At 62.9% G+C, this 230,686-nt stretch carries 184 protein-coding genes and 27 pseudogenes (2 of these 211 cut by a window edge); 109 read left to right on the top strand and 102 right to left on the bottom strand.

Features of this window, described 5'->3' with window-relative positions; genetic code table 11:
- The 8 genes and pseudogenes from DRB87_RS11270 to DRB87_RS11235 form a co-directional block, all read right to left on the bottom strand.
- Positions 1 to 338 (bottom strand): annotated as a pseudogene (locus DRB87_RS11270) (ABC transporter ATP-binding protein); its annotated part reaches 220 nt to the left of the window's first position; the annotation flags it as partial.
- Between the two features lie 105 nt (positions 339 to 443).
- The gene (locus DRB87_RS11265) at positions 444 to 1,040 is read right to left on the bottom strand and encodes a hypothetical protein (protein WP_130025946.1); all 597 of its coding nucleotides are present in this window, start codon (positions 1,038 to 1,040) and stop codon (positions 444 to 446) included.
- A 34-nt stretch (positions 1,041 to 1,074) separates the two neighbouring features.
- Complete coding sequence (locus DRB87_RS11260; protein WP_240756258.1) at positions 1,075 to 1,650, bottom strand: DedA family protein; 576 nt, start codon at positions 1,648 to 1,650, stop codon at positions 1,075 to 1,077.
- A gap of 122 nt (positions 1,651 to 1,772) precedes the next feature.
- A complete protein-coding gene (locus DRB87_RS11255) occupies positions 1,773 to 2,204 on the bottom strand; it encodes a carboxypeptidase-like regulatory domain-containing protein (protein ID WP_240756257.1) in 432 nt (143 codons plus the stop codon).
- A gap of 110 nt (positions 2,205 to 2,314) precedes the next feature.
- Entirely contained in the window at positions 2,315 to 2,560 is a 246-nt protein-coding gene (locus tag DRB87_RS11250) for a hypothetical protein (protein WP_130025945.1), read from the bottom strand.
- A gap of 119 nt (positions 2,561 to 2,679) precedes the next feature.
- Entirely contained in the window at positions 2,680 to 3,084 is a 405-nt protein-coding gene (locus tag DRB87_RS11245) for a PepSY domain-containing protein (RefSeq protein WP_130025944.1), read from the bottom strand.
- Positions 2,990 to 4,681 (bottom strand): cell wall metabolism sensor histidine kinase WalK, encoded by a 1,692-nt coding sequence (locus tag DRB87_RS11240; protein ID WP_130025943.1) that lies wholly within the window; start codon positions 4,679 to 4,681, stop codon positions 2,990 to 2,992. The genes DRB87_RS11245 and DRB87_RS11240 overlap by 95 nt, the downstream gene beginning before the upstream one ends.
- On the bottom strand, positions 4,662 to 5,336 hold the full coding sequence (locus DRB87_RS11235; protein ID WP_130025942.1) for a response regulator transcription factor: 675 nt from the start codon (positions 5,334 to 5,336) through the stop codon (positions 4,662 to 4,664). Before DRB87_RS11235 ends, DRB87_RS11240 begins: the two co-directional genes overlap by 20 nt.
- 685 nt (positions 5,337 to 6,021) lie before the next feature.
- Between DRB87_RS11235 and DRB87_RS11230 the strand changes: the two genes are divergently transcribed.
- From DRB87_RS11230 to DRB87_RS11205, 6 genes are all read left to right on the top strand, one after another.
- The gene (locus tag DRB87_RS11230) at positions 6,022 to 6,327 is read left to right on the top strand and encodes a PepSY domain-containing protein (protein ID WP_130025941.1); all 306 of its coding nucleotides are present in this window, start codon (positions 6,022 to 6,024) and stop codon (positions 6,325 to 6,327) included.
- 594 nt (positions 6,328 to 6,921) lie between these two features.
- Positions 6,922 to 7,611 (top strand): response regulator transcription factor, encoded by a 690-nt coding sequence (locus tag DRB87_RS11225; RefSeq protein ID WP_130025940.1) that lies wholly within the window; start codon positions 6,922 to 6,924, stop codon positions 7,609 to 7,611.
- The gene (locus DRB87_RS11220; protein ID WP_130025939.1) at positions 7,601 to 8,914 is read left to right on the top strand and encodes a HAMP domain-containing sensor histidine kinase; all 1,314 of its coding nucleotides are present in this window, start codon (positions 7,601 to 7,603) and stop codon (positions 8,912 to 8,914) included. Before DRB87_RS11225 ends, DRB87_RS11220 begins: the two co-directional genes overlap by 11 nt.
- Before the next feature lie 81 nt (positions 8,915 to 8,995).
- Positions 8,996 to 10,384, top strand: a complete 1,389-nt coding sequence (locus DRB87_RS11215) for a TolC family protein (RefSeq protein WP_130027828.1) — start codon at positions 8,996 to 8,998, stop codon at positions 10,382 to 10,384.
- Positions 10,381 to 11,445, top strand: a complete 1,065-nt coding sequence (locus tag DRB87_RS11210) for an efflux RND transporter periplasmic adaptor subunit (RefSeq protein ID WP_130025938.1) — start codon at positions 10,381 to 10,383, stop codon at positions 11,443 to 11,445. The genes DRB87_RS11215 and DRB87_RS11210 overlap by 4 nt, the downstream gene beginning before the upstream one ends.
- 41 nt (positions 11,446 to 11,486) lie before the next feature.
- The gene (locus DRB87_RS11205; protein WP_130025937.1) at positions 11,487 to 14,600 is read left to right on the top strand and encodes an efflux RND transporter permease subunit; all 3,114 of its coding nucleotides are present in this window, start codon (positions 11,487 to 11,489) and stop codon (positions 14,598 to 14,600) included.
- Here the strand turns inward: DRB87_RS11205 and DRB87_RS23535 are convergent.
- Positions 14,546 to 14,992, bottom strand: coding sequence for a hypothetical protein (locus DRB87_RS23535; RefSeq protein ID WP_240756256.1), 447 nt, complete (start codon positions 14,990 to 14,992; stop codon positions 14,546 to 14,548). The two genes, DRB87_RS11205 and DRB87_RS23535, sit on opposite strands and share 55 nt — an antisense overlap.
- 1 nt (position 14,993) lies before the next feature.
- On the opposite strand from DRB87_RS23535, the gene DRB87_RS23530 reads away from it, so the two are divergent.
- Positions 14,994 to 15,113, top strand: a complete 120-nt coding sequence (locus DRB87_RS23530) for a hypothetical protein (protein ID WP_240756255.1) — start codon at positions 14,994 to 14,996, stop codon at positions 15,111 to 15,113.
- A gap of 326 nt (positions 15,114 to 15,439) precedes the next feature.
- Here the strand turns inward: DRB87_RS23530 and DRB87_RS11195 are convergent.
- A protein-coding gene (locus DRB87_RS11195) for an IS3 family transposase (RefSeq protein ID WP_130025936.1) occupies positions 15,440 to 16,548 on the bottom strand; the annotation gives its coding sequence in 2 pieces (ribosomal slippage) (positions 15,440 to 16,299 and positions 16,299 to 16,548; 1,110 coding nt in all).
- Between the two features lie 28 nt (positions 16,549 to 16,576).
- On the opposite strand from DRB87_RS11195, the gene DRB87_RS11190 reads away from it, so the two are divergent.
- The 3 genes and pseudogenes from DRB87_RS11190 to DRB87_RS11180 all read left to right on the top strand — a co-directional run bounded on the left by DRB87_RS11190 (position 16,577) and on the right by DRB87_RS11180 (position 22,037).
- Positions 16,577 to 17,818, top strand: a complete 1,242-nt coding sequence (locus tag DRB87_RS11190; protein ID WP_240756302.1) for a TolC family protein — start codon at positions 16,577 to 16,579, stop codon at positions 17,816 to 17,818.
- On the top strand, positions 17,815 to 18,879 hold the full coding sequence (locus tag DRB87_RS11185) for a metal transporter (RefSeq protein ID WP_130025934.1): 1,065 nt from the start codon (positions 17,815 to 17,817) through the stop codon (positions 18,877 to 18,879). Before DRB87_RS11190 ends, DRB87_RS11185 begins: the two co-directional genes overlap by 4 nt.
- Positions 18,880 to 18,918: 39 nt before the next feature.
- Positions 18,919 to 22,037 (top strand): annotated as a pseudogene (locus tag DRB87_RS11180) (efflux RND transporter permease subunit).
- Positions 22,038 to 22,113: 76 nt separating this feature from the next.
- Here DRB87_RS11180 and DRB87_RS11175 read toward each other — a convergent pair.
- Positions 22,114 to 23,357, bottom strand: a pseudogene (locus tag DRB87_RS11175) (MFS transporter).
- Positions 23,358 to 24,211: 854 nt separating this feature from the next.
- Here DRB87_RS11175 and DRB87_RS11165 point away from each other — a divergent pair.
- The 5 genes from DRB87_RS11165 to DRB87_RS11145 all read left to right on the top strand — a co-directional run bounded on the left by DRB87_RS11165 (position 24,212) and on the right by DRB87_RS11145 (position 30,983).
- The gene (locus DRB87_RS11165) at positions 24,212 to 24,580 is read left to right on the top strand and encodes a hypothetical protein (RefSeq protein ID WP_017234506.1); all 369 of its coding nucleotides are present in this window, start codon (positions 24,212 to 24,214) and stop codon (positions 24,578 to 24,580) included.
- 87 nt (positions 24,581 to 24,667) lie between these two features.
- The gene (locus tag DRB87_RS11160; RefSeq protein WP_094068955.1) at positions 24,668 to 25,912 is read left to right on the top strand and encodes a TolC family protein; all 1,245 of its coding nucleotides are present in this window, start codon (positions 24,668 to 24,670) and stop codon (positions 25,910 to 25,912) included.
- Positions 25,909 to 27,432, top strand: coding sequence for an efflux RND transporter periplasmic adaptor subunit (locus tag DRB87_RS11155; protein WP_094068954.1), 1,524 nt, complete (start codon positions 25,909 to 25,911; stop codon positions 27,430 to 27,432). Before DRB87_RS11160 ends, DRB87_RS11155 begins: the two co-directional genes overlap by 4 nt.
- Positions 27,429 to 30,563: an efflux RND transporter permease subunit gene (locus DRB87_RS11150; protein WP_130025933.1), complete on the top strand. Its 3,135-nt coding sequence runs from the start codon at positions 27,429 to 27,431 to the stop codon at positions 30,561 to 30,563. Before DRB87_RS11155 ends, DRB87_RS11150 begins: the two co-directional genes overlap by 4 nt.
- A gap of 51 nt (positions 30,564 to 30,614) precedes the next feature.
- A complete protein-coding gene (locus DRB87_RS11145; RefSeq protein WP_017234510.1) occupies positions 30,615 to 30,983 on the top strand; it encodes a copper-binding protein in 369 nt (122 codons plus the stop codon).
- A gap of 748 nt (positions 30,984 to 31,731) precedes the next feature.
- Here DRB87_RS11145 and DRB87_RS11135 read toward each other — a convergent pair.
- The 7 genes from DRB87_RS11135 to DRB87_RS11110 form a co-directional block, all read right to left on the bottom strand.
- Positions 31,732 to 32,034 carry a P-II family nitrogen regulator gene (locus DRB87_RS11135; protein WP_017234511.1) on the bottom strand — a complete coding sequence of 101 codons (303 nt, stop codon included), beginning with the start codon at positions 32,032 to 32,034 and terminating at the stop codon, positions 31,732 to 31,734.
- 39 nt (positions 32,035 to 32,073) lie between these two features.
- A complete protein-coding gene (locus DRB87_RS11130) occupies positions 32,074 to 33,690 on the bottom strand; it encodes a multicopper oxidase family protein (RefSeq protein WP_130025932.1) in 1,617 nt (538 codons plus the stop codon).
- 52 nt (positions 33,691 to 33,742) lie between these two features.
- Positions 33,743 to 33,907: a hypothetical protein gene (locus DRB87_RS23030; protein ID WP_017234513.1), complete on the bottom strand. Its 165-nt coding sequence runs from the start codon at positions 33,905 to 33,907 to the stop codon at positions 33,743 to 33,745.
- Positions 33,908 to 33,941: 34 nt separating this feature from the next.
- Positions 33,942 to 34,907, bottom strand: coding sequence for a F510_1955 family glycosylhydrolase (locus tag DRB87_RS11125; RefSeq protein ID WP_130025931.1), 966 nt, complete (start codon positions 34,905 to 34,907; stop codon positions 33,942 to 33,944).
- A gap of 65 nt (positions 34,908 to 34,972) precedes the next feature.
- Positions 34,973 to 35,224: a DUF2933 domain-containing protein gene (locus DRB87_RS11120; protein WP_017234515.1), complete on the bottom strand. Its 252-nt coding sequence runs from the start codon at positions 35,222 to 35,224 to the stop codon at positions 34,973 to 34,975.
- Between the two features lie 159 nt (positions 35,225 to 35,383).
- Entirely contained in the window at positions 35,384 to 35,686 is a 303-nt protein-coding gene (locus tag DRB87_RS11115; protein ID WP_017234516.1) for a hypothetical protein, read from the bottom strand.
- Between the two features lie 236 nt (positions 35,687 to 35,922).
- A complete protein-coding gene (locus DRB87_RS11110; RefSeq protein WP_130025930.1) occupies positions 35,923 to 36,324 on the bottom strand; it encodes a hypothetical protein in 402 nt (133 codons plus the stop codon).
- Between the two features lie 277 nt (positions 36,325 to 36,601).
- Here DRB87_RS11110 and DRB87_RS24210 point away from each other — a divergent pair.
- The 6 genes and pseudogenes from DRB87_RS24210 to DRB87_RS11085 all read left to right on the top strand — a co-directional run.
- Positions 36,602 to 36,688: pseudogene (locus tag DRB87_RS24210) on the top strand (hypothetical protein); the annotation flags it as partial.
- A gap of 120 nt (positions 36,689 to 36,808) precedes the next feature.
- A complete protein-coding gene (locus DRB87_RS23525) occupies positions 36,809 to 36,970 on the top strand; it encodes a hypothetical protein (protein WP_232424654.1) in 162 nt (53 codons plus the stop codon).
- Positions 36,971 to 37,266: 296 nt separating this feature from the next.
- Entirely contained in the window at positions 37,267 to 37,539 is a 273-nt protein-coding gene (locus DRB87_RS11100; protein ID WP_017234519.1) for a metal/formaldehyde-sensitive transcriptional repressor, read from the top strand.
- A gap of 6 nt (positions 37,540 to 37,545) precedes the next feature.
- A pseudogene (gene dmeF / locus DRB87_RS11095) lies at positions 37,546 to 38,799 on the top strand (CDF family Co(II)/Ni(II) efflux transporter DmeF).
- A 218-nt stretch (positions 38,800 to 39,017) separates the two neighbouring features.
- Positions 39,018 to 39,833, top strand: a complete 816-nt coding sequence (locus DRB87_RS11090) for a creatininase family protein (protein ID WP_017234520.1) — start codon at positions 39,018 to 39,020, stop codon at positions 39,831 to 39,833.
- Positions 39,834 to 39,889: 56 nt separating this feature from the next.
- Positions 39,890 to 41,061 (top strand): annotated as a pseudogene (locus DRB87_RS11085) (YncE family protein).
- A gap of 86 nt (positions 41,062 to 41,147) precedes the next feature.
- Here DRB87_RS11085 and DRB87_RS11080 read toward each other — a convergent pair.
- Complete coding sequence (locus DRB87_RS11080; protein ID WP_240756253.1) at positions 41,148 to 41,360, bottom strand: hypothetical protein; 213 nt, start codon at positions 41,358 to 41,360, stop codon at positions 41,148 to 41,150.
- Between DRB87_RS11080 and DRB87_RS23255 the strand changes: the two are divergent.
- The 9 genes and pseudogenes from DRB87_RS23255 to DRB87_RS11040 all read left to right on the top strand — a co-directional run.
- Positions 41,322 to 41,538 (top strand): annotated as a pseudogene (locus tag DRB87_RS23255) (IS3 family transposase); the annotation flags it as partial. The gene DRB87_RS11080 and the pseudogene DRB87_RS23255 sit on opposite strands and share 39 nt — an antisense overlap.
- Before the next feature lie 871 nt (positions 41,539 to 42,409).
- Positions 42,410 to 42,919 (top strand): hypothetical protein, encoded by a 510-nt coding sequence (locus tag DRB87_RS11075; RefSeq protein WP_130025929.1) that lies wholly within the window; start codon positions 42,410 to 42,412, stop codon positions 42,917 to 42,919.
- Between the two features lie 131 nt (positions 42,920 to 43,050).
- Positions 43,051 to 45,183 carry a heavy metal translocating P-type ATPase gene (locus DRB87_RS11070; protein ID WP_094069185.1) on the top strand — a complete coding sequence of 711 codons (2,133 nt, stop codon included), beginning with the start codon at positions 43,051 to 43,053 and terminating at the stop codon, positions 45,181 to 45,183.
- Positions 45,180 to 45,398, top strand: coding sequence for a hypothetical protein (locus DRB87_RS11065; protein ID WP_094068918.1), 219 nt, complete (start codon positions 45,180 to 45,182; stop codon positions 45,396 to 45,398). Before DRB87_RS11070 ends, DRB87_RS11065 begins: the two co-directional genes overlap by 4 nt.
- 191 nt (positions 45,399 to 45,589) lie before the next feature.
- Positions 45,590 to 45,853: a DUF2933 domain-containing protein gene (locus tag DRB87_RS11060; protein ID WP_017234527.1), complete on the top strand. Its 264-nt coding sequence runs from the start codon at positions 45,590 to 45,592 to the stop codon at positions 45,851 to 45,853.
- Positions 45,854 to 45,855: 2 nt separating this feature from the next.
- The gene (locus DRB87_RS11055) at positions 45,856 to 46,518 is read left to right on the top strand and encodes an isoprenylcysteine carboxylmethyltransferase family protein (protein ID WP_130025927.1); all 663 of its coding nucleotides are present in this window, start codon (positions 45,856 to 45,858) and stop codon (positions 46,516 to 46,518) included.
- Positions 46,519 to 46,570: 52 nt separating this feature from the next.
- A complete protein-coding gene (locus DRB87_RS11050) occupies positions 46,571 to 46,792 on the top strand; it encodes a hypothetical protein (RefSeq protein ID WP_240756301.1) in 222 nt (73 codons plus the stop codon).
- A gap of 137 nt (positions 46,793 to 46,929) precedes the next feature.
- Positions 46,930 to 47,774: pseudogene (locus tag DRB87_RS11045) on the top strand (YgcG family protein).
- Positions 47,768 to 48,274 carry a TPM domain-containing protein gene (locus DRB87_RS11040; RefSeq protein WP_206100089.1) on the top strand — a complete coding sequence of 169 codons (507 nt, stop codon included), beginning with the start codon at positions 47,768 to 47,770 and terminating at the stop codon, positions 48,272 to 48,274. Before DRB87_RS11045 ends, DRB87_RS11040 begins: the two are co-directional and overlap by 7 nt.
- Before the next feature lie 18 nt (positions 48,275 to 48,292).
- Here DRB87_RS11040 and DRB87_RS11035 read toward each other — a convergent pair whose 3' ends face one another.
- From DRB87_RS11035 to DRB87_RS11000, 9 genes and pseudogenes are all read right to left on the bottom strand, one after another.
- Positions 48,293 to 49,693, bottom strand: a complete 1,401-nt coding sequence (locus DRB87_RS11035; protein WP_094067654.1) for a heavy metal sensor histidine kinase — start codon at positions 49,691 to 49,693, stop codon at positions 48,293 to 48,295.
- Positions 49,690 to 50,361 (bottom strand): heavy metal response regulator transcription factor, encoded by a 672-nt coding sequence (locus DRB87_RS11030; RefSeq protein ID WP_094067655.1) that lies wholly within the window; start codon positions 50,359 to 50,361, stop codon positions 49,690 to 49,692. The genes DRB87_RS11035 and DRB87_RS11030 overlap by 4 nt, the downstream gene beginning before the upstream one ends.
- Positions 50,362 to 50,485: 124 nt before the next feature.
- A complete protein-coding gene (copD, locus tag DRB87_RS11025) occupies positions 50,486 to 51,409 on the bottom strand; it encodes a copper homeostasis membrane protein CopD (RefSeq protein ID WP_094067772.1) in 924 nt (307 codons plus the stop codon).
- A gap of 5 nt (positions 51,410 to 51,414) precedes the next feature.
- Positions 51,415 to 51,801 carry a copper homeostasis periplasmic binding protein CopC gene (copC, locus tag DRB87_RS11020; protein WP_094067656.1) on the bottom strand — a complete coding sequence of 129 codons (387 nt, stop codon included), beginning with the start codon at positions 51,799 to 51,801 and terminating at the stop codon, positions 51,415 to 51,417.
- 76 nt (positions 51,802 to 51,877) lie between these two features.
- On the bottom strand, positions 51,878 to 52,309 hold the full coding sequence (locus DRB87_RS11015) for a copper resistance protein B (protein ID WP_255501473.1): 432 nt from the start codon (positions 52,307 to 52,309) through the stop codon (positions 51,878 to 51,880).
- Positions 52,240 to 52,767 carry a copper resistance protein B gene (locus DRB87_RS23950; RefSeq protein WP_255501472.1) on the bottom strand — a complete coding sequence of 176 codons (528 nt, stop codon included), beginning with the start codon at positions 52,765 to 52,767 and terminating at the stop codon, positions 52,240 to 52,242. The genes DRB87_RS11015 and DRB87_RS23950 overlap by 70 nt, the downstream gene beginning before the upstream one ends.
- 17 nt (positions 52,768 to 52,784) lie before the next feature.
- Positions 52,785 to 54,710 (bottom strand): copper resistance system multicopper oxidase, encoded by a 1,926-nt coding sequence (locus tag DRB87_RS11010; protein WP_130025924.1) that lies wholly within the window; start codon positions 54,708 to 54,710, stop codon positions 52,785 to 52,787.
- A 246-nt stretch (positions 54,711 to 54,956) separates the two neighbouring features.
- Positions 54,957 to 55,232, bottom strand: a pseudogene (locus DRB87_RS11005) (APC family permease); the annotation flags it as partial.
- Positions 55,201 to 55,434: pseudogene (locus DRB87_RS11000) on the bottom strand (IS110 family transposase); the annotation flags it as partial. The pseudogenes DRB87_RS11000 and DRB87_RS11005, both read right to left, overlap by 32 nt.
- A 108-nt stretch (positions 55,435 to 55,542) precedes the next feature.
- Here DRB87_RS11000 and DRB87_RS10995 point away from each other — a divergent pair.
- Positions 55,543 to 55,903 (top strand): annotated as a pseudogene (locus DRB87_RS10995) (transposase); the annotation flags it as partial.
- 263 nt (positions 55,904 to 56,166) lie between these two features.
- Here the strand turns inward: DRB87_RS10995 and DRB87_RS10990 are convergent.
- The 5 genes and pseudogenes from DRB87_RS10990 to merR form a co-directional block, all read right to left on the bottom strand.
- A pseudogene (locus DRB87_RS10990) lies at positions 56,167 to 56,366 on the bottom strand (DUF1289 domain-containing protein).
- 3 nt (positions 56,367 to 56,369) lie between these two features.
- Positions 56,370 to 57,629 carry a CDF family Co(II)/Ni(II) efflux transporter DmeF gene (gene dmeF / locus DRB87_RS10985; RefSeq protein ID WP_130025923.1) on the bottom strand — a complete coding sequence of 420 codons (1,260 nt, stop codon included), beginning with the start codon at positions 57,627 to 57,629 and terminating at the stop codon, positions 56,370 to 56,372.
- A gap of 7 nt (positions 57,630 to 57,636) precedes the next feature.
- Entirely contained in the window at positions 57,637 to 57,912 is a 276-nt protein-coding gene (locus DRB87_RS10980) for a metal/formaldehyde-sensitive transcriptional repressor (protein ID WP_017234408.1), read from the bottom strand.
- 615 nt (positions 57,913 to 58,527) lie between these two features.
- Positions 58,528 to 58,662, bottom strand: coding sequence for a hypothetical protein (locus tag DRB87_RS23945; protein WP_017234407.1), 135 nt, complete (start codon positions 58,660 to 58,662; stop codon positions 58,528 to 58,530).
- 269 nt (positions 58,663 to 58,931) lie between these two features.
- Complete coding sequence (merR, locus tag DRB87_RS10975) at positions 58,932 to 59,327, bottom strand: Hg(II)-responsive transcriptional regulator (RefSeq protein WP_017234406.1); 396 nt, start codon at positions 59,325 to 59,327, stop codon at positions 58,932 to 58,934.
- A 76-nt stretch (positions 59,328 to 59,403) separates the two neighbouring features.
- Here merR and DRB87_RS10970 point away from each other — a divergent pair, with 76 nt between their 5' ends.
- From DRB87_RS10970 to DRB87_RS10920, 12 genes are all read left to right on the top strand, one after another.
- The gene (locus DRB87_RS10970) at positions 59,404 to 59,751 is read left to right on the top strand and encodes a mercuric transporter MerT family protein (RefSeq protein ID WP_094067660.1); all 348 of its coding nucleotides are present in this window, start codon (positions 59,404 to 59,406) and stop codon (positions 59,749 to 59,751) included.
- A gap of 17 nt (positions 59,752 to 59,768) precedes the next feature.
- A complete protein-coding gene (gene merP, locus DRB87_RS10965) occupies positions 59,769 to 60,044 on the top strand; it encodes a mercury resistance system periplasmic binding protein MerP (RefSeq protein WP_094067661.1) in 276 nt (91 codons plus the stop codon).
- Positions 60,045 to 60,051: 7 nt separating this feature from the next.
- Complete coding sequence (locus tag DRB87_RS23520) at positions 60,052 to 60,264, top strand: GDCCVxC domain-containing (seleno)protein (RefSeq protein WP_083902328.1); 213 nt, start codon at positions 60,052 to 60,054, stop codon at positions 60,262 to 60,264.
- Positions 60,225 to 60,485 carry a hypothetical protein gene (locus DRB87_RS23025; protein WP_165385207.1) on the top strand — a complete coding sequence of 87 codons (261 nt, stop codon included), beginning with the start codon at positions 60,225 to 60,227 and terminating at the stop codon, positions 60,483 to 60,485. Before DRB87_RS23520 ends, DRB87_RS23025 begins: the two co-directional genes overlap by 40 nt.
- Before the next feature lie 159 nt (positions 60,486 to 60,644).
- Complete coding sequence (locus DRB87_RS10955; RefSeq protein WP_039830432.1) at positions 60,645 to 60,845, top strand: hypothetical protein; 201 nt, start codon at positions 60,645 to 60,647, stop codon at positions 60,843 to 60,845.
- 1,165 nt (positions 60,846 to 62,010) lie between these two features.
- Positions 62,011 to 62,337 (top strand): antitoxin Xre/MbcA/ParS toxin-binding domain-containing protein, encoded by a 327-nt coding sequence (locus DRB87_RS10950; RefSeq protein ID WP_094067662.1) that lies wholly within the window; start codon positions 62,011 to 62,013, stop codon positions 62,335 to 62,337.
- 370 nt (positions 62,338 to 62,707) lie between these two features.
- Entirely contained in the window at positions 62,708 to 64,687 is a 1,980-nt protein-coding gene (locus tag DRB87_RS10945; RefSeq protein WP_130025922.1) for a tyrosine-type recombinase/integrase, read from the top strand.
- 402 nt (positions 64,688 to 65,089) lie between these two features.
- Positions 65,090 to 65,737 (top strand): hypothetical protein, encoded by a 648-nt coding sequence (locus DRB87_RS10940; RefSeq protein ID WP_130025921.1) that lies wholly within the window; start codon positions 65,090 to 65,092, stop codon positions 65,735 to 65,737.
- Between the two features lie 62 nt (positions 65,738 to 65,799).
- On the top strand, positions 65,800 to 67,665 hold the full coding sequence (locus DRB87_RS10935) for a hypothetical protein (protein WP_130025920.1): 1,866 nt from the start codon (positions 65,800 to 65,802) through the stop codon (positions 67,663 to 67,665).
- Positions 67,666 to 67,675: 10 nt separating this feature from the next.
- Positions 67,676 to 68,692, top strand: coding sequence for an ATP-binding protein (locus DRB87_RS10930; RefSeq protein WP_130025919.1), 1,017 nt, complete (start codon positions 67,676 to 67,678; stop codon positions 68,690 to 68,692).
- Positions 68,689 to 71,379 carry a hypothetical protein gene (locus tag DRB87_RS10925; protein WP_130025918.1) on the top strand — a complete coding sequence of 897 codons (2,691 nt, stop codon included), beginning with the start codon at positions 68,689 to 68,691 and terminating at the stop codon, positions 71,377 to 71,379. The genes DRB87_RS10930 and DRB87_RS10925 overlap by 4 nt, the downstream gene beginning before the upstream one ends.
- A 148-nt stretch (positions 71,380 to 71,527) precedes the next feature.
- Positions 71,528 to 72,169, top strand: coding sequence for an HAD family hydrolase (locus DRB87_RS10920; RefSeq protein ID WP_165385282.1), 642 nt, complete (start codon positions 71,528 to 71,530; stop codon positions 72,167 to 72,169).
- Positions 72,170 to 72,457: 288 nt separating this feature from the next.
- Here DRB87_RS10920 and DRB87_RS10915 read toward each other — a convergent pair whose 3' ends face one another.
- Complete coding sequence (locus tag DRB87_RS10915) at positions 72,458 to 72,856, bottom strand: STAS/SEC14 domain-containing protein (RefSeq protein WP_130025916.1); 399 nt, start codon at positions 72,854 to 72,856, stop codon at positions 72,458 to 72,460.
- Positions 72,857 to 73,180: 324 nt separating this feature from the next.
- Between DRB87_RS10915 and DRB87_RS10910 the strand changes: the two genes are divergently transcribed.
- The 5 genes from DRB87_RS10910 (at position 73,181) to DRB87_RS10895 (ending at position 78,309) form a co-directional block, all read left to right on the top strand.
- Positions 73,181 to 74,578, top strand: coding sequence for a bifunctional enoyl-CoA hydratase/phosphate acetyltransferase (locus DRB87_RS10910; RefSeq protein WP_130025915.1), 1,398 nt, complete (start codon positions 73,181 to 73,183; stop codon positions 74,576 to 74,578).
- Complete coding sequence (locus DRB87_RS10905) at positions 74,575 to 75,756, top strand: acetate/propionate family kinase (RefSeq protein ID WP_130025914.1); 1,182 nt, start codon at positions 74,575 to 74,577, stop codon at positions 75,754 to 75,756. The genes DRB87_RS10910 and DRB87_RS10905 overlap by 4 nt, the downstream gene beginning before the upstream one ends.
- A 113-nt stretch (positions 75,757 to 75,869) precedes the next feature.
- Positions 75,870 to 76,004: a hypothetical protein gene (locus tag DRB87_RS23940; RefSeq protein WP_255501471.1), complete on the top strand. Its 135-nt coding sequence runs from the start codon at positions 75,870 to 75,872 to the stop codon at positions 76,002 to 76,004.
- A gap of 63 nt (positions 76,005 to 76,067) precedes the next feature.
- The gene (locus DRB87_RS10900) at positions 76,068 to 77,183 is read left to right on the top strand and encodes an alpha/beta fold hydrolase (protein WP_130025913.1); all 1,116 of its coding nucleotides are present in this window, start codon (positions 76,068 to 76,070) and stop codon (positions 77,181 to 77,183) included.
- A 277-nt stretch (positions 77,184 to 77,460) separates the two neighbouring features.
- The gene (locus tag DRB87_RS10895) at positions 77,461 to 78,309 is read left to right on the top strand and encodes an SAM-dependent methyltransferase (RefSeq protein ID WP_130025912.1); all 849 of its coding nucleotides are present in this window, start codon (positions 77,461 to 77,463) and stop codon (positions 78,307 to 78,309) included.
- Between the two features lie 68 nt (positions 78,310 to 78,377).
- On the opposite strand, the gene DRB87_RS10890 is transcribed toward DRB87_RS10895, so the two are convergent.
- Complete coding sequence (locus tag DRB87_RS10890; RefSeq protein ID WP_130025911.1) at positions 78,378 to 78,572, bottom strand: hypothetical protein; 195 nt, start codon at positions 78,570 to 78,572, stop codon at positions 78,378 to 78,380.
- The gene (locus DRB87_RS10885; protein WP_206100088.1) at positions 78,569 to 78,874 is read right to left on the bottom strand and encodes a hypothetical protein; all 306 of its coding nucleotides are present in this window, start codon (positions 78,872 to 78,874) and stop codon (positions 78,569 to 78,571) included. Before DRB87_RS10885 ends, DRB87_RS10890 begins: the two co-directional genes overlap by 4 nt.
- Positions 78,875 to 79,075: 201 nt before the next feature.
- Between DRB87_RS10885 and DRB87_RS10880 the strand changes: the two genes are divergently transcribed.
- From DRB87_RS10880 to DRB87_RS10840, 10 genes and pseudogenes are all read left to right on the top strand, one after another.
- Positions 79,076 to 79,672, top strand: a complete 597-nt coding sequence (locus DRB87_RS10880) for a carboxypeptidase-like regulatory domain-containing protein (RefSeq protein ID WP_370363873.1) — start codon at positions 79,076 to 79,078, stop codon at positions 79,670 to 79,672.
- A gap of 41 nt (positions 79,673 to 79,713) precedes the next feature.
- Entirely contained in the window at positions 79,714 to 82,260 is a 2,547-nt protein-coding gene (locus DRB87_RS10875) for a cation-translocating P-type ATPase (protein ID WP_370363966.1), read from the top strand.
- A gap of 206 nt (positions 82,261 to 82,466) precedes the next feature.
- Positions 82,467 to 83,084: a sigma-70 family RNA polymerase sigma factor gene (locus DRB87_RS10870; RefSeq protein ID WP_130025910.1), complete on the top strand. Its 618-nt coding sequence runs from the start codon at positions 82,467 to 82,469 to the stop codon at positions 83,082 to 83,084.
- Positions 83,081 to 83,818: an anti-sigma factor domain-containing protein gene (locus tag DRB87_RS10865; protein WP_130025909.1), complete on the top strand. Its 738-nt coding sequence runs from the start codon at positions 83,081 to 83,083 to the stop codon at positions 83,816 to 83,818. Before DRB87_RS10870 ends, DRB87_RS10865 begins: the two co-directional genes overlap by 4 nt.
- A 187-nt stretch (positions 83,819 to 84,005) precedes the next feature.
- A complete protein-coding gene (locus tag DRB87_RS10860) occupies positions 84,006 to 84,797 on the top strand; it encodes a DUF1295 domain-containing protein (protein ID WP_130025908.1) in 792 nt (263 codons plus the stop codon).
- Positions 84,798 to 84,828: 31 nt separating this feature from the next.
- Positions 84,829 to 85,932: a cyclopropane-fatty-acyl-phospholipid synthase family protein gene (locus DRB87_RS10855; RefSeq protein WP_130025907.1), complete on the top strand. Its 1,104-nt coding sequence runs from the start codon at positions 84,829 to 84,831 to the stop codon at positions 85,930 to 85,932.
- Positions 85,874 to 86,287 (top strand): annotated as a pseudogene (locus DRB87_RS24205) (FAD-dependent oxidoreductase); the annotation flags it as partial. The gene DRB87_RS10855 and the pseudogene DRB87_RS24205, both read left to right, overlap by 59 nt.
- Before the next feature lie 110 nt (positions 86,288 to 86,397).
- Positions 86,398 to 87,384, top strand: a complete 987-nt coding sequence (locus tag DRB87_RS10850) for an FAD-dependent oxidoreductase (protein WP_240756252.1) — start codon at positions 86,398 to 86,400, stop codon at positions 87,382 to 87,384.
- Positions 87,381 to 88,208 (top strand): DUF1365 domain-containing protein, encoded by an 828-nt coding sequence (locus DRB87_RS10845; protein WP_130025906.1) that lies wholly within the window; start codon positions 87,381 to 87,383, stop codon positions 88,206 to 88,208. Before DRB87_RS10850 ends, DRB87_RS10845 begins: the two co-directional genes overlap by 4 nt.
- Positions 88,205 to 89,416 carry a cyclopropane-fatty-acyl-phospholipid synthase family protein gene (locus DRB87_RS10840; protein WP_130025905.1) on the top strand — a complete coding sequence of 404 codons (1,212 nt, stop codon included), beginning with the start codon at positions 88,205 to 88,207 and terminating at the stop codon, positions 89,414 to 89,416. Before DRB87_RS10845 ends, DRB87_RS10840 begins: the two co-directional genes overlap by 4 nt.
- 61 nt (positions 89,417 to 89,477) lie before the next feature.
- Here DRB87_RS10840 and DRB87_RS10835 read toward each other — a convergent pair whose 3' ends face one another.
- The gene (locus DRB87_RS10835) at positions 89,478 to 91,253 is read right to left on the bottom strand and encodes a diguanylate cyclase (protein ID WP_130025904.1); all 1,776 of its coding nucleotides are present in this window, start codon (positions 91,251 to 91,253) and stop codon (positions 89,478 to 89,480) included.
- Between the two features lie 226 nt (positions 91,254 to 91,479).
- Positions 91,480 to 93,501, bottom strand: a complete 2,022-nt coding sequence (locus tag DRB87_RS10830; protein WP_130025903.1) for an NADPH-dependent 2,4-dienoyl-CoA reductase — start codon at positions 93,499 to 93,501, stop codon at positions 91,480 to 91,482.
- 188 nt (positions 93,502 to 93,689) lie between these two features.
- On the opposite strand from DRB87_RS10830, the pseudogene DRB87_RS10825 reads away from it, so the two are divergent.
- From DRB87_RS10825 to DRB87_RS10815, 3 genes and pseudogenes are all read left to right on the top strand, one after another.
- Positions 93,690 to 94,258 (top strand): annotated as a pseudogene (locus DRB87_RS10825) (PadR family transcriptional regulator).
- A 272-nt stretch (positions 94,259 to 94,530) separates the two neighbouring features.
- Complete coding sequence (locus DRB87_RS10820) at positions 94,531 to 95,553, top strand: cytochrome D1 domain-containing protein (protein WP_130025902.1); 1,023 nt, start codon at positions 94,531 to 94,533, stop codon at positions 95,551 to 95,553.
- A gap of 11 nt (positions 95,554 to 95,564) precedes the next feature.
- Positions 95,565 to 96,571 (top strand): annotated as a pseudogene (locus DRB87_RS10815) (sterol desaturase family protein).
- Between the two features lie 31 nt (positions 96,572 to 96,602).
- Here the strand turns inward: DRB87_RS10815 and DRB87_RS10810 are convergent.
- A complete protein-coding gene (locus tag DRB87_RS10810) occupies positions 96,603 to 97,196 on the bottom strand; it encodes a molybdopterin-dependent oxidoreductase (protein WP_130025901.1) in 594 nt (197 codons plus the stop codon).
- Positions 97,197 to 97,396: 200 nt separating this feature from the next.
- The gene (locus DRB87_RS10805) at positions 97,397 to 97,876 is read right to left on the bottom strand and encodes a VOC family protein (protein ID WP_130025900.1); all 480 of its coding nucleotides are present in this window, start codon (positions 97,874 to 97,876) and stop codon (positions 97,397 to 97,399) included.
- 351 nt (positions 97,877 to 98,227) lie between these two features.
- Here DRB87_RS10805 and metE point away from each other — a divergent pair.
- From metE to DRB87_RS10745, 12 genes and pseudogenes are all read left to right on the top strand, one after another.
- Positions 98,228 to 100,515 (top strand): annotated as a pseudogene (metE, locus tag DRB87_RS10800) (5-methyltetrahydropteroyltriglutamate--homocysteine S-methyltransferase).
- A 393-nt stretch (positions 100,516 to 100,908) separates the two neighbouring features.
- A pseudogene (locus DRB87_RS23510) lies at positions 100,909 to 101,567 on the top strand (response regulator transcription factor).
- A gap of 2 nt (positions 101,568 to 101,569) precedes the next feature.
- Positions 101,570 to 102,931: a HAMP domain-containing sensor histidine kinase gene (locus tag DRB87_RS10790; protein WP_165385281.1), complete on the top strand. Its 1,362-nt coding sequence runs from the start codon at positions 101,570 to 101,572 to the stop codon at positions 102,929 to 102,931.
- Positions 102,932 to 102,991: 60 nt separating this feature from the next.
- A pseudogene (locus DRB87_RS10785) lies at positions 102,992 to 104,705 on the top strand (glycosyltransferase family 39 protein).
- Positions 104,706 to 105,019: 314 nt separating this feature from the next.
- Positions 105,020 to 108,192, top strand: a pseudogene (locus DRB87_RS10780) (efflux RND transporter permease subunit).
- Positions 108,193 to 108,203: 11 nt separating this feature from the next.
- Entirely contained in the window at positions 108,204 to 109,553 is a 1,350-nt protein-coding gene (locus DRB87_RS10775; protein ID WP_240756251.1) for an efflux RND transporter periplasmic adaptor subunit, read from the top strand.
- A complete protein-coding gene (locus DRB87_RS10770; protein ID WP_130027824.1) occupies positions 109,465 to 110,919 on the top strand; it encodes an efflux transporter outer membrane subunit in 1,455 nt (484 codons plus the stop codon). The genes DRB87_RS10775 and DRB87_RS10770 overlap by 89 nt, the downstream gene beginning before the upstream one ends.
- 9 nt (positions 110,920 to 110,928) lie before the next feature.
- Entirely contained in the window at positions 110,929 to 111,603 is a 675-nt protein-coding gene (locus tag DRB87_RS10765; RefSeq protein ID WP_130025897.1) for a heavy metal response regulator transcription factor, read from the top strand.
- Between the two features lie 32 nt (positions 111,604 to 111,635).
- Positions 111,636 to 113,099, top strand: a complete 1,464-nt coding sequence (locus DRB87_RS10760; RefSeq protein WP_130025896.1) for a heavy metal sensor histidine kinase — start codon at positions 111,636 to 111,638, stop codon at positions 113,097 to 113,099.
- A gap of 100 nt (positions 113,100 to 113,199) precedes the next feature.
- On the top strand, positions 113,200 to 113,616 hold the full coding sequence (arfB, locus tag DRB87_RS10755) for an alternative ribosome rescue aminoacyl-tRNA hydrolase ArfB (RefSeq protein ID WP_017234357.1): 417 nt from the start codon (positions 113,200 to 113,202) through the stop codon (positions 113,614 to 113,616).
- Between the two features lie 95 nt (positions 113,617 to 113,711).
- Positions 113,712 to 114,026, top strand: coding sequence for a helix-turn-helix transcriptional regulator (locus DRB87_RS10750; protein ID WP_130025895.1), 315 nt, complete (start codon positions 113,712 to 113,714; stop codon positions 114,024 to 114,026).
- Between the two features lie 26 nt (positions 114,027 to 114,052).
- The gene (locus tag DRB87_RS10745; protein ID WP_370363866.1) at positions 114,053 to 115,348 is read left to right on the top strand and encodes a type II toxin-antitoxin system HipA family toxin; all 1,296 of its coding nucleotides are present in this window, start codon (positions 114,053 to 114,055) and stop codon (positions 115,346 to 115,348) included.
- Between the two features lie 27 nt (positions 115,349 to 115,375).
- Here DRB87_RS10745 and DRB87_RS10740 read toward each other — a convergent pair whose 3' ends face one another.
- From DRB87_RS10740 to DRB87_RS10725, 4 genes are all read right to left on the bottom strand, one after another.
- Positions 115,376 to 116,599 (bottom strand): MFS transporter, encoded by a 1,224-nt coding sequence (locus DRB87_RS10740; RefSeq protein WP_130025893.1) that lies wholly within the window; start codon positions 116,597 to 116,599, stop codon positions 115,376 to 115,378.
- A 195-nt stretch (positions 116,600 to 116,794) separates the two neighbouring features.
- Positions 116,795 to 117,037: a ChaB family protein gene (locus tag DRB87_RS10735; RefSeq protein ID WP_130025892.1), complete on the bottom strand. Its 243-nt coding sequence runs from the start codon at positions 117,035 to 117,037 to the stop codon at positions 116,795 to 116,797.
- A 315-nt stretch (positions 117,038 to 117,352) separates the two neighbouring features.
- Entirely contained in the window at positions 117,353 to 117,784 is a 432-nt protein-coding gene (locus DRB87_RS10730) for a PRC-barrel domain-containing protein (RefSeq protein ID WP_130025891.1), read from the bottom strand.
- A 92-nt stretch (positions 117,785 to 117,876) separates the two neighbouring features.
- A complete protein-coding gene (locus DRB87_RS10725) occupies positions 117,877 to 118,239 on the bottom strand; it encodes a BON domain-containing protein (protein ID WP_165385280.1) in 363 nt (120 codons plus the stop codon).
- A gap of 806 nt (positions 118,240 to 119,045) precedes the next feature.
- Between DRB87_RS10725 and DRB87_RS10720 the strand changes: the two genes are divergently transcribed.
- Positions 119,046 to 119,258: a DUF2061 domain-containing protein gene (locus DRB87_RS10720; protein WP_130025889.1), complete on the top strand. Its 213-nt coding sequence runs from the start codon at positions 119,046 to 119,048 to the stop codon at positions 119,256 to 119,258.
- Between the two features lie 15 nt (positions 119,259 to 119,273).
- Here DRB87_RS10720 and DRB87_RS10715 read toward each other — a convergent pair whose 3' ends face one another.
- A complete protein-coding gene (locus tag DRB87_RS10715; protein ID WP_130025888.1) occupies positions 119,274 to 122,357 on the bottom strand; it encodes a transglycosylase domain-containing protein in 3,084 nt (1,027 codons plus the stop codon).
- Positions 122,358 to 122,509: 152 nt separating this feature from the next.
- Positions 122,510 to 124,009: a DUF2252 domain-containing protein gene (locus tag DRB87_RS10710; RefSeq protein WP_206100087.1), complete on the bottom strand. Its 1,500-nt coding sequence runs from the start codon at positions 124,007 to 124,009 to the stop codon at positions 122,510 to 122,512.
- A 519-nt stretch (positions 124,010 to 124,528) separates the two neighbouring features.
- Here DRB87_RS10710 and DRB87_RS10705 point away from each other — a divergent pair.
- On the top strand, positions 124,529 to 126,649 hold the full coding sequence (locus tag DRB87_RS10705; RefSeq protein ID WP_130025887.1) for a bifunctional diguanylate cyclase/phosphodiesterase: 2,121 nt from the start codon (positions 124,529 to 124,531) through the stop codon (positions 126,647 to 126,649).
- A gap of 67 nt (positions 126,650 to 126,716) precedes the next feature.
- Here DRB87_RS10705 and DRB87_RS10700 read toward each other — a convergent pair whose 3' ends face one another.
- Positions 126,717 to 127,121, bottom strand: a complete 405-nt coding sequence (locus tag DRB87_RS10700) for a cupin domain-containing protein (RefSeq protein ID WP_130025886.1) — start codon at positions 127,119 to 127,121, stop codon at positions 126,717 to 126,719.
- A gap of 38 nt (positions 127,122 to 127,159) precedes the next feature.
- A complete protein-coding gene (locus tag DRB87_RS10695) occupies positions 127,160 to 127,912 on the bottom strand; it encodes an SDR family oxidoreductase (RefSeq protein ID WP_130025885.1) in 753 nt (250 codons plus the stop codon).
- Between the two features lie 187 nt (positions 127,913 to 128,099).
- On the opposite strand from DRB87_RS10695, the gene DRB87_RS10690 reads away from it, so the two are divergent.
- On the top strand, positions 128,100 to 129,641 hold the full coding sequence (locus tag DRB87_RS10690; protein WP_130025884.1) for a PLP-dependent aminotransferase family protein: 1,542 nt from the start codon (positions 128,100 to 128,102) through the stop codon (positions 129,639 to 129,641).
- Positions 129,642 to 129,702: 61 nt separating this feature from the next.
- On the opposite strand, the gene DRB87_RS10685 is transcribed toward DRB87_RS10690, so the two are convergent.
- A complete protein-coding gene (locus tag DRB87_RS10685) occupies positions 129,703 to 130,728 on the bottom strand; it encodes a DNA-binding protein (protein WP_130025883.1) in 1,026 nt (341 codons plus the stop codon).
- A gap of 177 nt (positions 130,729 to 130,905) precedes the next feature.
- Between DRB87_RS10685 and DRB87_RS10680 the strand changes: the two genes are divergently transcribed.
- Positions 130,906 to 132,027: a site-specific integrase gene (locus tag DRB87_RS10680; RefSeq protein WP_130027822.1), complete on the top strand. Its 1,122-nt coding sequence runs from the start codon at positions 130,906 to 130,908 to the stop codon at positions 132,025 to 132,027.
- Positions 132,028 to 132,192: 165 nt separating this feature from the next.
- The gene (locus DRB87_RS10675) at positions 132,193 to 133,326 is read left to right on the top strand and encodes a nitronate monooxygenase family protein (protein WP_165385279.1); all 1,134 of its coding nucleotides are present in this window, start codon (positions 132,193 to 132,195) and stop codon (positions 133,324 to 133,326) included.
- 20 nt (positions 133,327 to 133,346) lie between these two features.
- Here DRB87_RS10675 and DRB87_RS10670 read toward each other — a convergent pair whose 3' ends face one another.
- From DRB87_RS10670 to DRB87_RS10635, 8 genes and pseudogenes are all read right to left on the bottom strand, one after another.
- Entirely contained in the window at positions 133,347 to 134,069 is a 723-nt protein-coding gene (locus DRB87_RS10670) for an ABC transporter ATP-binding protein (protein WP_130025881.1), read from the bottom strand.
- A 73-nt stretch (positions 134,070 to 134,142) separates the two neighbouring features.
- Positions 134,143 to 136,022, bottom strand: a pseudogene (locus DRB87_RS10665) (ATP-binding cassette domain-containing protein).
- Between the two features lie 110 nt (positions 136,023 to 136,132).
- Entirely contained in the window at positions 136,133 to 137,011 is an 879-nt protein-coding gene (locus DRB87_RS10660; RefSeq protein WP_017234336.1) for a branched-chain amino acid ABC transporter permease, read from the bottom strand.
- Between the two features lie 227 nt (positions 137,012 to 137,238).
- Positions 137,239 to 138,453, bottom strand: a complete 1,215-nt coding sequence (locus DRB87_RS10655; protein WP_130025880.1) for an ABC transporter substrate-binding protein — start codon at positions 138,451 to 138,453, stop codon at positions 137,239 to 137,241.
- 392 nt (positions 138,454 to 138,845) lie between these two features.
- Positions 138,846 to 142,430, bottom strand: a complete 3,585-nt coding sequence (locus DRB87_RS10650) for a DNA translocase FtsK (protein ID WP_130025879.1) — start codon at positions 142,428 to 142,430, stop codon at positions 138,846 to 138,848.
- Between the two features lie 119 nt (positions 142,431 to 142,549).
- The gene (locus tag DRB87_RS10645; protein WP_130025878.1) at positions 142,550 to 143,557 is read right to left on the bottom strand and encodes a hypothetical protein; all 1,008 of its coding nucleotides are present in this window, start codon (positions 143,555 to 143,557) and stop codon (positions 142,550 to 142,552) included.
- 491 nt (positions 143,558 to 144,048) lie between these two features.
- Positions 144,049 to 145,439 (bottom strand): annotated as a pseudogene (locus DRB87_RS23505) (putative bifunctional diguanylate cyclase/phosphodiesterase).
- A 1,844-nt stretch (positions 145,440 to 147,283) separates the two neighbouring features.
- Positions 147,284 to 148,156, bottom strand: coding sequence for a hypothetical protein (locus DRB87_RS10635; protein ID WP_130025877.1), 873 nt, complete (start codon positions 148,154 to 148,156; stop codon positions 147,284 to 147,286).
- 363 nt (positions 148,157 to 148,519) lie between these two features.
- On the opposite strand from DRB87_RS10635, the gene DRB87_RS10630 reads away from it, so the two are divergent.
- Both DRB87_RS10630 and DRB87_RS10625 read left to right on the top strand, forming a co-directional pair.
- The gene (locus DRB87_RS10630; protein WP_130025876.1) at positions 148,520 to 149,008 is read left to right on the top strand and encodes a MarR family winged helix-turn-helix transcriptional regulator; all 489 of its coding nucleotides are present in this window, start codon (positions 148,520 to 148,522) and stop codon (positions 149,006 to 149,008) included.
- An 82-nt stretch (positions 149,009 to 149,090) separates the two neighbouring features.
- The gene (locus tag DRB87_RS10625) at positions 149,091 to 150,644 is read left to right on the top strand and encodes an MDR family MFS transporter (protein WP_130025875.1); all 1,554 of its coding nucleotides are present in this window, start codon (positions 149,091 to 149,093) and stop codon (positions 150,642 to 150,644) included.
- A 7-nt stretch (positions 150,645 to 150,651) separates the two neighbouring features.
- Here the strand turns inward: DRB87_RS10625 and DRB87_RS10620 are convergent, their stop codons facing one another.
- From DRB87_RS10620 to DRB87_RS10585, 8 genes and pseudogenes are all read right to left on the bottom strand, one after another.
- Positions 150,652 to 151,458: an IclR family transcriptional regulator gene (locus DRB87_RS10620; protein ID WP_240756298.1), complete on the bottom strand. Its 807-nt coding sequence runs from the start codon at positions 151,456 to 151,458 to the stop codon at positions 150,652 to 150,654.
- 168 nt (positions 151,459 to 151,626) lie between these two features.
- Positions 151,627 to 153,261, bottom strand: coding sequence for an AMP-binding protein (locus DRB87_RS10615; RefSeq protein WP_130025874.1), 1,635 nt, complete (start codon positions 153,259 to 153,261; stop codon positions 151,627 to 151,629).
- Between the two features lie 17 nt (positions 153,262 to 153,278).
- A complete protein-coding gene (locus DRB87_RS10610) occupies positions 153,279 to 155,030 on the bottom strand; it encodes an ABC transporter permease subunit (protein ID WP_130025873.1) in 1,752 nt (583 codons plus the stop codon).
- Between the two features lie 46 nt (positions 155,031 to 155,076).
- A pseudogene (locus DRB87_RS10605) lies at positions 155,077 to 156,149 on the bottom strand (ABC transporter ATP-binding protein).
- Positions 156,150 to 156,183: 34 nt separating this feature from the next.
- Entirely contained in the window at positions 156,184 to 157,266 is a 1,083-nt protein-coding gene (locus DRB87_RS10600; RefSeq protein ID WP_130025872.1) for an ABC transporter substrate-binding protein, read from the bottom strand.
- 118 nt (positions 157,267 to 157,384) lie between these two features.
- The gene (locus DRB87_RS10595) at positions 157,385 to 158,185 is read right to left on the bottom strand and encodes an enoyl-CoA hydratase/isomerase family protein (RefSeq protein WP_130025871.1); all 801 of its coding nucleotides are present in this window, start codon (positions 158,183 to 158,185) and stop codon (positions 157,385 to 157,387) included.
- 275 nt (positions 158,186 to 158,460) lie between these two features.
- Positions 158,461 to 158,886 (bottom strand): F0F1 ATP synthase subunit epsilon, encoded by a 426-nt coding sequence (locus DRB87_RS10590; protein ID WP_130025870.1) that lies wholly within the window; start codon positions 158,884 to 158,886, stop codon positions 158,461 to 158,463.
- 495 nt (positions 158,887 to 159,381) lie between these two features.
- On the bottom strand, positions 159,382 to 159,909 hold the full coding sequence (locus DRB87_RS10585) for a hypothetical protein (RefSeq protein WP_165385278.1): 528 nt from the start codon (positions 159,907 to 159,909) through the stop codon (positions 159,382 to 159,384).
- Positions 159,910 to 160,281: 372 nt separating this feature from the next.
- On the opposite strand from DRB87_RS10585, the gene gor reads away from it, so the two are divergent.
- Positions 160,282 to 161,643, top strand: a complete 1,362-nt coding sequence (gor, locus tag DRB87_RS10580) for a glutathione-disulfide reductase (RefSeq protein WP_130025868.1) — start codon at positions 160,282 to 160,284, stop codon at positions 161,641 to 161,643.
- 62 nt (positions 161,644 to 161,705) lie between these two features.
- Here the strand turns inward: gor and DRB87_RS10575 are convergent, their stop codons facing one another.
- From DRB87_RS10575 to DRB87_RS10530, 11 genes and pseudogenes are all read right to left on the bottom strand, one after another.
- Complete coding sequence (locus DRB87_RS10575; protein ID WP_240756250.1) at positions 161,706 to 163,100, bottom strand: sodium-dependent transporter; 1,395 nt, start codon at positions 163,098 to 163,100, stop codon at positions 161,706 to 161,708.
- 261 nt (positions 163,101 to 163,361) lie between these two features.
- Positions 163,362 to 164,123 carry a phytanoyl-CoA dioxygenase family protein gene (locus DRB87_RS10570; RefSeq protein WP_130025867.1) on the bottom strand — a complete coding sequence of 254 codons (762 nt, stop codon included), beginning with the start codon at positions 164,121 to 164,123 and terminating at the stop codon, positions 163,362 to 163,364.
- 104 nt (positions 164,124 to 164,227) lie between these two features.
- A complete protein-coding gene (locus DRB87_RS10565) occupies positions 164,228 to 164,596 on the bottom strand; it encodes a hypothetical protein (RefSeq protein ID WP_130025866.1) in 369 nt (122 codons plus the stop codon).
- Positions 164,597 to 164,689: 93 nt separating this feature from the next.
- The gene (locus DRB87_RS10560) at positions 164,690 to 164,893 is read right to left on the bottom strand and encodes a hypothetical protein (protein ID WP_130025865.1); all 204 of its coding nucleotides are present in this window, start codon (positions 164,891 to 164,893) and stop codon (positions 164,690 to 164,692) included.
- Between the two features lie 86 nt (positions 164,894 to 164,979).
- A complete protein-coding gene (locus tag DRB87_RS10555) occupies positions 164,980 to 165,213 on the bottom strand; it encodes a formate dehydrogenase subunit delta (protein WP_017234317.1) in 234 nt (77 codons plus the stop codon).
- Positions 165,214 to 165,240: 27 nt separating this feature from the next.
- A complete protein-coding gene (fdhD, locus tag DRB87_RS10550) occupies positions 165,241 to 166,200 on the bottom strand; it encodes a formate dehydrogenase accessory sulfurtransferase FdhD (RefSeq protein WP_130025864.1) in 960 nt (319 codons plus the stop codon).
- Between the two features lie 33 nt (positions 166,201 to 166,233).
- Positions 166,234 to 169,119 carry a formate dehydrogenase subunit alpha gene (fdhF, locus tag DRB87_RS10545; RefSeq protein WP_130025863.1) on the bottom strand — a complete coding sequence of 962 codons (2,886 nt, stop codon included), beginning with the start codon at positions 169,117 to 169,119 and terminating at the stop codon, positions 166,234 to 166,236.
- Positions 169,120 to 169,149: 30 nt separating this feature from the next.
- Positions 169,150 to 170,460: pseudogene (locus DRB87_RS10540) on the bottom strand (NADH-quinone oxidoreductase subunit F); the annotation flags it as partial.
- A gap of 68 nt (positions 170,461 to 170,528) precedes the next feature.
- Positions 170,529 to 170,790 (bottom strand): annotated as a pseudogene (locus DRB87_RS24200) (formate dehydrogenase); the annotation flags it as partial.
- Positions 170,783 to 171,256, bottom strand: coding sequence for an NAD(P)H-dependent oxidoreductase subunit E (locus tag DRB87_RS10535; protein WP_130025861.1), 474 nt, complete (start codon positions 171,254 to 171,256; stop codon positions 170,783 to 170,785). The gene DRB87_RS10535 and the pseudogene DRB87_RS24200, both read right to left, overlap by 8 nt.
- Positions 171,257 to 171,521: 265 nt before the next feature.
- Positions 171,522 to 172,595, bottom strand: a complete 1,074-nt coding sequence (locus DRB87_RS10530) for a substrate-binding domain-containing protein (RefSeq protein ID WP_130025860.1) — start codon at positions 172,593 to 172,595, stop codon at positions 171,522 to 171,524.
- A 235-nt stretch (positions 172,596 to 172,830) separates the two neighbouring features.
- Between DRB87_RS10530 and DRB87_RS10525 the strand changes: the two genes are divergently transcribed.
- The 5 genes from DRB87_RS10525 (at position 172,831) to DRB87_RS10500 (ending at position 179,715) form a co-directional block, all read left to right on the top strand.
- Entirely contained in the window at positions 172,831 to 175,143 is a 2,313-nt protein-coding gene (locus DRB87_RS10525) for an FdhF/YdeP family oxidoreductase (protein ID WP_165385277.1), read from the top strand.
- Positions 175,144 to 175,500: 357 nt separating this feature from the next.
- Positions 175,501 to 175,779 carry a hypothetical protein gene (locus DRB87_RS10515; RefSeq protein ID WP_130025859.1) on the top strand — a complete coding sequence of 93 codons (279 nt, stop codon included), beginning with the start codon at positions 175,501 to 175,503 and terminating at the stop codon, positions 175,777 to 175,779.
- Positions 175,769 to 176,023 carry a hypothetical protein gene (locus DRB87_RS10510; protein ID WP_130025858.1) on the top strand — a complete coding sequence of 85 codons (255 nt, stop codon included), beginning with the start codon at positions 175,769 to 175,771 and terminating at the stop codon, positions 176,021 to 176,023. The genes DRB87_RS10515 and DRB87_RS10510 overlap by 11 nt, the downstream gene beginning before the upstream one ends.
- A 10-nt stretch (positions 176,024 to 176,033) precedes the next feature.
- A complete protein-coding gene (locus tag DRB87_RS10505) occupies positions 176,034 to 177,620 on the top strand; it encodes a PepSY domain-containing protein (protein ID WP_130025857.1) in 1,587 nt (528 codons plus the stop codon).
- Between the two features lie 514 nt (positions 177,621 to 178,134).
- Positions 178,135 to 179,715, top strand: coding sequence for an isocitrate lyase (locus DRB87_RS10500; RefSeq protein ID WP_130025856.1), 1,581 nt, complete (start codon positions 178,135 to 178,137; stop codon positions 179,713 to 179,715).
- 89 nt (positions 179,716 to 179,804) lie between these two features.
- Here the strand turns inward: DRB87_RS10500 and DRB87_RS10495 are convergent, their stop codons facing one another.
- Complete coding sequence (locus tag DRB87_RS10495; protein WP_026132014.1) at positions 179,805 to 180,575, bottom strand: ferredoxin--NADP reductase; 771 nt, start codon at positions 180,573 to 180,575, stop codon at positions 179,805 to 179,807.
- Between the two features lie 737 nt (positions 180,576 to 181,312).
- Here DRB87_RS10495 and DRB87_RS10490 point away from each other — a divergent pair.
- Both DRB87_RS10490 and DRB87_RS10485 read left to right on the top strand, forming a co-directional pair.
- The gene (locus DRB87_RS10490; protein ID WP_017234305.1) at positions 181,313 to 181,591 is read left to right on the top strand and encodes an HU family DNA-binding protein; all 279 of its coding nucleotides are present in this window, start codon (positions 181,313 to 181,315) and stop codon (positions 181,589 to 181,591) included.
- Between the two features lie 370 nt (positions 181,592 to 181,961).
- Positions 181,962 to 182,996, top strand: a complete 1,035-nt coding sequence (locus DRB87_RS10485; protein ID WP_130025855.1) for a CHAD domain-containing protein — start codon at positions 181,962 to 181,964, stop codon at positions 182,994 to 182,996.
- Between the two features lie 4 nt (positions 182,997 to 183,000).
- Here the strand turns inward: DRB87_RS10485 and DRB87_RS10480 are convergent, their stop codons facing one another.
- Both DRB87_RS10480 and DRB87_RS23500 read right to left on the bottom strand, forming a co-directional pair.
- A complete protein-coding gene (locus tag DRB87_RS10480; protein ID WP_240756248.1) occupies positions 183,001 to 184,839 on the bottom strand; it encodes a heavy metal translocating P-type ATPase in 1,839 nt (612 codons plus the stop codon).
- Positions 184,840 to 184,991: 152 nt separating this feature from the next.
- A pseudogene (locus tag DRB87_RS23500) lies at positions 184,992 to 185,111 on the bottom strand (hypothetical protein); the annotation flags it as partial.
- 389 nt (positions 185,112 to 185,500) lie between these two features.
- Between DRB87_RS23500 and DRB87_RS10475 the strand changes: the two are divergent.
- From DRB87_RS10475 to DRB87_RS10460, 4 genes are all read left to right on the top strand, one after another.
- The gene (locus DRB87_RS10475; protein ID WP_130025854.1) at positions 185,501 to 185,971 is read left to right on the top strand and encodes a Cd(II)/Pb(II)-responsive transcriptional regulator; all 471 of its coding nucleotides are present in this window, start codon (positions 185,501 to 185,503) and stop codon (positions 185,969 to 185,971) included.
- A gap of 342 nt (positions 185,972 to 186,313) precedes the next feature.
- Entirely contained in the window at positions 186,314 to 187,579 is a 1,266-nt protein-coding gene (locus DRB87_RS10470; protein ID WP_130025853.1) for an FAD/NAD(P)-binding oxidoreductase, read from the top strand.
- Positions 187,580 to 187,895: 316 nt separating this feature from the next.
- Positions 187,896 to 189,230, top strand: coding sequence for a bifunctional diguanylate cyclase/phosphodiesterase (locus DRB87_RS10465; protein ID WP_130025852.1), 1,335 nt, complete (start codon positions 187,896 to 187,898; stop codon positions 189,228 to 189,230).
- Positions 189,231 to 189,379: 149 nt separating this feature from the next.
- Positions 189,380 to 190,687, top strand: a complete 1,308-nt coding sequence (locus DRB87_RS10460; RefSeq protein WP_130025851.1) for a phospholipase A — start codon at positions 189,380 to 189,382, stop codon at positions 190,685 to 190,687.
- A gap of 81 nt (positions 190,688 to 190,768) precedes the next feature.
- Here DRB87_RS10460 and DRB87_RS10455 read toward each other — a convergent pair whose 3' ends face one another.
- The gene (locus tag DRB87_RS10455) at positions 190,769 to 191,191 is read right to left on the bottom strand and encodes an EamA family transporter (protein ID WP_130025850.1); all 423 of its coding nucleotides are present in this window, start codon (positions 191,189 to 191,191) and stop codon (positions 190,769 to 190,771) included.
- A 162-nt stretch (positions 191,192 to 191,353) separates the two neighbouring features.
- Here DRB87_RS10455 and DRB87_RS10450 point away from each other — a divergent pair, with 162 nt between their 5' ends.
- Positions 191,354 to 191,569: a DUF1289 domain-containing protein gene (locus DRB87_RS10450; RefSeq protein ID WP_130025849.1), complete on the top strand. Its 216-nt coding sequence runs from the start codon at positions 191,354 to 191,356 to the stop codon at positions 191,567 to 191,569.
- On the opposite strand, the gene DRB87_RS10445 is transcribed toward DRB87_RS10450, so the two are convergent.
- Positions 191,550 to 192,983, bottom strand: coding sequence for an aldehyde dehydrogenase family protein (locus DRB87_RS10445; RefSeq protein ID WP_130025848.1), 1,434 nt, complete (start codon positions 192,981 to 192,983; stop codon positions 191,550 to 191,552). The two genes, DRB87_RS10450 and DRB87_RS10445, sit on opposite strands and share 20 nt — an antisense overlap.
- A gap of 337 nt (positions 192,984 to 193,320) precedes the next feature.
- Between DRB87_RS10445 and DRB87_RS10440 the strand changes: the two genes are divergently transcribed.
- Positions 193,321 to 194,520, top strand: coding sequence for an NnrS family protein (locus tag DRB87_RS10440; protein WP_130025847.1), 1,200 nt, complete (start codon positions 193,321 to 193,323; stop codon positions 194,518 to 194,520).
- Between the two features lie 97 nt (positions 194,521 to 194,617).
- Here DRB87_RS10440 and DRB87_RS10435 read toward each other — a convergent pair.
- Positions 194,618 to 196,212, bottom strand: a pseudogene (locus DRB87_RS10435) (ABC-F family ATPase).
- Between the two features lie 408 nt (positions 196,213 to 196,620).
- Here DRB87_RS10435 and DRB87_RS10430 point away from each other — a divergent pair.
- Both DRB87_RS10430 and DRB87_RS10425 read left to right on the top strand, forming a co-directional pair.
- Entirely contained in the window at positions 196,621 to 197,148 is a 528-nt protein-coding gene (locus DRB87_RS10430) for a cupin domain-containing protein (protein ID WP_206100086.1), read from the top strand.
- A gap of 148 nt (positions 197,149 to 197,296) precedes the next feature.
- On the top strand, positions 197,297 to 198,235 hold the full coding sequence (locus DRB87_RS10425) for a LysR substrate-binding domain-containing protein (protein ID WP_130025846.1): 939 nt from the start codon (positions 197,297 to 197,299) through the stop codon (positions 198,233 to 198,235).
- Positions 198,236 to 198,454: 219 nt separating this feature from the next.
- On the opposite strand, the gene DRB87_RS10420 is transcribed toward DRB87_RS10425, so the two are convergent.
- On the bottom strand, positions 198,455 to 199,813 hold the full coding sequence (locus DRB87_RS10420) for an 8-oxoguanine deaminase (RefSeq protein ID WP_130025845.1): 1,359 nt from the start codon (positions 199,811 to 199,813) through the stop codon (positions 198,455 to 198,457).
- Positions 199,813 to 201,174, bottom strand: coding sequence for a nucleobase:cation symporter-2 family protein (locus tag DRB87_RS10415; RefSeq protein ID WP_305037082.1), 1,362 nt, complete (start codon positions 201,172 to 201,174; stop codon positions 199,813 to 199,815). Before DRB87_RS10415 ends, DRB87_RS10420 begins: the two co-directional genes overlap by 1 nt.
- 442 nt (positions 201,175 to 201,616) lie before the next feature.
- Here DRB87_RS10415 and uraH point away from each other — a divergent pair, with 442 nt between their 5' ends.
- The 3 genes from uraH (at position 201,617) to DRB87_RS10400 (ending at position 205,155) form a co-directional block, all read left to right on the top strand.
- Positions 201,617 to 201,967: a hydroxyisourate hydrolase gene (gene uraH / locus DRB87_RS10410; protein WP_017234290.1), complete on the top strand. Its 351-nt coding sequence runs from the start codon at positions 201,617 to 201,619 to the stop codon at positions 201,965 to 201,967.
- Between the two features lie 42 nt (positions 201,968 to 202,009).
- Entirely contained in the window at positions 202,010 to 203,215 is a 1,206-nt protein-coding gene (locus DRB87_RS10405; RefSeq protein ID WP_130025843.1) for a urate hydroxylase PuuD, read from the top strand.
- A 560-nt stretch (positions 203,216 to 203,775) separates the two neighbouring features.
- Positions 203,776 to 205,155, top strand: coding sequence for an MATE family efflux transporter (locus DRB87_RS10400; RefSeq protein ID WP_130025842.1), 1,380 nt, complete (start codon positions 203,776 to 203,778; stop codon positions 205,153 to 205,155).
- 83 nt (positions 205,156 to 205,238) lie between these two features.
- On the opposite strand, the gene DRB87_RS10395 is transcribed toward DRB87_RS10400, so the two are convergent.
- The 14 genes from DRB87_RS10395 to DRB87_RS10330 all read right to left on the bottom strand — a co-directional run bounded on the left by DRB87_RS10395 (position 205,239) and on the right by DRB87_RS10330 (position 218,688).
- Positions 205,239 to 206,084: a proteasome-type protease gene (locus DRB87_RS10395; protein WP_130025841.1), complete on the bottom strand. Its 846-nt coding sequence runs from the start codon at positions 206,082 to 206,084 to the stop codon at positions 205,239 to 205,241.
- Between the two features lie 49 nt (positions 206,085 to 206,133).
- Entirely contained in the window at positions 206,134 to 206,940 is an 807-nt protein-coding gene (locus DRB87_RS10390; protein WP_130025840.1) for a transglutaminase family protein, read from the bottom strand.
- Between the two features lie 4 nt (positions 206,941 to 206,944).
- On the bottom strand, positions 206,945 to 207,943 hold the full coding sequence (locus DRB87_RS10385; RefSeq protein ID WP_130025839.1) for an alpha-E domain-containing protein: 999 nt from the start codon (positions 207,941 to 207,943) through the stop codon (positions 206,945 to 206,947).
- Between the two features lie 45 nt (positions 207,944 to 207,988).
- Positions 207,989 to 209,413, bottom strand: coding sequence for a circularly permuted type 2 ATP-grasp protein (locus DRB87_RS10380; protein WP_174966625.1), 1,425 nt, complete (start codon positions 209,411 to 209,413; stop codon positions 207,989 to 207,991).
- Between the two features lie 609 nt (positions 209,414 to 210,022).
- Positions 210,023 to 210,556 (bottom strand): ureidoglycolate lyase, encoded by a 534-nt coding sequence (locus tag DRB87_RS10375; protein ID WP_130025838.1) that lies wholly within the window; start codon positions 210,554 to 210,556, stop codon positions 210,023 to 210,025.
- A 79-nt stretch (positions 210,557 to 210,635) separates the two neighbouring features.
- Complete coding sequence (gene alc / locus DRB87_RS10370) at positions 210,636 to 211,658, bottom strand: allantoicase (RefSeq protein ID WP_130025837.1); 1,023 nt, start codon at positions 211,656 to 211,658, stop codon at positions 210,636 to 210,638.
- Between the two features lie 101 nt (positions 211,659 to 211,759).
- Positions 211,760 to 212,281, bottom strand: a complete 522-nt coding sequence (uraD, locus tag DRB87_RS10365) for a 2-oxo-4-hydroxy-4-carboxy-5-ureidoimidazoline decarboxylase (RefSeq protein WP_370363962.1) — start codon at positions 212,279 to 212,281, stop codon at positions 211,760 to 211,762.
- A 146-nt stretch (positions 212,282 to 212,427) separates the two neighbouring features.
- On the bottom strand, positions 212,428 to 213,372 hold the full coding sequence (gene puuE / locus DRB87_RS10360) for an allantoinase PuuE (protein WP_130025836.1): 945 nt from the start codon (positions 213,370 to 213,372) through the stop codon (positions 212,428 to 212,430).
- Between the two features lie 367 nt (positions 213,373 to 213,739).
- Positions 213,740 to 214,672, bottom strand: coding sequence for a muramoyltetrapeptide carboxypeptidase (gene ldcA, locus DRB87_RS10355; RefSeq protein ID WP_130025835.1), 933 nt, complete (start codon positions 214,670 to 214,672; stop codon positions 213,740 to 213,742).
- On the bottom strand, positions 214,669 to 215,214 hold the full coding sequence (tadA, locus tag DRB87_RS10350) for a tRNA adenosine(34) deaminase TadA (RefSeq protein WP_130025834.1): 546 nt from the start codon (positions 215,212 to 215,214) through the stop codon (positions 214,669 to 214,671). Before tadA ends, ldcA begins: the two co-directional genes overlap by 4 nt.
- A gap of 177 nt (positions 215,215 to 215,391) precedes the next feature.
- On the bottom strand, positions 215,392 to 216,195 hold the full coding sequence (dkgB, locus tag DRB87_RS10345; RefSeq protein WP_130025833.1) for a 2,5-didehydrogluconate reductase DkgB: 804 nt from the start codon (positions 216,193 to 216,195) through the stop codon (positions 215,392 to 215,394).
- 186 nt (positions 216,196 to 216,381) lie between these two features.
- Positions 216,382 to 217,053 (bottom strand): GntR family transcriptional regulator, encoded by a 672-nt coding sequence (locus tag DRB87_RS10340; protein ID WP_240756246.1) that lies wholly within the window; start codon positions 217,051 to 217,053, stop codon positions 216,382 to 216,384.
- A 2-nt stretch (positions 217,054 to 217,055) separates the two neighbouring features.
- Positions 217,056 to 217,925 carry a hypothetical protein gene (locus DRB87_RS10335; protein ID WP_130025832.1) on the bottom strand — a complete coding sequence of 290 codons (870 nt, stop codon included), beginning with the start codon at positions 217,923 to 217,925 and terminating at the stop codon, positions 217,056 to 217,058.
- 148 nt (positions 217,926 to 218,073) lie between these two features.
- Positions 218,074 to 218,688, bottom strand: coding sequence for an LON peptidase substrate-binding domain-containing protein (locus DRB87_RS10330; RefSeq protein ID WP_165385276.1), 615 nt, complete (start codon positions 218,686 to 218,688; stop codon positions 218,074 to 218,076).
- Between the two features lie 375 nt (positions 218,689 to 219,063).
- Here DRB87_RS10330 and DRB87_RS10325 point away from each other — a divergent pair, with 375 nt between their 5' ends.
- Positions 219,064 to 219,768: an SDR family oxidoreductase gene (locus DRB87_RS10325; RefSeq protein ID WP_130025830.1), complete on the top strand. Its 705-nt coding sequence runs from the start codon at positions 219,064 to 219,066 to the stop codon at positions 219,766 to 219,768.
- Between the two features lie 193 nt (positions 219,769 to 219,961).
- Here the strand turns inward: DRB87_RS10325 and DRB87_RS10320 are convergent, their stop codons facing one another.
- Positions 219,962 to 220,834 carry a LysR family transcriptional regulator gene (locus DRB87_RS10320; RefSeq protein ID WP_130025829.1) on the bottom strand — a complete coding sequence of 291 codons (873 nt, stop codon included), beginning with the start codon at positions 220,832 to 220,834 and terminating at the stop codon, positions 219,962 to 219,964.
- 169 nt (positions 220,835 to 221,003) lie between these two features.
- On the opposite strand from DRB87_RS10320, the gene DRB87_RS10315 reads away from it, so the two are divergent.
- The 3 genes from DRB87_RS10315 to DRB87_RS10305 all read left to right on the top strand — a co-directional run bounded on the left by DRB87_RS10315 (position 221,004) and on the right by DRB87_RS10305 (position 224,777).
- Complete coding sequence (locus DRB87_RS10315; protein ID WP_130025828.1) at positions 221,004 to 222,329, top strand: MFS transporter; 1,326 nt, start codon at positions 221,004 to 221,006, stop codon at positions 222,327 to 222,329.
- A gap of 156 nt (positions 222,330 to 222,485) precedes the next feature.
- Positions 222,486 to 223,676 (top strand): M20 aminoacylase family protein, encoded by a 1,191-nt coding sequence (locus tag DRB87_RS10310; RefSeq protein ID WP_130025827.1) that lies wholly within the window; start codon positions 222,486 to 222,488, stop codon positions 223,674 to 223,676.
- Positions 223,677 to 223,682: 6 nt separating this feature from the next.
- The gene (locus DRB87_RS10305) at positions 223,683 to 224,777 is read left to right on the top strand and encodes a M14 family metallopeptidase (RefSeq protein WP_130025826.1); all 1,095 of its coding nucleotides are present in this window, start codon (positions 223,683 to 223,685) and stop codon (positions 224,775 to 224,777) included.
- A gap of 139 nt (positions 224,778 to 224,916) precedes the next feature.
- Here DRB87_RS10305 and DRB87_RS10300 read toward each other — a convergent pair whose 3' ends face one another.
- A complete protein-coding gene (locus DRB87_RS10300) occupies positions 224,917 to 225,357 on the bottom strand; it encodes an OmpA family protein (protein ID WP_165385275.1) in 441 nt (146 codons plus the stop codon).
- Between the two features lie 85 nt (positions 225,358 to 225,442).
- Here DRB87_RS10300 and DRB87_RS10295 point away from each other — a divergent pair, with 85 nt between their 5' ends.
- Genes DRB87_RS10295 through DRB87_RS10280 form a run of 4 tightly spaced genes read left to right on the top strand, consistent with a single transcriptional unit; the run spans position 225,443 to position 228,073 of the window.
- Positions 225,443 to 225,895, top strand: coding sequence for a MarR family winged helix-turn-helix transcriptional regulator (locus DRB87_RS10295; protein WP_130025824.1), 453 nt, complete (start codon positions 225,443 to 225,445; stop codon positions 225,893 to 225,895).
- A gap of 29 nt (positions 225,896 to 225,924) precedes the next feature.
- Positions 225,925 to 226,488, top strand: a complete 564-nt coding sequence (locus tag DRB87_RS10290) for an isochorismatase family protein (RefSeq protein ID WP_130025823.1) — start codon at positions 225,925 to 225,927, stop codon at positions 226,486 to 226,488.
- A 2-nt stretch (positions 226,489 to 226,490) separates the two neighbouring features.
- Positions 226,491 to 226,820: a hypothetical protein gene (locus DRB87_RS10285; protein WP_130025822.1), complete on the top strand. Its 330-nt coding sequence runs from the start codon at positions 226,491 to 226,493 to the stop codon at positions 226,818 to 226,820.
- On the top strand, positions 226,817 to 228,073 hold the full coding sequence (locus DRB87_RS10280) for an MFS transporter (RefSeq protein ID WP_130025821.1): 1,257 nt from the start codon (positions 226,817 to 226,819) through the stop codon (positions 228,071 to 228,073). Before DRB87_RS10285 ends, DRB87_RS10280 begins: the two co-directional genes overlap by 4 nt.
- Positions 228,074 to 228,123: 50 nt before the next feature.
- On the opposite strand, the gene DRB87_RS23495 is transcribed toward DRB87_RS10280, so the two are convergent.
- On the bottom strand, positions 228,124 to 228,279 hold the full coding sequence (locus DRB87_RS23495) for a transposase (protein ID WP_240756297.1): 156 nt from the start codon (positions 228,277 to 228,279) through the stop codon (positions 228,124 to 228,126).
- Positions 228,280 to 228,633: 354 nt separating this feature from the next.
- On the opposite strand from DRB87_RS23495, the gene DRB87_RS10270 reads away from it, so the two are divergent.
- Both DRB87_RS10270 and DRB87_RS10265 read left to right on the top strand, forming a co-directional pair.
- Complete coding sequence (locus DRB87_RS10270) at positions 228,634 to 228,975, top strand: DHCW motif cupin fold protein (protein ID WP_130025820.1); 342 nt, start codon at positions 228,634 to 228,636, stop codon at positions 228,973 to 228,975.
- 215 nt (positions 228,976 to 229,190) lie between these two features.
- Positions 229,191 to 230,132, top strand: a pseudogene (locus tag DRB87_RS10265) (PhzF family phenazine biosynthesis protein).
- Between the two features lie 122 nt (positions 230,133 to 230,254).
- On the opposite strand, the gene guaA reads toward DRB87_RS10265, so the two are convergent.
- On the bottom strand, positions 230,255 to 230,686 hold the 3' portion of the coding sequence (gene guaA / locus DRB87_RS10260; RefSeq protein ID WP_130025819.1) for a glutamine-hydrolyzing GMP synthase. The gene runs 1,152 nt beyond the window's last position; the window shows 432 of its 1,584 coding nt (coding positions 1,153-1,584); its start codon lies off the right edge, out of view — the gene reads right to left on this strand; the stop codon is at positions 230,255 to 230,257.

The raw sequence follows: 230,686 nt of genomic DNA, 5'->3' as shown, positions 1-230,686 counted from the left end.
CGCGCGGCCTCGCCACCCGACAGTTGCGAGGGATGTGCACGGCGCTGCCCGGTCAGGCCCATCACCTCAAGCAGGTGGTCAAGTGTGCTCCGGCCGGATTGTTTAGACAGCGCCATCTGCAATTCCATATTGGCCTCCACCGTGAGGTGCTCGAACAGGTTGCCCGCTTGCATCAGGATGCCAATGTGCCGGGCTCGCAAGGCGGCACGCGTGGCTTCGGGCCGCCGCGACATGCGCAGCCCCATCACCTCGACATGCCCGCCATCGGGCTCATCCAGTCCGGCCAGGCATGCCAGCAGCGTAGACTTGCCGCTCCCGGATGGCCCCATCATAGCGACAAATTCCCCCGCCCAAGCCGCAGCGACACGCCACGTAGCGCAACTGTCTCGTCCTCGCCGCTGTGGTAGAAGCGGTAGAGTTCAAATGCTTCCAATGGCCAAGGTTTAGCGCCATTGGAATGAATTTGACATGAGTTCCCATTGGTCGACATTGTCGGCTCCGAGCGGCGCTGATAGCTCGAGGGTGGCAAGCTTGTCGCCGCGGTAAATCAGATAACGATGGCTCTCCAGGCGCAATGGCTTGTTTGTGACTGGATTTGGTTCGGAATTCGATGTGTACACAATCAGGAGCGCAGGGCCTGATCGCAGCATGGCCTGCTTGATCGCCTCGATCTTGACCGCACGCCCTGCCTTGACCAGATCGGCGGCCTCGTGATCGGCGGCAGATGTGGCCGTGGGAGCGCTGGCAGCGGACGCGACAGTGACGTTGACCGCGTTGTACTTGTCGGAGAAATTTGCTCCGTCACGACGATCCGTTCGCGCCCAACCCTCCGGCACCTTCAGCGAGAAACCCAAGGGCGACGTATAGGTAATAAAGACTTGGGTATCCGGGATGTCACCCGGTGGATTCTTCTCCGGTGCGACCGGGCGTTCCGTTGCCACAGCTGGCGTGCTCACGGTCAGTGAGCCACTGAGCAGCGCTGCGACAGCCGCCACGGTCAGTGCAGTCGATCGCGCGTGTTTCCTGATGCAGCTCAGCATAATGGCTCCTTTCTTGAAAAATATCGTCCAATAGCTACGCTCTGCGGCTGCCCGGATGTCTCCGATGCACGTATAGCCACCCCAGCGCGCCGCAGAGCAGGATCGCCGCCAGCACCAGGGTCTCGTAATAACCGGCATTTGCGAGCAGATCCGTCAACGCCTGCCCGAAGACAAAGCCCGCACCAGCGATGACGCTGGCCCAGGCCGCGGCTCCCATCAAATTGAGGACAAAGAACCGCAGCCATGGCACCTCGCTCATGCCAATCGCCATAGGTCCGGCGATGCGCAGGCCATACAGAAACCGGATGGACAGGATCAAGGGCAGGTGATGCCGCCACAGCAGCGCCTGGGCGCGTGCCGCGCGTGGTCGCACCGACGGAAATCGTGCCAGCAGCGCTGGCCCGTATCTTCGCCCCATCTGAAAATACAACTGATCTCCAATGAAGCTCGCCAGCGTGCCGATCAATATCACGGTTGGCAACGCGAGATGACCCCGATAGGCGGCAAAGCCGGCCATGACCAGAATGGTTTCCCCTTCCAGGAACGTTCCCGTAGCGACGGCGAGGTAACCGTAGTTCTGGACTAGATTTGCAATATCCATGGCAAGCATGTCTGGTCTGGACGACGTTGGGAGGAGGATGCACGCGATAGTCGCGCTCGGCACGAGATGCAGGTCCGGATCACCTGGGGCAAGGCACCGCTCGGCGGCATGGATCGCGCTCACACCTGTTGCTACTTCTGCCACACAAAAATCAGATGCGCATGCTGGTGCGCCCGGATCTGCACGACGCGTTGCTGCATGTCGCCGTGCCGCTCAGCACTGACGGTATATTTGCCTTCGGGCAATTTCGCGAGGAAGTACGGGCCGTCCGAAGTGGCTTTGAGCATGGACTTACCCGCCTGGTTTTTGATGACAACGCCGACATCCGATACGTATTCATTCTGCGGCGTTGCCTTGCGGGCAAATTCCAATTCGAGCGGATACCGCGCGGCGGCTAGCTTGAGGGCGTTTGCTTCGTCCAGTCCAATGCCACCACTCACATATGCGATGGCGCCTTGCATTTTTTCGGGAGGGAAAGCGGTCTGTGCACCGGCCACGAAGACCGTTCCTCCCAGGCTCGTCATAACCATGGCCGCCGCCCAGATGCGCGTGATGGATTTCATCGTGAATCTCCTGACAATCGGATGGAATAATGCCGTGCCCGGGCGCTCGTCAATGTCATCAGGACATGCGCGGCACGGCCGCCATCGCGGCTACTGGCAGTGGCCAGCGCTCATTTCTCCTTTCTTTCCTGCGCTTTGGTTTCTTTCATTTCATGCATTTTGTTTTCGTGCTTCTCTTCCTTCATTTCACTCTTCCCGCTCTCTTGGTACTTCTTGGCATACGTCTTGGCAGGGGCGGCGACTTGCGGCTGGGACGCCGCAGCACCGACGCCTGAAGCCGTCGCGTCAGCAGCAACCACAGAGAATGAGAGCGCGGAAAATACCGCCGTAATGAGGATTGATAGCAGCTTGTTCATTTCAACTCCTTGCATCGTGCCAAGCCATTTGACGTTTTCGTAACCGCCTTCAAATCGCGGCTTGGCGGTCGGGTGCCGATCGCTCGGCGGTAGTGGAAAATGGATCTAGCCCTGGACGGCTATTCCTCTGTGTCCTCCTGGTCGCCGGCGATATCCACATGCACGACGGCTCCGTTGCCCGGATCGACCTTGACGTCCTTGATTTCATTGCCGGCAGTCTTGATCTCCACGCTATACACTAGGTTGCCGTTCTCGTTGTCGAGGGCGACCTTCAGCACGGTCCCGGGGACTTGGGCCAGCGCGGCTGCGGTCGCCCTCGTCGCATCGATCTTGGCCAGTGCGGCGAGTCTGGCCGCTTCACCACGTTCCCCGATTTGCTGGTTCGGCACCTTGATGCTGGATTGGTAGGCCGGAGACTGGGTCGTCCCGTCACCGGCCGCATGGGCGCTGCCAAGCAGCCCGACGCCCGGCGTGAGTGCGCCCAACACCGCGCATATCGCCCGCTTCCTTTGCTTGCCGTTCATGGCCGATACTCCCTGAGTGAATCATTTGCGTTGCAAGGTCGAGGCCGTGTCGAGGTTCAGTCGCAGTGTCGCTTGCGGGGGAGGGGCGGCATGCCAGCCTTACAGGAGCTATAGTGGCCGCTGAATCTTGCCGGAAGCTTGCCCGAACATTACAGCTTGGCAAGGATTGACGGGTCGTCCGGGGAAGGCGGATCTCGCCGGCCAAGGCGGGAAGCGTGATGGTGAAGACCGAGCCGGCGCCGGCCATGCTCGACGCTTCGATGTGGCCCTGGTGTGCTTCGACGACGGCCTTCACCAGGCTCAGGCCCAGTCCCAGGCCACGCTGTGAGCGGCTGCGGTCGCCACGGTACAGGCGGTCCCAGATTTTCGATAGCTCGTCGGGTGTCATGCCGATGCCGGTGTCCGCCACGCGAATCTCGACCGCGATTGGCCGCAGCCGGGCCTGTACGTCGATGCGCCCGCCCACAGGGCTATACTTGATGGCATTGTCCAGCAGATTTGCCATCACTTGGCGCAGGCGATTGCGGTCCACCGTGACCCAGATCGGCTGGGGTGCGGCAAGCGAGACGGTGATGGATTTTTCCTCGGCCACCTGCTGGTAGAGATCGATGGCATCGGCCAAGAGCTCAGAAAGGTTAACGGATTCCAGTTGCAATTTGAGCGTACCGGTTTCAGCCTCGGAAATGTCCATCAAGGTACTCAACATCCGGATCAGTTGATCCGACTCCTCCACGCAGTCCGCCAGCGCTTCCCGGCAAGCCTCTGGCCCCGCCTCCGAGCGCAGGGCGATTTCCGCGATGCCTCGGAGGCGCGCCATCGGCGTGCGCAGGTCGTGAGCGACGTTGTCGAGCGCGCCGCGCATACCCTGGATCAGGGTTGCAATCCGGTCCAGCATGCCGTTGAACAACGCCCCCAGCTCGTCGAGTTCGTCGCCGGTCTCGCGGATCGGCACCCGGGCCGCCATGGCACCGGATTCGATCGTGCGGACGGTCTGGATCAGTTGGCGAATCGGCCGCAGGGAGCGTCGGGCGAGGTACGCCCCGCCGAGCAGGGCGACCACGATCGTCGGGCCCATGACGCCGGCCACGATCCAGCCAAAGCGTTCCAGGACGCTGTCGCGCTCCTCAGTACTCTTGCCGACTTGCAGCAGGCCACCGTCTGGCAGGCGCGTGCCGGCGATCTCCAGGACAGCTTCGTCGTCTTTGGCGGGCAGCCGGATCAAGGCGCTCGAATCCGCCGGCGGCATATGCTCGAGGCCGCTCAGGTCGAACTTTGCCCATTGATCGGGAATCTCGACAAAGACCGTGGTATCGCGTGGCCCGGCAATGCGGATGAAAAACGGCTTGGCTCGCCCCAGCCGTGCCTCAAGGGCCAGTTCCTTTTTCAGCCCCGTGAGATCGGCGGCCTGATACTGGGCCGCCAACTGATGAAGCTTTTGCTCGACGCTGTTGCGATCATGCTGACGCAGCGAGGCGGCCAGCAGAAAATACGCGAACGAGAAAAGCACCAGGGCGCCGAGGATGAAGAACGCCGAGTACCAGAGCGCGAGCCGGAAGCTGATCGTTTTTCGCTGGGCATCAAGGGGCTTTAAGGACATAGCCGACCCCGCGGATCGTATGGATCAGTTTCACGGGAAAGTCCCGGTCGATCTTGTTGCGCAAGCGGCAGACCAGCACGTCGACAACGTTGGTCTGGGGATCGAAGGTGTAGTCCCAGACGTGCTCCAGGATCATGCTCTTGGAAACCGGGCGGCCCACATTGCGCATCAGGTATTCGAGCAGAGAAAGCTCGCGCGGTTGCAGATCGAGCCTCTGCCCGCACCGCTTCGCTTCGCGGGTCAGCAGGTCAAGGACCAACTCACCCACGACCAGCCGGGCTGGCTCAGTGGTCCCCGTGGCACGGCGGATTAGCGCTTGAAGGCGCGCAAGCAGCTCAGCCAGCGCGAACGGTTTGGTCAGATAGTCATCGCCTCCCATCTGAAGACCCTTGACGCGGTCATCCACGGTCCGCTTGGCGCTCAGGATAATGACCGGCGTAGCGACCCCCTGGCGGCGCAGCGCCTCAATGATCGACAATCCATCTAAGCGGGGCAACATGATGTCGATGACCGCTGCGTCATACGAGGCAGAGAGCGCCAGATCGAGTCCATTCACGCCGTCTTCCGCATGGTCAACAGCGAACCCAGATTGTTCCAGCGCGGTGATGACAAACGCGCCGATCTTTCTGTCATCTTCAACAACTAGAATTCGCATGGCATTGCCCTCTAGAGTCGTATCCGGGACTTTTCTTCGTCGATGAGACGCGTCGTTCCGACGGCCGATCCATGCTCCCCCACCGTTGGCTCTTGGGTGGTTTTGGTCAATGCCGCGGCACTCAGCCCCACGGAAGATCAATTTGGGTGTTCGTGAGCGTTGGCTGCTTGGCGCCGTAGCCGCGGCGGTTCCATATCGCGTCATTATGGCATGCGGTGCAGTGCGCGCAGAGAGTATGAGAGCCTGCGCGCTCACGTCGGCGCCACAATTCTCCATAGCTTTCTCACCCAAAAGGGAGGGCCGCAGCCCTTTCAGTGCGCGTCTGTGTGAGGCGCCGAATATCGGCAGACTCGCGACGTGCCTAGCCGAGAGCTAGAGGAAAATGCAGTAAGCCGCAACGATCGTTCTGTCGATGAGCGTGATCTTTCCTGGGCTCCCGCCTTCCAGTGGTTCAAAATTATGGCGATGGCCCTCGCATAGTCCTGACTTCCCCACCAATCAGACTTGCAAACATACCTTTAATGGTGTCGGCTTGCGCTGCCTTCCCGGCAATTTTTTATTAAATACATGCATTACGAAATATATTATCGCAGCGCTTTCCCGTCTGAAACCGCTAATGCACTGCTAAGTGTTTGGACATACGCTTGTCATTGCGCGAATTCCCGCGTGTTTTTGGGGAAATTATATGTACCGATACACCAAGCTTTCTCTTGCTGCCGTCACACTGGCTACACTCGGCACCCTCGCATATGCAGGACAGCATAGGGAAAACGATGCAATGGCTGCCACTAACGCCAATATCTCGCTGACGCAAGCCGTGGCCATTGCAGAGAAGCACGTCAGCGGCAAAGCCTCACAAGCCGAATTCGACAGCGAAAAGCAGGGTAACCTTTATAAGGTAGAAGTCGTGGCCGACACCAAAGTGTTCGACGTCAAAGTCAACGCCGAGACGGGGGCGGTCATCTCACTGACGCACGACACGGAGGATTGATGCTTCCGTGAAGTGGAAAAGCGAGTCAAGATTTCGGATGAGCGACACGGAACCGATAAGCGGCATGCGTTTCCTCACGCTTAACGCTCGTGATTGGCCCTGCCGGTGGTGCTTGCCGGACGTGTGGCTCGGCATTTGCCACTGCACGTCCCGGTTGCAGTGGCGACTGCGTGGCAGCGAGCCGCCGAACCGCAGCGGCGCGGCAATCCGGCGAAGCCATCTGGCTGGCGATCATCTAGGCCATAGGTTGGGTGTGAGAACATGTCGCCCATTTTTTCATGGGAATCAGCAAAACTTATCTGCGCTACACCGCCGACAGTCTGTTTCCCGAGACCACATCGCGCGGGACTAGTCTGTTGCTTTCGCGCCGCAATTGACTGCCACACAAGATTGGTTGGCGTTGTGACAACGCTTCTCGGCGCTCACATTCCGCTGGATATGCCAGTGCAGCGGTTGTTCCAGGCATTGCCACCTAGCGGGTCACACCGCAAATATCTGGGGTGTTTATTCTGGCATACCGTCAGGCCATCGCCAGACACCACAGTGAGCCTCGCTGAAGAGATTTCTCGAGGAAATCAAAGGAACGATAATTCCATGAAAGTGCTGATTGTCGAAGACGATCCGGCGATCGCCGCGAACCTGTATGACTATCTGGAGGGAACCGGCTACGAGGTCGATGTTGCGTCCAATGGCAACATGGGCCTACGGATGGCGCTCGCCGGCTCGTGGGATGCGATCCTCCTCGATCTATCGTTGCCCGGCATGGACGGTCTGTCGCTCTGCCGCAATCTGCGCAGAGAAGCTTGTCGAGACACGCCGGTGCTGATGCTGACCGCTCGAGATGCGCTCGACGACAAACTGCTCGGTTTCGAGCATGGGGCCGATGACTATCTAATCAAGCCGTTCTCACTCAAGGAAGTTGGCGCGCGGCTGAGCGCCATGATCAAGCGCTATCGTGGTCAGGTCGCAGCCGTGGATCTCCGGTTCGCTGATGTGCACCTGGACGTATCGAAGATGACGGTCGATCGTGCCGGCCGCCCAGTCAAGCTCTCGCCAAAATGTCTGCAGTTGCTGCGCATTCTGCTGCAGTCGCCAAACCGCATGTTCACTCGTGCCGAGCTCGAAACCGAAGTCTGGGGCGAACAGCTTCCCGACAGTGACACACTGCGCACTCACGTCTACATCTTACGTCGGGCGCTCTCCAAGTCAGGGGAGGCGGACCTTATCGAAACGGTCCACGGCGTTGGCTACCGGCTTCTGGAGTGCGATCGAGATGCGAAATAGCCTGCGCTTCAAGGTGGCACTTTTCTTTTCGGCGCTGACTATCGCATTGTTGCTTGCTCAGGCACTAGGTGTGAGAGTGCTGGCCGAAGCGCAGGAGGAGAAACTGATTGTGGCGTTGATCCACGACGACATGACGAATGTCCTCAAGAACTATCGAGTCGATCCCACGCTCCTGCCTCCATTCGACCAACAGTTGAATGGGTACGTGTCAACATCGGACCATCCGTCGATCGTTCTACCGGCATCCGTCAGAAACCTTCCTGACGGGACGCATCAAATCATCATCGACGGCCGTGAGATTCACGTCGCGATCACCCCGTTCGGTACCACACGTCTATATCGAATTTACAATTTCAACGCCTACGAACACCATTTCAAGGAAGTCATCAATGCGCTGATGGCCGGGACGGGTGTTTTCGCGCTGCTCACGATTTGGCTATCCTTCGGTCTGTCGGGCCTGCTGGTGCGGCAGGTGGCCAGTCTCGCCAGTCAGGTGAAGACACTTCGGTTCGGAGAAACGCCGTCGATCCAGCCCGGCAAGTACGATGAAACGGAACTCGCCGGACTGGTCGACGCCTTCAACGATTACCATCGGCGCATGGCCGAGATGATCGAGCGCGAAAAGGAGTTCACCGGCAACGTGAGCCACGAACTGCGCACGCCCCTCACTACGATCACGACGAGTTGCGAACTACTCACGCAGGACTCCGCAATCAGTGGAAAATCGCGCAAGCGGCTCCAGCAGATCGAGCACGCCGCCGACAATATGCGCGAACTCACTAACGCATTGCTGATGCTCGCCAGAGAAGAGTCGGCACACGACATCGAACCGGTGGCTATGGCAAACCTGGTCGAATCCGCTCTGATGCCCTTTGCCAATCGCCTTGCGGAAAAGAAGCTCGAGACCGTCGTTGACCTGGATCACGCTCATCACGTAATGGCGAACCGCTCGGCGCTCGCGATCGTGCTGTCCAACCTCATCGAGAACGCGGTGCGGCACACCGACCGAGGGCGGGTGCGTATTTCCTATTTGGGCGGGTGGTTGCACATTGAGGACACCGGGCCGGGTATTCCAACGGGCGCGTTGCCCTATGTCTTTGATCGGTATTACCAAGCGGAAGACCAGCAGTCAGGAAAGCGGGGCTTTGGGATCGGCCTATCGATTGTCCGCAAGATATGCGACCGATATGGTTGGTCGATCGAACTGGCCAGCGAGCCCGGCAGCGGCACCCGTGTCTCGCTGCGCCTGCCGTCCGCCAGCTTGGAGCATCTTGGGACCAGCGACGGCCGAACATTTTCTTGACGAAAACTTCACAAGCGGTGGCGTAGCATCCGTGTCGGACGCTGCCCCTCGTGGGCAGCAGAACGACCGATGGATTTCAGAATGCGCCGAGCGATATTGATTGCTTTCGTCGGGCTGGCCGGCTGTACGACCTATCATGCCCAGCCGATCGCCCCAGCTCAGCTTGCCCGACATTTCGAGCAGCGCTCGCTTGCGAGCGAGGCGTTACACTCCTTCGTCGTGCGCGAGGCCGGGCACAATGTCGCACCGTGGCCGCCCGCGCGCTGGAATCGCGAAATGCTCACGCTGGCGGCCTTCTACTACAGCCCCGCCCTCGACGTTGCGCGCGCCCGATGGGGCACTGCCAAGGCCGGCATCGACGTCGCCGACACGACTCCCAACCCGGTCTTGCAGTTACCGTTTCAGTATTCGACACCCAACCCGGGGCCGGGATCCCCGATCACCTTCGGCCCGGCACTCGACATCCCGATCGAGACGGCGCACAAGCGCGGCTATCGCGTCGATCAGGCGACTCACCTGTCGGAAGCCGCGCGGCTGAGCCTCGTCAATGAGGCGTGGAAGGTCCGCAGGCAAGTCCGAGTTGCGATGCTCGCCCTCTATGCTGCCCGCAAGCGCATTGCGTTTCAGTCCACCAGGGCCGAATCCGAGCGGCAGATTGCCGAGATGAGCCGCAAGCGTCTAGCCGCAGGGCAGTTCTCGCGGCCAGACGTCGACTCTGCCATTTTTGCCGACACGCAGGCGCAAAGCGATCTGGCTGCGGCGCGCAGCGCCGATCAGGATGCGCGAGCCCAGCTCGCTGCCGCTATCGGTATACCCGTCGCTGCGCTCGACGGCATCGAAATTGACCTCTCCGCCTTCGGCGCAGTTCCGCCCGCACCGCCGACCGCGGATGCACAGCGCGCGGCGATCTTCCATCGCCCAGATCTGCGCGCCTCGCTTGCCGATTACGCTGCGGCCGAATCGGCTCTTCAGCTCGAAGTCGCGAAGCAGTATCCGAACCTCCACCTCGGACCGGGCTATACATACGACACGGGCACGCACAAGATCGCATTTGGGCTCGCAGGCATCACGTTGCCGATCTTCAACCAGAATCAAGGCGGCATCCATGAAGCCGAAGCAAGACGCCAGGAAGCTGCGGCCCGTGCCGGCGCGCTGCAGGACAAGATTCTCGCCGATCTTGCGCATGCGCTCACGCGCTACCGGTCAAGCGTCGAAGCATTGCGCTTGTCGGACGCCCATCTCGCTAGTGCCCGCAGACAGCTCAACGGCCAGGCCGCCGCTTTCGCCAACGGGAACGCGGACCGACTGACCTACACGCAGGCGAAAGCGGGCTATCAGACCAGTGAAACCGTCCATCTCGATGCCGTGATCGCGGTCCAGCAAGGCGCTGGCGCACTCGAAGATGCGATGCAGCAACCCCTCGGTCACGAGGCGGTGAGCGATACCCTCAGTGAAGAGACACCACGATGAAACTCCGACTGATCCCTCTCTCCGTCGTATCGCTGGCTCTGGCTGTCGGTGCAGGCTGGTACATCTATCAGACGTTCCTGGACACCAGCACGTCGACGACCGTGGCAACGCAATCCGCCCCGCCCCGCGCCGTACAGACGGTATACGGCGAAACGGTGGTCGTCGTCGGTCCCGAGGAGCAGCGGGCCAGCCACATCGAGGTCGCGCCGCTCACAGCCGTCACGCGCCAGGCCAATATCAGCGCCTACGCCACCGTCATCGATCTGCAGCCGCTCTTCGATCTGCGCAACCGCTTGGCGGGCGCCCGCGCGGACGTCGAAACGTTCACTGCGCAGGTCGCAAGCTCGCGCGCCCAGTACCAGCGCAGCCGCACGCTGTTCGCGGACGATCGCAACATTTCGCAGAAGAGCTTTCAAGATGCGCAGTCGGCGATGCAAGCCGACGAGGCGAGGCTCCAATCGGCCCATGCCACGCTGAACGGGCTGAACGCTACGATGCGGCAGCAGTTTGGCGACGCGCTTGCGAATGCCGCGACGGCATCGACCTCGAAACTGTTTCAGCGTCTCCAGTCTGGGCAAGCCGTGGTGCTGCGCGTCACGTTGCCGGCCAGCTTCGGCATGGCACCGCCCGCGCGTATCACGATCGATACGCCCGACGGCCGCTCGGTGCCCGCTCAAAAGCTTTCCGCCTCACCGCTCGCCGACCCGGCCGTGCAGGGCAGCCCTTGGCTTTACGTCGCCGACGATGCGCTGCCGGCAAATTTGCGCACGAGCGCGAGCGTGCCGACGTCAAGCCAGGTTGCATCCGAGCTGCGGATCCCAGAACGGGCCGTGATATGGTACGGCGGGCAAACATGGACCTACGTGCGGACGGCTCCCGATCGCTTTACGCGGCGCTTCGTGCCCGCTGGCGACGAGGGCGACCACGGTTTCATGGTGACGTCAGGGTTCCAAGCCGGCGACCAGGTCGTGACGCAGGGTGCCCAACTGCTGCTCTCCGAAGAGCTCAAGCCACAAGGTATCGCCACGGCCTGCAAGGATCCACCCGAGTGTGACGACTGACCCACGCCTCACCCGCCCTGATCAACGCGACCTCACGTTCCATGCTCAACGCGATCATCCGCTTTTCGCTGCGCTTTCGCGGCGTCATCTATGCGCTGGCCGTCGTCGCGGCCGGCTACGGGCTCTTTACGCTCACGCGCGCCAAGCTCGACGTCTTTCCCGAATTCGCTCCGCCGATGAGCATCGTGCAGACGGCAGCGCCAGGCATGACGAGCGAGCAGGTGGAAACGCTCGTCACGCAACCGCTCGAGAATGCCCTCGGCGGCATGGTTGGGCTGCAGTCGATGCGTTCGAGATCGATGCAGGGTCTCTCCGCGATCACGCTCGTCTTCGATGACAGTGCAAATGTGATGCAGGTCCGGCAACTCGTCACCGAGCGCATCAACGGGCTCGCGGCCACGTTGCCTGCAGGCGTCAAGCCGCCCAGGCTTTTGCCGCTTACCACGACGACGAGCGTCGTGCGCATCATCGGTCTCACGTCGAAGACGCGCTCGCTCGCGGATCTCTATGGCATCGCACAGTGGACCATCAAGCCACAACTGCTGAGCGTCCCCGGCGTGGCCGATGCAATCGTGTTCGGCGGCGAGACGCGCCAGATGCAGATCCAGGTCGATCCCGCGAAGCTGATGCACTACGGATTGTCCATCCAGGACGTGATCGCCGCGGCCCGCCAAGCCACCGGGGTACGGGGCGCCGGGTTCATCGAGAACAATAACCAGCGCATCGCCATCAATGCCGATGGCCAGATCGCCACGCCGGAGAAACTGGCCGGCGTCGTGCTGCGTTCGAGCAACGGTGCGTCGGTTCGGCTTGGCGACGTCGCGAATGTGGCCTGGGGCAGTGCGCCGCCTGTCGGCGCGGCTTCGATCATGGGCAAGCCCGGCGTGATGATCGTGATGGAAAGCCAGTACGGCACCAACACACTGGCCGTGACGCACGACATCGAAAATGCGCTCGCCGGACTCAAGCCGGCGCTTGTAAAGCAAGGCGTCGACGTGAACGCGGACGTTTTCCGGCCCGCCAATTTCATCGATGCCGCGGTGGGTCACTTGAGGACGGCACTCATCGTCGGCGCCGTGCTCGTGATCGCCATCCTGTTCCTGTTTCTGCTCAACGTGCGCACCGCCGTGATCTCGGCCGTCGCGATTCCGCTGTCGCTGCTGGTTGCGATCATCGTGCTGACCAAGTTCGGCGTGAGCCTGAACACGATGGCCTTGGGTGGCCTCGCAATCGCGCTCGGTGAAGTGGTGGACGATGCGATCATTGACGTCGAGAACATTTATCGGCGTCTACGCGAGAATCGCAAGCGACCCCAGCCACTCCCCGCGTTTCGCGTCGTGCTGCGTGCTTCGCTCGAAGTCCGTAGCGCCGTCGTGTTTGCGACTTTCATCGTGATGCTGATCTTCCTGCCGGTACTCACGCTCTCGGGTGTCGGCGGACGGCTCTTCGCGCCACTCGGCATTGCCTACATACTGGCCGTTCTCGCGTCGCTCGGCGTCGCGTTGACGCTCACGCCGGCCATGGCGCTTGCCCTGCTGGCGAAGGGGCCTTTGCCCGAGCATGAACCCCGTCTCGTCGCGCGCCTGAAGGCGCGTTACATCGCGCTGCTGACAAAGGTCGAGCAGCACGTGAAAGCGGTCATGGTAACGGTGGCGCTGATGTGTGTCGCTGCGCTCGCGTCGCTGCCGTTCATGAGCGGGAGCTTCATTCCGCAACTGCGCGAAGGCCATTACATCGTCCATATGGGACTGGAGCCGGGCACGTCGCTCGCGGAATCGATGCGCATCGGCACGCAGGTATCGAAGGCGTTGATGCAGGTGCCCGGCGTGCGTCTCGTGGCACAGCGCGCAGGCCGCGCGAACGGGGTGGTCGACCCGACCGGCGTGCAGCTCTCCGAGTTCGAGGTCGACCTGAAGCCGATGGGCGCATCGGGCCAAAACTGGGCGCTCTATCGGATTCGCCAGGCGCTGGCGCGCTTTCCGGGCCTGAGCACCTCAGTCAATACGTTTCTCGAGGAACGTATCGACGAGACCATTTCGGGAACAACGGCCCCGGTGGTCGTCAAAGTGTTCGGCAACAATCTCGATGTCATCGATCGCACGGCGCAACAAATCGCTCAGCTGATCGGCACGATCCACGGCGTCGCCAGCGTGCGGGTAGATTCGCCTCCCGGCATACCCGAGCTCGACGTGAAGCTCAAGCCGGACGCGTTGAGCCGCTGGGGCTTCAGGCCCGTCGAAGTGCTCGATACGATCCAGTCCGCCTATGCTGGCACAACGGTCACGCAGATCTACAAGGGCAGCCGCACCTATGACGTCGCGGTCGTGCTCGATCCGACGCAGCGCACGACCGTCGGTGACATCGGCAAGCTCATGGTGCGCAATGCCGAAGGCTTTGCCGCGCCGCTGGGCTCGCTCGCGACGATCCGTCAGGTCGCCGGCCGCTATCAGATCACGCACGACGGTGGCCAGCGCGTGCAAACAGTGTCGGTCAACCTTGGTAGCCGGCCGGCCAGTGATTTCGTGAAGGAGGCTCAGGCGCGAGTGAACCGTGAGATCAAAATGCCACCGGGCACCTACGCCGTTTTCAGCGGGGAGAGCGAAGCACGCGCGCAATCGCAGCGCGACCTGCTGGCGTACGGGGGGATATCGCTCATCGGCATCGCATTGCTCCTGTTCCTCGCGATGAAGAGCCGTCGTGGCGTACTGCTCGTCATGGTCAACCTACCCTTCGCGCTCGTCGGCGGGGTACTGAGCGTGGTGCTGACGGGGGCGAATCTTTCCATTGGCGGTATGGTGGGTTTCGTCACATTGCTTGGCATCTCATTGCGAAACTCGATCATGCTGATCAGCCACTACGAGCACTTGATACACGTCGATCGATTGACGTGGAACATGGATACAGCGGTGCGCGGGGCATCGGAACGGTTGGTGCCGATCCTGATGACCGCACTCGTCACCGCGCTCGCGCTGGCGCCGCTCGCGCTGACAACCGGCGCGCCAGGTAACGAAATCGAAGGGCCAATGGCGATCGTCATTCTCGGCGGCCTGATCACGTCGACTGCCCTCAACCTGATCGTGCTGCCGACGCTGGCGCTACGCTACGGACGCTTCGAGCGCGACGAACTGGCCGAGCCCGACACTGCGGCGGTATAGTCAGAAACGGGGAACGGCCAGTGACTGGGCAGCCGGCGATGGCGGATCTTCCCGACGGCCTGAGCCTCGCCGAGGTGGCCGAGCGCCCGGGGGCGCCGCGCTGTCGACCGCGTCCTGCGGCGGACGAGCCGCAGCTTCGGCGAGATCGTGCGCGCCAACGTGTTCAGGCGCATCAATGCACTGCTTGGCACGCTCTGCGCGGTGGTGCTCGGGGTACTGTCCGTTTCGGCGGTCCATATGCGCTCTTCGGCGGCGTGCTGATCACAAACTCGCTCGTCGGGATAGTCAAGGAATGGCGCGCGAAGCGTCAGCTCGACCGGCTCGCGCTTCTGCACCAGCCGCGCGCGCGTGCGGCGCGCGGGGCAGACGATTGAGGTCCACCCGGGCGTCATCGTGAAGGATGACCTGATCGCGGTCGAACTGGGCTACCAGATCGTCGTCTACGACATCGTGTGCGCGGCGAACGGGCTCGAGATCGACGAATCGTTGCTGACGGGGGAGTCCGAGCTATAGACCAAGGCGCCCGACCCCGAAGTGCTGTCAGGCAGTTTCGCCGTTGCTCGTAGGCATGGCTACGCGTTCATAAAAATTCAACCCGAACATAGAAGATCGGCCGGGATTCGCAAAATTTTCGCAAAAATGGTCTTACATCACTGATTTTAAAGAAAAATCGAAGTCGATCTTGAAGTCTGGCCGGGGTTCCCAATTATGGTCTGCAGGGCATAATCCAGCGATTTCGCAACGAAGGGTACGGCCGATGGCACGCAAGCCGGTGCTCAGCTTTCCGCGCGATGGCGGTCACCATACTGACCTGACGGACATTTTCGTACCACTGGTTTCTAGAGATTCACAGCCCCAGTGGTTGAACTACATTCGCTAGCCCGGCGAAATTCTGCCGGGGTCAGGCACTGCAAACTCGAATGCGGGCGCACTTCGTTGTAGTGTGTTCGCCAGTCTTCGATCACGATCTTCGCTTCGATCCGGTTGCGAAACCACTCCATCGCCAAACATTCGTCACGGAATTTTCCGTTGAAGCTTTCATTGGTGCCGTTCTGCCAAGGTTTGCCCGGATCAATCAACGCTGTCTCGATGTTCTCCTGCACAGCCCATTTCAGCAGCGCCGTGCTGACAAATTCCGGCCCGTTGTCCGACCGAAGATAACGGGGCGCTCCGTGCACGCTGATCAACCGACTTAGCACCTCAATGACTCGGCGCGAGCGGATCGATCCCGCCACATCGATCGCCAGACATTCGCGCGTATATTCGTCGACCACAGTCAAGCATTTCACCTGCTGACCGTTCGCACAGGCATCAAATACGAAGTCGTAGCACCACACCGAGTTGCGCGCCGCCGGCGCATGCGGCCTTGGCCGAGCGCCGCTGATGCGGCGTCTGCGGCGCTTCTTCGGCACTTGCAGGCCCGCCTTGGCCCAGAGCGACGCACACCTATCCTTGCCAATGACGATGCCTTCGCGTCCTAGCAGCACTCGAATGCGACGAGAGCCGAAGCGCGGGTAATGTCCCGACAACGTTCGCATAGCTTCGATCACCGGCGCATTCTTGCTTGGCATCTTTAATGTATAGCTCAAGCTCAAACGGCTGACCTGCATCAGCGCACACGCTCGCCTTTGACTCAAACCCCGTGCCATCGCGAACCGGGCTTGTTCACAGCGAACCTGTGCGCTCACCACTTTTTTCCGCTGATCTCCCTCATGACCTCAATCTCAAGATCGCGCTCAGCTACCATCTTCTTTAACCGCGCGTTCTCGGCCTCAAGCGTCTTGAGTCGCTTGACGTCGTCGCTGACCATCTCGCCGAACCGTTTGCGCCAGGCGTAAATCGACGCCTCGCTCACGCCATTGCGCTTGGCCACCTCGGGGATCGCATCTCGATCCGCTTCGCGCAGAATTCGCACGATCTGCTCGTCACTGTACCGGCTCTTCTTCATACCAACTCATCGTCTGAGCTGAGGAGCCATTATCTCTAGATTCCGTTGGTGCGAAATTTCACGGACAGGTCAGACGCTGGCGGCGTGGTATTTCAGTCCGGAACTCCGCGTCGCACGCGCCCAGTGGGCGACAGCAAAAAGTGGAATCGACGTTGCCGACGCGCTGCCAAACCCCGTGTTGCAGTTGCCGTTCCAGCGCTCGTCGCCGAATCCTGGGCCTGGTACCGCCTACACGTGGGGCCTTGCGCTCGACATCCCCATAGAAACTGCCGGAAAGCGAGGCTATCGGGTCGAGCAGGCCGCACACCTTGCAGAATCCGCTCGGTTGAGCGTCATGAACACCGCTTGGAAAGTGCAGGCACGGGTGCGCGATACGCTGCTCGCGATATACGCCGCTCGTGAGAAGGCGACTTTGCTCTCGCGCAAGGCCGATGTCCTCCGGGAGATCGTCGCGATGGTGGAGAAGCGCCGTGCCGTCGGCGAAAACGCCGGACCGGACGTCGACGCTGCCATCGTTGCAGCCACGCAAGCACAAGCAGAGCTCGCGACAGTTCGCGGCGCGGAGCAGGGCGCTCGCGCGCAACTCGCCTCCGCCATCGGTGTTCCGACGCGATCGCTGGACGCTGTTCAGCTCGATCTCCAAATGTTCGGCATGGTTCCGGCGGCACCGCCCGACGCCGATGTGCGTCAGGCGGCGATCCTCAATCGTCCGGATCTGCGCATGTCGCTTGCCGACTACGCCGCCGCCGAATCCGCGCTACAGCTTGAAGTGGCAAAGCAATATCCCGACATTCATTTGGGGCCTGGCTACACCTACGACACCGGCACACACAAAATCGCGTTCGGTCTCGCCGGTATCAACCTGCCGATCTTCAATCAAAACCAAGGCAGCATCGCTCAAGCCGAAGCGAATCGCAAGGAGGCGGCTGCGCGAACGGCAGCACTGCAAGACACGATACTCGGCGAGATCGACAGGGCGCTCGACCTCTATCAGGCGAACGTGGAAACGCTGCGCATCGAGGACGCGCGCCTCGCAGCAGCCCGCCGACGGCTTGACAGTACGGCCGCGGCGTTTGCGGCCGGGGATGCCGGCCGACTGACCTATGCACAGGCCCGTGCCGATTTCCAGACGAATCAGCTCGTCCGGCTCGATGCCGCCATCAGTGCCCAACAGGCGGCGGGTCGGCTCGAAGACGCCATGCAGCGTCCTCTTACTGGCGACGCCCCCGCATTGAAGCCGTCTGTGACTGAAAAGGAGTTGCGCAAATGAAGCTACGTTGGATCATTCTCTGCGCCACGACGATCGCATTGGCAACTGGTGCCATCTGGTACGTCTATCGGACACTTTCCCTTCAGCCGTCGGCTGCCGGCACTGCCGTGAAGGACACTTCACAACCTTCCGTACGTACGGTCAACGGGGAAACCGTCGTCGTGGTTGCGCCGGATGCTCAACGCGCGAGCCATATCGAGGTGACATCGCTTATCGACGCGCCACGCGAACAGACGCGCCCGGCCTACGCGACAGTGCTTGATTTGCAGCCCCTTTTCGATTTGCGCAGCCGCTTCGCCGCCGCGCAAGCGGATCTCGACACGCTCACCGCGCAAGCGGACAATTCGCGCGACCAATATGCACGGAGTCGGACACTATTTGAAGATGATCAAAATGTGTCCCGCAAGTCCGTCTCAGATGCCAATGCCATGATGCGGGCGAACGACGCAAAACTGCGTTCCGCCAAGATCGCAGTGGCCGGACTCGGCGCGACGTTACGCCAGCAATTCGGCGAGGCGCTTGCCGCGGCTGCGCAGACACCGACATCCCGCGTCATGGAGCATCTCCGGGCCGGGCAAGCGACTGTGCTGCGTGTCACGCTTCCGGCGGGCAACGGCACCGATGCCCCGCCACAGATTACCGTCGATTCGCCGGATGGCAAGACGTTGCCAGCCCAGCGACTCTCGGCGGCGCCGAGCACCGATCCTGCCCTTCAGGGCCAGCCTTGGCTTTACCTCGTCTCCCAGATGCTCCCGGCCGGCACGCGAACACTCGCCAATCTTCCTGCAACTGGCGCGGCGAAGGCGTCACTTGTCGTTCCGGGGGACGCCGTTCTCTGGTATGGCGGACAGCGGTGGGCGTATGTCGAGACCGCGCCTGACAGCTTCACGCGCCGCTTCGTTCCCGGATCGGGCGACGGTGATCCCAGCGTGAGCCATACGCCGGGCTTCCACGCCGGTGATCAGGTCGTCATTCAAGGCGCGCAGTTGCTGCTTTCCGAAGAACTCAAGCCGCGAGGTATCGCCACCGTCTGCAAAGACCCTCCGGAGTGCGACGACTAATTCGCCCACCGCAACGCGCACCGACCGATACGTTCCCTCATGCTTAACGCGATCATTCGCTTTTCACTGCGCTTTCGAGGCGTCATTTACGCGCTGGCCGTCGTCGCGGCCGGTTATGGCGTTTATTCGCTCACGCGCGCGAAGCTCGACGTCTTTCCCGAGTTCGCTCCGCCGATGAGCATCGTGCAAACAGAAGCACCGGGCCTGACCAGCGAGCAAGTCGAGACGCTCGTGACACAGCGGCTGGAGAACGGTCTGGGCGGCCTTGTCGGACTCCAGTCGATGCGATCTAGGTCGATGCAGGGCCTGTCGGCCATCACGCTCGTATTCAACGAGCATACGAATGTGATGCAGGTCCGTCAGCTCGTGTCCGAGCGGGTCAATGAATTGGCCGCGACGCTACCGTCGGGCGTCCATCCGCCACGACTGTTGCCGCTGACGACGACGACAAGCGTTGTGCGAACGATTGGCCTGACATCCAACACGCGCTCACTTCAGGCGCTATACGATATCGCGCAGTGGACGTTGCGACCGCAACTCATGAGCGTTCCCGGTGTTGCCGATGCCATTGTTTTCGGTGGCCAGACCCGGCAGATGCAGATCCAGGTCGATCCGACCAAATTAATACGTTATGGGCTATCGATCCAGGACGTGGTCGCCGCCGCGAAAGCATCAACGGGAGTGAAGGGCGCCGGGTTCATCGAGGGGGACAACCAGCGTATCGCGGTGAACGCGGACGGTCAGATCGCCGAGCCGCAGACGCTGGCCAACGTGGTGCTGCATTGGAGCCATGGTGCTGCCGTCCGCATTGGGGACGTCGCCACCGTGGCGTGGGGCGCTGCGCCGGCGGTCGGCGCCGCATCGATCATGGCGCATCCCGGCGTAATGGTTGTTCTGGAAAGCCAATATGGCACCAATACGCTCGAGGTGACAAAAGGCATCGAGACATCGCTGGCGTCGATCAAGCCGATTCTCGCGAAGCAAGGCGTCGAGGTCAACGCCGAGGTATTCCGGCCCGCCAGCTTCATCGATGCGGCGCTGAGCCACCTCCGCACTGCGTTGCTCGTTGGCGCGGCGCTTGTGATCGCTGTCCTTTTCCTGTTCCTGCTCAACGTGCGCACGGCCGTCATTTCAGCGGTAGCGATTCCGCTGTCAATGCTCGTTGCGATTATCGTTCTGACCGCATTCGGCGTCAGTCTGAACACCATGACGCTCGGCGGGCTCGCGATCGCGCTGGGCGAAGTGGTCGACGACGCCATCATCGACGTTGAGAACATCTATCGGCGGCTGCGGCAGAATCAGACCCTCCCGACGCCGCAGCCGGCCTATCGCGTCGTGCTGCGCGCCTCGCTTGAAGTGCGCAGCGCCGTGGTGTTCGCGACGTTCATCGTGATGCTGATCTTCCTGCCGGTGCTGACGTTATCGGGTGTCGCTGGAAAATTGTTCGCGCCGCTTGGTATTGCGTACATCCTGGCCGTGCTCGCGTCGCTTGGCGTGGCACTCACCGTCACACCCGCGTTGGCCTTGGCGCTACTGGTAGGCGGGCCATTGCCACAGCATGAGCCGCGTCTGATTGCCCGCCTGAAGGCTCGTTATGCAGCGCTGCTCCTGACGGTCGACCAGCACGTGAAGTCCGTGATGATCGCCGTTGGGCTGATGTGCGTCGTCGCGCTCGGATCGTTACCGCTTCTGAGCGGCAACTTCATCCCCGAACTTCGCGAAGGTCACTATATCGTGCACATGGGGCTTGCGCCCGGCACGTCGCTTGCAGAATCGATGCGCGTCGGCGCCCGAGTGTCGCAAGTGTTGATGAAGGTGCCCGGTGTTCGGTTGGTCGCACAACGGGCGGGGCGTGCCCATGGCGTCGTCGACCCGACCGGCGTTCAGCTTTCAGAATTCGAGGTCGATCTTGAGCCAATGAGCGCGACTGGCCAAAGCTGGGCCCTCTACCGCATCCAACAGGCGCTCGCTCGCTTTCCGGGATTGACGACTTCGGTCAATACGTTTCTCGTTGAACGGATCGACGAGACGATATCGGGTGCGACGGCGCCTGTGGCCGTGAACGTGTTCGGCGACAATCTCGACGTCATCGACCGCAAGGCGCAGGAGATCGCTCAACTACTGGGTTCGATTCGTGGTGCGGCAAGCGTCCGGGTCGAATCTCCCCCGGACATTCCTGAGCTGGAAGTGAGGCTCAAACCCGAGTCATTGAGCCGCTGGGGCTTCCGGCCGCTCGAACTGCTCGACACCATCCAGGCGGCGAATGAGGGCACCACCGTCTCCCAGATCTACCGAGGCATCCGAACATACGATGTCGTCGTCGTCCTGGCGCCATCGGCCAGGGCGACACCTGACGATATCGGTGCGCTGAAGTTGCGCAATCCGGATGGACTTGCCGTGTCGCTTCGAGACCTGGCGTCGATACGTCAGGTGTCGGGCCGGTATCAAATCACGCACGACAACGGTCGACGCATGCAAACCGTCTCAGTCAACCTCGGCAACCGGGCGGTCAATGATTTCGTCAAGGAGGCGCAGGCGCGTGTGAGCCGGGAAATCACGTTGCCGTCGGGAACGTATGCCGTGTTCACGGGCGAGAACGAAGCGCGTACACAATCTCAGCATGACCTGGTCGTGTACGGAGCGATTTCGCTCCTCGGCATTGCGATGCTGTTGTTTCTCGCGATGAAGAGTCGTCGAGGGGTGGTCCTGGTAATGATCAACCTGCCGTTTGCCTTGGTGGGTGGCGTCCTGAGCGTAGCGCTCACGGGCGGTACTCTGTCGTTAGGCGGCATGGTAGGTTTCGTGACGCTCTTCGGGATTTCGTTGCGCAACTCCATCATGCTGATCAGTCACTACGAACACCTGGTGCACGTGGATGGCCATACCTGGGGACCGGAGACCGCAGTGCAGGGCGCATCCGAACGGTTAATTCCGATCCTGATGACAGCGCTCGTGACAGCACTCGCGCTCGTGCCGCTCGCGCTGACCAGCGGTGCCGCTGGCAACGAGATTGAAGGGCCGATGGCCATCGTGATTCTCGGGGGCTAGTTACGTCAACGGCACTGAACCTTCTCGTTTTACCCACACTTGCATTGCGATATGGCCGATTCGAACGCGATCTGCTTGCAAAACCTTCGGAGAACTCGCCGGGCATATAACCTGCGCGTACCCGCAATACGCCTCGTCTCGCATGCCGCTTTTTCGGCCGTTCATAGCCGTTCGCCCGTGTGTTGCTCACGAGGCACTCTTGACCAGGGTTTCTTTCATCCGCGCGACGACGATCACGCCGGACAAGAAGGTGAGTCCGGCGATCAGCCACACTGCAGCCGCCAAACCGAAGAAGTCGGCTGTGACACCAGCCAGGAGTGCACCGACTGCATAGCCCAGGTCGCGCCACAGCCGATACACACCCACGGCCGAGGCCCGCCAAGCAGGATGCGCCACGTCACCAATGGCGGCCAGCAACGTCGGATAGACCATCGCAGTGCCGACGCCCAAGAGTACGCCGCCCACACCGAAGCCCAGGAAGCCGTTGCTTGATGCCGTGATTGCAATGCCTGCCGCCTGCGTCCACATCCCCAAGCGATCAACTGCTTGCGGCCAATGTGGTCGGACAGGGCTCCCGTGAAAATCTGCGTCATACCCCACACGGCAGGGTATATCGCTGCAAGCGTGCCGACCTGAGCAAGCGACATACCTGCGGTAGCGAAGACCAGCGGAAATAGACCCCACGCCATGCCATCGTTGAGGTTATTCACCAACCCCGCCTGGCTGATGCTCGACAGATTGCGGTCGGTGAGCGAGGCGCGACGGAAGATTTCGCCTTGGGTGGGCAGCGCATCTTCATGTTCGGTGTGGTGCGCCTGCACTTCGTGTGCCACGTAGTGCCGGGTTTCGCCAACCGCCATAGCCGAGAGTGTCAAACCCGAGGCAACGTAGACGACACCCAGGTAGAACGGTTCCGGGCGCAGCCCGTAGCGGGCGGCCAGCCAGCCGGTGGCGAGCGCGCTGCCCGCCACGGCGAAATAGCCGGAAAATTCGTTGAGGCCCATCGCCAGGCCGCGTTGCTTGGGGCCAACTAGGTCGATCTTCATTATGACCGTGGTGGACCAGGTAAGGCCCTGACTGACGCCTAGCAAGACATTGGCAGCGACGATCCAGTTCCAATCGGGTGCCCACATCAGGACGAAAGGCACCGGCACGGCCACCAGCCACCCGGCGACCAGTATATGCTTGCGGCCGTACCGATCGGACAGTCGTCCTGCAAAGTAGTTGGTCAGCGCCTTGGCGATGCCGAAGACAACGATGAAGGAGAGAATTGCTGCCCGCGCCGCGACGTGAAATTCGTACGCGGCGATGGCCGGCAAAATGCTGCGCTCAAGTCCGACCATCGCCCCGACAAAGGCATTCACCAGCACGAGCAGCGAGAACTGGCCCAAGTTCTCGCGCAATCCGAGACGAATGTCAGATGTGTGCATGGGGCAGATCTCCAAGCTGAGGTTGAAGCGCAGCTTGTCGACGCCCACGAAAAACCACGGCCCTTCGCCGCGTCGCTTGCCCAGCCCCCCACAACCGAAAGAGTGGGAAAAGGGCCGATTCCTTGCTGGGGAATTGCGTGGAGAACATCGTCAGCGCCTCCGTCAGAACACCAGTACCTTGTCTGCCTCAGCTGTCCAGGCAGTCATTTAGCTCAAGGTGCTGCGGCGAGTTCCCTTGATAAGTTCATAGACGCTAATTCCTCGAGCGTCGAGACAAGTGCCGTACAGACCGCCGCCGCCCCCGACCGTGCACAGCATATCTCCCGCGTTCTAATAGTCCTCGGGAACATGCTGGCCTGACTTAGCACAGACCACTGCGCCTCCCATCAGGAACAGTCGGACCGTCCCACTTTCACGCTTGACCAGCGCTTTGGCGAGACGCAGAGCATTTTAGCTGTGTTCGCTCCCGTAGGCGGCATCATTGAGAATGAAAAAGGTTTGCATGGTGGCCTCCATAAGCGTTTCGATCGATGTTTGAGTTGCTTCGCGGCTTACTGAGTCGAGCTTTCGATGCGCAAACCGCCTGCGGCCCGTTCGCTGACGCCAGTACGGTTCTCAATGGCTCCCCCCGTCCCGCATCGACGACCGACGCTATGCTGGCCGAGCGAATCGACGACCGGCTCGAGGAACTGGAGGACTATACCAAAGTCATGTGCGCAATCCTGGAGCAACTGCGACCTTTGGCAGCCCTGCGCGGTCGGTCGCCGGCAAGGCAGCGACTGACGCCACACCTGACTCTCGCCTTGGGTTTTCTAGGAGCGTATTGTCGCGCACAATGATTTATACTACTTGCCATGCGAATCATCCGCCTGCTTCTGCTTATCGTGCTGTCGCTAGCGCTGCCCACGGTCGGGCTGGCATCTGCGGGCTATATGGGTGAGTTCCAGATGCAGCAGGCGGCAGACGCGAGCATGACGGAGATGGCGATGCCGGTCGGCCATTGTGACGAAACCGCTACCAAAGTGGCCCAGCCCGGCAAACTCAAGGCCGGCACGCTCTGCAAGCTTGGTCAGGACTGCAAGATTGGCGCTGCCTATCATCCGACCAGCCCGGTCAAGCTGTTCCATCCATTGCCCGCTGCGCAGCGGGTTACGCCAGTGCCCACGCGAGCACTGCTTTCCCACGTCCCCGAAGGACTGTGGCGACCTCCCACTTCGCTTTGATTTCCTGACAGTATGATCCGCTGAGCGTGCGCTCGGCGGTCGCAGGCTGTGCGCACGCGCACGTTGTCTCGTCACGGAGTCAATAACATGTTCACGCGTTGGATGCTCATCCCCTTGCCCTTGTGTTTGGCAGGGGTGGCCGGCCTCGTCCAGGCCGCGCCCTTGACCTTTAGCGACGCGCTCAAGGTCGCCGAACAACAATCCCCGGCGCTGACGGCCAGTGCCGCCAACCTCCGATCGGCCCAGTCTGCGGCGATTCCGGCGGGCGCTTTACCGGATCCAAAGCTGATCGCAGGCGTCGAGAACTACCCTGTTTCCGGAGATACCCGCTGGGCACTGGAGCGCGACTTCATGACCATGCAGAAGATCGGCATCATGCAAGAGGTGCCCAATGGCGACAAGCGTCGCGCGCGCGTCGAAGTGGCCGATGCCCGTTCGGTGCTGGCCCAGAAGCAGCAGCAGGTCTCGCTGCTTGAAGTGCGCCGAGGCACCGCGCTCGCTTGGCTCGATCGCTACTACCTGGAAAAAAAGCTGGCGCTGTTCGACCAGCTCGACCAGGAGAATCGCCTGCTGGCCGACACCGTGCGGGCTCAGGTCGCCTCCGGCAAAGGCCAACCGGCCGACGCCGTGATGGCCGAGCAGGAACAGGCCGACCTCGCGGATCGTCGTGACGGCCTGACACGCGATATCGCCATGGCAATCGCTTCATTGCGTCGTTACGTGGGCGCTGACGCGGATGATCCCTTGCCCGGCGACGCGCCGGCGTTGGCGGTCGATCCAGAACGCTATCGGGCGCATCTGCATCATCACCCGGAAGTGGAACTGTTTGCCGCAAAGTCAGGCGAAGCCCGGGCCGAGTTGCATGAAGCGCAGGCGGAAAAAAAGCCCGACTGGGGCGTCGAGCTGGCCTACCAGCGTCGCGGCCCGCAGTTTGGCAACATGGTTTCGGTCCAGTTCACGATCGGCTTGCCGATTTTCTCGAAGAGCCGGCAAGACCCGATGATCGCCTCCAAGGCGGCCGATCTGGAGCGGGCCGACGCGGAGCGCGACGCCATGTTGCGCGATCACCTCAATGAGCTCGATAACGGCCTGGCCGAATACACGTCACTCACCCGCCAACTGGATCGCGTCAACCAGACGTGGCTACCGCTCGCACGCCAAAAGGTCGACCTCCTTACGGCCGGCTATCGCAGCGGCAGGACCGACATGGGCACGGTACTCGCTGCCCGGCGCGATCTGATCGAGCGGCGCATGAAGGCAATCGATCTGGAAAACCAGCGCGCGCAGATCGCGGCCAAACTTTACTTCACGTATGGCGGGGACGAACAATGAAGCCACGTCACATAACACTTGGTGCATTGATTGTCTTGGTAGCCGCCGCCAGCGCCGGCGCAGGATACTGGTACGCGCTGCGTCATGCGGGCAGCGCTACGGGGAGTGCGCCAGCGGCCGCCGCCAATGGCGTGCCCACTCAAGGCGACGCCAATCGGAAAGTGCTCTATTGGTACGACCCGATGGTGCCGAACCAGCACTTCGACAAGCCCGGCAAATCGCCCTTCATGGACATGCAACTGACGCCGAAGTACGCAGGTGAAGGCGGCGATGCCGCGGGCGTTCAGATCGATTCGGGCGTGGCGCAAAATCTGGGCATCCGTCTGGCCCGGGTCGAGCAAGGCACGTTTGACGCACCGATCGATGCGGTGGCCAACGTGGTCTTCAATGGCCGGGACGTGGCGGTGGTGCAAGCGCGCAGTGGCGGCTTTGTGCAACGCGTCTACGCCAGGGCGCCCGGGGACGTGATCGCGCAAGGCGCACCGCTTGCGGACTTGCTGGTGCCTGAATGGGGCGGTGCACAGGCCGAGTTCCTCGCGGTGCTCCGCACCGGTGACAAGGGCCTGGTCGACGCCGCGCGCGAAAGGCTCATGCTGCTCGGCATGCCCGCCGGGCTCATCGCCCGGGTCGAGCGTACGGGTGTGTCGCAATCGACGTTCACGATGACCTCGCCCATCGCCGGGGTTATCCAGTCGCTCGACGTGCGTCAAGGCATGAGCATTGCCGCCGGCATGACACTCGCGAAAATCAACGGATTGGCCACCGTCTGGCTCGAAGCGGCCGTGCCGGAATCCCAGGGTGGATTGGTCGCCGTTGGCCGCCTGGTGGAAGCCCGTCTGGCGGCGTATCCTGGCGAAACCTTCAAGGGCAAAGTCATCGCCGTATTGCCTGAAACCGATTCGGCCAGCCGGACCCTCAAGGTGCGGGTCGAGTTGCCTAATCGCGACGGGCGCCTGAAGCCCGGCATGTTCGCGCAGGTCCGCGTGCAGAATGGCGCGGCTAAGCCGGTTCTCACCATTCCAACCGAGGCGGTGATTCGCACGGGCGTGCGCAACGTCGTGATCGTCGCGCAGGACGGCGGCCGCTACGCGCCGGTAGAGGTCAAAGTCGGGCAAGAAGGTGCCGGCAAGACGGCGATTCTCGAGGGTCTGTCGGAAGGACAGAGCGTCGTCGTCTCCGGCCAGTTCCTGATCGACTCTGAGGCCAGCCTGCAGGGTGTCCTCACCCGCCTCGCGGGCGCCCCCGCCCAGGCCACGGTCCAGCCGGCAAGTGGCGCGAGCGCCCCCGCCGCGCTCAACGAAGCCACCGGCAAGGTGGAAAAACTCGAACACGGGCAAATCACGGTCTCGCACGGCCCGGTCAAGTCGCTCGGCTGGGGGCCGATGACGATGACGTTCAAGCTGTCCGACCCGTCCATGGCGACCGGCATCAAAGCGGGCGATACCGTGCATTTCGGCTTCGTCCCCAGCGGCGATGAGTTCGTCGTCAAGCAGTTGGAGAAGACAGGAGCCGGCTCATGATCGCGAGGCTGATCCACTGGTCGATCGTCAATCGCTTCCTGGTTCTGATGGCGACGCTCTTTGTTGCTGCCGCGGGCGTGTGGGCGGTCAAGACCACACCGGTCGACGCACTGCCGGACCTGTCGGACGTGCAGGTCATCATTCGTACCAGCTATCCGGGCCAAGCCCCACAGATCGTCGAAAACCAGGTGACCTATCCGCTGTCGACGACAATGCTGTCGGTGCCCGGTGCGAAAACGGTACGCGGCTATTCCTTCTTTGGCGATTCGTTCGTCTACGTCCTGTTCGAGGACGGCACGGACCTGTATTGGGCGCGCTCGCGCGTGCTTGAGTACCTGAACCAGGTGCAAGGCCGCCTGCCCGTCACGGCCAAGACCGCATTGGGACCGGATGCGACTGGCGTGGGCTGGATCTACGAGTACGCATTGATCGACAAAACGGGCCAGCACGACCTCGCCCAACTGCGCAGCCTGCAGGACTGGTTTTTGCGCTTTGAGTTGAAAAGCCTGCCCAACGTCGCTGAAGTTGCCTCCATTGGTGGCATGGTCAAGCAATACCAGGTCGTGCTCGACCCCATGAAACTGGCCGCCTACCATATCCCTCAGGCAAAGGTCATCGATGCCATCCAGAAGGCCAATCAGGAAACCGGGGGTTCGGTGCTCGAGCTGGCGGAGACCGAATACATGGTGCGCGCGACCGGCTATCTGAAATCGCTCGACGATTTCCGCAACATTCCGCTGAACGTCTCGGCCACCGGAGTTCCGGCCAAGCTTGGCGATGTAGCTACCATTCAGGTTGGCCCCGAAATGCGGCGTGGCATCGCCGAATTAAACGGGCAAGGAGAAACCGCCGGCGGCGTGATCATCCTGCGCTCGGGCAAGAACGCTCGCGAAACCATCGCCGCGGTCAAGGACAAGCTCGCCGAGCTGCAAAAAAGCCTGCCTGCCGGGGTCGAGATCGTGCCGACCTACGACCGCAGCAAGCTGATCGACCGCTCGATCGACAACCTCAAGCACAAGCTGATTGAAGAGTTCATCGTCGTGGCACTGGTTTGTGCGGTGTTCCTGTGGCATTTGCGCTCGGCTCTGGTGGCGATCATTTCACTGCCCCTTGGCGTGCTGATCGCTTTCATCGTCATGCGCTATCAGGGCATTAACGCCAACATCATGTCGCTTGGCGGCATCGCCATTGCGATCGGTGCGATGGTCGATGCGGCGGTGGTGATGATCGAGAACGCGCATAAGAAGATTGAGATGTGGACGCACGAGCATCCCGGCGAGTCCCTCAAAGGCAGCGCGCATTGGACCGTGATCGGCGAAGCGGCCGCAGAAGTCGGGCCGGCGCTGTTCTTCAGCCTGCTCATCATCACCTTGTCGTTCATTCCGGTGTTCACACTCGAGTCGCAGGAGGGGCGCTTGTTCGGCCCGCTCGCCTTCACGAAGACCTACGCGATGGCAGGCGCTGCGCTGCTTTCGATCACACTGATCCCGATTCTGATGGGCTACTGGATACGGGGGCGCATCCCGGACGAGACGCGAAACCCGCTCAATCGTGCGCTCATCCGTATGTATCGCCCGCTCCTCGACTGGGTGCTGGTGCGGCCGAAACTCACCTTGGTGATCGCTATGCTGGCGCTCTTGACCACCGCGTGGCCGATCAGCCGCCTGGGCGGCGAGTTCATGCCGCCGCTCGATGAGGGCGATTTATTGTACATGCCCTCGGCACTGCCGGGGCTATCTGCGGCAAAGGCGGCGGAGTTGCTGCAGCAGACCGATCGTCTGATCAAGACGGTGCCCGAAGTCCAGAGTGTGTTCGGCAAGGCGGGGCGTGCGGAGAGTGCGACGGACCCGGCGCCCATGGAAATGTTCGAGACCACCATCCAGTTCAAGCCACGCGATCAGTGGCGCCCTGGCATGACGCCGGCCAAGCTGGTCGATGAACTCGACCGGGTCGTGAAGATCCCTGGCCTGTCCAATATCTGGGTGCCACCGATCCGCAATCGCATCGACATGCTGGCCACCGGCATCAAAAGTCCGATTGGCGTGAAGATCTCCGGGACGAACCTGGCCGAGATAGATCGCGTCGCGCAAGACGTCGAGCGGGCTGCGAAAACGGTGTCGGGTGTGAGCTCCGCGCTGGCGGAGCGCTTGACGGGCGGGCGGTATGTCGACGTCAACATCGACCGCGCGGCCGCGGCGCGCTACGGCCTGAACGTGGCCGACGTGCAGGCAATTGTGTCCTCGGCCATCGGCGGGGAGAACGTCGGGCAAACCGTGGAGGGGCTCGCGCGCTATCCGATCAACGTGCGCTATCCGCGCGAGATTCGCGATTCGCTCGAGGGACTGCGCAATCTGCCGATCCTCACCGACGCCGGTCAACAGATTACGCTGGGGACAGTTGCCAAGATCGATGTCAGCGATGGCCCGCCGATGATCAAGACGGAAAACGCCCGGCTCTCGGGCTGGGTCTACGTCGATGTGCGCGGCCGGGATCTGGCGTCGGTCGCGGGCGACTTGCGCGCAACAGTGGCGCGGGAGGTCAAGCTCGAACCCGGCATGAGCATTGCCTATTCCGGTCAGTTCGAATACCTGGAGCGCGCCGCCGCACGCCTCAAGCTGGTCGTGCCCGCGACGCTGGTGATCATCTTTGTGCTGCTCTTCATGACCTTCAGTCGCTTTGACGAGGCTGCCCTGATCATGACGACGCTGCCCTTCGCCCTAGTGGGCGGCATCTGGGTTCTCTATCTGCTCGGCTACAACATGTCGGTGGCCACCGGCATCGGCTTCATCGCGCTCTCGGGCGTCTCCGCCGAGTTTGGCGTGGTCATGCTGCTGTATTTGAAGCAGGCCATCGCGGCAAGGCAAGCATTGGGCGTCACGTTGACTGCAGAGAGCCTGGACGACGCCATCCGCGAGGGGGCGGTCTTGCGGGTGCGCCCCAAGGCGATGACGGTCGCCGTCATTCTCGCCGGCCTGATCCCGATTCTGTTGGGCAGCGGCACCGGCTCGGAGGTCATGAGCCGGATCGCGGCGCCCATGGTGGGCGGCATGATCACCGCGCCGCTCCTGTCAATGTTCGTGATCCCGGCGGCCTTCCGGCTCATGCGTGGCCGGAATCATCGCCGGACGTAGTTCCCTTGCCCGAAAGGGTGTTTTTCTCACTATGTGTAAAAGGAGTCTGTCATGTTCAAAACGATCAGTGCAATGCTCACCTGTGTCGCCCTCGGCGCCTCCCTGCCGGCCATGGCCGCCGGCGCGGCCGATATGAAGCCCATGAGTGGCATGAGCCAGATGGGAGGCATGAAGGCAGACAAGTCTGCTGCGGTCACCGCAACGGGCACCGGCGTGGTCAAGGCTGTCGACAAGCAAGGGGGCAGCGTGACGCTGGCCCATGGGCCGATCAATGCGTTGGGCTGGGGGCCCATGACCATGGGCTTCAAGGTGGCCGATGCCAAACTACTCAATGGCGTTTCGGTCGGCCAGAAGGTCGACTTCACTCTGGTGTCGAAGGACGATGTCCAGACCGTGACAGCGATCCGAGCCGCGAAATAATGCATTGATGCGGGTGGGTGCCGCGACGATCGGCTGGCACCGGCGTCGCACTCCGCTCGTTGCGGCCGGGTCGGAATTCCAAGGAGCGAATGATGGGAACGAGTATCTTCTTCGGGGAATCGGTGATCGCCGCGTTTGGCGCGGGCGTGATCGCCCTGTTTGCACCGTGTGCATTTCGGTCATGCTGCCGGCGTATTTCGACAGTTCCTTCCAGAACCGTCGCAAGCTGGTGGCGATGAGCTTGGGGGTATCGCCACGGTCATCCTGCCGCTCGTGATGGGTGGCCGTGGCCCTGCGCCGTCTGTTGGTCACGCAGCAAACGCCGCTCTAACTGATTGGCGGCGGGCTGATGCTGGCGATGGCGGCCTTCACGTTGTTGGGCGGCAAGCTGCATCTGGGGGGACTGTTCGGAACCGGGATCGGCCAGGGCCGCGACAGCTTACTTGAGCGAGGCCATTTCCTCGGGCGTGCGACGCACGACCAGACCTGCAGCCCGCGGCAACTCACTGTCATGCGTTCGCCAGGCCGCCGCGCACCGATGTCAGCTTCGACCGGCGCGCCACCCGCTCTGGCGCGCGCCGGCGGCTCCATTGATGCCCCGAACTGCACGAGCGTCGCGACCCCGCTGATCCCCCGGCGGTCGCGATCAGCTATGTGCGGCATCCCGCGTCGGGGCGTTTTTCCTGATCGTCATGCATGGCAAATTCAGGGCGGGATGCGGGCCAAGCCCGCCCCGTCCACCGCAGTCTTACGGTGTCCGGATATGAAAGAAGTCCTCAACGGGAAAGACCGCCACGATACCCGTGCCCGGCACGTCGGAGTGCGCCACCTCCCGGATCGCGTCGGTGATGGCCTTGACGTCGGCTTCGTCGGCAAAAATCTCGAGCTTGATGTGCTCGCTCATCCAGTCGCTCGCGAAGACGTTCGCGTAATGGCCATACCCCTTTACTGTGGTCGCAGTGAGCCCGGGCACATGAACGGCCGCGAGGCGCCTCTCCAGTGGCTCCAGCACATCGTCTCGAACAATGGCAATCACATATCTGAAGCTCATGATCTTCTCCTCGACAAAGAAACCCCAACCCGGCAAGACCTAGGACGTCTTGATCAAATAGTTACGCATCAACCCCACATCCTCGTGCTCCAGCATATGGCAGTGGTAGAGGAACAGCCCGGGGTAGCCGTCAAAGTCGAGCAGCAGCCGGATACGCTCTCCGGGCATCACCAATACGGTGTCCTTCCAGCCGTCGTCCACGTAACCGCCCGCCACGGAATTTCTCGCTGACGCATAACCGGGGCGTACGGCACGCCCGACGACGCGGAACTGCAGGCCATGGACGTGCATGTCATGCGCCATCGACATGACTTCCTCATTGCGGAACTCCCAGAGTTCCGCAGTAGCGTGATGCACAGTTTCGTCTGGCGCGACGCCGTCCATTTCGAAACGGCGACCGTTAATGCCCCACGTCATCATGCCCATCGTGACGTTGAAAATCCTGGGATTGGCTGCATTGACGGCACGCTGCGGTTGCGCCTCTGGGAGCGCTGCCAATCGCTTTGGCAAGCGCGGTTTTTCCGATACTGTCCTCACCACGCGGACTTTCGCGACCGGGAAGGATGCTCCGTTGGGTAGCGATGTGCCACTCATCATGTCGCCCATCGCCATATCCCCGTGGAATGACAGGCTACGCAGTGTCAGTTCGCTGCCGACCGGGTATAGGGCAAAATCAACCCACACATCGATGCGCTCCGCAGGTGCCAGCGTCACATAGTGGCGGGCAAGCGGCTGTTGCAACAATCCGCCATCGGTGCCAATGACCGCAAGCGGCGATCCGTCGTTCCATGCCAGCTTGAAGATGCGTGCGTTCGAGGCATTCACCAGGCGTAAGCGATAGGCGCGGGCCGCGACCGGCAGTTCGAAGTCGGGTCTGCCGTTGACAAGAATGCGATCACCCAGAAAACCCATCATCTGCCGCGCGGTGGCCATCATGCCGCGACCATTCCTCATTCCGCCCCCCATCATGTCACCCATCCCGCCCATCATGTCGCCGCCCGCGCCACTGAGATAAACGAGTTGGTTATCGCCATCAAAGTCACGGTCTTGCAGCACGAGCGGTACATCGTAAGGGCCGCTGGGTAGGCCGAGCGTGGCTTCCTCGTCGTCGCTCACGATCAACAGTCCAGCCAGACCGTAGTAGATCTGGGCGCCGGTGCGGCCATCGGGGTGCGCGTGGAACCAATACGTGCCGGCGCGATTGCGTACCTCGAACTCGTACACATAGTGCTCGCCGGGCGCGATCGCATACCGGGGATGGCCGTCCATGGTGTCGGGCACGGACAGGCCGTGCCAATGGATGGTGGTGGCTTCGGGTAACTGGTTGATCAGGTCGATGCGTACCTTCTGGCCGCGTCGCACCCGCAGGATCGGCAGGTAGCTGCCGGGCAAGCGTTCGAAGGCATGCGGATCCCCCTTGAGGACGACGCCGTCATAGCGCCAGACGGCGGTTTGCTGCCCCGGCAGGATCGCGACTTGGTCCCGCTTTGCCCGTAGCTGAACATGAAGGTCGGCAGTGAACGGGCGCTGCCCAACCGATTCCAGCGGGCTTGCCGTTCCGGATAACCGTAGTCCCGCGGTGCCGATCGTGAAGATCGCTCCCGATAGCGTCGCGCGAAGGAGTTCACGTCGCGACGTGTCGATGCCATTGCACATATTGAGCCTCCTTGCACTGCAGCCCTGACCAGGGCCGGCGGTATGAGCGCCGCTAGCGTCGGGGTATGACGCCGCCACCCATATAACAGCTGCCGATGTCGTGCATCATGCCAGTGTGCATCACCCACATGCCCGCCACGCCAAGCACGGCGATCAAGCCAATGACCGCTAGAACGATTAGCACAATGTCGAATACCGAAATCTTGTCCAGTAGCATGTTCACTCCTCGGTCCAGCGGCTGCCGTCGCCGCTCATTGCGTTTGCCCTTCCTTGGCGATCTGCTTCCATGTACGGCCCCGATCCTCTGACAGGTAGACGTTGCGTTTGAATGTCGCGATCGCGATTTCGCCGTGCTTGGCTGGATTTTGGGCGATGAAGGCCACCGCGTCATCCGTCAGCGGCGGCAACGTCACTTCCTGGGGATCTTTGCCGTCTCGCCAGTTGATGCGCGTCAAGGCGGGCTTGCCGGCATAGTGGCTATACCAGAGATGCGTCTCGTCCAAATCGAACCATGCCGCAAGCGCTTGCCCGCCTTGCAGTTGGCGCAAATGGTCGGCGGCGTCTTCCGAGATATACAGACCCTGATCCGTGGTCACGGCGACCACGCGGGAAATGGTCGGATGAATCGCCAGACCGTTGACGTCGCCCGCCAAGCCCTTGGCGGCCGCTGCAATCCATTGCATGCCATCAGACTGCGTGTAGTAGATGCCCGGCTGTTTCATCCGGTCATTCGGGCGCTGGTTGAAGACATACACCGTGTTCGTCCCATAGCTCGTCGCCATGGTGTGGAAATCCGCCTGTCCTTCAAGGCCGAGCTTTTTCCAGGTGCGGCCGCCGTCCTGGCTCTTGAGCAGCCCGAACGGATTGTTCAGCTTGGTCCCCGGCGCAGCATGACCACTACTGTATAGCGCGTCGCGCGTTGCCGAGAACCCCATGTAGTCGTGCGGCGGACCTTCAGCCTTCAACCAGTGCCCATTGCTGTAGATCGCCAATCCGACGTGACTCGGGATGAGGATCTTGGTACCGTCCGTGCTATACGAAAGCCCGTGGACATGCATCAGATAGACGGTTTCCGCCGGGGCGCTCACACCATTCGGTGCGTGTCCCCCCGGGGCCTGGGGCGCTGCCGTGGCTACCGGCAAGCTGCCGTTTGCCATCGCAGCCAGAGCGATGACTTGGGCGAGCGCGGTCATCCGCGGGCGAATTTTGCGCTTCATCTTGTTCTCCGTGGTTCTGGGGCGCTCACCGCATCGCGGTGAAGGCGTTTGTCATTAGGATGCGCTCATTTCTCCAGGTTTTTTTGCGTCACGGACTTGGTGGCCTGCCCGGTCTCGGCTTTCTCATCGTGCGCCTGGTTGTGCGAACCCATGCCGCGCATCATGAAAAACATCGAGAGTGGGCACAGCAGGACTAACAGAAACGGCGCGATGCCAAGCACCAGGGCATGGAATTGCGGTAGGGCAAAATAGGCGGCCACCAGCACCACGCCCATCACCAGGGCGAGGTTGATCATCGTCTTGCGGCTGCAGTTCATTTGTCTCTCCTTGCGCCCGATCGCTTAGCGTCTTGCGGGTGGCCATGCGGGGCTGCCCACGGACTGCGGTCGTGCCAATCGAGCTTATGAAATCACTTTGGGCGCCGGCATCGAACTCGGGGGTGCGATGCCGGCGGCGGTCAAATCAGATCGAGTCGACTACTGTCCTCGGTAAAGTTGTTTGAGGTCGGCGGGCGCCGGCGCCGGAGATTCCGCACTTGCCATGCCGTGCATCGTGGTGCTGCCTTGTGACATCCCCATCGCGCCGGAGTGCATGTCCATCGGCATGCTCTTCATCATTTCTTGGCACTGCGCCATCATTTGTTGCGGGTCGACCGGGGCAGTCTTGGCCTGCGCGACCTGGCGCTGCCGTTGGGTCACGTCCAAGTCGGGGCCGGCGAAAGCGGCCGTGGCCGACGCAAGGGCCACAAGGCCCAGGAGCAAAACGGATGTTTTCTTCATGCTCTGTCTCTCCAAAATTCTCAAATTGCGGCACGAGCCCATGCGAAGGTAAGTGGCTCGTTATCCGGTTCGGCATTACGTGCCGAGCAACCGCTAAGCAGCTGGGTGGGCGATCGCGAGCAATTCGCGATGCGCGGCGCCAGCGGGCCTGAAAGGTGATTGCCGGCAATCACTCAAAAGAGAGTTCTCGCGACCACAGATGCCTGTGACGCGCGAATGAGGCCAAGGTGAGCGGATCAGCTCCGGAAACAGCAATAGCGAATGGACAGAGGGGGAGAGGTGACGCGAGCGAGCTCGGGGCGGGCGAGCGACGAGGAACTGGCCCGCGAGGCCGCTACCCGGGGGATCGGGAACACACGCGCGGGGCCAGGTGCAACGGGATGATCAAGGTCCGTCGACGTATCGACAGACTGCTTGCCGACATCGCCTTGCGCTTGACACAGCCCCACTTGGGCCGCGTCGCGTTGGGCGCAACCCGACGTGGCAAACGTGAAGTCGTTCATCGACTGTTCGGTCGACGCCATCGAAGCGTGCGGACAAGCGTAGGCGGCGACGGCGAGCTGCATGAACAGCATGCTCCACAGCACCACGAGGGCTGTCACTACCTGCTTTACGTAACTTGCGTGACGCGTTTTCATTGTTCTCGACTGTATTGCGACCTGGCGGCCACGCGCGTGGGCGTGTGGTTCAGTGTCGGAACGCCATTCGCCATGGCCAAACCTCCCGCTCAAGGCGATGCAATGACGGGTCAAGCCCTGTCGTCAGTGGCGCGGTACGTTTCAAATGTAGTCCTTCCTATAGTTGTAATGTCAAGCGGATTTTTCGCATGATTTGCGAGCGCACCCAAAAAACAGGTTGACCGTCCTACCGTGGGAATTTCTAAGCTGAAATCGTTCCAGTACGGTGGGGGGCATCATGGCCAGAATCGATCCGGTCTGCGGGATGACCGTGGAGGAGCGTACCGCGGCGGGCCACACGTCGCACCGGGGCGTCACCTACTACTTCTGTTCGACAAGCTGTCAGCAACGCTTTGAGGCGGACCCTGGTAAATATGCCGCACGCGCCCCCGTCACCAGTGCCGGGGACATAGCGAAACAGCCCGCTGAGGCATACACGTGCCCCATGCATCCTGAAGTAAGACAGGCGGAGCCCGAGGTCTGTTCCACGTACGGCATGGCGCTGGAACCCAACGAGGCCATTGCCGTGGAAGAAAGCCCGGAACTGGCCGACATGACGCGGCGCTTCCGGGTGAGCGCTGCGCTGGTGTTGTGCCCGTATTCCTGATGACCATGGGCGCGGACCTCCGGCCGGACGCCTCGACGCAACTGATTTCTCCGCGCGCCTTGCAGTGGCTGGAATTCGCGTTGGCAACGCCGGCAGTGCTGTGGGGCGGGTGGCCGCTGTTTGTGCGCAGTTGGCGTTCGCTGGTCAACCGCAGCCAATATGTTCACACTCATCGCCTTGGGCATGGGGGTTTTGCCTGAGGCTATGGCACGGTCGGCGGGCGAATATCTCGGCATTGCACAAACGCGCATCGTCACAATGTTAGTATACCCCCCTAGAGTATTTTAAGGGGGGCGATGAGTCATACCGTGCGCAAAAAGAAGCAACTGCTTAACCGAGTCCGGCGGATCAAGGGCCAGATTGAGGCTATCGAGCGCGCGCTCGACGAGGAGCGCGGGTGCATGGACGTGCTACAGCAAATCACAAGTTGTCGCGGCGCCATGAATGGACTGCTCGCCGTGGTTCTCGAAGACCATATTCGAACGCATCTGGTTGACGCAGAACACGCCGACGAGCGTGGCAGTGGAACTGAGCAACTGATCGACGTCGTTCACAGCTATTTCAAATGAACAATTATGAGCAACTTTGAAGATTCCACGTTCGACGCGGGACACGACCACATCTTCTTGGGCGCGGCCCACGAAGACAACGAGCGCCGAACCTGGATGGTGATCGCTCTATGCAGCGCGATGATGGTTGTCGAGATTGTCGGCGGCAGTCTGTTCGGCTCACTGGCCCTCGTCGCCGACGGCTTGCATATGTCAACGTACGCTGGCGCGATGCTTATCGCCGCGTTGGCGTACACGCACGCTCGCAGGCATGCTGCCGATCGCCGCTTTGTATTTGGCACAGGAAAGTTGGGAGATCTCGCGGGCTTTTCCAGCGCCATCGTACTCGCCATGATCGCGATACTGATCGCATACGAGGCCGTTAAACGCTTCTTTTTCCCGGTGCCCATCCACTTCGATCAGGCGATTCCTATCGCGATTCTCGGCCTGCTGGTTAACCTCGCAAGTGTGTGGCTGCTCAGCGGCGATCACCACGGACATGACCACGGCCTTGGACACGCTCATGGCGGCGAAGCGAAGCACATCCTCAGCGGCGCCACTGAGTTTGCCGTAACGATTTTCGAGGTTGGTGTGCCCCAGTATTTCGCATCACGCCGATAGACGGATCATCACAACTGATCGCAGAGGCCGTTTCGGTAAATACTGTGCGCCCCGATGGGAGGTCCCAAACTTTCGTGTTTGTAGACCGTGGCGAGTATCTGGAGTCAACGGAGAGTATCCCCGAACCGCATGCTTTCCAGGCAGTAATCCGCCTACCTGATGGCGAACACCGCGTCGAATTCGAAGAGCACGCTCACCGTCTTGGCGACTCACCTGCTGCGGCACACCGTGATCACAACATTCGCTCTGCGTACGTTCACGTCATTGCCGATGCCGCTGTTTCCGTGCTGGCAATCATCGGGCTGCTGCTGGCCCGCGCGCTCGGTTGGCTCTGGATGGACCCGCTTGCTGGCGTGATTGGTGCCCTGGTAATTGCGAATTGGTCTTGGGGTCTAATGCGAGACACAGGGGCCATTCTGCTTGACATGAACCCAGACCAGCGACTGTCCAACGAGGTACGTCGACTTATAGAGAACAAGGGCGACAAGGTCGTGGACCTGCATGTGTGGCGCCTCGGCCCGGAACATATGGGCGCAATTGTTTCGATAGCCACTCGTCGCGCCGCGCGCACGCGCGATGTTCTATCGCGCTGCACTCAGGCACTTGAACGAACTCTCGCATCTAACCGTCGAGGTCCACGTGTCGCGAGCGGCGAGCTGACGCAAAAGTTGTCGGTTGGCTTCGAGCGCGTTGTTTGCCCTCAGGAAAACAGACAACTTCTCGTAGGGAGTACTTGTGGCGTGCCCGCATTAATTTAAACCAACCGGCCCCCACAATTCCCGTTGCGGTTTAATAAGCCATATTGCTTTTAGCGTTATGTGGGAAATTTCCCCTTATCTTGGCATGCCCCCAATTCGCATTTTCCATGAGGACTGTTCATGCGCTTACCACTTCGGCATGCTTTTGCTTCTGCCATTCTGCTCATCGCCACACAGGCCGCGTTTGCACAAGCATCGAGAACCGTGTTCCTTGAGGACCTGACCTGGACCGAACTGCGCGACCAGATTCAGGCGGGAAAGACTACCATCCTGATCCCGATCGGCGGAACCGAGCAAAGCGGCCCTGATGTCGCGCTCGGCAAGCACAACGCGCGGGTGAAGGTGCTTTCACAGCGTATTGCGGAGGGACTCGGCAATGCGCTCGTTGCGCCCGTGATCGCCTATGTGCCAGAGGGCAGCTACGCTCCGCCTACTTCGCACATGCGCTTTCCCGGCACCATCACGGTGCCGGACGACGTGTTTGAAAAAACGCTGGAATCCGCCGCTAACAGCTTCAGGATCCACGGGTTCAGGAACATTGTGTTCCTCGGCGATCACGGCGGTTATCAGAACGACATCAGGCGGGCTGTTGCCCAGCTCAACAAAGCGTGGTCAGGCTCAGCGGCCCGAGCGTTCGTGCCAACCGAATACTACGGCACCAGTTCCGATGGCTACGCGAAAATTCTGCGCCAACGTGGTTACCGCGATGACGAGATCGGCACACATGCGGGACTTGGGGATACGTCGTTGCTGCTCGCGCTGGCACCGCAAATGGTTCGCGAGGATCGGTTGCGACGCGGTCCGAAACTCGGACCGGCTGACGGTGTCTATGGCGGTGATCCGCGTCGCTCAACAGCTGAGCTCGGTAGACTGGGAACCGATGCGATTGTGTCGCGAACCATCGCTGCCGTCAGAAATGAGACCGCGGGCCGCTGACGGATCCGCCGGCATCTAACTCTTCCTTACACATTCATCTGATAACGGAACTCACCATGCATCAGTGTTCTCGTCGCTTGTCGCTGCTTGTCTCGTCTGTTGGCGTTGCCCTAGCCGGTTTAGGCGTCACCTGCATAGCCTCCGCAGCAACGGCTATTGCTACCGTGGCCGACATGCCCCCGTGGTGGACGCAAGCAACCTGTACAGTGAAGCAGGCGCCGGCCACTTCAGCGCGACGGTGGCGGATGCGCTGCCGCGGATCTATGTGCCCAACCTGCGCTCCAACGACGTCTACGTGATTGATCCGGTGACGTTCAAGGTGGTGGGAAAGTTTCACGTCGGCTACAGCCCGCAACACGTCGTTCCGTCATGGGACCTGAAGACGCTATGGGTAGCCAACAACGCCGAAGGCCGCCCCGACGGAAGCCTGACGCCGATCGATCCGAGGACAGGCAAGCCCGGCAAGGAACTCAAGGTTGACGATCCCTATAACATGTACTTCACGCCGGACGGCAAGGAAGCGATCGTGGTGGCGGAAGCCCATGCTCGGCTGGACTTTCGCGATCCGCACACGATGGCGCTGAAGTCGAGCCTGTCCGTGCCAGAGTGCAAGGGCATCAACCATGCTGATTTGTCGATCGACGGCAGGTACGCGCTCTTTACCTGTGAGTTCGGCGGGAAGCTGGCCAAGATTGATCTCGTCAATCGCAAGGTCATCGGTTATCTTGAGCTGGAAAAGAAGGGTATGCCGCAGGACATCCGCGTCTCGCCGGATGGCAAGGTGTTCTATGTCGCGGACATGATGGCCGCCGGGGTCTTTGTGATCGATGGCGATACCTTCACGAAGACGGGCTTCATCAGGACCGGCGTCGGCGCGCATGGGTTGTACCCGAGTCGCGACGGCACCCATCTGTACATCGCGAATCGCGGCTCCAATCGTGTGCACGGGCCGCGCCATGGCAAAGGCAGCGTGTCCGTGCTAGATTTTGCGACACGCAAGGTGGTCGCGACCTGGCCGATTCCGGGCGGCGGCAGTCCGGACATGGGCAATGTCAGCGCGGACGGCAAGACACTGTGGCTGTCCGGCCGGTACGACGACGTGGTCTACGCGATGGATACGACAACCGGTGCCGTCCGCTCCATTCCAGTCGGCATGGAACCGCACGGCCTGACCGTCTGGCCGCAACCCGGTCGCTATTCGCTGGGCCACACGGGCAATATGCGCTGACTACGAATAGCATCTATTTGGCCGGCGATTTCGTGTAGATCCCTTGCTCACGAGCGCGCCGTGAAGGCGCGCTTTCGACAGGGCTATCATTTCGCGGTACTCCCCAACAATCGGGGCTCACTCATCCACATCGCCGCGATGACACCGAACGCGAAGGCCCGGCCCGCGACCAGCCTCATGGTGGCAGCCAGGCCGAACAGGTCGGCGGTGATGCCGACTAGCAGAGCCCCGACTGCATAGCCGAGATCACGCCAGAGCCGGTACGCGATGCTGGGCTGGTTCGCTCGATGTCCCACCAAGGATGCTCTCCCGGTAACGCGGCCTACGAAGGCTTCTTTGAGGCGCTGAAGACGGAGTTGATCAATTCATCGATGTCGTTGCCCATACATCCGCTCGTATAACGCAAAGCGGATCAAGGTCTCCCTCGGCTCACTCAGCCCGCTCGAATGCCGCGAAAGTTTCGGAATTGCGGCATAAACCGGTCCAAGATTTGGTCCGCCCCAGTGGGCCAGTTCCAACTCGGCGTTGACACTTCGGCCAATTGTCTGTTGCTGGGTGGACATGAAGTCGTCAGTTTTAACTCCGTGCCACAGGCGCGCTGCGCCTGCGCATGTTCACGGTAGCTCATTGGCTCAACGTCAAGCAATCGAATGCGCAGTGACGTGTGCGTCAGTTGCCCCACCTCCACCGAACCCGTCTCGACGGTAATCGCCATCGAAGCTTCCCAACCCGTCAGCGCTACGCCATCCGGTCGGCGCTTCGTCTACGAGTGTGAAGAGAAGCCCGATGATGCCCGCGATGGCCCCAAGCCATACCAGTCCGGAAACACACCAAGCGATACCCCGATAATCCCGCCGACAACGATGCCCTGTGGCCCTCGATCTGCCTTGCCTCGCAAGGCGCCACTCCACACCAGCAGAATTAGCAGAATCGCCAGCAATAACTGCTGCATCGCGTCGGTGAGATCGCTCGCGTGATCGGTTGACGCGTGCAAGGGGGCTTCGGCAAGGGCACCAGACGCGGCAAGCGCAGATCCGACCGCTGTCAGCCAGCCCCGTAGCATTGATGACAACATTGCCCACACCCTCCTGGTTTGCACGTGACTGCCCCATCGCCGCGGAGTCAATTACATCCTAGGCAGCAGCTAGGGCGTGCCGGTTGACGAAAGTCAAGCCCACAATGGCCACATCATCGGCCCATTTTTCAGGTCGTTCGACATGAACCAATCGCGCATTCAATTAACAAGTGCCCCGAGTTTGACGGCCGTCAATCAGCAAAGATGCGAAGCGGCGATACTGGATCTGCATGTCCCCATCTCGTCTCATTACAGTCCTAAGGGGCTTTCACCATGGCCAACATGAGATTCAATGCACTCGTCGCCGCATTTTCCCTCCTTGTGGCGATGCCGTCCGCGTTCCCCGCAGCAACGGCACCGGGTACAAACCACGACCATAGCCACGGCAGGGCGGGTGCGGCGAAGCGTGTGGCGCCCCCTCAACCGAGAAGCGCCGAACTCGACGACCAGATCGCACACCTGCGTGCGATAAGGATGAGGCTGTCGCGCGCCGAGACCCCGCAAGCGCGTCAGGCGCTGCTGGAAGAGCGCGCGGTGGTGATGCAGGCTGCGATGCACACCATGCACGAAAGCCTAGGAATGCCTGAACCGGGCGCAATGCGCTCAGCCACCATCAGACAAGGCACTCAAACGCGGGCATGCCGGGAGATGACATCTCAGCACTTGGACCTCATGCAGGAAATGATGCAATCAATGATGGGTTCCCAGAGCATGGGAGAGGGGACCGGCAGTGACATGGGGCGCGGAATGGGGAGCGGAATGGGCGGGATGATGGGCAGATAGTCGATGCGTCTGCCGAACACGCCTATCGGCAGATCCGGGCCCAGCGACGTCAAACCATTCGCGTATTCGAAATGGCCATGCACAGCGATCATGCCGGACAACACGCTAGCAACGCATCTCGCGCAAGTGAGATGCGACTCGCGAAGGATCCGATCTGCGGGATGATGGTCGACAAGGCCACCGCCTTATCGTCGGAGCGAAGCGGGCGCACGTACTACTTCTGCAGTCAAGGGTGCCTGCAAACGTTCGAGTCGCCGGAAACGGAATTGAAGGCGATGAAAACGCGCGTCACCATCGCCTTGACCGGCGTGCTCGCGCTGGCAGTGTTGCGCGCCGGTGCGTTCCTCGCGCTGGCCGCCGGGGCAACGCTCCTGACATGGGCGCCGATTCCGGCGCTGCCGTGGTTCACATGGGGAATCTGGCTCTTCCTGCTGGTGACGCCCGTGCAGTTCATCGGCGGCTGGAGTTTCTACAAGGGCGCATGGAACGCGATCCGCACGCGCAACATCAACATGGACTTCCTGATCGCGCTGGGCACTTCGGTCGCGTATGCATACAGCATCGTCGTCCTGTTCTTTCCGTCCTGGTTGCCTGTCAGAGTCGCCGAGCGCGATGTCTACTTCGAGGTATCTGCGGTCATCATTGCCTTTGTGCTGTTGGGCAGATACATGGAAGAGATCATCAAGAAAAAATCCTCTGCCGCAGTACGTCGCCTGCTTGACCTGAAGCCGGCCAAGGCCCATGTGATTCGCGAGGGTCACGAGGTCGAGATTCCCGCAGAAAGCATCATGGTCTCGGAACGGGTGGTGGTGCGCCCGGGCGAGAAGATACCCACCGATGGCACCGTCACCGAGGGGCAATCCAGCGTTGACGAATCGATGCTGACCGGTGAGTCGATGCCGGTCGACAAAGCCCTCGGTGCCAAAGTCATCGGCGGCACACTCAACCGATCGGGTGCGTTTACGTTCCAGGCGACCAAGATTGGCGCGGACACCGCACTGGCCCAGATCATCAAGATGGTGGAGGATGCGCAGGCGAGCTCGGCACAGGTCCAACGTCTGGCCGACCGGGTGACGGGCTACTTTGTGCCGGCTGTCGTGGGCGTCGCGCTGCTGGCGATCGTCGGTTGGACGCTTGCGGGGCATTTCCCACAAGGGGTGCTTGCCTTCATCGCGGTGTTGATCATTTCCTGTCCGTGCGCGCTGGGCGTGGCAACGCCTGCGGCCTTGATGGTCGGCGTGGGAAAGGGGGCGGATTCGGGCATCCTGATCCGCGGCGGCGAGGTTCTGGAACGTGCCGAAAAACTCAGTACCGTCGTCTTCGACAAGACCGGCACGATCACGCGCGGCGAACCGACCGTGACCGACATCGTGCCCCTCGGGCGTCACCAGGAGGCCGACCTGCTTGCGCTGGCCGCTGCCGTGGAATCCGGCTCCGAGCATCCGCTCGGTCAAGCCATCGTCCGCGCCGCGCAGCATCGTCGGTTACCGATCCTCAAGGCGAGCCATATTCAGGCGCTCTCGGGAATGGGCATTCAAGGCGAGGTCGACGCACGGCGGGCCTGGCTGGGGAACCGGCGCATGCTGGCATTACAGGGCGGGGCGATCGAGACGGCCGAAGCGATGCTGGCCGGCCTGGAAGCCGACGGCAAGACCGCCATGCTCGTGGGCAGCGGGCAGGATCTCCTCGGCATCGTCGCCGTGGCCGACACAGTGAAGCCCGAGGCGTCGCAAGCCATCGCCCTGCTCAAGGCACGCGGTATCGGGGTTGTGCTCTTGAGCGGCGACAACACGCGGACCGCGCAAGCGATCGGGCGGCAGGTGGGGATCGACCGCGTGATCGCGGAAGTCATGCCGGACGACAAGGTCAAGACCATCCAGCGCTTGCAGGCGGAAGGGGAGGTGGTCGCCATGGTCGGCGACGGGGTCAACGACGCGCCGGCGCTGGCGGCGGCCGACATCGGCATCGCCATTGGATCGGGTTCGGACGTCGCCAAGGAGACCGGCAGCATCATTCTCATCCGTGACGACGTGCGCGACGTGGCCGCCTCCATCGAGCTGTCGCGAGCCACGATGCGCAAGATCAAGCAAAACCTCTTCTGGGCCTTCTTCTACAACACGATCGGCATTCCGATCGCGGCGTTGGGGCTACTCAATCCCATCGTCGCGGCCGCGGCCATGTCGCTGTCATCGCTGAGCGTGGTCGCCAACTCGGCGATGCTCAAGCGCGTCCGCCTGAGCGGCCACGAGGAGGTGATGACATGAAGTTCGCCGTCGGGATCTGTGCGACGTTGGCAACGCTACTGGCCATCGCCATCCTTTATGCGTACGGCATTTCGCTTCTGTCGGTGCTGGTGGCCCTGTTGGTGCTGTCCTGCCCCGTCTGGGTGATCTGGATGAGCTTGCGTATTTCGCGGCGAACCGAGCTAGATATCCATGCCGCGGTGGACCAGGAATTGAAATCCCGCAACAAGCCATGAGAACGAGGGCGCAAATGAACTGGCTTTCACAAGACCTGATTCCGTCGATTCCGCAAATACCCTCGCGGCCGGCGTCGCGGGCAATGCTTTCAACAAAACCTTGCTGGCCTTGCACATCGGCATCCTCCCGGGAAGGCGGGGCGGCTGGGCGGGGCGCGCTATTGTCGATAACCTGACGACCGGGAGTGCATATGAACAACCAGATGCCTCAGCAGGAAACGTCGCACGAGGCTCACAGGACATTGTCCAGGTCCAGGTGGGTTCTGATCGGCTTCCTGATCGTCATTGCGTATTTCCTGTTCACGGAGCACCGGGCTCACGTCATTCCGTACCTGCCGTTCCTTCTGTTCGCCGCCTGTCCGTTGATGCATCTCTTCATGCATCACGGTCACCACCACGGCCATCGGCATTCGGGAGAAAGACCGTCCCGGCGTGTGGACGGAAAAGGGGAGTAAACATGCAGCACGATACTCAACCCGGGTATGGTCTATGGTGGCTGGTGTTCGTCAATTCGGCCATCTTCATCATCTTCGCTTTCAGCTTCACCAAACCCCGGACCTCGCGCGACTGGCGCTCCTTCGGCGCATTCTCGGCGTTTCTCGTAGCACTGTTCACGGAGATGTACGGATTCCCACTCACGATCTATCTCATGTTGCCCTGGTTGAACAAGCATTTTCCGGGGATTGATTTCCTCTCACACGACGCGGGACATTTGCTCGAGATGATGTTCGGCTGGCGCACGAATCCACACTTTGGGCCGTTCCACCTGGTGAGCAACGGGCTGATTTTTGGCGGATTTGTCATGCTCGCCTCTGCCTGGCGGGTACTGTATCTGGCCCAAGCGCAGCATCGGCTCGCAACCACCGGACTCTATGCACGCATGCGCCATCCCCAGTACGCGGCGTTCTTCCTGATCATGCTGGGTTTTCTGATTCAGTGGCCGACGCTCCTCACCCTGCTCATGTTTCCTGTGCTGGTCTGGATGTATGTCCATCTCGCGTTGGCGGAGGAGCGTGAGGCCGTCGCCGAGTTTGGCCAGGAATACGCCAGTTATTGCCGTCGAACCCCACGATTCATCCCGCGATGGGGAAACACGGCACCCAGCGCACGTCCTCACTGACATCAGCGGCCCGGCGGGACGCCGCGACAAAGCCACCAAGGAGATTATCGTGATGGTTCATTGGTTCGATATGGCGGGATACGGCGTGGTCCATTGGTTGACCTTCGCCGTCATGGCGCTGGTGCTGATTTATCCGATCGGTCGAATTCTGATGCGGATCGGCCTGTCGCCCTTTTGGGCGATACTGGCGTTCGTGCCCTTGTTCAATCTGATCGGGCTTTGGCTGCTTGCGTTTGTCGAGTGGCCGAGGCAGGACGCAAGGCGTTCCAGCTAACGGCGTTCCGACTTGACGGCGATGCGTCTCGGATACCAGGCACCGCCCGACGTCGCGGTGGCGAAGGCGTCGGCGATCGCCAATCCGCTGCGAGTCAAGTTCAACGCATATCCCGTCAGCCCCTCCGGGAGGTCAACGTGAAATGGCTTCAGGCAGTCAAAGGCTTGTTCCCCGCGCTGCTCCTTTGCGTGTGCTTTGGGGCGAGCGCCGAAGTTGCCATTCCCCCATTGACCGCCCGTGTCACCGACCTGACCGGCACATTGACCCCTGAACAGACGGCCGCCCTGGAGCAAAAGCTGCAAGCCTTCGAGGCCGAGAAGGGCAGTCAGATCGGCATTCTGATCGTACCGACCACGCAATCCGAAGATATTGCCCAGTACTCCATTCGGGTCGTCGAACAATGGAAGCTCGGGCGCAAGGGCACGGATGACGGCGTGCTGCTGATTGTCGCCAAGGACGACCGGCGAGTGCGCATCGAGGTCGGCTACGGTCTCGAGGGCGTGCTCACCGACGCCATCAGCAACCGGATCATCAACGAGGACATCGTTCCACGCTTCCAGCAAGCCGACTTCTATGGCGGCGTGAGCGCTGGCGTCGAACGCATCATAGGCGTTGTCAACGGCGAGCCGTTACCGCCACCGAAGCGCGCCAGCGGTGACGTAAGCGGCTCGGTGCGCCCCTTCCTGCCGGTCCTTCTGGTGCTGACGCTGGTCGTTGGCGGCGTGCTTCGATCGATTCTCGGTCGGGGTCCCGGCGCCGTCGCCACGGGCGGCGTTGTCGGCGTCATCGGCTGGATACTGTCCGGAACGCTCGTCCTTGGGGTACTCGCCGGCGCGATCGCCCTCTTCTTTACGATGTTTGGCGGGTCCCATCTCGGGTTCCGGGGAATTGGCGGCATGGGCGGCTTCGGCGGGTCCGGGCGGGGCGGATTCGGGGGGGCGGCGGTGGATTCGGCGGCGGTGGCACCTCGGGGAGATGGTGATGCCAAACTTCGGGCGCATGGGGCGACACCTGCTGATGACGCACTGGAAGGTCAGGCAAACCTTCCCGCGCAAAGCGCTGAAGGCGATCGAGCGGGCCATCTCGGCCGGCGAAGCCAGCCATATCGGTCAACTCTGCTTTGTCGTCGAAGGCGCGCTGAGCTGGGCCGGACTGCTCAAGGGGCTCACCGCCCGCGAACGGGCCATCGAAGTCTTCTCCCAACAACGCTTGTGGGATACCGAGCACAACAATGGCGTTCTGATTTACCTGCTGCTGGCGGACCGCAGTGTCGAGATCGTGGCGGATCGCGGTATCCATCAAAAAGTTGGCACGCGAGAATGGAAGGCCGTATGCCGGCAAATGGAAACCGCTTTTCAGATAAGCGAATACGAAGCGGGTGTCATCGCCGGCGTCGAGTCCATTGGTCGGCATCTGCGGCAACACTTCCCGGCAAAAGGCGTTGGCAAGAACGAGCTGAGCGACAAGCCCGTGGTCTTGTAACGGGGCGAGTGGGCGCCGTTATGCGCCCGGTTGACGCGGAAACCGCAAGGTGAAGGTGGTTTTGCCCTCCGAGCTCACGACATCGACCTTGCCGCGGTGAAGTTCCACGATGGATTTGACGATCGCCAGGCCAAGCCCCGTGTTTTTCGCGGATCCGTGGCGAGACGGATCGACGCGATAGAAGCGCTCGAAGATTTTCTCGATATGTTCGGGGGCGATGCACTCCCCGAGGTTCATCACGCTGACGATGGCGTGGCGCGAGGATTCACGGGCGCAAAGCGTAATGGCGGTGCCGGCAATGGCATGCGCCAGCGCGTTCGATACGAGGTTGCTCACAGCACGCCGAAACATGCCCGCGTCCGCCCAGATGCGTGCGTCTGCCTCGACAACGATGTCGACGCCAGCCTCCTCCGCCAGTCCCTGAAAGTAAGACGCAAGCCTGAGCAGTTCGCTTTGCGCATCGAGCGTGCCAAGCGCCAAGTGCTGTGTGGCATTATCGGTGCGAGCGAGGAACAGCATATTCTCCGTCATGCGCTGGAGCCGCTCGCATTCTTCGATGTTGGAGTCGATAAGCGCCTCGTACTCCTCGATCGTGCGCGTGCGCGATAACGTGATTTGCGATGAGCTGATGACGTTGGCAAGCGGCGTGCGCATATCGTGCGCGAGATCGGACGAGAATTGCGAAAGCCTCACAAACGCGCGTTCCAGCCGGTCCAGCATCCGATTGACAGACAGTGCGATGTCCTGAAGTTCCAGCGGTCCACCGCGAATGTCGAGTCGCTCGCCGAGATTGTGCGCTTCGATGCGAGAGGTCTGGCGACCGATGCTCCTCACCGGCCGGAACCCGCGACTGGCAATGGCATACCCCAATGTGCCGACCAGCACCGCCCCTGCGGCCATCGCAAGAAGTACGTCAATGCGGTACCTGTCGAGCAGCGATCGGCGATCGGACGCCGTGCGCACGAGCGAGACGCGAACCGTGCCGCCCCCCGGCAACACCTCCTGCCCGGAGATGCATCGCGACAGACCGATTCCCTCGGGCTCGCACGTATAGGGCACGCCCAACGCGTGGTGCGATGTCACGACGGGCAACAGGTCCACCGCATCCAAGTCCGAGTGTTCCACCAACGGCGTGTTGTTCTCGTCAAAGATGCCGAGATAAACCCCTGGGTGCGAGAGCAGCACCTCGTGGAAGAGCGTGGGATTGGACCGTACCGCCGCCATCGAGCCCTGATCGCGAATGAGCTGGAGGAACTGGTTCAGCTTGCCGGTAATTTCGATGTCGTCGCGCCGCTGCAGCTCGGTGGCCAACGAATCATAGAGGAACGTGCCCACCAGGGCGAATACGAGTATGGCGACCGTCGAAAACGCCACCGTCAGACGGCGCAGCAGGGAGTAGGGCCTGGCGTCGAAGCTCACGAGCGATCCTCGAGCACGTAGCCCATCCCACGGACCGTGTGCAGCAGCTTGTTCTCGAAGGCATTGTCGATCTTGGCGCGCAGCCGCTTGACGGCGACATCAACGACGTTCGTGTCACTGTCGAAGTTCATGTCCCATATCTGCGAGGTAATGAACGTTCGCGTCAGCACCTCGCCCTGGCGCTCGGCCAGCAACTGAAGCAGAGAGAATTCCTGCGCCGTGAGGTCGACCCGGATCTGCCCCCTGCGCACACGGCGCTTGATCAGGTCGATTTCAAGATCCGCGATGACCAGCGTGTCTCGCACACCCCGTGGAGCACGCCGCAGGAGTGATCGAATCCGGGCCAGGAATTCCGCGTAGGCGAACGGTTTCGACAGATAGTCGTCCGCACCCAGCTCCAGGCCGGTCACCTTGTCTTCCACGGTGTCCCGCGCCGTCAGCAGAAGCACGGGCGTCTGCTTTTGTATCCGCAGGCGCTTGAGGACTTCGAAGCCATCCAGTTCCGGGAGCATCACGTCAAGCACGATCAGATCGAAATCTTCATGCAACGCGAGAAACAACGCGTCTTTGCCGTTGTTCGCCGTGTCGACGGTATAGCTTGCCTCCATCAGACCCTTCCTGAGGTAGGCGGCCATTTTGGGCTCGTCTTCGACTATGAGTATGCGCATATCAGAATTGGGCGGGCCGGCGGCCGATGCCGCCAGGGCCGTGGGTGGGCGTCATCCGCGCAGCGAGGCATTATCCCATGCCCGGCCTGGACGTCCGCGGCGCATGCCGCGGCGTCCCTCCCGGTCATTCGGGGCTCAACGTGCCTAGCGCCGCGACCACAGCGAGGATCGCCGTGGCAGCGTTGGCTTCGATAAAGAGACTCCGGCGCAGCGCGGATATCGCCCCCTGGAAATCCCCGCTTTGTACCCGGATCTCGAGCAAGGGCGCCAAATGGTAGCGATTCGCCGCCGCGAGGCCGAGCATCAGGCCAAAGAGTGCCAGCTTCACGACGAGCAACTGCCCATAGGAGGTGGTGAACAGACCGCTCAACGTGGGACCGACGATCATGCCGTAGTTGATCAGTCCGGTGGCGACGAGCGTCACGACGATCATGGCGCCCACGACCGCAAAACTGTTCAGCGTCCGGCTCAACAGGGCGATGCGCGCTTGCGGCGTCGAATGATCCACGCGCAGTAGCAGCCCGAATGCCGTCAATGCGCCCACCCATCCGGCGGCCGCAATGAGGTGGAAGACATCGGACGTGAGGTGGAGGACACCTTTGTCCCCTTCGTCCATCACCCCGTGTCCGCCCCAGGCCAGCGTAACCAGCGCGATACCGCCGGAGACGGTGGCCACCGCCAGCGACGTCGTAGGGCGGCGTGCAAGGGCGAGCGCGGCGGCAAGACTTGCCGCCAGGGCGGCGATGCGAGCCAGCCACGCCGCGCCGAAGGCCGTACCGGAGATCAGCATCGAAAACGCGTGCGCCCCGATCGAGGCGTAATCGGACGCGCCGGTCATGGCTTTGCCCATTACGATCATGCTGCCGACAGACAACGCGATGCCGATGGCAACCAGCGCCACGAGCAGCGAGCGCAGCGGCCTCACGAAATCCGTGGAATGTCGTTCATGGCGCCGCAACGCGTAGAGCCCGAAGAGCGGCAATCCGAAAAGCAGCATGAGATCCAGGTAGAGCGCGAACCGGACGGCGATGTTGACCCAACTGTCCATGCCGATCACTTCACCGTGAACGAAAGCTTCCCGGTCACCGGATGCGTGTCGGAAGAAATGGCGCGCCAGTCGACGCGATAGGTGCCGGCCGGCAGGGGTTGCGACGGCGCGATGACCATGACCTTGGGATCGTCGCTGCCCGACACCTTTGCGGCAACCCGCATCGGCGCATGGCTGGACATGCCCGGCATGCCCGTCATGACGAGCGCCGCGCCGGAAAATTGGGTCATCAGGTTCTCGGAAAAGTGCAGCTCGATCTTTTCCGGGGCAGCGCCTTCGGCATTTTCCTGCGGCGTCGAGGACAACAGCTTGGGATGCGCATAGGCGACCGAGGCAAGGGCTCCAGTGGCGGCGATCACCGCGAGGCGAGAGGCGACGTGTCGAAGATTCATCGGTAACTCCGTGGGTAATGGGTGAGGCAAAAAAGGGGGGGGGGGGACGTCGTGCGCCGGACGTGCGAACGCCGACTCAGAACCAGGCGCGAACGCCAGCGACAAAGGACACTTCGCTGCGTCGCTGGCCCTCTTGCTCGGCGAAACGCGCCGTATTTCCGTAGCTTCGGTCCCAGTTGACGCCGATATAAGGGGCGAACTGGCGATCGAGTTCATATCGCAGGCGCAAGCCGAGCGAGGTGGACGACAGGCCCGCACCGATACCCCGGCTCGCATCGTTCCTGCCGTAGATATTGATTTCCGCAGTCGGTTGAAGCACCAGTCGGTTGGTAATGAGCAACTCGTATTTGCCTTCCAGCCTGGCGGCGGTCTGCCCGGCCTGACCGACATAGGCGGTTGCCTCCACGTCTAAGTTGTACAGCGCGAGCCCCTGCAGGCCTAACGCGGCCCACGTCTGGGACCGTCCCGGCTTGAAGTCGTGGCGAACGCCCCGACCACGTCCCACCATGGACTGATCGCATGACCCCAAAGCGCCTGGACTTCCGCGCCCTCCAAACCATGTCCCGTCCGCTTGCCTTCCGAACGGATCCACAAGCGGTCGATATCGCCGCCCACCCAGGCTGTCCCTTCCCAGTTCAACGCATTGCCGCCGCCGGCGCGTTGCCATTCCAGTTTGTCGAACAGCACCAGGTAGTTGATCTGCGCGTCGCCCATATCGTGCATATGCCCGCCATGGAATACGGCATTGCGATCCGCGTCGGTGAGCGGCGGTACCGGAGACGCGGTCGGGGTCGATGCGGCGGGTTGCATGGGTTGAATCTCCACGTCCCCCGACGCGGCCTGATCGTGCGCGTGCGCCGGGGAAGCCGCCGACTGCGCAAGGGCAGGAACGGCGTGAGCGAAGGCGGCCGCCACGCCGAAGGCCAGGGCGATTGGGTGGAGGCGCCGCGGGATCGTCGACGACATCGGTTTATCCATTCGCATCATTCTTCCACGCGTACTTCGCGAAACATCCCCGTCTCCATATGGAAAAGCAGGTGGCAGTGATAGGCCCACCGCCCAAGGGCGTCGGCCGTGACGCGATAGCTTCGCTTCGACCCCGGGGCGATATCGATCGTATGCTTGCGCACCATGAACTTTCCTTCTTCGTCCTCCAGATCGCTCCACATGCCATGGAGATGAATCGGGTGCGTCATCATCGTGTCGTTGACCAGCACCAGCCTGACCCGCTCGCCGTACTTGAGGCGAATCGGCTTCGCGTCCGCAAACTTTACGCCATCGAACGACCAGGCGAACTTTTCCATGTGGCCGGTCAGGTGCAGTTCGATCGTGCGCGTCGGTTCACGTCCGTCGGGATCGGAAAATGCGCTCTTGAGGTCGGCATAGGTAAGCACGCGACGTCCGTTGTTGCGCAGTCCGATCCCCGGATCGGAGAGACGTGGCGTGGGGCTCATGGCTTGCGCATCGACCAGCGGATTTCCGCTTTCCGTTGCGGGATGCGATTGCATCGCACCCATGGCGCCCATGCCGGACATGGCTCCGTGATCCATGCCAGACATGCCCGCCGCAGCGCCGGTGGCCGATCCCGACATGCCGTCCATACCCGGCATCGCCCCCGAATCCGTGCCCGACGTGCCGTCCATGGTCTGCAGGTTTTCACCGCTCATGCTGGACATATCCATGCCCGGCATGGCGTTGGGATCCTTGGCAGGCGTGCCATCCATGGTCTGTATCGCTTCGTCGCTCGTGCTCGACATATCCATGCCGGGCATTGCGCTGTGATCCATGCCGCCCATGCCCATATCATCCATCGTGAGCAGCGGGCGCGGGTCGAGGGAGGGCACCTCGGCCGCCAAGCCTTCGCGCACGGCCAGCGTGCCGCGGGCAAAGCCGGTTCGATCCATCGACTGAGCAAAGATCGTATAAGCCGATCCATTTGCCGGTTCAACGATCACATCGTACGTTTCGGCGACCGCGATCCGGAACTCATCCACGCTGACCGGATTGACGTATTGCCCATCGGCCGCCACGACCGTCATCTTCAGGCCGGGGATTCGCACGTCGAAATAGGTCATGGCCGACCCATTGATAAAGCGCAGGCGGATGCGCTCGCCCGGGCAAAAGATGCCCGTCCAGTTGCCGTTGGGCGCCTGCCCGTTCATCAAATACGTGTACGTGTAGGCGCTGACGTCCGCCAGATCGGTCGGGCTCATGCGCATCTCTGCCCACATCTTTCGGTCGGCGATCGTCGCGCTCCACCCTTGGGTTCTGACGTCGTGAAAGAAGTCGGCGATCGTGCGCTGGTGAAAGTTGTAGTAATTGGACTGCTTCTTGAGCTTTGCCAGGATTCGCCGCGGGTCTTCATCCGTCCAATCGGAAAGCATGACCACGTAATCCCGGTCATACTTGAACGGCTCCGGATCCTTCGCGTCGATGACCAACGGGCCGTACACGCCCGTCTGCTCCTGCAAGGCCGAATGGCTGTGGTACCAATAGGTGCCGTGTTGCTTCACCCTGAAGCGATAGGTGAACGTTTCGCCGGGGTCGATACCGTTGAAGCTGAGCCCCGGAACGCCATCCATGTTGCTCGGCAGCAGGATGCCGTGCCAGTGAATGGAAGTCTGCGCCTGAAGCTTGTTCGCGACGCGCAGGGTAACGTCATCGCCTTCACGCCAGCGCAGGACCGGGCCGGGCAGGGTGCCGTTGATCAGTGTGGCCGTTCGTGTCTGGCCGGTAATGTTGATGGGGGTCTGACCAATATCGAGATCAAACTGGGTGCCCGTGAGCACATGGGGCTGGCCCGGGCTCGAGATCGCCCAGACTGGGGGACGCCACAGGCCAAGCCCGCCGGCAAGGCCGGCGGCCCCCAATCCCTTCACGAAGGTGCGTCTGCCGAAGTGCGTTTGCATGTATCCGTATCCGATTGTTTCGACAACGCCATTTGGAGCGATGTCCGTCAGTCGGTACCGCGGTACTGGCCCGGTCGGTACCTTGCGGTATGGGGCAAGATTATCCGGGCGCTGCCATCGATAACATGACGGCAAAATGACGAATTTGTCATGATGAAGACAGCCGCGGGGAGGCGATGCGCGAATTCCACCGCTCGCACGGGTCAGCGGGTGACCCGTGCGGCCAATGCCAGGCGCCCAGCCGGATCAGCCTCGCCGGGCTACCCAGATCTTTTTGCGGTTCAGCAGCAGCGGAACGATACCGATGAGAATGCCGGCCATGCCGACGACATTGGTGGCCCAGTCGAAGGTCGGGATGCTGTAGACCGCGATGAAAAAGAGGAAGAGCCCGCTTGCCACCGGCCAGATGACATGGGTCACGACGGCCCACGGACCCTGCGTCAGCACCTTGCGATAGTACCAGCCGCAAGCGACCCCGGTCAGCCCGAGGTAGAAGCCGCTCCCGAACCCTATGCATGGCAAGTACTGCCTGCTGCGTTTCGGTCTTTACGGTAACGTGCTTGCCCGGCTGTTGGACAGCTAGCCAGATCGCTCGCGCGTCCGCCGCATCGCTCTTGTTGCCGATGTTGAATGCCTTCACAAATCTCGGTGAGAGCAACCTGACCTGATGTCCCAGTTTGGTCAGTTCACGAGCCCAATGTTGCGCACCACCGCATGCCTCCATTCAGCAACTCATTCGGCGATGCCCATGGACATCATTCGAGCCTCCACATGCACGCAATCATGAGAGTTCGGCGCTGTCCATATATCGATAACTAATCCTTAGCCGGGGGAAAACGGTTTGCAACTGCGCCGCTACTGGAGCAGCGCCTGTTCTCAATGCGCGATAAAGTCACAGTGCACGCCGAGCCCCGAACGACGAATCCCCCGATGGGAGCATGAGACTGTGCTTGAAGCCGTCCAACGCTAGCTCGACAAGACTCCGGATGCGATGACAGTACGCAGGCGAACCGGTCGAACATGTCTTTGGGACGTTCAAGCACTGGATGGGCTACACACACTTCCTGGCACGCAGGCTGGCCAACGTGGGCACCGAGATGAGCTTGGATGTGCTCGCCTACAACCTCAAGCGAGTGCTGAAAACACTGGGGTTCTCGAAAACGATGAAAGCAATGCGGCTGACGGGTGCGTAAGCACCCGCCCTTTGCGCCTTCCGAGCGGACCGAAGACGACGGTGCGGAGGGCATCAGAGCCGTTCAGCAGATCGTCGTCACCAAATTGACCGCGGAAACAGTAAAACAAGGCAGGACTCGCAGGCCGCCGCGTATGCTGCGGATCAATCGGCGTTTCCTCACACCCTAGGCCGTTTCTGCCAGTGACAAGCTCCCCGCTCAAACGTCCGCAATACGGTGCACTCCGCCCCCCCCAGGCAGTGCCGGGGAACGCGTCTATTCCTTCAGCTTTTCACCTCAGCGACCTTTACCTCACGTGCTACCTTCGCCTGTCGCCGGGTCTTCTCATTGAGTATCTGATGACGCCGGCGGTCGTCATTTTCTTCCAGCCGCTGCTTTCGTCGGGCGTCCGAAAGCAGCCGATGCAAAGCCCGGTCTTACCATCGAACGCACAGACATCGATGCATGGCGATTTGACTGGCATCACTCAGGCCACTGCGCGGGTCGGGTTCACTTCGACCGTCACATGCGACAGTCCCTTGAAGCGCTTGAGTGCTGCGCGGTAGAAGCTCGGGTTGCGCCGCGATTCATCGGTGGCCACCGCAACGATCGCGCTCATATGCCCCGGACCGACGCGCCAGACATGGAGATCGAGCACGGTATCGCCGTTGTCTTCGATGACATGACGGACGTTCTCGGACATACGCTTGTCCGCATTCATGTCGAGCAGGATGCCGCCCGTATCGCGCATCAAGCCCCACGACCAGTTCGCAATCACCAGTGCGCCGATCACACCCGCAAGTGGGTCCATCCAGACCCAGCCGAAAGCACGCGCAAGCAGCAGTCCAATAATCGCCAGCACGGAAACCGCCGCGTCGGCAATCACGTGAATGTAGGCCGAGCGAATGTTGTGGTCACGGTTTGCTCCATCCTGAGCATCGGCGTGCTCGTGTTCTTCGAACAAGACTTGATGTTCACCATCGGGCAGGCGGACAACGGCCTTGAATGCATGGGGCTCAGGAATGTGGTCCTTCGACTCCAGATAGCCACCGCGATCGACAAGTGCGAACGTCTGGCGCGTGCCGTCGGGGCGGATCGTCGTAACCGAAGCAGCATCGGCGTTGAGCTTCGAAGAGTCCGTTTCTGGTGCAATGCGGAAGACAGGCGGCACCCCGTCTTCGAAGACCGATAAGGCGAATACGCCGGCGCTACCGAAGATGCGATGCACCTCTTCCTCGTGACTGTGGCCATGACTATGCCCGTGGCTATGTCCATGGCCGTGGTGATCGCCGCTTAGCAGCCAGACGCTCGCAAGATTAACCAGCAGTCCAAGTACGGCGATGGGGATCGCCTGACCAAAGTGGATGGGCACGGGCGAGAGAAAGCGCGAAACAGCTTCGTACGCGATCAGCAGCGCGATCATCGCGAGTACGATGGCGCTGGTAAAGCCCGCGAGATCTCCCAGCTTGCCGGTGCCAAATACGAAGCGGGAGTCGCCAGCATGCTTGCGGGCGTACGTATAAGCCAAAGCGGCGATGAGCATCGCTCCAGCGTGCGTTGACATGTGCAGACCGTCGGCGACGAGTGCGAGAGAGCCAAAAAGACTCCCGCCGACAATTTCAGCCACCATCATCGCACTGCACAGCGCAATCACCATCCAGGTTCTGCGCTCATTGTCTTCGTGGGCTGCGCCCAGAAAAATGTGATCGTGTCCCGCCCCGAAAGCGGCGTCCTCAAATTTGCTCATATCTCTCTCACTTGAAGTAGCTGTGCACCACTTCGATCAGTTGCTCGGTGCCGCTGCCGTGCTCGTCGTCGTGCGGTTCTGCGTCGACGAGATGCGTGCGGATGTGGTCTTCGAGAACGACCGCGAGCAGCCCGTTCATTGCACCCCGGCTGCTAGTGATGAGCTGAAGCACATCCATACATCCACGCTCCTCTTCAAGTGCTCGCTCAATGGCCTCGACCTGGCCCTTGATACGGCGAACCCGGTTGAGCAGCTTCTGCTTTTCGCGAATCGTATGGCTCACGGCCAGCCCCCAAATAGTGTAGGGGGCTATCTTACTACATATAGGGTACGGGGGTATACGTTTCTATCAAACGAGGGTTGAATGGAGCGTTGCCAGTGCGACGCTTCGCGCCAGAAAGTTTCAACCTGCCGGGTGTGGTGCTTTCGAATGGAATGCCAGCTTGGCAGTACGGAGGAAACATTCGGATGTCTCCGTTGCAGTGCTCGCGGGCGGTCGCTAATGGCCGTTTTGTGCCCTCGGAATCAACGATTGCCCCACTTCAGCCACTGCTGCGCCGCACAAGCCGAAACCAACCACAGAATCCGTATACCCCTCATTTCACGCTGGGACTGGCCCCGGCTATCGTGTTTGCCTATGTGCGCCTAGCAACGCGAAAAGAGGCTCGATTGATGGAGCGTTTTGGGCGGGCGTATGCGGACTACCGCGAGCGCGTGCCGATGTTTGTACCGCGCTGGCGCACTCGGACACTTTGAACTGCATCCTATGGCCGTGAAAGCAGTTCATGGCAAGCGCGGGGCTGCCGTGAGCGGAATGACCCCGACGGCAGCACGAGCGTGGAGAGATTGGAAGGCGAAGCGGGTGTCCAGAGTCTGCTCCGGACGCTTTGAATTCGCGCTAGCGGGGCATGTCGGCAACGACGCCGGAAAACGTGGCTGATCCGATGTCGGCACCCGGTACTGTCGGTTCGGAAGGAATTGCCCCGAGCAGCAGCACCAGCCACACTTTGCAGATGATGATCGCAATCATCATGTCGACCCGCCAAAATTCGGGAACCGCCCGGGACGGTCCGTCCCTTAATTGCACATTTGAACTATAGACCGTTGCACATTGCGTGGCGTTGACATCCACAGCCGGTGGCGTTGCCGGGAAATGCGTAGTGTGCGGACAACGCGGTTTCATTGCAGGTCTGCCTCGGCCACCGCCATAACAACGCGTCGAACAGTTGCGACAGCGATGCATGCGCGCGGCAATCAACACACCCTCGGCGGCAGCGGGGCGACGGACTCGCGCGCTCAGGCTCATTCTCCAGCCAGCACATCAATGATCGGACAGTTGGGCCCGCCGCCACCCGCATCACATTGCTGCACCAGCGCGCCCAGCGCCTTTTGCATTGCGGCAAGGTCGATTATCTTCCGCTCGATGAGTGCCAACTTGCGCTCGGCCAACGCCCGCGTCTCCTTACAGGCGCACGCTGCATCGAGCGCCAGCAGGCCGCCAACGTCAGACAACGTGAAACCCAGCGCTTGCGCTCGCTTGATGAAGCGCACCCGCTTGAGCTGCTCTGCTGAATAGCGACGATGCCCGCCTGGCGGCTTGGGTGGTTCCTCCAGCAGGCCGCGCCGTTGGTAATACCGGATCGTCTCGATGTTCACCCCGGCAGCCTCGGCCAACTTGCCGATACTCAGTGTTGCCACGACATGTCTCCTTGACTCCGTACTTAAGTACGGGATTTAGAGTATCACCAACGCAAACTAATTCAAGGAGAAGCGTATGGCGCGACTCAGCGGGAAAGGTTCGCTCATTGCGGGCGTGCTGTCCGCCGTGGGCGCATCGGTATGCTGTGTCGGTCCGCTTGTGCTGCTCGCACTTGGCGTCGGTGGCACATGGATCGGAAACCTGGCGGCGATGGCGCCGTACCGGCCCTTCTTCATCGGCCTGACGCTGCTGTTTCTCGGGCTGGCCTTCCGCAAGCTCTATGGGGTGCCGCAGGTCTGCGCGCCCGACATGCCCTGCGCAAATCTTCGTCCGATCCATCGTCAGCGACGTGTGTTCTGGATCATTGCCCTCTCGCTGCTCGGCCTCTTGGCCGTGCCTTGGCTCGCACCGTTGCTCTACTGAAATGAAAGGGAGTTTCCATGCGCAAACTGCTGATGACCGTGCTCGCGGCCTTGCCTCTGGCGGCACTGGCTGGCGCGCCGGAGACGGTCACGCTTGACGTGCAGAACATGACGTGCGATCTGTGTCCGATAACGGTCACGAAGTCATTAAAGCGGGTGACCGGTGTCCGCACCGTCAAGGTCGATTTCGACAAGAAGACCGCCACCGTCACCTACGATCCCGACGAGGCCCAGCCGCAGGCGTTGACGCAAGCGACGGGGAACGCGGGCTATCCGTCCGCCGTTCGCAAGTGAGGCCGCGATGAACGCCGTCATCCTCGAGTCCTTGTTGACCTGCCCGCATTGCGGTTTTGCCCAACACGAAACCATGCCCACCAACGCCTGCCAGTATTACTACGAGTGCAGTCACTGCATGATGCTGTTGCGCCCCAACTCCGGTGACTGTTGCGTCTTCTGCTCGTTCGGCTCGGTCAAATGTCCGCCGATCCAGCAGCAGTGCGGATGCTGCGGGTAGCGGCAAGTCTGTTGGTTAAATCGCTCTCGGATCGTCTATGGCGACTGGGAAAGCCACGCCGTTGGAAGCGTCGCGGCCAAATGGCCAAATCCGTGGTTCCGGCGGTGTGCGCGATGCTTTGCCTGAAAACCAACAGTCAAACTGGTTCGGATTTAGCCGAGCAGATCACATCGACCACACTCGGCTGCTACCGTTTGCAAAAACACCTTGTCAAAATGTGAAGGCGAAATCGGAGATGGCCGTTGGGAACGAGAAGAGTGCTCGACCGAGAGTTCAAACTCGAGGCAGGCAAGCTGGTCCGAGAACATAAACTCGTAAGTGCGCGCCACCCGAATTTCGCACGGGAACGTAGCATGTGGGCCGACAAAAGGAGCATGTCGATGTCTTCGGAGAATCAGATCGATCTGGCCATTGCACTTCGCAAGTTGCACGAACTCGCCTCGGCGGATGGCGACTTGGGTGATGAGTATTGGTTTCGGGTGGGGCAACTGCTCAAGCGAGCAGCCAACATGCAGTCGGAGATTGATGCACTGTCGCGTGAGCTCGAGAAATGCCGTGCGGAGAAGGCCAAGCCATACTGACGCTCGTCCAAAAACTTGATCCAGTACGAGAGGTTTCGTTTCCTGTCGAGGCTCCCAGCGTGGGGATCTCGAACGAGCCATTTGTTGCTCGGTATACGTCCCCAAATAACCCGTCGATTACGACCAGTAATCCAGGCTATCGCGGCAGCAGAAAATTCCCATAGGCCGGTTCAGACCTTCTCGGCGACGTCAAGCCGGAGGTTGCTCCAGCGACGAGGCCTTGTCGGTCATTTTCCGCGCGGTGTAGACCGCGAGTTGTTGGGCCAAGTCATCGCACCCTTTTGACCTTACCCAGCCGCGTACACCATTCGTAAGTTGGCTGGCTGGCCAGCTTTCGGTTGATGCAGTTACCGGAATTAGACCGGCGCCAGTTGCCCAAAGGCGCTATGCGGTCGAGCCGATTGGTAGTCGATTCGCCACGTCGCGATGCGTTTGACCGACTGCCTACCGAAATGCAACAAGGTGTCGATGAGGAATAGGTAGCGTGGGCGTAGGCAACGGGTTCGGAAAAAATTTTTGCGTCATGGCCCCCCCTGTCAGACTCCGACAATGAACTTGCGAACATCCCCATGGGCCAGTTACCTTACGTTCCATACGTCGGCTGTGCCGAACATGTCTTGTTCCAGTTCCCGACGGCATTGCTGATGTATCGCGTCGACCACTTGCCGAGGTCTTGAAAGCAATCGGGTGGGCTGTTGGCGACAAGATTGATGTTTCAATGGGTTAGGCTTCAAGCCCCATTCTGCACGGATGTGGCGTAAAGTCCTTACACACGCTCGCCGGCAGACTGCCAATATCGAATCGTTGGCACGTCGCCAGATTTTACAATCTGACACCTTGGAGCGCACTGCAAATGGCACGTCGAAGGTATCGTAGAAGAAGCCACCTTGCGGACGCGATTAATCAATCCAGTCCCGGAGCGCAGAAATGTTGGGCGGGTGTGATTGCCATCGCCTTCGTGTTCGCCGTGTTCATGTATCTCTCCCGCTAAGACAAAATGGCAGCCCCTGCAACGTGGAATTCCCCTAAGGGCAACAGGGGAGGCAAACGCGCAACGTCCATCCTCTCCGAGGCTCGGGCAATGTACCAAGCCACGATACATGAGCGCGTTTTACGAATTAGGAACGGCGTGCGAGCAAGTGACGTGCTGCGCGTGGCAAACCGCATGCACATCAGCAAGGAATTCCTCGTCAAAGCGCTAGGATTCTCGCGATCCGCAATCGACCGCAAGGTGAAGCAACGGAAGCACCTGTCCGTCGACCAGGCCGAACGTGTCCTTGGCCTTGTCCGGTTAATCGGGCAAGTTGAGGCCATGGTTGTCCAGTCGGGGCAGGCAGACGGGTTCGATCCGCCTCGTTGGACCGGCCAGTGGTTACAGCAACCAACCCCGGCACTTGGCGGCCGGTGTCCCGCGGAATTTTCAGACACGATTTTGGGGCAGGAGCTTTTGTCGGCACTCCTGGCACGGATGCAGAGCGGGGCCTATGCATAGCGTTGGCGATATTGCGATCATCAAAATTCGCGCCCGGGCCCTCGCTCGCAACCTGATTCAGCCGAAGTAATCAACGCGCCAACGCATCCATGAGAAATCACGCCCAAGCCCATCGGGGGTCAGAACATCCATCGGAAATATTTCTCAAAATTGACTGATGATTAGTGCCATAAGCATCAGTGCGGATTTTGTCGAATAAATCTGACACCGGCGCAAGGTCCGAGCGCTATCCTCTTGCGAATCAACGCCCTAGCGGCGTTCTGCGCGGCACCCCCTGGTTAGCCGGGTAGGGCGTCGTCGTGCGATGGCCCCGTGAGTCACGCACGAGTTGGGGGAGCGCCCCCGCAACACAGCTAATCCGCGCAAGACCATGCACCACGCCAAATCCCACACATCCGACGCGGCGGACGTCGCCTTCATCAGCACCGAGGGACGCGCCGTCCCGTTTCCGGCCACCCGCGAGCACCTCGGCCTCGAACACTTCGCGTTCTTCCGGGGTTATCTGGAAGGCTTGCCGCTCGAGCGTTTGGCCGACCAGTACCTGGAGACCGGCCTCGATCTGCGCCGGGCTCGAACGACGCTGCGCTGGATACGTGAGCAATTGGTCACCGCCGCACGCCGCGAGCGGGACTACACCGGTGCACGAGTCCTCGGCATCGCACCACAAGTGCTCATCGGCCCATCATTGGTGTCCGGTGATGCGGCATCCGCGAGCTGCGTGCCCACGTTGGAAGCCTTTGCCGAAGCCTACGATCCCTACGAGTGCTTTAGTCAAAAGGAGCTGCTGGCGCTCTTTCAAGAAGCGCACCCGGAGGTGCGCACCGACCGGCGTCAAGCGCGCAACGACCGCTTGCGGGCGGGCCAATTGCGAGCGCTGGCCCGCCTGCAGCAGTTATTGGCCGTCAAGCCACAAGTGCATCACCACGTGCGCGGCTGGTTCCATAGAGCGATTGCCGGGCGACTGGAGGCCGCCGGCATCCTCTCGCTGCTGGATCTGATTGCCTTTATTCGTACGCATGGACCGAGCTGGCACGCCCGCGTACACCGCTTGGGGCCGGTCGCAGCCGGTCGCCTGCAGCGATGGTTAGACGCCCACGAGGGCTCGCTAGGACAGAGCGTACCTGCCTACGCCTTGGTGCCGCGCCGCGCTGCGGGGCTTGACGTGCAGCGTTTGTTACGACCGCAACTGGGCGGTGTAGCGCCCCTTGAGTTCCTGAGCGTCCCGACGGGATTGGACGGACAAGATGGTCACAATCGCTTGATGGGGAGCACTTGTCGGCTCGTTGTCACGCACGATCTCGGCGCCGTGCAGGCCTGGCTCGCCACGCTGCACCCGATCGGTGGCAATACGTGGCGCTCGTATCGCAGTCACGCCGAGCGCTTTTTGAACTGGGCTTGGTTCGAGCGGGGTAAGGCGCTGTCCGATGTGGACGTGCAGGATTGCGCGGCCTACCGAGAGTTTCTCGCCGCGCCCCCGCCACACTGGATTGCATCACGACACCTGCCTCGCTACAGCGCCACGTGGCGCCCCTTCGCAAGCGCACTCGCGCCGGCGAGCATTCGCCTGTCGATGACGGTGCTGCAGCGCATGACCAACTGGCTTATGGCGGTGCAGTACCTGCGTTACAACCCGTGGCTGCTCATCGCCAAACCGAAACCGGGGCACCCGCATCGTGGTGCTAACCGCGATCGCAGTCTGTCCCAGGGCCACTGGGGATTGCTCAAGGACTACCTAGACCGGCTCGACCCCGCCGATCCGGTAGCCCAACGCCGTCAGTTCGTGCTGCGCTTTGCCTATGCCACTGGCCTGCGGTTATCTGAGCTTGCCAGTGCACGCGTGCGGGACTTGTCATGCGAGAACCTCGACGGGCTCGGTATGCGCTGGCGTCTGGTCGTCACGGGCAAAGGTGAGCATACGCGGGTGGTCGAGTTGGCTACGACCTTGGTGCAAATGCTGCAACGCTATCTTGCGCAGCGTGGTATGGGGGACGTGGCAGACCACATCGATCCAGATGTCCCGCTCATCGGCCGCCTGGGCAAGGACGCGCAGCGCCATCCACGTCAGCCCCTGTCACCCAATGGACTCGCCCATATGCTTCGCCAAACGCTTGCTGAGGCGGCAAGCGTTTATGAAACGGTCAATCCAGGGGCAGCCCATCAGATCCGCCAAGCCACCCCCCATTGGTTGCGGCACACCTTTGGCACACACGCCGTGGCGCGGGGTGCTGCGCTCGACGTGGTGAAAGACCAGATGGGGCATGCGAGCCTGGCCACCACCTCACAATACTTGCACCCCGAGAGACGCAAGCGGGCTGAGGACATGGACAAGGCGTTTGGCGAACACCTGTAGCCCGCGTTCGCGGCTTGTTGGATGGCACAACCGAGTCGCACAACCGAGCGCCGGACTTGACCTTGCGCGAGTTACGACCTATCGATATAGGAAGCGGATCACAACGATCCGAAAGGAGACGCATACGAGCGCCAACATGAAAATACAAACGGGCTCTGCCGTTGGCGCGACAGAACCCGTTGATTACCGCTAGCACACCCCCTTGACCGGTGGGGCACTCGCTTTGAACATAGGTCGCATAGGCGGCCATGTCAAGGCTGGATTGGTGCATCCTGCTTTCGTCACGTGGGGAGCGCTGTGGTACGACCTTCATGAGACGTGCGTCTCGCCACTGAGCGTGGGAGACCCGCCATGTCCAGCACTACCTCAAAGCCCACGGCCAACGCACGCCCAGGGACTCGCATGCGCGCGGCACTGGCCGACGCGTATGACAAGCGCGGGCATCGCAAAGCCAACCTCTGCTACGTCTACAGTCCAAAATCGGATCGCGACTGGGCGCTGAGTGGAAAGCTGGAATTGGCCCACTTTGTACTGGCTGAGTCGACGCCGGACATCGTTTCCGTGAACTACGCGCCGGCGCCGCGTCAGTTATCGACTGACCCACGCAGCTCATTGATCGCCTGGTGTGCGGAAGTACGCCGACACGACGGGACGTGGGAGTGGCGTTGCCTGGGGGAAGCAACTGACCCGGCAAAAGAGCAAGCCCGCGCGCGACTTGCCCAAGCATATGAGGCCCAGCACTGTCGCCTGCGTGAGCACGACCTACATGCCGATAGCGCACATCTTCACAACTGGTTGCGCATTATTCACTGGCTTGCACTGTATCGCGGCATACCATTGACGCATGAATCCATGGCCGTCGGGGCACTGCTCGACACGGGGCATGCCATCTCGCTAAAGGATGTCGCACGGTTGGACGAAGTTGGCCGGGGTGACACTTACATCGCTGCGGCGTTTCGACTCGTTCAAAGCGGATGCCTCGCGCTCGCATTGGGCAACGAGCCGCTTTCGCTGCGCACCGAACTTGTGCGCGCGGGAGTGCCGTCGTGAGCAGGCCACTGACCGCCCGGACCCTCCCATGGGAGTGGCGCAACACCGAAGACTGGCGACGCGTGGACTCCAGTCAGCTCACTGATGCTGTGCGAGATCGCTTCGAACGCTTGTCTGCCGGCATCGCATTCTATCTGGAAACCGGCCACCTCACTCGCGCCGCACAGATCGCGCAGGTGTCTCGCAGTGTGTTGATACGGCAACTCAATCGGTGCGTGACACTCGCCGACGATGGGCGTCTGTACGGCTGGGCAGGGCTGCTTTGCGGGGCGCGCACATGCAGCTATCACCGAAACAAATCACTCCCGGGCCCCGCCGACAGGAGCGGACACGCGGGCGCATTCACGCAATTTCTGACTGAGCACCCTGAGATTCGAGACAAACTCGACGCGCTCATTCTCGGCCGACGCATTACTGGGGAGGTCGCCGAAGCTAGGGTATCGGCAAAAACAGCGTGGACGCGGCTCTGCGGCTGGTGTTTCGACGCTGGCATCTCCCAGCGGAGTTACCCCCTGAACACGAAAAGCCAAGGGCGCAGATCCGTGGCACGCTACGTCACTCAGCTTGTCCAGTGCTCGCCGCACAGCGCCGTCGACGCCCGATTTGGCGACAATGCCGCTTACAAACTGCGCTTTGGTACCGCCCGTCGCTCACCGATTTGTGCGATGGCACCCTTTGACATTGCACAGTGTGATGCGCACAAAATTGATTGCATCGGCACGCTGGAGATTACCGGCCCGGTAGGCCCCCAGTTCGTGCCCATCGAGCGCCTATGGCTTATTGCCTATCTGGACAGTTACTCGAGGTGCGTCTTGGGCTACGCTGTCGGCATTGCTACGCAGCCGTCCGCCCAAACGATAGAAGCGGCCTTCGTTGCTGCAAACGTCCCGTGGCAGCCGATGGAAGCGTCTATATTGGGCGTCAAATATGCCCAAGACGCAGGATTTCCGTCCGGCCTCATTCCCGAATTGGCCCAGTGCAGCCCTTGTGTGCTGAACCTGGACAATGCGGTGCAGCACTACAGCCACGTTATCGCGGAGCATCTGCGTCGTCGGCTCGGCTGCATCATCGCGTATGGTGGACTGGCCGATTGGGGACACAACGCGCTGCTTGAGCGCTGGTTCAAAACGTTGGAAACACGAGGCTTCCATCGCCTGCCGTCAACAACCGGGTCACATCCGGGCGACACGCGTGCGCGTGATCCGGTGCGTACCGCGAGCCGACTGGGGATCACGTACCAGCAACTGCTCTATCTCGCGGACGTACTGTGTGCCAACTACAACGCCACCCCTCATCGGGCACTCGGAGGACAGTCACCACTAGAGGTGCTTCGTGCCTTCGCTCACCGTGGGTTCGATGGCCCCTTGCTGCCGGCCTTGCCTACACCCTCGTGGAACTCGCCCGCATTGGGTGTGGAGATCGTCACGCCCGTCGTCCGTGGCGCGATACGGCAGGGCCGGCGGCCCTATGTCGAATTTGGCGGCGCACGATACAGCAACGAGAACCTGCAAAGCGCGTGGCATTTAATCGGCAAGAGGATTGTGGTGCATGTGCCGCGCGATGCGCGCAAATGCGACGCCTATCTAAGCAATGGCTTTGCGTTTGGCGAATTGACAATACTGCACGCAGGGTGGGGGCGACATGCCCACACCCTGGAGATGCGGAGGACGATTCAGGCCAACGAGCACCGCTATGCACCAGATGACGATCCCATGCAGGAAGTTGCACGAGCGCTAGCCACACGTATCGAAGAACAATCACGCAAGCGTCCAACCAAGATATCTCGCGACGCGACCAAGCTTGCCAATCTGGCACGTGAGAGCGGCGTCACCATCGACGCGACAGCAGCGCCGAAGCGACCTGCGCGAGTGCCACACATTCGCTCGCTGACACATCGACTCAAACCAGTGGTGTGGAAAGGGCGCTAGGAGAGAGATCATGAGAACGACGAAACCACCGCAAGGCACGCGAATGACTTTGCCCGAGCTTCTTCAGCTCCGGGACGAAAAGCTAAACGTGCATCCATTGATCAAGGACCAAGTCATCGCGCCGACGCCCGCGATCAAGGAGGCATTCGATATTGTGGAAGACGCCTTGATTCATTATGAATCGGGGGTATGCTTCGTTGCCGAATCACGGTTTGGCAAAACGTTCGCCATCAACCTGATCGATACCACTGTCACACAGCATTTCGCCAATGTTCCTCGGTTGCGCGTGAGCGCGAAAGAGCACGACCATCCCACCGAGCGCGCCCTATACACCGATCTCCTGCTGGATCTGGGCCATGGCAGCCCAAACACGGGGACCGCAATCGCACGCCGGATCCGTGTTTTTTCGCTGATGCTCGCGGCCGCGCAGACGAACGCGAGCGACCGGATTCTGCTGTTTGTCGACGAAGCTCAGAACTGGAAAACGGCGGATTTCACGCACATGCGTGATTTGTCCAACGACTTGACGCGCCAGGGCATCTCCCTCGTGGTGGTGCTGTTCGGTCACCACCAGCTCCACACGCTGCGAACCGAGCTGCGCACAGCGAAACGAACCGACTTAATTGGCAGGTTTCTGCTCTCGCCCTATGCATTTCATGGCGTCCGTTCGGAACAGGATCTTCTTGTAACGCTGCAGTGCTATGACAATCCTGACATCTTTGAATTTCCGTCGCGCAGCGGGGTATGCATCTCCTCCTTCTTCCTACCGCGCGCCTACGATGCCGGCTGGCGCATACAGCGTGAGGCACCGGCATGCTGGGATGCTTTCGCCACCTTCGGCAACCACCGCACGGGCCACGACGCAGAAATCGGCATGAAATGGGTCGGAGGGGCCATTCGTGACTTCCTGTGCACCCACATGGACGACGATGGCAGAGATTTCCAGGCATCAAGAGACGCATGGATCCAGGCGGTACAACGCAGCGGCTTCGAGGCGACTCTCTCGCAAGATCCGGCGGGTCTATGAATCTCTTGATGACCCCACTCGGCGGCCAGGCAGCACACGGTGCACTGCGAGACGGGTTGGCCTGGGCGCCAGCGTGGTTTGTCGTAGGCGAGAGCGCTTATGCGTGCTTGGGGAAGCTTGCGATTGCGAATGCCATGGGCGCCGCGGAACTGTGTGCCAGCGTATTCGGCAAACCACTTGCCCCCAACGATTACTCTCGGCGCCATCCCCGCGAATTGCTGTGGGGGGAGTGGATGACGCAACGCAAGTCCGAAAGCGCCCTGATCCGGCAAATTCGTGACGGGGTGCTACAGTCCGAACCCGGTCGCTGGGCAAGCGGGCTCGCCAGCGACGAGACGCTCAGATTTTGCCCGACCTGCCTGAGCCTCGGGTTTCATCATGCAGCCTGTCAAATTGAAGCGCTGGAGAAATGCCCGATCCATGGGGATACGCTACGCTCAAACTGTCCTCAGTGTGGCGCTCGCACGCCACGATATGCACTGACACATGCAACTTTTGATGCGCCGTTCAGTTGCCCGTCATGCGGTCATTGGTACGGCGCCGCCTGGGGCCCAACATCAACGGGAAACGCATTATCCGACATTGTTGTTGCAGAGACTGAATATGCGTCGTTGACACGCTGGCTAACGGAGCTCGCCACGCTAAGCCTCACGTGGCCAAATCAATCCAATTGGTCTTGTTCATTCTCGGACGTTGAGCGAGAGCGAAGGATATCGGTATTTCACGCGCTCAATCACATCCGCGGGTCACGGACGCCCGCATCGCTTCTAGCGCCCTCAAGACAAATCGCCGTCATTGGCAGCTTGCGGTCTTCTGGCCCCTTGACCTTCAGCCAGATCAACGTCCGCGAAAAACACATGGTGTCGTTGTTTCGTGCCTTTCGCCGCTGGCTGTGGAACTCGCTCGGGCTCGGTGGCGATGCATCAAATCGGAGCTACGTCACGCGATGGCTCGAACAACATGAAGATGGCGCAATGCTCGTCTCGCCTCCTGATGAGCCGCCTGAGCTCAGCGCCTATATTCTGTGGCGACAGCGATTCGAAAGAGCACGTGACGTACGCGCGCCTAAGCCACTGACGTCGTTGCGCAGTCGAATGGCTTCATGGCCGGTCGACGTTATCGTGACGATGGAAACATGGGTCGCATACTGTGCAATGAGCTTTCTGGCTGACTACGCCGTGTGCGTGCATTGGCAAAGCCAGATCAAAACACTGGATTCGCCAGGCCCCCGCAACCCTCGATGGATGGAGCTGCTCAATGAATTTCGCCCGAAACTCAATTCGGCAAATCCGCCGTGGCCGCGTCACTTGAACTACGCGTATGAATCGGATTCGCCCGGCATGGCGACCCAGATCTGGACCTTCGTTTGCGCGGGCGAAGGCTATGACACATGGATTCATCTAGCATCGTGGCTTGTCGCCGCGATCCCGACGGTTGCCACACGCCTATCGAGGCACTTTGAATGCACAGACCGCGAGATCAGCGCACCACCGACGAGCGTGGAGGAACGAAATACCGCGTCCACTACCAAGCTGGATCGCCCGCAACGCCTAGCGCTTTTGCATCCGGGGCCCGAACTCGATGGTCATGATGGCACATTCCGCGCGCCGGAAGGTCCGTCGATACCGTTGCAAAATGACCTGCAGGCCATCAACGCGTGGTTGGATACATTTCGGGATCATCCCGCAGCCGCCACGAGTTACAAACGCGCCCTCGAAAAAATTGTAAATTGGGCTTACGTGCAACGTGGCAAGGCCATGAGTTCGCTTGACAGCAGTGATTTTGATGCATTTGAGGCCTTCCTGCTGGAGCCCAATCCACGGGCGTTGTGGATCATGGGCAACGGCACCGATGCACAATGGGCACCATTTCGTGGCCCACTCGCGCTATCGAGCATTCGCACGACAATGGTCACAGTCCGCCTATTCTACGAATGGTTAAGCAGCATTCAGTATGCCACGAACTGTCACGAAATCCGTCCGTATCAAACCGGGCCGCTGGCCCTTGCCAACCCGCTGATCGCAGGGAGCGTAAAGCAAATTCGCAGCGAGCCTATTGGTTCCTCTGCAATGGCCTATCTCTGGCAGGCGATTAAGAATGATGGCACGCCGGAAGGGTTGCGACGTGAACTCCTGATATCGCTTTGCTTTTACGGGACGCTAAGCCTGCCCGAAGCTCAAGCACTATCAGGCGCGGACCTCTCCATTCAGCCGCATGAAACTGTGCTCAAAGTTCGGCGCAGATTGCCCGATCGTCAGATCGTCTACGTGGTGCCGCCATTAGCCGAAATGCTGAGCCACTGGGTCGGTCTGATGGCCATCCAAACTTCGTCGGACGACTTGTGGACGGTTGAAGAAGCGCCTGCCAATCCCACGTCGAAACCCCTTCTTGGCACGGGTCTCGTGGGGATTCAACAGATCGCACGGCAGGCGTTCCGCGATGCGGCGTCATTGGCGACCGCAGTATCGGATGCTCACACAGCCGAGCAACTATTGCATGCAGGTGCCCGGCGATTGGCGAACACATTTTTGCAACAGGTCGAAGATGCTGGGGGAAACAACTGGGCACTCTTTGGCAAGCCTTACAGCATTCCATCCTCGACGTTGGCATACTTGGGACCTCGTGGCAGACTTCCCGCCGAAAGACTGCTAAAAGAACTCGCTAGAATTTCACACCTGTGGCGTTAGCCTTGCGACGGACGAGCGAGGCGTAAGGTTCGGAAATGCAGCGGGCAGGGGAGAGGGAGATAGATTCGAAACAAGTATGGGCCGGTATGCCCACATGAACATGTCACGCGGTCTTTGTGATTCGCCCGCAGACCTTCGGACGCCGATCATGCCAATTGCACCGCAAGAGCATTCCGCGACAATCGACGCCGTGCTTTTCGACGCCTACGGAACCCTCTGTAACGTCGGTCGGAGAAAGCACCCGTTCTTGAAGTTGGCGAAGCTGTCACCAGATCCGCGCGCAGCGCTTGAAATGGTGATGACGCGTCGCATGACGCTTGAGGATATGGCCAATCACGTCCATGCCGGCGCCGACATGTTGGCCTCACTCGAAAGGGACTTGCAGATCGAACTGGCGAGTATCAGGCTATTTCCCGATGCCGACAAAACCCTACGAGTCCTTGCAGCAAGGGGCGTCAAGATCGGGCTAGTGTCCAATTTGACGAGCCCGTACGCACAACCGGCGCTCGATTGTTTGCCCATCACGCCCACGACCTGCATCTGGTCATTTGAATCCGGATGGCTCAAACCAAATTCTCGAATGTTCGAACGGGCATGCGACGAGCTTCGGGTTGCCGTCCAGCACACCGTAATGGTGGGGGATTCGCTCGCCGGTGATTACGCAGGTGCCAATTCCGCAGGCATTCGGGCAGTTCTCATTGACCGATCTGCCTCTCGGCACCAAGGGATCACCAGCATTGGTTCGCTAGAGCTGCTACTGCGGACCATCCACGCGCCAGGGAAACAGTAGGGAAACTCCAAATACCATTGATCGACGTAACAACAGCACCTGCCTAGATGGACACAAATTTGCCACGATTCTGCGAGTCACCGTCTGCAAGACAGAAAATTGCTGCGATTCCGCAAATTGGCTGAAGTCGCACATTTGTGTCCCAAAAACGGGTTTTGTTAACCTAATTTGTGTCCGCCGACTGCTGACTCTACCGGACGGTCGCGTACCTGTTATTCCTATGCCGATAGGTTATTTAACATAATGTACATTATGCGAATAAAAGATGCCGATCTGTCCAGGCCCGGGCTAAACATGCCCGGATGCGGCGTCCGCCGGCGCCTTGCCCTCTGTGATCCATTGACGCGCCTGCGTTGCCTGACCGGCGTCGAAGATTCGAAACTCCCCGGGGATCAGAAAGCGAAAAACGTTTAGGGCCATCCGCACCCACTCGACGTCGCTCACCACCGCAACGCGTTCCCATTGCGACAAATGCTGAATGCCAAGCTTGAAGTCTTCCCACGCCGCGGCGGGATCCATGCCCGTAAATTCCGGCCCCAGTTCGTAATAGCACCGCACTTTGCGGTGGGCCTTGAGCGCTGTTTCCATCGCGGGAATCAGGACGTCTTCGTAGTCCTTCCTTGTCACCCGCCCCTTTGCCACAAATCCCGCCACGCCGTCAGGCAGGTCGGTCACGATCTCGATCATCTCCGCTCCTTTTCATGCGGCAATACGTCCAGCCCCCCGCTTGCCGACGATAATCGCTTGTGCATCCTGTTCCCCAGCGATTTCGATCAGCGACTGGGTGACCTCCCCGGCTCTTGATTCCAGCTCAGTCGCGTTGGCCCGATGGACCATGCGCGGTCTCTCGCATCATTGAGGATATACCGCTTTCCATTGCCATGTAGACCTCGCGGCTTTGATGTCGATCAACGTGCGATCCTCTTCCATCGACGATAGTCTTCGAGTCACGCGAGCTGTCGCGATTGCTCGGTATCGAGCGGCGCGATACGCAGGGGTCATAGGGCTTACATGGAACAAATCGAGAACCGCACATACACCGAGCTGAACATCGGCGACTCGGCGAGCCTCGTGCGAACGCTCACGCAACGCGACATCGAACTTTTTTCGGTCATGGCGGGCGATGCAGCGCCCCTGAGTCTGGACCACGGTCTAGCCCGAAGTGACCCGTTCCGGGCGGTCGTTGCGCACGGAACGTGGGCGGGTGCCTTGCTCTCGACCATACTCGGCACGCGCCTTCCTGGGCCCGGCACTGTCTACGTGGCTCAGTCTCTTCACTTCGGTAAGTCGATTGAGCTCGGCGACACGATTACCGTCTCGGTTCGCGTCACCGAAAAGGACGACGTCACGCATCGAATTACGCTGCAATGCCGGGCTGTCAACCAGCGTGGAGAGGACGTCATCACAGGCGTCGCACTGGTCGTTGCTCCAACTGAAAAAATTCTGCGTCCGGCCGAAGCGCTTCCCGAATTCGAACTGATTGAAAAAGGACGGCGCTACGAGCGTCTCATTGCAATGACTCGCGGGCTCGAGCCGTTACGCACGGCCGTTGTGCATCCAGTGGACACGGCGTCACTCGTCGGTGCCATAGAGGCCGCGCGTGCGAACCTGATCGTCCCAATACTTGTGGGTCCGGAAGCCAAGATCCGCGCCGCGGCAGATCGGGCCCAGGTTGACCTCACGCCCTACGAAATCGTGTCCACCGAGCACAGCGAAGCTGCAGCCGCACAAGCCGTTGCGATGGCGCGCGCCAACAAGGTCCAAGCGCTCATGAAGGGTGCACTCCACACCGATGAGCTGATGCATGCCGTGGTTGACGCCGAGCAAGGCCTGCGTACCGCACGACGCATCAGCCACGTGTTTGCGATCGACGCCCCCGCCTACCCAAGGCCCTTGTTCGTCACGGATGCCGCCATCAATGTATCGCCCAGCCTCGATGACAAGCGCGACATCATTCAGAACGCGATCGACCTCGTGCACGCTCTGGGCATAGCGGAACCTCGCGTCGCGATCCTGTCCGCGGTCGAAACCGTGACCGGGAAATTGCGCTCCACACTCGACGCCGCTGCGCTATGCAAGATGGCCGATCGCGGCCAGATCACGGGCGGCATCCTCGATGGGCCGCTTGCATTCGATAACGCCGTGTCAGAAGAAGCCGCGAAGACAAAGGGCATCAAATCACCGGTCGCTGGCCGCGCCGATATCTTCGTCGTGCCAGATCTCGAGGCCGGTAACATGCTTGCCAAGCAGCTCGAGTATCTCGCCGGTGCCGAGATCGCAGGCATCGTCCTAGGTGCGCGCGTACCGATCATCTTGACGAGCCGCGCCGACAAAACCGTCGCGCGGCTCGCCTCTTGCGCGATTGCGTTGCTGCTTGCGCGCCACACAAGCGGAGGGGCGAAGTCGTGAGCGATACAATCCTTGTGCTCAACGCTGGCTCGTCGAGCATCAAGTTTTCAGTCTTTCCGGGCCACATGCTACCGAGTCGACAGGATCTCGTCTGTGAAGGCGAGGTCGAAGACATCGGAGGCCAACTCCATTTCATGGTGAAGGATGGAGCAGGTACTCTCATGGCCAACGATTACCCGCTTGGGACGACCCACGAGGATGCGCTCAATGTGCTGCGGCTCTGGCTCGATCGACACTATCCGGACCAACGCCTGATAGCGGCCGGCCATCGCATTGTGCACGGCGGTCCGCGCTATACGGCGCCCGTTCGCATCGATGACGCCGTTATCGCCGAACTCGAGCGTCTCATTCCACTTGCGCCGCTTCATCAGCCACATCACGTTGCCGCCATTCGGGGCCTCTCGAAGCTACACCCTACTCTGCCGCAAATCGCCTGCTTTGATACCGCCTTCCATCATACGCAGCCAGCAGTGGCGACCGTCTTCGCCTTGCCCCGCCAGATGAGTGCCGACGGCATCCGGCGTTATGGATTTCACGGGCTTTCCTACGAATACATCGCCAGCATTCTTCCAGAGGTCCTTGATCGCGAGGCTGCCGAAGGCCGCGTGGTGGTTGCCCACTTGGGAAGCGGCGCCAGCATGTGCGCGATGCGTGGCCGAAAAAGCGTGGCGACGACGATGGGCTTCACGGCGCTCGATGGCCTGCCGATGAGCCGCCGCTGCGGCAACCTCGATCCGGGTGTCGTCCTCTACCTGATGCAGGAAAAGAGCATGACCGTCGGCGAGATCAGCCACCTCCTCTACCATGAATCGGGCCTCTTTGGCGTGTCCGGCCTGAGTGACGACATGCGCATCTTGCTGGCGAGCGATCAACCCGCGGCGCGAGAGGCCGTCGACTTGTTCGTCTATCGCATCGGAAGGGAATTAGGCTCCCTGGCAGCAGCCCTGGGTGGCGTCGATGCCCTCGTTTTCACCGCAGGGATCGGCGAACACGCAAGCGAAATTCGACGCAGAGTCTGCCTTCAAGCCACATGGCTCGGCGTGGATCTGGATGACAAAGCAAATCAGGCGGGCGAGCCGTGCATCACGCGGTCGGAGAGCCGGGCGCAGGCGTGGGTCATTCCGACCGATGAAGACTTGATGATCGCACGGCACGTCTGGACCCTTGTCGGACAGTAATCGACAGGTATTCGAGAGTCGGAACCATTGCGAAATAGGATCGGCGACGTCGACACTGCGAACAACGTCCACCGCAAATGCGGTTGGATCTGACGGGCACGAAGGAAGTGATCATGAACCGAGTAGCGGTTGCGAGTGTGATCAAGATAACCGTCTACCCGCTTCTCGATCATCGCGCTGCCCGCCAGGCACGCCATCTCGAGCGTGTCGAGCGACACCTTTCGCCGCTGCCGTCCAAGCCGCATTGACCCAGGCCCGCAGCCCAACCGTACTTCGCAGCGATCGGGCAGGTCCGCCCAATGGAGTCCACCATGCCGCACAAATCTTCCGTCTACTCGTCCGAACTTTCGCTCCTGAGCGTTCCGGCATTTTGGCCGATGGCGATGGCCAAAGCGCTGCTCGACAAGCAAAGCGAGCTCTATGTAAAAAATCTCAAGTTCATCGAGGAGGAAATCAAGATCCGGGAGGAGTTGAGACCCCAGCTCGCAACCCCGAACGAGGTCCGTCTGGACCTGCGCACCATGGCGCTGCGCGAATATGGCAGGCCGGGAGGGATTCCGACGCTCGTCGACGCACCCTACGCTGGGCATACTGCGATGATTGCCGACTATCACAAGGGACAAAGTCTCGTCGAGACGCTGCTCGACAACGGCATCGGCCATGTAGCGCTGACCGATTGGAAATCGGCAACGGACGAAATGAAGGACCTCGATATCGACAACTATCTCGCTGAGATTCTCGTTGCGATCGATGATCTGGGCGGCCGCGTCAACCTTGTCGGACTGTGCCAGGGTGGATGGACCTCGGCCATGATCGCGGCGCGCTTTCCCGACAAGGTGAATGCGCTCGTGCTGGCCGGTGCGCCGATCGACACGAGTGCAGGCAATGGCGCGATCAAGCAGATGGCGCACGAGTCCCCCCTGTCTTTCTATGAGGAGCTCGTGACGCTCGGCAACGGACTGATGAGGGGCAAATTCATGCTGCAGGGCTGGAAGAACATGAACCCGATCGAGCACTATGCCCTGGAACACATCGACCTGTACGAACACATCGACGATCCCGCTTATCTGGAAAAACTGGAAGCGTTCGAGCGCTGGTACGAGAATCCGATCGACCTGCCGGGGCGCTGGTACCTCCAGGTGATCCAGCAACTATTCCAGGAAAATCGACTGGCCAGGGGCGAATTCGTCGGGCTTGGCCGAAAACTCGATCTGCATGACATTACTTGCCCGACTTACCTGCTTGCAGGCGCCCGCGATGACATTACAACGCCCGAGCAAGTGCTCGACGCCGCCAAGTATCTCGGCACGCCAAAAGAGCGCATCGTCGCTCAGACGGTGCCGGGCGGCCACATTGGTCTCTTTATGGGCGCCCGCACGCTGAAGGAGCACTGGCCGGGAATCGCTCGATGGATCGTAAGCCAGTAGGGAAAATATCAAGGTTGACCGGTGACGGGATGCCAAGGTAACGGGTCTTGCGAAATCCTGCGATTGACTCATGGGAACCGCCCCACGTGCGGCGGGAGCGCGTTGGCGGTTCATGCCCTCAAATCGTCAGCGAGACAAACCAGACCTTCCTTATGAATTCGTCGACTGCCCAGCGATCCTTGTAATCCTCGGGCGTCGCGAACGGATTTCCAGTCTTTTCGGTAAACTGCCGGTATTTACGGGACGGATCACCGCCCGCTGCTTACTCAGTCTGCTCATGTCAAATACCTACGAAGTCCGCCCCGGCCAGTCCATCGAGCTGCTCAAGGAACTCCATATCCTCACGCGCGACGGCAAGATGAACCAGGACAGCCGGCGCAAGCTCAAGCAGGTCTATCACCTGTTCCAGTTCATCGAGCCGCTGCTCCAGGAAGTCAAGGCCGAGCGTGGTCGCGTCACGCTCGTCGACCACGGTGCCGGCAAGTCGTACCTGGGTTTCATCCTCTATGACCTGTTCTTCAAGGCGCTCGCGGACGACTCGCATATCTACGGCATCGAAACCCGCGAGGAACTGGTCAAGACCTCGCAAGCGCTGGCCGAGCGGTTGGGCTTTACCGGGATGTCGTTCCTGAACCTGTCCGTGGCTGAGTCGATCACCTCGCCGGCACTGCCGCCGACGGTCGACGTCGTCACCGCACTGCATGCCTGCAATACCGCCACCGACGACGCGATTCGCTTCGCGCTGGCCAAACAGGCGCGTCACATTGTGCTGGTTCCCTGCTGCCAGGCCGAGGTCGCGGGCGTGCTGCGCAAGCACAAAGGCAAACAACTGGCGGGCAATCCGCTCACGGAAATCTGGCGCCATCCGTTGCATACGCGCGAATTCGGCAGCCAGATCACGAACGTGCTGCGCTGCCTGCAACTGGAGGCGCACGGCTACCACGTCAGCGTGACCGAACTGGTGGGCTGGGAACACTCGATGAAGAATGAGCTGATCGTCGCGCAGTACAAAAACTTGCCGCGCCGCCGCCCCGCCGAACGACTGGAAGAGGTACTCGCCTCGCTCGGGCTGGAAGAAATGCGCGAACGCTTCTTTACCTCGCCCGCGCCAGTATCGGCGGAGTAAGCCCCACGATCCCGACACCCGCCTCGCCCATCGGGATGCAATGAGGTGGTGCGCGACGCGCTCTGCCTTCAACGCACCGGTCGAACGAACCCGGAGTGCCGGTTGACTTCGTAGCGCTGAACAATGACATCTTTCTCCGCCGTCACTACATCGGCGGTGATGGTGTCGGCATCTCGCTCGACCACCTTGCCGAGTTTGACGCGCGCGTTGCCCATGCGCTTGAGCCACCCGTCCATATTGTTTCGGACCTGATCGACGCTCAACTTGAGGTCTTCACGCTGCCCCCCGGCCCGCCCCACCCCCCGGGGCCAGGCCCCCAGCCGGGACCCGCCATCATGCCCGGCCCATAGCCATAACCGCCGCCCATCATGCCCGGCCCGTAGCCGTAACCGCCGCCCATCATGCCCGGTCCGTAGCCATAACCGCCGCCCATCATGCCCGGCCCATATCCCCGGTCGCAGCCCCAGTCGTCGTCTTTCGGTTGGGCAAGCGCCGGGATTGCGGCGAGAATCAAAACCGCCGACGACGCGATCGACAACGCGCGCTTCATGGTTCTCTTTTCCATCTCATCAATCTCCTGAACCTAAATCCTGACAGCACCAACGCGCGTTCAAACCGCGCGAATGCCGGGCTAATCGTGCATGTTCAGGGTAGGCGACGCCCCAAGGCGTGCCTTGAGGCAGGTCAAGCCTTCGATCGTTTCAACGTGCGGCGCGGGCCCATCAAGGCTGCCGCCGACCGACAGCGCGGCATTCGCGCGTGCCGGTTGACGCTCGGCAAACACCTCGCCAAACGCGATGACGTCCAAAGCGGCTCCTTGACATCGATCAACACCCAAACGAGCGCCACCGGCCATTCTGGAAACGAGACCGATATGGGGAGAATGGTTATGTCGAGAAGCGCCCGCGTTTCGCTGTTTGTGCCACTTTTCGCATGGCTATGCATGATTGGCGTCGCGCTGGCGGCATCGACGCCACAACCGCAATCGGAAGACGGCGTCTCGTATATCACCGGCGGCATCGGCGAGGACGAAGTCCAGGTGTTTCGCGCCGCAGCGCCGCAGTACAACCTCCGGATGACGTTCACATCGACGTCGGGAAGCTATCTCTCCGACGTCGATGTCACTATCACCGCAGGGGCCGGGCGACACGTCCTGGCGGTGCGAACGGAGGGACCGTTCCTCTTTGTCAGGTTACCCGCGGGCGACTATCGGGTCGCGGTGCACACCCCCGCCAGATCGGAATCCAGGAATGTCCGCGTGCCCAAACGCGGCGCCGTTGACCTCCATTTCTCCTGGGACGATCCGGACGCGCCAGCCGTGCTGCATCTCTGCAAGCGTTGCCCAAGGCCAAACCGCCGGTGACCGACACTTCCACGCCGCGAGACGTCCCGGCGCCGACACGCATGCGGGCAACGCCGTCCATATCCGCTTCCAGTGGATCCAGTGATATCGCCAGCACACCCGAGACCAACCCGATCCGGCCGCCCGACGCCGAACACGGCCTTTCGAGCGCCGAGGTGCTGGCCCAGCGCGCTCGGTTCGGCTGGAACGTCGTGGACTACGCGACGCGCCGCACCTGGTGGATCACGTTATGGGAAGTGCTGCGCGAGCCGATGTTCCTGCTGTTGCTTGCGGCAAGCGCCGTCTATCTCATTCTCGGCGATCGCGCCGAAGCGCTGACGCTGCTTGCCTTCGTCACGGCGATTGTCCTTCTCACCGTCTATCAGAGTCATCGCACCGCCCAGGTGCTCGACTCGCTCCGCGAACTGTCGGCACCGCGCGCCAAGGTGCTTCGCGACGGCAGCCGTCAACTGGTTTCGGCCTCGGAACTGGTCCCCGGCGACATCGTATTTGTCGACGAAGGTAACCGTGTGCCCGCGGACGGCCTTGCCGTTGAAGTCCACGAACTCAGTGTGGACGAATCATTGCTGACGGGGGAATCCGTTGCCGTCAGCAAGGCCGTCCCCCCCCTCGATGCCCGCTCCCGCGAACTCGGCGAACAGGCCGAGCCCGTCGACAGCCAGCTATTTTTCGGGTCCATGGTGGTACAAGGTCAGGCCCGCATGGTCGTGACCGCCACCGGACCGAATACGACGCTCGGTCGCATCGGCAAGTCGCTGAGCGGCATCTCGGAAGCGCTCTCCCCGCTGCAAATCGAGACGAGAACCTTCGTCAACCGCTTTGCCGCCGTCGCCATCGCCATGGTCTTTCTCCTCACGCTCACTTACCGTTGGCGCGTTGGCGAATGGCTTCCCGGCATACTCGCCGGGATTACGCTGGCGATGGGCCTCCTGCCCGAAGAGATCCCGGTCATCCTCACGGTGTTCTTCGCCTTGGGCGCGCGCCGCATCGCCAAAGAGGGGGTGCTCACGCGCCGGATGAGCGCGATCGAGACACTCGGTCAAACGTCGGTGCTGTGCGTCGACAAGACGGGCACGCTGACCCAGAATCGCATGTCGGTGAGCGCGCTCGTCGCCCATGGCAGACGATTTGACGTGGATCCCTCGACCCCGCGGATCGACACCGCCTTTCACGAGTTGATCGAGTATCTCGTGCTCGCCAGCGAAATCGAACCCATCGACCCGATGGAGCGGGCGTTCCACGAGACCGGACGCCTGGGCCTCGCGGGCACCGGACGGTTGCACACGGATTGGTCGTTGGTGCACGAGTACGCGCTGACGCCCGAGGTGCCCGCAATGTCCCACGCGTGGCGCACCCGAGAACCCACCCATCATTCGGTGGCCTGCAAGGGGGCACCGGAAGCCGTCTGTGCGCTTTGCCATCTGGACGAGACGGCAACCCAGGCGGTCCTGGATCAGGCGGCAGCCATGGCGTCGGGCGGATTGCGGGTACTGGGCGTGGCGAAGGCCTCGCATTCGCACCCCGAGTGGCCGAAGGACCAGCACGACTTTGCGTTCACGTTCCTGGGGCTGGTCGGTCTGTCCGACCCGGTCCGGCCGGAAGTCGCACAGGCTATCGCGCAGTGTCATGCCGCAGGCATTCGCGTGGTCATGGTGACCGGCGACTATCCGTCGACGGCGCAAGCCATCGCGACCGAGGTCGGCATCGACTGCCGACGGATCGTGACCGGGCAGGCCCTGGCGGCCATGAACGACGCGCAGGTGCACGACGCGGTCAAGGACGTCGAGACCTTCGCCCGCATCCGCCCCGAGCAAAAGCTGCGCCTGGTGAATGCGCTGCGAGACAACGGCGAAGTGGTGGCGATGACGGGCGACGGAGTGAACGACGCACCGGCCCTGAAGGCGGCCCACATTGGCATTGCGATGGGATTGCGCGGCGCGGAAGTGGCTCGCGAAGTCTCCGCGCTGGTCCTGCTGCGCGACAACTTCGCCCCGATCGTGTCGGCCATCCGTCTCGGGCGGCGCATCTACGCCAATCTCGTTCTCGCGATCAGCTATACCATCGCGGTGCATGTTCCCATGGTCGCGGCAGCCGTGGTGCCGATTCTGGTCGGCTTGCCGCCCATGCTCGCGCCGGTCCACATCGTCTTCCTGCAACTCGTGATCGATCCAGTCTGCTCGATCGTATTCGAGAACGAACCGGAAGCTGCTCACCTGATGACGACCCCTCCCCGGCACGCCGGGGCACGACTCCTATCGTCCCGCGCCTTCCTGCAAGTCGCCTGCGTGGGCGCGCTGGCGGGCGTGCTGGTCCTCGGGGTCTATGCGGGACTGCTGCGCCATGTCAGCGCCGACGCCGACCCTCTCCCCTTGGCCCGCACATTGGCATTCGAACTGTTGGTCGTGGTCAATGTCGCGCTGATCTTCGTGGTCCAGCGGGTGCTGCGCACGAAACGTACCGATCGCGGACAGCCCCGAAACCCCTATCTCTGGCGGGTGTTGGGCCTGACCGGGGGCGCGCTGATACTGCTGATGTCCGTACCGCCCCTGGCACGACTGTTTGGACTTGTCGCACTGCTCACTCCCTGAACGAGAGCCAAAGGCGAACCGAGAATACGCCGATGCCACGCATCCGGACGCGTGCCTGATCCGTATGACTCAACACGCTCATCGTCGGTCAGCACGCCATGCCGAATCCTCGCCTTCTCATGCCGGACACAACGCGCCATTTCGCGCCGAAGGTGCTATATTGCGCGGAACGTCAATGCTATGGCCCACACGAAGGCCACGTCCGCATGAACGACATGCCCAGCAGTGCCAATCGAGCACGTCCATCCCCCTCGCAGCGCCAGAACGACCCCAGTGCCGACATGGCACGGCGCGACGCATTGAACCGGGCACTATCGGCCGTGGGGCAGGAAGATCGCGAAGCTTTTGCCGCCGTCTATCAGATGACATCGGCACGTTTGTTCGGCGTGATCCTGCGAATGGTGCGCGACAAGGCGGAAGCCGAGGACCTGCTTCAGGAGGTGTTCGTCAGCGTCTGGCGACGCGCGGGCGGCTTCGATCCCGAGCGCGGCAACGCCATGACATGGCTGATCACGTTGGCCCGCAACCGAACCATCGACCGACTGCGCGAGCACCGTGAGGCCGCCCTCGACGACGCCGACGCCCTCGCCATCCCATCGGATGACCCGTCGCCCGCCACGCTTGCCGAGGCGTCCCAGGAACGGCAACGCCTGGAGCAATGCCTTCAACGCCTCGAGCCGCAACAACGTGGCGTGGTGCGCGAGGCGTTCTTTACCGGCGCATCGTACAGCGAACTCGCGGCTCGCCTTAGCGTGCCGCTTGGCACGATGAAAAGCTGGATTCGCCGCAGCCTAATGCAACTGAAAGTGTGCCTCGAGCAATGAATACGCCCGCCAACCAAGACGACGAGCTGCGCTGCGCCGAATATGCCCTCGGCGTGCTGAGTGCCGCCGAACGGCGCGAACTCGAGCAGGCCGCCGACGCGAATCCGCTGATCCAGGCAACCCTGCACCAGTGGCAATCGCGCATCGCGCGACTGGCCGAAGACGTCGAGCCCATCGCCCCCCCGCCGCGCGTGTGGCAACGCATCCAGCGCGATCTTGGCGCCGTGCCGGATGCCCTGCGCACCCCCCGCCCGCGACCGGCCGCCACCTGGTGGGACAACTTGCGCCTCTGGCGATGGGTGGGGCTCGGCGCAAGCCTCGCGGCGCTGGCGCTGCTTGCCGTGAACGTCGTCACGCTGATGCCCTCGCGCAGTCCGTCCGCCGTGACGGCCAATGCCTATATGGTGTCGACCATCGCACGCCAGGATGGCGTCGCTCACTGGACCGCAACGGTCGACAGGCGTCGCTCGAGCATGGTCGTGGTGCCGGTTCTCAAGCCCGTCATTGCCGCCGGCCGCGCCACCGAGCTGTGGTTGATCCCGCACAACGCCAAACCCATCCCGCTAGGCGTATTTGCGTCGGATCAACCCGCGTCGATGACCTTGTCGCCGCAAATCCTCGCGCAGATGGACAGCAACGCGGTACTCGCGGTGTCCGTCGAACCGCCGGGCGGCTCGCCCACCGGCCAACCGACCGGCCCCGTGGTCGCAACCGGCACCATCCGACCCGCCTGAGCGCCCTTCCGCGCCACCGCCATCATGTCGTTTGAAGGGGTTGTCCGTACGTTGGACAACCCCTTCCTCGCTTTCCGGTACGCCCTCTCCCCGCTTTGATTCCACAATGTCTCCGGCGCGTGCATCCGGCAATGCGTGACGTTCGTATACAGCAGCATCGAGCCCCGAATCCCTATCTGGAGCCTGCATGCTGTTTGCTGTCGTCGTTTCGTTCGCTGGAATGTGTGCTGCGTTGACGCTCGCCTGGTGCTACCAATGGCGTTCGCACAACGCCGGCATGGTCGACCCGGTCTGGGCGGCCGCGCTCGGGTGCGTGGCGATCGTGGCGGCAGGACTCGGCACCGGCCACGCGATCAACCGCGGCTTCGTCGGGGTGGCCGGCGCCGTATGGGGCCTGCGCCTCGCAATGCATCTCTGGCGTCGCAACTTCGGGCATCCGGAAGATGCGCGTTACCGGCAATTTCGCGAACAGTGGGGCGAGCATGCCGGACGCAACATGTTCTGGTTCTTCCAGTTGCAGGGCGTGATCGCCATGCTGCTCGCGGCGGCGTTCTTCGTGCCGGCATTCAACGTCCACGCGCCGGCGCCGTGGGCGCTGGCCGTCGCCGCACTCATCTGGCTGGCCGCCGTTGCGGGCGAGGCGTCGGCCGACCGTCAACTGCGACGCTTCACCGCCGTCACTAGCCATCGTGGCCAAGTCTGCCAGGTCGGCTGGTGGCGATACTCGCGGCATCCCAATTACTTCTTCGAGTGCCTGCACTGGTGTGCCTACCCGGTTCTCGCATTCGGCGCGCCCTGGGCGTGGACGACGCTGCTCGCGCCGCTGCTCATGGCGTGGCTACTGCTCAAAGTGTCGGGCATTCCGCTGCTTGAAGCGCATCTGATGCGCTCTCGCCCCGCCTACAAGACGTACATGCAAACCACCAGCGTGCTCATTCCCTGGCCACCCAGGAAGTCCGCGGAAACGCCGCTGCCATGAATCCGTGCATTGAAGTCAGGAGCCCATCGCCATGACCGCCTCCCTTACGCAACCGCCCGCCGCGCGAGCCGAAGCGCCCGACGAAACCGGATTGATCCGGCTCTGCGAGCGGGGCCTTGTGCCCGATATGGTGTTGCGCGCGGCCATGCGCATGCTGATGCGCCAGCGCCTGCGCGAGGCGCATGCGCACGATCCCGAGAAAAGCGTCGAATCGCTTGCCGCGTTCGTCAGCGAACTGCGCGCAAGTCCGATTGCCGTGGATACGCAGGCCGCCAACACGCAGCACTACGAGGTGCCAAGCGACTTCTTTGCCGAGCACCTGGGTCCCGCCGTCAAGTATTCGTGCTGCTATTACCCGAATGGCGACGAGACGCTGGCCCAGGCCGAGCAGGCGATGCTGGCCCTTTACGCGCAGCGCGCCGACATCGCCGACGGTCAACGGATTCTGGATCTTGGCTGCGGCTGGGGGTCGCTCTCGCTCTGGCTTGCCGCGCAATATCCCGGTGCGCAGGTCGTCGGGCTGTCGAATTCTCACGGTCAACGCCGGTTCATCGAGTCGGCGGCGGCGCGCCGCGGGCTTCGGAATCTGCAGATCGTGACCGGCAATGTGGCGGAATTTGAGTTCGATGACGGCGTGCGCGGAGGATTCGACCGCATCCTGTCCATCGAAATGTTCGAGCACATGAAGAACTACGGCGCATTGCTCGGCAAGATCGCCCGCTGGCTGAACAACGACGGCACGCTGTTCGTTCATCTCTTCGCGCATCGACATGTTGCCTACCCCTTCCAGAACAAGGATGGCAGCGACTGGATGTCGCGACACTTCTTCACCGGCGGCACCATGCCCAGCGCGGATCTGTTGCTGCACTTCCAGGACGACCTGCGCATCGTGAACCGCTGGTGGGTCGATGGTCGACATTACGAGCGCACAGCCAACGACTGGCTGGCGGCCCTGGACGCGTCGCGTGCGACAACCCTGCCGATGCTCGAGGCGGGCTACGGCCCGCAGGCCGGCGTTCAGTTCCAGCGCTGGCGCATGTTCTACATGGCAGTCGCGGAACTGTTCGGCTACGGTCATGGCCGCGAGTGGGGCGTGGGCCACTATCTGTTCGAAAAGCGGCACCAACGGGGATGAGCCGCCGCCCCGCCGCCATGACGTGGCGCGCCCTGCGTATCCGGCCGCGGCGTACGCATTCGTGGGTGACTCACCGCTTTTTCAAACGCGCGTGCATCCGCGCGCGCTTGCGTTTCGTATAAGCAAAAAACTTCGACGAGACAAGCCAATGAATGCATCGACCGCCACCCTGCCGCCCGGACAACGTGTCGCCGTGGTGGGCGCGGGCATCGCCGGACTGGCCAGCGCCTATTTCCTCGCGCGCAAGCATCGCGTGACAGTGTTCGAGGCGGGCGACTATGCCGGAGGACATACGAACACGGTCGATGTCACGCTCGACGGGCATTGTGCCCCTGTCGACACGGGCTTCCTGGTCTTCAACGACCGCACCTATCCCAACCTGATCGCGTTGTTCGATGAACTAGGCGTGAGCGCCATCGCGAGCGATATGTCGTTCTCGGTGTCGGTCGACGGCGGTGCGCTCGAATGGGCGGGGACGAACCTGAACACCGTATTTGCCCAACGTCGCAACCTCTATTCCCCGCGCTTTCTGGGGATGCTCCGCGACGTGCTGCGCTTCAACGCGACGGCGGAGCAACACCTGCAAAGCGCCGTGCGCGAGCGCCAGTCCGTCGGCGACCTGCTGGTGGCGAACGGTTACGGACAACCGTTCCAGCACCACTATCTCTTGCCCATGGCCGCCGCGATCTGGTCAAGCCGGGCGGCCGACATTCTGCACTTTCCGGCTGCGACCTTCCTGCGCTTCTGCCTGAATCACGCGCTGCTGCAGATTCGGCATCGTCCTCAATGGAAAACCGTCGCCGGGGCGGACGCGCCTACGTGCGCCGCATGTTGGCAACGCTTGACGATGTCCGGTTGCGAACGCCCGTACGGCGGGTGACGCGCGAGCGCGATGGCGTGACAATCGCCTTCGGCAACGGCGAATCGCAGCGTTTCGACGCGGTCGTGCTCGCCGGGCACGCCCCGGACAGCCTGCAGTTGCTGGGCGACGCCAACGCGTCCGAGCATCAGATACTCGGTGCGGTGCGTTATCAACCGAACGCCGCGGTTCTGCACACGGATCCGAAGCTGCTGCCGCGCCGCCGTCGCGTCTGGTCCGCGTGGAATTACGTCAGTCAGGCGAACGCGGCCGCCGACGCGCACCGTCCCGTGTGCGTGAGCTATCTGATCAACCAGCTCCAGGCCCTGCCCTTCACGTCCCCCGTGATCGTCACGCTCAACCCGAGCCACGAGCCAGCGCCGGACAAGGTGTTGGGACGCTATGCCTATGAACACCCCCTGCTCGATCTGGCGGCCGTGGACGCGCAATCGCGCTTACCCGATATTCAAGGCCGCCAACGGACATGGTTCGCAGGCGCTTGGACCGGCTATGGCTTTCACGAGGACGGCCTGAAATCCGCGCTGCGGGTGGCCGACGACTTCGGCGTGATGCCGACGTGGGCGCAACCATGAGCACGAAGGAGGCCACGGGCGACCCCTCGACACCACCTGCCTGGCTGCTGCGCGGCCTCGTGACCCATGAACGGCTGCATCCGGTCCGGCATGCGTTCACTTATTCGATGTTTCAGATCGCCTGCGACGTCGGGCGTCTCGACGCCCTGCGCAGCCGATGGTTCGCGCTGGACCGGCGACGCCCACTCGCCTTGAAATCGGGCGACTACGGTCCCCGCGACGGCAGTGCTCTCCTGCCCTGGATGCGCGCACGTCTGGCGGAGGCGGGAATTCCCGCCGACGGCGCCGTCTGGCTGCAAACGATTCCACGCATGGCCGGCTACGCGTTCAATCCGGTGAGCTTCTGGTACTGCCATGATCGTCAGGGAAATTTGCGCGCCTTGTATGCGGATGTGCGCAACACCTTCGGTCAACACCACGGGTATCTGCTCAGCGCCGACGATCATGCGCCCATTCGTGGTGATATGCGGCTCGTCTGCCGCAAAGTCTTTCATGTCTCCCCGTTTTGCGACGTGCAGGGGCAATACGAGTTTCGCGTGCGCCGCAAGGGCGCGATATGGTCAGTCGCCATCGACTACCGCGTCGGCGATGCGCTGCTGCTGCGCACGGCGATCGCCATGCGGGCCGAACCGTTCACGGGGCGGCGCGTTCTGTCCGCCGTGCTTTCGCAGCCCCTCAATGCGCTGAACGTGGTCATCAGAATTCACTGGCAAGCGCTGAGGCTCTGGCTCAAGCGCGTGCCGTTCTTCGGCAAGACGCCGCCAACGCTACGTGCAACGGCGCCGGAGCGCGCCGCTTGCGCCGACCGGGAGATCCGTCCATGATTCCGCTCCGCCTGCTTTCCGTGCGTCCGATCGCACCGATTTCCGCGCGCCTGTTTATCGCATTGCTGCGCCGGATTCACGCCGGACACCTGACGCTGATCTGTCCCGACGGCACCCTGCATGTGTTCGGAGATCCCCACAGTTCGCCGGGCGCAACGCTTCACCTGCACGACTGGCGTGCCTGCCGCCGCATCATGCACGCCGGGGACATTGGCTTCGCAGACGCCTATCGGGCCGGCTGGGTCGACTCGCCCGATATGGTGGCGCTGCTCCGGCTCGCGATACGCAACCTCGCGTCGATCTCCAGCAGCGTCACGGGCTCGCGGATTGCACGGATCTGGTATCACCTTCGCCATCGCCTGCGCGGCAACACCCGCTCGGGCAGCCGTCGCAACATTCACGCGCATTACGATCTCGGCAATCGCTTCTACGAACTGTGGCTCGACGCCACATGGACCTATTCCAGCGCGTGGTTCGAGGGCGATCCCCGCCGTTCGCTTGCCGACGCCCAGCACGCCAAGTATCAACGGATCATCGATACGCTGGCGCTGCGTCCGGGCGACCGGGTGCTGGAAGTGGGATGCGGATGGGGCGGATTTGCGCTGCACGCGGCCCGGCAAGGTATCGCAGTGCATGGCATCACACTCTCGCCAGCGCAACTGACGCTCGCCAAAGCCCGCATCGACGCCGAGGGACTGAGCCACCTGGCGGACGTCTCGCTCACGGATTACCGTGATGTGCAAGGCCAGTTCGCCGCCATCGTCTCGATCGAGATGTTCGAAGCCGTGGGCGAAGCGTTTTGGCCGGCGTACTTCACCATGCTCAAGTCGCGCCTGCTCCCCGGAGGCCGTGCGCTCATTCAATCGATCACCATCGACGACAGCGCCTTTGACGCCTATCGCTCGTCGAGCGACTTCATCCGCGAATTCATCTTTCCGGGCGGCATGCTGCCGAGCGCGGAGCGATTTGTCGGCGCCTCGGAGGCCTGCGGGATGACCGCCGTCGAGACATTGCGCTTCGGTCTCGATTACGCCAGAACGTTGCAGCACTGGCGTACCGCCTTCGAAGCGCAGATCGACGCGGTGCGTGCGCAAGGCTTCGACGACACGTTCATTCGGTCGTGGCGCCTGTATCTCCAATATTGCGAGGCGGCGTTCGCTGAACAACGCATCGATGTGCGGCACTTCGTTGTGACGCACGGGCGTTGATGGGCCGTGCGCGTTCGGCGCGCTGGCCCGCGGACCTTGCCTTGACGCGATGCGACGCGCCCTACTCGATGGCCCGCCGACGGGCGCGGCGCGCGGCGTCGAGCTGGCGCTCTGCCTGACTCAAGAGTGCCGAGACATTGGCCGGCCCGCCGTTGGACACCGGCGTCGGCCCCGACGTCGCCGGATCTGCGATGGCGATGCCGACGCTCGCTGTGAGCGGCACGACTTCGCCGTTCGGTAACGTCAACGCGGTGGCTTCGATACGCCCGCGCATCAGCTCCGCGAATTGCTGCGCGCGAGATGGGGCGAGCACACGGGCCACGATCGCGAACGCGTCCGCGCCCAGCCGCGCCACCACATCCCCCGGCTGACACGTGTTGAGACACACCGCGCCGACACGGCGCAGCACATCGTCGCCGACCCCGTGTCCCCAGGTCGCGTTGATCTGCGTGAAGTTGTCGATATCCAGCTTGATCAACGCCACCCACCCCGGCGACGGCATCGCACACAGCGCCTGCGCCTGCCGCTCGAACGCTCGCCAGTTCATCAGTTGCGTGAGCGGGTCCGTGTCCCCGCTCATTTCCAGTTCCCCCAGCAACCGAGTGCGATCGCGCCGCAATTGCCCTAACTCAAGGGCGTTGAGCCTGAGTACGCGCAGCGCATCGAACACGGCCCGCACCTGCGGACGTTGCGTCGGCATGTCGTCGCCCGGCACCGCCTGGTCGAGATTGCCCTGCGCCAGCGCCTCGACGAAACGCGTTGCCGCCTCGAACGGTTGCACCACGCTGCGGCGGAAGCGCCGCAACACAACGATCATCCCGAGCACCAGCATGAGCGCAGCGATCGCCGTGACAATCAGCCACTTGAGCGCGAGCGCGGCGCGGGCGTCGACCTTGCGCTGGGCCAGCGTCAGCATATTGTCGCGGAAGTCGGTGATCGCACGCATCGTCGGCACGTATTGGCGCGCAAACTCGGCCGTCGTTGGCGCGACCGGTTGGGGCTGACTGGCCAGCGTGCGCACCGTCGCCACATAATGCAGCCCCGCGCCAAAGTACTGGGTGTTCAGGGCGTCAAGCGTCTCGGGGCTGAGTTCAGGGGGATCGATCATGCGCGCGGCGATCATATCGTGCAGTTGCTCGACGCGTCCGAGCGTGCGTTCAATCGCGCGCTGATCGACCTCGGCGAGCGGCTTCCCGGTGGTGAGTGCCGCGGTGAAGCGCGAGCCGAGTTGTCCGGCAAACTCGCGCAGATCCGCCGCCAGACGCGCGAGGACGACGTAGTGAAGCGCGTCTGGCGCGCCTCGCGAAATCACGTCGATGCGCGACGATGCCACAGAGGTGAACTCGGGGATGACACGGATCATGCGATCGACGGCATCGCGCACGGCCGCGTCGCCGCGCATGTCGCGTGGACGTTGCACCAACAGGTCGACGTTCGCGCTGGCCGCCGCAAGATCCAGGCGCGCGCGTTCGACTATCCGCAAGCTGCTGCCGCATGCGTCGCACCGATCGGCCGAGAGCGCAGACAACAGTTCCTGAAGGCGCGCGTTGGTCGCCTCGCGCGCATTGCGCAGCGCAATGACCGATGCGTCGGGAAGCGGGAGATCAGCGCCCAGCACGGCATTGGCGGGCCCGCGCTCCGCCGACGCCTTCTCCATCGCGAGCAGCGTGGCACGCAAGGCCTCAAGCGCAAGGGACGCGTCGCTCGCGCGCTGGTACGTTCCCCAAGTCCAGGCGAGCAAACTACTGCAAAGCACGACGACAACGCAGACGACAGCGAGATTCAGCCACCGCAGGCGGCCGGTGAGCGAAACGGTAGAGAGAAACGTGCGCTTCATGGACGATGACACCGTCGGCCACACGGTTCAGGCTCCCACGCGGGCCGCGTCGGACACCGCCGTGACGGCGACAATCGACAGCGTGCCTCGGACACGTGACGCCCGGCACTTGGCGCCCACGCTTTGGCATTGCGACAACGCCGGCGGACGATAAACGAGCGGCCGAAATCGACGAGGCGACATTGTCGCACAACGATTCGGCGCCGCTCGCGCCCGCCCGGCACCGTCACAGGTCGATCGCCACCTCGGTGCCCTGCTGGATCGCGCGTTTGGCGTCGAGTTCGGCCGCCACATCGGCCCCACCAATGACATGCACGCGCGCACCCGCCGCCCGAAGGCCCTCGGCGAGCTCGCGCAAAGGCTCCTGTCCAGTGCACAGCACTACGTTATCGACGGGCAGAACGTGCGGCGTGTCGTCAATGGTGACGTGCAAGCCTTCGTCGTCGATCCGGCGATAGGTCACCCCGGGGATCATTTCCACGCCGCGATGCTTGAGCGCGGTGCGGTGAATCCATCCCGTGGTCTTGCCCAGTCCGTCGCCCACCTTCGAAGTCTTGCGCTGCATCAGGTAGACCTTGCGAGGCGACGTCTGCGGCACCGGCGAGCGCAGGCCGCCGGCATGCGCGTAGGTCGGGTCGATGCCCCACTCCGCGTAGAACTTCGCCGGCACGAGCGTGGCACTCTCGCCGGCTTGCGTGAGGAACTCGGCCACGTCGAAGCCGATGCCACCTGCCCCGATCACGGCGACGGTCTTGCCGACCGACGCCCCGCCACGCAGCACATCGATATAACTGAGCACCTTGGGGTGATCCAGTCCCTCGATTGCAGGCCGACGTGGCACGACCCCGGTGGCCAGCACGATGTCGTCGTACCCGCCGTCGACCAGCGACGCCACCGTCGCACGCGTGTCCAGTTGCACCTTGACGCCCGTGGCATCGAGCTCGTGACGGAAGTAGCGCAGCGTCTCGAAAAACTCCTCCTTGCCGGGAATCCGCTTGGCCATGTTGAACTGCCCGCCGATCTCGGCATCGGCTTCGATGAGCGTGACGTCGTGTCCCCGCCGGGCCGCAACCGTGGCTGCCGCCAGACCTGCCGGGCCCGCACCGACGACGGCCACGCGACGCGTGCGTCCTGCCGTCTCGATGCGCAGTTCCGTCTCATGGCACGCACGTGGATTGACCAGGCACGAGGTGATCTTGCCGCTGAACGTGTGATCGAGACACGCCTGATTGCAGCCAATGCACGTGTTGATGGTCGCGGCACGGCCGGCCGCCGCCTTGTTCACGAACTCGGGATCGGCCAGCAGCGGGCGCGCCATCGACACCATGTCCGCCTCCCCGGCGGAGAGAATGCGTTCGGCCACGTCCGGCATGTTGATGCGGTTGGTCGTGACGAGCGGAATGCCGACGTGCCCCTTGAGCTTGCCGGTGACCCATGCGAATGCGGCGCGCGGCACGCTCGTGGCGATCGTCGGGATACGGGCTTCGTGCCAGCCGATCCCCGTATTGATCAGCGTCGCCCCGGCCGCCTCGACCGCCCGGGCCAGTTGCGCCACTTCCTCGAAGGTGGACCCGCCTTCGACCAGGTCGAGCATCGAGAGGCGGTAGATGATGATGAACTCGCGCCCCACGCGCTCGCGCACGCGGCGCACGATCTCGACGGGGAAGCGGATCCGGTTCTCATAACTGCCGCCCCAGGCGTCGGTGCGATGGTTGGTGCGCGCCGCAATGAATTCGTTGATCAGGTACCCCTCGGACCCCATGATTTCGACCCCGTCGTATCCGGCCTGCTGCGCGAGCGCGGCGCAGTTGACGAAGTCGTCGATGGTCGCCTCGACCTCGTCGCTCGTCAGTTCGCGCGGCTTGGCGGGCGTGATGGGCGCCTGCAATGCGCTGGGCGCGACCAGATCGGGATGGTAGGCGTAGCGCCCGAAATGAAGGATCTGCAAGGCGATCTTGCCCCCGGCGGCATGCACGGCCTGCGTCACGACACGGTGCTTCTCGGCCTCCTCCTCGGTGCTGAGCTTGGCGCCGCCCGCATAGGGCCGACCGGCGTCGTTCGGCGCGATGCCACCCGTCACCATCAACGCCACGCCGCCACGCGCGCGTTCCGCGTAAAACTCGGCCATGCGGGCAAAGCCATTGCGCGCCTCTTCGAGCCCGACGTGCATCGAGCCCATCAGCACACGGTTGCGCAACGTCGTAAAGCCCAGATCCAGGGGCTGCATCAGGTGGGGATAGCCGCTCATCGTTGTCTCACTTGTCATTCGGCGCAGGCCGCAGGTTTTGGCAGGGACTACCCGGCAAGCACAGGACGCGTCGTTCGCGCGTCTTTGGTTTATGCAACCGGTTGCATAGTTCGAGGGCGATTTTAAGGGGCCGTCGCCCACTATGCAACTGGTTGCATAGTCTAAATAGAGTCCCTACACTGCCGGACATGCCGCTTGCCCACGCCCTGATGACCTCGTTGATGGAGAAATCGTCCTCCGGATACGACCTTGCTCGCCGATTCGACAAGTCGATCGGCTTTTTCTGGCATGCCAGCCATCAACAAATCTACCGCGAACTGGCGCGTATGGAAGCGTCAGGCTGGATCGATTCGATGGCCGCGCCGGATGGCGGGCGCACGCGCAAGCGCGTCTACCGCGTGCTCGACGCCGGGCGCGACGAATTGCTCAACTGGGCGGCCACCCCCACGGCCCCGCCGATCTGCGCGACGATCTGATGGTGCGACTGCGTGCCGATGCCGCCATCGGGCCGCTCGGCCTGCAGCCGGAATTGCAGCGACGCGCGGCACTCCACGCCCAAAAGCTCGCTGCCTACCGGGCCATCGAGGCACGCGACTTTCCCGCAGACGAGGCGCTAACGCGCGCCGCCACACTGCAACGGCACATTCTGTTACTTGGCGTGCGGTACGAGCAAGGCTGGCTGGACTGGACGCGCGAGGCACTTGCCCTGCTGGAAACATGGGATGGCGTGGCGCTGCCCGATACGCCTTGCGCGTGACAAGACGCGACTTGAGCCTGTGAGCCTGGGGATCGGATGCGTTTTGTCGGACTGCGGCATCCCGCCGCTTCGCGCCACGTTTCGCCCAGTGTCTCCCCCACGTCTTCCCCAAGTCTTCCCACGTCTTCCGGCGTTATCCCGTTTTGCCGTGTTTCGTCCCGTCTCGTCCCATTTTTCTGTCAACGCGCCGGGCACGTGGCGCGTTTAACGAAGGAATCGACGCATGGCTTACCGGCCCTGCGTTACTGTCCTACGCCCCACCTCAGGCTCTCATGGCGTTCTCTTTCAAGTTTTCCCGGCTGACCGGCCGTGTCCACACCCTGGCGACGCTTTCGGCCGTGGTCGCCGCGATGCTCCCGCTCTCGCCCGCGCATGCCGGCACCGTCATCGTGCTCGATTCCGGCGCAGCCCAGCTTTCCCTCATCGATCAGGCGTCGCACAAAGTCGTCGGCACCATGCCGACGGGCAAGGAGCCGCATCACCTGATGATCACCCCGGACAAACGGTCGTTGATCGTCGCGAATTCGGTCTCGAACAGCCTGATGTTCCTCGATCCGAACACCGGCAAGCTGCAACGTCAGGTCGCGGACATCGAAGACCCCTATCAGCTCGGCTTCTCGCCCGACCGCAAATGGTTCGTCACGACGGCCCTGCGCCTTGACCGTCTCGACGTCTACCACTATGACGGCCAGAACTTCTCGATCGCCAAGCGCATTCCGCTGGCCAAGACACCCAGCCATATCACCTTCACATCGGACAGCAAGACCGTGTTCGTGACGGTGCAGGACACGGGCGAGCTGGCCGCCATCGACCTTGCGACGCAAACGGTGAAGTGGCGCATGCCACTTGGCAAGACGCCCGCGGGGCTGTGGATGACGCCGGGCGACAAGTATCTGCTCGTCGGCATGACGGGGGAAGACGACGTGGCCGTGGTCGACTGGCGCACGCAGAAGATCGTCAAACGAATTCCGACGGGACGCGGCGCCCACAACTTCCGCTCGCTCGCCGATGGCCGTCACATTGCCGTGAGTAACCGTGTCGAGAGCACGATCAGCATTCTCGATTACGAGTCACTGACCAAGGTGGGCGATATTACCGGCCTGATGCCGGGGCCGGACGATATGGAATTGTCCGCCGACAAGCGTTATCTTTGGGTGACATTCCGGTTTGCGCGTCATGTGGGGGTGATCGACCTGACGACGCGCAAGCTCATCGACCGAATTGCCGTCAATCGGTCGCCGCATGGTATTTTCTTTGCTGATCGCGCGCCCGTACTTTCGCCGAATCCGGACTGACGAGACCTCAGATGATTCAGGAAGCCATCAACTTCGTAGACAGCGGCATCGCCGCTGTGCAGACGCTCGTCTACGTCGATGGGGTGCAGCCGCTGCTGTTCCACTTCAACTTGATGGGCTACGCCGACGACATCTATGACGCCTTGTACTGGGTGCTCGTCGGTGTCTTTCAGATCGGCGTGACGTACGCCCTGCTGCGTCCGCTCGAGGCGTTGCGTCCAGTCGAACGGTGGCAGGATCGCCGCCAGGTGCGCGCCGACGTGATCTACACGTGGATCGCCAAGCTCGGCATTCTCAATCTGCTTTTCTTCCTGGTGCTGCAACCCGTTTTCAGCGCATTGCAAAGTCAGATGGTGATCCACGGCCTGCCGAACGCTCAGTTGGACGGCCTGTACCCGGGGGTGACGGATCAACCGCTCGTGTCGTTCCTGCTGTACCTGATCGTGCTCGACTTTGCGGGTTACTGGTATCACCGCTGGCAGCATCGCTTCGGGGTCTGGTGGGAGTTGCACGCGGTGCACCACAGCCAGCAGCAGATGTCGATGTGGACAGACGACCGCAACCACTTCCTCGACAACATGCTGCAAGCCGCCTTCTTTGCGTCGATTGCGCTGTTCATCGGCGTGCAACCCGCGCAATACGTCGTGCTCGTGGCAGTGGGGAATTTCTTGCAGAGCGTGCAGCACGTGAATGCACGTCTACCGTACGGCCCTGTCCTCGAACGTCTGATCGTAAGCCCGACGTTTCACCGTCGTCATCACGCCATTGGTTACGGGCACGAAGGCACGCGGTACGGCTGCAACTTCGGCGTGCTGGTCCCGTGGTGGGACGTGGTATTTCGTACCGCCTCCTGGGAGCGCGCCGTGGAGCCGACCGGCATTCGCGACCAACTCCCCGCCCCGAAGGCCGTTCGCGCCGGTATGGAATGGGCGTGATCGCGCAACAACTGCGCGCCTTCGGACGTATCGCGGGACGCCTTACCTTGCGTCGCCCCGCCTTGCGCGCCGACGCTTCCTGACCGGACGCGCCCGCCCCAACGCGGGCACGGTTCAGGGCACAGCGTTGATCTGGATGTGATAAATGCCCCACGGGCAAAGCGCGAACTGCTCCCTGAGGGGTTTGCCCGCCAGTATGGGGATCGCGGCCGGGTCGTAGACGGCCCACAGCGGCCCCAAGCCACCCAGCGCAAGCGGCTTGTCGTCCAGATGTGTGGCGAGCAGGAAGCGATACTCGCGCAATTGCGCCAGCGTGGTCGCGACAATGTACCCGTCGATAGCGCGCAACAAGACCTGCGTCGCCGGATTGGCGGGTACGCCCGCCTGCGCCAGGACGTCGGTCAGACGTGGGCCTCGCAGGGTGTGCGGCCGGGCATCGTATTCCAGTGTCGGACGAATGGTCTGCGCGGGCAGGCGCGTCAGCGTGCCGAAGTCGAACGCGTACGCGGCGTCGAATTTCACCAGTTGCTTGTGAAAGAGTTGATCCAGCGCCGGATCGACAGCGCCACGGTTGTGATGCCGGATCGCGCCGCTGAGGGTGACGAGTGGCGTTGTGACCGGCGATCCCGGCGTTGCCGCTGTTTTGGCGAACACAGGCACCGACATACCGAGTGCGCCGGCACCGACCAGAAATTCTCTTTTCTTCATGGAAATTGACGAAAGTGATTTCGCACGGCGGCAGGTTAGCCGCAGCGTCGCGTGAGCGTATCACGCGCCAACCACGAAGTGCCGCCGCGTCCATTTCTTAATCGGCTGACCGCATAGCGGAAACACGGCCCGGGTCTCCCGTCCGGCCAGCTTTTCTTGGCCGTAGTCGCCGGTGTATCGAGCCTATTGATCGCGGTCAATCACGGTGCGCGCGGCGATGTCCCGGTGCCTGGCACGAGAAACGTCGGCTCCTGGTCAGTCGGCATTTGCGCCAACTCCTCCGCGGTGAGTCGGGCATAGACTTCGATCAAATAGCCGCTGGGATCGCGCAGCCAGAGTTCGTGCAGCGGAGTGCCGCGCCAAGTCGTGCGCGGTGGCTTGACGATCGGCGCCCCAGCGTCCAGCGCCGCATGATAGGCCGTAATCACCTGCGACCTGTCCGCAACGCCCAGCCCCAGGTGATAGAGGCTGTAGGTATCCAGCGGCTCCTGGCTGTCATTGACCAGCAGCACCAGATTCAGGTGCAGATGCGGCAGGATGAACGTGCTGTATCGCGCCGTGGTGTCCTTGGGCGCAACGGTGAAAAGCGCGGCGTAAAAGGCGGTGCTAGCGGCCAGATTGGCTACGCGCAGACTGAGATGGAACTCCTGCGCAAGCGGGAAATGCGTGGAATCGACCATCGGCTTATCTCCTTGCAGTGTGATCCGCTCTGGCGGACCCTGGCCGGTGCCGCGCTCAAAGCACTTGAAAAGGGTATGCCGACCGTCAGAGGCGCACGTTGACGCGAGTCAATCGTGTTTGATGCGATGCGCAATGCCCTGGACGATGCCCGCGACGGAATACGCGACCGGCAACCGGTGGAATGCCTGACACGTATCACCTTCCCGCGAAAATTCTGACCCATCCTGACGGCCATATTTATGAATTAAATTAACGTGAATCAAAAATTTGACCATTTTCATTCATGGATCAAAGTCTCTATGATCATCGTCACGAATTCATTCATCTGGCGACAGGCGTCATTAGAGACCATGGCAAAGACACACAATCTGGGATTTCCGCGCATTGGCGCGAAGCGCGAACTGAAGTTCGGTCAGGAAACGTATTGGAAAGCGCAATCGTCACGCGACGACCTGACAGCGCTCGGCGCGTCGTTGCGCCTGCGCCACTGGCAGGATCAGGCCGCCCTGGATCTGTCGCCCGTCGGCGATTTCTCGTTCTACGACCACGTCCTCGACATGAGTTTCACGCTGGGCAATCTGCCTGAACGCGTGCAAGGCTTCCACGGCGATGCGCTGGACAACTACTTCCGCGTCGCTCGCGGCCGGTCGGCCCATGGCGCCGAAGCGCACGATGCCTGCTGCGGCGGGGTCGCCGCGGGGGAAATGACCAAGTGGTTCGACACGAACTATCACTACATCGTCCCCGAATTCTTCGCCGCCACGACATTCGCGCTCGACGCGTCACGCCTGGTCGAACAGCTCGCGCAAGCCCGTGCTGCCGGCGTGAAGGTCAAGCCCGTCATCATCGGCCCGGTCACCTACCTGTGGCTCGGCAAGGCCAAGGACGACAGCGACAAGCTCGCCCTGCTGCCGCGCCTGCTTCCGGTTTACCTGGAACTGCTCGAGACGCTCGGCGCGCTGGGCGTCGAATGGGTGCAGATCGACGAGCCGATCCTCGTGACCGAACTCGGCGCCGAATGGCAACACGCCTTCGAGACAGCGTACGCGGCGCTCGCCGCCGCCCCGGTCAAGCGCCTGCTCGCCACGTACTTCGGCGAGCTGCAGGAGAACCTGCCGCTGGCCTGCGGATTGCCCGTCGACGGCCTGCATCTGGATGCCGTGAATGCCCGAAGCGAGGTCGCCAAGGTCATCGACGCCCTGCCCCGGATGCAGTCGTGTCGCTTGGAGTGGTCAACGGCCGCAACATCTGGAAGTCTGACCTGGCCGCCGTGCTGGACTGGCTGGAGCCGGTCGCCCAGGCATTAGGCGATCGCCTGTGGGTCGCACCGTCGTGCTCGCTACTGCATGTGCCGGTGGATTTGGACAGCGAGCAGAACCTCGATGCCGAAATCCGATCATGGCTGGCCTTCGCCAAGCAGAAGCTCGCCGAAATCGCAATCGTGGCGCGCGCCATCAACGAAGGCCGCGACGCCGTGCGCGCCGAGCTGGCCGCCAATGCCGCCGCCATCGCCAGCCGTCGCGCCTCGCCGCGCGTCCACAATCCGGCCGTCAAGGCCGCGGTGGCGAAGATCGACGCGTCGCTGGGCCGTCGTCAGCACCCGTACACCGTGCGCGCCGAGAAGCAAGCCGCCGCGCTGAACCTGCCGAGTTTTCCGACCACGACGATCGGCTCGTTCCCGCAAACGGCCGAAATCCGTACGGCACGCCGCCAGTTCAAGGCCGGCGAACTCGATCAGTCCGGTTATGTCGCCGCGATGCAGGCCGAAATCGCGCGCAGCGTAAGCGAGCAGGAGGCCCTCGGTCTCGACGTGCTCGTGCATGGGGAAGCGGAGCGCAACGACATGGTCGAGTATTTCGGCGAGCAGCTTGACGGCTACGCCTTCAGCCAGTTCGGCTGGGTGCAGTCGTACGGGTCGCGCTGCGTGAAGCCGCCCATCATGTTCGGGGATATCCGCCGCCCGAAGGCCATGACCGTCGAGTGGATCCGGTACGCGCAATCGCTGACCCGCAAACCAATGAAGGGCATGCTGACCGGTCCGGTCACGATCCTGAACTGGTCGTTCGTGCGCGACGATCAGCCCCGCTCGGTGTCGTGCCACCAACTGGCGCTGGCGATTCGTGAGGAAGTGCTGGATCTGGAGCGAGCAGGCGTGCGCGTGATCCAGATCGACGAGGCAGCCCTGCGCGAAGGCCTGCCGCTGCGCCGTGCGCAATGGCAAACGTATCTGGACTGGGCCGTCGAGTCGTTCCGCATCACCGCGAACGGCGTGCAGGACGACACCCAGATCCACACGCATATGTGCTATTCGGAGTTCAACGACATCATCGCCGCCATCGCCGACATGGACGCCGATGTCATCACCATCGAGACATCGCGCTCCGATATGGAGCTGCTGGATGCCTTCGATTCGTTCCAATACCCGAACGAAATCGGACCGGGCGTCTACGACATCCACTCGCCGAATATCCCGACGCAGTCGCACATCGTGTCGCTCATGCGCAAGGCAGCCGAGCGCATTCCGGCTTCGCGTCTGTGGGTCAACCCGGACTGCGGCCTGAAGACGCGCCAGTGGGCGGAAGTGATTCCGGCACTGCAAAACATGGTCGCGGCCGCAAAGACACTGCGCGCTCAGTAAGCGGCCTCCCGGCGAAAGGGTTCGAGGAGGGTTCGAGAGGGTCCGATCTGCCGCCAGACAATCATTTCAAACGCATGGGCCGGCACTCGCCGGCCCGCTGGCGTTGGGTCGCCGAATCTGTCTCCCGATCCGCTGTGAAACGACGCCAACCGGCTTCAGCGAAGCCTCACAACAAAGCCGATGCGGTCCCGCCATGGCGAGGTTACGTGAAAAAACCTTGCTAAGTCATTGATTGGCTATTGGTTTGCATGGCATAGTCGCGCGGACGTATGGCGTCGCGGACTAAGTTTCTCCTAATTCTCGCGCGCTATCGTGCGCCCGTGCCGTCCTGCGTGACGAGCGGGGTATCAGGCGTTCGTCTGCGTGGCGGCGTCGGGAAGCGTTCGGAAAACCATGCGGATATTGCTCGTAGAAGACGACACCATGATCGGTGAGGCCATGATGCAGGCGCTCAAGGACGCCTCTTATGCGGCCGACTGGTGTCGTGACGGCGACGCCGCCCTGGCGGCGCTGGCCGCGCACAGCTACGACCTCATGCTGCTCGACCTCGGCCTGCCCGGGCGAGACGGCTGGGAGGTGCTGCGGGTGCACCGCACGGCGGGCGGGCGCACGCCCATCATCGTGGTGACGGCCCGCGACGGTGCCGACGACATTATCCACGGGCTTGATCTGGGCGCCGACGACTTCGTCGTGAAGCCGTTTGAAGTGGGCGAGTTGCTTGCGCGCATGCGCGCCGTGATCCGCCGGCAGGCGGGCGTTGCCGCGCCGGTGCTCACGAACGGCGCGCTGGTCCTCGATCCCGCCACCCACCAGGCCAGTTACGGCGAGAACCAGTGTGTGCTCTCTGCACGCGAATACGCCCTGCTGCACGCACTGATGCTGCGCCCGGGCACGATCCTCTCGCGCGACGCACTGGAGCACCGCCTCTACGGGTGGGGCGAAGAGATCGAAAGCAACATGATCGACTTCCTGATCCATTCCATTCGCAAGAAGCTCGGGCGGACGTCATCCGCAACATCCGTGGTGCGGGCTGGCTGGTGCCCAAGCCATGATCATGATGCGTTCGCTGCAGTCGCGACTGGTGGTCACGCTCTCGGCCTGTGCGCTGGGACTGGCCATCGTCGCGGGCTTCGTCTCCTACGCGGCGGCCTTTCGCGAGGCCTACCGTTTCCAGGACGATCAACTGCTGCAACTCGCCGCGCTCGTCGACACCCGCAATCTCGCCGAGGCCGATAGCGCCATGCATGGCCTGCCGGTGGAGGATCACGACTACCGTCTCACGGTACAGCGGCTCGGCGGCAGCTTCCCGGTCACGCTGGCCGACGGCTTTCACACGGTCAATACGGGCGACCACACCTGGCGCGCCTTCGTGCGTACTATCGAGCCGGAGCTGCGTATCGTCGTCGCCCAGCCAACGGAAGGACGCAACGAGATTGCCCGCAACAGCGGCCTGCGCACCGCGCTGCCCTTCGTGGGGTTCGTGCCGCTGCTCATCGGCGCCATCGTCGTGACGGTGCGCCGCGCATGGCGGCCAGTGCAGCGGCTGGCCGACGATGTCGACACTCGGCGCGATACCGATTTGCGCGGCCTCGACGCGCAGGATGCGCCCACAGAGATCGAGCCGTTCATCGTGTCGATCAATCGTCTGCTGGCGCGACTCGCCAAGGCGCTGGACGAGCAGCGCCGGTTTGTGGCCGACGCCGCGCACGAAATGCGCTCGCCGGTGACCGCCCTGGTGATTCAGTCCGAGAACCTTGACCGGGCACTCGACCCGGTGCCCCTCGATACCGAGACGCGCAATCGCCTGACCAAGCTCAAGAGCGGGCTGCGCCGCACACGCGCGCTGCTCGAACAACTGCTGACCCTCGCTCGGGCGCAAAGCGCCCCGACGGTTGCCGCCACGCCGCTCACGCTGCTGCCCGCCGTGCACGAAGCGCTCGAAGACGTATTCGTGCTGGCGGACCGCAAGCAGATAGTTCTCGACCTGGTCGATACGTCTCAGGCGGCGCCCGGGCGCCCCAATCTGCGCGTGACGGGAGCGAAACGCGATATTGTCACGCTGCTGAGCAATCTTGTCGGCAATGCCGTGCGCTATACGCCGGCGGGCGGCAGCGTCGGCGTGCGCCTGTCGGCCACGGCGGCCGAGGTGGTCATCGACGTGATCGACTCGGGGCCAGGGATCGACGCCGACAAGCGCGAGCGCGTGTTCGATGCGTTCTACCGCGCGAGCGACCAACGCGAAGCCCGCGATCACGGCGGCGAAGGCACGGGCCTGGGCCTCGCCATCGCGCGCGCGATCGTCGACCGCCTCGGCGGTCGGGTGACGCTGGCGGATGCCGGCCCGACACCGCCGCGCGGCTTGCATGTGCGCGTGACGCTGCCTAACCCCGATGCCGCCGGCAACACCGGCGCCTGAAAGTCATGCGCCTTATTCACGACACTTACCTCATTCAACAAGACCGGAAACCTCCCATTCATGTCCATACGCCCTCAACGTGACGCCGGGCTGGAACCCTGGCCGATCTCTCCTGCCGCCCTGCTCTGGCTGCTGGCCACATTCGCGCTGGTCTGGTTCGGCGTATTGAACCTGCGCCATCTGGTGCCTAGCGACGAAGGCCGCTACGCCGAGATGGCGCGCGAAATGCTGGCGACCGGCGATTGGGTCACCCCGCGCTACAACGGCTACCTATACTTCGAGAAACCGCCGCTCCAGACCTGGATGAACGCGCTGACGTTCATGATTTTCGGCCTCGGCGACTGGCAGGCCCGTCTCTGGACGGCGTTGACCGGATTCGGCGGCGTGCTGCTCGTCGGCTACACCGGTCGTCGCGTATTCGGCGCGCGCGCGGGCTTCTTCGCCGCACTGGTGCTGGCGAGTGCGCCCCTGTGGAGCCTGCTCGGCCACTTCAACGTGCTCGATATGGGCGTGTCGTTCATGATGGCGCTGGCGCTGTGCGCACTGCTGCTGGCGCAACGCCCGGGCTTACCGACACGCAGGTCCGTAACTGGATGTGGCTGTGCTGGGCGGCGATGGGGCTGTCGATCCTGAGCAAGGGCTGATCGGCGTGGTGCTGCCGGGTGCGGTCCTCGTGATCTACACGTTGATTTCGCGCGACTGGGCGCTGTGGAAGCGCCTGCACCTCGCAAGCGGTCTGATCGTGATGCTCGCCGTCACCGTGCCGTGGTTCGCCGCGGTCATGGCGCGCAACCCGTCGTTCTTCGAATTCTTCTTCATCAACGAGCACTTCAACCGCTTCCTGAAGCCGGATCACCATCGTCCGGGCGCGCTGTGGTACTTCGTGCCGGTGCTGATCATCGGCTTCCTGCCATGGCTGTCGATGATTCCGCGCGTCGTCTCGGCGTCGCGCGCTGCACCGCGTCAGGCCAATGGGTTCCGCCCGGTACTGATGCTCACGGTCTGGGCCGTGTTCATCTTCTGCTTCTTCTCGATATCGCACTCGAAACTGCTGTCGTACGTGCTGCCGGTCGCGCCGGCCCTGGCACTGCTGATCGGGCTGGGGCTCGCGGGCCTCTCGCGCGAGTCGCTGCGCAAGCACCTCGTCGTGTCCGCCGTGCTGTTCGTGGCGACGATCGTGACGTGCCTGGTCTTTCTCTCCCATCACTCGGATAGTCGCAACCCGGTCGAGGCCTACCGCACCTTCTCGTACTACCTTTACGCCGCCAGCGTCGCCGGACTGATCGGCCTCGCTATCGCGCGCTGGCTGAGCACGCGCAGCACGAAGCAGGCGCTCGTCGCCTTTGCAGGCGCGTGGCTGGCGTTTGCGATGATCGGCGGTTCCGGACATGAAGCCTTCGGGCGCAGCAGCTCCGGGATCGATTTGGTGCCGGCCGTGCGTGCGGAAATGGATCGCCTGGGACCGGATACGCCGTTCTACTCCGTCGGCACGCTCGACCACACGATGCCGTTCTACCTGCGTCACACCATGATCATGGTGGCGGTGCAGGACGAACTCGAATTCGGCATCTCGCAAGCGCCGGATAGCTGGATCCCGACGCTCAACAAGTTTGCCGACGTCTGGATGGCGGCACCCAAGGCGCTTGCGCTGGTCGATCCGCAAAAGTTCACCGTTCTCGAGACGCTCGGTCTGCCGATGAAGGTTATCGCGCGCGACAACCGTCGCGTCATCATCGAGAAGCCGACGACCGACACACCGCCCGCCGCCAACTGAGCGCGGCCGCGACGAAGCAGGAATGGCTGGGGACGCATTGCCCCCAGCTTTTTTTTGCGCGTCTCGTTGAAAGCGCAACACACCGTAATATCCCACGACCATCGTCGTGACCGCGCACAGCGCCTTGTTGGACAAGGCTGTGCGGCCGGCGCCGAGATTTCTGTCAATTTCGCCACTTTCGCGCCATTTTGGCGTTGGGGGTGCGCCCCTACCATGGCGACATTCCTTCCGGGACCGGTGCCGCGCCGTGGCGCACGCGCGCCGGACGGCCCTTGCCCCGTACGCCTGCGACTGCGCCCGAGCGCGTCTGAATCATGTGGATTGTCAACGTTGCGCTCAAGCGGCCCTACACGTTCATCGTGATGGCCATCCTGATCCTGCTCGCTACGCCGCTCGCGCTCATGCGCACACCGGTCGACGTGCTGCCGGAGATCAACATCCCCGTCATCAGCGTCATCTGGACCTATAACGGCCTGGCAGCACAGGATGTCGCCAACCGGATCATCTCCGGCAACGAACGCGGACTGACGACCACCGTCAACAATATCGAGCACATCGAGTCGCAATCGCTGCCCGGCATCGGCATCATCAAGATCTTCCTCCAGCCGAGCGCGAACCTCCAGACGGCTATCGCCCAGGTCGTGGCGATCGAGCAGGCGCAGGTCAAGCAGATGCCGCCGGGCGCCACGCCGCCGCTCATCATCAGCTACTCGGCCTCGTCGATCCCGGTAATGCAGCTCGGCTTGTCGAGCCCCAGCCTGTCGGAGCCCGCACTCAACGACACGGCGCTCAATTTCCTGCGGCCGCAGTTGGTGACGATCCCGGGGGCCGCCGTGCCCTATCCGTACGGGGCAAGACGCGGCTGATCTCCGTGGACATCGACTCGCGCGCCTTGCTCGCCAAGGGATTGACGGCGCAGGACGTGGTGGCTGCCGTCAACGCCCAGAACCTGATCCTGCCGACCGGCACAACGAAGATCGGCCCGCGTGAGTACAGCGTCGACATGAACGGGTCGCCGGCCACTGTCGAGGGCCTGAACAACATCCCCGTGCGTACGGTAAATGGCGCCACGACCTATCTGCGCGAAGTCGCGCACGTGCGCACCGGCTTCTCGCCTCAGACGAACATCGTGCGCCAGAACGGCCAGCGCGGCGTGCTGATGTCGGTCATGAAGACGGGCGATGCTTCCACGCTGTCGGTGGTCGACTCGCTCAAGGCCCTGCTGCCCGAAGCCCGCGCCGCGCTGCCGCCGGACCTGCACATCTCCGCGCTGTTCGATCAGTCGGTGTTCGTGAAGGCGGCGGTGCAAGGGGTGATTCGCGAAGCGCTCATCGCCGCCGCGCTCACGGCCGCCATGATCCTGCTGTTCCTCGGCAACTGGCGCAGCACCTGCATCATTGCCATCTCGATCCCGCTCTCGATTCTGTCGTCGCTGCTCGCGCTGCATGCGCTCGGTCAAACGATCAACATCATGACGCTGGGCGGGTTGGCGCTGGCCGTGGGTATCCTGGTCGACGACGCGACGGTGACCATCGAGAACATCGAGCGCCATCTGCATATGGGCACGCCGCTGCACCAGGCCATTCTCGACGGTGCGGGCGAAATTGCCGTGCCTGCCCTGGTCTCGACGCTATGCATCTGTATCGTGTTCGTGCCGATGTTCTTCCTGACGGGGGTGGCGCGCTACCTGTTCGTGCCGCTCGCCGAGGCCGTCGTGTTTGCGATGCTGGCCTCATACCTGTTGTCGCGCACGCTGGTGCCCACGCTCGCGATGCTGCTCATGGGACACGCTCGCGCAACCGATCCGACCGCGGCGCCCGGGGCGTTCCGGCGCGTCTATTTGCGCTTCGACGCCGCCTTCGAGCGCATGCGCGCCGCCTACATCGCCGTGCTCTCGACGCTGCTGGTACGCCGGCGCGTATTCGCCACGGGTTTCCTGGCGTTCTGCGTGTTGTCGATGGGGCTGGTGTTTGCGTTGGGCGCGGATTTCTTCCCGAGCGTGGACGCCGGCAATATCCGATTGCACATGCGCGCGCCCACCGGCACGCGCATCGAGGAAACGGCGCGTCTGGCCGATGAAGTCGAGAAGGTCGTGCGCGAGATCGTGCCCGCCCGCGAACTCGAAACCATTCTCGACAACCTTGGCTTGCCCTACAGCGGCATCAACCTGTCGTACAGCAACGCGGGCACCATCGGCACGCTCGACGGCGAAATCCAGATCGCCCTCGCACCCGACCATCACCCGAGCACGGGCTATATCGACAAGCTTCGTGCGGTACTGCCGCAGCGCTTCCCCGGCGTCGAGTTCTTCTTCCAACCGGCCGACATCGTCACGCAGATTCTCAACTTCGGACTGCCGGCGGCCATCGACATCCAGATCAGCGGCGCTCGACAACTGGCGAATTTCGACGCCGCGACGAAGCTCCTCAAGCAGGTGCGACAGGTGCCCGGCACCGTCGACACGCATATCCAGCAACGGATCAACGCGCCGACGATCCATCTGGACATGGACCGCACGCGCTTGCAGCAACTCAATCTCAACGCCAACGCCGTCGCCCAGAACGTGCTGATTTCACTCTCCGGCAGCTCGCAGACGTCGCCGGGCTTCTGGTTCAACCCGCAGAACGGCGTGGAGTACAGCCTGTCGGTGCAATCGCCGCAGTACCGTATCAATTCCATCGACGACTTGCTGCGTCTGCCGGTGGCCGGCACGACCAACAACGGCCAGCCGCAACTGCTCGCCAACTTCGTGAAGGTCGAGCCGACGCAGCGCTTCGCCGTGGTCAGCCACTACAACATCCGGCCGGTGATCGACATCTTCGTGAGTGTGGAAGGCCGGGACCTGGGGAGCGTCGCGCGCGATATCGACCGGCTCGTGGCGCAGGCACGCAAGGACTTGCCGCGCGGCAGCCAGATCACGGTGCGTGGCCAGGTCAGCACGATGCAAAGCTCCTACCTCGGGCTGGGGCTGGGCGTGGCAATGGCCATCGTGCTCGTCTATTTGCTGATCGTGGTGAATTTCCAGTCGTGGGTCGATCCGCTCATCATCGTGAGCGCCCTGCCCGCCGCCCTCGCGGGCATCGTCTGGATGCTGTTCCTGACCGGCACACGGCTCTCGGTTCCTGCGCTCACAGGGGCCATCATGACCATGGGCGTGGCCACGGCCAACAGCATTCTCGTGGTGGCGTTCGCGCGCCAGCGCATGGAAGCCGGCATGGCGCCCCTTAAGGCGGCGCTCGAAGCCGGCGCCAGCCGGATCCGGCCGGTGCTGATGACGGCGCTCGCCATGATGATCGGCATGGTGCCGATGGCCCTCGGTCTCGGCGAAGGTGCCGAGCAGAACGCGCCGTTGGGCCGCGCGGTGATCGGCGGCCTGCTGTTTGCCACGGTCTCGACGCTCTTCTTCGTGCCGCTGGTCTTCGCCGGCGTGCATACGCGACTCGCGCGACGCAAGGCGCGCCGCGCCGAACCCGATACCCCATCCTGACGGGGCCCTCCATGACCGAAAAACATCACGCCGAACTGGCCATTCCCGAACACCATCGCGCCGACGGCCGGCAGTTGCCCCCGCGACAGGGCGAATTCCGGCGCGCGAGGCGCGTGTTGATCGTCGTGGCCGTGCTGCTCGCGGCCGGCGCGGCACGTACGACGATCTCCAATGCGCTGCAACGTCGCGACATCGCCAAGGCCACCGCCGAGAACGCCATCCAGTATGTCAGCGTCGTCACGCCGCAAGCGACGCCGGCGAGCGAGACACTGTTGCCCGCCACGTTGCGTGGCGCGGTCGAGTCCCCGATCTACGCCCGAGCGACCGGCTATCTGCGGCGTCGCTACGTGGACATCGGCGCCCGCGTCAGGCAGGGCCAGTTGCTGGCCGAACTCGACACCCCTGAAATCGATCAGGAACTCGCCCAGGCCATCGCCCAGCGCAACCAGATCGATGCCAGCCTTGGACTTGCGAAATCGTCGCTCGCGCGCTGGCAGCAACTTCGTCAGCGCGACGCCGTCTCGCAGCAGGAACTCGACGAGCGCCAGAGCACGTACACGCAGGGTATCGCCAACCTGGCGGCGGCCGATGCCAATGTCAAACGGCTCCAGCAACTCGAGTCTTTCAAGCGAATCGTCGCGCCCTTTGACGGCGTGATCACCCAGCGCAACGTTGACGTCGGCGACCTCATCGACGCGGGCAGCGGCAACAGCCGCGCACTGTTTTCGCTGGCGCAGACGGATCCGCTGCGCGTCACCGTGCAAGTGCCGCAGGCCTATGCGCAGGGCGTGAGCGTCGGTCAGCCCGTAGTCGTGACGCAAGCCGAACTGCCCGGCATGCACTTTCAAGGCAAGGTCACGCATGTGTCCGGCGCCATCGACGTGGCGACCCGTTCGCTGCAAATCGACGCCGCCCTCCCCAATCCCGACGGAAGGCTGCGCCCAGGCGCCTATGTGCAGCTTGCGCTGCCAAGTGCCGTGCAAGCCCATCTGAGCGTGCCGGCCAACGCCCTGCTGTTCCGCGCCGAGGGCCCGCGCGTGGCGGTCGTGGACGACCAGGGTGTCGTGCATCTACACAAGATTGCGATCGCGCGCGATCTGGGACAGTCGCTGGAATTGTCCGCCGGGGTCTCCCCGACCGACCGTGTCATCGTCAATCCGAGCGATTCGATCGACGACGGCGATCAGGTGCAGGCCAAAGCGCTGGCGGTCAAGACCGCCCCGGCGGCCAAACCCGACGGCAAGGCGCCAGGGGCCAGTCGTGAACGCCCCAATGCGCGGCGCGCGCTCTGGCATCGCGCTGTTCGGCGCCGCCGCATTGCTCGGTGCGTGTGCGGTCGGCCCCGATTACCGTCGGCCTGACGTCGCGGTGCCGCCCGACTGGAGGACGGACACCGGGTGGCAGCTCGCGCAGCCGTCGCACGCGGCGCTGCAGCCGGATTGGTGGAAGGCTTTCCGCGACCCGGTGCTGGAGGCGCTCGAAACGCAGGCGCTCGCGCAGAACCAGACCCTCGCCGCCGCCGTGGCGCATTACGACCAGGCCCAGGCGACGCTCTCCGGCACCTCGGCACAACGACTGCCGGAAATCGACGCGTCGGTCGGTCTGGCGCGCCAGCGCGTCTCGGCAAACCGGCCGGTCACGAGCTATACGTCCACCAGCATGTCGACCGTTCAGAACAATGTGCAGGCGGGTCTGGGCGTGAGCTACGACACCGATCTGTTCGGCCGCCTCCGTCGTCAGGTCGAAGGGGCGCGCGCCTCCGCCGAACAGGCGGGGGACGATCTGGCCAACGCGCGTCTGGTGCTCACGACACAGTTGGCCACCGCCTACGTCCAGCTGCGCGCCGCCGACGACGAAATCAAGGTGCTCGACGAATCCGTCGCGTTGCAACGCAAGGCGCTCGACTACGTGAGCGCGCAGCACGATCTTGGCGCCGTGTCGGGTCTGGATGTCCTTCAACAACAATCGGAGGTCGACACCACGCGGGTACAAGCGCGTCTGCTGCACCAGCAACGCGACCAATACGAGCATGCGATTGCCGCGCTCGTCGGCGTGCCCGCCCCGGCCTTTTCCGTGCCTGCGGGAACACTGCCTGCCACGCTGCCGTCGATCCCGGTCGGCGTGCCGAGCGACATTCTGCAGCGTCGCCCGGACGTGGCATCGGCCGAGCGCGCCATGGCGGCGGCGAACGCCCAGATCGGCGTGGCAAAGGCGGCATTCTTTCCCAGCCTCACACTCAATCCCGGCATTGGCTGGCAGAGCACGGAATTCGCGAATCTGCTCTCGGCGCCCAGTCTGCTCTGGACACTGGGCACGCTCGCCACGCAGGCGGTCTTCGACGGCGGACGGCGTCAGGCCAATGTGGACTTTGCGAGTGCGGGATATCGCGCCGTCGAGGCGAATTACCGACAGACCGTGCTCACCGCGTTCCAGCAAGTGCAGGATGGCGTGACCGGCCTGTCGGTGCTCGACGCCGCCTCGCGGGAATCGCATGCGGCCGTCGTAGACGCGCAACGACTCCTGAGCCTGGCCACCGACCGCTACTCGGGCGGGCTCACGGCCTATCTGAGTGTGATCACGGCGCAGCAGGGGCGCCTGGCGAGCGAGCACCAGGATGTTCAGATTCGCGCTCAGCAATGGGTCTTGTCGGTGGCGCTGGTCAAGGCGCTGGGCGGCGGCTGGCAACCCTCCGAGGTCAGCGCCGACTCGTATAATGCGCAAAGATGAGGTGGCGAGATGAAAGTATTGATCGTTGAAGACGAACACAAGGTCGTGGACTACCTGCGCGCCGGGCTGACCGAGCAAGGCTGGGTGGTCGATGTCGCGCTCGATGGCGAGGAAGGCATGCATCTGGCGCTGGAATTCGACTACGACGTGATCGTGCTCGACGTCATGCTGCCCAAGCGCGACGGCTTTGCCGTGCTCGCCGCGCTGCGCGAGCGCAAGTCCACGCCCGTCATCATGCTCACGGCCCGCGATCACGTGAACGACCGCGTGCGCGGCCTGCGCGAAGGCGCAGACGACTATCTGACCAAGCCCTTCTCGTTCATCGAGCTGGTGGAGCGCCTGCACGCCCTCGCCCGTCGCACGCGAGTGCAGGAATCGACGCTGATCTCGGTCGGCGAACTCTACGTCGACCTGATCGGTCGCCGGGCCACACGCGATGGCCAACGGCTTGATCTCACGGCCAAGGAATTCCAGTTGCTATCGGTGCTCGCTCGCCGGCAAGGCGACATCCTGTCCAAGACGGCAATCACCGAACTCGTCTGGGACGTCAATTTCGACAGCCATACGAACGTGGTCGAGACAGCGATCAAGCGATTGCGCGCCAAGCTCGACGGGCCGTTCCAGTCCAAGCTGCTGCACACCGTGCGTGGCATGGGCTACGTGCTGGAGGTCCGCGAGGTCTGAGTGCCGCGCGTCGTTGCCATGTCCTTGTCATCGTGAGCCATTCGATCTCCCGCCGCCTGGCCGCCATGTTCGCGATCGTGGCGCTCTCAGTGTTCGCCATGGTGGGGGCCGGTCTCTTTTTGATGCTGCGCATCCAGTTGGAGCGGCATCTGCGGGAATCGCTCGACGACCGTGCCCAGATGGCCCACATCATCGTCTATCACGGCGCCACGCCGCAGAAGTGGCAGATCGTGCGCGAAAAGCTCACCGACATGACGCCGCGCGACGGCACCACGACCTACGCCGTGACAAGCGACGACCCGAATTACACGTTCGGCAAGCCCGTGAGCGGCATGTTCGTCAAACGCCTGGCCAACGGCTACGTTCGGCTGAGCCCCGATGGCGGGGGCCACGACATACTGAGCACGCGCGAAATTCTGCCGCCTTATGGCACGCGTCCGACCGTTTCCCTGCAGGTGACCGCCAGCTACTCGCGCAACGAACGCACGCTACGCGCCTTCGGCGTGGGACTCGCGGTGCTCTCGGCGCTCGGCAGCCTGGGCGTGTTGGTGCTCAGCTATTCCGCGACACGACTGGGCTTGGCGCCGCTGACTCGGCTGACGCGCGAAGCGTCCGAGATCCGTCCGGACAACCGTTCGCAACGGCTCGACACGCGTTCACTGCCCGTCGAACTCGACGATCTGGCACATTCGTTCAACGGCGCACTCGCCCGGCTCGATAGCGCCTACGAACGCCTGGAGTCGTTCAATGCCGACGTCGCGCACGAGCTACGCACCCCGGTGACGATTCTGATCGGCCAGACGGAAGTGGCGCTCACACGTGAGCGGCCGGTCGAGGATTTGCGGGCGCTGCTGCAATCGAATCTGGAAGAGCTGGGACGCATGCGCACGATCATCAACGACATGCTGTTTCTCTCGCGCGCCGATCAGGGCGAACGGGCCACGGGGCTGAGCGCGGTGTCGCTCGCGAGCGAGGCGGCGCACACCCTGGAGTTTCTGGAGATTCTGCTGGAAGAGGCGCAGGTCACCGCCCGCTTGCATGGCAGCGCCGTCGCTCATGTCAACAAGGCGCTGTTCGGTCGCGCATTGGCTAACCTGGTAACGAACGCCATCGAACATTGCGCGCCGGGGGCAAATATCGATGTCCACCTGCGTATTGACGCCGATGACGCCGATGACGCCCGCACCGTGTGCATCGATGTCGTGAATCCCGGCCCGTCGATTTCGCCCGATGTGCTGCGGCACCTGTTCGACCGCTTCTACCGGGCGGAGGCGTCGCGCACCAACAGCCGCGAGAATCATGGCCTGGGGCTGGCCATCGTCAAGGCGATTGCCGACATGCATGGCGGCACGGTCTGGGCCCATAGCGCCAACGGTCTCAATACGTTCGGCTTCTCGGTGCGCGCCGAGGCAGCGGCCGGCGTGCACACAACCGCTGAGGCATCGAACCGCGGCCTCGGCAGTCACCCCCAGCCCGTCGGTCAAGGCGCCGTTTGATCGACGCCCGCGAGGCGCCGTCCTACCGACGCCCGCCACGGCACGGCGCCGTCGTTCGGCGCGCTTGTGAGCGAGACGGTGAGAACGGTATCCTTGCCTCATGAACCGTCGCATTCTCATTGCTCCCGAAGACGTCGAACTCACTGCCATGCGCGCTCAGGGCGCCGGCGGCCAAAACGTCAATAAAGTCTCCAGCGCCATTCATCTGCGCTTCGACGTGATGCGCTCGTCCTTGCCCGACGATGTCAAATCGCGTTTGCTCTCCCGGCTGGACCAGCGCATCACTCAGGACGGCGTGATCGTCATCAAGGCACAGCAGCATCGCTCGCAGGAACTCAACCGGGCCGATGCCCTTGCACGTCTGCAGGCGCTCGTCGATGCGGCCGCCGTGGCGCCGCGTCGGCGGGTTCCGACCCGGCCCACGCTCGGCAGTCAAGTCCGCCGACGAGACGCCAAACAAGGTCGCGCCCGCGTCAAGGCAACGCGTGGCAAGGTGCATGCGGGTCGCGAGGATTAATGATAACAATCATGATCTTTTAACAACAAAAGATCATCATCATTAGCCTTCATGGAAATTCTCTCGAGAAAATGCTAAGATAAAGCATCTTTTCCATGCAAAAGCACATCATGATGAGCTTCGTTGCACCGCTGATCGCGGCACGCAAGGCAGCCGGCCTGACGCAGGCGGAACTCGCCGATCAGGCGGGGTTGTCACGCATGACCGTACAAAAAGTGGAGTCTGGCGCGTTCGATCCGCGCCTGTCGACCGTGCTCGAGGCCGCGCGCGCCCTCGGCCTCGAACCGATGCTGGTACCGGCGGGTCTGCGACAGGAGGTCGAGGCCTTTCTTCGCTCCGGGGGCAAATACCTCGCGCAACCCAGCGGCATCGCCGCCCCGCCCTCCATCGTCGAGACGCTTGCCGGCTAACCAGCCACGGGATCACGCCACTGCTCATGAACATCAAATACCTGCGCGCCTACCTGCACATGCCTGATGGAACGCGCCGCCCCATCGGCTATCTGTCGCAGTACGGTGACATCCTGCGCATGTCGTTCGATGAAGACTACATCGCCGACGCCCAGCGGCCGGCGCTCTCCCTGGCCTACCGCGGCGCCAACGAGACGGCCACGCGAGCGATTCTCGCGTCGCCCCACGATGCGCGTCTCGTGCGCACCGACGGCCGTTGGCCGATGTATTTCGAGAACCTGCTGCCCGAGGGCCATAACCGCGAGCGGCTCGCCGCCGAGCGCCGCTGCAGCCCCGACGACGAGTTCGAACTGCTCGCCGCCGCCGGACACGACCTGATGGGCGCACTCGAGGTCGAGCCCGTGCCCTTGCGCGAGGGCGTGCCCGACATCGTGCATCGCTGGCACACGGCGCTTGGTCTGGAAATGGTGGAACCCGGATTCGTCGATACGCCGGTGGAAGACGCCGCATCGCTACCCGGCGTGGTGACCAAGTTCTCGGCCGTTCGCGATGGACGGCGCTACGTCGTCAAGCGCCAGGGGCGCGCGGGCTCGGTCATTCTGAAGTTGCCGACGACGCGCCACCCGGATCTCGTGGAGAACGAATTCACCGGCTACCGACTGTGCGAGGCCCTGGGCCTCGATTGCGCGAAAGCCGAAATCATCTCGCGACGCGATGCCGACTTGCCCGAGCAGGTACCGTTCGAACATATCCTCGCCGTGCCGCGCTTCGACCGGCTACCCGACGGACGGCGCGTGCATATGGAGGAATTCGCGCAGGTGCTGCAATATCCACCGCGCAGCAAGTACGGGCGTGGGCTCGATATTGACTACACGACGATGCTGCGGGTGCTGGATCAGTTATCCGCTCAACCGGTGCGCGACGTACGCGAGTTCTTGCGTCGTCTGATCGCCTTCATTCTGCTAGGCAATACCGATGCCCACCTGAAAAACTGGGCCGTCATCTATCCCGACGCCCACACGCCCCAGTTAGCGCCGGTGTACGACCCGGTGTGTGTCGCCGCCTTCTTCCGCGACGTGCCGGCCTCGCATTACGGCGTGAACCGCGCCATCGACAAGACCTTGTGCACGTTCGACTGGCCGGCGCTCGATGCGTTGCTCAAGGGGGCCGGGCTGCTGCGCGTGAGCCGCTTGAGCGCCATTGCGCGCGAGACCGTCCGCGACGCTCAGGCCCATTGGCCAGCGTTGCTCGCAGACGCCCCGGGCGCCGTGCGCGCCACCGTGCTCGAACGTCTGAACGGCGGCGTGGCCCTCACGGCCTGAACAGCGCCGCCGCGCGCATCCGCCGGCTCAGCTGGCTTGTCGCGCCTTTCGACGGGCGTCGTGGCGCGCCCAGAGGAACATCAACATGCCGGCGCACGACAGCAAGACACCGACCCACCCGGTCGACGTCCAGCCGTAACCTGCGGAAATCGCCACACCACCGAGCCATGCACCGGCAGCGTTGGCCATGTTGAACGCCGAATGGTTGAGCGCCGCCGCAAGTGTCTGCGCCTCACCGGCCACATCCATCAGGCGAATTTGCAACGCCGGACCAATAATGATGATCGTGCCGATGGCAAGCACGTTGACACCGGCCAGCCAAGGACTCGACGCCGTGAACGTGAAGGCCCCGAGCAGCAGCGCCGACCAGATCAGCGTGCCGCCGATGGCGCGCATGAGCGACGCGGCCGCGACCAGACGTGGCCCGACCACCGTACCCGCGACCATGCCGACACCGAACAGCGCAAGGTAGAACGGCACCCATGCTTCGGGAACGCCGGCGACTTGCATGAGCGTCGGCTTGATATAACTGAATACCGCGAACATGCCCCCGAAGCCGATCGCGCCGATGCCCAACGTGAGCCACACCTGGGCATTGCGCAACGCGCTCAGCTCGCGCATCGGACTCGCACCATGAGGGGCCGGCACGTCCGGTACCCAGCGCCAGACCATCACCGCTGTCAACGCGCCGATGAGGCCGACAAGGACGAACGCCGCGCGCCAGCCGAGCCACTGCCCGAGACCGGCGGCCAGGGGCACACCAAAGAGCGTGGCGAGCGTCAGCCCCAGCATGATCTGCCCCACCGCGTGCACACGACGATGTGGCGCAACGAGCGATGCCCCTACCAACGCGGCGACACCGAAGTAAGTGCCGTGCGGCAGGCCGCTGAGAAAACGCAACACGATCAGCGCGAGGTAACTCGGCGCGAGAGCGCTGGCCAGATTGCCGATGGCGAACATCGCCATGAGCGCGATCAGGAACGCACGGCGCGGCAGGCGCACCCCCAGCACGGCGAGCAGCGGTGCGCCGATCACGACGCCCAATGCATACGTGCTGATCGCATGGCCGGCTTGCGGAATGGTGATGTTCAGGCCTTGGGCGACGTCGGGCAACAACCCCATGATGACGAATTCGCCGGTGCCGATGCCGAAGCCGCCCATGGCAAGCGCCACGAACGAGAGCCAGACGGGAATGGACGACGGAGGCAACGCTTCGGCCGCCTGGGCGGGCAGGATTTGGGGGGCACTCATTGGGAATCGGTCATGACAGCCAGTCCGGGACTGGCAAGATTGTCGGCAACGACAAGCGAACGATATCGGGCGCGGCAGGCGGTGGATGTCCAACCTGGCGCGCGTCGCCGCCGCCCCATAAAGGAGGCCGATTCTACGCCAACGCGACAAATCCTGCAGACTGCACGCCGCGACGCCGCTACCCGGAACGGGCGATCACTGGTGACGTGCTTTCGCGCGCCACTGACCGGATCCTTCGTCCTTTTCGTAGGTCTTCTTCACTGCGGCCCAAGCCACTTTGTGTGCCGTTGCTTCACGCGATTCATGACCGCGCCGCTCGCCGGGATCCCGGTATTCGTCCCAGGCCGCATTGAACGCCTTGAGGTAAATCTCCTTCGCATGCGCGGGCAAGTGATCCTTGACGCTTGCCGGCAGCTCCTCGGTCTGACGATAAGGCATGACTTTCCTCCGTTGGCGATCCGGCCCTGACGGACAGGAGTCGCTCCGTGTGCCGCCGCTGCCCGTCAAGTGGATCGCCCAAAGCGGACATATTTGCCCGGCGGCCGCAGCGGCGGCTCCTCAACCGGGGGATCCAGCGGTCTGTCGGGTGGAGGTGTCGGCGACGGCGCGTCCTCGTCGGGCGGCGTTTTCGGCGGCGGTGTCCCGGGCGGCTTGCCTGGGTCGTACGGCTCTGGCAGATGTGCGTACCGGCGTGGCGCTTTCGTCATCCAGCAAATCTCGGATTGACTCGACATGAGCAAGACCTCACCGAGCTTAATGCCAATAGGGGTCGACGGTGTAATACGTATGCACCTGTTCGGCCCACTGCATGTCAGCCATGCTTGGCCAACGATCCTTGTCGAAGCCTGGCGCCTTCTTGAGCGCTTCCTTGTGGATATCCAGAATGAAACGCTTGTTTCCGACGTCGAGCTGCAACGCATGCCAAGGAATGGCAAACAGCTTGTCGCCCATGCCGAGAAACCCGCCGAACGACAGCACCGCGTAGGCGACTGTGCCGCGTTGCACATCGAGCATGATGTGCTTGACCTTCCCGAGGCTTTCGCCCGCGCGGTTCACAACGTCTTCAGCATCGAGCGTATCGGCGGCCATCACCGACGGGCCTGGCCCCTCGGGCAACTTGTGCGAATCGCCTACAATGCGGGCGCCTGACTGGGGCGTTTCGCCCCGACCGGTTTGCATGGTCATGATTTTCTCCTTCTTCCAGTAATGTCGAGGCGCGCGGCACGCGCCGCCGACAGAGAGAGAATGTGCGGTTACGGTTGCGATTGCCGTTGCGGTTACTTGCCCATTACCTTGATGTCGTCCTTCACATCGACGACACCTTCAACGCCCTTGACCGTGTCGACGATGAGGGTCTTCTGAGCGGATTGCGGCACCGAACCGGTCAGATGCACCACGCCATGACGCGTCGTGACATGCACCTTGGTGGACGGCACGTCTTTCTTGGCAAGCAATTCGGCCTTGACCTTGGCGGTGAGTGCCGAATCGTCGATCTTGCGGCCGGTATCGCTCATCACACCGCTGGCGCCCGACTGATCGGCAATCTTGATGATGCCGCCCTGATCGAGGGCATGCGCGGCGATGCCGGTCGTAGCAAGTGCACCGGCCATGACGAGTTTGAGCAGATTGGCTTGTTTCATGGTTGACCTCCTGAAATTGAGTCGTCGCGTCCGTGGCATTGCTGCCTTGGGCCTCACCTCCTGCACGCTTGACGTGCGCCACCCCGACGACGACCGAGTCCTAGGTGAAACATCTCCTCGTCCGAAGATGCGTGTGCTTGCCTTGCGCCCGGCGCCCCGTCACTTCGCACACAACCGCCTGCGCTTGGGTAATCGGTGCCGAACCTGTTGAAACCGATTGTAGAGAGCCCGTCTCGTTTGGCGAATCGGCGAAGTCCGAAAGATGTGTAGGCGGACGCCGTCAAACGATGCAGCGCCAAGGTCGCATTGAAATTAATTTCATAAATTTCAATTAAAATCAATCACTTGAAATGAAAATCTCATGTAATTTAGAGAAAAAAGTAGCAACATTCGGACAATATCGCGTCCCAATTGCCTCACTCCATCGGACGATTCCTGCGAAGCAGTCCTCAACCGGACCCTACGTCGACCGGCGGCGTGCCACGTTGCACGGCGCACCGATATCGAATGCGTGTCAACGCGAATTGGCATTGACCGGTATCAACGAGCGTTTCATTGGTCGACTTATGCTTCTTACGTGATTTTCCTGATCCGCAGCACGATGCCATGCACAAACACATCTTCATGACGCCCGGCGTTGTGGCTCATGGCATGAATGGTCACGCACCCCATCGCTTCCCACTGGACAACGCCTCCCGTACGAGGCGAAATCGACCTGATAGCAGGACCTGTCACCACGTGACCATCGCGATGATGCTCCACATGGTCAACGAACCACAGCCGTACATCGGTTAAGGGGATGGATCATGAGAACCGTAAGCAGCCGTCGCTCAATAACCAAGGCGCTTACGTATCGGATTCTGGTCATGTGTCTCGACTTCGGGACGCTCTACCTGCTTACCGGCACCATTCACACCGCGGTCGGTTTCATGATCATCAGCAACATCTACACGTCCGTCGGTTACCTGGCTCACGAGCGTCTTTGGGCGCGTATCAAGTGGGGCATTGTTGAAACGTAGCGATGCGTTCGTTCGTCATGGCAGCGGTTGAGCGACGATTGTCTTGCCGACGAGCGGCGCGAGTGTCGGTCCGAGGGACTTCAGGAGCTGGACGGCCATCGCGCTGGTGTAGGTGTAGCGTGTCGCGTAGGGTTCGTGCACGTAGGCGCTCAACACACCGTAGAAGCGGTTTCCGATCATGAACACGAATGTCGCCGTGCGGTTGACCTTGCGCGATTCGATGAGCCTGGCACCGCGTGCATAGACGTTGAAACGCTGATCGCCGGTGCCGGTCTTGCCGGAGACCTCGAGGGTGCGGCCCCGGCCTAGCGGCAGTCCGTCGGCGAGGCGCTTTCCCGTGCCGCCCGTCACGACGTCACGCAGCAGGCCCCGCACGACGTCGATGATTGCGGGCCCAATCACGACCTGCCCCGCATCGAATGCACGGGCAAAATGCGTCTCGTATGGCGTAGCGGCCGCGAACGTGAGCGAACTCAGGCTTTCCTCCTGCACCTTTCGGCCGTCGTTGGCGATGATGCCCATGAGTGTCGCAAGCGCGGCTGGCCGGTCACCCGCGGCGCCGATGGCGCACCCATAGGACGGCGTGATGGTCTTGAATGGATAGCCGAGCGAGCGCCACGCGCGCACGATCGGGACGTAGGCCTGACGCTCGATCGTCTCCCGGATCCGGCGGTCCTGGGTAGCATGGAAGCGCGTCTTGAAGAGCCACGAATACGATTCGAGACGCACGTCCCGGCTCGCGTCTCGCAATTCGCTCTCAGTGGCATTCGGATGGGCGCGAAGGTAAGCGAGAAGCCAGAGCTCGATCGGATGAACACGCGCGAGATAGGCCCGGTCGTTGAGGTCGAACTTGTCGGGGCCATACTTCGCGTATAGCCCCGCCATGACGTCAGCGCTCATCATGGCCGCGGGCGTACCCTTGAGCGCCGCGCGCATCTGGCCCTCGAACCAGGCCAGCGAGGCCTCGGGCGCCACACTGCGCAGGGCCGCCGCGAGCCTCACCGGCGACCTGGGCATCCCCGCGACAAGTTTCCCCACCGCCTGGTCGGCCGCAAGCCCCGCATACCTTTTGTTGAAGCGGTCGAGGAAGGTCAGGCTCTCTTCGTCGGCAAAGCGTGTCAGATACTGCCGCCGCAGCGCCGGATCCGTGAGCCAGTGCGCCGACGGCCCCGCCTGCCTGACCATCTCGTAGTGGACAATGTCGCGCATCAGCCTCACGAACACGAGGTTGACCGAGCGCTGGAACGCTTCGTGCACGCTCAGGATGCGGCCATTGTCGGCGGGCTCGAAGTTCGAGAACGCCTGTTCGCCGCTGCCGGTGTGGAAGACTTCCCCGGGATTGGCCGAGTACTTGCGTTCGACGGCGGCGTCCAGCATCGCCGGCAATGAGTGGTCGGTCGTATGCGCAAGATAGTTGAGCGCCCACGATGTCAGGGCGTCGAGCGCGTCGGGCTTCACGCCCGCAAGTTCGGGCGGTGTGAGCGAGGCATAGTGCGCGTGGAGATCGGAGACGATCTGCAGGTACAGGACGAGGGTGCGAAGCTTCGCGGTCGAGCCGAGATTGAGGCGCGCCCCCTGGTTGATATCGAACGGCTCGTTCACGGTGTCGGTTTGCACGCGCAGCACATTCTCACCGCGGCGGCGCTCATAGAGCGAGAAGCTGAAGGCGATCTTCGCAGGATCGTCGCCGGGGCGAAGCATCTCGAAGCCATAGAGGCCGGCCTGCTGCGCGCCAGCCACCGTTTGCGCACGCGCAAGCTGCTTGCTGACGGCTTGCTCGAGCGCATCGACGAGCGTCGAGTTGGCAGTGAGGTCGAGGTGATCGAGCGCGTAGGTATTTTTGAGGCCGAGTGTCTCGAGCAAATGCGCGCGCAATACCGAAATCGCCTTACGTTTGGCAAACGGAATTGCCGGCGCGGTAGCCAGACCGTGCCTTACCTGCAGGGGCTGACCGAGCGCGGCGTCGCGCAGCCGCGCCGAGATGACGTGGTTGTCGGCAAGCAGCCGCAGGTAACTGTTCGTCAGCGTCTCGAGCGCTGCATTGTTCCGCGTAAGGAAATACGACGGTGCGCGTTGCGCGATCAAGAGTGAGAGCACCTGCTTGAATGCGAGCGCTTCGTTGGTGAGTCCGCCGGTGACAGGCGCCCCGGTTTGACCTCGAGCGTCCGTGTCGAGCGCTGCGAGCAGATGGTTCGCCTCGTCGAAGTCGCGGCCGTACCAGGCCACGAGCCCATCGCCAATGCCTTCGATCTCGCCGATGCCTGGCTGCGCACCCAGCGGCTCCGTATTCAGGTACGCGACGATGAGCCCGCGGCGTGCCCGGAGCGTCCGCTCACCGCCGAGATAGGCGCGCAACGCCGCCGAGACCATCTGCCGGAGCTTCTCGGACGGGTTGACGGTACGCCCCCCCGGCGAGTGACGATACTTCTCGATCTGGGTTGCGAGTGTGCTGCCGCCGGGCATTGCATGGTGATGGAGCACATGTTTGAGTACCAGATCAATGACGGCGAGCGAGAAGCGCTTCCAGTTGATCGCGGGATTGAGGTACGGTTCAGCGGCATCGAGCAGTGATCGGTCTTCGATGAAGGTCAGCGCATCGGCAACAACCGGTGGTACAGCGTCGAAATTGGCGTAGGTGCGCAACGGGTAGCGCGCCCTGTAAAGCGGCGCGCCGCTCGCGTCGAAGAGCTGAAGGCCGGCTTGAGCCTTTTCCTCGTAGGGAACGAAGAGTCCCTGGTCTGCGATGCGGGCCATCATGGCTGAGTCGCGCGCCTGTGCCGTGACGACGAAGCCACGTGCGGTGAGGCGAGCGGCAAACTCGGGTATTCGCTCGTAGCCCATGCGCAGATCGTAGGGACCGCCGTGGGAAGGGAAGCGGATGGTGTCGCTCGGGCCTTGCGCAACCCTGAAGGAAACCTGGCGGTCAAGTGCCGCAAAGTACTTAGCCTGGAGGCGCGAAGTCTGCATCTCGCGTGCCACGAAATAGACCCCGATGGCGCACAGTGACGCGGCCGCAAGCAAGAGAAGCCATTTCAGACGTATGCCAAACGGCTTTGTCGCTACTGCGCGCAACGTCGAATTGGCGGGCGGGCGGTTCATGTCAGTTCCGGAGGACGCCCGCATGCAAGCATGCGTGGCGGTGGACGTCCAGCGTACCTAGTATCGCGCTTGTGAATTCGCGCTTGTCAATAGTAGTTTAGTCACGCCCGATCGCCGATGCATTGGGGAAGCCTGCATCGCCCCTGTTCGGCTCACGCAATGAAATCGGCGGCCATGTCGGCATCGGTGCGTGCCTCGAGCTGACCGTCACGACATGCCTTTCGGAACACCTCGTAGTCGCGTTCGACCTGGTCGGCGTAATCTGTCGCGTAACGGACCAACGCTTGCCCGAGCCGGTTGCCTTTGCCCACATACCCAACCAGCTCGGCCGCACAACCGCCCGCTTTGGCATGCGCGCGCGCCAGGACCCATCCGCAAAGCCCGGCGTACTCGCGAAAGCCGTCGGCGCGGAACAGCTCGAATTGCGCCGACACCTTCATATCGCGCAGTTGACGTCCATACACGCTGCGCCCGAACGGGCCGCTGCCCCAGCCCAGAAAGGCGTCGGAGGCCGCTTGCATAAGTCGCTGCCCCTCCACGATGCGACGCCCGTCGTGCTTCGACGAAGCGCTTTTGAAGAAGCGCGAGACGACCGACTTCGACGCCTCCTTGAACTGCAGGAAGAGCGGTTGCTCGTGCGTGTCCATCATCAGCAACACCAGACACCGGGTGCCGACGCTACCGACACCCACGACCTTGAACGCCAGATCCTCCTGCGTGTAGCTCGACAACATGAGCGCACGATCGGGCGAGAGCGAGTTCAGATAGCTCTTGTAGACGGGGGCGAACAGCGTGCGCCAATCGCCCGCGCCGAGCCAGTCATCTTCCGTGCCGAACAGCGTGGTGGCGCCTTGCACATGGAAAATGCTCGGTGGTGCGTCACGAATCTGCCAATGATCGCCCACCTGTTGGGCGAACTTGGGGAGCACGTTTTCGTGCGTGCGTCCGGTGGCGCGCGCAATGCCGCGTTTCACGCCCTCTCGCACGCGGTCGCTTTGAGCGAGGTCGAGCATGCGCTCGAACGTCACCTGCTCATGCCATAACGCAATCGTCGGCATGTGGGCGTATTCATTCAGGCGCCGCGCGTACGTCTGTACCGCCGTGCGCACCATCTCGACGCCCAGCGTATCGCCGAAGCCGAATTGGCGGGCAGCCAGTACCAGGCTGGCGCACAAGCGCTTTAGATCCCACTCCCAAGGCCCAAGCGCTGTCTCGTCGAAATCGTTCAGATCGAAGATCAGGGTGCGCTCCGGTGTGGCAAAGCCGCCGAAGTTGGCCAGATGGCAATCGCCGCAGATCTGGAGCGTGAGACCGGTGTGTGGGGTACCCGCCAGATCGTGGGCCTGGACAATGGCGCTGCCCCGATAGAAAGCGAAGGGTGAAGCGAGCATGCGTCCGTAGCGCAGCGGCACGAGCGCATCGACGCGTCCCTCGCTGCTGGTGCGCAGCAATTCCACAACGTCTCGGTCGACGTTGCCGACATGAGCGTGGCTACCACGCGGTGTCGTGTCGCGCAGCTTGCGCCCGGCAGCGATGCGGGCTTCGAACGGCACGACGGGAACGGCGGGCGATGTTGCGACCGGAAACGCAGCGGAGGATGCGGCGGGGCTGGCCGTGGCCGAGCGCGAGGCAGACGACAATTTAGCGGGCATGACCGGCTCCCTGTTCGTGCAATGCCGCAGCCATTCCGCACACGCCACCGGCACGGGTGAGCGCGCCGCATGACGGCACGTTTCACGGCGCCAGCAGGGCATTTAACTATCAAAATTGACGCAGTGCGAGGAAATCCCGCGGAAATCAGGCAAAATTGACGGCTGCCGTAATCTACCGCCCGCTGGCATCCGACGTCATACGCGTGTCATGTCCGAGACTTCGCGATTCCGACGGTTGGTCGCCCAAGAGGGACGCGGGTGACGCAGGTGATGGGCGCGACGCCGCGTGCCGGGTCGTCCACCCACGACACGGCTCAAGGCGGGCATGGACGGATTATTCCCCATGATATCGGCAGTGTCGAGGGTCGGCACGACGCGCCCGAACATCGGTGAAGTCCCCGCTCACGCGCCACCCGACCGAATCGGCCGAGCGCTGTCGGAAACATTCCTACGTGCCCCTCAACTATCGGCCGTCCTTGCCGATAACCAGTTAAGCAGGACTTTTCGGTCGGTTCTCATATGTCCAGTTCGTACAGTGGTTGGCTCGTCGCACTATCGCTCGCGGTTGCCGTGCTCGCGTCGTATACCGCACTCGACCTTTCGGGTCGCATCTATCTCCTGACGCACCGCGGCATGCGTCACGCGTGGCTCGCCGTGGGCGCGGCCGCGATGGGCATCGGTATCTGGTCGATGCACTTCATCGGCATGCTCGCGCTGTCGCTCGCGCCGATCGGGTCGCCGCTGGGTTCGCACGCCAACCTCGCGCTCGGATACGACCCCGTCATTACCGCGGCCTCGCTCGGCATTGCCGTCGTTATCTCGTGGGCGGCGCTCTGGCTGGTCGCCCGCGAACACTTCACCAAGCGACGGCTGGTCACCGCGGGTGTCACGCTCGGTCTCGGGATCGCGGCCATGCACTACACCGGCATGGCCGCCATGAAGATGAATCCGAGCATCGAGTACGATCCGGGACGCTTTGCCGCCTCGATCCTGATCGCGATGGCGGCGGCCACGGCGGCACTGTGGATTGCGCGCACGTTGCGCGACGGCAGTCTGCGTTACGTCATGGCCAAACGCATCGGCGCCGCTGGGGTCATGGGACTGGCGATCACGGCCATGCACTACACCGGCATGTCGGCGGCCAACTTTGTGCCGGGCGCCATCTGTGGCGCGGCGGGCGGGGTGAGCTCCCCGTGGCTGGTCACGACCGTCAGCCTGTTCACCTTCCTGATGCTCGTCACCACCCTGCTCGTCTCGCGCCTGGACGCCCGCACGAGTTTCCTCGCCAACTCCGTTCTGCAACTGAACTCGCAGATCGCCAGAATGGCGACCTACGATGCGCTGACCGATCTGCCCAATCGCCGCGCCTTGCACGACTCCGCTGCGCGCATGCTCGTGAACTCGCGTCGCGACGAGCGCCGTTTCGCGGTGCTGTTCATGGATCTGGACGGCTTCAAGACCATCAACGACTCGCTCGGCCACAACGTGGGCGACGACGTATTGCGCGCGTTCGCCAAACGGCTTCGCAAAAACGTCAATGGCGACGACGTGGTCGCCCGACTCGGCGGCGACGAGTTCGTGGTACTGCTGGGCTCCCTGTCGTCACCGGCGGTCGCGGGGCGCGTGGCGCAACGCCTGCTCGACGATATGCGCGACGGACTTCGCGTGGGCAATCAATCGCTGCACGTCATGCCCAGCATCGGCATCGCCGTGTTTCCCGACGATGGCGATACCATCGACATCCTGCTCAAGCACGCCGACACCGCCATGTACGAAGCCAAGCGCGCCGGGCGTGGCATCTTCCGCTACTTCGAGCCGCGCATGAATGCCGCCGCGCAACGCACGTGGGAGATCCAGCAGGCGCTGCACGACGCGGAACACGAGCAGTATTTTTCGCTTCACTTCCAGCCGAAGTACAGGGGTGACACCGAGGCGCTCGCGGGTGCCGAGGCATTGCTGCGGTTGTCGCATCCCACCTTCGGCGAACTGCAACCGGCCGACTTCATCCCCGTCGCCGAGCGCACCGGCCAGATCGTGCCGATCGGCTATTGGGTCGTGCGGGCGACGTGCCAGCAGATCAAGGAATGGGACGCCGCGGGCCTGCCGCCCGTCAAGGTCGCGATCAACCTCTCGCCGCGCCAGATGGCCCAGTCGCAACTCGTGGAAAACATCGTGGAGATCGTGCGCGAGGCGGGCATCGCCGCCGATCGGCTCATGTTCGAAATCACCGAGACGGTGGCCATGTTCGATGCCCAGCACACGATCGACGTGATCCGCGCCTTCCACGAGCAGGGTTTTGAAGTGGCCATCGACGATTTCGGCACGGGCTATTCGAGTCTGGCGTACTTGCAGCGCTTTCGCGTCAAGCAATTGAAGATGGACCGCTTCTTCACGAGCGGGCTGGACACCTGCGGCCGCGAGGGCAGCGCCGTGGTCTCCGCCATCATTGCACTGGCGCACTCGCTCGATATGGATGTGGTGGCCGAAGGCGTCGAGACGCCGTCGCAGCGCGAGGCGCTCAAGACCCTCGATTGCGACGAGCTGCAAGGCTTCCTGCTCGGCAAACCCGTCACGGGCGACGCCTTCGCCCGGATCTTATCGGCGCTGCCGGGCGCCCCCGGTGCTGCGGCGATGGCCTGAGCAGCGGCCATCCACGCTCGCCCGGTCGGGGACGCCGGAGTTGCCGGCACCGGCTGGAACGGCGGTGTTACTTCACCGGGGTCAGGATCGGCGCGCCCTGCTTCTTGATCAGGAACACGACAAACTTGGCAGGGCGCGTGGTACTCGCATTGCGCCCTACCGTATGAATGTCGTTGGGGCCTTCGTGGAACGTATCCCCCGCCTTGAGCGTCACCGTTTTGCCCCCCTTGACGCCCATGACAATGCTTCCCTCGAGCACATACACAAACGCTTGCGCGTCGTGACGGTGCACGGGGTCGACTGCGCCCGGCGGATACTCCACAACGATCATCTGGGCTTCCTTGCCCGGGTATTCCGGCAACGGCGTCGAACTCAGGGGCACCACATGCGCCTCGGGCGCGGCCGTGACCGGCCCCGCAATCGTCAGGCACAGGCCCATCAGCGCCGCGCCGAAAAAAACCATCCGTTTCATCACTTCACTCCATAAGGGAACATGGCCGGCCCGAACTGTCAGCCTTGGCTCGTTTGGGCGAGCCATTGATCGAGGCTGATACGGCCGATCCGCGCGTCGCCGAGCGGGACAAGCGACAGTTCCTCGACGACGCCACCGTAATACCGAGCATTGCGGTCCGTCACCACGGGGCGGGCATCGCCCTTCGCGCTCAGATAGCGCGAAATGATCTGCGCGAGAGATGCACGGTCCGGACCAGCAATATCCATCGTCGCGTTCAGCGGCGCCGCAAGTGCGACCTGCGAGAGGATCTCCACGATGTCGTCCACGGCGATCGGCTGGAACAGTCCGTCGCCGACGCGCACGTTGCCACCGTCCGTGCTGAAATCCGCGATGCCGCCGATGAACTCCATGAACTGCGTGGCGCGCACAATCGTGTATGGCACGCCGGAGGCTTCGATCGCAGCCTCCTGCGCGACCTTGGCCGTGAAATACGCGTTCTCCGGCATGCGGTCAGTACCGACGATCGACAACGCGACATGATGGCGCCCCCCCGCGGCCACCTCAGCCTTGCCGAGATTGCGCGCCGAGGTGCGAAAGAAGTCGAGCACCGCTTGCGGTTCCCATGACGGTGCGTTCGTGACATCCACCACGACATCCGCGCCGACGAGCGCGGCATCCAGACCTTCGCCGGTCACGGAATTGACGCCGGTGCGCGGGGACGCGGCGAGCACCTGATGGCCTGCCTGGCTGAGCAGGGTGACGAGACGTGAGCCGATCAGGCCCGAACCACCGATTACCACGATTTTCATGGCAGATTCTCCAAAGGGGTAACTGAACGCGCGAGACGCGTACTGAGCGTGGCATCGCGTGGAAGTGTCCTCGCCATGGCATTGCTTGAGGGCAGTATGTAACAATCATGTCGTAACAATAAGGGCCAAAAATCGTCGATATGACTAGTCCAAATCAACTTGGCCCGCCCTCATCCACGAGACACTCATGCCCGCACGAACGCCCGCCCTGGACATCCAGATAGATCGCCAGCGACCGCAGCCGATCTATCTGCAGATTTGTGAGCGTTTCAGGACGGCGATTGCCGCGGGGCATCTGCGTCCTGGAGATCGCGTGCCGGCACTTCGCAGCCTCTGCGCGCAGTTGAACACCGCTCGCGGCACCGTCGAACTGGCCTATACGATCCTTGTCGACGAGGGTTATCTGCAGATGCGCGGCGCGGCCGGCACGTTTGTTTCCCCGTCGCTGCCGCCGTCGATCATGCATTCGACTTACGGAACAGATCGCCAGACACCGCAAGGTGTGCCGCACACTGAAAGAGCGAACGTAGAAGGCGCCGACCCAGCGAAATCCTCAACCGCGTCACCGAGTCGACCGGCACTGCCCCACGTGGCCATCACTGTCGCCATGAGCGGCGAGCCACGACCGTTGCAGGCCGGGCAACCGGCGCTCGACGCGTTTCCCCGCAAGATATGGAGTCGACTGGTTTCGCTTCGTGTGCGCAGCGGCGATCGCGCGATGCTCTCCTGCCCGGATCCGATGGGCTACCGGCCGCTTCGAGAACGCATTGCCACCTATCTTGGTCTGTCTCGCGGTGTCACCTGTGTGCCCGAGCAAGTGTTCATAACCGGCGGCTACCGCGCGACGCTTGAACTCGTGTTGCGCAGTCTCGCGAAACCGAACGATCGCGTGTGGTTCGAAGAGCCCGGCTATCTGCTCGCGCGCGATTTTCTGTCCGAGTCCGGCATGCAGTTCGTCCCCGTGCCGGTCGACGATGAGGGGATCGACGTAGAGCGCGGCATACAACTGGACCCGGAAGCGCGCTTCGCCCTGGTCACGCCATCGCACCAGAGCCCGCTGGGTCACACCTTGTCGCTCGCAAGACGCCTGGCACTGCTGAATTGGGCCGAGAAAGCGTCTCGCTGGATCATCGAGGACGATTACGACAGCGAGTTCCGATATTCGGGCAGGCCATTGCCGGCGCTGAAGAGCCTCGATCGGCACGATCGCGTGATCTATTGCGGCACGCTCAGCAAGCTGATGTTCCCCGGCCTGCGGCTCGCTTACGCGGTCGTGCCGGAGCGTGCTGTGGAGCGCGTCGCGCGGGTGGCGTGCAGCATGAACACCGGTTCTCCAGCGCTATTGCAGGCGGCCGTGGCGGATTTCATGGCACAAGGCCATTTTGCGCGACATGTGAAGCGAATGCGCACGTTGTACGGACAGCGCCGCGTGTTGATCACGCAAGCGCTGGCACAGGCGTTCGGCGAGCGGCTGAGCCTCGATTTGCCACTCGGTGGTGTCCAGTTCGCGGTGAGATTCCCGGAAGGCCCGCACGGCCCGGTCGACGACGTTGCCGTTGCCGCCCGAGCCCGCGAGGCGGGACTTGCCGTGTTGCCCCTCTCGAGCTGGTATGCGAACGGGCATACACCGCGCACGCCGCGTGGCCTCGTACTTGGCTTCGCGAACGTCGCCGATGCCGGGGAAGCCGCCCGTCTCGCGCAAACGTTGCGCGCATGCCTGGACGACTGACTTGCTGAGCGACGGTTCGCCACAATGCCGACAAATCTCAGACACGCCCGCTACCCATGTGTCATGGTCGGCGTACGCGACGCAACACTGACGTTGTCGGCACGCCCGCATGGCTCACGCGACGCTTTCTTCCCGATAAGTTGCCGCGCCCGGACGATAACGTCGTCGGCGCGGCCAGCATCGACTGATACGTTGCCGCCAATGCCTCCTGCGCGCTGACCTGCTCGCGCAGCCTCGCCACGACCGCATCCTGCAGTGCCTTCGCGGCCCGCATCGCGTGCTGCGCCTCGGTCATCGCCGCAAGCGCGGTTTCGGCATCCTGCAGCTGACGCTGCACGTGCTTGCGCTCTTGCTGAAGCGACTTGATCGACTCGCGCGCGGCGTCCAGTTCGAGCATCAAGCGGCGCTCGTTCGCTTCGGCCCGCTCGCCAAGCCGGGTGCGCTCGGCATCCCAATGGGTGCGCTGCGCCGCGTGTTCCTCCTGAAGCGCCTGCGTACGCTCGCGCGCCACCGACAGCGCTTGCCGCGATGCCACCGCATCGGCTTGCGCCTCAATCAGCAGCGCCTCGGCGCGCCGCGCCTGCGCCTGCGCTTCCTCCCTCGCCTGGCGAGCATCCGCAGCCGCCGTCTCAGCAGCGGCAATGCGCTCGTGGAGCACGGCCCGCGCCTGTTCCAGCGCCTCGCGATCCGCTGCCAGCTCGGCTTCGCGGGCATCCAGCACCGCGCGCCGCGCCGCTTCGTCCTCCGCAAGAGCGACACGCCCCTCGTTCAACGCCAGCGCCCACAGATCGAGCGCGGCACGCGCCACCGATTCCGGCATCGTCACGCCATCCGGCAACCCGGGCGCGGCGGCCGTTGCGCCCTGCAAGCGCGCGCCAAGTCCGGCAAACCACGCATCCAGATAGGGACTCACGGTATTGGGCGACCCACGGCCCAACTGCTGACGAATGCGTTCAATGGTCGGACGCTGCCCCGCCATCAGCAACGCATCGGCCGCCATCCAGACGTCGTGCTCCGAAATGCCTCGCCCACCTTGCCGGGGCAGCGGCGTGGTCATGAGAGATGTCATGGTTTGGGACGTCGTCATCGTGGAACGCTCCTGAATATCGAAGGCATTGCTAAATAACCCACGATAATGGAAGATTATCGTAGGTTATTTGCCATATGAATTATATTAAATACATATTACATATGAAATCATATGTCCGGTGAAAAAATTACAGCGTCGAACCTATCGCCCGCCGAATCGGTGCCCAGCACAGTGATGGGAGGTGCGTCGGCCCTCGGCCTGCCCCCGCCGCGCAATCCAGCGACGCTCCATGACGACGCGCTCAACGCGGCACAATCGCTCGCCCGGGAAGGCGACTCGCAGAACACGCGTCAGAGCTATCAATCGGCCATGCGCTACTGGATGGGCTGGTATCGCCTGAGGTACGGGCAGGCGCTCGTCGCACCGCTGCCGGTCGCCGTGATCGTGCAGTTCGTGGTCGACCATGCGCTGCATCAAGGCAAGCAAGGTCTCAGGACCGAGATGCCCGACGCACTCGATGCCGCACTCGTCGCTCAAGGCCTCAAGGCCCGTGTGGGGCCACCGGCGCTCGCCACACTGTTCCACCGGTTGAGCGTCATCGCCAAGCTGCACACGTCGCACCACCTGCCGAACCCGTGCGCGGAACCGGCGGTGCGCGAACTGCTTGCCAAGACACGTCGTGCCTACGCAAAGCGTGGCGTTCGCACGGCAAAGAAAGAAGCACTCACGCGCGAGCCCTTGCGTGCGCTTCTGGCAACCTGCGACGACACCCTGCGCGGCAAGCGCGATCGCGCGCTATTGCTGTTCGCATGGGCGAGCGGCGGCCGCAGGCGCTCGGAAGTCGTACGGGCGACATGCGAGAACGTGCGGCGCAGCGGACCAGACCATTACGTCTACACGCTCGCTTGGTCGAAGACGAATCAACAGGGCGCAGACCTCCCTGAGAACGAAAAGCCGGTCACGGGTGCGGCGGCCGTGGCGCTCACGGATTGGCTGACGGCTGCGGACATCACGGAAGGGGCGATCTTTCGGCGCGTTCGACGCGGCGGACACGTGGGCGAACCGCTCTCCGAGGCCGCCGTGCGCGACATCGTGCGCGAGCGATGCGCACTCGCCGGTCTTGCGGGCGACTTCTCCGCCCACTCGCTGCGCGCCGGCTTCGTCACCGAGGCTGCGCTTCAGCAGGTGCCGCTGGCCGAAACCATGTCGATGACGGGACATACGAGCGTGGCGACCGTCATCGGCTACTTCAGGCGGGCCGATATGCAGCGCTCGCGCGCCGCCGATCTGATGGGCGCCGAGGAGACCCGCAAAACCCACAAAGGCCCCGACGAGCGTGCGGGCCCCGAAGCGTGACCCCGAAATGGCGAACCAATGCCCCCGCCGATGCCGCGAGTGGTCGACATAAAGATACATTTTAGTGATATCTTTTGTCGCACCGGGCGTATGCCATAGTGAATCGACTCCCTGCTGCGACGGGTCCGGTTTCCCCCTACCGAACACTCAAAGGTGCAGATCGTCATGTCAAGCTCCACTACCTCGCAATCCCGCCATCGCGCACTCATCGAACGACTCGGCCTGTCAACGCCGATTGTTCAGGCCCCGATGGCTGGCACGTCCACGCCCGCCCTCGCGGCGGCCGTCTCCAACGCGGGCGGGCTCGGCTCGATCGGTGTTGCCGCGATGAATGCCGACGCCGCGCGCAAGGCCATTCACGATACGCGCGCGCTGACCCGCAAGCCGTTCAACGTCAACGTGTTCTGCCACGCGCCCGCCAAGCTCGACGCGTCGCGCGACGCCGCCTGGCTGGCCTATCTCGCCCCGGAGTTCGCGCGTTTCGACGCCGCGCCGCCGACCACGCTCGGCGAGATCTACAAGACATTTGCGGCCGACGACGCCATGTTCGCCATGCTTCTGGAAGAACGACCGGCCATAGTCAGCTTCCATTTCGGACTGCCGTCGCAGGAGAGAATCGATGCACTGCACGCTGCGGGCATCGTGCTGTTCGCCTCGGCGACGAACCTGGCGGAAGCCAAGGCGATCGAGGCCGCGGGCGTCGACGTTATCGTGGCACAAGGGTACGAGGCAGGCGGTCACCGTGGCCGCTTCGAAGATCTTGGCGATCGCGTCCCAACCGATGACGAACAACTGGGCACGCTGGCGCTGGTGCGGCTGATCGTTACGCACACGTCGGTGCCGGTGATTGCCGCGGGCGGCATCATGGACGGCGCGGGCATCGCAGCGGTGCTCGCGCTCGGTGCGCAGGCCGCTCAACTCGGGACCGCCTTTGTCGCATGCCCCGAATCGTCGGCCGATGCGGCCTACCGCGAACGGTTGACCGGCGGCGCTGCGCCGCGAACCGCCTTGATTCGTGCAATTTCCGGGCGTCCGGCCCGCGGCTTCGTGAACCGCCTCTATGCGCTGGAGCAAGCAGCCGACCGCCCCGACCTGCCTGCCTATCCGGTGACGTATGACGCAGGCAAGGCGATCAACGCCGCCGCCAAGGCCAAGGGCAACAGCGATTACGCGGCCCAGTGGGCCGGTCAGGCGGCGCCGCTGGCTCGCGCCATGCCCGCCGCCGACCTCGTGGCCACGCTAAGGACCGAACTGCGCGAGACGTTCAACACGCTACGCGAGCTTTCCGCCACCTACTGAGCGAGGTACGCCGGCAAAGGTCAGTGACTGCCGCCGAGGTAGGCGGCGCGCACCTTGTCGTCGTTGCGCAGGTTTTCCGCCGGGCCGTGCACGGAAATCTGGCCGTTCTCCAGCACGTAGCCATAGTCGGCCACGGCCAACGCGGCCGCGGCGAACTGCTCCACGAGCAGCATCGTCACGCCCTCCGACTTCAGGTTGCTGATAATGCGGAAGACCTCGTCGACCAGGATCGGCGCCAGCCCCATCGACGGCTCGTCGAGCAATATGATGTCGGGGCGCAGCATCACCGCGCGGGCCATGGCGAGCATTTGCTGCTCGCCGCCCGACAGCGTGCCGGATAACTGATTGCGCCGCTCTTTCAGACGCGGGAACAGATCCATCGCGCGCTCCAGATCGGCCGCCACATCGCCGCGCGGGCGGCTCCCCGTCAGGCGCGGGAAGGCGCCCAGGCGCAGGTTGTCCATCACCGACATGGTCGAGAACACGCGTCGGCCTTCGGGGGAGTGCGCCAGGCCAAGCTTGGCGATGCGATGCGAGTCGAGTCCATCGATACGCTTGTCGCCGAGCGTGATTTCGCCCGCCATCGGCTTGATCATGCCGGACACGGCACGCATGGTCGTCGTCTTGCCCGCGCCGTTCGATCCGATGAGTGTGACGACCTGGCCGCTCGGCACATCGATGTCGATGCCGTGCAGCACCTGCACCTTGCCGTAGCCGGCTTGCAGATTACGAATGGAAAGCATAGTGGTTCCGTTTGTCCGTCGTGGCTGCGGCGCAGGGCATCGTCCCCGCCGTGCGCCGCATGCGCGAATGTCGTCAGTGCGCCGTCGATGCGCCGCCCAGATACGCTTCGATCACCTTCGGATCGGCCTGGATCTGCGCTGGCAGGCCCTCGGCGATTTTCTGTCCGAAGTCGAGCACGGAGACCGTCTGGCACGTGCTCATCACCACGTCCATGTGGTGCTCGATCAGGATGACCGTAATGCCGTGGTCGCGAATCTTGCGAATGATCGTGAGCAATTCACGAATGTCGGGGGCCGTCAGACCGGCGGCCGGCTCGTCAAGCAACAGCAGACGCGGATCGAGTGCCAGTGCGCGCGCGATTTCGAGCAGACGCTGCTTGCCGTATGGCAGGTTGCGCGCCTCCTCGTCAGCGAGCGACGCCAGCCCCACGAAGTCGAGCAGTCGCATCGCCCGCGCCCGTGCCGCCCCTTCCTCACGCTTGTAACGCGGCAGACGCAGCGATACATCGATCAGCGTCGCGCCGAACGTGTGATGCAAGCCAACGAGCACGTTTTCCAGTGCCGTCATTTCGCCGAACAACTGCACGTTCTGGAACGTACGGGCCACGCCCGAGAGCGCAATATCCGACGACGAACGCCCCGCGATCGACTGACCCGCGAACTCGATGCTGCCCGCCGTCGGCACGTAGATGCCCGTGAGCACGTTCATCATCGTGCTCTTGCCCGAGCCGTTCGGGCCGATCAACCCGTGAATCGTGCCGCGCTTCACACTCAGATCCACTTGATTGAGCGCTTTCAGACCGTCGAACTGCATGAGCAGCTGGCGCACGTTGAGCAGTTCCTCGGGACCGCCCGCCGCCGCTGTCAGGACCGGGTCGCGCTCGCCGTCGACCGACTCGTCGATTTGCGTGGCCGAGACGGTCAACGTGCGACGGCGATGCAGAATGCGCGAGCGCACGAAGCCGATGATGCCGTCCGGCAGGTAGTACACGACAAACAGAATCATCAGCCCGAAGATCGTGAGGCGCCAATCGGTGATGCTGTCGCGCCACCAGGTGACACCGGCCAAGGCCGCCGTCCCCACGATCGGCACCGCCGCCTTGGCGAGCGAGGTGCGCCCGCGGGCGATGGCGGTCACCGCCACGACGGCGGTCACCGCGGCGATGGCTGTCGCGACGATCCGGAAGGTGCCGATGTCGTCGAGCAATTGCGGCAACAAGACGACGATCGCCGCGCCTAGCAACGCGCCGCTGCGCGTCTTGCGCCCGCCCATGATGACGGCGAGCAGGAACAGGATCGTCAGCTCGAAGTTATACGTGTTCGGCGAGATGTACTGCTCCGAGTAGGCGTACAGACTGCCCGCCAGACCGGCGAAACCAGCGCTGATCACGAACGCATACACCTTGTAGCGATACACCGACACGCCCATGCAGTCCGACGCCACTGGTGAATCCCGCAACGCCTCGAAAGCGCGCCCGAGATGCGACTTGAGAATCCGGTGCGCCACAAGCATGCTCGCCAGCAGCAACGCGGCCACCAGCCAGTAGTACTCGGTCTCATCGATCGGATGCCCCCGACGAGTGGCTTCGTGAGCGTGATGCCCATGGGCCCGTCGGTCAGGAAATCCATCTCGTTGATGAGAATCTGGATGATGGTGCCGAATGCGAGCGTCACCATCGCCAGATACGGGCCGATCACCCGCAGCGCGGGCAAGGCGAGCACGGCGCCGAACGCGGCCGTAATCAGGATGGCGCCCGGAAGCGCCAGCCAGAGCGTGAGTCCGAGCTTGGTGAAGAACACCCCTGCCACGTAGGCGCCGATGCCGAACAGGCCCGCATGGCCCAGCGACACCTGCCCGGTGTAACCCACGACGATGTCCAGCCCGAACAGCAGGATCGCGTAGATCATGATCGTCTCGATCATGTGGATGTAATAAGGATTGCCGATGGCCATCGGAAAACCGAACAGCGCAACGATGCCCACGATGGCAGCCAGCTTCGTGGTCACGCGCAGGCCGCCGAGATCGCGGGCCCCGCGTGCGGTGGAGGTCTGAGCGGTCATGGTTACACCTTCTTGATGGCGGTCTTGCCGAACAGGCCCGCCGGCTTCACGGCCAGCACGAGCAGCAGCAGTACGAGACCCGGCACGTCTTTGTAGCCGGTCGATATGTAGAATGCGGTCGTCGTCTCGGCGATGCCGAGAATCACGCCACCCACGAGCATGCCCATCCCGCTCGAGAGCCCACCGATGATCGCCACGGCGAACGCCTTGAGCCCGAGCACCGCCCCCATCGTGGCGCCGGTAAGCGTCAGCGGGGCGACGAGCACGCCCGCGAAAGCGGCCGCCATGGACGACAGCGCATACGAGAAGGTGATGACCAGACTGGTGTTGATGCCCATGAGTCCGGCGGCGTCGCGGTCGTTGGACGTGGCCACCACCGCCTTGCCATAAATCGAGCGCCGGTTGAAGAACTCGACGGCGGCCATCATGAGCAGCGCGCCGACCACAACGAGCAGCTCCATCGGCAACACGTTTGCGCCGAACAGGTGGATGGGCGACTCGGGCAGCGGCGAAGGAAACTTGAGATCGTCGCGTCCCCAAACGTTTTCCGCGACATTACGAAAGATGATGCCCAACGCGATCGTCGACATGATCCAGCCGAACTCCGACTTGATCCGCAAGGCAGGCTTCACGCCGATGCGCTCGACCAGCGCCCCTTGCACGAGACCGAACAGGCAGACAATGGGGATCATCAGCCAGTAATTCAGACCCAGGGTATCGACCAGTGTCAGGCCAACCAGTGCGCCGAGCATCAGCGATTCGCCCTGGCCGAAGTTCAGCGTGCCGGACGTCGCGAACGTCAGTTGGTAACCGAAGGCGATCACGGCGTAGATCATCCCCAGCGCGATACCGCTGTAGATGAGTTGAATCAGGATGGTCATGCGGTCCTCTCTCGCGAGTGCGAGCCTACGAGCGATGCACGGGAGGTATTCGAAACGTGTGCCGCGCGCCGGTCCCGAGTGCCGGTGCATGGCCCGGTTGAACAGACGGCGCGCGCGCTGCCCCGGACACCCCATTGCCAGGGGCCCGGATCACAAGCAACGCGCGCCGTTGTTCATCCGTCATGGCTGCAACGCGCAACCGAAATGCAAGCGGGTGGGAGGGCGAGTTACTTCGCAGCCTTCTCGCGGACCTTGCTGCCCGCCTTCAGATCGCTGTCGTAGGCATACACGACACGGCCGCCCTTCACTTCACCCATCACCGGAATATTGGCGGTGATGGCGTCGTGATCGTCATGCGTGAACGGGTGATCGTAGGTCGTGACCACGCCGTCGACCGGCGCCTTCAGGTCTTCGAGCGCGGCGCGCACCTTCGGGCCGTCCGTGCTGCCGGCCTGCTTGATGGCTGCGGCCAGCAGGTAGACCGAGTCGTAGCCCTGCGCTGCCGACACCGCCGAGTCGATGCGGTTGTTCTTCGGCTTGAACATGGCCAGATACGCGTCGATGAAGGCCTTGCGCTTGGGCGTGTTGGGCTCCTGAACGAACGTTTGCGGCATACGGGCACCTTCGCCGTTCACACCCGAATTGTCGATGTAGTTCGACATCGCGAGCGTCCAGCTACCGACCATCGGCAGCTTCCAGCCGAGCTTGGCCATGCCGTTGGCGATCTGCGCCAGTTCCGGGCCAATACCGTACGTGAGGATGACGTCAGCGCCGGCCTGCTTGGCCTTGAGCAACTGAGCCGTCATATCGACGTCCTTGATGTTGAACTTCTCTTCAGCCACCGGCTTGATGCCCTTGGCGGCGAGCGCCTTTTCCAGATCCTCGCGTCCGAGCTGGCCGTAGTTGGTCGAGTCTGCGAGAATCGCCGGCTTCTTGAAGCCACGGCGCGTAATCGCCTCTTCCACGATCATCGGCGCCTGGATGCTGTCCTTGGCCGAGTTGCGGAAGACGTAGTTATCGGCGTACTTAGGCGGTTTGAATTGCTGGGTAATGATCGTGCCCGTCGCCACGTTGTTGAACACCGGAATCTTGGCATCCTGATAGAAACGCTGCGAGGCGAGCGCCACGCCCGTATTGATGAAGCCGACGGTCGCGACCACCTTTTCCTTGTTGATCAGTTCCTGCGCGACCTGTACGCCGCGCTCGTTCTTCGCTTCTTCGTCGCGCTCGACCAGCACGATCTGGCGGCCCAGCACGCCACCCGACTTGTTGATTTCCGACGCAGCGAGACGCACGCCGTCGCGCATGGAAACACCCATCGACGACGAGCCGCCGGTGAACGGGCCGGATACGCCAATCTTGATCGGATCGGCCGCCACAGCCATCGAGGCGGACAGGGCAAATGCCACGGCGCCAGCCATGACCTTGAATCGGAATTGCATAAGGGTCTCCTTCGGTGCGATGCGTTTCGATATGACGCTTTTCTGCTGCGATTTCCTGATGTCGCAGGCCCTGCCGTAGAATGCGCGACTCGCGAGTCGACTTCCCCCCCGCCGCATCCCCCCGATGTTGTAATTCGTGTCAGGGCGATACCGTACCGCACGCGTTGAACGACCAAGCTAGCGCGCCGATTATGTGTTCGCTGAGTTTTGCCCGCAAAGGCGGGAATACCCCTACGCTCGCGCGGGTATACGCGCTGCTATCGCCAATTGACGCGGGTTTCCAAGGGGTTTGATCGCACGCGCCACGGGCGGCGCGTGTCTTGATATCGGCACGGAGTGCCAAAGAGTTCGACTCGGAGGGCGGGTCGTAAGGCAGGTGTAAGGGATGGCGATTAGTCGCCCGGCGCAATCACTTCGCGCGCGCCGTTTCGCCCCATCGGACTGACGAGTCCAGCGGATTCCATCTGCTCGATGAGACGGGCGGCGCGGTTGTAGCCGATGCGCAATTGCCGCTGCACCGCGGAGATCGAGGCGCGACGGGAATTCAGCACGAATGCCGCCGCGTCGTCGTAGAGCGGATCGGCCTCGGCATCGCCCGACGACTCGCCGAACAGATCGGTGGAAGCGGCCTCGCTCGGATCGCCCGCGAGGATCGCTTCTTCGTAGTCCGGCTCGCCATACTGCTGCCAGTGCTGGACGACGCGATGCACCTCGTCGTCGGCAACGAACGCGCCATGCACGCGCTGCGGATACCCCGTGCCCGGCGGCAGGAACAGCATGTCGCCCTGCCCCAGCAACGATTCCGCGCCCATCTGGTCGAGAATCGTGCGCGAATCGATCTTCGACGACACCTGAAAGGCCACCCGCGTCGGAATATTCGCCTTGATGAGGCCGGTAATGACGTCAACTGAAGGTCGCTGCGTCGCGAGAATCAGGTGAATGCCGGCCGCGCGCGCTTTCTGCGCCAGCCGAGCGATCAGTTCTTCGATCTTCTTGCCCGCCACCATCATGAGATCCGCCAACTCGTCGATGACCACGACGATGAATGGCAGACGATCCAGCGGCTCCGGTGCGTCCGGGGTGAGCGAGAACGGGTTGCGCACCTTGTCGCCCGCCGCGCGCGCGGCATCGATCTTCTCGTTGTATCCGGCCAGATTGCGCACGCCGAGCGCGGACATCAGCCGGTAACGCTTTTCCATCTCGCCCACGCACCAGTTCAGGGCATGCGCCGCCAGTTTCATGTCGGTCACGACCGGGGCGAGCAAGTGCGGAATGCCGCCGTAGACGGATAGCTCCAGCATCTTCGGATCGATCATGATGAGGCGCACGTCGTCCGGGGTTGCCTTGTAGAGCAACGACAGGATCATCGCGTTGACGGCCACCGACTTGCCCGAGCCGGTCGTGCCCGCCACCAACAGGTGCGGTGCACGCGCCAGATCGGCTACGACAGGCTCCCCCGTGATGTCCTTGCCCATGGCGAGCGCAAGGTGCGAGCGATGGGTGTCGAACACGGGGGCGGCCAGGATTTCAGACAGCCGAATCATTTGCCGCTGCGCGTTGGGCAGTTCCAGCCCCATGCAGGTCTTGCCGGGAATCGTCTCGACCACGCGGATCGACGTCACACCCAGCGCTCGCGCCAGATCCCGCACGAGTCCGACGACCTGCGCCCCGCGCACCCCCACCGCCGGCTCGACTTCGAAACGCGTGATGACCGGGCCGGCCGACGCGCCTACCACCGTGACCGGCACCTTGAATTCGGCCAGACGCTGCTCGATCAACTGGCTCACGGCCGCGAGCGCTTCGTCCGAAACGATATTGGCGACATCCAGCGACGTCACTGGCGAGAGCAGATCGAGTGGCGGCAAGTCGTAATCGATGACGACGCGTGGCGGCGCAACTTCGTACGGGGTGTTCCCCGAGAAGCTGGCGGCGCGCGACTCAGCCGTTGTCGCCATGCCGAACGGCGATGACGCGGCGAACGCCGGAATGGCAGGCACGGCGGCCGCGGGCGACGGCATGGTTGGCGTCAATGACGAGATGGCTTCGTCTTGCGTCAACGGTGCGTAGGTGGGATGGCCGAGATGGGGAGACGCTTCAGCGCGCGCCCAGCTGCCGTCGGCACGCAAGACATAATGCGGCTTCGACGCGGACGCTTCGGCCTCCAGCGCGTCGGGTACGTCTACGGATGCAGCGTCCTCTGCCGGGTAGCCCGGTTCGTCGCGCGTGGCGTTGTGTGGCACATCGGAAGGTACATCGATCGGTACGTCGTTAGGTACATCGAAAGCCTCGACGCTGGCCAACACATCCGCAAAGACGAACGGACGATGTGGCGGCGAGAACGCATGGTCAGAAGGCGAAACGGGTGCGAACGGCGCTGCAGCGATCATGTCGACGCCCCCGGCGGCCGGTGGCGATGGGTCGGTCGCGGCCGACTGCGGCATGGCTTGCGCCATGGCGACAGGTTCGATGGCGTTCGTCGCGTCCGTGCTCAAGCGTTCCTCGTCCATCACGACGCTTTCCCGGCGATCGACGGTGGTCGCCGGACACACCGATGCCAACGCGGGCGCACCAGCGGCCTGCGCCGTGTCGGATGCTGTCCATTGACGTAAGTCGCGAAGCAACGCTTGTGCCTCGTCGCGCAGCACGGCCAAGGCCTGCACGCGCGCCTGTTCGGCGGCACGCGCGGCCGCTTGTTGGGCCAGCACCTCAGAGGTGGGCGCGGGCGGCAAGGCTTCGAAGGCGGGTGCGTCAACGTCCTTCGCCGACAAATCGACGGGCGAAAATGCGGAGATGGCGGCGCAAAGCGGTGAGGCAGCATCGGTCGCGGACCAGGACGCGGCCCCCTGCATTGCAGGCGCCGCCGGGCGAGGCGCGACAGCGCCCGACGCCGCAACGTTGGCCGACGTGTCGGAGATCGCCGGCGTCCCGGCATCCGCCGGAGACGACGCGACAGGCCGCGCCCCCCGTGGCGGCATTTCTTCAAGCCCGAGCTGCGGCTTGCGGAACGGGCTATGCACGATCGTGCCGCGCAGATGGGCGGGCGCGACGCCCACGGGGCGGCGATATCCCGTCGCCCCCGGAATCGGCGTCGAATTCAGTGGATCGGCGGGCGTAGGCGGCTTCGCGGGCATGGCTGCCTTGGTTGCCGTGAGCGGCGCAGCAACGCTTGAGGGAGCGGTCGACGCAACGGATGTCGCGGTTCTGACCGACGCCGCAGACACGGGAGCCCCGCTCGCCCTCGCGGTCGCTGCGGCGGCGACGGTGGCAGCAACGGCGGTCCCTGCACGTCCCACCGAGGCACCCTTGCCTGTCGGACGAAGTCGCGCGCCATTCGCGAACGACGGCTCGGTGCGCGGCGCACCCCGTACCCTCAACGGCGGCGGTCGCATGGCGTCGAGCCGCGCGCGCTCCTCGTCGGACAACTTCCAGCGCGGCTGTGCCGCCAGACCACGGCGGCGCGGCACCGAATCTTCCCTCAGGCTGCCGACATCGTGATGCCCTTGTCCGAGCGTGGGCGTAAATCGCTCACCACGCTCACTCGTGTCAAACGACATGTGCGAGAGACCCCGCGCCGGCTCGCGGGCGGCCCCATCGAAACGTGATTCGTAGGCGGGCGCCTCGGTATCGTCGTCGGACGATTTGCCGCGCGCGAACATGCCCCACCAAGTGGTGCCGAAGACCAGCGGAAGGGAAAAGAGCAGGACGAAGCTCGCCACGCCCATCGCGAGCGTACCGCCCAACGCGACGTGCAAGCCGTGAGACAGGGATTGGCCGACGCTGCCACCCGCGCTGTTGCCCTCCCCGCCCGTCAGCGCGGCGAGCGTGGCACTCGATCCGATCGCGAGCGGTATGCCGAGCAGCATGCGCAGCGTGCCGGGGCCGAAGATTCGTATCTCACCGCCAAGCAGACCCCGCACGCCAGGCCAGCACAACGCCAGCAACCAAAACGTCGACAGTCCGAACCAGCCAAACCCCATAATCGCTCGTGCTTCAGGAAAACCCGGAGTGCGATTGTAGCAGGTAGACCACCGTGCGGAGGCCCTCTCGGCAAGGACTTTCGCGCATCGGCTGGCGTGGGCGCCGCGCGTGTCAGACGTTACGGCCGACCGTGCGTGCCGGTCGAGCGCCAAGTCGGCATGCTGCCGAGACCGGCGCTCTCGCCGCCGGCGTCCGGCACGACCAGACTCAGGTTCCGGCGACGCAGCGCGCGCCAGTCGACTTTGGCGAAGATGTCGTCCCCCAGCGCGCTCGCGTGCGACAGGTTCTCGACGCGCACACCGCGTGCGCGCAAGACCGCCGCCGCGTGGCGGAACGACGGTTCGATCAGGCTGGAGAACTCCACATCCAACCGCGTCGGCGCACGCGTTTGCAGGGTCTCGTAGAACCGTGGCGTCTGCGCGGCGTCGCGCAAGTCGACCCCATGCAGATACAACTCGGTGAAGCCCAGCCACGTCGCCACCTGGAGTGCAAAATACGCCACGGTGCCACCGTGGAAGAAGCCCTGGTCGAGATCGAAGCTGTACCCGAGGCGGCCCTGCTCGCCCTGGAACGCCGCGCTTGCCGCGACCTGCGGATTTGCACGCAGGGCTTCGGGGGTCCTGGCCGCCTCCATCCCGCGCTTGAAAATATCGTCGACAAGATAGAAGCGGCACCCGAACGCCGACGCCGGGAATGTGTCCAGCAGACGGGCGAGCACGACGGGCGTGACAAACAACACCAGATCGCGCGCCACGACGCGGCGCGCCAGGTCCGGACGCTGACGTACGAAACCGGCGTCGAGAATGCAGTAAAAATTGAATTTGACCGGCGCGTGGTCGGTCAGCGCGATGGCCCCATTCACGCCCATGACGTGATGCATCGGCAGCGCTGCGTAATCGATATCGGCCACCGACGGTCCGCTGGCGATGATGTGGCACGGCAAGCGGCGCAGGCGCTGCAATTCGGCGCGCCGAACGAGTGGTACCCGGCGCGAGCGCCACGTAAAGCGCTCGATGGCTCCCATGGCGTCGCGCTCGATGCGCGCGTGCGGCCAGAGGCGTTCGTTGTGCCGCCACTTCGCCGTATGGCTGTAGCGGTAGACGAGTTTGAGAAGCGTCGAAATCATTGTCGTTGTTTTGGCTAGGTCCTACGGTTGCGCCGCGCGCATCTCGTGAATGTGCGCGGTCCTAACCCCGTTGCATATCGCGTGCCTGTCATGTGCCGAACGCCGATGCGCCGCATTGCAGTCCGCGACATGCCCCACCCACGGATACGGTTCACCGGCGCATGGAGGATGCGCTCCACCACGTCGATGCGTTGATTCTGCCACCCGGTCTTTGCCGGAGACAAGATTTATTCCAATTGGAATTCTTACTTCGGGTTACGTTTTGATGACGCCCCGAAAAAAATGACTTGACGCGGAAACGCCCGATTCATGGGGGTTTCCGGCATATTGGGCACTGCGGATCGAGTGCCGGGCGGAAATCGCGCGGGCAATACAGTATTGCGAAAAATACAGATAATTCGCACGACAAATCGGCAACTGATGCGACTTTTGTCGGCCAACGGACGCTCCTCGCCGACGGGTTGTCGAAGCGTCGCGTCGGGAGAATCGAATCAGTGCAATGCCGAGTTGCTGCGATGACGCGGGTAGTACGCATCCCCCAACTCGAGCAGCAATGACGCCAGTTGCGGATCGCGAACGAAACTGACGGCCGAGTCGGCAGCCAGGATAGCCTCGGGCGTTTGCGGGCGCGCAATCAGAAAGCCTTGCACATAGTCGACCCCCAGTTCCGACAAGGCTTCGAGCGTGGCGGTGTCTTCCACCCACTCCGCCACACTGCGAATCCCGAGATTCTTCGCCAGCGCCACAATCGCCTCGACAATCGCCAGATTGGCCGGATGCGCCGCCATGCTTTTCACGAACGCGCCGTCGATCTTGATGGCGTCGACCGCCAGATCCTTCAGGTATGAGAAAGAACTGAAGCCCGCACCGAAGTCGTCGAGCGCGATGCGCCCGCCCAGTTGGTGAATCCGATCGACAAAGCGACGCGTATTGTCGAGATCGTGCAGTGCCACGGTTTCCGTGATCTCGATGCACAGCAACCCGACGGCACGCTCATGGGCCGCCAGCGTGGTGAAGATGTCCCGAATGAAATGTTCGTCGTTGAGCGACGCCCCGACAGATTGACGCACACAAACCGTGTTTTTGCGAGACGGTCGCGGTTCAGGTCGATCCAGGCGAGCGTATTCGTCAGTACCCATTTATCGATCATGCCGATGCTGCCGTTCTCCTCGGCCGCGCTGATGACGCGCGAGGCCGGTACGATATTGCCGTCGGAATCGCGCATGCGCAGCAACACCTCGAAGTTGAGCGACTCGCCGGGCGACGCCATCTCCATGATCGGCTGCATCTCGAGAAACAGGGTGTTGGGCGTGAGTCCCGCGTCGAGCGCATCGATCAACCGCAATTCGGCGAGGCGCTCACGAAATGCCGCCGCCCCGCGCTCATAGACCACCAACTCTCGGCGACTCTTCTTGGCCTCGCGACAGGCGCGGTCGGCCGACGAAATCGCGTCGGGCACCCGCATATCGGTCGTCAGCTCGATGACCCCGGCCGACGCGCGCACCTGAAACGCGCGCTCCCCGATCTGATAAGGCTCGCCGCAAATCGCGTCGACCAGACGGCGCGCCACGGCGGCCGCCTCCTTGATGGTCGCATCGCGAAACACCACGATGAACTCGTCGCCGCCAGTGCGCCCCACGCTCTGATCCGTCGACAGGCGTGCTCGCATCCGGTCGCATGCCTGGCGCAGCACCTCATCGCCCGCCGCATGACCGAAGAGATCGTTGACTAGCTTGAACCGATCCAGATCCAGATACGCCAATGCCGCCGGCCGGGCGTCGGATAAGGTACGGATCGCCTCGGCCAGCGCCTTTTCGATGCCGCGCCGGTTAGAGACGCCGGTGAGCGGGTCGTTCTCCGCCAGATAGCGCAATTGCTCCATCGTGCGAGCCCGTTCGGTGATGTCCTGCAACGAGCCTTCGATTCGTCCTGCGGAGAAAATAGCCTTGACGAGATAGCGGCTGGTGCGGCCGTCGTCGCGGGGCAGGGAGAGAATTTCGAGTTCCGAGTCCTCGCTGTGCTGCGCAACGTCGAGCAGCATGCGCCAAGTGCTCTGGCCGAAGTACTGGTCCCAGCGGAACGTTCGCCCTTCGGTATTGGGAATGCCCAGCATGGTGTGCAACGCCGCGTTGCCACGGACGAAAATACCCTGATCGTCGAGGGTGAACAGACCGACAGGCGTCACATCGTAGGCGTTGCGCAGTTCGGTCTGGGCTTCGAGCTTGCCCTGGTGCTCGGCCCGCATCTGCTCGGCAATGGCCAGCGCCGCCATGAGGCTCGAGAACAGCGCCGCGGTCACGCTGTTGAACGCCGTCGCCAACGCGCGCGCATTGAACGCGGCGGCGATCACTTCGGAAAACGTGGCAAACAGGACGATGGATAGCGACGCGCTGTACCACATCGCGACCCGCGAGCGCGTCAGCACGAGAATGCGGGTCAGCAGCATCAGGACGATGGCGATGCCCAGGGCGGCCACCACCCACAGCACGGGGATGAAATGCGCATACGGCAATGCGATGGCCGCGCAGCAGAGCACCACGCCGGCCCATTGCAGCACCATCACCATCCACCGCCAGCCAATGCGGCGCAACTCCCGCTTGAAGAGCTGCGTGAACAGTGAATATGTCAGCACGTAGTAGATGGCGAATGTCGCCTTGCGCACCAGGGCGTCAAGGTCGGTCGGAATGGCGCGTTCCAGCCACTGCGTGTCGGCCCCGAGCGAGTTCGCCGCGAGCCGCAAGTTGCCGATCAGCCACGCCGCGAACAGGACGTAGAGCCATTCCTTGTTGATGATGGCGGTGACGAGCACGAATGCCGAAAGCGTCAACAGCCCGCCTTCGAGCAAGCCGTTGCTGCGATGGAACTCCCTTTCGGAGACATTCAGTTCGGACGCCGGCCAGGCTACCAGCGTGAGATGCGCCGGCCCGGAGAATGTGCCCTCGCAGAGGAGGGTCACCGGCGCGACGAGTTGCCCGAGATCGATCGCAAAGCCCGCTTTCGACATTCGGATCGCCCCGCGCACGGCGGTGCGGTCCGCGCGTCCGATGGCCGGGGCGTCGGGGTTGCGCCAGCAGATCAGCGTTTGCGCATGGCGCGAGGGAAATTCGATGACCGTATGTTGGGCGGCGCCCACGGGCGGCACGGTGACCCGGAACCACACCGGGGCCTCCGACAGATGCGTGCTGAACTGCCGAACGGCGGGCGCGCGTTCAAGGACGCCCTGCACCATCGGCGGGCCGAACGTCGCGGGTACATCGCCTTTCGCCTGAAAGGTCAACGATGTTTCACCCCGCACGGCGTACTGGCTCTCCTGGAACATCAGCACCAGACCGGAGAGCAGCATGATGGCAGCGGGCACGGCGTACAGCGAAATCGTGCGAAAAAGCTCGTCGAGCCGCGCGCTCACGCGCCAACGGCGCCGCGAACCGGAGAGTTCCGCCAACTCGTCAGAGAAATCGGTCGAATTGCGGCTGTAATCGTCACGCTCGTTGCCGAGTTCCCCCGCCATAGAAATCTTAAGCCCTTATCTTGTTGGTCGCCCCCGCGATCTTCGCCGGGCAAGGCGTACCCCTCGGCACGCCCTGCCGGCCGGGCCGGTCCTGGCCCGTGCGACCCCGATGCAGGCCGACACGGGCAGGTCTCTTTTGCCCGTCTTGCGCGTTATCGCCATCGCCGAAAAAACCGAATGTGGCAGGCGACGGGATAACGTTAGTTCGAATAACGGCATTACACCGACAAGCTGAAGCCTGATGCATCGCATCGTACCGCGTCGCCAGCAAAAGATAAATCCCGCAAATGCGCGCCAACACTGGCTTCGCCCGATGACGCCCGGACAACGTCCTGCATTCCCGGCACCCCCAGCCGCAGGTCGGGATGATGGGTGAGGCACATATAGGCGAACAAAGGATGCGCCGCCGCCTGCCAACGCGTGCGCGCCTGCGCCACGTCCAGCGCCAGCACGCGGTGTCCGATGCCGCCGACGTGCGCCATCGGGATCAGGGCTTGCGACGGGAACACGTCGATAAACATCAGGGCTTCATACTGCCGATGCAGCGGCGGACGCGCCGTAATCACCATCCAGTCGACACCGCACAGCAGGCAATACTGATAGAAGGCCTTGAACAGCGCCGTCTTGACGACACGTCCGGCCGGCCCGGCCACCACGCCCAGACGCGTCGCCTCGGCCAACGCGGCGCTGTCCAGCCACTGGGGCAACGGCGCCGAGTCCTCGAGATGCAACGGCTGGTAACGGTTGGTCTGGATACGCATGGTGCCAAGGACCGCGCCGTCGAGCCGAGCGCGCGCCACGAGCACGATGGCCCCCGGCTCGCGGTCGCTGGGCTCCGGCTCGCTCAACGTGGCGGCCAGATCGGGAAGGTGGCGGCCGTAGGCGGCCTGACGCATGGCGACGGCGTCGCGCAACGCTGCGTCGTCGCTCGCGATGGTGACGATGAAGGGCAGACGCTCTTCTCGCATCGCATCGAGATCGGCCGCCGGGGCGCGCACCGCAGCCGGCAACGACGTGGGACGGCGCTGGCCGGACGACAGGTCGGCCGGGGTGATGGACAGGACATCCGAGGCTTGGGCGAGGTCAAACATGATTGATACTCCTTAAGGTCAATAGAGGATGAGTGCCATGCACGGGCGTGCTCGCCGATACATCGCACATATCCTTTCTTGATCCGCCAAGGCGAAGTGTCAAGTGCTTATTTTTCTTGGCTTTTTCAGATTTTCACGGGCGGCGCAACAGCGTCTGTCCGGGGATCGTGCCCACCGCCCGCGAACCCGCGTCACACCGGGCGAAACCGGCCGACCGCATTTCGGTGCCTTCTGCCGTCCGGTATGGGTGTCACCTATTTGCGACAGTTGCAGTCCGAAGAAAGAGTCTGGCAAAATGATAAACCTGTTTACTAATTGATCTTGCCGGGACGCCCCGAAGGCGACCCCGGCGCACCTTCCGATATGCCGAAAATCGATTGGTCTTCCCGTTTCGGCACGCTGGTACATGACGTCGCGCGCGTTCATTCGCGCTTGTTCGACCGGCGTGCCCGCGGCAACTTCGACCTCACGCGTGCGCAATGCCGCGTGCTGGTTATGTTGCATCGCTATGGGGTCCAGACACAGGCCGAGTTGGCCGAACGCATGGAGTTGACGCCAATGGCGCTGGTGAGACTGCTGGACCGGCTCAGGGACAAGGGGCTCGTGCGGCGCGAACGGGATCCGAACGACAAACGCGCGCAGCTGCTCTATCTGACGGAGGCCTCGGAGGCCAAGATCGACATGATCGTCGCATTCGCCAACGCGACCGAACGCGAAGCGCTGGCCGACCTCACGCCGGCTGAACGGACCGAACTGTCGCGCTTGCTGGGCAAGGTGCTGACGAATCTGACGCGCGCCGAAGCCGAATGCCCGTCACCGGGGCGTCGCGGCGAGGAGACAGCACCGGAGTGACCCGCCGGCGCGAGAGACAACGCGTGCGACGGATCGATGCGTCGTACCGCCATCACGATAACCATCACGATCCGGCAAAGGAATGACCGTGTCATCCCCCCAAACAGCTGACGATCCGGGCAAGCATCGCGCGCTCGTCAGCCTGTCCGTCATGCTCGCGACGGTGTTGCAGACACTCGACAGCACCATCGCCAACGTGGCACTCCCCCACATGCAGGGCAGTCTTTCCGCCTCGCAGGACTCCATCACCTGGGTATTGACGTCCTATATCGTGGCGGCCGCCATCGCCACGCCGCTTACCGGCACGCTCTGTGCGCGCTTCGGGCGCCGGCGCGTCTTCCTGTGGTCCGTCGCCGGCTTCACGATCGCCTCGGCCTTGTGCGGCATGGCGCATTCGCTCACGGAAATCGTGGCCGCACGGCTGTTCCAGGGAATTTGCGGCGCGGCGCTCGTGCCGCTGTCGCAGGCGACCATGCTCGACATCAACCCACCGCACAAGCACGGTTCGGCGATGGCGGTGTTCGGCATGGGCGTGATGGTCGGGCCGATTCTCGGCCCGTCGCTCGGCGGCTGGCTTACCGACAGCTACAACTGGCGCTGGGTGTTCTACATCAACCTGCCCATTGGGTTGATCGCGTTTCTCGGCATTGCCGCTTATCTAAAAGAGCCGCCGGCGCAGAAGGCCGGGAAATTCGATGTGCTCGGTTTCGTCACCCTCAGTCTGGCCATCGGCCTGCTGCAACTGCTGCTCGATCGCGGCGAACAGCAGGATTGGCTGAACGCCACCGAGATCTGGCTGGAGATGCTCGGCGCCATCATCTGCTTTGCGTACTTCGTCGTCCATACATGGACGGCCGGCGAGCATTCGTTCTTCGACCGCGCGTTGCTGCGCGACCGGAACTTCAACACGGGTGTCGTCTACATCTTCGTCGTCGGCATCATTCTTTACGCCACGCGCGCCCTGCTCCCGCCGATGCTGCAAAGTCTGTTCGGCTACCCCGCGATTCTCACCGGGCTGGTGACAGCCCCCTCCGGCGCAGGGACGATGGCCGCCATGCTGATCGTCGGACGCCTGGTCGGCAAGGTCGACGTTCGCTACCTACTGGGTTTCGGTTTCGCACTGACCGCCTATTCGCTGTATCTGATGGCCGGTTACTCGCTCACGCTGCAGCCGTCGGACATCGTCTGGCCGGGGGTCATTCAGGGCTTCGGTCTCGGCTTCGTCTTCGTGCCGCTCACCACGGTCACGTTTGCCACGCTCGCCGGCACGCTGCGCGCGGACGGCGCCGCCATCTACAGCCTGTCGCGCAACATCGGCAGCAGTATCGGTATCTCGGTCGTGCAGACGCTGCTCACCCAGAACACCCAGGTCAACCATGCGGTGCTCTCGGAGCGCATTACGCCGTTTGCACAAGGCGTGGAGGCTTACGTGCAGACGTACGGTGCCGCGGCGATGGCCGCTCTGAATGCGGAAGTCACGCGACAGGCGGCGATGATCGCTTACCTGGACGACTTCCGGCTCATGATGGCGCTCACGATCGCCGTCATGCCGCTGCTGCTCTTCATTCGGCTGAAAAAGCGCGCCCCCGGCGAGATCGACAAGCACGACGAGATCGTGCACGTGGCGGCCGACTGACGCGGCGTCAGCTCTCCTGGCGCCGCCGCGCCGACAACGCGCCGGCCGTCTGGATCACGAGGTCGGCGAAGCGCCGTTCGTCGCGTTCGGCGTTCCACCGCACGCGCGGCACGGCAATGTTGATCGCCCCAATGGCCCGGCCGTCCTGGTTCACCACGGCCGCCGCCGTCGAAATGTCGCCCATGAAGAATTCGTCTTCCGTGTGCGCATATCCCTGCTTGCGAATGCGCGCGAGCCGTTCCTTGATCTTGCGCGGCTGCGCCACGGTCGCCGGCGTGAACTGCACGAGATTCGTGCGCGCGAGAATGTCGTCGACCTCGGCATCGTCGAGCGTCGCCAGCAACGCCAGCCCGGGTGCCGTGCAATAGGCCGGCAGGCGCGAGCCAACGATGACATTCGCATTGAACACGCTGCGACTCACAATACGCAGCACGAACACAATGTCCGTGTCGAGCCGCACCGTCAGGTTCGTCGCCTCCTCGGTTTCCGCAGCGAGTTGCTGAAGATACGGAGCGGCGCGGCTCACGAGTTCGTTCGAGACGAGGTAGTGATAGGTGAAGTCCAGCAGCTTCGGCGAGAGTTCGTACTTCTTGCTCTGCGCGTCCTTGAGCAGATAGCCCAACGCCGAGAGCGTAAAGGTGAAGCGCTGCGCCGCGCTGATGTCCAGCCCCGTGGCCGCGGCGATTTCCGAAAGCGACAGATGGCGCTTCGACCCGTCGAACGCCGTCAGCACCTTCATCGCCTTCTCCACGGACTGCACGTAAAGCGTGGATTCGGTCGATGGGGCGGGAGCAGCAGCTATCTCGCTGGCGATTGCCGCTTTGGCGCGGGTGCGGGGTGTCTTGGTGGTGGCCACGATATCAAGGAAATGGGGCAGGCAGGGACGAATTATCTCATAAAAATAACAGTCTATCTTATACCGATAACGCCAGAATCACCGTCATCGTCACCGCGCCGGTGACGACCGCCCTGCCCTCACGGGTTACGTTGCCACCGTCACCTCCCACGCCTGCGAGGTATCGCGCGAGAGAAGATGCTTACGAATGCGCTCCGAAGGCGTCGTTTCGAAACCTTCGGTGGCGCGATAGTAACGCGGCCGCTGGTAGCTGGCGAGTTTGTCGGCGGCCCATTGCGCGAGTACCGTCCAGTCGAGTGCCTGGCCGTCGCGGAACTGGACGTAAAGCATCACATCCTGCTCTCCGATGTCGCTCGCCACGCCGATGGCGGCACAGGCCACCACCGCCGGATGTCGCGCAAACACACGCTCGATTTCCCAGGCCGACACGTTCTCGCCGCGCACCCGCATGCTGTCCGTGCGCCGGCCGATGAAGACCAGGCTGCCGTCGGGGCCACGTCGTGCACTGTCGCCCGTGAAAAGCTTGCCGTCGCGCAACGCCTTCGACGTGGCTTCCGGATTATCGAGATAGCCCGGCAGGAAGACGCCTTCCACGTCGCTCGACAGCACGATCTCACCGGGTTCGCCGTCGGGCACGGGCTGTCCCGCGTCGTCGAGCAACGCCAGCGTCAGCCACGGCAGGGCGTGACCGATGGCACCCGGCACATCCGCGTCGTTGAGGGTGGCGAAGCTCGAACACTCCGTCATCCCGTAGCATTCGCGCAACTCGCATTGCAGCCGCTCTCGTGTGGCTTGCCAGGTGCTCGCCGACACGCCCGCGCCCCACGCCACGCGCAACGAGTTCTGCGCCGGCTGGGCCTCGCGCGGCAGTTGCATGAGGATGTCGAGGATGCCGCCGAGATAGTGCAGATGCGTGGCCTGCGCAGCGGTGCATTGCTGCCAGAAGCGGCTGGCCGAGAATCGCTCCACCACGTGCATCTCGACATCGGCGAGAAAGGGCAGCAGCAGCATCTGGGCACCGCCGATATGGCACAGCGGCTCCCACAGAAACAGCCGGTCGCCGTCGTGTGCGTCGGCCACGCGCAGCGCCGCCTCACTGGCGACGCGCATCATGCGGTGCGTGAACAGTACCCCCTTGGGCGCGCCGGTGGTGCCCGACGTGTAGATGATGCACAGCACCGACGCGGGCGTGAGCTCCGCCGCCGCCGGCGCGCTACCCATGTACGCGGCGGCCTGGGTCATGACGTCCGCGAGCCAGTGACGCACGACGCGCGTCCCGTGGTGCCCCGGCTGCTGTGCCGCGAGGGTGACACCGGCGTCGAGCACGTCGGCGAAGGCCGGTTCGGCAATGAGCAGCGTCGGCTTGGCGTGGCCGAGCAGGTATTCGATACCGTCGCCCTTCAGGCGCGTGTTGACGGGCACCCACACCAGACCGGAAAGCATGAGCGCATAGATCAACGCCACCTGCGCCGCACTGTTACCCAGCATCACTGCCACGCGGTCGCCCGGCACGAGGCCTTGCGCGGCAAGCCAGCCCTGCATGGCACCCACGCGCGCGGCCATCTGGGCCCGGTCGATGGCTTCACCCTCGAACACGACGACCGGCTTGGCCGACGTGCCGTGGAGCCCGGCCAAGAGCAGCGGTACGACATCGAGCCGGTCGCCCTCGGCCCGCTGGGGAAAGTACTTCGTATAAGGATGCACGGAAGAAAGCGTCTGCGCATTCACCGGCGCGACTCGGGCAACGTTGGACATAGACATACGGAGTTCCGCAGATATCAATAGCGCTTGCGTTTAAAGATCGACGATAGCCAGACGATGAACACCATCAGAAACACCAGCGAGGTCGCCACGGCAGCCAGCGTCGGCGTGACGGCCAACTGGATGTCGTCCCACATCTGCTTGGGTAGCGTGGTGTTGATGCCGCCAGACACGAAGATGGCGATGGTCAGGTCGTCGAACGACACGATGAAGGCAAACAGGAATGCCGACCCCAGGCTCGCCGCGAGCAACGGCAGCAGCACGGTGCGCACCCGGGTAAAGGCCGATGCGCCGAGCATCTTGGCGGCATCGTCGAGCCGCCAGTCGAAGCGCTTGAAGCTCGCCGAAAGCGTGACCACGACATAGGGAATCGCAAGCACCGTGTGGCCGATGACGAGACCGGCATTGGTGCCTGCGAGCCCCCAGCGCGCAAACAAATACAGCAAGCCGACGGCGACCACGATGCGCGGCACGATCAACGGCGCGATGAACATGGCGAACAGCGGCTTGCGCCACCGCGAGGGCAGCCGCACGAGCGCCAGGCTGGCGCCGAAACCGAGGATGAGGGCGAGCGTCGCCGTGGCGAAGCCCACGCCGAGCGAGCGCAGCAACGCCGCCTGCCACACGCTCGACTCGATGAACGCCACAAACCATTTCACTGTGAAGAGTTGCGGGGGAAACGCCACGAACGACTGCTTGGTAAACGCCAGCGGCACCACGAACGCAATCGGCAACACCAGGGCAAACACGACCGCCCCCGTGTACGCCTTGAGACCGAAGCCGCCCCCCGCCCGCGGGCGTCCGCCCGAGAGCGACACCTTGCCCGCGAGCCGCCCAATGGCGATGAGCATGGGCAACATGCGCCCACCGGTCCCCGCTCGGCGTTCCGGCGCTTCGCCGGCGAGCGACGACAGCCCTACGACGCGGTCGTAGACGAAGAACACGACAATCGAGCACAGCAACAGCACGCTCGAGAGCGCGCCGGCAAAGCGCAGGTCGAACAGATCGAGTACCGACGAGATGACGAGCTGCGCCACCATCGATTCACGCGGTGAGCCGAGCAGTGCGGGCACGATGAAAAAGCCCAGGCTCGTGATGAAGACCAGCAACCCGGCCGCCGCCGCGCCCGCCCCGGACAGCGGCAGGAAAACGGTGAAGAAGCCCGTCGTGCGGTCGGCCCCGAGCGTTTGCGCCGCCTGCACCAGTTGCATGTTGATGCCGCGCATGATCGGCAACATCGTCATGACAGCGAGGGGCAGCATCGCGTGCACCATGCCGATCAGCACACCGGTGAGCGACGGCGCAAGCGTGCCCGCGCTATCGATCAGCCCGAGATGCGTGGCCACGACCGTGAGCAGACCGGTCTTCGAGAGCAGCAACATCCACGCATACGTCTTGACGAGATAGCTGGTCCAGAACGGCAGTACGATCCACAGCAACCAGCGCTCACGCGAGCGCGCCGACAGCCGCGCGAGCAGATACGCCACCGGATAACCGAGCAGGACCGAAAGCCCGGCGGTAAGAAACGCAATCCAGAACGTCGAAGCCAGCACTTTGATGTACACGGCCGAGTGCGTCATGCGGGCAAACTGGGCGACGGACAGCACACCGTCGGCATCGTAGAGGCCGCCCTGCAGAATCTCGACGACCGGCACGATGAAGAACACCACGAGGAACAGCAACGCGGGCAAGGCCGGCAACCACCGAGCCACCTGTCGCGGCCAGGCAATACGAGGCCCCGCCTGAGGTAGGCGTTGAACAAGCCACATGACAAAAACTCCTGAAGCGGATGACGAGGGCGTTGACGAAATGTGCTCAGCGCGTGAGCAGCGTCGCACGGCCGTGATCCCACGCCAGTCCGACGCGCTCACCGACACGCGGCGTCAGGTCGCGCGGGCAGCGCACGGTGAAGTCGGCCCCTTGCGCCCCATCGTTCCCCTGCCCCAGCGAGACAATGGCGCGCGTATCCGAGCCCACGAAAACGACCTGGCGAATCGTGCCGGCGAGCGCCCCCTCTTCGGGCGACGTCAGACGCGCGGCCTCCGGACGCACCAGCAGACTGGCCTCTCCCGCCGCGGGCAAGTCGGGACTCGGGCCGATCGGTACCCACCGCTCGCCCACACGTAGCGCAACACGGCCATCGTCCATGCGCTCGACCACGCCGTCGAGCAAATTGGAATGGCCGAGGAAATCCGCCGCGAAGCGCGTTGCCGGGCGGTCATACAACTGTGTCGGCGTACCGATCTGCTCGATGCGCGCCTGATTCATCAGGCAAATACGGTCGGACAGCGTGAGCGCCTCATCCTGATCGTGCGTGACGTAGATGAACGTCGCGCCCAACTCCTGGTGCAGACGCCGGATTTCCAGTTGCATGTGCTCACGCAATTTCTTGTCGAGCGCGCCGAGCGGTTCGTCGAGCAAGATGATCGAGGGACGGAACGCGAAGCAACGGGCAAGCGCAATGCGCTGCTGCTGCCCACCCGACAACTCCGACGGCAGTCGCTGCGCGAACGCTTGCATCTTGACCATCGCGAGCGCGGCGTCGACGGCCGGCGCCAGCTCGGCGCGCGGCAGCTTGCGCATGCGCAAGCCGTACGCCACGTTGTCCCAGACCGTCATGTGCGGAAAGAGCGCGTAGCTCTGGAACACCATCCCGATGCCGCGCTTGCCGGGGGCTTGGTGGGTGGCATCGCGCCCGTCGATGAGCAGTTGCCCGGCGCTCGGCTCGACCAGCCCCGAAATCATCTGCAACAGCGTGGTCTTGCCCGAGCCGGACGGCCCGAGCAAGGTCAGAAATTCTCCCGCCGCAACCCGCAGGTCGGTCGGCAGGAGCGCGGGGTCTCGCGATACGTCTTGGCAAGACCGATGGTTTCCAGTTTGGTACTCATAGTCGTCTCTTCCTGCTTCGCGGTACCTGACGGCTTACGACAACAGCCATGCGTTGAAACGCTCGGTGGCCTTCGTGCGGTTCTCGGCCCACCACTGCGGGCTTGGCAAACGCATGCCCTTCAAATTGGCCGGGGCCGTGGGCATCAACGGGGCGCGATCCTTAGGGATCGCGTCGAACGCCTTAAGGTTCGTCGGACCGTACGCAAGGTCCTGGGTAATCAACGCCTGGCGTGACGGGTCGCCGCAGAACCGAACGAACTGCCGTGCAAATTCGGCACGCGGCGTGCCCTTCGGAATGCCCCACCCTTCAATCGAATACAGCCCCTGGTTCCAGACGATCTTCACCGGCGCCTTGTTGTCGATGGCGGCCTGCGCGCGACCGTTCCACGTCGACATCATGTCGACGTCGCCGTTCTGGATCGCTTGCATGGCCTGCGCGCCGGACGTCCACCAAAGATCGATGTGCGGCTTGATCTTGTCGAGCGACTTGAAGGCGCGGTCGAGATCGAGCGGGTAGAGCTTGTCGATCGACACACCGTCGGCCATGAGCGCCTGCTCGAGCGTGTCGAGCGGGCTGCGGCGCAGCGAGCGGCGTCCCGGAAAGCGCTTCACGTCCCAGAAGTCCGCCCACGTCTGCGGCGCGTCTTTCGGGAATTTGTCGGTGCGGTAGGCCAGTACGGTCGAATACACGTCGACCCCCAGCCAGTCGGGCGTCACCGCCTCGGGCATGATGCCGGGGAAGTCGGCGACCTTCATGCCGATGGGCTCGAGAAAGCCCTTCGACTCCAGATACGGAATGTCGGCTGAGAGCGTGAGCGTCGTCACATCCCACACGAAGTTCTTCGTCTGCACCATCGCGGCGAACTGCGCCACCGGCTGCGAATCGCGCGCCACGCTCACCACCTTGATGCCAGTGGCTTTCTCGAACGGATCGTAGAACGCGCGGCGGTACGCCGTCGTGTACGGGCCGCCCGGATCGGAGACGATCAATTGGCGTGCCTGGGCATACGCCGTGCGCGATGCGGCCAACGGCAAAGCGCCTGCCAGCGCGGCGGTGCCGGCCATCTGCAGCAGGCGGCGACGGGACGGGTTTTGCGGGTCGTGCGAATGTGACATTAGAAACTCCGCTAACGTGTGGACAGACGCGGTGCGCATGCCCTGTCATGGTTGCCGCCCGGCAATGCTGAGCACAATGCCGAGCGGCGCGACGTGATTGAACAGTGGACGGAAGCGCTCAGGCCTTCGCTGTCTCGGCCTTGGCCGCGCGCTTGGCAAAGAACGCCGCCATCATGCGTGCCGGCTCGCCCGATTCATACGACTCGCGTTGAATGCGCATGCCGGCGGCGATGGCGTCCTGGAACGTCCCTTCGGTCATCTCGCGAAAGCGCTGCTTGTCCAGGCGCATGGCCACCGGCGGCTTTTCGGCCAGCTCGGAGGCGATCTCCAGGGCCTTCTCGAACACCTTCTCCTCCGGTACAAGGTGATGAATCAAGCCGAGGCGGTGGCACTCGTCAGCTTCCATCAGACGGCCGGTGAGCGTGAGTTCGATGGTGCGCGACAGGCCGAGCATGTGATTCATGATCCACGGGCCGGTCGTGCTGGCGATCCCGGCGTTGATCTCCGGCTGCCCCATGCGCACACCTGGATGGCCGACGCGAATGTCGCCAAGCAGCGACACCTGGAAGGCCGAACCCGCTGCCGTACCGTTCAGCGCCATGACAAGCGGTTTCTTCAGGCTGCGAATCACGTCGTAATAGTGCTCCCAGCCCTTGATCCATTCGATGGCGGTGTCACCGTCGAAATGCTTTGCCTCGGCCAGATCCTGCCCCGCGGAGAAGGCGCGCCCCGCCCCGGTCATGATTACGGCGGCCACGCTGTCGTCGGCATTGAACCGCTCGAGCGCATCGATGATCAGTTCGCGCATGGCGATGGTCCAGGCGTTGAGCGCCTGCGGGCGGTTCAACGTGATCACCGCGACACGGCCGACCTGCGTGAAAAGAACTTCCTGCTCCGATTGCTTTGCTGTCTCGCTCATTTGAACTCCAAGGGCACGCCACGCGTGTCATCACGCGGGCATTGAGATGACGATCATGCGACGAACGCATTTCTCACTAAACAGTTATCTCAGTGCAATAACTGTTATCTGAGAGAAATATAGTTATTTCAAAAAGATGGCGCAAGTCGAATCGCTTCGGGGTTTACCTCAGGGGGTTGCACCTCAGGAGCGCGGGGCGAAAAAAAACGGGCAGCCCGTGAGGACTGCCCGTCTTGCTGGCGTTGGCGTTGGCGCCGATGCGCCGTGTCACTGGCTCAGCGAGCCCCCTTTTGCTTGCGAATGCGCCGGATGGCCTGCAATTGCGCTACGGCTTCCGTCAGCTCCGCTTGCGCCTTGGCGTAATCGATATTGCTCGCATGGGTTTCGAGCACCGCCTTGGCCTCCTCGCGCGCGCGCTCGGCGCGGGCTTCATCGAGACTCTCGGCGCGGATCGCGGTGTCGGCCAGAATCGTCACCCGATTCGGCTGAATCTCGACGAAGCCGCCCGCAATGTAAAGAAACGTATCGGTGCCGTCACTCGCCTCGATCCTCACCGTGCCGGGACGCACGCCCGTGAGCAGCGGCGTGTGCCCGGGGAGCACGCCCAATTCGCCCGCTGTGCCGGGCACCGCGACGAAACGGGCCTCGCCCGAAAATATCGCCCGCTCGGTGCTCACCACGTCGACCTTGAGTAATGCCATGCCTTTCACTTCTCCCTGCGATGCCGCGGACATCGCCTAAATCGATTCGCTTTTCACGTTGCGTTGCGTGCGCGTCGCGCCAAGATATCGGTCGCCACGCATGGGTATCGCTTTCCTCTGGGGATGACGTTGTACAGACACATCAGGTGGGCTCATAAGGGGGCTGGGAGACGGAATGGCATGCCCGCCATCGGCATGTGCTGAGGGAATGCCACACGTTAGCTGCTGATTCATGCTAACCGCATTGCGCTTGGCGAGGCAAGCTTGAGCGCTAAGCGCGCCAATGAGGCTGAAAGGCTGGGGGTGCGGGGCCGGCGCGGGTGCAATGCGCAGCGTGCGACGCGCGACCCGGCGCGCACAATGCATCGGATACCGATCAACTCAGCGGGGAATGCGGCATGCGCATTGCCCGGATCGCACCGGGTATGTATGGGTGTCCCGCGACGCGGCCGGTCGACCGCGATGGGGCAGATGGGGCACACGCACCCGATGGGGTTAGAAATGCAGGCCGAAGTATTCAGGTGCGCCGGCGAAGAGTTGTGTGCTCGATGCAGGATTGGACAGCGCACGATGCCAGACGGTTTGATACAGGCCCGTCAGCCCGGCGTGAGGTCCGGTGACCATGCCGTCGTCGGATCGCGTCACCCCGGCATTCCCCAGCATGCCGCCGAGTGTGCCGCCGCTCACGACAATCGGATCCGACGCCCAGACGCCTGCATCCGTGAACACATCGTGCCACGGGGCTGGCGCGACACCGACGAGTGCCGGCGGAGGGGCGCCCGGCGGTGCGAAGTCGGGCGCTCGGGCCGCACGCTTCATGCGTGCGGCCCGCGACAGCCGGACGCCATGCCGGGTGTGTGCGGCCGTGGTCTTCTTGCTTGCCGATGCCCCCGCGTGACGCAGGGAGCCCGACGGATTCGCGGCATGTGCCGATGCCGGTATCCAGAAGCAACACAGCCACGCCAGCGCCAGCATGGCGCCCATGAGGCGAAAGCGCGACTTCATCATGACATCCTCGTCCACATCGTCTTCTGTCTGCGGTCAATCCCGCCTGTCCCGAGCGATTCAGAGCAACTTTCGGACCACGAGCCACAACCCATTGATTCTTGGACACTTCCATTTCCGTGACATGCGCGTTGCCGCGGCGATACCCACGAATTGTTTCATTTCAGAAACATCGAATGGCTACGCGTGACACGTCCGCGTGCGATCGGCGCCGGCGATGCGACAATCGCCGACTCGGGCCTCGGATGGCTCTGAAATCGTAGTGGCCCGCCGACGTCCCGAGCCGGTCTCTGGCACAATCGCTCATCGCCAGAAGCCGAGGTCGTCGACACACTGCGCGCACTTGCGCTGCCACGGTTCGACGCGCGGCACGACCAACAGGAGTCAGCAATGTCCCAGTTCGATGTGGATCTTTTCGTGATCGGTGCCGGTTCGGGCGGCGTGCGCGCAGCACGCGTCGCGGCGCAATACGGCGCCCGTGTGAAAGTCGCGGAGGAGTTTCGCGTCGGCGGCACCTGCGTCATTCGCGGTTGTGTGCCGAAGAAGTTGCTCGTCTATGCGAGCCGTTTCGCCGATGAGTTCGAAGATGCCGCTGGTTTCGGCTGGCAAGTACCCTCCCCCACGTTCGACTGGAAAACGCTTATTGCACGCAAGGACAGCGAAATCGCGCGGCTCGAAGGCATCTATCGAGCCAACCTCGAACGCGCGGGCGCCGAACTCGTCGAGGCGCGGGCCGTGGTCGAAGGTCCGCACACGGTCGTGCTGCCCGCCACGGGCGAGCGCATCACGGCGCGGCACATCCTGATCGCCACCGGGGGAAAACCGGCGGACCAGCCGCACTTCATTGGCCGCGAACATGCGATTTCGTCGAACGAAGTGTTCCACCTTGAATCCCTGCCCGAGCGCATCACGATCATCGGCGGCGGCTACATCGCGCTGGAGTTCGCGGGCGTGTTTGCCGGACTCGGCTCGAAGGTCACACTCGTGCATCGCGGCCCGCATTTGCTGCGCGGCTTCGACGACGACGTTCGCACCGCGCTCGAAGCCGCGTACCGCGACCGCGGTATCGAAATCCTGCTCGAGCGCACGGTGGCACGCGTCGACAAAGCGCCGAGCCAATTGCGCGTGACGATGTCCGACGGCAGCACGCACGACACCAATGTGCTGCTCAGCGCAGCCGGACGCGTGCCTTACACGCAAGGTCTCGGCCTGGCCGCGAGCGGTGTGGCGCTCAATGAAAAGGGCGCGGTGATCGTCGATGAGTTCTCGCGCACCAACGTGCCGTCGATCTTTGCCGTGGGCGACGTCACCGACCGCGTCAACCTCACGCCGATGGCGATTCGCGAAGGACAGGCGTTCGCCGACACGGTGTTCGGGGAACGCACGACACGCGTCGATCACAAGCGCATTCCGACGGCCGTGTTCAGCACGCCCGAGATCGGTGTGGTGGGTCTCACCGAGAGCGAAGCGCGCGCCGATTATGCACAGCTTCAGGTGTACAAAGCGTCGTTCCGGCCCCTCAAGGCAACGCTGTCGGGCCGTCAGGAAAGGGTGCTGATGAAACTGCTCGTTGACGGCGCCACCGACAAGATCGTCGGCGCCCACATGGTAGGCGATCACGCCGGCGAACAGGTGCAGTTGCTCGGCGTGGCCCTGACAATGGGCGCCACGAAGGCCGACTTCGACCGCACGCTGGCGGTACATCCGACCGCCGCCGAGGAATGGGTGACCATGCGAACGCCGGTTGCGTAATTCGCCGGCGCGTCGCGTAAGTTGTCCAGGTCGCGGAGGCGCGCGACGGCCCGTCGTGCGTATCAGAGGCTCTGGTACCACACGCCGACGATGGCAATCGGCGTGAGCACGAGCAATAGCGCTCGCCAAACAGGCACGAACCATTGCGCTCGCGTGCCATCGAGTACGGTGCGCGCCGTTGGCCAAATCCGTACGCCGACGAAGCATGCCACGCACAACCCGCCCGCAGGCATCAGCAGATTGACAGTCACATAGTCCATCAGCTCGAAAATCGTACGGTCGAAAACACGCATGTCCGACCACACACCGAACGACAACGCGGCGGGGGCACCGAAGGCGAACGTGGCCACCAGCACCGCCGCCACGGCCGGTCCACGGCGCCATTGATATTCGTCGATGAGAAATGCGACGACCGGCTCGAACAGCGAAACGGCGGACGTGAGCGCTGCAAACAGGAGCAGCAGGAAGAATGCGATCGCCACGAGATGGCCGAATGGCATCTGCGCGAAAATTGCGGGCATCGTGATGAAGGTCAGACCAGGCCCAGCGTTGGGTGCCACGCCGAACGCGAACACCGCCGGCAGAATCATCAGCCCGGCGAGGCAGCAGGCCAGCGTCGCAAGCGTCGCCACCCAAACGGCCGAGCCGGCCAGGCGTGCGTCTTTGGGCAGATAGGAGCCGTAGACCACGATCATGCCCGCGCCGAGCGACAACGAGAAGAACGCCAAACCCAGCGCTTCGAGCAGCGTGGCACCGGATATGACTGAAAAGTCCGGCGTCAGGAACCAGGCAACACCGGCCATCGCGCCCGGCAGGGTGAGGGCGCGCGCGATGACCAGCAGCATCAGCAGGAACAACGCGGGCATGAGCCACTTGCCTGCCCGTTCGATGCCCTTTTGCACGCCCGCGGCAACGATGACGGTTGTCAGCCCAAGAAAGGCCCCCATGCTGGTCAGCGACGCGACCGGATCCGCGATGAACGCCGAGAACTCGCCCACCAGACGCTCGGTGTCATTGGCCAGCACCGTGCCGGTCATCGCCCGGACGAGATACGCCACCGTCCAGCCACCCACGACGACGTAAAACGACAGAATCGCGAACGCGTTGAATGTCGCAATGCGTCCGACCCAGGCCCAGCGGCGCCCGCCCAATTCACGCAGCGCCGTTGTGATCGATTTGCCCGTCAACCGGCCGATCGCCATTTCGGCAAGCAGCAGCGCGACACCAAGCGTCAGCACGCAGCCCAGATAGACCGCAAGGAACGCGCCACCGCCGTGCTTGCCCACCACGTAGGGGAATTTCCATACCGCGCCAAGTCCCACGGCAGAACCGGCCACCGCGAGAATAAAGCCCAGCCGCGATCCCCAGGTGGCGCGGCCGACGACGGCGAGCGCGTCGGGGGTCGCGCACGCCGAGGCGACGGGCGGTGCTACGGGCGTATCAGGCAAATGGGACACGGGTCTTCTCCGGAAACGGCCGTGCACGCCGCGTCGACCGGGGGCGACAGCAGCGCATCACGACACTTGTATGGAATGGCGTCAGGCAGATTACCGGCGTGGCACGGCATCGACATCGGGACGATGCGGCTCAGAAGTGCCAGCGCACAACACCATCAGGGTGGCCGGAGAGTCTACGCGGGAAAAGGTGCCGACCGAATTAGGAAAGCGCCCAAAATGATTGGCGACGCCGGAGAACGGGCGTTCCCGGCGCAAGGCACGTCAGTGGCCCAGTGCGACTTCGCCGGCCGACGCGGAGCGTGTGCCCGGCGTTGGCGGATTACTCTCGCCGCGATACGCAAACACGACGGAGAATTTCGTGGTATCGCCCTCGTTGCGTCCGGCCGCGTGGAAAAGACCACTGTGAAACAACACGACATCGCCCTGCGCCAGGGCCACCTGCCGACCACGTGCGACGAGCGGCTGATTGTCGGGCTCGTCGGGACGCAGGAAGTCGAGCGAATCGAGCTGGTGCGGCTGGAGTTGTTCGCGATGCGACCCGGGGATGAAGCGTAGCGCACCGTTCTCACGCGTCTCCGGCCCCAACGCCAGCCACACGGAGATCAGCGAATTCTGCGGAAATGACCAATACCGGATATCGCGATGCCAACCGGTCGCCGTGCCGAAATGGGGATGTTTGGTCATCACGCAATTGTGATGCGCCAACGTGAGCACCACATCCTCGCCGAAGATTTGCGCGAGCGACTCGACCAGATCCGGACGCGTTGCCCAGCGACGCAGCGCATCGCCGCGATCGTAGGCCTTGAGCAGACGACGAACGGTCTGACCACCCTGCGCGTCACGCGATACCGGTGCCCCCGCGTAGCCCACATCCGCTTCGAACTCGAGCGGCAACGTGGCCGACGCCAGTTGCGCTCGTGCGTCGGCCAGCATCGCCTCGCAGTCGGCCTGCGCCACATAGCGCGGGAGAATCAGATAACCGTCGTTATGGAAGGTTTCGAGTTGCGATGCGGTAAGCGCCATGATGGTCGGCGAAGCGGGCAAGTAACTGGACGTTGAGGGAAATTCGGTGGCTTAACGAAGTCGATCGGGAGAGCTGGCTCGGCATGCTGTCCGAGACGGCGGACTCAGGCGGCGCGTTTGCGTCGTCGCGGCGGTAGTTCGGCGGCGGGCTTGCGCTCAAGGGCGAGTTCAGGCTGCGGCACGTCGGTGCCGGGCAGCGATGCTTGCGGATTTCCGGCAGGGCGCGGCGTATCGACTACGGTGCGAAGTCGATCGAGTTCGCGCGTGAGCTTCGCCAACTGGTACTCGAGCTGACAATTTCGGCGGTACAACGTGCGCATCTTCTGGCTAAGCGCCTGCGTCTGCGTCCAATACTCCGGATACATGACGAAACGCCCGTCGGGGCGCTCGACGACACCCAGTCCGCTCTGCCCCATCACATCGATGGTTTCCAGCGCGTAGCGTCGAACTTTTTTTACCGTACCTGCCGCCATTGAATTCCTACAGTCCCAGCCTGAGAGAGTCAGGCGCGGAATTTTGCCACGAATTCGCCCCGGCCGGGCGGCAAACCACCACCGGGCCGAGATTTATTTTCGGCCGCCAGCCCCGCCCGCGGGACCTGCCGAGTCACCCGATGTCGACTTGGGTGCACGTTTTGGCTTGTCGATTTCGATGGAAACGGGGTCACTTGCCGGAAACGTCTCCTCGAGGGCTTCGTCGAGGTCGCGTTCCACGACGTCCTCCGGCTCAGACTTCTGTTGGACCGGCTTGCGCGTCTGGGTATCGCTCATCAAGTCCTCCGCGGGTAAAGCCGCGCCGAAGCGCGACGGCAGTCCCCACTATACTGCGAGCCACGTATCTTCGCCTGGAACCGGCCTCACCCAGCCGGCGTCAGCCGCTCACGATGGCGGACGAGCGCTTCACGCACCAGCACGTGCATCTCGGCGGAGACCGGCGTGTCGGCCAGTGCGAGGATCTCGGCGCGCATGCGTGGATCCCAGAACTTGTGCAGGTGCGCGGCGACTTCATCCAGCGCTTCGTCGCGATCAGGTAACGATTCAAAGAAGTCCGCGATGCGATTGGCCATGCGCACGAGGTTATTACCGTCCATCAGGAAGCTCCTGCTCGTTGGTTGGCGTCAGGCGCTGGCGTCGAGCGCCGCCCCGCCGGTGTAGATCACGCACTGCTCCCCGCGCACGAAGCCGACCAGCGTGACGCCCGCCGCCGCAGCCGTTTGCACCGCGAGGGCCGTCGCCGCCGAAACGGCCGCGACCATCGGAATGCCGACCTGCGCGGCCTTTTGCACGATTTCGACGCTCGCACGACTCGTCATGAGCACGAAGCCACGATCGAACGGCTGTTCGCTGCGCGCGAGTGCGCCGATCAGCTTATCGAGCGCGTTGTGCCGGCCGACGTCTTCGCGCAAGCAAAGTATCTCGCCCTCCCGCGAGCACCAGGCCGCGCCGTGCACGGCGCCCGTCACACCGTTCAACGGCTGATGACGCGCCAGCCCGGCATACGCGGCGGCCAGCGCCGCGTGCGACACACGCAGCGGCGCACCGGCGGCCGGCAACGGCCGCAGCACCTGATCGAGACTTTCCGTGCCGCACAGTCCGCAGCCAGTACGCCCCGTGAGGTTGCGGCGCCGTTCCTTGAGTCCGGCAAACGCGCGCGACGAGACGTCGAGATGCACCGTCACGCCCTGTGTCGTTGCCGTCACGTCAATGCCGTAGCACTCGCGCCGGTCGTTCAGAATGCCCTCGGACAACGCGAAGCCCAAGGCAAAGTCTTCGACGTCTGCAGGCGTGGCGAGCATCACCACGTGGGAGATGCCATTGAACTCCAGCGCTACGGGCACTTCTTCGGCCAATTCGTCGCTCGCCGACTGCCACGCCCCATGACGGAAGCGCCGCACGGCAAAGGTCGTACTCGGCGCGAGACTGTCCGGGTCGAGCACGGCGGGCGCCGCGTCGCACACCGGCGCGACACGCCCGCCAACCGTCCCGTCGATCACGTCGGCATCGCCCGGCCCCTCGGCCTGCGGTTCGCCTGCGGGCTGCCGGCCGTCCCGGTCACCTAATGGGTTGAACATCGTCAAACGCCGACTCCACGTCAATTTACCAAACGCGCCCTACTTCGCCGGTACCGGCTCGGAGGGCATATGGGCCGCATCGAGCAGCGCGAGCTGCGTGCGGTTGAATGTCGAATATTCCGACTGCCATGCGGAGGGCTGTACCACCGGCAGCACTTGCACGGCCGTCACCTTGTACTCAGGACAGTTGGTCGCCCAGTCCGAGTTGTCGGTCGTGATGACGTTTGCGCCCGACTCCGGGAAATGGAAGGTCGTGTACACCACGCCCGGCTGCATGCGCTCGCTGATGACAGCACGCAGCACTGTTTCGCCCGCGCGGCTGCGGATGCCAACCCAATCGTTGTCCTTGATGCCGCGATCCTCCGCATCGACCGGGTGAATTTCGAGCCGGTCTTCATCGTGCCAGGCCACGTTGTGCGTGCGACGTGTCTGTGCGCCGACATTGTATTGCGAGAGAATGCGTCCCGTGGTGAGCAGCAGTGGGTAGCGCGGCGTAACCTTCTCGTCCGTCGGCACATATCGGGTGATGATGAAGCGTCCCTTGCCGCGCACGAACTCGTGCACGTGCATGATCGGTGTGCCGTCGGGCGCCTCGTCGTTACACGGCCATTGCAGACTGCCGGCTTCATCGAGACGCGCGTAGCTCACGCCGCTGAACGTCGGGGTCAAGCGGGCGATCTCGTCCATGATCTGCGACGGATGCGTATAAGGCATGTCGTACCCCAGTCGCTTCGCCAGCGCGATCGTCACCTCCCAGTCCGCCATGCCGGGCAGCGGCGCCATCACCCGACGCACGCGTGAGATGCGCCGCTCCGCATTCGTGAATGTGCCGTCCTTTTCGAGGAAGGTCGTGCCCGGCAGCAGCACGTGCGCGTACTTGGCCGTTTCGTTCAGGAAGATATCCTGCACGACGAGGCACTCCATCGCCTCCATCGCCGCCGCCACGTGCTGCGTGTTCGGGTCGGACTGCACGATGTCCTCGCCCTGGCAGTAAAGCCCTTTGAAGCTGCCCTGCACCGCCGCGTCGAACATGTTCGGAATCCGCAGCCCCGGCTCGGCGTGCAGCGTGACGCCCCAAGCGGCCTCGAACGACTCGCGTACCAACGTATCGGAGACGTGGCGATAACCGGGCAGTTCATGGGGGAACGACCCCATGTCGCACGACCCTTGAACATTGTTCTGGCCGCGCAACGGGTTCACGCCAACGCCCTCGCGCCCGACATTGCCCGTGGCCATCGCCAGGTTGGCAATGCCCATGACCGCGGTCGACCCCTGAACATGCTCGGTCACCCCCAGTCCGTAATAGATTGCCGCGTTGCCGCCCGTGGCGTACAAACGCGCCGCGCCGCGGATCTGCTCGGCGTCCACGCCGGTGACGACCGACACGGTTTCGGGAGAATTCTCCGGCAGCGCCACGAAGTCGCGCCATTGCGCGAAGGCCCGGTCTTCACAGCGCTCGGCGATGAAGTCCTCGGCCAGCAGCCCTTCGGTGACGATCACATGCGCGAGGGCATTGACCATTGCCACGTTCGTTCCGGGGCGCAGCGGCAAGTGGAATGCGGCCTTCACGTGAGGCCCGTCGACGATGTCGATGCGCCGCGGATCGATCACGATCAGGTTCGCCCCCTCGCGCACACGACGCTTGAGTCGCGAGGCAAATACCGGATGCCCATCGGTCGGATTGGCGCCCATCACGAGAATCACGTCCGAGTGCTCGATCGACTTGAACGTCTGCGTGCCCGCCGACTCGCCAAGCGTCTGCTTGAGCCCGTAACCGGTCGGTGAATGGCACACGCGCGCACAGGTGTCGACGTTGTTGTTACCGAACGCGGCACGCACCAGCTTCTGCACGAGATACGTCTCTTCGTTCGTGCAACGCGACGACGTGATGCCGCCAATGGCATCGCGCCCGTACGTCGCCTGAATGCGCCGGAACTCCGACGCCGCGTAGTCCAGCGCCTCGTCCCATGACACCTCGCGCCACGGATCGGTAATCTTGCTGCGGATCATCGGCTTGGTGATGCGCTCCTTGTGCGTTGCGTACCCCCACGCAAAGCGCCCCTTCACGCAGGCGTGGCCCTCATTCGCCCCGCCATCCTTGTAGGGGGTCATGCGAACCACGTCCCCGCCCTTCATTTCAGCCTTGAACGCGCAGCCCACACCGCAGTACGCGCACGTGGTCACCACCGCGTGCTCGGGCTGCCCCATCTCGATAACGCTTTTTTCCTGCAGCGTTGCCGTCGGGCAGGCCGACACGCATGCGCCGCACGACACACACTCCGAATCCATGAACGGCTGATCCTGCCCGGCCGAGACCCGCGCCTCGAAGCCGCGGCCGGAAATCGTCAGCGCAAACGTGCCCTGCGTCTCCTCGCACGCCCGCACACAACGGTTGCAGACGATGCATTTCGACGGGTCATACGTGAAATACGGATTCGACTCGTCCTTCGCGCTGTGAATATGGTTCTCGCCCTCAAAGCCATAGCGCACCTCGCGCAGCCCCGTGACGCCCGCCATGTCCTGCAATTCGCAATCGCCGTTGGCCGCGCAGGTCAGGCAGTCGAGCGGGTGATCGGAGATGTAAAGCTCCATCACGTTGCGACGCAGATCCTGCAGCGCCGGCGACTGCGTGCGTACCTTCATGCCCGGCTCGACGGGTGTCGTACACGAAGCGGGAAATCCGCGCCGCCCCTCGATCTCGACCAGACACAAGCGGCAAGACCCGAACGGTTCGAGCGAATCTGTCGCACAGAGCTTGGGGATGTTGACGTCGCGGCCCGCCGCCGCCCGCATGATCGACGTGCCGGCCGGCACGGTCACGCGCTCGCCGTCGATTTCGAGGGTAATGCCGACATCGCTCTCGCGCAGCGGCGTGCCCATGTCCAGGTCGTGGCCCGGGGTAACTGAGGTGCTCGGATGCATCATGTGTTCTCCTCCCTGCCGAACGCTTGCGCGTCAGGCGGCTTCGGCGCGCCCGGCGCCATCGGGCAGACCGAAGTCTGCCGGGAAATGTTCGAGCGCCGAGCGCACCGGGAACGGCGTCATGCCGCCCATCGCGCAAAGCGACCCCGCCACCATCGTGTCGCACAGATCACGCAGCAGTTTTATTTGACGCACGGAGGTGTCTCCGCGTCGGATCTGGTCGATCACCTCGACTCCGCGCGTCGCGCCAATGCGGCACGGCGTGCATTTGCCGCACGATTCGTGCGCACAGAACTGCATCGCGTAGCTCGCCAACGCCGCGAGGTCGGCCGTGTCGTCGTGGACGACCACCCCGCCGTGACCGACGACCGCGCCGAGCGAGGCATACGCCTCGTAATCCATCGGCACGTCCCACTGCGCGCTTGGCAGATACGCTCCGAGCGGCCCCCCGACCTGAACGGCCTTGGCAGGGCGCCCGCTGGCCGTGCCGCCACCGAACTCGTCGAGCAGTGTGCGCAGCGTCACGCCGAACGCCAGCTCCACCAGTCCGCCGCGACGCACGTTGCCCGCGAGTTGCACCGCCAGTGTGCCTTGCGAGCGGCCCATGCCGAACTCGCGATAGGCGTCGGCGCCATGCGCGAAGATGAACGGCACGCTCGCGAGGGTCACGACGTTGTTGACGAGTGTCGGCTGCCCGAAGAGTCCGGCCACCGCTGGAATCGGCGGTTTCGCGCGGACCACGCCGCGCTTGCCTTCCAGGCTTTCGAGCAACGCCGTTTCCTCGCCACAGATATAAGCGCCCGCCGCCTTGGCGACGCGCAACTCGCAAGCGCGTCCCGAACCCAGCACGTCCGGGCCGAGCCAGCCTTCCCGGCGCGCGACGGCAATCGCCGACTCGAGTGCCGCAATGGCGTGCGGATACTCGCTGCGCACGTAGATGATGCCCTCGCTCGCCCCCACGCATAGCGCTGCGATAGCCATCCCTTCGATGAGCACGAACGGATCGCTCTCCATGATGAGCCGATCGGCAAATGTGCCCGAGTCGCCTTCGTCGGCATTGCAGACGACGTATTTGGTTGCCGCCTGGGCGCGGCTGACGGTTTGCCACTTGATGCCCGCCGGAAACGCCGCGCCGCCGCGTCCGCGCAGGCCCGAGTCGAGTACGGTCTGGCACCCCGCCGCGGCGTCGAGCGCCAGGCATGCGCGCAGTCCGACCAGGCCACCGTGCGCTTCATAGTCCGCCGGGCTGAGCGGGTCGGTCACGCCAATGCGCGCGAACGTCAGGCGCTGTTGCCGCGCCAGATACGGAATCGCATCGACCCGTCCGACGCAGGCAGGCATGGGGGCGCCCCAACTCCCGTCGGGATTGTCAGCGGGAACCTCGCGCTCGGCGTCCTGAACGGCACATGAGGGCCAGCCGCTGTCGAACAAGGCGGCGACCTGAGCGGCCTGCACGTTGCTGTACCCGATGCGCCCGGCGGGGGTCTGCACTTCGACGAGCGGTTCAAGCCAAAACAGCCCACGAGAGCCATTGCGCACGATATCGACGGCAATGCCTCGCTGGGTGGCTTGCGTTGCCACGGCGGCGGCGACCCGGTCCGCGCCCAAGGCGAGCGCAGCGGAATCGCGCGGGATATACACGCGGTACGGACCGCGCTTCGAAGACTCAGACATGGTCACCTGCCTTGCGCGCCGGCAGCAGCGCATCGAAGCGCGCCGGACTCACGCGCGCGTGCAGTTCGCCGTTGATCATCACGGCCGGGGACAACGCACATTGCCCGAGGCAATACACCGATTCGACGCCGACCCCGCGACACGGCGCGCCGTCCACGGGTGCGCCGGTACTCGCCTCGATATGGGCTACGAGCGCTTCGCCACCCCGACTGCGACATGCCTCCGCGCGGCAGACCTGCACCACGATCGGGGGCGGCGGCGCGCTGCGGAAGTGGTGATAGAAGGTAATCACGCCATGTACTTCGGCGCGAGAAAGATTCAGCGCGGCGGCGATCGCCGGCACATGGGCGGGGTCGACGTAACCGTCGCTGTCCTGCAGGGCATGCAACAGCGGCAACAACTCGTGCGCACGGCCGGCGTGGCGAGCCAGCAGCGGCGCGAGCGTCGCGTGAGGGGTGGGCACCATCTCGTATGTCTCCTGGGGCGAAACGGCGTCTCATATGTTCTTTGTTGCATATGATGGCGGCGCGTTTCTGGGGGCTCGACAGTTAGGACATTAGTCCAAACGTCCCCTCCCAACAAGCCTCGTGGAAACACCGATAGCTTGGGTTGCTCGTTTTTCCCACGCTCGCTGCACAGCAGCATTCCAACGCCGCATAAACCGCGCCGGCTGGCCGTTCGACCGAGCTGATGTTCGTGCGCAACATATGCATATCATTGCATATTACATCTCAACCCAAAGAGGGGAACGCCTCAGACAGCGGGGCGATGCGACCGGTCGCCGCCTCGCTGTAGCCGGGGATGGCATGCACCGCCTGCCGATACGCGTCGCTTTGCAGAATTTCAAGCAGCGCCCGCAAATGCGCGGACTCGCTGCCGGTCTCGGGAAACATCAGGCAATAGCGCTCCGTCAGGATTGGCAGGAAATCGAGCCCGAACTGGCTTGCCGCTGCCTCGATGGCGAGTCCCGCGTCGGCGCGCCCACTGGCGATGTACGCCGCCACGGCGGCGTGCGTGAACTCGATGTTCTCCGCTCCCGCAACGGCAGCCGGATCGATCCCCTCACGCGCGAGCAGCAGATCGAAGATGATTCGGGTGCCGGAGCCGCGCTCCCGGTTCGCGAAGCGCGCCCCCGTGCGCGGCAGGTCGGCCAGTGTATGAATGCCGAGCGGATTGCCGCGTGCAACGAGCAACCCGAGACGGCGCGAAGCGACGTCGGCCACCCGATACGACTTGCCCTTGAGCAAGGGCCCATAGTGATCGAGCACCGGCTCTGCAAGCGCGCCGATCGGCACGTGAAAACTCGCGACCTCGCACTCGTGCTTCGCGAGCGCGGCAATCGCTTCGATGCTGCCGCGATAGCTCACTTCGATGGGCAGGCCCGCGCGTCCTGCGAAATCGACCAGCGCCGCGATCGCCAGCCCATGACTGGCAAACAGTCGCAGTTGGTCGCTGTCCTGCAGCAGCAGGTCATCAAGCTCGGTCTGCAACTCCGACGCCATCGTCTCCAGCAGGGGACCGAGCCGAGCCTGCAGGCGCTTTTGCCCCCACAGCAGCCGCTGAGCAAGCGGCGTGAGCACCGCGCCACGGCCGCGCGCCATCGTCAGCAAGGGCGCCCCCATGAGCGCCTCGACCTCCTTCACGTGGCCCCACGCGCCTCGATACGATTGCCCGAGCGCTTGGCTGGCCGCCTGCAGGTTGCCGTGCGCCTGCACCTCGGCGAGTAGCGACAGCACCTTGTCGAGCGGAAGATCGTTGCCGTCGTGGTGAAACCGGAGCTGCGGGGCGATCGATATCTGCTTCATTGACTCACCTTATATGCTATTAATTGCATAAATCAATTTATGCAATATCCTGATAAGATGCCTGACAACGTCCATTTCACGGGGATTTTCGGATCGACGTTGGCACCAAAATACCGCTGTAACCTCGTTAGATTATGCATCATTTTGCCTATTTAACGTTAGCCGTTTGTCTATGGCCGAAGCATTCCCCAGATGCCGACGCGCCGCGCCCCCTCTTCTCATCAGAAAACGCACCATGTCCGCCTCGAAAATCGCCCCTTACGATCGCCCCGCCGGCGGCTGGGGAGCCCTCAAGAACGTTGCCATTCAACTCGTCACCCAAGGCATTCCGCTCAAAGGCGCCCGCACGCTGCTCAGCGCAAACCAACCCAGCGGCTTCGACTGCCCGGGCTGCGCGTGGCCGGATCGCGAACACGCCTCGACGTTCGAATTCTGCGAAAACGGGGCCAAGGCGGTCGCCGCCGAAGCCACCAAGCGCCGCGTCACCCCTGACTTTTTTGCCGAGCACAGGGTGACCGACTTGCTCGCGCTGGACGATTACACGCTCGAAGGCTACGGCCGTCTCACGCATCCCATGCGCTACGACGCCGCCACCGATCGCTATGCACCGATCGCCTGGGCCGACGCTTTCGCCTTGATCGGCGAGCACTTGCGCGCCCTGCCCGACCCCGATCAGGCGGCGTTCTATACGTCCGGTCGCACCAGCAACGAAGCTGCGTTCCTTTATCAACTCTTCGTACGCCAGTACGGCACAAACAATTTTCCCGACTGCTCGAACATGTGCCACGAGCCGACGAGCGTTGGCCTGCCGCCCACGATCGGCATCGGCAAGGGCACCGTCACCCTCGACGACTTCGAACAGGCCGATACGCTGCTGCTGTTCGGCCAGAACCCGGGCACCAATCATCCGCGCATGCTCGGTGAGTTGCGCGAGGCAGCCCGGCGCGGCGCGACCATCGTGTCGGTCAATCTGCTGCACGAACGCGGATTGGAGCGCTTTGCCGACCCGCAAAGTCCGGCCGAGATGCTGAGCCTCGGCGGCACCGCGATCAGCAGCCACTACATCACGCCGGCGTGCGGCGGCGACTTCGCATTCGTGAAGGGCGTCATCAAGCGCGTGCTGGAGCGCGACGCCCTCGCGCGCGCCAATGGCGAACCCACACTGCTCGACGATGCCTTCATCGCGGAACACACTCACGGTTTCGACGATTTCGCCGCCGACGTACGCAGCGAACGCTGGGACGATCTCGAGCGCGCGTCCGGCGTCTCGCAAGCCCAGATGTGCCAGATTGCCGACGTCTATCTGCGCGGCGAGCGCGTCATTGCGACCTGGGGCATGGGCATTACCCAGCACAAGCACGCCGTGGCGACCATTCAGATGATCGTCAACCTAATGCTCCTGCGCGGCAACATCGGACGCCCGGGGGCGGGTCTGTGTCCCGTGCGCGGCCACAGCAACGTCCAGGGCGACCGCACCGTCGGCATCAATGAAAAGCCGTCGGCCGCCTTCCTTGACCGGCTTGGCGAAGCGTTCGCGTTCGCGCCGCCGCGACGCGACGGGTTGAGCGTCGTCGATACGATCTCAGCCATGCGCGACGGACGCGTCAAGGTCTTCATCGGCATGGGCGGCAATTTCGCGATGGCCACACCCGACACGCCGCGCACCTGGGAGGGGCTTCGCCAGTGCGACCTGACGATGCACGTGGCGACCAAGCTCAATCGCAGCCATCTCGTGCACGGGCGCGATGCACTGATCCTGCCGTGCCTGGGCCGCACCGAAATCGACATGCAGCAAGGCGCGGCGCAGGGTGTCACGGTGGAAGACTCGATGAGCATGGTGCACCTGTCGTATGGCATCAACGCCCCGGCGTCCGAGCACCTGCGCTCCGAACCGGCCATTGTCGCGGGCATCGCGCAGGCAACGATGGGCCGCGCGCTCGGCGGTGTCGAGGATTGGCACTGGTACGTGGAGGACTACGATCGCATTCGCGACGCCATGGCCGCCACCTTTGATGACTTCGCGGACTTCAATCGTCGCGTACGCCATCCGGGGGGCTTCCGGCTGCCGGTGCCGCCGTCAACACGGCAGTGGCTGACCGCCAACGCGCGCGCCAACTTCACGACACACCCGCTGCCGCACGAGATGCCGATCGACGTGGCACGCCGCCAGGCGGGTGAGCGCGGCGACGATGTGCTGCAACTCGCCACGATTCGCTCCCACGATCAATACAACACCACAATCTACGGCCTGAACGACCGATATCGTGGGGTGTTCGGACAGCGCCGCGTTGTCTTCGCCAACCCGGAAGATCTGGATGCGCGAGGCTTTCGTGCAGGCGAGCACGTTGACCTCGTGAGTGTCTGGCACGATGGCATTGCGCGTCGCGCCGATGATTTCCTGCTCGTTGCCTACGACATTCCGCGTGGCTGCATCGCGGCATACTACCCCGAGACCAACGGACTGGTGCCACTCGACGCCATCGCTGAGGGTGCGGGAACGCCAACCTCCAAGTCGATCCCGGTGTTGCTGGAGCGCCGACCGGCCTGATGAGGCGAGGCGGCCCGACGCCTGCCGCCTGCCGCCTGCCGCCTGCCGCCTGCCGCCTGCCGCCTGCCGCCCGACGCCTGACGCCCGACGCCTGACGCCTGATGCCTGATGCCTGATGCCTGATGCCTGATGCCTGACCTGTGCTCAGGCGCGGCACCCCATTTTCAGGCGCGCTATTTCGGGATTCTGACGATTCATGTTATAAATGCGAATCGTTGTTGTTTACATTCGCATCATCACCGGAAAAATGTGTGGCCGCTGCGTTTGTCCGGAACGGTTTTCGATCGGCCTCGACCGACGCGGCGCCAAAGGGTGGCGTCGTCGCTTGCAGGCCACATTTTCATGTGATTCCCGAGCATGTTGATTGGATTGGCTATTGCCTTGGCATGGCTGGCAGGCGGCGCCTGCTATCTCACCTCTGAGCACCAGCGTGTGCGCGCACGACGTTTGGCTGCACAGCCCGCCCGGTCGCTCTCGCTGTTGGCCGCCACTGCCAGCCTGAGTTGCTGGTGGCTCGCGGCCGGCGCTTCGGCCGGCATCGCGGCGGCGTTCATGTCGCTGTGTTTCGGCCAGCTTTTCTGGCCGTATGCGGTGGGCGGCTGGCGCGCTCTGCGCGGAGACGCCCATGTGGGGTAGAACCTTCGCGGGCCTGGTGCTCGGCGGCTTCGCGGCGATGGCGCTGTGCGGCGCTATCGCCCACCTGACGCCAGCCGGTTGGCAAACGGCGGTGATTCCCGTCATCGCGCTCTTCCCGCTCCTGTGGCTTGGCCTGTGTGCCGCAGCCTACGCGAGCCGCACCGCAAAACACGCGTGGGTTGGCCTTGGCGCCACCACCGTCGTCACCTGGGTTGCGCTGCTGTTGGCGCGCGCCGTCGGGTAAGGATTGTTCAATGCGCGCCCAAACCCTTCGTCAATATCTGAGTGTCCATACATGGGCCGGCATCGTCGCCGGCTTCGCGCTGTTCATTGCCATGCTCGGCGGCGCCCTGACCATCTTCCATCATGAGATCGAACGCTGGGAGCAGCCCGCCACGCGTCATGCACCGCTCTCGCTCGCGCAAACGGAACAGCTCGCCGAGCGGGTTCGCATGCAATTCCCGGCCGCGCGCGAGCAGATGGGCGTGGTGTTGCCCAATCACTCGCCGACGCCCTTTGCCTACTGGCAGGAACCGAACGGCGAATGGCAACAGGCACGCTTGCACGCTGACGCCGAGGGTACCGCGCCGTCGCTCGTGATCGGCGATGCGCGCCCGGGCCTGTCGGGCACGATCAATGCGCTGCACTACTCGCTGTCGATTCCGACCTACGGCCTGTATCTGATGGGCGTGGTGTCGCTGTTCTACGGCATGGCGTTGATCTCGGGCGTGATCGTGCATCTGCCGCGCGTCACGCGAGACCTCTTTGCGTTGCGCCCGGGACGCAACGTCAAGCGCTTCTGGCAGGACGCGCATAACGCCATCGGCGTGCTGAGTCTGCCGTTTCATATTGTCTTCGCGCTGACAGGGGCGCTGCTGTGCCTCCTCCTGCCGCTGATGATGGCGTTCAACGTCGTGACGTTCGATAACAAGCTGCTATCGCAAATTCCGCAGATAACGGGGGCGGTGCCGGCAACGATCGCACCGGTCGACGGCAAGCCGCTTGGTCTCACGGCCCTGCTCGCCCGCGCCGAGCACGCGGCGCCCGACATGGAAGCGACCGCCGTGGCGTGGACCCGCTACGGCAAGCCGGACGCGGTGGCCGAAGTCTACGGCGAGGCCAGCGACTCGCTGGGTGTGTTCTCGGCCGTGGCCGTGCGCCTGAACGACGGGGCGATCGTCGGTCAGCACAGCCCCGACGTACGGGACGCCAACCACGCGATGCTCAGCATGATCTACGGCGCCCACTTCGGTAACTTCGCGGGCGATGCCATGCGCTGGGTGTACTTCGTCCTGGGCCTGATGGGTGCGGTGCTCGTCTACAGCGGCAACCTGCTCTGGCTCGAATCGCGTCGCAAGCGCAGCGCAGCCGTACAACCCGCCCATCTGCGAGGGATGGCCAAGGCCACCGCCGGCGTGTTTCTCGGCACATGCCTGGGGATTGCCGCGGCCTTCGTCGGTGCGCTCGTCGCCCCCGACATGACGGCGCTCTCGATCTTCATCGCCACGCTCTCCGCCTCGATGCTTTTCGCCGCGCTCGCGGCGCCGGCGGTAGCAGCCACGGGACTACTCGCGGCGACGGCGCTCGTCTGCCTCGTTATCCCGGCCGCCGACGCCGTGCTCACGCCGGACAATCTCGTGCGCTCGATGGCTGCGGGCGATTGGGTGCTGGCCGGCGTTGACCTCGTCGCTATCGTCTGCGCGGGCGGCTTTGCACTGTTCGCGTGCGCGACCTGGAAACGCGCCCGCAGCGGCGATCCTTGCAGCGTGTGGGCACGACCCGCACCGAATTCCGCTGCCCCGACCTCAGAAGCCAGCGCTGACCTGAGCGCAAAGCCCTAGCAGCGAGTCGCACGCAAGGTCATGCCGACGCGCGCCTGACCGCTGGCCTCTCGATCCGAGGCACTCCCGCCTCCCAAGATGAGATCAGGCCGCCAGCGGGGCCGGCTAGCGGCTTGCGTAGCAAGCTAGTCCCTACGTTGGATCGCGCCATTCATCGCCCGTTGGAACGTCGCCTCGTCTCAACAGACGTCCACACAATCCTTCCGCCAGCGCTCGTTGCTCGCGCCATCGGCGCGTGTCCCATCTCCAGCCAACGAAAGCGCATTTCACATTGCGGAATTCTCTTGGAATTTCGCTCGCCTCATTTTTCCGCCACCCGAAAACGTGTTTCGAATTGCGAAATCTCGTACTTATGTTATTGAAAAATAAGCATAAATTAACTCTTATGTCTTATATAAGACTTGGCCCAGCCGCGCCAAACGGCGGTACCATTTCGTCATGCAGTTCGCTTCGACATACGGGGGCGACACGCTGAACCCTTTATTCAAACGCGCTTTGCTCTCAGGAGAGGCACATGACCCAATATCAAGACGACATCACCGCTGTGGCTGGTTTGAAGCAGAAACAAGGCAGCGCCTGGGATGCCATCAATCCCGAATATGCCGCACGCATGCGTGCCCAGAACCGATTCAAAACGGGTCTGGACATTGCCAAGTACACGGCCAAGATCATGCGCGCCGACATGGCCGCCTACGATGCGGACCCGTCCAAGTACACCCAGTCGCTGGGTTGCTGGCACGGCTTCATCGGCCAGCAGAAGATGATCTCCATCAAGAAGCACTTCAACACCACCGACCGCAGCTACCTTTATCTGTCGGGTTGGATGGTTGCGGCACTGCGCTCGGAGTTCGGACCGCTGCCGGACCAGTCGATGCACGAAAAAACCTCTGTCACCGCGTTGATCCGCGAGCTGTACACCTTCCTGCGCCAAGCGGACGCCCGAGAACTCGGCGGTCTGTTCCGCCAACTGGACGCGGCCGAAGGGGCTGCCAAGGCCGCCATCCAGGAAAAAATCGACAACCACGTCACCCACGTCGTGCCAATCATCGCAGACATCGACGCGGGTTTCGGTAACGCGGAAGCCACCTACCTGCTGGCCAAGCAGTTCATCGAAGCCGGCGCATGCTGCATTCAGATCGAGAATCAGGTGTCCGACGAGAAGCAATGCGGTCACCAGGATGGCAAAGTCACCGTGCCGCACGAAGACTTCCTCGCCAAGATTCGCGCGATTCGCTACGCATTCCTGGAACTGGGCGTGGACGACGGCATTATCGTGTCCCGTACCGACTCGCTGGGCGCCGGACTGACCAAGCAGATCGCCGTGACCCACACGCCGGGCGACTTGGGCGACCAATATAATTCCTTCCTCGATTGCGACGAAATTTCCGCAGATGCCCTCGGCAATGGCGACGTCGTCATCAAGCGCGATGGCAAGCTGCTGCGTCCCAAGCGCCTGCCCAGCAACCTGTTCCAGTTCCGCGCTGGCACGGGCGAAGCACGCTGCGTGCTGGATTCCATCACCGCACTGCAAAACGGCGCCGACCTGCTGTGGATCGAAACCGAAAAGCCGCATATCGCCCAGATCGCCGGCATGGTCAGCGAGATTCGCAAAGTGATCCCGAACGCCAAGCTGGTGTACAACAACAGCCCGTCGTTCAACTGGACCTTGAACTTCCGCCAGCAGACGTATGACGCGATGAAGGCGGCCGGCAAGGATGTCTCAGCCTACGAGCGCGGCCAGCTGATGAGCGAGGAATACGATGACACCGAATTGGCCGCCGTCGCCGACGAAAAAATTCGCACGTTCCAGGCCGATGCGGCGCGCGAAGCCGGTGTCTTCCACCACCTGATCACACTGCCGACGTACCACACCGCCGCACTCTCGACCGACAACCTGGCCAAGGAATACTTCGGCGATCAGGGCATGCTCGGCTATGTGGCTGGCGTGCAGCGCAAGGAAATCCGCCAGGGCATCGCCTGCGTGAAGCACCAGAACATGTCCGGCTCGGACATCGGCGACGACCACAAGGAGTATTTCAGTGGCGCCGCGGCCCTCAAGGCAGCGGGGAAAGACAACACCATGAACCAGTTCTAACCGGTTCCGATGACAAAAAAACCGCTCGATCGAGCGGTTTTTTTTATCCCACGACGGCAAGCGCTGCCGTAGGCATGCGTGTCGACGGATTAGCCGACGAACGCACGCTCGACAAGGTAGTGCCCCGGGGCGTGGTTATGGCCTTCCACGAAGCCACGCTTCTCCAGCAGCTCGCGGGTGTCCTTGAGCATGGCCGGGCTACCGCACAACATGATGCGGTCGTTTTCCGGCGAAAATTCCGGCAAACCGATGTCGGCGAACATCTTGCCCGATTCAACCAGCTCCGTGATACGGCCCTGGTTTTCGAACTCTTCGCGCGTCACCGTCGGATAGTAGATCAGCTTGTCGCGCACGTATTCACCCAGATACTCGTGCGCCGGCAGATGCTGCGTAATGAGATCGCGATACGCCAATTCGCTGGTGAAGCGGCAGCCGTGAACCAGGATGATGTGCTCGTAGCGATCGTAGACTTCCGGGTCGCGGATGATACTCATGAACGGCGCGAGGCCCGTGCCCGTCGAAAGCAGGTACAGATGCTTGCCCGGCAACAGGTTGTCGTCGATGAGCGTGCCGGTCGGCTTGCGGCCAACGATGACCTTGTCGCCCGGCTTCAAGTGCTGCAGACGCGAGGTCAGCGGACCGTCCTGCACCTTGATGCTCAGGAACTCAAGCTCTTCCTCGTAATTCGCGCTCGCCATGCTGTAGGCGCGCAGCAGCGGTTTGCCTTCCACTTCCAGCCCGATCATCGTGAACTGGCCATTGACGTAACGGAACGAAGCGTCGCGAGTGGTCTTGAAGCTGAACAACGTATCAGTCCAGTGGTGGACTTCCAGCACGGTCTGTTGATTCTGAGTACTCATATTGGCTTGACGTATGACGACGGGCGGCGGCGCGGCACATCGACGGAACTAATGCCCGAATCGCCTGACATGCGAATGCGCGAGCCGTCCTTGATGGCCCCGATGCCCGGACCCCAGGCGCGCCAGGGAGACGCACTCCCGGTTTTGGGCGGGAAAACCCCATTATTTTACCTCAAACGGGAATTGCTTTCATTTGTCCCCATCGGGCCGCAGGGGTTTTGGCGGAATCGCGCGCCAACGCAGCGCGTCGACTTGACCGAACACTCGCGAAGTCCTTCGTATTCCGACCGATGTGACGCATCGAGCAGCTCGCGGGGCAAGTTGACGCCAACCAAAAGTCACGCCAGTACGCAAGCCCCCATCGGCTAGGGAAACCCCCAAAGCCCGCCCAGCAAGGGATTGCGCCGGCGCATGACCGGAGATGCCCGTAGTTACCGGGTTTTTGTCATCACGAACGAGAAAGTACGCGGCATCGCACAACAAAATCGCCGCAAACCGTTGTCAGGACTGGCCCACAGCGCGCCGATGGCTCTATAATGCGGCTGCCCGGCCAGTGTCGGCGCCCTCTCGAGGCGTGACGGGATGGATCTTAGGATCGCGTTTGCGTGACGTGTCGCGATGGCGACTTTCTGGCATGTGCCGCGTGCCTTATGGCGCGGATACAACACCGACACTCGCCAAATGGCGAAAGTGTTAGAGTTGTCGCCGGTATTCACCACCTCTCAAGGGAAACACACATGAACAAACAGGAACTGATCGACGCCGTCGCTGGTGTTACGGGTGCTAGCAAGGCTCAAACCGGCGAAACCCTCGACACTCTGCTCGAGACCATCAAGAAGGCCGTCGCCAAGGGTGACGCGGTCCAGTTGATCGGCTTCGGCTCGTTCGGTTCGGGCAAGCGCGCCGCACGTACCGGCCGCAACCCGAAGACCGGCGAAGCGATCAAGATCCCGGCCGCCAAGACCGTGAAGTTCACGGCTGGCAAGGCGTTCAAGGACGCTGTGAACAAGAAGTAAAACCAGTTGCGCGCAGGCCGGCCTTCGGGCCGGCCTATCTTTTTTGCTCGCATGGCCGCCCTGCGGTGTGCAGCAATGGATATGCGTCACGTCATCCTCTCGCGAGGTCCACGACTGATGTGACGCTGCGTGCCTCGCGGGTGTCCTGCACACCGCAGCTCGGGCACCGGGCGCCCGCGACGAGACGCTCCCAGCGTCGTCTCCTGCCCCACGCCGGCAGAGACTCTCCTGTTGTCTTCCCCAGCCGTCAACACCCGCCGTTCTGACACGCATTGCCGATGGCTTTTTGCGAATCGCCGTACCTCGCGCAGTCCCCGCGCCACCCTTTCGTATCGGTCTTCCTTGGCGCTTGGCCCCGGGCAACTATGCTATGTTGCGTGACATGACACGCGTGACGACAGCGGCCATCGCCGCCGCCATCGAGGGACCGCCCGTTGCCGGCCAGCGCCCCACTCAGACGCGCACGGCGCTTGGCGCCGGGCGCATGCGGCGCATGTCCGCCGCACGCCTGCTCGTTACCCTCGCCGCGCAGATTCTGCAACCATGGCCGTCGTTACCGACCGCGGGCGAGAACAGCGACGCCGCGTCCACTGACGCCGAGGTCGTGCACGAGTTGCGAATTGTGATACGTCGTCTGCGTGCGCTGATCGATGTCTTTTCGCCGTGGCTCAAACCTCGCTGGCACCATCGGTTGAACGGGGAATTGCGCTGGCTGGGGCAATCGATGGGCCCTACGCGAGATACCGATGTGTTAGCGACAACGACATTACCCGCGTTGCGCGCCGACTTTCCCGACATCGACTGGCCTGCGGTGGAAAGGCATGTGGAACACCTGCGCCGCGACGCCCGCGCACAAGTTGCCGCGGCATTGACCGGCGAGCGCCAACAGGCATTGCATGGGTTGCTGCTCAACGCATTCGGGATGCGCGAGGACGGTCGATGCAAGATTCGCTCGGCCAAGGCATTGCGTCGCCCCTCTCGTACGCCAGGCAAGCGGTCGCGCGCGCTGGCGAAGCATGCCCGCAACATGCTGCGCGCCCAATATATCGCGCTGTTTCCGGATTGTCGCCAGTTGGCCATGCTCGACACCGAGCAGTTGCACGCGTTGCGCGTGAAGATCAAGAAGGCCCGTTACAGCGCCGAACTGTTGGCACCCTGGCTGCGCAAATCGGTCTGCTCGCCCTACGAGAGCACGCTGCATGCCGCACAGACGCTCCTTGGGCAACTCAACGATGCCGTCGTCGCGCAGCGAATGTGCGAAGCCATGCCGTTGCGCGACGAACAGCGCAGTGCCATGATCCGACGCCTCGATACGATCATCGTCAACACCACAAGCCGCGCGGCGCACGTGCTGGGTCAGTTGCCGGATGCGCACACGCTGGAGCGCGGCATGCGCGCCCGCTAAGCGCTCACGCCACCTTCGTGCGCAGCAGGCGCATGCCGTTTGCAATCACCAGCAGACTGGCCCCCACATCGGCGAACACCGCCATCCACAGCGACGCCAGCCCGACCACCGCCAGCGCGAAGAACACGGCCTTGATGGCGAGCGCCACGGCAATATTCTGCTTGAGCACCGTTGCGGCACGCCTCGACAGCGCCAGGAAGGCCGGCAGCTTGTGGAGGTCATCATCCATCAGCGTAACGTCGGCCGTCTCCAGCGCGCTGTCGGTGCCGGCCACCCCCATCGCGAAACCGACGTCCGCGGCTGCGAGCGCAGGGGCGTCGTTAATGCCGTCGCCGACCATGCCCACGTACCCGTACGTCTCTCGCAAGGCCGACACCGCCTGCCATTTGTCTTCCGGCAACATTTCGGCACGCACGTCGCTCACGCCCGCCTGCCGACCGATCACTTCCGCGGTCGCACGATTGTCCCCGGTCAGCATTACCGTGTGAACGCCCATGCCGGCCAGACGCGCGATGGCGTCACGGCTTTCCGCGCGCAGCGTGTCGGCGACCGCCAACACGGCGATCGCCTGCGTTTCACTGGCCAGCACGATGGCCGTGCGGGCTTGCGCCTCGAGACGTGCCAACGTCGCCTCCACGTGCGCATTGCACACGCCGAGCGATTCGATCAGACGATGGTTGCCGAGGTAGTAAAGGGTTTGACCGACACGCCCCTTCACGCCCATTCCCGCGAGCGCTTCGACCTCCGTGACCGACGGTAATGCGCCGAGGCCCGCTCGCGTATGACCGTCGACCACGGCGCGCGCAACGGGATGGGTGGTCTGCGCGTCGAGCGCGGCGGCGAGCGTGAGTGCCTCGTCGTGTGACGTTTCGCCCAACGGCACCACGTCGGTCAGGCGCGGCTCGCCACGCGTCAGCGTGCCCGTCTTGTCAAGCGCGACCGCGCGGATCAGACGGCCGGTTTCCAGAAATGCGCCGCCCTTGATCAGGATCCCGGCACGGGCTGCCGCCGTCAGACCGCTTACGACCGTGACCGGCGTCGAAATCACGAGCGCACACGGACACGCGATGACCAGCATCACCAGCGCCTTGTAGATCCAGGGCGACCACGCCAGACCGAAGGCCAGCGGCGGCATGAGCGCGACAAGCAACGCACACAGCACGACAACCGGCGTGTAGATCCGCGAGAACTTGTCGACGAAACGCTGCGTCGGTGAGCGTTGTTGTTGTGCGGTCTCCACAATACGCACGATGCGGGCAAGTGTCGTATCGCCCGGCGCAACGCGCGTGCGATACACGATCAAACCGCTTTCGTTGATGCTGCCCGCGTAGACCTCGTCGCCCACCGTCTTATCGACGGGTACGCTCTCCCCGGTGATCGACGCCTGATTGAGCGCCGAACTGCCCTGCTCGATCACGCCGTCGATGGCAATGCGCTCCCCTGGCCGCGCACGCACGCGCGTGCCCACCGAAAGGGACGCCGAGGGCACGTCCAACCAGTTACCGTCCGGCTGTTCGACCGACGCCTGATCGGGCGCCAGGCGCATTAGCGCTTCGACGGCTCGGCGGGCCCGCGTGAGCGATGCGGCTTCGAGCTTTTCCGATAAGGCGAACAGCACGATCACCATCGCCGCTTCCGGCCATTGACCGATGCACATCGCGCCAATCACGGCCAGCGACATCAGGAAATGAATGTTCAGCGTGAGGTGACGCAGCGCGATCCAGCCCTTCTTGAGCGTTGGTAGTCCGCACGCGAGAATGGCGGCCACGACCACGGCGCCGACCCAAGGACTGTGCTCAGGCACGCCGGACCAGACCGCGATCTCGCTCGCCGCAGCCAGCAAGACGCCCGCCACCAGACGAGCAATGTCTGCCTTGCGGCTCGCGGGGGCGGCGGCGCATCGGTGTCGCCGCCGACCAGCGGCACCGGCGTCATGCCTAGCTTGCGCAACGTGTCTGCGACCGCCTCCCCATGCCGGGCAACGTCGGTCGACGACGCGTTGCCGTCAAAAACGATCGTTAATTCTCGCTTGAGCAGATTGAAGTACAGCGCATCGACGCCGGGCCGATGCTCAAGCTGATCGCGGATGAGACGCTCTTCCGTCGGGCAATCCATCTGATCGATTCGGAAACGGGCCTGCGGCGCCCCCGTCGACGGCATCGGTTCGTCGGGTGCAAAACGCGCAGCGCCTGCGCAACACAACGAGTCGTCGTGTGCATGCGCGGGACTTGAGGCGCATGTGGCGGCATGATCGTGCGCATGACCGTGGTCGTGCAAGTGGTCGTGCGAGTGTCCTTGAGCGTGCGCGTGTTCGCTATCGTTGGCGTGCGAAGGGTCGTGCCGATGCCCGTGATCGTGACGATGACCGGGGTCATGCGCGGGGTGATCTGTCGCCGTCGAGCCGGCCAGACGGGCCGAATCCGAGGGGTGGGACATGGGAACTCCTGATTGACTGATTCGTGTTACCCTCCATTCAAAACCCTGTAGTCACTACGGAGTCAAGCATGAAAATCGGAGAGCTGGCCCGCGCAGCGGGCACCGATGTCGAAACGATCCGCTATTACGAGCGGGCAGGCCTGCTGGCGGCCCCGCCGCGCACGGACGCCGGGTATCGTGCCTACGGCGACGACCATCTGGAAGCACTGCGTTTCATCCGCCACTGCCGCTCGCTCGACATGCCGCTCGCCGATGCGAAACGTCTCGGCGAACTCGCCCACGACACGAACGTGACGTGCGAAGACGCGAACCAGTTGATCGAAGCCCACCTGACTCGCGTGCATGCCCGCATTCACGAGTTGCAGGCGCTCGAACAACAGTTGCTGCATCTTCAGGCGCAATGCCATAGCCGCCACGAAACCAGCGATTGCGGCATCTTGCGTGCCCTCATGCAAGGCGCGCATGGCGAAGCCTGCGCGTGCCACAACGAAATCGACCCGATCGAAGTCGCCTGCGACCACAATCACTCGCCCATGTGAACGTCGCGAGCGTCGCTGTCCTGCGGCGCCCCTCTGCCGCTCCGCGAGCGGTATCGGCTCCCCCTGCCACGACAAAGCGTGCACGCCTTGACAGTCTCCCAAGCATGCTCGCCGCTCGCTCGCCAATCCCGGCTCGGTTTGCCATGAACGTGGCGACGATTGTGAAGAATGGCGGCGTTTCCCCTGAAAACAAGGGCAAACCGACACAGTTTCTATATACAATGTCCCGCACACGAATACGCAGGTCGGAACCAATTCGTGTGAGCCGTCAGCGCGCGGCGTTCAGGATGCCCATCGATATGTCGGCATCCGTTTCAATTTTGCTTATTTGTCGGAGACCTTATGTCCAGCGATGTATCCGCTACGCCCACCCCCGCGACGGAAAGCACCGCCGACATCGTGATCATGGGTGCTGGGGCGGCGGGGATTTCCGTGGCGGCCAGTCTGCGACGCCGCCGTCCATCGCTCTCGATCACGATCGTGGACCCCGCCGACACGCATTACTACCAGCCGGCCTGGACGCTCGTCGGTGCCGGCGAGTTCGACGCGGCGCGCACGGCGCGTCCGATGTCGAGCGTCATTCCCAACGGCGTGACGTGGATTCAGGCGGCCGTTACGGCTTTCGCGCCGGACCACCAGCAAATCCTGCTCTCGGACGGTCGTCGCCTCGGCTATCGCTACCTCGTCGTGGCGCCGGGCCTGCAACTGAACTGGGAGGCCATCGACGGCCTGACCGACACGCTCGGACGTAACGGTGTCACGTCCAACTATCGCTTCGATCTCGCGCCCTACACGTGGTCGCTGGTGCGCGACTTCAAGGGTGGCAATGCGCTCTTCACGCAACCGCCGATGCCGATCAAGTGCGCGGGGGCGCCGCAAAAGGCCATGTATCTGTCGGCACACACGTGGCGTCAGAACGGTGTGCACAACAAGACGAAGATTGAATTCCATCTCGTGGCTCCGGCCCTTTTTGGCGTGAAGGATTACATCCCCGCGCTCATGGAATACGTCAAGCGCTACGCGATTTCGCTCAATCATCTCTCGCATCTGCGGGCGGTCGATGGCGAACGTCGCGTGGCCCGCTTCGAGATTTTCGACGCCGACGGTCAATCGCAATTCGTCGACAAGCCCTTCGACTTGCTGCACGTTGTCCCGCCGCAAAGTGCACCGGATGTGCTGCGCGCAAGCCCGTTGGCCGACGCGGCCGGCTGGTGCGAAGTCGATCCGGCCACACTGCGCCACGCGCGCTTTGCCAATATTTTCGGCGCGGGCGATGCCATCTCCGCACCCAACGCCAAGACGGCGGCCGCCGCACGCAAGCAGGCGGTTGTCGTTGCCGAGAACCTGCTCGCCGCCATGGACGGCCGCCCACTGCCCATGCACTACGACGGCTATGGCGCTTGTCCGCTCACGGTCGAACACGGCAAGATCGTACTCGCGGAATTTGGCTATGGCGGCAAGCTCATGCCCACGTTCCCCCTCGACGGCACGAAAGCGAACCGTATCGCGTGGGTGCTGAAAAAGTACGTGCTGCCAAAGATTTATTGGGATGTCATGCTACGCGGTCGCGAGTGGCTGGCGCAACCCAGTCGTCCCGGCCATAGGTAAAACCCGAACTCAATTTTCAAAGACGGGTGCCGTTAATGGACATAGGACCCGGTTTCCCGACCGGGCACGAGCTTCTTGTCGGGCCACGCCTAGTGCGCGGTCTGCCCGAGCGCGAGGAACGCGGTGCCATGGCCGGCAAGCCTTATCCGCCTCCTCGCACGACGGCCGACACATTTTCGCGTCTTATGCAGAACATGATTCAAGGGCTTTCTGGCGGCACGACCTGTTCGACGCGTGAGCTTCCTCTGCCGGGTGGCGCTGCCCGCGGCGATGACAAACGTTCAACCTTACGGGCGACGTCCGCCTGCTTGCCGAGATGAACGATACCAACGCGTTGCGACGGCAAGTCGTGCTCGCCGACCTACTGCTGGATCGCCAGCGGCTCCTGCGCGCCCTTAGCCTGGAGTTGCGCACGCCAAACCCGCCGGGCTGCCATTGTGCGCTGGTCGTGCTGCACGTGGGCCGTGGTCAGCGCATGGCAACCCGCCAACCGGCTATTTCGGACGCCGATCTGCTTGCCACCGTTGCGTTTCGCGTCGGTTCGCGCATTCGTCGCCGTGACATCATCGGTCGCGTGTCCGATCAGCAGATCGCCATCTTGCTGCGCGATCTTGGCAGCCGCGACGCGGCGATACAGATCACCCGCCGCTTCATTCGCGCCGGCGAATCGCCGGTGCCCTGCGGTAACGGCCTGCTCTACCCGATCATCTCGGCGGGGATCACCCATCTGCCCCAGGTGCCGGTGTGGCCCGCCACTCTGCTTGAGCACACGTCGGATGTCGCCGACCAGGCGATTCGCGAGAGCGCCTCGCGGTTTCTCGTGACCGAAGCCCCGGCGGCGCCCACAGACAGTGTCAATCCGCCGGACGAAGCCGGCAACGAACATCACTGGCGCAACGCCATCGAACGCGCGCTGTCGGGGTCGGAATTCCGGCTGCACTACCAGCCACAGATCGACATGCGCACGCACCGGCTGACCGGACTCGAGGCGCTCATCCGCTGGCAGCGCGACGACGAACTGATCATGCCGGGAGAATTTATCCCGGCTGCCGAGCGTTGCGACGTGATCGGCCCGATCGGCGACTGGACACTGCACGAAGCCTGCCGTCAGCTCGATCAATGGCATACGAACGGCCACGAGTATCCGCGTGTGGCGGTGAACCTGTCAGCGCAACAAATGCGCGTGCACACCCTGGACACGATCCGCTACGCCCTCAAGCACCATCGAGTCCCGCCGGACAAGCTCGAAATCGAGATCACCGAGTCGTCGCTGATCTCACACCTCGACGAGGCTGCAACGCTGATGAACGAACTCGTGGCGATGGGCGTGCGCCTGTCGCTCGATGATTTCGGCACCGGCTACTCAAGCTTTGTGCGCCTGAAGCGCTGGCCGTTCGGCACCGTCAAGATCGACTACCAGTTCGTGGCCGGCGTGCTGCTGGGCGGCTACGACACCGAGTTGATTCGTGCCATCATCGCCATTGCCCGCAAGCTCGAAATCGAGACTGTGGCGGAAGGCGTCGAAACGAGTGCCCAGCGCGATGCGCTCGCGTCGATGGGCTGCCATGCGTGGCAGGGGTACCATTGCACGCGGCCCCTTCCGCCGGGCCCCATTGAGACGTTCATCCGCGACTGGCACGGGCGGCTGTAAGCGCGCCCGCCGCCTTCAACCGGCCCACCCCGGGTCGGTGCGCGGTGCAATCGTCGCCGTCCACCGAAAGCCCACCCCGGCGACGCCCGGGGCGAGTCGACCCAGACATCGGGCTCACCGGCCCGGGGTCGCCAACCCAGACAGGTCCGATGCCCAAGACGAATCCCGATGCATTCGCCCCATCACCGTTTCGCGCCATTTCACTCGTTGCCGCCACCCTCTGCCTGACCCTGAGCACCGCGGCACGTGCCGACCTATCGCTCTTGCAACCACCGCGCGCCCTCTCGGGCGGTGCGCCGTTGCAACTGACATTGCTGGCCACGCACGACGGCCAGGGGCACAAGACGCTTGCGTTGCCGAACAAGATCGTCGTGCGTATCTCGAACGACGACTTTAAACCCACGCTGATCTCCCTCAAGCGCGCGGCGCTCGCGCCCGCGCACGTGACACTCTCGAGCGGCCAGTTCCGGCGCATCACATACGCCGCCGACCTGCCGAAAGAGCTACGCGGCTCGGTGCGCGTCGAGCCGGTCGATTGGGATGCCTCGACCACCACGATCGTGCTCGATCGTGCCGCACCGACCCTGCCCATGGTCGCCGCCACCCCGGTCGCTCGCGGCGGCGGTGCCGCGCCGGGTACCGCAGTCGGTGCGTCCGCGTCAGCCGCTGCGCTCACCGCGGCCGCCTCCAACGCACTCGCCAGCACCGCTCCCGACGCGATTGCACCGACTAGCGACGCCGAGTTTGCGCGCATCTCCTCGAATGAGCCGATGTACATCGCATTCGGAAAGAACGGCGACGCCAACGCACGCTTCCAGCTCAGCTTCAAGTTCCATATCCTCAAGCCGGAAAATCCCGCCTCGAAGGCCTTCCTCGACAACCTGTACTTCGGCTATACGCAACTATCGGTCTGGGATCTGGAGGCCGAGTCGGCCCCGTTTCGCGACTCCAACTATCGGCCAAGCCTCTTCTACTACGTCCCCGACACCGGCGTGCGCGCGAGTTGGTTCTCGTCTCTGGGCGTCGCGGCAGGGTTCGAGCACGAGTCCAACGGCAAGGCGGGCGAGGATTCTCGCAGCATCAACACACTGTTCGTCAAACCGATCTTCAAGTTCGGCAATCCCGCCGAGTACCACTGGACGGTGGCGCCGAAGCTTTATGCGTATCTCGAGAAGAAAGACAACCCCGACATCCAGGACTACCGCGGCTACCTGGATCTGCTCGTGTTGTGGGGCAAACCGAATGGGTGGCAGATCGGCGCGACCTTGCGCAAGGGCATGAAACGCAACTATGGCAGCGTGGACCTGCAGGTGACCTATCCGCTGGGCAAGCTGATACCGGGCACCGGCGGCTACCTGTGGCTCGGTTACTTCACCGGTTATGGCGAGGATATGCTCGACTACAACCGCCACTCTCGGTCGCAGGTGCGGATCGGGTATAGCGTATTCCGCTGGTAGCCAAGCGAACGTCCGGCTGGGGCGGATCGTCACCGGAGGGCCGCCCGGCGCCCCGAGTCGACATGATTCCCCAGCCAAAGCTCAGAACACGAGCACGAGGGCGCCCGCGACGATCAGCGCCCCGCCAAGGGCTTCCTTGAGCGAGAACGGTTCACCGAGCACGCTCCAGCCGATGATCATCGCCATCGCCACGCTGAGCTTGTCGAGCGGCGCAACGCCCGACACGGGTCCCAACTGCAGCGCACGGAAGTAGCAAAGCCACGACAAACCGGTCGCCACGCCGGAGAGCACCAGAAACAACCATGTGTTTGCGCTCAGGCTCGCCGGGCGCTGCCACTCGCCGCGCATGCCCACGATCGCCAACGTCACGGCGAAGATGATGACCGTGCGTATCAGCGTGGCCATGTTCGAGTTGACCTGCGCCACCCCGAGCTTTCCGAAAACCGCCGTCAGCGCGGCGAAGAACGCCGAGCCCAGCGCAAACAGTTGCCAGCTACGCAACATAAATCATCCTTATGGCTATCCCTTTGGGCCGGCCCCCACCTGAACTCACCGGCATGTCCGCCACCAAACCCCGCGGTGGGGGATTCAACGGCAATCCGGCCATCAATGCGATAATGGCGCCTGTTTTGAACGCCCATCCCGCCTTTGGCCGACACGCCCCCTATGTCCGAACTGCATGACCGCCCCGACAGCCCCTGCATTGGCGTTTGCTCGACGCTCTTCGACGACGTCTGCAAGGGTTGCGGGCGCACCGCCGACGAAGTGTCGAACTGGGTATTCTTGAACGACGCCGAGAAGGCCGCCGTGTGGGCGCGCATCACTCGCGAGGGCAAGGCGATGCGCTTTTGCGAGAGCCGGTCTACGACTTCGCCGCCTTGAACTGAAGCGACTTGTACTCGAGGAACTCCTCGAAGCCGTACACGCCGTTCTCACGTCCGTGCCCGGACTGTTTGAATCCGCCGAACGGCGCCTTCACGTTGAATTCCCCGCCATTGATATCCACCTGCCCCGTGCGGATCTGACGCGCCACCCGCACCGCGCGCGCCTCGTCGCCCGACCACACGCCGCCGCCCAGCCCGTAGATCGAGTCGTTGGCAATACGCACGGCATCGGCCTCGTCCTGATACGTGATGATCGAGAGCACCGGACCGAAAATCTCCTCCTGCGCGACCGTCGCGTCAGGCGCCACGCGACCCAGCACCGTCGGCTGCACGAAGAACCCCGCCTCGAACCCGGCCGGCACAGCATCCCCGCCCGCGATCAACTCCGCGCCTTCCGCCAGACCTTTGCGGATATAGGTCTGAACTCGCTCGCGCTGTGCGGCGGACGCCAACGGTCCGAGACGCGTCGTTTCCTCGCGCGGATCCCCCAGCGTGAAGCGCGCGACAGCCTCCTTCGCCAATGCCTTGACTTCCTCATAACGTGAGGCAGGCACAAGCATGCGCGTGTGCGCCGAACACGTCTGGCCGGAATTCAGATAGCAGGCGTTGAGCGTGCCTTTGACCGCGGCGGCGAGATCTGCATCGTCGAGCACGACCGATGCCGATTTCCCGCCGAGTTCCAGTGCGACCCGTTTGACCGTCTGCGACGCGACTTCGGACACGCGCTTACCTGCCCGCGTCGATCCCGTAAAGGACACCATGTCGACGTTCGGATGCCGCACCAACGCCTCGCCGACCACGGGCCCGAGCCCGGTCACGAGATTGAACACTCCGGGCGGCAGCCCCGCGTCGGCGATGACCTCGGCCAGGATGAACGCGTTGAAAGGCGCCACTTCCGACGGCTTGAGCACCACCGTGCAACCGGCCGCCAGCGCTGGCGCCACCTTCAGCGTGATTTGATTCAGCGGGTAATTCCACGGCGTGATGGCCGCTACCACGCCGACCGGCTCGCGCACCACCAGCGAATTGCCGACGCGCGCTTCAAATTCGAACGTCTCGGCCAATTCGGCGTATTGATTCCAGTGATAGACAGGTCCGCCCACTTGAATAGCGCGAGCGAGCTTGATCGGCATGCCGGTCTCGCCGGTGATGACTTGTGCGAGCGCGTCCGTGCGCGCCTTCAGGCCCGCAGCAATCCTGCGCAGGTAGACGGCCCGCTCGGCAGGCGGCGTGGCCGCCCAGCGATCGCGCGCATTCAGCGCGGCGGCAACGGCCGCCTGCACGTCGTCCGTTGCGCCCTCTGGAATGCGGCCCATGAGCGTCCCGTCAGCCGAGTGAAAGACGTCCAGCGTTGCGCGCCCGACCGGCGTCACCCACCGGCCGTCGATGAAAAATTTGTCGTACGTGATCATGCGATGTCTCCTGCGGGGAGGTTCCCGACGAGCGATCATTGTAGTCCGCGCGCCCACGCATCTCGCACGCTTGCGACGAAATCAGTCGACTCCGACACGCAGCTTCCGAGATTCCTAAGCTGCGGTCAGATGACGCAAGCACCGATTGCCCGCACAGGACCGACGCGCCTACGGCATCGGGTGTCCAAAAAGGCAAGCATTCTCGACGGGGTATTTCGCCCGCCCCGTTCGCCAAATATCGCTATCGTCACGTCGCCTCCCCATAAGGACATTTCTCCCCGATCGCCCAATGATGCTATAAGATGCATTTGTAATGCATCTTATCGCGGAGGTCACGATGTCAATCGGCCAACCCACCACGAAACCGTCGTCGCAATCGGCCCCCGGGCTGCCCCTGCTTCGGCTTGGCTTTCGCCCGTTTTACCTGGGCGGCGCAGGCTTTGCGGTATTGGCCATTGCGCTTTGGCTGGCCACGCTTCACGGCTACCCCGTCGCCGGTCGGGCCGCGCCCGTGAACGGCCTCGTCTGGCACGTTCACGAGATGATATTTGGCGGCTTGGCCGCCATCGTCGTGGGATTCTTGCTCACCGCGGTTCGCGCGTGGACCTCGCTCGATACGCCCCGGGGTGCACCGCTTATGTGGCTGTGGGGCTTGTGGGCAGCGGGACGGGTACTGGTTTATTACGGGCCCGAATGGCTCGCCGCGGGCATCGATTCCCTTTTTCTTCCCGTGGTTGCCATCGTGCTGATGCGCGTGCTGATCAAGGCGAACAATCGTCGCAACATATTTCTCCCCGTCGCCCTCGGCGCTTTCGGAGCGTTGAACGCCCTCTTCCACTGGTGGGCGTGGCAAGGACGCGTTGATCTCTCGTTACAGGCCGCTAACGCCGCCATCGGACTGGTCGTCATGTTCGTCACGGTGATCGCGGGGCGCGTAGTCCCGATGTTCACCTCGAACGCGGTGCCGGGCTATTGCGCGAAGCGCTGGAAGTGGATTGAAACGCTGGCCGCCCCGAGCGTCGTCATCACGCTTCTCGCAGATGCATTCCTGGCGCTGCCCGCCCTGACGATCGTGTGCGCCGGACTCACGGCGTTGATTCACGGTATCCGGCTGGCAGGATGGCGTTCCTGGCGTGCCGGGCCTCGACCGATACTGGCGATCCTGCATGTGGCCTATGCGTGGATTCCGATCGGCTTTGCGCTTCTGGCGCTCGCGGCCGCGGGAACGATTGCGCACTCCCTTGCGATCCACGCCTTGACGGTCGGCGCGATCGGGTGCGCCATCATGGGCATGATCACTCGTACGGCACTGGGACATACCGGCCGCGCGCTGATCGCCGGGCGCTTCGAGATGGCCTGTTACGGATTGATCATTGCCGCGGCACTCTTGCGCGTCTTCGGCCCCTGGTTGGCGAGTGGTGCCACAAGCGTCTGGATTGACGCAGCGGGCGTATGCTGGCTGGCGGCATTTGCCGTCTATCTGATGCGCTATGCGCCCTATCTGGTGATGTCGCGGGTTGACGGAAAGGACGGTTGAACCGTCAGACCGCTCGGCGAACGGGAACGCCGCAGCACCAATGAAAAAACCCGCCGAAGCGGGTTCTTTCGTTTGAACGACGGAGACCGAACGCGACTCAGACTTCCACGCCCTGGCTCGCCAGATACTCGTCGTACGTGCCTTGGTAATCGATGAGCGTACCGTCGTTCTTCACTTCGATGACACGCGTTGCCAGGCCCGACACGAATTCACGGTCATGCGAGACGAAGACCAGCGTGCCCGGATACTTGTCGAGCGCGATCTGCAGCGACTCGATCGACTCCATGTCCATGTGGTTGGTGGGCTCGTCCATCATCAGCACATTGTGACGGCCCAGCATCAGCTTGCCCCAGATCATGCGGCCCTTCTCGCCCCGGAGAGCACACGCACCGATTTGCGCACATCGTCTCCACCGAAGAGCAGACGGCCGAGCGAGCCACGAATCACCTGGTCGTCGTCGCCTTCCTTGCCCCACTGCGTCATCCAGTCGGTGAGCGTCAGGTCTTGCGGAAACGCTTCCGACGTGTCTTGCGGCATGTAACCGATGTTCGCGTTCTCCGCCCACTTCACATTGCCCGCGTCGACCGGCAACGCCGCCATCAGGCTGCGAAGCAGCGTGGTCTTGCCGGCGCCGTTCTCGCCGATGATCGCCACCCGTTCGCCAGCGCGCACGGCGCCCGAGACGTTCTTGAAGATCTGACGATCGTACGACTTCGAAATGCCCTCGAATTCGAACGCAAGGTTGTGCAACTTCTTCTCGAATTCGAAACGGATGAACGGATTCTGACGCGACGACGGCTTGAGGTCTTCAACCTTGATCTTGTCGATCTGCTTGAGGCGGCTCGTCGCCTGACGTGCCTTCGACTTGTTCGCCGAGAAACGGCGCACAAAGTCCTGCAGATCGGTAATACGTTCCTTGGCCTTGGTGTTCGCTGCCATCTGACGCTCGCGGGCCTGCGCCGACGCAAGCATGTAGTCGTCGTAGTTGCCCGGGTAGATCTTCAGCGTGCCGTAGTCCATATCCGCCATGTGCGTACACACGGCATTCAGGAAGTGGCGATCGTGCGAGATGATGATCATGGTGGAGTTGCGCTCGTTGAGCACGTCTTCCAGCCAACGGATCGTGTTGATGTCCAGGTTGTTGGTCGGTTCGTCGAGCAGCAGCACGTCCGGATTCGAGAACAGCGCCTGCGCGAGCAGCACCCGCAGCTTCCAGCCCGGCGCGACGTTGCTCATCGGCCCCTGATGCTGGTCCGTCGGAATGCCCACGCCGAGCAGCAATTCGCCGGCACGCGCTTCGGCCGTGTAACCGTCGTACTCGGCGAACTTCGCCTCGAGCTCGGCCGCGTGCATGTAGTCGTCGTCCGTCGCCTCCGGATTGGCGTAGATGGCGTCGCGCTCGCTCATGGCCGCCCACATCTCGGTGTGCCCCATCATCACGACATCGAGCACGCGCATGTCTTCATACGCGAACTGGTCCTGCTTGAGCTTGCCCAGGCGAACGTTCGGCTCGAGCATGACGTTGCCCCCGCTCGGCTCCAGATCGCCGCCAAGGATCTTCATGAAAGTCGATTTGCCGCAACCGTTGGCGCCGATCAGGCCGTAGCGGTTGCCCCCGCCGAACTTGACGGAGATGTTCTCGAAGAGCGGCTTCGCGCCGAATTGCATCGTGATATTGGCAGTAGACAGCACAGGTGGTATCCGGGAGATGAGGTGCGGCGGCACGAAATTGCGCCACGAAACCTGACATTTTAACACCGATGCATGTCATGCGCCCCGGGCCGCCCCCAGCGGTTGTGAAGCATCCGAAATGTGACGTGCGCAGGGGCCGACATGGCATCGACTGTCTTACGCTGCCCGAAGCCACGTCAATCGGTGCGTATGGCGGTGCGTATGTCCGCGCCTGTGCCTGCGCGTATGAATGCGCTTAAGTCTGCGCAGGTTGGGCACTAGCGGCCCGCAACGCGCCGACCGACGCGGCCAAACACGCCGGAGCGCCCGGCCTTTTTCCTTTTTCTGCCCTTTCCTCGATCTTTCCTCGTGCTTTTTGGGGCTCGCTCCGGCGATTCCATCGCCCTCATCCACACTCTCATTCCAGCCATGACCGCTATCCGCTTGTCGATGACCGCCTCACGCGCCATGCTCGCCCGCTACCGCGCGCTCCTTGCCTTGCTGAGCGCCGCCCCGCTGTTGACGGCCTCGGCGCCGGCCGGTGCCGAGGCCCGCCCCTCCGGCGTGAGCACCGAAATCCTCGTCAAAACCTCGTCCTCATGGGACCAGACCGGCTACACGGCCTACCCGAGCGGCGTTCCTGAACCCACGCTCGTGCGCATCTCCATTGCCCCGAACACCCGGCTGGACTGGCACCTCCACCCCATGCCCGCCATTGGCTACGTTACTTCGGGCCAGTTGACCGTCGAGCGCGCCGATAACGGCACACAACGTTCGTTTACCGCCGGGCAGACAATCATGGAACTGGTCGATGTGCCGCATCGGGGACGGACGGGCGATGCCGGCGCCGAACTGCTGGTGTTTTACGCGGGCTCGGCACGGCAGCCGCTGTCGGTCGCCGCCCCCGACGCGGGCAAACTCGCGTGGGATCCGACAGTGCAGCCAGCCCGCGATTAACATTGTTGCAGCGCCTGTCGCCTCGCGAACGACAGGCGCTACGGTCGCCGGTAGGGGCTTTCCGCTATAGAAGCGTGTGCGACTTGTGCTTCATAATGATTTCCTTATGCAATTCACAGTCCGACATATTCGGATTGTTATATTCCTTATGAGCCAGAACCGCGAACCGATTGACACCTATTTGCTGCGCGTCCTTCATACCTTGTTGATCGAGCGCAGCGTGACGCGCGCGGCCGTCAAGCTGAACCAGTCGCAGCCGGCGATCAGCGCGGCGCTGCGGCGGTTGCGCGACATCACCGGCGATCCGCTGCTGGTGCGCGGCAAATCGGGCATGGTGCCCACGGAGTACGGTCAATCGCTGCTGGAGCCGACACAGAACGCTTTGCGCGAGATTGAGCGCATCACGGTTCAGCAATCGAATTTCGATCCGGCGACGACGGTTCGCACGTTCCGCATCGGCTCGCCCGACTATCTGAATACGCTATTCGTACCGACAGTCGTCGAACGCTTTCGCCAGCAGGCGCCCAACGCTCATCTCGAACTGCATTCGCTGGGGCCCGCCTTCGACTATGAGCACGCCCTCGAAGATGGCAAGGTCGACATCGTGATCGGCAACTGGCCCGAGCCGCCGGAGCAGCTTCACCTCTCGAACTTGTTCGTCGATCAGATCGTCTGCCTGGTGCGCAATACGCACCCCTACGCCAAACGCGGCCTCACGCTCGACCAGTATCTCGCCAGCCCGCATCTCGCGCCCACGCCCTATTCCGTTGCGCAACGCGGCGCCATCGATATGCACCTGGCGCGCGAGCGCCTGAAGCGTAATGTGGTCGTGACGATTCCGTATTTCAATCTGGCGCCTTACGTTCTGCTCAAATCCGATCTGATCTTCACCACGACGCGCCTGTTTGCCGACTATTACGCGGAGTTCCTGCCGCTCACCGTGCTCGAAGCGCCCATCGACTTCCCGCCGATGCAGTATTACCAGTTGTGGCACGAACGCACACACTATTCGGATGAGGTGCGCTGGCTACGCAGCGTCATTTCCGACGCCACGCGGACTTTACTTGAGATGCGCCCCCAGACCTAAGCCGTCGCCGCCGTCGTCACCTGCAGTTACCTGCGCTTGACTGCGCCATCGATTCGCCTAGGGATTCCCGCGCGGTTTTTACCGGCGGAGCGGCCCCCACCGCTCCGCCGAACCGCACGGCAGCATGCCCGACGTACAGGCACACCACCCCCGACGTCCCGCCGGCCTGTTGCCGTGCCCAGCCGCACACCATGTAGGGGCGGCCGGCGCGACAGGGCCTTATCGGGATGCCTCGGCCAGTTGCTGCGCCAGCGCGTTGTGACGCGTGACGAGCGACGGCAGGTCGAGCGTCGCCAGACGCCCTTCGCGCACCACCACCCGCCCGTTCACCACGCTATAGGCAGCGTGTCCCGGATTACAGAAAACCAGCGCCGCGACCGGATCGTGCAGGCCACCCGCCATGCCGATGCCACGTGTGTCGAACGCCACGAAGTCCGCCGCCATGCCGGGCGCGAGCACGCCGATGTCGTCTCGCCCCAGCACGCGCGCGCCCCCCACCGTGGCGATCTCCAGGGCCTCGCGCGCGGTCATCGCGCTCGGGCCGAAGCCCACGCGTTGTAGCAGCAATGCCTGGCGCGCCTCGCCGATCATGTTGGCCGCATCGTTCGACGCCGATCCGTCCACCCCCAGCCCAACGGGCACGCCCGCGTCGCGCATGCGTCGAATCGGGGCGATGCCCGATGCGAGCCGCATGTTCGAACACGGGCAATGCGCCACGCCGGTGCCAGTCTTGGCGAACAGCGCGATGCCCGCGTCGTCGAGTTGCACGCAGTGGGCATGCCAGACATCGTGGCCGACCCAGCCCAGATCCTGCGCGTATTCGGCCGGCGTCATGCCGAACATCTCGCGGCTGTAGGCGATATCGTTCACGTTCTCCGCCAGATGGGTATGCATCGACACGCCGTAGTGACGCGCCATCTTCGCCGACTCGCGCATCAGGTCACGACTCACGGAAAACGGCGAGCACGGCGCCACGACCACGCGCAGCATCGCGTAGCGACCTGCGTCGTGATACGTTTCGATGAGGCGTTGCGTGTCGGTGAGAATGTCGTCTTCGCGCTCCACGACACGATCGGGCGGCAGCCCGCCCTGACTCTGCCCGACGCTCATGCTGCCACGGCTGGCATGAAAGCGCATGCCGATCTCGGCGGCCGCTTCGATGCTGTGGTCGAGCTTGCAGCCGTTCGGGTAGATGTACAGGTGGTCGCTCGACGTGGTGCAGCCCGAGAGCAGCAACTCGGCCATCGCCGTCTGGGTCGAAACGCGGATCATCTCCGGCGTGAGGTTCGCCCACACCGGATACAGGTTCGTCAGCCAGTTGAACAGTTCGCCGTCCTGCGCCGCCGGAATGGCGCGCGTGAGGCTCTGGTACATGTGGTGATGCGTGTTGACCAGGCCGGGGATGACGACGTGCCCGGTCAGATCGAGCACTTCGTCGGCCGTGTCCGGCAGCGTATCGCGGGTGCCGACGGCCACGATCCGATTGTCCTCGATGTACAGGCCGCCTCGGGCAATTTCGCGGCGGCCCGCATCCATGGTGACCAGCACGTCGGCATTCGTGACGAGCAGCGTTTTCATCAATGCGCCTCCAGTCCCATCGCTGACCCGTTCTGCTCGCCGTGGCCATTGGCGGCCGGCGCTTTGAAGCCATTGAAGTAGGCGTTCAGAATCACCGCCGAGAGCGTGGCCAGCAGAATCCCGCTGTGGAGCAACGGCGCGAGTTGTTCCGGCATCTTCGAGAAGAACTTGTTCGACGCCACCGGAATCATCGCCATGCCGATGCTGATGGCGACAATGTACAGGTTATAGCGGTTGTGCGAGTAGTCGACCTTGGACAGAATTTTGATGCCCGTGGCGAGCACCATGCCAAACATGACCACGCCGGCGCCGCCCAGCACGAATTGCGGAATCGAGGCCACAACCACCGACATCTTCGGAATGAAGCCGAACACGAGCAGGATGGCGCCCGCCGCCACGCACACCCAGCGACTTTTCACCCCCGTCACGCCCACGAGGCCGATATTTTGCGAAAAGGAGGTATGCGGGAACGTATTGAACAGGCCGCCGATCACGGTGGCCAAGCCGTCGACACGCAGACCGGCCACCAGCGCCTTCTCGTCGACCGGCTTGCCCACGATCTCGCCAAGCGCCAGGAACATGCCCGTCGATTCGATGAACGTGATCAGCATCACGATGGTGAGCGTCACAATCGCCCACGGATCGAACACCGGCATGCCGAAGTGGAACGGCAGCACGACGTCGAACCACTTCACCTGATCGAGGCCGTCGAAATTGACTTTGTGAAGCATCAACGCAATGGCGAAGCCGAACAGAATACCGAGCAGCACGGCAATGTTCGAGAAGAAGCCCTTCACGAAGCGCGTGATCAACAAGATGAAGACGAGTACCGCGAAGGACACTCCCAGGTAGACCGGGTCGCCGTAATCGGGATTGCCCACCCCGCCCGCCGCCCAATTGATCCCCACGCCGATGATGGTCAGGCCGATCGACGTGATGACAATGCCCGTGACAATGGGCGGAAAGAAGCGCAGCAGCTTGCCAACGGCCGGCGCGAGCAGCGTACCGATGATACCGGCGGCGATGGTCGCCCCGAAAATGCCGGGCAACCCGAGCGATGGATTGGTGCCGATCGCGAGCATTGGACCGACCGCGGCGAACGTGACGGCCATGACGACCGGCATGCGAATGCCGAAACGACCCACGCCCACGCTCTGGATCAGCGTGGCAATGCCGCAGCACATCAGGTCGGCGGAAATGAGAAAAGCGATCTGGTCCTTGGGCAAGCCAAGGGCGCCGCCGATGATGAGCGGCACGGCGACCGCCCCCGCATACATCACGAGCACGTGCTGCAGGCCCAGCATGAACAGTTTTCCGATCGGCAGTCGCTCGTCGACCGGATCCACGGTGTTGGTTGTCACACTCATTGCGTCTCCGTCCCAAGGGGGGCTGTTTGATTGCTATTTTTGGGTGACTCAATGGTGCAGGTCGACGCCTTTTGCGACAAGACCGTCGGAGGCTATAGTGTTTTTTTCATGGAACGTATGCCTGAATGCTTATCTTGCCGCTCGGGTTTTCCCGAGGCAGGTACGTCGCCATTGGGCTTTCCGGGCGATGCGCATCCGGTCGCGGACACACATCATATGAATGGCGTTATACAGCGGATAAACGAAACAAATAGTGCTCCCAAAAATCCCCATCGCAGGGCGCGCGGGGTACGCTGAGCACGTCGGCATAACGCAGGAATGCCTGTCACGTATTTGTCCGGCGTGGCGTGGTATGTGCGCGTTTTTATCTTTGGTATTGCGCCCGTTGCCAGGCCGCCATCTCCCTACAATGCACCCATCCATTACAGGAGACATCATGGGACGACTGACTACCCACGTACTTGATACATCGCACGGCAAGCCAGGCGCGGGCATCCGTGTCGAGCTATGGCGTGTGGACGGCGAGCGCCGCTCGCTGCGCGACGTGCAGACGAATCACGACGGCCGTTGCGACAAGCCGCTGCTCGAAGGCGAGGAATTCGTCGCGGGCGAATATGAACTCGTGTTCCATGCAGGTGACTACTTCGCCGCCCAGGGCGTGGACGTCCCGTCGCCGCGCTTCGTGGATCGCGTTGTGCTGCGTTTCGGCGTGGCCGAGCCTTCCCAGCATTACCACGTGCCCCTTCTGGTGTCGCCGTGGAGCTTTTCCACGTATCGCGGTAGTTGATAAGCGTGAGCGTGAACGTCAGGCAGTTGAGGAGAACATAAGATGGAAGCGTTTATTACCGACTGGGTCAATCTGTTGTTGCGCTGGCTGCATGTGATAGCGGCCATTGCCTGGATTGGCGAGTCGTTCTATTTCGTGATGCTGGACAATGGTCTGAAGCCGCCGAAGGCTGCCGACGACAAGCAAAAGGGTGTGTTCGGCGAGATGTGGTCGGTGCACGGGGGCGGCTTCTACCACGCGCAAAAGTACCTGAACTCGCCTCCGCAAATGCCGGAAGACCTGCACTGGTCGAAGTGGAAGTCGTATACGACGTGGCTCTCGGGCTTTGGCCTGTTCTGTGCACTGTACCTGCTGCAGCCGCAGACGTATCTCATCGACAAGACCGTGATGGATCTGCAGCCGGGTCAGGCGGTGGGTCTTGCGGTGGCGTTTCTGATTGGCGGCTGGTTTGTCTACGATTTCCTGTGCCGCCTGCTGGGCAAGAACGAACGGGTGCTGGGCATTGCGGTTGCGCTGTTCGTGGTCGCCGCGACGTATGCCACGACGCATATTTTTGCCGGGCGCGCGGCCTTCCTGATTGTCGGCGCCATGATGGCGACGTCGATGTCGGCAAACGTGTTCTTCTGGATCATCCCGGGACAGCGCAAGAGCGTCGATGCGCTCTCGAAGGGCGAGGTGCCGAACCCGATCTGGGGCAAGCTGGGCAAGCAGCGCTCGGTTCACAACACGTATTTCACGTTGCCGGTTGTGTTCATCATGATCAGCAACCACTACGCGTTCACCTATAGCAATCCGCACAATTGGGTGATTCTTTCGATCATCATGGCCGCGGGCGCGATGATTCGTCAGTTCTTCGTGCTGCGTCACGCGGGGAAGAATCTGTACGTGCTGCCGGTCGCTGGCGCGGCCCTGCTCGCCGGGGTTGCCGTGTTCGCCGCACCGCGCCCCGCCCCGACGCCCGCCGCAGGCGCGCATGGCGAAGCGGTGGCGTCGAGCGTGAAGCTCTCGGAAATCCAGCCGATCCTGACGCAACGCTGCGCGACGTGTCACTCGGCCAAGCCGACGATGATGGGCAGCGCACCGGCAGGGGTGATGTTCGATACGCCGGCCGAGATTTCGCAAAACGCCCAGCGGATCTATCAGCAGGCGGTGGCGCTCAAGGCGATGCCCTTGGGCAACGTGACCCAGATGACCGACGACGAACGCCAGAAGATTGCCGCGTGGTTCAACGGCGGCGCGCAGCAGTAACCTTCACGAACGTCTTTCTTGCTGGACCCATGTTGGGGCGCTTCGGCGCCCCTTTTTTTTTACGTCATCGCGTTGCGTTGCGCTGATGCACGGCACGGCGTTGTAAGCGGTGAAAGAGACGTGGACGTTTTCGACTGTTCCCCGACAAAACAATCACTTGGGAACTTCGGTACGGGTACGCGGGTCTGTAGTACGCGTCCGGCAGTCCGGGCGTGACGTATTTGCGAAGGCGGCATCCGCTCAACCTTCCCATCACGTCAAACTACGGGTGCGATGCCGACAGCGGCAGGCGCATCACGAATCAGACATCATGAATTTCCTGCTTTTCTCCGCTTCCCGGCAAGGCGTTGTCTGGGTGCATCTGCACCAGGCAATGTTTCCGCCGTCCGATCTGACTGCCTGACGACGTCTGCGCGCCACCGCTGCGCGTGATGTTGTGGGCGGGACGGGTGCGCCATCGCTTGCGCGTGCCCGGTCGATCTCCCATCTCGAAGTATCGATGTGCAAGCCACGGTGAGCTGCGTCCCGACACGACGCGGCGATGTGTCATCGGGGGGACCATGTCTCATTCCACGCTCCATCAATCCACGCAGGGCACAAGGACGCCGCTGCTCAAACAATTTACGTCGCTCGCGATTCCCACCATTCTTTCCGGCTGGGTATACACGGTCTACACGTTGATCGACGGAATATTCATCGGTCGATATGTCGGCGAACAGGCGTTGGCAGCGCTCAATCTCGTCGTCCCGTTGCTGTATGTCCCGTATGCGTTCAGTGTCATGATCGGTGTGGGCGGCGCCACGCTCATCGCCCGCTTGTTGGGAGAGGGACGCGACGCACAGGCGCGTCGCGCATTCTCGCAGGTGCTCTGGGTGATGCTCGCCTTCAGTATCGCGATGAGCGCCGGGGTGCTGTACTTCCGTCACGAAATCGCCGCTGCGCTCGGCGCACACGGCGAAATTACACAACACGTGGTGGGCTTTCTGTCGGGCTGGGGCTGGTTCGTGCTTTTCGCGAACGGTCTTTACGCGATGGAGCTGTTCCTGCGCGTGGAAGGCGCGCCGGCGGCGCGATTCGGACTGTACGCGATGTTTCTTGGCGCGCTCGCCAATGTGGCGCTGGACTATTGGTTCATCGTGGTGAAGGAGATGGGCATGTACGGGGCGTCGCTCGCCACCGGCTTGTCGATGATGGTCTCCAGCAGCGTGATGCTCGCCTATCACTTCGTGCTGGCCAAGAAGGTCGTGCCTGCATGGCGGGCTTTCGCAGACACCGAAGTCCATATCTGGCGTGTGATGTACAACGGTGCCTCGGAGTTTCTGGGGGCGATCGCCCCGGCGGTGACTGTGTTCGCGTTCAATCGCGTCATTCTGTGGAACTTTGGCGAGCCCGGGCTGGCCGCCTACGCGATTCTGGAATACATGACGCTCGGTGCCACGGTGACGATGGTCGCGCTCGTGCAGAGCATGCAGCCGATGATCAGCTTCTACCGTGGCGCGCGCGATCTGAACGCATTGCGCGAGTCGTTCCGGCTCGGCGTCATGGCGGTGACGGGGTTCTCGGTGCTGGTGGCTGTCGCCATGGCTACACTCGCTCGCCCGCTGACATTCCTGTTCTTGCCGGCAGGCGTTCAGGCATGGTCGATTCTCGAGCACGCGGTGCTTTGGTATGCGCTGGCGTTTCTGCCGGCAGCCGGCAATTTGATCGTGGCGGGCTTTCTGACGGCCGTGGAGTCACCGGGACCGTCGGCGGCCATTGCCATGCTGCGAAGCTGGGTGTTGCTGCTCGGCATTCTTTGGCTGCTCAATGTTGGGTTCGGTGGCGCGGCGATCTGGTACACGCTGTTGATCACTGAAGTGCTGACGCTTGCCATCAGCGTATGGCTATATTGGCGCAGTGACCGGGGCGACGCGCTGTTGGCGCGCGCAGCGTCTCGCTGAGGCCCTGCCCCCTTGGCTACCCTACCCGGCAAAACGGCGTGACTTCGCGGTCACGCCGTTTTTTATGGTCATGCCGCGACGGCTCAGCTCGGCATCTTTAGCGAGAACGATTGCGCGAGCGACTGCACGCTGGACGCGTCGTCCGCGCCCGGCGCGCCTTCGGGAGGCGCGGCGCGTGGCGGCAGCGATGCCGGCACGCTAACTTCGCTGGCAGCCCACTGCGGTTCGGGCAGTTCGTCGAACACTTGGCGCAGGCGCGCCCCCCACGATTCGTGGATCATCTTGTAGTAGACGTTTTCGTCGTCGAGCGACGCGAACCGCGTCACACGCAGGCTGTTTTCTTCATACACGAGAAGATCGAGCGGCAGCCCCACGGAGACGTTGGAGCGAAGCGTGGAATCCATGGAAATCAGTGCGCACTTGGCGCCGTCGTCGAGCGAGGTCGCGGGCGTGACGAGCCGATCGATGATGGGCTTGCCGTATTTGGACTCGCCGATCTGGAAGTATGGGTTGACCGACGACGCTTCGATAAAGTTACCGGCGGAGTACAGTTGATAAAGGCGGCTCGGCGCACCGGCGATTTGGCCGCCGAGCAGAAAGCTGCAATTGAAGTCGACACCGAAGGCTTCGAGCGCCTTGGCATCGCGTGTGTGGACGTCTCGAATTGCCTGGCCGACAACGCGCGCGACGTCGGTCATGCTTTTGGCGTTCCATAGCGTTTCGGTGTCGCGCGCTTCGACCAGTTGTTGGCGCACGGCCTGGGTGAGCGCGAGGTTACCGGCCGAGAGCAGTACGAGCACGCGCTCGTCCGCACGCTCGAACACGAGCATCTTGCGAAAGGTGCTTACGTGATCGACGCCCGCATTGGTTCGGGTATCGGAGAGAAAGACGAGCCCGGCATCGAGCTTCATGGCCACGCAATACGTCATGTCGTTCCTGTCTTGCCGTGCCCGGCACGCTGCCCGGGCACGCGGAAAGCTATTGTTGTTGGACGCGCGGCACGGTATCGACTTTGACCGATACGTGCAGCGCTTCTGTCGCACCGCCGCTGCGCATGCCTCTGACGGGCGCGGCAGACTCATAGTCGCGTCCGACGGCCAATCGGCAATAGTTGCCGCTGGCGAAACAGGCGTGCGTGACGTCGACGCTGACCCATCCCTCCCCATCGACCCATACGTCGACCCATGCGTGGCTGGCCGCATGCGGTACGTCGCCGGGATCAAGATATCCGCTGACGTATCGCGCGGGCACGCCTCGCGCTCGGCATACGGCGAGCATCAGGTGGGCGTGATCCTGACAGACACCTCGCCCAAGCGCCAGTGCCTGAGCCGCGGTGCTGGTCACGGCGGTGATGCCGGATGCGTAGTCGACATGTTCGCAGATGGTGGCGGCGAGCGCCAACAGGTCGCCCGGCGAGCCGAGACCGGCGACGGCGGCAAGTGCGTCGATGGCGTCGCTGCGCGCGGTGAGCGGCGTCGGGCTCGCGAAGGATAACACCGGTACGGCGTGGGTCGTCTCGCCGAGCCGTCCATCGATGAGCGGTGTGGTGTCGATCTCGCCTTCGGCCATGAGGCGGATTTCGCTGTGCGGCTGATGAAGCACCAGGGTATGCATGTCGTTCCCGAACGCGTCGCGCGCGGGCGTGAGTTTGCCGGGCGCGCTCAGCCGCCAGTGCGCGATACGCTGGACTTCGGACGCCGCAGGCGTGAGCCGAAGCTGCTGGATGGTGTAACGCACCGGCGTGTCGTAGCGGTAGGTCGTCTCGTGGCGGATGGTCAGGCGCATGGCATCAGGCGGCGAGCGGGATCAGGAAGGTCTGGCTGATCTTGTTGCCGAGCACGGAGACGCGCTCAAGGAACGCGGTCAGGACGGGATGTAGGCCTTGTTGGTGGATCTGCTGGATGTCGGTGTATTTGAGTTCGGCTTGCAATTTTCCCGCGTAGCGTTCTACATCCCCGGACTGGGCATTGGACAGGGTGGCGAGGTTTTCGCATACGCCGCTGAGCGAGGCAAGCAAGGAGCGTGGCATGTGCGCGTTGAGCATGAGCAGTTCGACGACGCGCTCTGGGGTAATCACGTCTCGGTACACTTTGCGGTAGATCTCGAAGCCGGACACGCTGCGCAGCACGGCGGACCAGTAGTAGAAGTCGGTGGGATGGGAGGCGTCGGGGCCCGCCCGGTCGGTGCGCACGGCTTCGTGGAAGCGGACGTCGAGAATTCGCGCGGTGTTGTCGGCGCGTTCGAGGAATAGGCCCAGCCGAGTAAAGTAGAAGGCATCATCCTGGAACAAGGTGCCGAAGCTGACGCCGCGCGAGAGGTGCGAGCGCACTTTGACCCATTCGAAAAGTTGGGCCGGGTCGCGCTCGAGCAGGTCGAGCATGCGCGGAAAATCGAGCCAGGTGCTGTTGACGGTTTCCCATAGTTCGGTGGTAAGCGTACCCCGCACGGCGCGCGCGTTTTCGCGTGCCGCCTCGAGACAACAAGCGATGCTCGACGGGTTATCGCGGTCACGTACGACGAAGTCGAGGACATTGGCACGCGTGGCACGCCCATGTTTGCGATTGAACGCGGGCTCGAGTTCGGAGATGCGCAAGGTGGCGCGCCAGCCAGCCTCGTCGTTGAAGGTGCCGGCGTGCGCACGGGCGCCGTCGGCATCGTCGTCGTCATCGATGGCATCTTGCGGGAGCAGCAGGTTCTGCAAGTTGACGTCGAGCAGGCGTGCGGTGTTTTCGGCCCGCTCCATGTAGCGAGCCATCCAGAACAGGTGATCGGCGGTACGGCTGAGCATGATGGCTTCCCGATAGGATTTTTTGTCGTTTCCGGCGAACGTGGCTTATTTTTCGAGCACCCAGGTGTCTTTTGTCCCCCCGCCCTGGGAGGAATTGACGACGAGTGAGCCTTCGGTAAGCGCAACGCGGGTGAGTCCGCCCGGCACCATGGTGACGCCCTTGCCGGAGGAGAGCACGAAGGGACGCAGATCGATGTGTCGCGGTGCAATGCCGGCCTCGACGAAGGTGGGGCATGCGGACAGTGCGAGCGTAGGTTGGGCGATGTAGCCGTCGGGTTTGGCGATGAGCCGTTGCCGGAATGCCTCGATTTCGGCTCGGGTGGCCGCAGGGCCCACGAGCATGCCGTAGCCTCCGGCACCATGCACTTCTTTGACGACGAGTTCGCCAAGGTTGTCGAGGGTGTAGGCGAGATCGTCCGCTCGACGACATTGGTAGGTCGGAACGTTGTTGAGAATGGGCTTCTCACCCAGGTAAAACTCGATCATGTCCGGCACGAACGGGTAGATGGATTTGTCGTCGGCAACGCCGGCGCCGATGGCATTGGCCAAGGTGACACGCCCCGCCCGGTAGACGCTGAGCAAACCAGGCACGCCCAAGGTGGAGTCGGCGCGGAAGGCCAACGGATCGAGAAAGTCGTCGTCGATTCTGCGATAGATGACGTCGACGCGCTTCGCACCATTGGTGGTTCGCATGTAGACGAGGTTGTCCTCGACGAACAGGTCTTGCCCCTCGACCAACTCGATACCCATCTGTTGCGCCAGAAAGGCATGCTCGAAGTACGCGGAGTTGTAGATGCCCGGGGTCATGACGACGACGGTGGGATCGTCGACCCCCACCGGCGCCACGGCGCGCAGACTGTCGAGCAAAAGGTCCGGATAATGCTCGACCGGCGCAATCCGGTTTCTCGCGAACAGTTCAGGGAATAACCGCATCATCATTTTGCGGTTTTCCAGCATGTACGACACGCCGGACGGCACTCGGAGATTGTCCTCCAGCACGTAGAAAACCCCGTCGTCGCCCGCGCCCGCACGCACCACATCCACACCCGCGATATGTGCATAGATGTCGCCCGGCACGTTCACCCCCTGCATCTCGGGACGATACTGCGCGTTCTGTAATACCTGCTCCGCCGGAATGACCCCGGCACGCAAGATGTCCTGCTCATGGTAGACGTCATGAACGAACCGGTTCAACGCGTCGACGCGCTGGCGCAAACCCGCCTGCAAGGTCTGCCATTCGTGAGCAGGAACAATTCTTGGGATCAAATCAAATGGGATCAAGCGCTCTGTGCCCGCCTCATTGCCATAAACAGCAAATGTGATCCCCACTCGCCGGAACGCCAAGTCGGCCTCAGCCCGCTTGTGGTGCAAGACATCCTCGGACTGGCATTTGAGCCAATCGTCAAACCGCCGGTAATGCGCCCGCGTCGCACCCGTGATGCTCGCCATCTCGTTGTAGCTCTCGACCATTTGCTTCTCCGCAAATTGCTGTGCCGAGATCGTGCAATATTCATGCCCGTGCCGCTTTTTTACCCTTTCGCACGAATTCCGTGCAACACACCCATCATTTCGCACCACGCTGGTGATTTGAACTCAACACCACTCCCCTAGACGGACCGGAGCCTCAACACCACTCCCCTAGACGGACCGGGGCCTCAACACCGCTCCCCTAGACGGACCGGGGCCCCTTTCCGCCTCTCAAACATAAACCCAACTCGCTGCAGAAAGGGGCCCCGGTCCGTCCCCCCTCCACGCCCCCAGTCCCCCCACCGACACCGCCCGCTTCCCTCGCCTCCCCCCACACCGCCCCAGTCCCGTCGACACCGCCCGTCTCCATCGCCATCGCGACGCCGCACCCGCCCCGCGCGTGCTCCGCATCTGCCGCAGGACGGCCGCGTCGTCGCCCACACCTCTCCTGTCCCTCTTCTCCTCCTACCTCCTTCTATCTCCTCCTAGCGCCTCCTAGCGCCTCCTCTCGCTCTCCTCCCTCCCTCGCTTTTTCATCCCCCCCATATGCAAAACGCCGGGCTCTCCCCGGCGTCTTCGCTGTCCCGCACCTGTCTTTCGCTACCGCTCTGCTTATGCAGCCTTTCTTGCTGAACGCACCGCCTCCAACGCCGCTCGCGTCAACACATACGTGCCCGGCAAATCCTGCTCGTCACAGTTGTGACCCTCTCCACCCCGATCCACCACCACGAAGTCGCTCACCTCATCCAACGCCAACAACGGGTGATGCCACACGCCACGCGCATAGTTCACCCCCTGCCACCCCTCCGAAACAAACGCCCTCATCTGACTCACATCCAATTCGCCCGCCGGCGCTACCACCACCAAGTACGGCGTCGTCTTCAACGGAATGAACGCCTGACTCCCCAACGGATGCCGCTCCAACATCGTCACTTCATACGGCAACTGCCTCGGCTGGCCACGAAACACATTGACTAAGGTGCGGCCGCCCTCCGGCCCCAAATCTACCGTCGCCAAATCGTGAAACCGCTCCGTCGTCCCGCCATTGATCCCGAAATGCTTCGCTCCCGACAACTCAATCACATCGCCAAACGGCGCAAACGCCTCTCGCGTCAATCGCTCGATCTTCAACGCCGCTCCCGCCATGTCACTCTCCTTTTTTTCCCTTTTTTCATTTCCCCCCCTCTCGCACGCCCTGCCGGGCGCGAGAGGGATTCATTCACGCTTACGCTTTCTTTTCGCTCAACCGGCCCCACAACCGCAAACGCGATACACCCCCGTCCGGAATGATGTTGAAGCGAATGTGCGTGATCGCCCCCAGCTTCTGTACCTGCTCCTCAAAGCCGAATTGCTTGTCCATCGCTAATTTCTGCTCCGGCAACAGCTCTGGCCAGAACATCGACTGCGTAATCAAGGACTGCTCGGTGCCACCCGTCACATACGCCGCCTGAATGGAACAACGGTCCGGGAAGTTGCCCTTGAAGTGCGCCGTGTCCACTTCGATCTTGGCAATCTCGCCCGGCTGCGCCAGCGCAATGATCGCCCAGTCGTTACCCGGCTCACGACGTCGACGCGTCTCCCACCCATCCCCCATGTTCACCCCTCGGCCCGGCATCAACAGGTTCGACGCCATGCCGAAATGCTGGTTGTTCGCCGCCACGACGTAACCGCCATTCTCCATCGCGATCAGGTCGATCAACTCGTCACGCGAGCGTCGCGCCCAATCGCTCTGCGGCAAGCCATACACGCGCAAACGCGCCAGACCACCATCGGGGTACAGGTTCACTCGCACATGGGTCACCGCACGCGACTGCGTGATCGCATGGTAGTGGTGCGCATTGCCCTGCAAGCTGGTCGACGCCAGCAATTCGAACCACTCGGCCGACTCGCCCGGGGCGCCGTCCGGGCTGTGGCAACCCTCGAGCGACGCGGCCGGCGGAAAGTTGCCGGTGAAGTGGCTGGTGTCGAGGTCAACGCCAAACAACACGCCCGGTCGCGCCAGCTTGACCACGCACCAGTCGTAGCCGTTCACACGCTTGCGACGTGTCTCCCAACCATCCATCCACTTGCCGTTGTCGTCGTATTTGCCCGGGATGAACACGGCCGGCTCTGGATTGAGCATGCGCTCCTTGGCGGCGAAGAATTCGTCGCTGGCCTCCAACGCCTGCGCACCCAGGCGCGGATCAGCCAAGTTCACGTAACGGCGCACAAATTCCGGTGCGTTCGGGTCTTGCGGGGCGAGGGCCATGCCAACTCCTTGGTGCTGGGTAATGTCTGAAACGGGGCGAATCGGGTTGCAACGCACGGGAACCGCTCGGGCCGACACTATCCGCCCGGTCTCCTTACGGTTCAGTCGCGAACCAGATCCTGCAGACGGAATCCGGCGATACGGAAGATCTGTCGCAAGCATTCTTCGATCTCGTCCGCCCGGCTGTTTGCAACGCGCGCCGCGAAGTTTTCGATGATGCTGGCACGCGTATGCCCACGCACCGCCAGGATGTACGGGAACCCGAACTTGGCTTTGTACGCATCGTTGAGTTCGGTCAGTCGCGCAAATTCGCCGGCACTGCACTGGTCCAGCCCCGCTCCTGCCTGCTCACGCGTGGACTCGGCCGTCAGTTCGCCTCGTACGGCCGCTTTGCCCGCCAATTCCGGGTGAGCACGGATGAGGTCGAGCTGAGGGCCTTCGCCAGCATCGATGACGGCCTGGCACAGGGCGTCCTGCAACGCCTCGACGGTGGCAAACGGACGGTCGTCCCAAGCCGCTTCGGCCACCCAAGGCGAATGCTCGAAGATGCCGTCGAGCGCCGCAACGAACTCGGCACGGGGCAACGCCGACAGTTCGGCAACGGTACGTTGGGTCATAGACAACGGGGCGTTCATTCACTGCTCTCCCGGAGAACAAAGGTGGCGCCCCGCCATGCTTTTCGCACAGCCCAGTGACGCCTGTCGGATTCAAATTTCTACCAGTGACCACGCCGGTTCCCGACGTAGCCGCCTCACCCAAATCTGCTCGCTCACGCCGCCACGTACGGATGGCGGGCCTGCCAGTGACGTGCCACGTCAATTCGACGACACACCCACACACGATCATGTTTCTCAATGTGATCGAGGAATCGCTGCAACGCGGCAATTCGCCCTGGGCGACCCAGCAAGCGGCAATGCATGCCCACCGACAACATCTTCGGCGCCTCGTCCCCTTCCGCATACAAGACGTCAAAGGCATCGCGCAGATAATGGAAAAAGTGATCCGCCGTATTGAAGCCCTGCGGTGCCGCGAAGCGCATGTCGTTGGAATCAAGGGTGTAAGGCACGACAAGGTGAGGCTTGACGTCCCCCGTCCCGGTCCGCACCTGTGTCCAGAACGGCAGGTCGTCGCCATAGTTGTCGGAGTCGTACACGAACCCGCCCTGCTCGACCACCAGACGCCTCGTATTCGGGCTGTCACGACCGGTGTACCAACCCAGCGGTGCGCTCCCCGTCATTTCCTTGAAGATGTCGATGGCAATGCGCATGTGCTCACGCTCAGTCGCCTCGTCCATGCTCTGGTAGTGAATCCAGCGCCACCCGTGACACGCGATCTCATGCCCCAATTCCTGAAAAGCGGCTGTCACCTCGGGATGGCGCTGCATGGCCATCGCCACGCCAAACACAGTCAACGGCAGCCCGCGGCGCTCGAATTCGCGCAAGATGCGCCACACGCCCGCCCGCGACCCATATTCGTAAATGGACTCCATGCTCATGTGACGCGCTTCGTACGCCGCCGCGCCAATGATCTCGGACAGGAATTGCTCGGACGCGCGATCACCGTGCAATACACAATTCTCGCCGCCTTCTTCGTAATTCAGAACGAACTGAACGGCAATGCGCGCACGCCCCGGCCAGTCGGCAAACGGTACGTGACGGCCATAACCGATGAGGTCGCGCGGATAGTCGCTGGAACTTGCAATGTGGTTGGCCATGGTGTCCTGGCATTCGGGGAATGGCGAAACGATCGAAGCAGTGTAGCCAAATCCATCCCGCGGAAACATAGCCAGATTCGGATATTCAGGCTGTGCTTAAACGTATAGTCGCCCCCGCACGACCCCGCCCTTTCACGCGTACTCCTTCGCCCAGGCTCATTCGGCGCCCTCCCCGCCCACGGATTTCAGCCTGCGACAAATCCGCCAAAAATACCCTCAAATAGCATAAAAAATCCTACATCTTCACCCAATACGCATCAATCTACGCAACAACAAAAAAGCACGCCGGGCCGTTGTATCGACCCGGCGTGCTTTCGCTTGCCACTATGCCGCTTTACCGAACGCTCAGTCGGCGCTCGCTTGGAAATTACGCATACAGACAGGGATATCCCGTAAGCGTCAGCGTGACCTGCGCCCCGGATGTCTGCAGTCTGGCCTGTCCGCCCACCGGCAAGGTCAGTTTGTCGGGGCAATGACCAAACGGCATATCGGTCACGATCGGAATGCCGATCGCTTTACGCACGCTCTCAATCATCGCCGGCATGTCGTATCCGTTGTCGTATTCGGTCACTCGGTACTGTGAGAAATCCCCAAGCACCAACGCATGTTGACGCGCCAGAATGCCGGACTGATGCAACTGGTACAGCATCCGCTCAACCCGATACGGCGGCTCGTTGACATCCTCGACGAACAACACGCCCCCCTCGATCTGCGGCAGGTACCGGGTACCGATCAGACTGCAGACCATCGCCAGGTTCCCGCCCCACAAGGTGCCCGATACGTCGATATCGCCGCTCGCCCCATCGCCCTGCCACTCGGCCACATGACTCGGCGAACGCAATACGGACTGGAATTGCGTCAGGGTGAAATCGCTCAGCGGTTCGGCCCCGAAGTCCGCCAGCAACATCGGCCCCGCAAACGTGGTGAGATGGGCCTGCGCCAACAGTGCCAACTGCACGGCCGTGAAGTCGCTATGACCGATGATGGCGACCGGTGCTCCCGATAACCGGCGATGCAGGCCGTCGTAGTCGAGCTGGTCGAGCAGATGCACGGCGCCGTATCCGCCGCGCACCGCGAGCACGATCTCGGGCACGGGATGGTCACGCCCCGCCAACTGGTTGATTTCGGCAACGCGCTCGGCATCGGTTCCCGCAAAGCGCAAGTACCGACGCGCAAGCGCCTCGCGATTGCTGACGGTGTAGCCGAGTCGCTCCAATGTCGCGATGCCGCGCGAGGCGACGTCGGGGTCGGGCGCGTAGCCCGACGGGGCAATCAGTTCGAGAAGCCTGGTCTGCGTCAATTGAGGGATCCCGGTGTTGGGGTTGGGGTCTCGCCCACCGCCTCGGCGGCCGCCGACGAGCGACGCGCCTTCGCAGCGGCACGTCGTTCACTGAAGAAGGTCTGGAGAATGTCGACGCACTCGTCGCGCATGACCCCGCCGAGCACTTCGGCATGATGATTGAGCCGAGGTTCCGCGAACAGGTCGACCACGCTGCCGCACGCCCCGGTCTTGGGATCCGCCGCCCCATACACGACGCGCTTCACGCGCGCATGCATGATCGCACCCGCACACATGACGCACGGCTCGAGCGTCACGTACAGCTCGCAGTCCGGCAGGCGATAGTTGCCCAACGCCTGTGCCGCCGCGCGCAGCGCCTGCATTTCGGCATGAGCCGACGGGTCATGGCCGCCGACCGGACAGTTGTGTCCGACGGCAATCACCTGTCCGTCGCAAACGACGACGGCGCCGACCGGTACCTCGCCCTGCACCATCGCGGCGCGGGCCTGCTGCAGCGCCAGGCCCATGTAGGTCTCGTCGGTGGCGGGTAAATCTCGATTCATGAAACGTTGACGAAAAGCCGCCGCGCGTCGCCCGCCCCGTTTCGGACGCGCCCCGCACAGCGCAATTGGCCGCTATCGGCAATGCGCTATTCTCGCACACGCCCCGCCACCGTCACACATCGAGCGCGTGCTCCGCAATCCCCCGCCGCACCCGCAATCCCCCGACTCGCGCGTATTTCAGTCCCAAGCCGGCGCGAGCGACGCCGGATTGGCCTGACGCTCGTTGCGATCGAGCGTGGCGATCCGTGCCATGTCGTCATTGCTTAGCCTCAGGTCGCACGCCTTCATGTTGCTCGCCAGATTCTCGCGCTTGGTGGACGATGGAATGACGGCGTATCCCTGCTGCATCGCCCACGCCAGCGCGACTTGCGCCGTGGTCGCCTCGTGCGCCTCGGCAATTTTCACGAGCACCGGATCGTTCAAGACTTTTCCGTACGCCAGCGTCATGTATGACGTGACGTGAACGCCCTGCGACCGCGCAAATTCCGCCAGTTTGCGGTTCTGCAGGTATGGACTCAGCTCGATCTGCAAGGTCGCCAGCTCGCCAGGCCCCACCATGTCAATGGCCTGCTGCAGTAGCGCAACGGTGAAATTGGACACGCCGACGGCACAGGTCAAGCCCTGCTCGCGGGCTTCGCGCAACGCGCCAAGGTATTCCGCCATCGGCACTGTGTTGGCCGGCGACGGCCAGTGAATCAGCGTGAGATCGACCCGGTCGGTGCCGAGCTTCAAGAGACTGTCCTTCAGGCTCGGAATCAACTTGTCACGGGAAAAGTTGTCGACCCAGATCTTGGTGGTCAGATGCAACGCGTCACGCTTGACGCCCGATGCCGCCATTGCGCGCCCGATGTCGGCTTCGTTCTCGTAGATCTGCGCGGTGTCGATCGCGCGGTATCCCAGCGCGAGCGCCTGGGTAACGGTATCGACGACGGTTTGGCCCTTCAAACGGAACGTGCCGAGGCCAAAGGCGGGAAGACTCATGAGTGCAACTCCTGTGAGATGCGTCGCGCCAGGGAAATCAACGCCCGTTGAACGGCGCGACGGAAGCGCACAGTGTCCCGGATTCGCGCGCACTCAAGAAGCCCCCGCAGACGAACAAGATTCGTGCACTGAATTCACAAATAAGCGCGAATCGGGGCGTCGACCGCTGCGATCGACCGTGGCGACTCAGACGGCAGCCTGCGGGAGGAAGCTGGCGTCTTCGCGCGCCATCGCCTTGATTTCGTTACGGGTGGCGAGGATATGCGCCTCGAGCAGGGACACGACCGCCACCACGTCGCGACGCCGGCACGCTGCGAGAATTTCGTAGTGATCGTGCTGCGGGTTCTCTTTGCCGGTCGCCTGGGACATCGCCAGATGCGAGTAGCGGTCGGTGTTCAGGCAGTAGGCTTCGACGAGCATCCGCAAACGGCGGTTGTTGGCGGGCGCCGACAGCGCAAGATGGAAGCGCCGGTTGTATTCGGCCCATTCCGAGACGGCTTCGGACGCCGAATAGTCCGCCAGGATCTGTTCCATCCCCTGGAAGTCACGCTCCGCCATGTTGGGCACGGCAAGCTTCGCGGCATGGCATTCGAGCGCGACACGAATGTCGAGCAACTCGCACAATAGCTCGAGGTTCATGCTCGTTACGGTCGCGCCACGGTTCAGATGGTGGGTAACCAACCCCTCCGCTTCCAATTGCCGCAACGCTTCGCGCACCGGCACCCGGCTTGCGTTGAAGCGCTCGGCAAGGGCTTCCTGACGCAGTTGATACCCACCCGGGAGCACGCCGCGCAAGATTTCGTCTCGCAGCGTGTCGCGGATGGCCTCATGAAGGGCTTGGGATCTGGGTGTTCGCATACTTACTTGCCCGCTCGCGCCTCCGCCAGCGCAATGGTCAGATGGGCCACCCGCTTCTTGAGCGCATCGCGCTCGGCGGTCATGGCTTTGAGTTCCTTTGACAGACGCGTGAGTTCGTCGGTCGGCTCCGCAGTGGTGTCCCACGGCGGCGTGCCGTCGTCTTCGTCAGCGATCTCATCGTCCTTCCTCTTGCGTGGCTTGACCGGACGCGCCTCACGCACCTGACGCGCCAGCTCACGCAACTCCTGCTTGCCAGCGACCACCGCGGCCACCTGTGCCGCCTGCGGCAAGGTCGAGACGGCCGCTGCCGCGTTGATCGACACCTCCCCACGCTTGACGGCATCCACCAACTCCGGCGCCGCCGCCGTGTGGATCTGCTCGATCTGCCCCAGCGTATTGCTCGACAATCGCGCCGCACGCGCCAACGCCGCGCGCGTGAGCGCCATCGTATGCGCGGGGATCGACGCATTGGCCCCCGTTGCCTCGGCCGCATCGCTCGCCGAAGCGGCCGGCGGCGCCTCGGCTTTCGTCGGACTGTCGCTACCGGTGCGGGCTTCGAGAATTGTCTTCTTGCGCAACGCCAGCACGCCGCGCTGGTAATCGGACACGCTGCGCCGGCCCAGATGATTGTCGATCATCCACAGGCGCACATCGTCCATGGATTTGAACGACAGGTTCTGCACCGTACGGAATTCGATGTCGTGCTTGCGGCAAATCGCGTAGCGATTGTGGCCGTCGACCAGCACGTCGCCCCACAGTACAAGGGCGTCGCGACATCCCTCGACCAGCAGGCTCTGTTCGAGCGCCGCATATTCATCAGGCGTGAGCGGATCGATGTATGCCTTGAGTTCTTCGTTGATCTGGACTGTCATGGATTTCTGTGACGATGCCGCCGCCCCCCGGTACCGCTGGCTGCGGCACGGCGCGGAACGTCGGCATGGAAAGTCGTTGCAAGCGGCATTATCGCCTGTGTGGCCGGCTTTGACGAAACGAGCGCCCGGACCCTGCCCGGGTTGGCGTTCAGGACAGCACGCCGTGATCGGTCAGGAACGCCTGAATGCGCGACAGACGCGCCGCCGGATCGATGATGCCCAGCAGGGCCTCTTTCTCGTGCGGCGGCAGCGGCAACAGCTCGGCCCATCGATCCGCGACCCACCCGCACTCATCCAGACGATACGGCGGTGCGAGCGGCAATTTTGCCGCGCGTGCCGGGTCGCGCTGCAAGCCGGCGATCAGCTTGCCCAGTGTGTCGGCACTGATCTGCAAGTTGTCCGGGATGGCGATGTCGACATCGTCCGGCAGCATTTGCGCTTCGCCCGTCCAGAGACCGTACTTCCCCTGCTCGACGGACGCGAGCCGAAACTTGGTCGTGCCACGGCACACGAGCTCAAGCAGCGACGGCATGGTCGCGCGCCAGTCGTCGATGCGCGCCATCGTGCCGATCATGGCGGGCTCCTCGACGCCGTCGGGCAAGCGTACCTCGCTGCCCTTGCGCAGGACGACCACACCGAATTCGGTGCCCTCGGCGAGACATCGCTTGATCATGTCGAGATAGCGCACCTCGAAGATGCGCAGATGCAACACCCCAGCAGGAAACAGGGCGTTGCCAAGCGGGAAGAGTGGGATCTGGACCATGCCATATGATGACACGAAGTCACTCGCGGTATGCGCCATTGTCGTGCGACGGCGCATAGCGCCTACCCGCCCGCAAGCGACGCAACGCGATGACCGTTTGTCGCAATCCCCCGCGGCCGGCGCCTCATCAAACAACGGTTCGACAAGCGGGCCGGCCCCTATGACGGCCATCTCGGCCGGATGTCGCTCGACCCGCCTCACGCCCAATGCCGCCCCGAGGCGCGGTTTTTCTGAGCGATGGCCGCCCACGTAACACCGGGTTCCCTGGTAGCGAGCCGGTGTGTCATCGGGGATGCGCCGAGATGTTACGCTTTCAGACGCGAATCGTAATGCGGGCTGCCGTTGTGGGCATGCCGGCGTCTCTGGAGGTTAGGTATGACAGTGGAAAAAGTGGCGTTGATTACGGCGGGCGGCAGTGGCATGGGCGCTGCCGCGGCGCGGCGTCTCGCGGCAGATGGCTTCAAAGTCGGCATCCTGTCGTCGTCGGGCAAGGGCGAGGCCCTGGCCACGGCGCTGGGTGGCGTGGGCGTGACGGGGTCGAATCAATCGAACGAGGCGCTGGCGACGCTGGTCGCGTTGGCCGTCGAACGCTGGGGACGTATCGATGTGCTGGTCAACAGCGCCGGTCACGGACCGCGCGCGCCGATTCTGGAGATTTCGGACGACGACTGGCACCGCGGCATGGACACCTATCTGATGAACGTGATACGCCCGACGCGGCTGGTGACGCCGGTCATGCAGAAGCAAGGCGCGGGCGCGATCATCAACATCTCGACGGCGTGGGCGTTCGAGCCGAGCGAGATGTTTCCGACTTCCGCGGTGTTTCGCGCCGGTCTGGCATCGTTCACGAAGCTGTTTGCAGACAAGTACGCGAAGGACAACGTGCGGATGAACAATGTGTTGCCGGGATGGATCGACAGCCTGCCGCAGCAGGAGACGCGCCGTGAGAGCGTGCCGATGCAGCGTTACGGCACGGCGGAAGAGATCGCCGCGACCGTGGCGTTCCTCGCGTCGGAAGGCGGTGGGTACATCACCGGACAGAACATTCGCGTTGATGGCGGACTGACGCGCTCGGTGTGAGCGTCGCGCGCCTGCCTTCACCGGATCAAATCGGTATGGCTGCCTCCCTCCCCCATCGCGCAAAAGATTGGAGCGGCTCTATCCCTCGGGAACTATCGATACAGGCACGGCCACGATCGTCAGGCTGACATTCCGATGGACGCCCCTCCGTCTGGAGCTTGCTTGAGAACGCCACTCGTGGCTGCCCGCAAACTCAAGCCTGTGCCAGGACCTGCTGCGCGATGACGCTCGTAATGCCGGTCTTGTCGTCGCGCACACGCGCCAGAAGACCAATGCTACGTTGCTCGGTCACGTCGGGCAGCGCGACGACGCGCAAGGTGTCTTCTTGCGCCCATGTGGCGTTGCGCAGCATTGGCACGACGGTGACGCCGAGTCCCTGGCGCACCAGCCCCACAATGCCCTCAATCGAACTCAACTCCAGGAATTCGTTGACCTTGATGCGCTGACGCCGCAAAGCGCGATCGATCAGCGCCCCCGTGCGTTGTGTGTGGTCGAATCGCAGGAAGGGTTCCGTCGCCAGCAGCCGCGCGCTCAACGCCTGCTTCATCCCGGAAGGCGCAAGCATCACCAAAGGCTCTCGATACAAGGGCGTCCAGCGCACCCCCGCGGGCCGACGCCCCGGCGGCTCGACCAGCACCGCGCAGTCAATATCACCGGCGTCGAGCTGGGCCGTCAGTTCCATCGAGCGCGCGGTCACGATCGAGACCTCCAGGCCCGGGCGCGCCTGCTTGATCTGCAGCACGGCGGGCGCCAACGCGCTCACCGCTGACTCGATCGCACCAATCGCGACAGGGCCGACGGGGGACTCGATGCCGGACGCCAATATGCGCATGTTCTGGTATTGCGCCAGCAACAACTGCGCGTGCGGCAGCAACGCCCGGCCCATGGCGTTGAGTGCAATCGAACGCCCCACCCGATCGAATATTGCGTGACCGAACTCCTCTTCCAGCGCGCGCATTTGCATGCTCACCGCCGACTGCGTCATCGCCAGACGTTCGGCCGCCGAAGCGAACGAGCCGTACCGCGCCACCGCTATGAAAGTGCGCATGAATCGCAGGTTGCTCACGGGTTTCCTCGCAGGTCGTGTCGAGATCCCGTCGACCGCGAATTCATCAAAATATTTGCGATGACGGATCACAAATTCTAGCTTTTATTGATTTTTTTACACAAGCAGAATCAGTCGGAGCAAGTAAATCCGGCTTGCCACGGTCAAACTTCGAGACAGGAGCCTCTCCATGGAAGTTTCAGTTGAGCGCGACAGCGCCGCTACCCCGACAGCCCCGGAACGATCGGGCAAACGTATCGACGTAGGCGTGATTGCGGTATCTACGATCGGCAATGCGCTCGAATGGTTCGATTTCACGGTCTTCACGTTTTTCGCGGCCAACATCGCCCGCCAGTTCTTTCCCAGCGATAACCCGACCGCCGCCCTGCTCGCCACCTGGACGACGTTTGGCGTGGGGTTCCTCACGCGGCCGCTCGGCGGCATTGTTTTGGGTAACGTCGCCGACAGGCATGGCCGCAAGTCGGCCCTGCTGCTGACCATCTCTGTCATGGCGGTCGGTGTCGCCGCCATCGCCTTTGCGCCGACCTATGCGTCAATCGGCATGGCCGCACCGGTGCTGATGTTGATCGGCCGCTTCCTGCAAGGCTTTTCCGCCGGCGGCGAAGTGGGCAGCGCCACCGCCTTCCTGGTCGAGCATGCCCCGGTCGAACGACGCGGCGTGTACGGCAGCTTCCAGATGATCGCTCAGGCCTGCAGCATGTTGCTCGGGGCCATCGTATCGGTGGGCATCACGCAAACCCTGACACCGGAGCAGATCGACGCATTCGGATGGCGCATTCCCTTCGCGATCGGCCTGCTGATCGTGCCAGTCGGCCTGTATGTGCGCTCGCGCCTGGACGAATCCCCGGTGTTCAAACACGCCACCCAGCATGCCGAGTCCCGTCGCTCGCCTTTCATCGAATCGGTGACCACGCACTGGCGACAGGTGCTGGCCGGCTTCGGCCTGACAGTGTACGGCACCATTGGCACGTACATCTTTTATTACTACATGCCGAGTTACGCCACGAAGTCGCTGGGCATTCCGTTCAAAAGCAGCGTGATCGCGTCGCTGTGCGCGGCGGTCGCTTACATCGTCGGCACCTTTGCATCGGGTCGGATTTCAGACGTCATCGGCCGCAAGAAGCCGATGGTCGCGTCCGGCGTGATCAGCCTGGTCATCACGTATCCGCTGTTCCTGGCCGTGAGTCACACGCCGACACTGCCGATGCTGATCCTCGTGCAGTGCTGCCTGATGCTCTCGCTCGGCCTGTTCCAGGGCTCGTATTGCGCCTTCGTCTGTGAACTCTTCCCATCGCGGGTACGTGCCACGTCGATGGCGATTGGCTACAACTTCGCGGTCATGATCTTCGGCGGCTTCGCCGGCGCCATTGCCACGCTTCTCATCAGTTGGACGGGGGACAAGCTCGCTGTCGTGTACTACGGAATGTTCGGCGCGGCAGTGGGCCTCATCACGATCCTGATGCTGCAAGACCGCTCGCGCATGCCGCTGCAGTAACGATTCGCGCATCGCTCCCCATGCGCGGGACGTCGTCTCGCGCGTGTCTGACTCACTTCTGTCCCACAACGCGCCCCATGGCCAATGTCGCGCCCCGGCTTTCTTGACGATCGCCGGCGGCGGCGCCATCGGGGCCTCCATGGAGAACCCGCTTACATGTCCATCATTCCCGAAATCGCTGAACGCTCTACCGAGTTGCAGGCCATTCGCCGCGACCTCCACGCCCACCCGGAGCTGCGTTACGAGGAAGCGCGAACGTCCGACATCGTTGCGCGTCTGCTCGAATCCTGGGGTATCGAGGTCACCCGCGGCCTCGGCAAGACAGGTGTCGTCGGCGTGTTGCGCAACGGCACCGGCAAGAAGACCATCGGTCTGCGTGCCGACATGGATGCCCTGCCCATCCAGGAACTCAACAGCTTTGCGCACGCCTCGCAATATGCCGGCAAGATGCATGCGTGCGGTCACGATGGTCATACCGCCATGCTGCTGGGCGCTGCGCAGCACCTTGCCACGCATCGCACGTTCGACGGCACGATCGTGTTCATCTTCCAGCCCGCGGAAGAAGGCGGTGGCGGCGCCAAGGCCATGCTTCAGGACGGCCTGTTCGAGCGATTCCCGGTCGACGCGGTGTTCGCGCTGCACAATTGGCCGGGACTCGCCGCCGGTAGTTTTGGTGCGCGCGTGGGTGCGACGCAGGCGTCGAGCAATGAGTTCCGGATCGTCGTCAAGGGGACGGGCGCGCACGCCGCCATGCCGCACGATGGCATCGACCCGGTCCTGACAGCCATGCAGATCGGTACCGGCCTGCAGAGCATCATGACGCGCAACAAGCGTCCGATCGACGCCGCCGTGCTATCCATCACACAAATGCAGGCGGGCGAAGCGATCAACGTCATCCCGAACACCGCCACGTTGGCCGGCACCGTGCGTACGTTCTCCATCGAAGTGCTCGATCTGGTGGAGACTCGCATGCGGGAGTTCTGCACGTCGACGGCGGCCGCCTATGGCTGTACGGCGGACTTCACGTTCGTGCGCAATTACCCGCCGACCGTCAACACGGCGACCGAGACGCAGTTCGCCGTCGATGTCATGCGAGAGATCGTCGGGCGCGACCACGTTGTCTACCCGATCGACCCGACCATGGGCGCGGAGGACTTTTCATTTTTCCTGCAAGAGCGGCCGGGGTGCTATGCGTATATCGGCAACGGGCTGGGCGATCACCGCGCGCACGGGCACGGGCTCGGCCCATGCATGCTCCACAACACAAGCTATGACTTCAACGATGACGTGCTGACGCTGGGCGCCACGTATTGGGTTCGACTGGCTGAAGCCTTCCTGGTCGCGTGACACGTTATGGCAGCCAATTTTTTCTCTGCGACCTATGCCCAGGCGCGCGAGCGGTTCGCCGACGCTGCGCGTGCGGCTGGCGTCGCGGTGACGAGCCATGTGATTCCCGACATTACCGGGCGCGAAGGCGAGGTGTTGGCCACGGATGTTGTGCGGCTTGGGGCACCGCATACGCGTCGGCTATTGATTCTGACGTCGGGCACGCATGGCGTAGAGGGCTTTTGCGGCAGTGCGGCGCAAATAGCACTGCTGGGCGATGCAGGGCTACAGGCCCGCCTGGCGGCGGCTGATGTGGCAATCCTCGTCGTGCATGCCATCAATCCTTACGGCTTCTCGTGGCTCTCGCGGACCAACGAAGACAATGTGGACTTGAACCGCAACAGCATCGACTTCACGCAGCCGGTGCCGATCAACGATGCGTATGCCGACCTGCATGCCTTGCTTGTGCCACAGACGTGGCCGCCCTCGGACGACAATGTCGCGGCGATCACGCACTATATCGCCGCACACGGTGAACCCGCGTATCAGCGCGCGTTGACCCTTGGACAATATCAATTTGCAGATGGCTTGTTCTACGGCGGGCGTGCTCCGGTGGCGAGCACCCGCCTGATGGACGCGTTGATCCACGAGCATGCACAGGCGTGCGAAGCGGTGGGGTGGATCGACTTTCATACCGGACTCGGTCCCCCCGGTCATGGCGAGAAGATCAGCGTGGGACGCGTCGACGCTGCCGAACTCAGGCGCGCGCGCGCCTGGTGGGGTGCCGATTTGGCCAGTCCGGTCGACGGCACGACGGTGGCATCCAACGTTGGCGGACCATTGCTCGACACTTTGCGGTTTGCGTGTCCGGATGTGCAGGTGACCGCCATGGCCATCGAATATGGCACGGTCCCCCTGATCGACATGCTGCACATGCTGCGGGCCGATGCGTGGCTACGTCAGCATCCGGAAGCACCGACTGCACAGGCAGCGGCAATTCGAGCCGCGGTTCGCGCGGCGTTCTGCTTCGAGGACCCGATTTGGCAAGGGCAGATTCTGGGGCAGGCGCGTGTGGCAATCCTGCAAGCTATAACGGGGTTGGGGCGCGGTGCTGTCGACTGAGCTCCAAGGCGAGCGTTGGCGTTGCCAGTGGTGGCACCCGCCCCTTCACCCCAATGCCGTTCAGTGCGCTGACTGAACGGCATCGTCCAAAAAAACAAATCGGCAAGCCTCTGTCCGGCGCACAGGTTGCGGAACTCGATCAATGCGGTTGACTGGCGACGACAGGGACCGTTTCGATGGTCACTCGGCGGTCAACTGCGAGGCATTGCAAGGCGGCCGTCGAACGTCCGTCGGGACATCCCGAAGACACCGGGTTCGCACTCCCCATACCGACGGCATCAATCCGATGGGCATCGATGCCACGGCTGGCGAAATAGTCGCGAACGGTCTGGGCTCGGTGAAGCGACAACTGCTGATTGTAGGCTTGCGATCCAATTCGGTCGGTGTATCCCGCGACCTTGATACGCTCACCGTGCGCCACGTTATCGCCAAGCGAGGCCGCGATACTGTCAAGTTTCGCGCGCCCTTCCGGCCGCAAATCGCTGAGCGCGAATTGGTTGAACCCGAACAGCAACGACGCGTCGAGCGTGATCCGCTTGACCGGCGCCGACGTCGCAGCCGCCACAGGCGTTGGATTCACATACTTCTCGCATTCCGGCTCCACAGCGCGATTATCAATACAGCAAAACTGTACAGTTAAACTGCAGTCATGCTATGGTTTGGACATGATCAAGTCGTCACTCACATCCAAGGCACCATCAGCGGCCATCCTAGCGGGTGAATTGCGCATTTCACTAGGCAAATTGATTCGACGGGTGAGGGAGCAAGCCCATCCGGGTGACTTCACGTCCGCCCAGAAGTCGGTACTTCTCCGTCTGGACCGCGACGGGCCCGCCACCGTGTCTGCCCTGGCCCGTGCGGAGAGCGTCCGTCCGCAGTCCATGCGTATCACGGTGGCCGGACTAGAGGCGATGAAGGCCGTCAGCGGCAAACCCGATCCCACCGATGGTCGGCAAACCCTCGTCGACCTGACGCCTGGTTTTCGGAAGACCCTCAAGGAGAGCCGGACTGCCAAAGAAGACTGGCTGGTCCGCGCCCTGCAGGCGCAACTATCCCCTCAGGAGCAAGGCGAACTCGCGGCTGCAGTGAAGCTGCTGCAGCGCCTCGCCGACTTCTGAGCCAGCACCACCCCGTTTCAGGAAATAGCATGGCCCTCACCACGCTCGACCCGAATACCGCGCTTATCATCGTTGACCTGCAAAATGGCATCGTCGGCTCCCCTCTCATTCATCCCGTTGACGGCATAGTGGATCGTTCGCGCGCACTGCTCGATGCGTTTCGCGAACGCGGCCGGCCGGTCGTTCTCGTCAACGTTGCCGGCGTAGCGCCGGGGCGTACCGAGCGGCCGCGTCACAGCGGATCGTTCCCGGCGGGGTGGACCGACTTCATCCCCGAACTCGATCAGCAGCCCAGCGACATCGTCGTGACCAAGCGAACCTGGGGTGCGTTCGCCAACACCGGCCTCGAGAACCAGCTAAAGACGCTGGGCGTCACCCAAGTCGTTATCACGGGTGTCGCCACCGGGACTGGCGTCGAAGCGACCGCGCGTCAGGCGTACGAGCACGGCTTCAATGTCGCCCTGCCCCTCGACGCCATGACGGACGCACGTTCCGAGGTGCATGACTACAGCATCAAGAACGTTTTTCCGAAGTTGGGGGAAACGGGCACGGCTCAAGACGTCATCGACCTATTGTCGACAAGGAGCGCCTGAAAATGGTATGGCTTCATCTCGTCTCTTACTTCTTCGGCGGTGCGTTACTCGCAAACGCTGTGCCGCATTTCGTCGCCGGCGTGATGGGAAAACCGTTCCAGAGCCCATTCGCGAAACCGCCAGGGCAAGGCCTATCCTCATCAACGGTAAATGTGCTCTGGGGGTTTCTCAATCTGGTTATCAGCCACTCGCTCATTTTCCGCATGGGTGATTTCGACCTGAGGAGCACGCGCGATGCCGTCGCATTCGGGCTCGGCATCCTCGCCATCGGACTACTTTCTGCACGGCTATTTGGCCGCTTCCACGGCGGCAATACGCCAGAGCATTCGTGAGCGCGGCAGCAACGGACGTCTTCCGTTCGCTGAGGAACTTCAACTACCGGATCTGGACGGCTGGAACGCTGGTCTCGAATGTCGGGACATGGGTGCAGCGCACGGCCCAGGACTGGCTTGTCCTCACCCAACTCACCCATCACGATGCGTCGGCCGTGGGCGCGGTCATGGCGCTCCAGTTCGGGCCACAACTCCTGCTGCTGCCCTGGACTGGCTTCGCGGCCGATCACTACAACCAGCGCAAGCTCCTGATGGCGACCCAGGCGATGATGGGTATTCTTGCCTTGGCGCTGGGGCTTCTCACCGTCACGGGTCGCGTCCATCTCTGGCATGTCTATGTATTCGCTTTTCTGTCCGGCTGCGCTTCGGCCTTTGATGCCCCCGTGCGCCAGACCTTTGTGACAGAACTGGTCGGCGATGCGGACCTGCCCAACGCGGTCGCGCTCAACTCGACCTCGTTCAATGCGGCGCGAATGATCGGGCCCTCGATGGCCGGTCTGGTCATCGCTTCGGTTGGCGTCGGTTGGGCGTTTCTGTTAAACGGGGCCAGCTTCGTCGCAGTACTGGCCTCCCTGTTTCTGCTCCGTACCTCCGGTCTGCATGCGAACGCACGGGCACACCGAACCAAGGGTAGTCTGACCGAGGGATTACGCTACGTAGGGTCTCGACCAGACCTCAAGGCGATCCTGGCCATGTTGTTCCTGATCGGTACGTTCGGACTGAATTTCCCGATCTTCATCTCAACCATGGCCGTCAGTGTCTTCCATACAGATGCACGTGGCTACGGCCTCCTGTCGTCGATCATGGCCATCGGTACTGTCTCAGGAGCACTGATGGCCGCCGGCCGCGGTCGGCCACAATTCACCTCGCTGCTGATCGGTGCCACGATTTTCGGACTCGGTTGCGCGCTGGCCGCTATTGCCCCGAACTATTGGCTGTTCGCCGGTGCGTTGGTCGTCATCGGGGTAGCCGCCTTGACCTTCACCAACGCGACTAACAGCCTGATGCAGCTCACGACCGAGCCCGCCATGCGGGGACGGGTGATGGCACTGCGCGTGGCCATCGCGCTCGGGGGTACGCCGATTGGTGCACCTATCGTGGGTTGGGTGGCGAACCATCTGGGTCCACGCTGGGCACTCGGCGTTGGCGCGGCATCGGGTATCGCCGCGGCCGTCGTGGCCGTCTCCACCATGACGCGGCAGATTCACCAGCCGTGGCGGGGCGAACTTCACAAGGAGGACCACTCGCGCTAATGTAACGACTCAGCGGCACCTGCTCAGATTGAGCGGCTAATGCGAATGCCTCAACCGGGGGTTTTCAACCCGAGCGCCTGGTGTGGGCGCCGGTGGTTATTGAAGCGTATCCGGGCACCGATTACGCTTGCAGCATGCTGGATTGTCTCGAAGCGTTGCCGATACTCGCAGTGCTCTTTCAAGGTACGGATCACGCGCTCAACCATGTCGTCCTGTTGCGGGCAATGCGGCGTGATTAATGCTTGGCGCAATCGGTAACCGCGCGCCAGCACCGTGTAGCTTCGCGAGGTAAACACCAGGCCACTGTCTGAGCGCAACAGAACCGAAGCAGGCCCGCGGGGGATCGAACGGTCGCCATGTGCGCCACATCTAACCGCGTCGGTCACAGCTCGGCCATGAAGGAGCCTTCGACATTGCTGCGTAGTTCGTGAACAATAAGTTCGGTCATCCCGCAACAATCTCCCCTGGCGCCAAGCCGTCGGAATGCGGTAATGAGGCACGGAGCACGATGGCGGATTGGCGCATGCGCACAAGACCAACATTGACGAGGAAATAGCCTTATGAAAATGGACGCATTTGCCTTCGGCACGACCCACTGGGCAGAAGTCGAGACAACGGAGCACAGAGGGGAAACCGGGGTAGCTTATTGGCGCACACGCTTTTTTGGTGAAAAGCCGAATCAAATTCGAGTGCGGATGGTGGAATATGCTCCTGGCTATCTTGCGGACCATTGGTGTCAAAAAGGTCACGTTCTTTTCTGCCTGGAAGGCGAGTTGGAAACAACCCTCGAAGATGGGCGGAAGTTCGTCTTGACAACCGGCATGAGTTATCAGGTTGGCGATAACGCGGAGCCGCACCAGTCCTATACGAAGACGGGTGCCAAGCTCTTCATCGTTGACTGAGCGGCGGCTACTGAGATCGTCAAAGGACTGCACGAGGTCATGTGATATCGACCGCATGGGGTCCGCGCCCGATGTGATCGTCGCGCTCGGCAGTCGGACGCTAGCCGGCGACTACCGATCATTCGACGCATGCGCCAAATTGTCCGCTGGCCCCGCCTTTCAGGGCAGAACTGTCTCTCACTTTGACGCCTTGCAACCGATCATCGAGATTGGGAATGACGATCAACGGGCCAAAGCAAACTATGAATCGACGCTACGTCACCGCCGATGTATTCACAGCCGAGAAATTTAAGGGCAATCCCGTCGCCGTCGTGCTTGACGCCGCCGGCTTGTCTACCCGTCAGATGCAGGCAATCGCCAGCGAGTTCGCTTAGAGCGAAACGACATTCGTCTTGCCTCCCAGCGATGCTTCAAACACTGCGTGGGTAAGGATATTCACGCCAAGTCGCGAGATACCTTTCGCGGGACACCCGAACATCGGCACCGCATTCGTGCTCGCCTCACAGGCTGCGTCACATGGTGTGGAGGTGCCGAACTTGCTCGTCTTTGAGGAGCTCGCCGGTCTTGTTCCGGTATACCTGTTGAAGGAGGGAGGGACGATTCTTGGTGCTGAACTCATTGCGCCGGAACCGTTGGCGCAGCTTTCACATGTCGCCGAAAATCGTGTGGCGGCTTGTCTCTCACTCAGCGTTGACGATATTCGTTTCGACGCTCATGCGCCTCAGGTCGCGTCAGTTGGCCTCCCGTTTCTCGTCGTCGAACTTGCTTCACGCGATGCGCTAAGGCGATGCGTACCCGATCTAGTGGCATTCAAAGGCCTTCTGCCAATCGACGGCGCTGTCTCAATTTACGCTTATACGCGCGATGTCGACCATGCGAGAGCGGGGCACGCCTGTGATTTGGAGGCCCGCATGTTCACACCACGCATGACAGAAGACCCCGCGACAGGCAGCGCAACAGCAGCGACTGCAGCGCTCATCGCACACGTGCGCGGGGTGCCAGAGTTGGCATTATGCGTTGCTCAAGGCGTTGACATGGGCCGACCCAGCATTCTCAGGGCCAGAATTGACTTGCATGACGGGCAGACACGGATTCGTGTTGGCGGAAAATGCGTCAGCGTCATGAAGGGATCGTTTCAACTTGAAGGCGATGATTGACGTTCATGAGTGAATGCCCGCAACAACCGCCATTGCCAGACACGAATACAAAAAAGCCCGCGAAATCGCGGGCTTAGGTGTGTGTTACTGACCGTGGATGCCGGCCAGTGCCGGACGCCGAATCACTCCCACTCGATCGTCGCAGGCGGCTTGCCCGAGATGTCATACACGACCCGGTTCAAACCACGCACTTCGTTAATGATGCGGTTCGACACCTTGCCGAGCAGGTCATGCGGCAGGTGTGCCCAATGCGCCGTCATGAAGTCTTGCGTCTGCACGGCACGCAGCGCCACGACCCACTCATACGTGCGGCCATCGCCCATCACGCCCACGCTCTTGACCGGCAGGAACACCGCAAACGCCTGGCTCGTCAGCTCGTACCACGTCTTGCCGCTGTTGGGCTCGACCGTGTTGCGCAGCTCTTCGATGAAGATCGCATCGGCGCGACGCAGCAGATCGGCGTAATCACGCTTCACTTCGCCCAGAATGCGCACACCCAGGCCCGGGCCCGGGAACGGGTGACGATAGACCATATCGTGCGGCAGACCCAGCGC

The organism is Pandoraea sp. XY-2, from assembly GCF_004193915.1.
Taxonomy (GTDB): Bacteria; Pseudomonadota; Gammaproteobacteria; order Burkholderiales; family Burkholderiaceae; genus Pandoraea; species Pandoraea cepalis.
This window is presented reverse-complemented; position numbering and strand designations above follow the sequence as displayed.

Coding starts and splice junctions, on each gene's coding strand:
- DRB87_RS10525 (WP_165385277.1), top strand. CDS start 172,831: ATGTCCGCCTCGAAAATCGCCCCTTACGATCGCCCCGCCGGCGGCTGG.
- DRB87_RS11115 (WP_017234516.1), bottom strand. CDS start 35,686: ATGAAGAAAACATCCGTTTTGCTCCTGGGCCTTGTGGCCCTTGCGTCG.
- DRB87_RS11210 (WP_130025938.1), top strand. CDS start 10,381: ATGAAACTCCGACTGATCCCTCTCTCCGTCGTATCGCTGGCTCTGGCT.
- DRB87_RS10695 (WP_130025885.1), bottom strand. CDS start 127,912: ATGAAAATCGTGGTAATCGGTGGTTCGGGCCTGATCGGCTCACGTCTC.
- DRB87_RS10315 (WP_130025828.1), top strand. CDS start 221,004: ATGGAAGTTTCAGTTGAGCGCGACAGCGCCGCTACCCCGACAGCCCCG.
- DRB87_RS10705 (WP_130025887.1), top strand. CDS start 124,529: ATGTCCAGTTCGTACAGTGGTTGGCTCGTCGCACTATCGCTCGCGGTT.
- DRB87_RS10460 (WP_130025851.1), top strand. CDS start 189,380: ATGCCCAAGACGAATCCCGATGCATTCGCCCCATCACCGTTTCGCGCC.
- DRB87_RS11160 (WP_094068955.1), top strand. CDS start 24,668: ATGTTCACGCGTTGGATGCTCATCCCCTTGCCCTTGTGTTTGGCAGGG.
- DRB87_RS10490 (WP_017234305.1), top strand. CDS start 181,313: ATGAACAAACAGGAACTGATCGACGCCGTCGCTGGTGTTACGGGTGCT.
- DRB87_RS11165 (WP_017234506.1), top strand. CDS start 24,212: ATGCGAATCATCCGCCTGCTTCTGCTTATCGTGCTGTCGCTAGCGCTG.
- DRB87_RS11145 (WP_017234510.1), top strand. CDS start 30,615: ATGTTCAAAACGATCAGTGCAATGCTCACCTGTGTCGCCCTCGGCGCC.
- DRB87_RS10390 (WP_130025840.1), bottom strand. CDS start 206,940: ATGCGCCTGACCATCCGCCACGAGACGACCTACCGCTACGACACGCCG.
- DRB87_RS10670 (WP_130025881.1), bottom strand. CDS start 134,069: ATGCTTTCCATTCGTAATCTGCAAGCCGGCTACGGCAAGGTGCAGGTG.
- DRB87_RS10870 (WP_130025910.1), top strand. CDS start 82,467: ATGAACGACATGCCCAGCAGTGCCAATCGAGCACGTCCATCCCCCTCG.
- DRB87_RS10610 (WP_130025873.1), bottom strand. CDS start 155,030: ATGTGGCTTGTTCAACGCCTACCTCAGGCGGGGCCTCGTATTGCCTGG.
- DRB87_RS11225 (WP_130025940.1), top strand. CDS start 6,922: ATGAAAGTGCTGATTGTCGAAGACGATCCGGCGATCGCCGCGAACCTG.
- DRB87_RS10790 (WP_165385281.1), top strand. CDS start 101,570: ATGATGCGTTCGCTGCAGTCGCGACTGGTGGTCACGCTCTCGGCCTGT.
- DRB87_RS10440 (WP_130025847.1), top strand. CDS start 193,321: ATGTCAATCGGCCAACCCACCACGAAACCGTCGTCGCAATCGGCCCCC.
- DRB87_RS10655 (WP_130025880.1), bottom strand. CDS start 138,453: ATGCAATTCCGATTCAAGGTCATGGCTGGCGCCGTGGCATTTGCCCTG.
- DRB87_RS10690 (WP_130025884.1), top strand. CDS start 128,100: ATGCCCGCACGAACGCCCGCCCTGGACATCCAGATAGATCGCCAGCGA.
- DRB87_RS11250 (WP_130025945.1), bottom strand. CDS start 2,560: ATGAACAAGCTGCTATCAATCCTCATTACGGCGGTATTTTCCGCGCTC.
- DRB87_RS11130 (WP_130025932.1), bottom strand. CDS start 33,690: ATGTGCAATGGCATCGACACGTCGCGACGTGAACTCCTTCGCGCGACG.
- DRB87_RS10565 (WP_130025866.1), bottom strand. CDS start 164,596: ATGGCGGCAGGTACGGTAAAAAAAGTTCGACGCTACGCGCTGGAAACC.
- DRB87_RS11050 (WP_240756301.1), top strand. CDS start 46,571: ATGGTTCATTGGTTCGATATGGCGGGATACGGCGTGGTCCATTGGTTG.
- DRB87_RS10380 (WP_174966625.1), bottom strand. CDS start 209,413: ATGGTCGAGAGCTACAACGAGATGGCGAGCATCACGGGTGCGACGCGG.
- DRB87_RS10485 (WP_130025855.1), top strand. CDS start 181,962: ATGTTGCGTGACATGACACGCGTGACGACAGCGGCCATCGCCGCCGCC.
- DRB87_RS10660 (WP_017234336.1), bottom strand. CDS start 137,011: ATGACCATCCTGATTCAACTCATCTACAGCGGTATCGCGCTGGGGATG.
- DRB87_RS10500 (WP_130025856.1), top strand. CDS start 178,135: ATGACCCAATATCAAGACGACATCACCGCTGTGGCTGGTTTGAAGCAG.
- DRB87_RS10720 (WP_130025889.1), top strand. CDS start 119,046: ATGAGAACCGTAAGCAGCCGTCGCTCAATAACCAAGGCGCTTACGTAT.
- DRB87_RS10875 (WP_370363966.1), top strand. CDS start 79,714: ATGCGGGCAACGCCGTCCATATCCGCTTCCAGTGGATCCAGTGATATC.
- DRB87_RS10855 (WP_130025907.1), top strand. CDS start 84,829: ATGACCGCCTCCCTTACGCAACCGCCCGCCGCGCGAGCCGAAGCGCCC.
- DRB87_RS10830 (WP_130025903.1), bottom strand. CDS start 93,501: ATGAGCGGCTATCCCCACCTGATGCAGCCCCTGGATCTGGGCTTTACG.
- DRB87_RS11030 (WP_094067655.1), bottom strand. CDS start 50,361: ATGCGCATACTCATAGTCGAAGACGAGCCCAAAATGGCCGCCTACCTC.
- DRB87_RS11015 (WP_255501473.1), bottom strand. CDS start 52,309: ATGGTGGGACGTGGTCGGGGCGTTCGCCACGACTTCAAGCCGGGACGG.
- copC (WP_094067656.1), bottom strand. CDS start 51,801: ATGAATCTTCGACACGTCGCCTCTCGCCTCGCGGTGATCGCCGCCACT.
- DRB87_RS10535 (WP_130025861.1), bottom strand. CDS start 171,256: ATGGTGCCCACCCCTCACGCGACGCTCGCGCCGCTGCTGGCTCGCCAC.
- DRB87_RS10455 (WP_130025850.1), bottom strand. CDS start 191,191: ATGTTGCGTAGCTGGCAACTGTTTGCGCTGGGCTCGGCGTTCTTCGCC.
- DRB87_RS10450 (WP_130025849.1), top strand. CDS start 191,354: ATGTCCGAACTGCATGACCGCCCCGACAGCCCCTGCATTGGCGTTTGC.
- DRB87_RS10945 (WP_130025922.1), top strand. CDS start 62,708: ATGCACCACGCCAAATCCCACACATCCGACGCGGCGGACGTCGCCTTC.
- DRB87_RS10910 (WP_130025915.1), top strand. CDS start 73,181: ATGGAACAAATCGAGAACCGCACATACACCGAGCTGAACATCGGCGAC.
- DRB87_RS10375 (WP_130025838.1), bottom strand. CDS start 210,556: ATGGCGGGAGCGGCGTTGAAGATCGAGCGATTGACGCGAGAGGCGTTT.
- DRB87_RS11150 (WP_130025933.1), top strand. CDS start 27,429: ATGATCGCGAGGCTGATCCACTGGTCGATCGTCAATCGCTTCCTGGTT.
- DRB87_RS11100 (WP_017234519.1), top strand. CDS start 37,267: ATGAGTCATACCGTGCGCAAAAAGAAGCAACTGCTTAACCGAGTCCGG.
- DRB87_RS11040 (WP_206100089.1), top strand. CDS start 47,768: ATGGTGATGCCAAACTTCGGGCGCATGGGGCGACACCTGCTGATGACG.
- DRB87_RS23940 (WP_255501471.1), top strand. CDS start 75,870: ATGAACCGAGTAGCGGTTGCGAGTGTGATCAAGATAACCGTCTACCCG.
- DRB87_RS23950 (WP_255501472.1), bottom strand. CDS start 52,767: ATGTCGTCGACGATCCCGCGGCGCCTCCACCCAATCGCCCTGGCCTTC.
- DRB87_RS10420 (WP_130025845.1), bottom strand. CDS start 199,813: ATGAAAACGCTGCTCGTCACGAATGCCGACGTGCTGGTCACCATGGAT.
- DRB87_RS11245 (WP_130025944.1), bottom strand. CDS start 3,084: ATGAACGGCAAGCAAAGGAAGCGGGCGATATGCGCGGTGTTGGGCGCA.
- DRB87_RS10895 (WP_130025912.1), top strand. CDS start 77,461: ATGTCAAATACCTACGAAGTCCGCCCCGGCCAGTCCATCGAGCTGCTC.
- DRB87_RS10820 (WP_130025902.1), top strand. CDS start 94,531: ATGGCGTTCTCTTTCAAGTTTTCCCGGCTGACCGGCCGTGTCCACACC.
- DRB87_RS11125 (WP_130025931.1), bottom strand. CDS start 34,907: ATGAAGCGCAAAATTCGCCCGCGGATGACCGCGCTCGCCCAAGTCATC.
- DRB87_RS11235 (WP_130025942.1), bottom strand. CDS start 5,336: ATGCGAATTCTAGTTGTTGAAGATGACAGAAAGATCGGCGCGTTTGTC.
- DRB87_RS10530 (WP_130025860.1), bottom strand. CDS start 172,595: ATGAAGCAGATATCGATCGCCCCGCAGCTCCGGTTTCACCACGACGGC.
- DRB87_RS11060 (WP_017234527.1), top strand. CDS start 45,590: ATGAACAACCAGATGCCTCAGCAGGAAACGTCGCACGAGGCTCACAGG.
- uraH (WP_017234290.1), top strand. CDS start 201,617: ATGGGACGACTGACTACCCACGTACTTGATACATCGCACGGCAAGCCA.
- DRB87_RS23945 (WP_017234407.1), bottom strand. CDS start 58,662: ATGATGATTGCGATCATCATCTGCAAAGTGTGGCTGGTGCTGCTGCTC.
- DRB87_RS10445 (WP_130025848.1), bottom strand. CDS start 192,983: ATGATCACGTACGACAAATTTTTCATCGACGGCCGGTGGGTGACGCCG.
- DRB87_RS11055 (WP_130025927.1), top strand. CDS start 45,856: ATGCAGCACGATACTCAACCCGGGTATGGTCTATGGTGGCTGGTGTTC.
- dmeF (WP_130025923.1), bottom strand. CDS start 57,629: ATGAGCAAATTTGAGGACGCCGCTTTCGGGGCGGGACACGATCACATT.
- DRB87_RS10630 (WP_130025876.1), top strand. CDS start 148,520: ATGCCGAAAATCGATTGGTCTTCCCGTTTCGGCACGCTGGTACATGAC.
- DRB87_RS11205 (WP_130025937.1), top strand. CDS start 11,487: ATGCTCAACGCGATCATCCGCTTTTCGCTGCGCTTTCGCGGCGTCATC.
- DRB87_RS11090 (WP_017234520.1), top strand. CDS start 39,018: ATGCGCTTACCACTTCGGCATGCTTTTGCTTCTGCCATTCTGCTCATC.
- DRB87_RS10915 (WP_130025916.1), bottom strand. CDS start 72,856: ATGATCGAGATCGTGACCGACCTGCCTGACGGCGTGGCGGGATTTGTG.
- DRB87_RS10470 (WP_130025853.1), top strand. CDS start 186,314: ATGTCCAGCGATGTATCCGCTACGCCCACCCCCGCGACGGAAAGCACC.
- DRB87_RS10510 (WP_130025858.1), top strand. CDS start 175,769: ATGTGGGGTAGAACCTTCGCGGGCCTGGTGCTCGGCGGCTTCGCGGCG.
- DRB87_RS10330 (WP_165385276.1), bottom strand. CDS start 218,688: ATGGTCCAGATCCCACTCTTCCCGCTTGGCAACGCCCTGTTTCCTGCT.
- DRB87_RS10340 (WP_240756246.1), bottom strand. CDS start 217,053: ATGCGAACACCCAGATCCCAAGCCCTTCATGAGGCCATCCGCGACACG.
- DRB87_RS10305 (WP_130025826.1), top strand. CDS start 223,683: ATGGCAGCCAATTTTTTCTCTGCGACCTATGCCCAGGCGCGCGAGCGG.
- DRB87_RS11230 (WP_130025941.1), top strand. CDS start 6,022: ATGTACCGATACACCAAGCTTTCTCTTGCTGCCGTCACACTGGCTACA.
- alc (WP_130025837.1), bottom strand. CDS start 211,658: ATGGCCCTCGCCCCGCAAGACCCGAACGCACCGGAATTTGTGCGCCGT.
- DRB87_RS10385 (WP_130025839.1), bottom strand. CDS start 207,943: ATGCTCAGCCGTACCGCCGATCACCTGTTCTGGATGGCTCGCTACATG.
- DRB87_RS11240 (WP_130025943.1), bottom strand. CDS start 4,681: ATGTCCTTAAAGCCCCTTGATGCCCAGCGAAAAACGATCAGCTTCCGG.
- DRB87_RS10270 (WP_130025820.1), top strand. CDS start 228,634: ATGAAAATGGACGCATTTGCCTTCGGCACGACCCACTGGGCAGAAGTC.
- DRB87_RS11220 (WP_130025939.1), top strand. CDS start 7,601: ATGCGAAATAGCCTGCGCTTCAAGGTGGCACTTTTCTTTTCGGCGCTG.
- DRB87_RS11155 (WP_094068954.1), top strand. CDS start 25,909: ATGAAGCCACGTCACATAACACTTGGTGCATTGATTGTCTTGGTAGCC.
- merP (WP_094067661.1), top strand. CDS start 59,769: ATGCGCAAACTGCTGATGACCGTGCTCGCGGCCTTGCCTCTGGCGGCA.
- DRB87_RS10625 (WP_130025875.1), top strand. CDS start 149,091: ATGACCGTGTCATCCCCCCAAACAGCTGACGATCCGGGCAAGCATCGC.
- DRB87_RS10730 (WP_130025891.1), bottom strand. CDS start 117,784: ATGACCATGCAAACCGGTCGGGGCGAAACGCCCCAGTCAGGCGCCCGC.
- DRB87_RS11260 (WP_240756258.1), bottom strand. CDS start 1,650: ATGCTTGCCATGGATATTGCAAATCTAGTCCAGAACTACGGTTACCTC.
- DRB87_RS10970 (WP_094067660.1), top strand. CDS start 59,404: ATGGCGCGACTCAGCGGGAAAGGTTCGCTCATTGCGGGCGTGCTGTCC.
- fdhF (WP_130025863.1), bottom strand. CDS start 169,119: ATGATGCATCCGAGCACCTCAGTTACCCCGGGCCACGACCTGGACATG.
- DRB87_RS23030 (WP_017234513.1), bottom strand. CDS start 33,907: ATGCTACTGGACAAGATTTCGGTATTCGACATTGTGCTAATCGTTCTA.
- DRB87_RS10840 (WP_130025905.1), top strand. CDS start 88,205: ATGATTCCGCTCCGCCTGCTTTCCGTGCGTCCGATCGCACCGATTTCC.
- DRB87_RS10900 (WP_130025913.1), top strand. CDS start 76,068: ATGCCGCACAAATCTTCCGTCTACTCGTCCGAACTTTCGCTCCTGAGC.
- gor (WP_130025868.1), top strand. CDS start 160,282: ATGTCCCAGTTCGATGTGGATCTTTTCGTGATCGGTGCCGGTTCGGGC.
- dkgB (WP_130025833.1), bottom strand. CDS start 216,195: ATGAGTCTTCCCGCCTTTGGCCTCGGCACGTTCCGTTTGAAGGGCCAA.
- DRB87_RS11065 (WP_094068918.1), top strand. CDS start 45,180: ATGAAGTTCGCCGTCGGGATCTGTGCGACGTTGGCAACGCTACTGGCC.
- DRB87_RS10735 (WP_130025892.1), bottom strand. CDS start 117,037: ATGCCTTATCGTCAGACCGAGGAGCTGCCGGCAAGCGTCAAGGATCAC.
- DRB87_RS10850 (WP_240756252.1), top strand. CDS start 86,398: ATGGGCGGGGACGAACCTGAACACCGTATTTGCCCAACGTCGCAACCT.
- arfB (WP_017234357.1), top strand. CDS start 113,200: ATGAACCGTCGCATTCTCATTGCTCCCGAAGACGTCGAACTCACTGCC.
- DRB87_RS10310 (WP_130025827.1), top strand. CDS start 222,486: ATGTCCATCATTCCCGAAATCGCTGAACGCTCTACCGAGTTGCAGGCC.
- DRB87_RS10290 (WP_130025823.1), top strand. CDS start 225,925: ATGGCCCTCACCACGCTCGACCCGAATACCGCGCTTATCATCGTTGAC.
- DRB87_RS10295 (WP_130025824.1), top strand. CDS start 225,443: ATGATCAAGTCGTCACTCACATCCAAGGCACCATCAGCGGCCATCCTA.
- DRB87_RS10765 (WP_130025897.1), top strand. CDS start 110,929: ATGAAAGTATTGATCGTTGAAGACGAACACAAGGTCGTGGACTACCTG.
- DRB87_RS10325 (WP_130025830.1), top strand. CDS start 219,064: ATGACAGTGGAAAAAGTGGCGTTGATTACGGCGGGCGGCAGTGGCATG.
- DRB87_RS10590 (WP_130025870.1), bottom strand. CDS start 158,886: ATGGCATTACTCAAGGTCGACGTGGTGAGCACCGAGCGGGCGATATTT.
- DRB87_RS23525 (WP_232424654.1), top strand. CDS start 36,809: ATGCATCCTGAAGTAAGACAGGCGGAGCCCGAGGTCTGTTCCACGTAC.
- DRB87_RS10615 (WP_130025874.1), bottom strand. CDS start 153,261: ATGTCTATGTCCAACGTTGCCCGAGTCGCGCCGGTGAATGCGCAGACG.
- DRB87_RS10395 (WP_130025841.1), bottom strand. CDS start 206,084: ATGACGTATTGCGTGGCCATGAAGCTCGATGCCGGGCTCGTCTTTCTC.
- DRB87_RS10835 (WP_130025904.1), bottom strand. CDS start 91,253: ATGAAGCGCACGTTTCTCTCTACCGTTTCGCTCACCGGCCGCCTGCGG.
- DRB87_RS10865 (WP_130025909.1), top strand. CDS start 83,081: ATGAATACGCCCGCCAACCAAGACGACGAGCTGCGCTGCGCCGAATAT.
- DRB87_RS10940 (WP_130025921.1), top strand. CDS start 65,090: ATGCGCGCGGCACTGGCCGACGCGTATGACAAGCGCGGGCATCGCAAA.
- DRB87_RS10715 (WP_130025888.1), bottom strand. CDS start 122,357: ATGAACCGCCCGCCCGCCAATTCGACGTTGCGCGCAGTAGCGACAAAG.
- DRB87_RS11110 (WP_130025930.1), bottom strand. CDS start 36,324: ATGAAAACGCGTCACGCAAGTTACGTAAAGCAGGTAGTGACAGCCCTC.
- DRB87_RS10745 (WP_370363866.1), top strand. CDS start 114,053: ATGAACATCAAATACCTGCGCGCCTACCTGCACATGCCTGATGGAACG.
- DRB87_RS11010 (WP_130025924.1), bottom strand. CDS start 54,710: ATGCAAACGCACTTCGGCAGACGCACCTTCGTGAAGGGATTGGGGGCC.
- DRB87_RS11075 (WP_130025929.1), top strand. CDS start 42,410: ATGGCCAACATGAGATTCAATGCACTCGTCGCCGCATTTTCCCTCCTT.
- DRB87_RS23535 (WP_240756256.1), bottom strand. CDS start 14,992: ATGACGCCCGGGTGGACCTCAATCGTCTGCCCCGCGCGCCGCACGCGC.
- DRB87_RS11255 (WP_240756257.1), bottom strand. CDS start 2,204: ATGAAATCCATCACGCGCATCTGGGCGGCGGCCATGGTTATGACGAGC.
- DRB87_RS10425 (WP_130025846.1), top strand. CDS start 197,297: ATGAGCCAGAACCGCGAACCGATTGACACCTATTTGCTGCGCGTCCTT.
- DRB87_RS10685 (WP_130025883.1), bottom strand. CDS start 130,728: ATGACGACGTCCCAAACCATGACATCTCTCATGACCACGCCGCTGCCC.
- tadA (WP_130025834.1), bottom strand. CDS start 215,214: ATGAATCGAGATTTACCCGCCACCGACGAGACCTACATGGGCCTGGCG.
- DRB87_RS11070 (WP_094069185.1), top strand. CDS start 43,051: ATGCGACTCGCGAAGGATCCGATCTGCGGGATGATGGTCGACAAGGCC.
- DRB87_RS11215 (WP_130027828.1), top strand. CDS start 8,996: ATGCGCCGAGCGATATTGATTGCTTTCGTCGGGCTGGCCGGCTGTACG.
- DRB87_RS10285 (WP_130025822.1), top strand. CDS start 226,491: ATGGTATGGCTTCATCTCGTCTCTTACTTCTTCGGCGGTGCGTTACTC.
- DRB87_RS10770 (WP_130027824.1), top strand. CDS start 109,465: ATGCGCGGCGCGCGCTCTGGCATCGCGCTGTTCGGCGCCGCCGCATTG.
- DRB87_RS10700 (WP_130025886.1), bottom strand. CDS start 127,121: ATGAAACGGATGGTTTTTTTCGGCGCGGCGCTGATGGGCCTGTGCCTG.
- DRB87_RS10930 (WP_130025919.1), top strand. CDS start 67,676: ATGAGAACGACGAAACCACCGCAAGGCACGCGAATGACTTTGCCCGAG.
- DRB87_RS10465 (WP_130025852.1), top strand. CDS start 187,896: ATGAACGATACCAACGCGTTGCGACGGCAAGTCGTGCTCGCCGACCTA.
- DRB87_RS10950 (WP_094067662.1), top strand. CDS start 62,011: ATGCACATCAGCAAGGAATTCCTCGTCAAAGCGCTAGGATTCTCGCGA.
- DRB87_RS10650 (WP_130025879.1), bottom strand. CDS start 142,430: ATGGGGTTTGGCTGGTTCGGACTGTCGACGTTTTGGTTGCTGGCGTTG.
- DRB87_RS10475 (WP_130025854.1), top strand. CDS start 185,501: ATGAAAATCGGAGAGCTGGCCCGCGCAGCGGGCACCGATGTCGAAACG.
- DRB87_RS10675 (WP_165385279.1), top strand. CDS start 132,193: ATGTCAAGCTCCACTACCTCGCAATCCCGCCATCGCGCACTCATCGAA.
- DRB87_RS10635 (WP_130025877.1), bottom strand. CDS start 148,156: ATGTTTGACCTCGCCCAAGCCTCGGATGTCCTGTCCATCACCCCGGCC.
- DRB87_RS10335 (WP_130025832.1), bottom strand. CDS start 217,925: ATGACAGTCCAGATCAACGAAGAACTCAAGGCATACATCGATCCGCTC.
- DRB87_RS10405 (WP_130025843.1), top strand. CDS start 202,010: ATGGAAGCGTTTATTACCGACTGGGTCAATCTGTTGTTGCGCTGGCTG.
- DRB87_RS10925 (WP_130025918.1), top strand. CDS start 68,689: ATGAATCTCTTGATGACCCCACTCGGCGGCCAGGCAGCACACGGTGCA.
- DRB87_RS10845 (WP_130025906.1), top strand. CDS start 87,381: ATGAGCACGAAGGAGGCCACGGGCGACCCCTCGACACCACCTGCCTGG.
- DRB87_RS10560 (WP_130025865.1), bottom strand. CDS start 164,893: ATGAGCGATACCCAGACGCGCAAGCCGGTCCAACAGAAGTCTGAGCCG.
- DRB87_RS10515 (WP_130025859.1), top strand. CDS start 175,501: ATGTTGATTGGATTGGCTATTGCCTTGGCATGGCTGGCAGGCGGCGCC.
- DRB87_RS10725 (WP_165385280.1), bottom strand. CDS start 118,239: ATGAAACAAGCCAATCTGCTCAAACTCGTCATGGCCGGTGCACTTGCT.
- puuE (WP_130025836.1), bottom strand. CDS start 213,372: ATGGCCAACCACATTGCAAGTTCCAGCGACTATCCGCGCGACCTCATC.
- DRB87_RS11265 (WP_130025946.1), bottom strand. CDS start 1,040: ATGCTGAGCTGCATCAGGAAACACGCGCGATCGACTGCACTGACCGTG.
- DRB87_RS10955 (WP_039830432.1), top strand. CDS start 60,645: ATGTCTTCGGAGAATCAGATCGATCTGGCCATTGCACTTCGCAAGTTG.
- DRB87_RS10740 (WP_130025893.1), bottom strand. CDS start 116,599: ATGAGTGCCCCCCAAATCCTGCCCGCCCAGGCGGCCGAAGCGTTGCCT.
- DRB87_RS23495 (WP_240756297.1), bottom strand. CDS start 228,279: ATGGTTGAGCGCGTGATCCGTACCTTGAAAGAGCACTGCGAGTATCGG.
- DRB87_RS10775 (WP_240756251.1), top strand. CDS start 108,204: ATGACCGAAAAACATCACGCCGAACTGGCCATTCCCGAACACCATCGC.
- DRB87_RS10570 (WP_130025867.1), bottom strand. CDS start 164,123: ATGGCGCTTACCGCATCGCAACTCGAAACCTTCCATAACGACGGTTAT.
- DRB87_RS11185 (WP_130025934.1), top strand. CDS start 17,815: ATGAAGCTACGTTGGATCATTCTCTGCGCCACGACGATCGCATTGGCA.
- DRB87_RS10810 (WP_130025901.1), bottom strand. CDS start 97,196: ATGAAGAAAAGAGAATTTCTGGTCGGTGCCGGCGCACTCGGTATGTCG.
- DRB87_RS10595 (WP_130025871.1), bottom strand. CDS start 158,185: ATGAGCGAGACAGCAAAGCAATCGGAGCAGGAAGTTCTTTTCACGCAG.
- DRB87_RS10600 (WP_130025872.1), bottom strand. CDS start 157,266: ATGTCACATTCGCACGACCCGCAAAACCCGTCCCGTCGCCGCCTGCTG.
- DRB87_RS10750 (WP_130025895.1), top strand. CDS start 113,712: ATGCAAAAGCACATCATGATGAGCTTCGTTGCACCGCTGATCGCGGCA.
- DRB87_RS10710 (WP_206100087.1), bottom strand. CDS start 124,009: ATGCCCGCTAAATTGTCGTCTGCCTCGCGCTCGGCCACGGCCAGCCCC.
- copD (WP_094067772.1), bottom strand. CDS start 51,409: ATGGACAGTTGGGTCAACATCGCCGTCCGGTTCGCGCTCTACCTGGAT.
- DRB87_RS10400 (WP_130025842.1), top strand. CDS start 203,776: ATGTCTCATTCCACGCTCCATCAATCCACGCAGGGCACAAGGACGCCG.
- DRB87_RS10920 (WP_165385282.1), top strand. CDS start 71,528: ATGCCAATTGCACCGCAAGAGCATTCCGCGACAATCGACGCCGTGCTT.
- DRB87_RS23025 (WP_165385207.1), top strand. CDS start 60,225: ATGTCCGCCGATCCAGCAGCAGTGCGGATGCTGCGGGTAGCGGCAAGT.
- DRB87_RS10885 (WP_206100088.1), bottom strand. CDS start 78,874: ATGGAAAAGAGAACCATGAAGCGCGCGTTGTCGATCGCGTCGTCGGCG.
- DRB87_RS10495 (WP_026132014.1), bottom strand. CDS start 180,575: ATGAGTACTCAGAATCAACAGACCGTGCTGGAAGTCCACCACTGGACT.
- DRB87_RS11135 (WP_017234511.1), bottom strand. CDS start 32,034: ATGAGCTTCAGATATGTGATTGCCATTGTTCGAGACGATGTGCTGGAG.
- DRB87_RS10805 (WP_130025900.1), bottom strand. CDS start 97,876: ATGGTCGATTCCACGCATTTCCCGCTTGCGCAGGAGTTCCATCTCAGT.
- DRB87_RS11120 (WP_017234515.1), bottom strand. CDS start 35,224: ATGAACTGCAGCCGCAAGACGATGATCAACCTCGCCCTGGTGATGGGC.
- DRB87_RS10680 (WP_130027822.1), top strand. CDS start 130,906: ATGGGAGGTGCGTCGGCCCTCGGCCTGCCCCCGCCGCGCAATCCAGCG.
- DRB87_RS10505 (WP_130025857.1), top strand. CDS start 176,034: ATGCGCGCCCAAACCCTTCGTCAATATCTGAGTGTCCATACATGGGCC.
- DRB87_RS23520 (WP_083902328.1), top strand. CDS start 60,052: ATGAACGCCGTCATCCTCGAGTCCTTGTTGACCTGCCCGCATTGCGGT.
- DRB87_RS10645 (WP_130025878.1), bottom strand. CDS start 143,557: ATGATTTCGACGCTTCTCAAACTCGTCTACCGCTACAGCCATACGGCG.
- DRB87_RS10555 (WP_017234317.1), bottom strand. CDS start 165,213: ATGGACGGTAATAACCTCGTGCGCATGGCCAATCGCATCGCGGACTTC.
- DRB87_RS10860 (WP_130025908.1), top strand. CDS start 84,006: ATGCTGTTTGCTGTCGTCGTTTCGTTCGCTGGAATGTGTGCTGCGTTG.
- DRB87_RS10430 (WP_206100086.1), top strand. CDS start 196,621: ATGACCGCTATCCGCTTGTCGATGACCGCCTCACGCGCCATGCTCGCC.